196 protein-coding genes and 2 tRNA genes (2 of these 198 running past the window's edge) are annotated in these 230686 nt (G+C 38.5%); 95 read left to right on the top strand and 103 right to left on the bottom strand.

Going from position 1 to position 230686, the window contains the following annotated elements; genetic code table 11:
• Positions 1–418: the final stretch of a M14 metallopeptidase family protein gene (locus tag CBW18_RS10735; protein WP_253249005.1), read on the top strand. It extends 2264 nt beyond the left edge of the window; only the last 418 of its 2682 coding nucleotides appear in the window; its start codon lies beyond the left edge, outside the window; the stop codon is at positions 416–418.
• 92 nt (positions 419–510) lie between these two features.
• Complete coding sequence (locus tag CBW18_RS10730; RefSeq protein WP_088301268.1) at positions 511–1227, top strand: DsbA family protein; 717 nt, start codon at positions 511–513, stop codon at positions 1225–1227.
• 162 nt (positions 1228–1389) lie between these two features.
• Here the strand turns inward: CBW18_RS10730 and CBW18_RS10725 are convergent, their stop codons facing one another.
• The 3 genes from CBW18_RS10725 to mfd form a co-directional block, all read right to left on the bottom strand.
• Positions 1390–1608 (bottom strand): DUF3820 family protein, encoded by a 219-nt coding sequence (locus CBW18_RS10725; RefSeq protein WP_029281561.1) that lies wholly within the window; start codon positions 1606–1608, stop codon positions 1390–1392.
• Positions 1608–2744, bottom strand: coding sequence for an ATP-binding protein (locus CBW18_RS10720; RefSeq protein WP_088301267.1), 1137 nt, complete (start codon positions 2742–2744; stop codon positions 1608–1610). The genes CBW18_RS10725 and CBW18_RS10720 overlap by 1 nt, the downstream gene beginning before the upstream one ends.
• A 90-nt stretch (positions 2745–2834) precedes the next feature.
• On the bottom strand, positions 2835–6173 hold the full coding sequence (mfd, locus tag CBW18_RS10715; protein WP_088301266.1) for a transcription-repair coupling factor: 3339 nt from the start codon (positions 6171–6173) through the stop codon (positions 2835–2837).
• Positions 6174–6356: 183 nt separating this feature from the next.
• Between mfd and CBW18_RS10710 the strand changes: the two genes are divergently transcribed.
• From CBW18_RS10710 to CBW18_RS10690, 5 genes are all read left to right on the top strand, one after another.
• Complete coding sequence (locus CBW18_RS10710) at positions 6357–6659, top strand: DUF2752 domain-containing protein (protein WP_088301265.1); 303 nt, start codon at positions 6357–6359, stop codon at positions 6657–6659.
• Positions 6660–6664: 5 nt separating this feature from the next.
• On the top strand, positions 6665–7036 hold the full coding sequence (locus CBW18_RS10705; protein ID WP_029281553.1) for a TM2 domain-containing protein: 372 nt from the start codon (positions 6665–6667) through the stop codon (positions 7034–7036).
• 133 nt (positions 7037–7169) lie between these two features.
• On the top strand, positions 7170–8267 hold the full coding sequence (locus CBW18_RS10700) for a Nif3-like dinuclear metal center hexameric protein (protein WP_088301264.1): 1098 nt from the start codon (positions 7170–7172) through the stop codon (positions 8265–8267).
• Positions 8267–9010, top strand: a complete 744-nt coding sequence (locus tag CBW18_RS10695) for a zinc ribbon domain-containing protein (RefSeq protein ID WP_088301263.1) — start codon at positions 8267–8269, stop codon at positions 9008–9010. The genes CBW18_RS10700 and CBW18_RS10695 overlap by 1 nt, the downstream gene beginning before the upstream one ends.
• A gap of 152 nt (positions 9011–9162) precedes the next feature.
• Entirely contained in the window at positions 9163–10653 is a 1491-nt protein-coding gene (locus CBW18_RS10690; protein ID WP_088301262.1) for a tol-pal system YbgF family protein, read from the top strand.
• Here the strand turns inward: CBW18_RS10690 and CBW18_RS10685 are convergent.
• The 3 genes from CBW18_RS10685 to CBW18_RS10675 form a co-directional block, all read right to left on the bottom strand.
• Positions 10650–11729 (bottom strand): 3-oxoacyl-ACP synthase III family protein, encoded by a 1080-nt coding sequence (locus tag CBW18_RS10685; RefSeq protein WP_088301261.1) that lies wholly within the window; start codon positions 11727–11729, stop codon positions 10650–10652. The two genes, CBW18_RS10690 and CBW18_RS10685, sit on opposite strands and share 4 nt — an antisense overlap.
• A 79-nt stretch (positions 11730–11808) precedes the next feature.
• Positions 11809–12453 carry a response regulator transcription factor gene (locus CBW18_RS10680; RefSeq protein WP_088301260.1) on the bottom strand — a complete coding sequence of 215 codons (645 nt, stop codon included), beginning with the start codon at positions 12451–12453 and terminating at the stop codon, positions 11809–11811.
• A gap of 5 nt (positions 12454–12458) precedes the next feature.
• On the bottom strand, positions 12459–14342 hold the full coding sequence (locus tag CBW18_RS10675; RefSeq protein ID WP_088301259.1) for a 7TM diverse intracellular signaling domain-containing protein: 1884 nt from the start codon (positions 14340–14342) through the stop codon (positions 12459–12461).
• Positions 14343–14558: 216 nt separating this feature from the next.
• Between CBW18_RS10675 and CBW18_RS10670 the strand changes: the two genes are divergently transcribed.
• Positions 14559–15515 (top strand): hypothetical protein, encoded by a 957-nt coding sequence (locus CBW18_RS10670; protein WP_088301258.1) that lies wholly within the window; start codon positions 14559–14561, stop codon positions 15513–15515.
• Between the two features lie 220 nt (positions 15516–15735).
• Complete coding sequence (locus tag CBW18_RS10665) at positions 15736–16536, top strand: hypothetical protein (protein ID WP_088301257.1); 801 nt, start codon at positions 15736–15738, stop codon at positions 16534–16536.
• A 1-nt stretch (position 16537) separates the two neighbouring features.
• On the opposite strand, the gene CBW18_RS10660 is transcribed toward CBW18_RS10665, so the two are convergent.
• The 3 genes from CBW18_RS10660 to rsfS form a co-directional block, all read right to left on the bottom strand.
• Entirely contained in the window at positions 16538–17182 is a 645-nt protein-coding gene (locus CBW18_RS10660) for an LUD domain-containing protein (RefSeq protein WP_088301256.1), read from the bottom strand.
• 94 nt (positions 17183–17276) lie between these two features.
• Positions 17277–19385, bottom strand: a complete 2109-nt coding sequence (ftsH, locus tag CBW18_RS10655) for an ATP-dependent zinc metalloprotease FtsH (protein ID WP_088301255.1) — start codon at positions 19383–19385, stop codon at positions 17277–17279.
• Positions 19386–19412: 27 nt separating this feature from the next.
• Positions 19413–19787, bottom strand: a complete 375-nt coding sequence (gene rsfS / locus CBW18_RS10650; protein ID WP_088301254.1) for a ribosome silencing factor — start codon at positions 19785–19787, stop codon at positions 19413–19415.
• A 44-nt stretch (positions 19788–19831) separates the two neighbouring features.
• Between rsfS and CBW18_RS10645 the strand changes: the two genes are divergently transcribed.
• The 4 genes from CBW18_RS10645 to pfkA all read left to right on the top strand — a co-directional run bounded on the left by CBW18_RS10645 (position 19832) and on the right by pfkA (position 23879).
• On the top strand, positions 19832–20608 hold the full coding sequence (locus CBW18_RS10645; protein ID WP_088301253.1) for a biotin--[acetyl-CoA-carboxylase] ligase: 777 nt from the start codon (positions 19832–19834) through the stop codon (positions 20606–20608).
• Between the two features lie 8 nt (positions 20609–20616).
• Positions 20617–21066: a protein-disulfide reductase DsbD N-terminal domain-containing protein gene (locus CBW18_RS10640; RefSeq protein ID WP_088301252.1), complete on the top strand. Its 450-nt coding sequence runs from the start codon at positions 20617–20619 to the stop codon at positions 21064–21066.
• A 144-nt stretch (positions 21067–21210) separates the two neighbouring features.
• Positions 21211–22899, top strand: coding sequence for a protein-disulfide reductase DsbD (locus CBW18_RS10635; RefSeq protein ID WP_088301251.1), 1689 nt, complete (start codon positions 21211–21213; stop codon positions 22897–22899).
• Positions 22896–23879 (top strand): 6-phosphofructokinase, encoded by a 984-nt coding sequence (gene pfkA, locus CBW18_RS10630; protein ID WP_088301250.1) that lies wholly within the window; start codon positions 22896–22898, stop codon positions 23877–23879. The genes CBW18_RS10635 and pfkA overlap by 4 nt, the downstream gene beginning before the upstream one ends.
• A gap of 85 nt (positions 23880–23964) precedes the next feature.
• Here the strand turns inward: pfkA and CBW18_RS10625 are convergent, their stop codons facing one another.
• Positions 23965–24288, bottom strand: coding sequence for a heavy metal-binding domain-containing protein (locus CBW18_RS10625; RefSeq protein WP_088301249.1), 324 nt, complete (start codon positions 24286–24288; stop codon positions 23965–23967).
• An 83-nt stretch (positions 24289–24371) separates the two neighbouring features.
• Positions 24372–24893, bottom strand: a complete 522-nt coding sequence (locus CBW18_RS10620) for a 5'(3')-deoxyribonucleotidase (RefSeq protein ID WP_253249004.1) — start codon at positions 24891–24893, stop codon at positions 24372–24374.
• 144 nt (positions 24894–25037) lie between these two features.
• Between CBW18_RS10620 and CBW18_RS10615 the strand changes: the two genes are divergently transcribed.
• On the top strand, positions 25038–25598 hold the full coding sequence (locus tag CBW18_RS10615; protein ID WP_088301248.1) for a 30S ribosomal protein S16: 561 nt from the start codon (positions 25038–25040) through the stop codon (positions 25596–25598).
• Positions 25599–25726: 128 nt separating this feature from the next.
• The gene (gene rimM / locus CBW18_RS10610; RefSeq protein WP_088301247.1) at positions 25727–26260 is read left to right on the top strand and encodes a ribosome maturation factor RimM; all 534 of its coding nucleotides are present in this window, start codon (positions 25727–25729) and stop codon (positions 26258–26260) included.
• A 133-nt stretch (positions 26261–26393) separates the two neighbouring features.
• Here rimM and CBW18_RS10605 read toward each other — a convergent pair whose 3' ends face one another.
• Entirely contained in the window at positions 26394–27458 is a 1065-nt protein-coding gene (locus tag CBW18_RS10605; protein WP_088301246.1) for a serine hydrolase, read from the bottom strand.
• Between the two features lie 231 nt (positions 27459–27689).
• On the opposite strand from CBW18_RS10605, the gene trmD reads away from it, so the two are divergent.
• The 3 genes from trmD to CBW18_RS10590 all read left to right on the top strand — a co-directional run bounded on the left by trmD (position 27690) and on the right by CBW18_RS10590 (position 30155).
• Entirely contained in the window at positions 27690–28364 is a 675-nt protein-coding gene (trmD, locus tag CBW18_RS10600; RefSeq protein ID WP_088301245.1) for a tRNA (guanosine(37)-N1)-methyltransferase TrmD, read from the top strand.
• 137 nt (positions 28365–28501) lie between these two features.
• Positions 28502–28849, top strand: a complete 348-nt coding sequence (gene rplS, locus CBW18_RS10595; protein WP_010600018.1) for a 50S ribosomal protein L19 — start codon at positions 28502–28504, stop codon at positions 28847–28849.
• A gap of 127 nt (positions 28850–28976) precedes the next feature.
• The gene (locus tag CBW18_RS10590; RefSeq protein WP_088301244.1) at positions 28977–30155 is read left to right on the top strand and encodes a mechanosensitive ion channel family protein; all 1179 of its coding nucleotides are present in this window, start codon (positions 28977–28979) and stop codon (positions 30153–30155) included.
• Between the two features lie 83 nt (positions 30156–30238).
• Here CBW18_RS10590 and CBW18_RS10585 read toward each other — a convergent pair whose 3' ends face one another.
• Genes CBW18_RS10585 through CBW18_RS10575 form a run of 3 tightly spaced genes read right to left on the bottom strand, consistent with a single transcriptional unit; the run spans position 30239 to position 33699 of the window.
• Entirely contained in the window at positions 30239–30898 is a 660-nt protein-coding gene (locus tag CBW18_RS10585) for a phosphatidylserine decarboxylase family protein (RefSeq protein WP_088301243.1), read from the bottom strand.
• Positions 30899–30950: 52 nt separating this feature from the next.
• Positions 30951–31493, bottom strand: a complete 543-nt coding sequence (gene hpt, locus CBW18_RS10580) for a hypoxanthine phosphoribosyltransferase (protein ID WP_088301242.1) — start codon at positions 31491–31493, stop codon at positions 30951–30953.
• 58 nt (positions 31494–31551) lie between these two features.
• Positions 31552–33699 carry a transglycosylase domain-containing protein gene (locus CBW18_RS10575; protein WP_088301241.1) on the bottom strand — a complete coding sequence of 716 codons (2148 nt, stop codon included), beginning with the start codon at positions 33697–33699 and terminating at the stop codon, positions 31552–31554.
• Positions 33700–33830: 131 nt separating this feature from the next.
• Here CBW18_RS10575 and CBW18_RS10570 point away from each other — a divergent pair, with 131 nt between their 5' ends.
• From CBW18_RS10570 to CBW18_RS10560, 3 genes are read left to right on the top strand one after another with little or no spacing between them, the layout of a single operon-like run.
• A complete protein-coding gene (locus tag CBW18_RS10570; protein WP_088301240.1) occupies positions 33831–34907 on the top strand; it encodes an Mrp/NBP35 family ATP-binding protein in 1077 nt (358 codons plus the stop codon).
• Positions 34908–34942: 35 nt separating this feature from the next.
• Positions 34943–35188: a NifU family protein gene (locus CBW18_RS10565; RefSeq protein WP_088301239.1), complete on the top strand. Its 246-nt coding sequence runs from the start codon at positions 34943–34945 to the stop codon at positions 35186–35188.
• A 52-nt stretch (positions 35189–35240) separates the two neighbouring features.
• On the top strand, positions 35241–35879 hold the full coding sequence (locus CBW18_RS10560) for a hypothetical protein (protein WP_088301238.1): 639 nt from the start codon (positions 35241–35243) through the stop codon (positions 35877–35879).
• Positions 35880–36061: 182 nt separating this feature from the next.
• On the opposite strand, the gene def is transcribed toward CBW18_RS10560, so the two are convergent.
• The 4 genes from def to CBW18_RS10540 form a co-directional block, all read right to left on the bottom strand.
• Complete coding sequence (gene def, locus CBW18_RS10555; protein WP_088301237.1) at positions 36062–36622, bottom strand: peptide deformylase; 561 nt, start codon at positions 36620–36622, stop codon at positions 36062–36064.
• Positions 36623–36774: 152 nt separating this feature from the next.
• On the bottom strand, positions 36775–38007 hold the full coding sequence (locus tag CBW18_RS10550; RefSeq protein ID WP_088301236.1) for a pitrilysin family protein: 1233 nt from the start codon (positions 38005–38007) through the stop codon (positions 36775–36777).
• 25 nt (positions 38008–38032) lie between these two features.
• On the bottom strand, positions 38033–38485 hold the full coding sequence (locus CBW18_RS10545; protein WP_088301235.1) for a hypothetical protein: 453 nt from the start codon (positions 38483–38485) through the stop codon (positions 38033–38035).
• 91 nt (positions 38486–38576) lie between these two features.
• Positions 38577–40727, bottom strand: coding sequence for a S9 family peptidase (locus tag CBW18_RS10540; protein ID WP_088301373.1), 2151 nt, complete (start codon positions 40725–40727; stop codon positions 38577–38579).
• Between the two features lie 211 nt (positions 40728–40938).
• Here CBW18_RS10540 and proB point away from each other — a divergent pair, with 211 nt between their 5' ends.
• Both proB and CBW18_RS10530 read left to right on the top strand, forming a co-directional pair.
• Positions 40939–42018 (top strand): glutamate 5-kinase, encoded by a 1080-nt coding sequence (proB, locus tag CBW18_RS10535; RefSeq protein WP_088301234.1) that lies wholly within the window; start codon positions 40939–40941, stop codon positions 42016–42018.
• Positions 42019–42123: 105 nt separating this feature from the next.
• The gene (locus CBW18_RS10530) at positions 42124–43371 is read left to right on the top strand and encodes a glutamate-5-semialdehyde dehydrogenase (protein WP_088301233.1); all 1248 of its coding nucleotides are present in this window, start codon (positions 42124–42126) and stop codon (positions 43369–43371) included.
• A gap of 76 nt (positions 43372–43447) precedes the next feature.
• Here the strand turns inward: CBW18_RS10530 and CBW18_RS10525 are convergent, their stop codons facing one another.
• Positions 43448–44830: an MBL fold metallo-hydrolase RNA specificity domain-containing protein gene (locus CBW18_RS10525; protein WP_088301232.1), complete on the bottom strand. Its 1383-nt coding sequence runs from the start codon at positions 44828–44830 to the stop codon at positions 43448–43450.
• A 275-nt stretch (positions 44831–45105) separates the two neighbouring features.
• Between CBW18_RS10525 and CBW18_RS10520 the strand changes: the two genes are divergently transcribed.
• Complete coding sequence (locus CBW18_RS10520; protein ID WP_088301231.1) at positions 45106–45354, top strand: hypothetical protein; 249 nt, start codon at positions 45106–45108, stop codon at positions 45352–45354.
• A 62-nt stretch (positions 45355–45416) separates the two neighbouring features.
• Here the strand turns inward: CBW18_RS10520 and CBW18_RS10515 are convergent, their stop codons facing one another.
• The 7 genes from CBW18_RS10515 to ffh form a co-directional block, all read right to left on the bottom strand.
• Positions 45417–46094: a type 1 glutamine amidotransferase domain-containing protein gene (locus tag CBW18_RS10515; RefSeq protein ID WP_088301230.1), complete on the bottom strand. Its 678-nt coding sequence runs from the start codon at positions 46092–46094 to the stop codon at positions 45417–45419.
• An 85-nt stretch (positions 46095–46179) separates the two neighbouring features.
• Positions 46180–46749 carry a Crp/Fnr family transcriptional regulator gene (locus CBW18_RS10510; RefSeq protein ID WP_088301229.1) on the bottom strand — a complete coding sequence of 190 codons (570 nt, stop codon included), beginning with the start codon at positions 46747–46749 and terminating at the stop codon, positions 46180–46182.
• Positions 46750–46861: 112 nt separating this feature from the next.
• Positions 46862–47233 carry a hypothetical protein gene (locus CBW18_RS10505; protein ID WP_088301372.1) on the bottom strand — a complete coding sequence of 124 codons (372 nt, stop codon included), beginning with the start codon at positions 47231–47233 and terminating at the stop codon, positions 46862–46864.
• Between the two features lie 574 nt (positions 47234–47807).
• On the bottom strand, positions 47808–48143 hold the full coding sequence (locus CBW18_RS21220) for a hypothetical protein (RefSeq protein WP_140418661.1): 336 nt from the start codon (positions 48141–48143) through the stop codon (positions 47808–47810).
• A 277-nt stretch (positions 48144–48420) separates the two neighbouring features.
• The gene (locus CBW18_RS10495) at positions 48421–48831 is read right to left on the bottom strand and encodes a GxxExxY protein (RefSeq protein ID WP_172406493.1); all 411 of its coding nucleotides are present in this window, start codon (positions 48829–48831) and stop codon (positions 48421–48423) included.
• A 350-nt stretch (positions 48832–49181) separates the two neighbouring features.
• Entirely contained in the window at positions 49182–50720 is a 1539-nt protein-coding gene (locus CBW18_RS10490) for a YifB family Mg chelatase-like AAA ATPase (protein ID WP_088301226.1), read from the bottom strand.
• Positions 50721–50931: 211 nt separating this feature from the next.
• Complete coding sequence (gene ffh, locus CBW18_RS10485; RefSeq protein WP_088301225.1) at positions 50932–52272, bottom strand: signal recognition particle protein; 1341 nt, start codon at positions 52270–52272, stop codon at positions 50932–50934.
• Between the two features lie 606 nt (positions 52273–52878).
• On the opposite strand from ffh, the gene CBW18_RS10480 reads away from it, so the two are divergent.
• Positions 52879–55302, top strand: coding sequence for a DUF5916 domain-containing protein (locus CBW18_RS10480; protein WP_088301224.1), 2424 nt, complete (start codon positions 52879–52881; stop codon positions 55300–55302).
• Between the two features lie 62 nt (positions 55303–55364).
• On the opposite strand, the gene CBW18_RS10475 is transcribed toward CBW18_RS10480, so the two are convergent.
• On the bottom strand, positions 55365–56354 hold the full coding sequence (locus CBW18_RS10475; protein ID WP_088301223.1) for a helix-turn-helix transcriptional regulator: 990 nt from the start codon (positions 56352–56354) through the stop codon (positions 55365–55367).
• A gap of 95 nt (positions 56355–56449) precedes the next feature.
• Between CBW18_RS10475 and CBW18_RS10470 the strand changes: the two genes are divergently transcribed.
• Positions 56450–57178 carry a siderophore-interacting protein gene (locus CBW18_RS10470; RefSeq protein ID WP_088301222.1) on the top strand — a complete coding sequence of 243 codons (729 nt, stop codon included), beginning with the start codon at positions 56450–56452 and terminating at the stop codon, positions 57176–57178.
• Here the strand turns inward: CBW18_RS10470 and CBW18_RS10465 are convergent, their stop codons facing one another.
• The 7 genes from CBW18_RS10465 to ruvX all read right to left on the bottom strand — a co-directional run bounded on the left by CBW18_RS10465 (position 57179) and on the right by ruvX (position 62109).
• Positions 57179–58201 carry a DUF3078 domain-containing protein gene (locus tag CBW18_RS10465; RefSeq protein WP_088301221.1) on the bottom strand — a complete coding sequence of 341 codons (1023 nt, stop codon included), beginning with the start codon at positions 58199–58201 and terminating at the stop codon, positions 57179–57181.
• A gap of 93 nt (positions 58202–58294) precedes the next feature.
• Positions 58295–58618: a hypothetical protein gene (locus CBW18_RS10460; RefSeq protein WP_253249003.1), complete on the bottom strand. Its 324-nt coding sequence runs from the start codon at positions 58616–58618 to the stop codon at positions 58295–58297.
• The gene (locus tag CBW18_RS10455; RefSeq protein WP_088301220.1) at positions 58615–59373 is read right to left on the bottom strand and encodes a hypothetical protein; all 759 of its coding nucleotides are present in this window, start codon (positions 59371–59373) and stop codon (positions 58615–58617) included. The genes CBW18_RS10460 and CBW18_RS10455 overlap by 4 nt, the downstream gene beginning before the upstream one ends.
• Positions 59374–59421: 48 nt before the next feature.
• Positions 59422–60258: a glucosaminidase domain-containing protein gene (locus tag CBW18_RS10450; RefSeq protein WP_088301219.1), complete on the bottom strand. Its 837-nt coding sequence runs from the start codon at positions 60256–60258 to the stop codon at positions 59422–59424.
• 48 nt (positions 60259–60306) lie between these two features.
• Positions 60307–60981 (bottom strand): glucosaminidase domain-containing protein, encoded by a 675-nt coding sequence (locus tag CBW18_RS10445; protein WP_088301218.1) that lies wholly within the window; start codon positions 60979–60981, stop codon positions 60307–60309.
• Positions 60982–61045: 64 nt separating this feature from the next.
• A complete protein-coding gene (locus CBW18_RS10440; protein WP_088301217.1) occupies positions 61046–61684 on the bottom strand; it encodes an O-methyltransferase in 639 nt (212 codons plus the stop codon).
• Positions 61685–61692: 8 nt separating this feature from the next.
• The gene (gene ruvX, locus CBW18_RS10435) at positions 61693–62109 is read right to left on the bottom strand and encodes a Holliday junction resolvase RuvX (RefSeq protein WP_088301216.1); all 417 of its coding nucleotides are present in this window, start codon (positions 62107–62109) and stop codon (positions 61693–61695) included.
• A 196-nt stretch (positions 62110–62305) separates the two neighbouring features.
• Here ruvX and CBW18_RS10430 point away from each other — a divergent pair, with 196 nt between their 5' ends.
• From CBW18_RS10430 to CBW18_RS10420, 3 genes are read left to right on the top strand one after another with little or no spacing between them, the layout of a single operon-like run.
• The gene (locus CBW18_RS10430; protein ID WP_088301215.1) at positions 62306–63454 is read left to right on the top strand and encodes a hypothetical protein; all 1149 of its coding nucleotides are present in this window, start codon (positions 62306–62308) and stop codon (positions 63452–63454) included.
• Positions 63455–63456: 2 nt separating this feature from the next.
• Positions 63457–64968, top strand: a complete 1512-nt coding sequence (gene ricT, locus CBW18_RS10425) for a stage 0 sporulation family protein (RefSeq protein WP_088301214.1) — start codon at positions 63457–63459, stop codon at positions 64966–64968.
• Positions 64937–65431, top strand: a complete 495-nt coding sequence (locus CBW18_RS10420) for a gliding motility lipoprotein GldH (protein ID WP_088301213.1) — start codon at positions 64937–64939, stop codon at positions 65429–65431. The genes ricT and CBW18_RS10420 overlap by 32 nt, the downstream gene beginning before the upstream one ends.
• 55 nt (positions 65432–65486) lie before the next feature.
• Here the strand turns inward: CBW18_RS10420 and murF are convergent, their stop codons facing one another.
• On the bottom strand, positions 65487–66785 hold the full coding sequence (gene murF / locus CBW18_RS10415; protein WP_172406498.1) for a UDP-N-acetylmuramoyl-tripeptide--D-alanyl-D-alanine ligase: 1299 nt from the start codon (positions 66783–66785) through the stop codon (positions 65487–65489).
• Between the two features lie 83 nt (positions 66786–66868).
• On the opposite strand from murF, the gene CBW18_RS10410 reads away from it, so the two are divergent.
• From CBW18_RS10410 to CBW18_RS10360, 11 genes are all read left to right on the top strand, one after another.
• On the top strand, positions 66869–69364 hold the full coding sequence (locus CBW18_RS10410; protein WP_088301212.1) for a M14 metallopeptidase family protein: 2496 nt from the start codon (positions 66869–66871) through the stop codon (positions 69362–69364).
• Positions 69365–69790: 426 nt separating this feature from the next.
• Positions 69791–73027 carry a SusC/RagA family TonB-linked outer membrane protein gene (locus tag CBW18_RS10405; RefSeq protein ID WP_088301211.1) on the top strand — a complete coding sequence of 1079 codons (3237 nt, stop codon included), beginning with the start codon at positions 69791–69793 and terminating at the stop codon, positions 73025–73027.
• 12 nt (positions 73028–73039) lie between these two features.
• Complete coding sequence (locus CBW18_RS10400) at positions 73040–74473, top strand: SusD/RagB family nutrient-binding outer membrane lipoprotein (protein WP_088301210.1); 1434 nt, start codon at positions 73040–73042, stop codon at positions 74471–74473.
• A 552-nt stretch (positions 74474–75025) separates the two neighbouring features.
• Complete coding sequence (locus CBW18_RS10395; protein ID WP_088301209.1) at positions 75026–78181, top strand: SusC/RagA family TonB-linked outer membrane protein; 3156 nt, start codon at positions 75026–75028, stop codon at positions 78179–78181.
• 16 nt (positions 78182–78197) lie between these two features.
• The gene (locus tag CBW18_RS10390; protein ID WP_172406492.1) at positions 78198–79688 is read left to right on the top strand and encodes a SusD/RagB family nutrient-binding outer membrane lipoprotein; all 1491 of its coding nucleotides are present in this window, start codon (positions 78198–78200) and stop codon (positions 79686–79688) included.
• A 346-nt stretch (positions 79689–80034) separates the two neighbouring features.
• A complete protein-coding gene (locus tag CBW18_RS10385; protein WP_088301207.1) occupies positions 80035–83304 on the top strand; it encodes a SusC/RagA family TonB-linked outer membrane protein in 3270 nt (1089 codons plus the stop codon).
• A 14-nt stretch (positions 83305–83318) separates the two neighbouring features.
• Positions 83319–84800, top strand: coding sequence for a RagB/SusD family nutrient uptake outer membrane protein (locus CBW18_RS10380; RefSeq protein ID WP_088301206.1), 1482 nt, complete (start codon positions 83319–83321; stop codon positions 84798–84800).
• A 250-nt stretch (positions 84801–85050) separates the two neighbouring features.
• Positions 85051–88254 (top strand): SusC/RagA family TonB-linked outer membrane protein, encoded by a 3204-nt coding sequence (locus CBW18_RS10375; protein ID WP_088301205.1) that lies wholly within the window; start codon positions 85051–85053, stop codon positions 88252–88254.
• Between the two features lie 11 nt (positions 88255–88265).
• The gene (locus CBW18_RS10370) at positions 88266–89783 is read left to right on the top strand and encodes a RagB/SusD family nutrient uptake outer membrane protein (RefSeq protein ID WP_216359219.1); all 1518 of its coding nucleotides are present in this window, start codon (positions 88266–88268) and stop codon (positions 89781–89783) included.
• Positions 89784–90247: 464 nt separating this feature from the next.
• A complete protein-coding gene (locus tag CBW18_RS10365; protein WP_088301204.1) occupies positions 90248–93415 on the top strand; it encodes a TonB-dependent receptor in 3168 nt (1055 codons plus the stop codon).
• Positions 93416–93433: 18 nt separating this feature from the next.
• Positions 93434–94924 (top strand): RagB/SusD family nutrient uptake outer membrane protein, encoded by a 1491-nt coding sequence (locus CBW18_RS10360; protein ID WP_088301203.1) that lies wholly within the window; start codon positions 93434–93436, stop codon positions 94922–94924.
• Positions 94925–95119: 195 nt separating this feature from the next.
• Here the strand turns inward: CBW18_RS10360 and CBW18_RS10355 are convergent, their stop codons facing one another.
• The gene (locus CBW18_RS10355; RefSeq protein ID WP_088301202.1) at positions 95120–95527 is read right to left on the bottom strand and encodes a DoxX family protein; all 408 of its coding nucleotides are present in this window, start codon (positions 95525–95527) and stop codon (positions 95120–95122) included.
• 1 nt (position 95528) lies between these two features.
• Positions 95529–96428 carry an LD-carboxypeptidase gene (locus CBW18_RS10350; protein ID WP_088301201.1) on the bottom strand — a complete coding sequence of 300 codons (900 nt, stop codon included), beginning with the start codon at positions 96426–96428 and terminating at the stop codon, positions 95529–95531.
• Positions 96429–96468: 40 nt separating this feature from the next.
• On the opposite strand from CBW18_RS10350, the gene metG reads away from it, so the two are divergent.
• The 3 genes from metG to CBW18_RS10335 all read left to right on the top strand — a co-directional run bounded on the left by metG (position 96469) and on the right by CBW18_RS10335 (position 99889).
• Entirely contained in the window at positions 96469–98577 is a 2109-nt protein-coding gene (metG, locus tag CBW18_RS10345; protein WP_088301200.1) for a methionine--tRNA ligase, read from the top strand.
• Between the two features lie 70 nt (positions 98578–98647).
• Positions 98648–98720, top strand: a tRNA-Arg gene (locus CBW18_RS10340).
• Positions 98721–98773: 53 nt separating this feature from the next.
• On the top strand, positions 98774–99889 hold the full coding sequence (locus CBW18_RS10335) for a site-specific integrase (RefSeq protein WP_088301199.1): 1116 nt from the start codon (positions 98774–98776) through the stop codon (positions 99887–99889).
• Between the two features lie 70 nt (positions 99890–99959).
• Here the strand turns inward: CBW18_RS10335 and CBW18_RS10330 are convergent, their stop codons facing one another.
• The 15 genes from CBW18_RS10330 to CBW18_RS10265 all read right to left on the bottom strand — a co-directional run bounded on the left by CBW18_RS10330 (position 99960) and on the right by CBW18_RS10265 (position 112843).
• The gene (locus CBW18_RS10330) at positions 99960–100421 is read right to left on the bottom strand and encodes a RadC family protein (protein WP_088301198.1); all 462 of its coding nucleotides are present in this window, start codon (positions 100419–100421) and stop codon (positions 99960–99962) included.
• Between the two features lie 302 nt (positions 100422–100723).
• Positions 100724–101341 carry a competence protein CoiA gene (locus CBW18_RS10325; RefSeq protein ID WP_088301197.1) on the bottom strand — a complete coding sequence of 206 codons (618 nt, stop codon included), beginning with the start codon at positions 101339–101341 and terminating at the stop codon, positions 100724–100726.
• Positions 101342–101427: 86 nt separating this feature from the next.
• Positions 101428–101574 (bottom strand): hypothetical protein, encoded by a 147-nt coding sequence (locus CBW18_RS21375; RefSeq protein ID WP_172406491.1) that lies wholly within the window; start codon positions 101572–101574, stop codon positions 101428–101430.
• Positions 101571–102095 (bottom strand): hypothetical protein, encoded by a 525-nt coding sequence (locus tag CBW18_RS10320; protein WP_088301196.1) that lies wholly within the window; start codon positions 102093–102095, stop codon positions 101571–101573. The genes CBW18_RS21375 and CBW18_RS10320 overlap by 4 nt, the downstream gene beginning before the upstream one ends.
• Positions 102096–102164: 69 nt before the next feature.
• Entirely contained in the window at positions 102165–102626 is a 462-nt protein-coding gene (locus tag CBW18_RS10315; protein WP_088301195.1) for a hypothetical protein, read from the bottom strand.
• Between the two features lie 50 nt (positions 102627–102676).
• Entirely contained in the window at positions 102677–103054 is a 378-nt protein-coding gene (locus tag CBW18_RS10310; protein ID WP_088301194.1) for a DUF559 domain-containing protein, read from the bottom strand.
• A gap of 90 nt (positions 103055–103144) precedes the next feature.
• Positions 103145–104200: a DUF262 domain-containing protein gene (locus tag CBW18_RS10305; protein WP_088301193.1), complete on the bottom strand. Its 1056-nt coding sequence runs from the start codon at positions 104198–104200 to the stop codon at positions 103145–103147.
• Complete coding sequence (locus CBW18_RS10300) at positions 104197–104934, bottom strand: FRG domain-containing protein (protein WP_088301192.1); 738 nt, start codon at positions 104932–104934, stop codon at positions 104197–104199. The genes CBW18_RS10305 and CBW18_RS10300 overlap by 4 nt, the downstream gene beginning before the upstream one ends.
• 7 nt (positions 104935–104941) lie before the next feature.
• Positions 104942–105178, bottom strand: a complete 237-nt coding sequence (locus CBW18_RS10295) for a hypothetical protein (RefSeq protein WP_088301191.1) — start codon at positions 105176–105178, stop codon at positions 104942–104944.
• A gap of 591 nt (positions 105179–105769) precedes the next feature.
• Positions 105770–106696, bottom strand: a complete 927-nt coding sequence (locus tag CBW18_RS10290; protein ID WP_088301190.1) for a putative phage abortive infection protein — start codon at positions 106694–106696, stop codon at positions 105770–105772.
• 71 nt (positions 106697–106767) lie between these two features.
• Positions 106768–107460, bottom strand: a complete 693-nt coding sequence (locus CBW18_RS10285) for a TIGR02281 family clan AA aspartic protease (RefSeq protein ID WP_216359218.1) — start codon at positions 107458–107460, stop codon at positions 106768–106770.
• Positions 107461–108172: 712 nt separating this feature from the next.
• A complete protein-coding gene (locus CBW18_RS10280; protein ID WP_088301188.1) occupies positions 108173–108688 on the bottom strand; it encodes a hypothetical protein in 516 nt (171 codons plus the stop codon).
• A gap of 582 nt (positions 108689–109270) precedes the next feature.
• Entirely contained in the window at positions 109271–111139 is a 1869-nt protein-coding gene (locus CBW18_RS10275; protein WP_088301187.1) for a hypothetical protein, read from the bottom strand.
• A 196-nt stretch (positions 111140–111335) separates the two neighbouring features.
• Positions 111336–111860, bottom strand: coding sequence for a hypothetical protein (locus CBW18_RS10270; protein ID WP_088301186.1), 525 nt, complete (start codon positions 111858–111860; stop codon positions 111336–111338).
• A gap of 98 nt (positions 111861–111958) precedes the next feature.
• Positions 111959–112843 (bottom strand): hypothetical protein, encoded by an 885-nt coding sequence (locus CBW18_RS10265; protein WP_088301185.1) that lies wholly within the window; start codon positions 112841–112843, stop codon positions 111959–111961.
• Positions 112844–113124: 281 nt separating this feature from the next.
• On the opposite strand from CBW18_RS10265, the gene CBW18_RS10260 reads away from it, so the two are divergent.
• From CBW18_RS10260 to CBW18_RS10230, 6 genes are all read left to right on the top strand, one after another.
• Positions 113125–113196: transfer RNA gene (locus CBW18_RS10260), tRNA-Arg, on the top strand.
• 311 nt (positions 113197–113507) lie between these two features.
• The gene (locus CBW18_RS10255; protein WP_088301184.1) at positions 113508–114782 is read left to right on the top strand and encodes a site-specific integrase; all 1275 of its coding nucleotides are present in this window, start codon (positions 113508–113510) and stop codon (positions 114780–114782) included.
• A gap of 375 nt (positions 114783–115157) precedes the next feature.
• Positions 115158–116639 (top strand): RNA-binding domain-containing protein, encoded by a 1482-nt coding sequence (locus CBW18_RS10250; RefSeq protein ID WP_088301183.1) that lies wholly within the window; start codon positions 115158–115160, stop codon positions 116637–116639.
• 547 nt (positions 116640–117186) lie between these two features.
• On the top strand, positions 117187–117672 hold the full coding sequence (locus CBW18_RS10245) for a site-specific integrase (protein WP_216359217.1): 486 nt from the start codon (positions 117187–117189) through the stop codon (positions 117670–117672).
• Between the two features lie 1622 nt (positions 117673–119294).
• Positions 119295–120005 carry a hypothetical protein gene (locus tag CBW18_RS10235; protein ID WP_088301182.1) on the top strand — a complete coding sequence of 237 codons (711 nt, stop codon included), beginning with the start codon at positions 119295–119297 and terminating at the stop codon, positions 120003–120005.
• An 8-nt stretch (positions 120006–120013) separates the two neighbouring features.
• Positions 120014–121204 carry a hypothetical protein gene (locus tag CBW18_RS10230; RefSeq protein ID WP_140418660.1) on the top strand — a complete coding sequence of 397 codons (1191 nt, stop codon included), beginning with the start codon at positions 120014–120016 and terminating at the stop codon, positions 121202–121204.
• A gap of 88 nt (positions 121205–121292) precedes the next feature.
• Here the strand turns inward: CBW18_RS10230 and CBW18_RS10225 are convergent, their stop codons facing one another.
• Both CBW18_RS10225 and CBW18_RS10220 read right to left on the bottom strand, forming a co-directional pair.
• Positions 121293–122387 carry an HNH endonuclease gene (locus CBW18_RS10225; RefSeq protein WP_088301180.1) on the bottom strand — a complete coding sequence of 365 codons (1095 nt, stop codon included), beginning with the start codon at positions 122385–122387 and terminating at the stop codon, positions 121293–121295.
• A gap of 3 nt (positions 122388–122390) precedes the next feature.
• Entirely contained in the window at positions 122391–124313 is a 1923-nt protein-coding gene (locus CBW18_RS10220) for an AAA family ATPase (RefSeq protein WP_088301179.1), read from the bottom strand.
• Positions 124314–124539: 226 nt separating this feature from the next.
• On the opposite strand from CBW18_RS10220, the gene CBW18_RS10215 reads away from it, so the two are divergent.
• Entirely contained in the window at positions 124540–127149 is a 2610-nt protein-coding gene (locus tag CBW18_RS10215; RefSeq protein WP_088301178.1) for an AAA family ATPase, read from the top strand.
• Positions 127150–127563: 414 nt separating this feature from the next.
• On the opposite strand, the gene CBW18_RS10205 is transcribed toward CBW18_RS10215, so the two are convergent.
• Positions 127564–127998, bottom strand: coding sequence for a hypothetical protein (locus CBW18_RS10205; protein ID WP_140418659.1), 435 nt, complete (start codon positions 127996–127998; stop codon positions 127564–127566).
• A 416-nt stretch (positions 127999–128414) separates the two neighbouring features.
• Here CBW18_RS10205 and CBW18_RS10200 point away from each other — a divergent pair, with 416 nt between their 5' ends.
• The 7 genes from CBW18_RS10200 (at position 128415) to CBW18_RS10155 (ending at position 134285) form a co-directional block, all read left to right on the top strand.
• Positions 128415–129170, top strand: a complete 756-nt coding sequence (locus tag CBW18_RS10200; RefSeq protein WP_088301175.1) for a hypothetical protein — start codon at positions 128415–128417, stop codon at positions 129168–129170.
• Between the two features lie 147 nt (positions 129171–129317).
• Positions 129318–129632, top strand: a complete 315-nt coding sequence (locus CBW18_RS10195; RefSeq protein WP_088301174.1) for a helix-turn-helix domain-containing protein — start codon at positions 129318–129320, stop codon at positions 129630–129632.
• Between the two features lie 706 nt (positions 129633–130338).
• The gene (locus CBW18_RS10180) at positions 130339–130902 is read left to right on the top strand and encodes a BfmA/BtgA family mobilization protein (RefSeq protein ID WP_088301171.1); all 564 of its coding nucleotides are present in this window, start codon (positions 130339–130341) and stop codon (positions 130900–130902) included.
• A gap of 2 nt (positions 130903–130904) precedes the next feature.
• On the top strand, positions 130905–131879 hold the full coding sequence (locus CBW18_RS10175) for a DUF5712 family protein (RefSeq protein ID WP_088301170.1): 975 nt from the start codon (positions 130905–130907) through the stop codon (positions 131877–131879).
• 744 nt (positions 131880–132623) lie between these two features.
• Positions 132624–133169: a hypothetical protein gene (locus CBW18_RS10165; RefSeq protein WP_140418658.1), complete on the top strand. Its 546-nt coding sequence runs from the start codon at positions 132624–132626 to the stop codon at positions 133167–133169.
• A gap of 192 nt (positions 133170–133361) precedes the next feature.
• Entirely contained in the window at positions 133362–133898 is a 537-nt protein-coding gene (locus CBW18_RS10160; RefSeq protein WP_088301167.1) for a hypothetical protein, read from the top strand.
• Positions 133899–133952: 54 nt separating this feature from the next.
• Entirely contained in the window at positions 133953–134285 is a 333-nt protein-coding gene (locus tag CBW18_RS10155; protein WP_140418657.1) for a hypothetical protein, read from the top strand.
• 42 nt (positions 134286–134327) lie between these two features.
• On the opposite strand, the gene CBW18_RS10150 is transcribed toward CBW18_RS10155, so the two are convergent.
• From CBW18_RS10150 to CBW18_RS10140, 3 genes are read right to left on the bottom strand one after another with little or no spacing between them, the layout of a single operon-like run.
• On the bottom strand, positions 134328–135686 hold the full coding sequence (locus CBW18_RS10150; RefSeq protein ID WP_088301165.1) for a RagB/SusD family nutrient uptake outer membrane protein: 1359 nt from the start codon (positions 135684–135686) through the stop codon (positions 134328–134330).
• A 10-nt stretch (positions 135687–135696) separates the two neighbouring features.
• Positions 135697–138885, bottom strand: a complete 3189-nt coding sequence (locus tag CBW18_RS10145; RefSeq protein ID WP_088301164.1) for a SusC/RagA family TonB-linked outer membrane protein — start codon at positions 138883–138885, stop codon at positions 135697–135699.
• On the bottom strand, positions 138882–140348 hold the full coding sequence (locus CBW18_RS10140) for a TlpA family protein disulfide reductase (protein WP_140418656.1): 1467 nt from the start codon (positions 140346–140348) through the stop codon (positions 138882–138884). The genes CBW18_RS10145 and CBW18_RS10140 overlap by 4 nt, the downstream gene beginning before the upstream one ends.
• Before the next feature lie 441 nt (positions 140349–140789).
• Between CBW18_RS10140 and CBW18_RS10135 the strand changes: the two genes are divergently transcribed.
• Complete coding sequence (locus tag CBW18_RS10135) at positions 140790–141101, top strand: helix-turn-helix domain-containing protein (protein ID WP_253249002.1); 312 nt, start codon at positions 140790–140792, stop codon at positions 141099–141101.
• Between the two features lie 197 nt (positions 141102–141298).
• Here the strand turns inward: CBW18_RS10135 and CBW18_RS10130 are convergent, their stop codons facing one another.
• From CBW18_RS10130 to CBW18_RS10115, 5 genes are all read right to left on the bottom strand, one after another.
• Positions 141299–142840 (bottom strand): hypothetical protein, encoded by a 1542-nt coding sequence (locus CBW18_RS10130; protein ID WP_088301162.1) that lies wholly within the window; start codon positions 142838–142840, stop codon positions 141299–141301.
• A 9-nt stretch (positions 142841–142849) separates the two neighbouring features.
• Positions 142850–143026: a hypothetical protein gene (locus CBW18_RS21370; protein ID WP_172406490.1), complete on the bottom strand. Its 177-nt coding sequence runs from the start codon at positions 143024–143026 to the stop codon at positions 142850–142852.
• 151 nt (positions 143027–143177) lie between these two features.
• Positions 143178–143354: a DUF6527 family protein gene (locus CBW18_RS21845; RefSeq protein WP_371566721.1), complete on the bottom strand. Its 177-nt coding sequence runs from the start codon at positions 143352–143354 to the stop codon at positions 143178–143180.
• A gap of 127 nt (positions 143355–143481) precedes the next feature.
• Positions 143482–144879 (bottom strand): ThiF family adenylyltransferase, encoded by a 1398-nt coding sequence (locus tag CBW18_RS10120; protein ID WP_088301160.1) that lies wholly within the window; start codon positions 144877–144879, stop codon positions 143482–143484.
• Positions 144880–144882: 3 nt separating this feature from the next.
• The gene (locus tag CBW18_RS10115; RefSeq protein WP_088301159.1) at positions 144883–146058 is read right to left on the bottom strand and encodes a multiubiquitin domain-containing protein; all 1176 of its coding nucleotides are present in this window, start codon (positions 146056–146058) and stop codon (positions 144883–144885) included.
• A 449-nt stretch (positions 146059–146507) separates the two neighbouring features.
• Here CBW18_RS10115 and CBW18_RS10110 point away from each other — a divergent pair, with 449 nt between their 5' ends.
• Together CBW18_RS10110 and CBW18_RS10105 are read left to right on the top strand one after the other, a co-directional pair.
• On the top strand, positions 146508–146870 hold the full coding sequence (locus tag CBW18_RS10110; protein ID WP_088301158.1) for a helix-turn-helix domain-containing protein: 363 nt from the start codon (positions 146508–146510) through the stop codon (positions 146868–146870).
• Between the two features lie 2 nt (positions 146871–146872).
• Entirely contained in the window at positions 146873–147421 is a 549-nt protein-coding gene (locus CBW18_RS10105) for an ImmA/IrrE family metallo-endopeptidase (RefSeq protein WP_088301157.1), read from the top strand.
• Between the two features lie 146 nt (positions 147422–147567).
• On the opposite strand, the gene CBW18_RS10100 is transcribed toward CBW18_RS10105, so the two are convergent.
• Positions 147568–148542 carry a hypothetical protein gene (locus CBW18_RS10100; protein WP_088301156.1) on the bottom strand — a complete coding sequence of 325 codons (975 nt, stop codon included), beginning with the start codon at positions 148540–148542 and terminating at the stop codon, positions 147568–147570.
• Positions 148539–150278, bottom strand: coding sequence for an AAA family ATPase (locus CBW18_RS10095; protein ID WP_088301155.1), 1740 nt, complete (start codon positions 150276–150278; stop codon positions 148539–148541). Before CBW18_RS10095 ends, CBW18_RS10100 begins: the two co-directional genes overlap by 4 nt.
• 285 nt (positions 150279–150563) lie before the next feature.
• On the opposite strand from CBW18_RS10095, the gene CBW18_RS10090 reads away from it, so the two are divergent.
• The 3 genes from CBW18_RS10090 to CBW18_RS10080 all read left to right on the top strand — a co-directional run bounded on the left by CBW18_RS10090 (position 150564) and on the right by CBW18_RS10080 (position 154659).
• Positions 150564–151679, top strand: a complete 1116-nt coding sequence (locus tag CBW18_RS10090; RefSeq protein ID WP_088301154.1) for an ATP-binding protein — start codon at positions 150564–150566, stop codon at positions 151677–151679.
• Between the two features lie 3 nt (positions 151680–151682).
• Positions 151683–154001 carry a S8 family peptidase gene (locus CBW18_RS10085; RefSeq protein ID WP_088301153.1) on the top strand — a complete coding sequence of 773 codons (2319 nt, stop codon included), beginning with the start codon at positions 151683–151685 and terminating at the stop codon, positions 153999–154001.
• A 451-nt stretch (positions 154002–154452) separates the two neighbouring features.
• Complete coding sequence (locus CBW18_RS10080) at positions 154453–154659, top strand: hypothetical protein (protein ID WP_088301152.1); 207 nt, start codon at positions 154453–154455, stop codon at positions 154657–154659.
• Between the two features lie 10 nt (positions 154660–154669).
• Here CBW18_RS10080 and CBW18_RS10075 read toward each other — a convergent pair whose 3' ends face one another.
• Positions 154670–156382 carry an amidohydrolase family protein gene (locus tag CBW18_RS10075; protein WP_172406489.1) on the bottom strand — a complete coding sequence of 571 codons (1713 nt, stop codon included), beginning with the start codon at positions 156380–156382 and terminating at the stop codon, positions 154670–154672.
• Positions 156383–157174: 792 nt separating this feature from the next.
• On the opposite strand from CBW18_RS10075, the gene CBW18_RS10070 reads away from it, so the two are divergent.
• Positions 157175–157786 (top strand): GIN domain-containing protein, encoded by a 612-nt coding sequence (locus tag CBW18_RS10070; RefSeq protein WP_088301150.1) that lies wholly within the window; start codon positions 157175–157177, stop codon positions 157784–157786.
• Between the two features lie 53 nt (positions 157787–157839).
• On the opposite strand, the gene CBW18_RS10065 is transcribed toward CBW18_RS10070, so the two are convergent.
• The 9 genes from CBW18_RS10065 to CBW18_RS10025 all read right to left on the bottom strand — a co-directional run bounded on the left by CBW18_RS10065 (position 157840) and on the right by CBW18_RS10025 (position 165792).
• Complete coding sequence (locus CBW18_RS10065) at positions 157840–158367, bottom strand: thermonuclease family protein (RefSeq protein ID WP_088301149.1); 528 nt, start codon at positions 158365–158367, stop codon at positions 157840–157842.
• Positions 158349–158558: a hypothetical protein gene (locus CBW18_RS10060; RefSeq protein ID WP_088301148.1), complete on the bottom strand. Its 210-nt coding sequence runs from the start codon at positions 158556–158558 to the stop codon at positions 158349–158351. The genes CBW18_RS10065 and CBW18_RS10060 overlap by 19 nt, the downstream gene beginning before the upstream one ends.
• 88 nt (positions 158559–158646) lie before the next feature.
• Entirely contained in the window at positions 158647–159507 is an 861-nt protein-coding gene (locus CBW18_RS10055; RefSeq protein ID WP_088301147.1) for a hypothetical protein, read from the bottom strand.
• Positions 159508–159518: 11 nt separating this feature from the next.
• Entirely contained in the window at positions 159519–160850 is a 1332-nt protein-coding gene (locus tag CBW18_RS10050; protein WP_088301146.1) for a beta-carotene 15,15'-monooxygenase, read from the bottom strand.
• A gap of 21 nt (positions 160851–160871) precedes the next feature.
• Positions 160872–161294 carry a DUF6804 family protein gene (locus CBW18_RS10045; RefSeq protein WP_088301145.1) on the bottom strand — a complete coding sequence of 141 codons (423 nt, stop codon included), beginning with the start codon at positions 161292–161294 and terminating at the stop codon, positions 160872–160874.
• 5 nt (positions 161295–161299) lie between these two features.
• Positions 161300–162412 carry a DUF4236 domain-containing protein gene (locus CBW18_RS10040; RefSeq protein ID WP_088301144.1) on the bottom strand — a complete coding sequence of 371 codons (1113 nt, stop codon included), beginning with the start codon at positions 162410–162412 and terminating at the stop codon, positions 161300–161302.
• A 704-nt stretch (positions 162413–163116) separates the two neighbouring features.
• Positions 163117–163782, bottom strand: coding sequence for a response regulator transcription factor (locus CBW18_RS10035; protein ID WP_088301143.1), 666 nt, complete (start codon positions 163780–163782; stop codon positions 163117–163119).
• A gap of 12 nt (positions 163783–163794) precedes the next feature.
• Positions 163795–165237, bottom strand: a complete 1443-nt coding sequence (locus CBW18_RS10030) for a tetratricopeptide repeat-containing sensor histidine kinase (RefSeq protein WP_172406488.1) — start codon at positions 165235–165237, stop codon at positions 163795–163797.
• 375 nt (positions 165238–165612) lie between these two features.
• Complete coding sequence (locus CBW18_RS10025) at positions 165613–165792, bottom strand: hypothetical protein (protein ID WP_088301141.1); 180 nt, start codon at positions 165790–165792, stop codon at positions 165613–165615.
• Positions 165793–166159: 367 nt separating this feature from the next.
• Between CBW18_RS10025 and CBW18_RS10020 the strand changes: the two genes are divergently transcribed.
• Positions 166160–167332: a hypothetical protein gene (locus tag CBW18_RS10020; RefSeq protein ID WP_088301140.1), complete on the top strand. Its 1173-nt coding sequence runs from the start codon at positions 166160–166162 to the stop codon at positions 167330–167332.
• Positions 167333–167787: 455 nt separating this feature from the next.
• Here CBW18_RS10020 and CBW18_RS10015 read toward each other — a convergent pair whose 3' ends face one another.
• Complete coding sequence (locus tag CBW18_RS10015) at positions 167788–169389, bottom strand: hypothetical protein (protein WP_088301139.1); 1602 nt, start codon at positions 169387–169389, stop codon at positions 167788–167790.
• Between the two features lie 452 nt (positions 169390–169841).
• Between CBW18_RS10015 and CBW18_RS10010 the strand changes: the two genes are divergently transcribed.
• From CBW18_RS10010 to CBW18_RS09990, 5 genes are all read left to right on the top strand, one after another.
• Positions 169842–170591: an AraC family transcriptional regulator gene (locus CBW18_RS10010; RefSeq protein ID WP_088301138.1), complete on the top strand. Its 750-nt coding sequence runs from the start codon at positions 169842–169844 to the stop codon at positions 170589–170591.
• A gap of 22 nt (positions 170592–170613) precedes the next feature.
• Complete coding sequence (locus CBW18_RS10005; RefSeq protein ID WP_088301137.1) at positions 170614–171774, top strand: NAD(P)/FAD-dependent oxidoreductase; 1161 nt, start codon at positions 170614–170616, stop codon at positions 171772–171774.
• 572 nt (positions 171775–172346) lie between these two features.
• A complete protein-coding gene (locus tag CBW18_RS10000) occupies positions 172347–173117 on the top strand; it encodes a glycoside hydrolase family 11 protein (protein WP_088301136.1) in 771 nt (256 codons plus the stop codon).
• Between the two features lie 124 nt (positions 173118–173241).
• Positions 173242–173757 carry a hypothetical protein gene (locus CBW18_RS09995; protein WP_088301135.1) on the top strand — a complete coding sequence of 172 codons (516 nt, stop codon included), beginning with the start codon at positions 173242–173244 and terminating at the stop codon, positions 173755–173757.
• A 260-nt stretch (positions 173758–174017) separates the two neighbouring features.
• Positions 174018–174629: a GIN domain-containing protein gene (locus CBW18_RS09990; RefSeq protein ID WP_088301367.1), complete on the top strand. Its 612-nt coding sequence runs from the start codon at positions 174018–174020 to the stop codon at positions 174627–174629.
• 116 nt (positions 174630–174745) lie between these two features.
• Here the strand turns inward: CBW18_RS09990 and CBW18_RS09985 are convergent, their stop codons facing one another.
• The 10 genes from CBW18_RS09985 to CBW18_RS09945 all read right to left on the bottom strand — a co-directional run bounded on the left by CBW18_RS09985 (position 174746) and on the right by CBW18_RS09945 (position 185183).
• Positions 174746–175993 (bottom strand): MFS transporter, encoded by a 1248-nt coding sequence (locus CBW18_RS09985; RefSeq protein WP_088301134.1) that lies wholly within the window; start codon positions 175991–175993, stop codon positions 174746–174748.
• Positions 175993–177762 carry an IucA/IucC family siderophore biosynthesis protein gene (locus CBW18_RS09980; protein ID WP_088301133.1) on the bottom strand — a complete coding sequence of 590 codons (1770 nt, stop codon included), beginning with the start codon at positions 177760–177762 and terminating at the stop codon, positions 175993–175995. The genes CBW18_RS09985 and CBW18_RS09980 overlap by 1 nt, the downstream gene beginning before the upstream one ends.
• A gap of 6 nt (positions 177763–177768) precedes the next feature.
• Positions 177769–178746, bottom strand: a complete 978-nt coding sequence (locus tag CBW18_RS09975; RefSeq protein WP_088301132.1) for a hypothetical protein — start codon at positions 178744–178746, stop codon at positions 177769–177771.
• 32 nt (positions 178747–178778) lie between these two features.
• Positions 178779–181100 (bottom strand): TonB-dependent receptor, encoded by a 2322-nt coding sequence (locus tag CBW18_RS09970; RefSeq protein WP_088301131.1) that lies wholly within the window; start codon positions 181098–181100, stop codon positions 178779–178781.
• A gap of 649 nt (positions 181101–181749) precedes the next feature.
• Complete coding sequence (locus tag CBW18_RS09965; protein ID WP_088301130.1) at positions 181750–182391, bottom strand: hypothetical protein; 642 nt, start codon at positions 182389–182391, stop codon at positions 181750–181752.
• Between the two features lie 280 nt (positions 182392–182671).
• The gene (locus tag CBW18_RS09960; RefSeq protein ID WP_216359215.1) at positions 182672–183385 is read right to left on the bottom strand and encodes a type 1 glutamine amidotransferase domain-containing protein; all 714 of its coding nucleotides are present in this window, start codon (positions 183383–183385) and stop codon (positions 182672–182674) included.
• Between the two features lie 8 nt (positions 183386–183393).
• On the bottom strand, positions 183394–183546 hold the full coding sequence (locus CBW18_RS21365) for a hypothetical protein (RefSeq protein WP_172406487.1): 153 nt from the start codon (positions 183544–183546) through the stop codon (positions 183394–183396).
• Between the two features lie 220 nt (positions 183547–183766).
• Entirely contained in the window at positions 183767–184012 is a 246-nt protein-coding gene (locus tag CBW18_RS09955; RefSeq protein WP_088301129.1) for a DUF3253 domain-containing protein, read from the bottom strand.
• A gap of 125 nt (positions 184013–184137) precedes the next feature.
• Positions 184138–184731 (bottom strand): cupin domain-containing protein, encoded by a 594-nt coding sequence (locus tag CBW18_RS09950; RefSeq protein ID WP_172406486.1) that lies wholly within the window; start codon positions 184729–184731, stop codon positions 184138–184140.
• Positions 184732–184739: 8 nt separating this feature from the next.
• On the bottom strand, positions 184740–185183 hold the full coding sequence (locus CBW18_RS09945) for a hypothetical protein (RefSeq protein ID WP_140418655.1): 444 nt from the start codon (positions 185181–185183) through the stop codon (positions 184740–184742).
• 302 nt (positions 185184–185485) lie between these two features.
• Between CBW18_RS09945 and CBW18_RS09940 the strand changes: the two genes are divergently transcribed.
• The 11 genes from CBW18_RS09940 to yidD all read left to right on the top strand — a co-directional run bounded on the left by CBW18_RS09940 (position 185486) and on the right by yidD (position 200941).
• Positions 185486–188755, top strand: coding sequence for a TonB-dependent receptor (locus CBW18_RS09940; protein WP_088301126.1), 3270 nt, complete (start codon positions 185486–185488; stop codon positions 188753–188755).
• Positions 188756–188766: 11 nt separating this feature from the next.
• The gene (locus tag CBW18_RS09935; RefSeq protein ID WP_088301125.1) at positions 188767–190293 is read left to right on the top strand and encodes a RagB/SusD family nutrient uptake outer membrane protein; all 1527 of its coding nucleotides are present in this window, start codon (positions 188767–188769) and stop codon (positions 190291–190293) included.
• 78 nt (positions 190294–190371) lie between these two features.
• Positions 190372–191295 (top strand): glycerophosphodiester phosphodiesterase family protein, encoded by a 924-nt coding sequence (locus CBW18_RS09930; RefSeq protein ID WP_088301124.1) that lies wholly within the window; start codon positions 190372–190374, stop codon positions 191293–191295.
• 69 nt (positions 191296–191364) lie between these two features.
• Positions 191365–191922, top strand: coding sequence for an RNA polymerase sigma-70 factor (locus CBW18_RS09925; RefSeq protein WP_088301123.1), 558 nt, complete (start codon positions 191365–191367; stop codon positions 191920–191922).
• 92 nt (positions 191923–192014) lie between these two features.
• Positions 192015–193040: a FecR family protein gene (locus tag CBW18_RS09920; protein ID WP_088301122.1), complete on the top strand. Its 1026-nt coding sequence runs from the start codon at positions 192015–192017 to the stop codon at positions 193038–193040.
• Positions 193041–193137: 97 nt separating this feature from the next.
• A complete protein-coding gene (locus CBW18_RS09915; RefSeq protein WP_088301121.1) occupies positions 193138–196590 on the top strand; it encodes a SusC/RagA family TonB-linked outer membrane protein in 3453 nt (1150 codons plus the stop codon).
• Between the two features lie 10 nt (positions 196591–196600).
• Entirely contained in the window at positions 196601–198073 is a 1473-nt protein-coding gene (locus tag CBW18_RS09910) for a SusD/RagB family nutrient-binding outer membrane lipoprotein (protein WP_088301120.1), read from the top strand.
• 23 nt (positions 198074–198096) lie between these two features.
• Complete coding sequence (locus CBW18_RS09905; RefSeq protein ID WP_088301119.1) at positions 198097–199383, top strand: metallophosphoesterase family protein; 1287 nt, start codon at positions 198097–198099, stop codon at positions 199381–199383.
• Between the two features lie 3 nt (positions 199384–199386).
• A complete protein-coding gene (locus tag CBW18_RS09900) occupies positions 199387–200205 on the top strand; it encodes a glycerophosphodiester phosphodiesterase family protein (RefSeq protein ID WP_088301118.1) in 819 nt (272 codons plus the stop codon).
• A gap of 206 nt (positions 200206–200411) precedes the next feature.
• Positions 200412–200648 carry a hypothetical protein gene (locus CBW18_RS09895; protein WP_088301117.1) on the top strand — a complete coding sequence of 79 codons (237 nt, stop codon included), beginning with the start codon at positions 200412–200414 and terminating at the stop codon, positions 200646–200648.
• Positions 200576–200941 carry a membrane protein insertion efficiency factor YidD gene (gene yidD / locus CBW18_RS09890; protein ID WP_088301116.1) on the top strand — a complete coding sequence of 122 codons (366 nt, stop codon included), beginning with the start codon at positions 200576–200578 and terminating at the stop codon, positions 200939–200941. The genes CBW18_RS09895 and yidD overlap by 73 nt, the downstream gene beginning before the upstream one ends.
• Before the next feature lie 70 nt (positions 200942–201011).
• On the opposite strand, the gene CBW18_RS09885 is transcribed toward yidD, so the two are convergent.
• Positions 201012–203804: a PAS domain S-box protein gene (locus CBW18_RS09885; protein WP_088301115.1), complete on the bottom strand. Its 2793-nt coding sequence runs from the start codon at positions 203802–203804 to the stop codon at positions 201012–201014.
• Between the two features lie 891 nt (positions 203805–204695).
• Between CBW18_RS09885 and CBW18_RS09880 the strand changes: the two genes are divergently transcribed.
• Genes CBW18_RS09880 through CBW18_RS09870 form a run of 3 tightly spaced genes read left to right on the top strand, consistent with a single transcriptional unit; the run spans position 204696 to position 206972 of the window.
• Complete coding sequence (locus CBW18_RS09880) at positions 204696–205256, top strand: RNA polymerase sigma factor (protein WP_088301114.1); 561 nt, start codon at positions 204696–204698, stop codon at positions 205254–205256.
• Positions 205249–206046, top strand: coding sequence for a HEAT repeat domain-containing protein (locus tag CBW18_RS09875; RefSeq protein ID WP_088301113.1), 798 nt, complete (start codon positions 205249–205251; stop codon positions 206044–206046). The genes CBW18_RS09880 and CBW18_RS09875 overlap by 8 nt, the downstream gene beginning before the upstream one ends.
• Before the next feature lie 20 nt (positions 206047–206066).
• Positions 206067–206972 carry a DUF4097 family beta strand repeat-containing protein gene (locus CBW18_RS09870; RefSeq protein WP_088301112.1) on the top strand — a complete coding sequence of 302 codons (906 nt, stop codon included), beginning with the start codon at positions 206067–206069 and terminating at the stop codon, positions 206970–206972.
• 158 nt (positions 206973–207130) lie between these two features.
• On the opposite strand, the gene CBW18_RS09865 is transcribed toward CBW18_RS09870, so the two are convergent.
• Positions 207131–207520, bottom strand: coding sequence for a RidA family protein (locus tag CBW18_RS09865; protein WP_088301365.1), 390 nt, complete (start codon positions 207518–207520; stop codon positions 207131–207133).
• A gap of 106 nt (positions 207521–207626) precedes the next feature.
• Positions 207627–208196, bottom strand: coding sequence for a Crp/Fnr family transcriptional regulator (locus tag CBW18_RS09860; RefSeq protein ID WP_253249001.1), 570 nt, complete (start codon positions 208194–208196; stop codon positions 207627–207629).
• A 207-nt stretch (positions 208197–208403) separates the two neighbouring features.
• Here CBW18_RS09860 and CBW18_RS21840 point away from each other — a divergent pair, with 207 nt between their 5' ends.
• The 4 genes from CBW18_RS21840 (at position 208404) to cysM (ending at position 210865) form a co-directional block, all read left to right on the top strand.
• Positions 208404–208532 (top strand): TerD family protein, encoded by a 129-nt coding sequence (locus CBW18_RS21840; RefSeq protein WP_088301111.1) that lies wholly within the window; start codon positions 208404–208406, stop codon positions 208530–208532.
• A gap of 10 nt (positions 208533–208542) precedes the next feature.
• Positions 208543–208884 (top strand): hypothetical protein, encoded by a 342-nt coding sequence (locus tag CBW18_RS09850; protein WP_088301110.1) that lies wholly within the window; start codon positions 208543–208545, stop codon positions 208882–208884.
• A 290-nt stretch (positions 208885–209174) separates the two neighbouring features.
• Positions 209175–209987, top strand: coding sequence for a serine acetyltransferase (locus tag CBW18_RS09845; protein ID WP_088301109.1), 813 nt, complete (start codon positions 209175–209177; stop codon positions 209985–209987).
• A 5-nt stretch (positions 209988–209992) separates the two neighbouring features.
• Positions 209993–210865, top strand: coding sequence for a cysteine synthase CysM (gene cysM / locus CBW18_RS09840; RefSeq protein WP_088301108.1), 873 nt, complete (start codon positions 209993–209995; stop codon positions 210863–210865).
• Here cysM and CBW18_RS09835 read toward each other — a convergent pair.
• The 4 genes from CBW18_RS09835 to pepT form a co-directional block, all read right to left on the bottom strand.
• Entirely contained in the window at positions 210854–211945 is a 1092-nt protein-coding gene (locus CBW18_RS09835) for an acyltransferase (RefSeq protein WP_088301107.1), read from the bottom strand. The two genes, cysM and CBW18_RS09835, sit on opposite strands and share 12 nt — an antisense overlap.
• Positions 211946–212141: 196 nt before the next feature.
• The gene (locus CBW18_RS09830; protein ID WP_088301106.1) at positions 212142–212567 is read right to left on the bottom strand and encodes an ester cyclase; all 426 of its coding nucleotides are present in this window, start codon (positions 212565–212567) and stop codon (positions 212142–212144) included.
• Positions 212568–212716: 149 nt separating this feature from the next.
• The gene (locus CBW18_RS09825) at positions 212717–213583 is read right to left on the bottom strand and encodes an aldose 1-epimerase family protein (protein ID WP_088301105.1); all 867 of its coding nucleotides are present in this window, start codon (positions 213581–213583) and stop codon (positions 212717–212719) included.
• Between the two features lie 112 nt (positions 213584–213695).
• Positions 213696–214949, bottom strand: a complete 1254-nt coding sequence (pepT, locus tag CBW18_RS09820) for a peptidase T (RefSeq protein WP_088301104.1) — start codon at positions 214947–214949, stop codon at positions 213696–213698.
• A gap of 59 nt (positions 214950–215008) precedes the next feature.
• Between pepT and CBW18_RS09815 the strand changes: the two genes are divergently transcribed.
• The 3 genes from CBW18_RS09815 to CBW18_RS09805 are packed head-to-tail and all read left to right on the top strand — an operon-like array spanning position 215009 to position 218131.
• Positions 215009–215740 carry a hypothetical protein gene (locus CBW18_RS09815; protein ID WP_088301103.1) on the top strand — a complete coding sequence of 244 codons (732 nt, stop codon included), beginning with the start codon at positions 215009–215011 and terminating at the stop codon, positions 215738–215740.
• Between the two features lie 31 nt (positions 215741–215771).
• The gene (locus tag CBW18_RS09810; protein ID WP_088301102.1) at positions 215772–217511 is read left to right on the top strand and encodes a M14 family metallopeptidase; all 1740 of its coding nucleotides are present in this window, start codon (positions 215772–215774) and stop codon (positions 217509–217511) included.
• Between the two features lie 5 nt (positions 217512–217516).
• Complete coding sequence (locus CBW18_RS09805; RefSeq protein ID WP_088301101.1) at positions 217517–218131, top strand: rhomboid family intramembrane serine protease; 615 nt, start codon at positions 217517–217519, stop codon at positions 218129–218131.
• On the opposite strand, the gene CBW18_RS09800 is transcribed toward CBW18_RS09805, so the two are convergent.
• The gene (locus CBW18_RS09800; RefSeq protein WP_088301100.1) at positions 218114–219097 is read right to left on the bottom strand and encodes a hypothetical protein; all 984 of its coding nucleotides are present in this window, start codon (positions 219095–219097) and stop codon (positions 218114–218116) included. The two genes, CBW18_RS09805 and CBW18_RS09800, sit on opposite strands and share 18 nt — an antisense overlap.
• 220 nt (positions 219098–219317) lie before the next feature.
• Positions 219318–220454 carry a hypothetical protein gene (locus tag CBW18_RS09795; RefSeq protein WP_088301099.1) on the bottom strand — a complete coding sequence of 379 codons (1137 nt, stop codon included), beginning with the start codon at positions 220452–220454 and terminating at the stop codon, positions 219318–219320.
• A gap of 108 nt (positions 220455–220562) precedes the next feature.
• Between CBW18_RS09795 and CBW18_RS09790 the strand changes: the two genes are divergently transcribed.
• Complete coding sequence (locus tag CBW18_RS09790) at positions 220563–221594, top strand: dipeptide epimerase (RefSeq protein ID WP_088301098.1); 1032 nt, start codon at positions 220563–220565, stop codon at positions 221592–221594.
• Here the strand turns inward: CBW18_RS09790 and CBW18_RS21660 are convergent.
• Both CBW18_RS21660 and CBW18_RS09780 read right to left on the bottom strand, forming a co-directional pair.
• Positions 221572–221769: a DUF6358 family protein gene (locus CBW18_RS21660; protein ID WP_029281176.1), complete on the bottom strand. Its 198-nt coding sequence runs from the start codon at positions 221767–221769 to the stop codon at positions 221572–221574. The two genes, CBW18_RS09790 and CBW18_RS21660, sit on opposite strands and share 23 nt — an antisense overlap.
• Before the next feature lie 125 nt (positions 221770–221894).
• Positions 221895–222212, bottom strand: coding sequence for a rhodanese-like domain-containing protein (locus CBW18_RS09780; RefSeq protein WP_088301097.1), 318 nt, complete (start codon positions 222210–222212; stop codon positions 221895–221897).
• Positions 222213–222336: 124 nt separating this feature from the next.
• On the opposite strand from CBW18_RS09780, the gene CBW18_RS09775 reads away from it, so the two are divergent.
• The 3 genes from CBW18_RS09775 (at position 222337) to CBW18_RS09765 (ending at position 226696) form a co-directional block, all read left to right on the top strand.
• Positions 222337–223461 (top strand): DUF4407 domain-containing protein, encoded by a 1125-nt coding sequence (locus tag CBW18_RS09775; RefSeq protein ID WP_088301096.1) that lies wholly within the window; start codon positions 222337–222339, stop codon positions 223459–223461.
• A gap of 79 nt (positions 223462–223540) precedes the next feature.
• Positions 223541–225373, top strand: a complete 1833-nt coding sequence (locus tag CBW18_RS09770) for a M61 family metallopeptidase (RefSeq protein WP_088301095.1) — start codon at positions 223541–223543, stop codon at positions 225371–225373.
• Between the two features lie 18 nt (positions 225374–225391).
• Positions 225392–226696: a M20/M25/M40 family metallo-hydrolase gene (locus CBW18_RS09765; protein WP_088301094.1), complete on the top strand. Its 1305-nt coding sequence runs from the start codon at positions 225392–225394 to the stop codon at positions 226694–226696.
• Between the two features lie 93 nt (positions 226697–226789).
• Here the strand turns inward: CBW18_RS09765 and CBW18_RS09760 are convergent, their stop codons facing one another.
• The 5 genes from CBW18_RS09760 to CBW18_RS09740 all read right to left on the bottom strand — a co-directional run.
• Positions 226790–227284 carry a GNAT family N-acetyltransferase gene (locus CBW18_RS09760; protein ID WP_088301093.1) on the bottom strand — a complete coding sequence of 165 codons (495 nt, stop codon included), beginning with the start codon at positions 227282–227284 and terminating at the stop codon, positions 226790–226792.
• Positions 227281–227841 (bottom strand): thiamine pyrophosphokinase, encoded by a 561-nt coding sequence (locus CBW18_RS09755; protein WP_088301092.1) that lies wholly within the window; start codon positions 227839–227841, stop codon positions 227281–227283. The genes CBW18_RS09760 and CBW18_RS09755 overlap by 4 nt, the downstream gene beginning before the upstream one ends.
• Positions 227842–227904: 63 nt before the next feature.
• On the bottom strand, positions 227905–229197 hold the full coding sequence (locus tag CBW18_RS09750) for a hypothetical protein (RefSeq protein ID WP_088301091.1): 1293 nt from the start codon (positions 229195–229197) through the stop codon (positions 227905–227907).
• Positions 229198–229271: 74 nt separating this feature from the next.
• Positions 229272–229901 (bottom strand): thiamine phosphate synthase, encoded by a 630-nt coding sequence (locus CBW18_RS09745; protein ID WP_088301090.1) that lies wholly within the window; start codon positions 229899–229901, stop codon positions 229272–229274.
• Positions 229902–230154: 253 nt separating this feature from the next.
• Positions 230155–230686: the final stretch of a TonB-dependent receptor gene (locus tag CBW18_RS09740; protein WP_371566631.1), read on the bottom strand. Its footprint extends 1910 nt past the window's final position; only the last 532 of its 2442 coding nucleotides appear in the window; the start codon falls outside the window, past its right edge; the stop codon is at positions 230155–230157.

Here is a 230686-nt window from a genome sequence, read left to right as displayed (position 1 = left end):
TCATTTAAACTTACCAGTTCGCAACGCCATAATGGAGATTGTAAATGGCGAAGAAAAGAAACTCCCGGCAGAGAAATATTATGTACCTGGAAGTGTTCTGCAGGTTGAATTAGATCCCAAACAACCTGCTAACTGGGGAATGGAAAATGATGCGGATGTGTATTTTGATAATAGTCCGGTTTTTAAATTAACTGGAGATGCCATTACCGCTGGAAAAATTAAACCATTGATGTGGTTTAAATCTGCTGCACCTTTGCGCAGCGGTTGGGCCTGGGGTCAGGCTTATTTGCAGGATGGTGTAACAGCTTTTGAGGCAAATGTAGGAAAAGGAAAGTTACTGGCTTTTGGTCCGGAAATAGCCTTTAGGGCACAAACCCATGGAACCTTTAAATTGATTTTTAATCAGTTGTATAAATAGAAAATTGATTGAGCAGATCGGTATCCTTTATATTGTGGGCCTTTTTACTTTCTGCTTACTAAGCATTCTTATAAAGTAGTTATTTTTATTTCATGAAAGTAGAAATCTGGTCGGATGTAATGTGTCCGTTTTGCTATATTGGTAAGCGTCATTTTGAGCAGGCCATAGAAAAATTGCCTTTTAAAAATGAGATCACGGTAGATTGGAAAAGTTATCAGCTAAATCCTGAATATCACAATACAAACAATGAAACGGTGTACGATTACCTTTCTAGAAGTAAAGGAATGCCGATTGAACAGGCAAAGCAAATGACGAAACAAGTTGCTGATATGGCTGCAAATGCAGGTTTAAAACTCGATTTTGATGCAAATATTCCGGCTAATACTTTTAATGCACACAGACTAATTCATTTGGCCGCCAAACACGGTTTGCAAGATCAGGCTGAAGAAAAATTGTTTGAAGCTCATTTTATAAATAGTCAGAACATTGATGATTTATCAGTTTTGATAGATCTTGCTGAGGAAATAGGTTTAGAAAAGGCCGAGGTAGAAGAGGTTTTAAAAGGAGATCAATTTAGCGAAGCTGTTCGTTATGATATTTATGAAAGCCAGAATTTAGGCATTCGTGGTGTTCCTTATTTTGTGATGGATAGAAAATATGGGATTTCCGGAGCACAACCTGTGGAAGCTTTTACTGATGCGCTTACCCAAAGTTTTACAGAATGGAAAGCCACTCAGCCTAAAACTACGCTTACTTCATTAAATAAAAATGATGATGCCATTTGCGATGAAAATGGATGTGAAATATAGGTTTGTTTCCCGCAGATTACACTGATCAATGTAGATTTTTCTGCGTAAATCATTTTGATCTGCGGGAATATTATGAACCTCTTCATGTTGAATTTACTTCAGCATCTATTAATAAATTAGATTACGCTCAGGATGATGATTGATTAAGTAATTACGCTTAATTTACTGCTGCTGATTTTTCAAAGGCGTTAACAGATATTCCAAGCCATTCACCCGTATTTCGAACATGGTAGCCATTAAATCGCCTAATTTGCCTTTCGGAAAGCCTTTGTCTTTATACCAGAGCAGGTAGCTTTCGGGGATATTGCAGATTAGATAGCCTTTATACTTGCCATAAGGCATTTGCATTTTGACTAAATCGAGTAATAAGGTAGGATCCATTAAAGTATAAAATCTAAATAGTTTTCTTTGTTAATGATAGAAAATGAGGCGTGTGGATAGTTTTTAGCAAAAAAACCAGGTATTTTCTTTTTTTGATTACTCCATTTAAAGTCTACTGCCACCATCTCTCCATTTTTAGTTTCAATTAAATCAATTTCCTGCTGGTCATATGTTCTCCAGAAATAATACTGAGCACCCTGTTGTTCGTAGTTGGTTTTTTTAATCCGTTCACTAAACCCATAGTTTTCCCATAAAATACCCTGATCATTCCGAAGTGATAATAATCTAAAATCATTGATAATTGCATTCCGGATACCATTATCGTAAAAATACCATTTCGAAGATTTGGTAACCTCTTTACGGAGGTTGTTGCTATATCCGCCAATTTTATAAATAATAAATACCTTCGAAAGCAAATCAAGATAACGGTCAACAGTATTTTTGCTGATTCCTAATGATCTGGAAAGCTCATCTATTGAAACCTCTGAACCAATTTGCAGGGCAATAAGCTTTAACAGATCAAATAGTTTATTACTGTTTTGAATGTTTTCATAGATCAAAATATCCTTTAACAAATATGATTTTACTAATTCTGTTAGGTATTGAGATTTTTCTGCCAACGTTTCCAATTGAAATATTTCAGGATATGAACCAAAAATCAACCGCTCTTCCAGATTTTGAGCAGTTTGTAAGCCATTTTCACCTGGTGCTAATTCTAATTGCGCAATCGGATACAAATAGTAGGTTATACTTCTGCCTGTAAGCGGTTCACCGGTTTGATTAGAGAGGTCAAATGCTGATGAACCACTCGCTATAATCGTCAAATCTTTAAAGCTGTCAATTAGCAACTTTAAAATTTTGCCAATGTCAGGAATCACCTGTGCTTCATCAATGACCAATAATTTACTATTTCCTAAAATTCTTTTATAGTTAGCTGTAGTTCTGGTAGCAAGTAAGGTTTGAATATCCTGATCCTCTCCGTTTAAAAAAATATATTCAATATTTGCTTCAGCGGTGATTTGTTCAATCAGCCATGTTTTGCCAACCCTTCTTGTTCCGAAAAGTAAAATCACTTTATTCTTTCCTATTTTATGGAGAATTGTTGATTTTAAATATCTGGAAATTTGACTTTGCATAATCCAAATATAGGTAAATTTTGTTAATTCAGTCAGTCGGCTGACTGAATTAACGTTAATTCAGTCAGTCGGCTGACTGAATTAACGTTTTTAATCAATGAGTTCTAAAGTTTGAATGGCTTCTTCAACCGTACTTACGTTATCAAATGCAATGCGCAAAGTATTTTTAACTTCTTTCAAGTTGCACATTCTTGGGTGATTCTGAGCGAAAGTTAAAATTCTGGTAAAAGTATTGGAGTCAAAATACTTCGATTGTTTATCACTTAAGAAATACCCTCGCAGGCTATTTTTCTTAAAGCTAATTTTCTCGAAGCCAAGTTTCTTTCCAAACCATTGCAAACGCACCACACTTAACATGGTTTTTACCTGTGGCGGAACCGGACCAAAACGATCGGCTAAATGTTTTTCAAAAATGGCCAGTTCAGTTTCATTGCTTAATTTAGAAAGCTCTGTATATAGGTTATAACGTTCAGTAATATTGGTAATGTAGGCATCAGGAATATATAGCTCCAAGTCTGTATCTACCTGCGTAAAGCCAACAAATGGCCGTTCTGGCTCATTCTCAAACAAGCCTTTAAATTCTGCTTCTTTCAGTTCCTGAATGGCTTCATCTAAAATTTTATGGTACATTTCAAAACCAATTTCGGCGATAAAACCACTTTGTTCAGCCCCTAGTAAGTTTCCGCTACCGCGAATATCCAAATCGCGCATGGCAACATTAAATCCACTCCCCAGGTCAGAAAATTCTTCAATTGCGCTTAAGCGTTTTCTGGCTTCAGAAGTTAAGGTAGAAAGCGGTGGTGACAATAAGTAGCAGAAAGCCTTTTTATTGCTCCTGCCTACACGTCCACGCATCTGGTGTAAATCGCTCAGGCCAAACATGTGTGCATGATTGATGATGATGGTATTGGCATTCGGAATGTCCAACCCTGCCTCAATAATTGTGGTTGCAACCAAAACATCTTTTTCACCATTGATAAAATCAAGCATTACATCTTCCAGCGCATCGCCATCTAATTTTCCATGGGCAATACCAATTCTGGCTTTTGGTACAAGTTTTTGAATCATTCCGCCCAGTTGCATTAAATCATTTACACGATTGTGAATGAAGAAAACCTGTCCGCCGCGGTCTAATTCAAACTGAACAGCTTCCTGAATCAATTTATCATTAAAAACATGAAGCTCGGTACTTACCGGTTGGCGGTTTGGCGGTGGCGTGCTGATGATGGATAAATCCCTAGCGCCCATTAATGAAAAGTGTAGTGTTCTTGGAATTGGTGTAGCAGTTAGCGTTAAAGTATCTACATTTACACGAACGGCTTTTAAACGCTCTTTCGCAGTTACGCCAAATTTCTGTTCTTCATCAATAATCATGATGCCCAGGTCTTTGAACTTCACATCCTTACTCAGTAAACGATGGGTACCAATCAGAATATCAACCTTGCCGGCTGCGGCTTCTGCCAGTGTATCTTTGATCTGTTTATTGGTCTTAAAACGGTTAATATAATCTACCGTAACCGGAAAATCCTTCAACCTTGAAGAGAAAGTTTTAAAATGTTGCAACGCTAAAATGGTGGTAGGAACTAGGATAGCAGCCTGCTTCCCTTCTGCAACTGCTTTAAATGCTGCACGAACAGCAATTTCTGTTTTTCCAAAACCCACATCACCACAAACTAAACGATCCATCGGATGTGGTGCTTCCATATCCTTTTTCACATCCTGGGTAGCTTTGAGCTGATCGGGCGTATCTTCATAAATAAATGAAGCCTCTAGTTCAGTTTGTAAATAACCATCGGGAGAGAAAGCGGTTCCGGCCTGTGTTTTTCGCAATGCATAAAGCTTAATCAGATCGCGGGCAATGTCTTTAACTTTTTTTTTTGTGGTTTTTTTGAGCTTGTCCCAGGCGTCAGTACCGAGTTTATTCATTTTTGGTACACCACTCTCCTTTCCGCTGTATTTGGCAATACGGTTGAGTGAGTTAATGTTCACATAAAGCAAATCATTATCGGCATAGATTAAACGAATCATTTCCTGCGTTTTGCCATTTACTTCCACCTTTTCTAATCCGGCATATTTTCCAATACCATGATCAATATGGGTAACATAATCACCAGATTTTAACTCGCGTAAATCTTTAAGTGTAATGGCCTGACTTTTCTGATAACCCTTTTTAAGCTTGTATTTATAGTAACGGTCAAAAATCTGATGATCGGTATAAAAAGCCGTTTGAATTTGAGGATCAACAAAGCCTTCGCGCAACATGCTGTTAATCGGTGTGAATTTAGCCGATTTATCTATGTCATCCAAAATGGCATATAAACGTTCAATTTGTTTCGGAGAATCAGTAAAAATAAAATTGACAATCCCTTCTTTTTCATTTTCTTTGAGGTTATGAATCAGTAAGTTAAAATCCTTATTAAATGATGGCTGCGGTTTGGTTTCAAACTCAAACCGATCGTCTGTTTTATAAAAAAACTGCTTCCCAAATTCCACTAAAGGAAAGTCATGCAAATGATCGCCCAAAAGTTTTTCATCACTGAAAGCAAATTTTGGATCAATCCATTCGGGATTCTGATTTTTATCTGCCAGTGGAAGTGCCTTCCAAAGTTCTACGGCTTTTTTATAACCGGCTTTTACAATATCTAGGGTAAACTCTACATCTTTAAGCCAAAGCTGTGTATCCCGATCGATATAATCGAGGATGCTGATGTTACTTTCGGTTAAGAATTTAGCTTGTACATTTGGAACAATGGTAAGCGATTTAACACTATTTACCGAAAGCTGACTTTCAATTTCAAAGCTGCGGATACTTTCTACCTCATCGCCAAAAAACTCAATCCGGAAAGGTAAATCTGAAGAAAAAGAAAAGATATCTACAATACCACCACGGATAGAGAATTGCCCGGGCTCATAAACAAAATCACGCCTGTCGAAATCATAATCGATTAAAAATTCATTAATAAAATCAATGCCCAGTTTAGCACCGAGGCTAATTTCCAATGTGTTTTTCTCTAACGCAGAGCGATCAATCACCTTTTCGGCGATGGCTTCTGGATAGGAAACCACAATTTTTCCATACTCCGAATCGTGGTTAAGTTCATTTAGTACTTCCGCACGAGCCAATACATTGGCGGTATCTACCTGGGTAAAATCAAAAGATTTACGGTATGATGAAGGAAATAATAAAACCTGTTTATCCAAAACGCTCTCCAGGTCAGATTGAAAATAAGCTGCCTCCTCCCTATCCGGAAGAATAAAAAGTATGGGTTTATGAAGTAAAAAGTAAGAAGAAAGTGCTACAATGGCGTCGGCAGAACCTACCAATCCCTTTAATTGTATCTTCGGGCTTTTAGTACTATTTAACGCTTTGGTAAACGCTGTTACCCGATCGTCGGTTTTATATCTGTTTATTAAATCACGAATGTTCAAGGCACAAAAATAAGCTTAATCTTTAATATTAACCCGCAATTTTGTTAAAGGTTTTTTAAGTTTGTGCAAGTTTGTTCGGGTGCAGGTACGGATTCGTCGGATTATATCTGCAGTTTGTCGAATAGGCACCCATCCGTGTAACAAAGCAAGTTTCAAATCCTCTAAAATACATAAATTGAAAGCATGAAATACATTAAAAACTTCCCGTTAGAACTCATGTTCTGGGTGATGGCTTTAGTGTTACTGGCAACAGCAAATGGTCATGAGCATCACTTTACACTTTGTCCGTTGGCTAATTTAGGCTACCAGGGCTGGTGTCCGGGATGTGGATTGGGCAGGTCAATCAGCCATATTTTTCATGGCGATTTTGCCGAAAGTTTCGCTGAACATTGGTTCGGATTTCCGGCACTTTTAATTATAGTTTATAGAATATATATATTAATCAGAAATAAGAGAAAATTTAAAACTTTAACCTTAAATACATAGAAACCATGGATATATTTCAATCACCTTTAATGTCGTTACCAGGTATAACGCCAGAAGAATATGCCTATTTGCAACAAGCCACAACAGGCTTAAATGAACAACAGCTCCGCAATTTTTTAATGATTTACGGCAGCAGAAGAAAACAACCATCAGAAATTTTATTACTGGCCTTAATCGGTTTTGTAGGCTTCGCCGGAATACACAGATTCGTCATCGGACAAATCGGAATGGGTATTTTATACTTCTTTACTGGTGGTTTGTGTATGATTGGAACCATTGTAGATGTAATTAACCATAAAAGCCTGGCATTTGAATACAACCAGAAAGCGGTTTTCGAAAGTTTACAAATGGTAAGAATGGGTGGCGGATTTCAATAAACATCGAGAAATCCCGGCAGAAATTCAAAGTCCGCATCCGAAGAAAAATCGGTTTTGCGGACTTTTCGTTTTTTGTCAGGTTCTAAAATATTTTACTTTCAAACAGAAACCCTAAAATTTCTATATTTATACCATGAGATTATCAGAAATAACGAATTACCTGGAAAGCATTGCCCCTTTGAATTATCAGGAAGACTATGATAATGCGGGATTAATTGTTGGCGATCCTAAAATGGAGATTCGTGCTGCCCTGGTTGCTTTAGATTGCATCGAATCCATTGTAGATGAAGCTATTTCTACAGGCTGTAACCTGATCATTACCCATCATCCCATCATTTTTAAAGGCCTGAAAAAACTTAATGGTAAAAACTATGTAGAACGCGTTGTGCTTAAGGCCATCAAAAATAATATTGCCTTATATGCCATTCATACCAATCTTGACAGCATTCATACCGGCGTCAATGCCCGAATTTGTGAACGTTTAGGCCTAACGGGAACGAAGGTGCTTTCGCCTAAAACAGGCTTATTAAAAAAACTGGTGACTTATTGTCCACATGCACAGGCAGAGCAATTGCGGTCGGCATTGTTTTATGCCGGTGCGGGAAACATTGGAAACTATAGCGAGTGCAGCTTTAATGCCGATGGTTTTGGAACATTCAAAGGAAATGAAGATGCCGATCCGTTTGTTGGAGAAAAAGGTATTCGTCACCGCGAACCGGAAGTGCGGATTGAAATGGTTTATCCCACACAAGCGGAAAGAAAAATTTTAGTGGCGTTATTTGAAAATCACCCTTATGAAGAGGTGGCTTACGATATTTACCAGCTTGAGAACAAACATCAACTGGTTGGTTCTGGCATGATGGGCTGGCTGGAGTACGATATGGATGGCTATGATTTTTTGCATTTGGTAAAGGATCGTATGCAGGCTAAAGTAGTTAGGCACACGGAAGTAATTGGAAAAAGAATTAAAAAAGTGGCTGTATGCGGTGGTTCGGGGAGTTTCCTTTTAAAGGAGGCGATTGCTGCCGGGGCCGATGCTTTTATCACTGCAGATTTTAAATATCATGAGTTTTTTGATGCAGAAGAAAAAATCATCATTGCCGACATCGGACACTTTGAAACTGAACAATTTACATCCAATTTATTGCTTGAAATTATTCAGAAAAAATTTACTAACTTTGCAATCCGTTTAACGGAGCAAAATACAAACCCCATAAATTACTTGTTTTAATGGAACAAACCGTAGAACAAAAGCTAAAAGCTTTATACGAATTACAAAATATCCACACTAAAATTGATAAAATCCGTCAGGTACGTGGCGAGTTACCGATGGAAGTTGCCGACTTAGAAGATGATGTTCTAGGATTAGAAACCAGAATTTCAAAAATTAAGGCCGAACTTGATGACCTGGAAGATTCTATCGTAACGCGTAAAAACACAATAAAAGACGCCCAGTCTGCCATCAAAAAATACGATACTCAATTAAAAGAAGTTAAAAACAACCGTGAATACGATGCTTTAACCAAAGAGATTGAGATTCAAGGTTTAGATATTCAGGTTTCTGAGAAAAAAATTAAGGAACACGGTTTTGAAATTACTTCTAAAACAGAAATCTATGAAGCTGCAAAAGCAGAATTGGAAGGAAGGAAAAAAGATTTAGAAGTTAAAAAGAGCGAACTTGACGTAATCACTGCTGAAACTGAAAAAGAAGAACAGGATTTACAAAAGAAAGCGGATAAAGCAGAGCCTCAAATTGAGGAGCGTTTATTGGTGGCTTACAAACGTTTGCGCAAAAACGCAGTTAACGGTTTGGCTGTTGTAACCATCGATCGTGATTCATGCTCAGGATGCTTTAACCAGATTCCTCCTCAACGTCAGCTGGATATCCGTCAACGTAAGAAAATTATCGTTTGCGAGCACTGTGGCCGTATATTGGTTGATGAGGCTTTAACACATGAAGTTGCAGAAGGCTAATCAGCACCTTTAATAAAGATTATAAAAACGTCCCGAGAATATCGGGGCGTTTTTTATTTTATACGCAAAACAAGAATAACATTTCAACGTTTAGTTCTTATTTAAGTTTACACGATCCAAACATCAATTCATCCAAACGTATATCATATCAAATGACTAAGACACAGCGTTTCATTATTCTTTCTGCTCTGTTAATATTTCCGTCTACCTCTCTATTTGCGAACTTTGATTTTAACAGCAATTGTCTGAAGGCGTATAAAAGTATTTTTGAACTAAAACTGGGTAATGCCAGGGCTTACATCTCTACCGAAAAAAAACAGCACCCCAATAATTCCATTATTCCACTGCTGGAAAACTATGTTGATTATTTTACACTGGTTACATCAGAAAGCAAAGCTGATTTTGATCGGCTTAAGGGTAATAAATCTGTACGTTTAGATCAAATTAGTGACGATGACAAAAAATCACCATATTATCTTTATGCACAGGCTGAAATAAATTTACAATGGGCTTTAATTCGGGGCCGTTTTGGAGAGTTTTTTAATGCGGCGATGGAAGTGAAGAAAGCCAATAGCTACCTTCAGGAAAACGCCAGGAAATTCCCGGATTTTCAACTCAACTTTAAAGGTCTCGGTTTAATCAATGCCGTTTTAGGAAATCTGCCCGATGGTGCATTAAAGACAGCCTTATCTGCTTTTGGTATTAAAGGAAACCTTGAAACAGGGCTGAATATGTTTGAAAAACTTGCAGATAATCTGCCTAAATCTACCTATGAGCCATTTTATGATGAAGTGGTTTTTTATTATGCTTACGTACTTAGTGATGTGGCCCATAGTCCGTCTGCTTATGCCAAAACAATGAAATATACGGAGCGCATCGCAGATACCAGTCTTTTAAAAAGCTATCTACAAGGTTATGTTTGTTTGAAAAATGCACATAACGACGAAGCCATTCAAATTTTAGCTAAAAAGCCGGAAAGCGGGGTTTATCAGTCCTTTCCTTATCTTGATTATCTGGAGGGTCTCGCTCATCTCAATAAATTAGATCTTAATGCGGGTATTTATTTTAACCGCTTTTTACAGTCGAATAAGGGAGTGAATTATATTAAAGATGCCAATCTTCATCTTGCATGGATTTCGCTTTTAAAAGGTGATAAAGCCGGGTATAATACATTTGTGGCTAAAGCTATAAACAACGGTTACCTCTTTACGGAAAAAGATAAGCAAGCTAAAAATGAGGCAGCGGCACCTTTGCCACCTGTTGATCTCCTGAAAACCAGGTTATTATTTGATGGAGGATACTTAACCAAAGCCCTGCAGGTACTGGCTGACAGGCAAACCGCAGATTATGCAAGTGAAAAAGACAAAGCTGAATTTAATTATCGATTAGGCAGGGTTTATGATGGGTTAAATAAAGATGATCAGGCATTGGTTTATTACCAATCCGCCATTAACCAGGGTAAAGGCTTAAAGTATTATTTCGCGGCAAATTCTGCCGTGCAAATGGGCAAAATTTATGAGAAAAAGAAGAATGCTGTAAAAGCAAAAGAGGCTTTCAATACGGCCATAGCCATGAAAAATCACGAATATGAAAACAGCATTGAAAGCCAGGCGAAAGCAGGTTTAAAAAGGCTGGCTAATTAAAACCGATATACAAATGCATTAATGTGCATTCCTGCACCCACTGAAGCGAAAACGGCAACGTCTCCTGCTTTAACTTTATATCCTTTAACCTCCTCTTTTAAAACCAGATCCAGCAAGGTAGGCACGGTGGCAACGGAACTGTTGCCTAACCACGAAATGGTCATAGGTACCAGGTTTTCCGGAACGGTATCTTTGCCATAAAGTTTAAATAAACGTTTCATTATGGCGGTATCCATTTTGCCATTTGCCTGGTGAACAAATACAATGTTTACATCTTCTACACTTAATCCGGCCTTATCAATAGCCTTTTTGATGACTTGCGGAACCTGAACGACAGCAAATTCATATAATTTACGACCATTCATCTTCAAATAGTAATTGCCATTTGTTTCTTCCGGATGTGCGCCTTTGCCCATCGTGAGTAAATTACCATAGTTAACAGCATGGGTTTCTGTTTTATGTGCGATGATCCCTTTCTTTTGCGTCTCTTCTTCTTTTCCTTCAAAAATGACTGCACCTGCACCATCTGAAAAAATCATACTATCACGGTCGTGTGGATCAATGATTCTGCTCAACGTTTCTGCACCAATTACCATTACCTTTTTGGCATCTCCGCTTTTAATAAAATAATCGGCCTGTATAGCACCCTGTACCCAACCCGGACAGCCAAAGATGATGTCATAAGCAACACAATCTGGATTTAAAATCCCCAGCTGTTGTTTTACCTTTGCAGCGAGTGACGGCAAAATATCTGTTCTGTTGCTGCCTAATGGAATGTCTCCGAAGTTATGACAAAAGATAATGTAGTCTAATGTTTCCTTATCAATACCTGCATTTTCAATGGCCTTTTCTGCAGCTTTTGCGCCAATATGATTGCTTAACAGCTCTTCACCAACGTATCTTCGTTCTATGATTTCTGTAATCTCAGAGAACTTGTGAATAATCTCTGCAGGATCTTTATCAATACGATTTCCGTTCTCAAAAAAAGTCGAATTCAGGAATTCGTTACCAGAAATTATATGGTCAGGAATATAACTTCCCGTACCGGTTATTACTGTATTTATTACTTTGCTCATAAATTATAATACCGCATACTAAAACGGTATGTAGTATAAAAATATCAATTATATTCGAATTTGGAAAATAAATAAATTTTTAGCGTTGCTTATTTTCGAGTGCAAACTTTAATAATCCGCTTTTACCAGTCACATTTAACTTCTGGGCCATATTTTTACGGTGTGTATCAACAGTATTTAAACTAATAAATAATTTTTGGGCAATCTGCATGGAGGTGTAATCTTCACGGATGAGCTGGAGTATTTCCATCTCTCTGGAGGTAAGGTTATGCCTTTTTTGAAATTGATCATCAATGTTATAAACTGCGTTGGATTGTACAATGGTTTTTACTTTATTAAAGTGCTTTTCGCCATTCTGAATGCCCGTAAGAATTTTGAATAAGGTTTCGGCATCGGTATCCTTCTGAACAAAGGCCTTTACGCCTATTTCTTCGAGCTTAGTGGCCAGTTTTGTTGTATGATACATCGAGAGTACCATGATTTTAACAGCTGGAAATAATTGCCTGATCTTTTCAGAAGCCGTTTCGCCATCCATAACAGGCATATTTAAATCGATGATTAAAATATCCGGCAAATGGTGATTGAGCAGGTGCAGCATTTCCTTGCCGTTGGCAGCTGTACCGATGATTTTAAATTGAGCCTGTGTAGAAAGGATGGCCGATAATCCTTCGGCAAATAGTTTATGGTCATCGGCAATCATTAAGGTAATGTGGTCTTTTTCCATGCTTATTAGGAATTTAATGGAATATCAATGCTGGTGGTGGTGCCTTTTGGATTGCTGTCAATCTGTATTCTACCATTCAGATATTTGACCCGCGAGCGGATGTTTTGTAAACCAAGTCCGTTTTTATCGGTTTCCGGATTAAAACCGATGCCATTATCTTCTGCCATAATATTGATTCTGTCATCAAATGATAAGATTTGTATGGTCGCCATGGAAGCACAGGAATGCCTGATGATGTTGTTGATCAGTTCATTTACCATCCGGTAAATGGTAATTTCCATTGCACTATGGATAGGATGCTCCACCTGAAATATAAAATCAAAAACTATTTTACCAGAATGGTTAAGGCTTTTGAAATGTTCATTCAGGGTTTCAATTAAGCCTGCATGTTCAAAATTTTTAGGCATCAGGTTATGTGAAATGGCCCTGAGGTCTATACAGGCTTTTTCAATCATGCCAATGGTTTGATCATAGAAGGAACGTTCTGCTTCAGTGAGCTGAAGCGCTTTGCGCTGAAAAGCGGTGATGTTGAGTTTGATGATGGACAGCGTGCCACCCAGATCATCATGGAGATCTCTGGCCAAACGGCTTCGTTCATCTTCCTGCGCATTGAAAATACCATCTGCAAGTTCTATCTGGTGTTTGCTCTTTTCTTCCAGCAGTACCTCCTTTTCCTTTTTTAAAAAATTGTAGCGTTGTGTAAGGGCAAAGGATAAAAAAATAATCTCTGCCGTTAAACCCACCACAAGTCCGTTGGGCTTGAAAAGATTAAAATTGGTAATGCCTAAAGTGTTAAACACATAGTTAAACACCCCAAATAAAAGCATTATGGTAGCGGTGAGGTAATACCAGCCCAGTGTATAACCGGCCTTAATTCTTTCTGTTACGCAGATGACGATAATGATAACGGTGAGCAGTGCCAAAAGGTTGTTGATGTAAAAAACCGTTTTTTCAAGAAGTATAAACGATTTAAACAGCATGAACACCGGGATGACAGACATCATCCAGCAGAAGCGTTTATAGAGATTTGTAAACCTGAATAGGCGGCTGTTGGACTGGTTCTGATTGATGAAAAGCTGCATCACCTGGATTAATAAACCACAGCTCAGGGAAGCCATAATTAAGCGCATATAATCCTGCAGACCAGGCAAATCGGGGTAAAACCACTGAAAAGCCAGTCCTTCTTCTTCCAGGATAAAAATCAGCGTACAAAAAATATATAGCGCATAATATAAATGAATGCGATCTCTGACGGAGGCGAATAATAACAGGTTAAAAATGACAGCAAAAATGAAAACCCCGGTATAAAATCCAAATAAAGTATGTTGCGGGATTTCCGCCTGGATAATATTGATATCGCGGCCGATCGACATGGGCATATACATATTCTGCCCGCGTTTATCTGCCCACAGGAAAAAGGTAGCCTTTTCATGTGCAGTCAATATGATCGGATAAATGAAGCTGCGGTTTTGGTAAGGTCTTTTTTTAAACGGAAAATGATCTCCGGTTAAGCCAAGAGGATGAATTTTCCCGCTTTCATCCTGTTTATAAAGTTGTAACCTGTTGACGCTTGAGCTGTGTTCTTTAAACATCAGGTGAACGGCCTGATCTAAAGTATTTACGACATCAAAAGCAATCCAGAAATAGGATTGGGTATAGCCCTTGCTAAAAACTTTTCCCGGGGTAAGTGGCGTGAGCTTACGGGCATTCTTGTATCGCACAATAGAATCAATGGTCAGGTTCAAATGCTTGTCTTCATAAAAATAACCATGTTTGCTGATACTGAACTTAAGGGCAGTATCAATTAAAATTGGATTTCCTGTTTGGGCAGAACATAAGCGTAGGGAAAGAAAAAAAAGTAAAATCAGATTGAATAAATTTTTATTCATCGTTGGAGCGTTTGTTAGTAAAAATATAAAATTAAAAATGCATTTGCTCATCAGGCATAAAGTTTCCCTTATTTTATATCTAACCTCATATAAGTGTTAAACATTTAAATATAAATCGGTTATGAATATTTGAATATACCGGATAGCGGGTATATGCGGGATGGATGGCTTGGTATTACTTTTACTGAATCTCAAACAATCTAAAAAACGCAAATCATGAAAAAACGCTTAACCGTATTGTTTTATTGCCTGCTTATTGGTCAATCTTTCGGCCAGTCAAATGGCAAAAGCACCGATATTATCGGACAGTCCTTTGTAACCAAAACCAATATTTCAGTAAAAGTTTATGATCCGATAAACAATAAAATTGATACGAGCCTATCTTTTTTATTAAAAAACGACACAAAATTTCATATATACGAAATAGTAGAAAATGGTTATATAATATCAGTGTGGAATTATAGTATTGATTCAAACAAAGTAAAATTCTATAATCAGTTAACTGAAAATAGATCAAAAGACAGGAATGCGACGAAATCGTTTAATAGAAATAAAAATAACACAGGAGGTTCCAAGAATGTTGATTCGGCTTATAGAATATTCAAATCTGATATTGGAATTGACACGGCACAAATAAAAAATAAGTCCTTACATAATTTTAAATATAAAAATTTGGCCTATGTTGATTCTTGGGGGAATAACATGCAGTTTTTTATTTCGCTTAAAGACTTTAATGATAAATGTGAATCTATCTACCCGCATAAAAAAGGATTTACCTGGGGTTTTTTAACATTACCGATTAAGGCTAGATTTGGCAATTCGAAGGCACCATTTACTTTTGAAGAAAAGATAAATTTTGGAATATCTGCGGGTATAAGATGGCAGCATGTTAATAGGGTATATTCTGCCAGCAATTTGCTAGGAGGCGTATCAGTAGGTGGTGTTAAACTTGACAAAGACAATTCTGCTTCTGCGCTGTCTTTTTCCGCAGGATATATGTATCAATATGACAAGTTCCAGATAGGGCTGTTTACAGGCGTGGACTTTATTGATAAATCTGCTACTGAAGTCAGCTGGGGATACCAGGGAAAGCCATGGGTAGGTTTTGCCATTGGATTTAGCTTGTTTGGCCAGGGTAATCCAACCGTAGCTGGAGAACAAAGTCAGAAATAATCCATTGAAAACTATTTATCCGGTTATGAAAAAAATAACGCTTCTTATTCTATCACTATCTTGTTTTATACAAATTAAAGCACAAGATTCCACGCGCTATCTGAATCTTAGGTTCATAGACTTTTATCGTCAAAACCATCCATTATCTTATTTTGCGCCACTAGGAGAGTTAGGCTCGAAAAATAAGTATGTTTTTACAGCCAGGTTAACCACTTCATTTATGGCGTTAGGAACAAAAGGATCAAGATTAGCCATCGCAGTAGTGCCAGACTTTACAATCAGAATGCTTAATATCAAATCAAGTCCAGTTTACACACCGGATTTTCGGATTGGTGTTGCGGCATATTATCGGTTAAATACTGATGAAGTTAATTACAAATATGGTACCGCTGGTTTTATGCACCATTCCAATGGCCAAGATGTTACACCAAGGCCAATTGTTGGAACATTAAGTTATAAAAACTGGGATTTTTATACGAATTATGCTTATTTGAGATATAATTGGGGTAAAATAGACCATGATGATTTAGCCACCTGGACCTCTATAAATCATCAGCTTGAATTTAAAAATCAGATCTTTAATTATAATCCCATTTTAAAAGGTGATTATGGTTTTAGTAGAATCAGCTATAACTTTTCATATCGCACTTATGTTTATTTTAAAGATTTGTTCACCGAAAATGATATCTTGCTTACAGCAAAAAATAAAGGGAAACTTCAGGAAACAAATAGTGGATATCTTAACAAAGAACGATTTCGCTGGAATTTAGACATTTCTTACGCAGTTAATAAATATGATAATTATAATTTTTTTGCAACGAAAAGAAGGTTAAATGCAGAAGCTTCAGGATTTTATTCGCCATTTTTTATGCGACAAACGGCCTTTAGTCTCGCGGTTGGATATTATGGCGAAGATCCCTACAATATTTATTTTAAAGATCGTTACGCCTGGGTTAGAGCAGGAATAGCCGTAGGCTTTTTAAAGTATACAGCTAAGAGCAAGGGATATATGAGCAATTAAATTAACTCAAATCATCAATCATAAAAACAAAAAGCTCTTTCGGACCATGGGCGCCTAAAACCAGTGTTTTTTCGATGTCTGCGGTTCTGCTTGGGCCGGTAATGTTACTGATCATGGAAGGAATCTGATTACCGTATTTATTTTTTAATAACTGAAAACCATCTTTCAGGTCTAAAACCAACTGGCTGGTTTTCGCAATCACAATGTGATGGTGTGGAAAGATGCTTAATCTCCTGCCAGCGGCACCACTGTTGCTTACCATTACGCTTCCGTTGCGGGCAATCAGGGCTTCACACAATGTGATGCCCACCTCAGCCTGTTCAAAATCTTTATCCGTCTGATAAAAGGGAAACTCATATTTGGCTAAAAAATCCTGAAGTTCTGGTTCCCAGCAATAGATTTTACGCCATTTAAATCGATCAGCCAATTGAAGCATGTTTTCAAAAAAATCGATCCCATCTTCACAAAAAATAAAATTACCAGATATTGCTGTAAGTTGTTCAGCAAATAAAACTTCAAGTTCGGCTGTATTTTTCTTATACAACGGACTTTCCTCTAAATTTGGATATGGATTTTCACGTTTTTCTAAAAGTGCTTTTCTTATTTTTTTTAAGATCTGCTCTTTTGCTGTCGTATTATCTTTCATTGGAATAAAAAAATGAACCCTTGAACTTATCAAAGCTCAAGGGTTCAAACATATGTATAATTGTGTTGATATGCAATTTAACGCATAATAACCATTACTCTTTTTCTGCTGCCGGGTTTAATCCGTTCACTTCTTTATTGATATCGGTATCGCTTACACCATCATGAATAAGTCCTTCAGCGGCCGGACTTTGGTCTCCGGTTCCGTTTACAAATTCATCATAAGTTGTGCGGGTATCAAAAGGACGTTTGCCTAAAATTTCTTCCAGATCTGCCTGGAATAAAATCTCTTTTTCCAGGAGTTTTTGCGCCAGTTTTTCTAAGCCATCCTGTTTGTCAAGCAATAATTGTTTGGTTTTGATATACACATCGCCAATCAATTTACGAACCTCTACATCAATCAGTTCAGATGTTTTTTCAGAATAGGGTTTGTTAAAGTTGTATTCGTTCTGTGGATCATGGAAAGAAACATTTCCTACTGCTTCATTCATACCATAAATACTTACCATAGCATATGATAATTTAGTGATACGCTCCAAATCATTTTGTGCACCAGTTGAAATCTTGCCAAAAGTAATATCTTCAGCCACACGGCCACCCATAGTCATACACATACCATCAATTAATTGCTCAGTGGTGTATAGGAATTGCTCCTTCGGAAGATATTGCGCATAACCTAATGCCGCTACGCCACGCGGAACAATCGAAACTTTAACCAATGGATCGGCATGTTCTAAGAACCAGCCCGCAATGGCATGACCTGCTTCGTGATATGCAACTATTCGTTTTTCTTCAGGAGAGATGATTTTATTTTTCTTCTCCAAACCACCAATCACACGGTCAATGGCATCCTGAAAGTCTTGCATGTCAACCTGTTCCTTGTTTCTACGCGCAGCAATCAAAGCCGCTTCATTACAAACATTGGCAATTTCTGCACCGGCAAAGCCAGGGGTTTGTGCAGATAGTTTTTTAGCATCTACTTCTTCGGATGTTTTAATTGGTTTTAAGTGAACATTGAAAATATGCTCACGGCCAACTAAATCCGGCTTATCGATAGAAATCTGCCTGTCGAAACGACCTGGACGTAAAAGTGCTGAATCCAGTACATCCGGGCGGTTGGTTGCGGCCAGAATGATAATTCCTGAATCGGTTCCGAAACCATCCATTTCAACCAATAATTGGTTTAAGGTATTTTCACGCTCATCGTTTCCGCCCATCACACTGTTTTTACCACGTGCACGGCCAATGGCATCAACCTCATCAATAAAGATGATACATGGCGCCTTGTCTTTGGCTTGTTTAAACAAATCCCTTACACGTGATGCACCAACACCTACAAACATCTCTACGAAATCTGAACCAGATAAAGAGAAGAAAGGTACCTGCGCTTCACCTGCAACGGCTTTTGCCAATAAGGTTTTACCTGTGCCGGGAGAACCAACCAATAATGCGCCTTTAGGTATTTTACCACCCAGGTTAGTGTATTTTTTAGGGTTTTTAAGGAAATCTACAATTTCCATCACCTCTTGTTTCGCTTCTTCAAGACCAGCTACATCATTAAATGTGATGTTTACCTGGCTTTCTTTATCAAATAAAGTAGCTTTTGATTTACCGATACTGAAAATCTGACCTCCGCCAGCACCTCCGCCGCCCATACGGCGCATCATAAAAATCCAGAATCCAATTAAAAGCAATAAGGGAAGACCAATATTAACCAGTAAACCCATGAAAGGATTGCTGCGGCTATCTTTTTCTGCCAGAATTGGTTTTTGTCCGGGAGGCAGGTTTTTCTGAGATTCGGCTAATTGCTTATCCAGACCATCCATTGTACCCGCATTGAAATATACTGTAGGGCCGGTGTTTACTGCAGAAAAAGTACCCGTGCTTTTATATTTTTTATATTCAGGTTTATTTTTCAGGGCTTCAGGTTTGATGTAAACTTCAACCTTAACCAAATCTTCTGACCGGTAAGCCACTAAACGTTCAACATCTCCGGTTAAAAGCATTTTGCTTTCAAATTCCGGGTAATCTACTTTTTTGCCACCATCGCCAGAAAATAATAACTGGGCAGCGATAACTGCTATAATGATTGCTGCATAAATCCAGAAAACATTAAACTTTGGTCCTTTTTGTGGTTTTTTAGGAATGTTTGGTATTTTTCTTCCTATTTTTTTATTGTCGTTTATATTCTGATTATCGTTCATTGTCTTGTTCAAAATGGTTCTAACAGGTTATGCGCTTTGGTAATTTGTACTTTCAGCGTCTCCCCACAATTCTTCTATGCCATAAAAGTGGCGCTTTTCAGTTTTAAAAATGTGCACAACCACATCAAAATAATCAAGAATGATCCAATCTGCAGATTCCTGACCCTCTTTATGTCTCGGGTCGGCCTGAGTGGCCTTAAATATCTCTTTTTCTACACTATCTGCAATTGCTTTAACCTGAGTGCCGGAGTTGGCACTTGCAATTATAAAATAATCAGCTACTGAGGTGTGAATATTTCTAAGATCTAACCGCACTATATCTTCTCCTTTTTTTTCCTGTATGCCTTGTACAGCTAACTCAGAAAGGTAAGTAGAAAGGGCTACTATTTTCTTTTTTACCATTAAAATGCTTTAATTTTGGAATTATTATATTATAAATTCAACACTTGCAAAATAACACTTTTTCAACACTATTTGTTGGTCAAAATTTAATCAAATTAAAAGAGGTTGATTCTACCAATAACTTTTTAAAGGATCTGTTGTCAAAATCCGAGCCATTAGCTGAAGGTACTGTTATTATGGCAGATAATCAGGTTTCAGGCAGAGGACAGCAACAGCTGGTTTGGCAAACGGAACCCGGTAAGAATATCAGCATAAGCCTGTATCTGAAACCCGCATTCTTACCCCTTAATAAGCAGTTTTATTTAAATATGGCAGTTAGTTTAGCTGTAAGAGAAGCTTTAGGTGATTTTATAGCTGAGGGGTTAAAAATCAAATGGCCTAATGATATTTATTACAGCAATAAAAAAATGGGCGGAATATTAATTGAAAACACACTGACAGGTGCTGTAATTAAATCTTCTGTTATTGGCATTGGTTTGAACATCAACCAGGTAATTTTTGCAGAGAGTATCGGTAACAAGGCTACTTCGCTGATGCAGATCATACAAAAGGAAACTGATTTGATGAACATTTTACAAAAAATTTCCATCTTTATGGAAAAATATTACCTCCTGTTGAAATCCGGCAGTTATGATATTTTACATAAAAATTACCTAAGCCAATTATACCATTATGATGTTAAGGCATCTTACTTTGCAAACGGAGAAGTTTTTGAAGGCGTAATTAAGGGGGTAGATGAACGTGGCCGATTAATTATGCATACTGCGAAAGAACAGAAAACGTTCAATTTTAAAGAAATAGAATTTATACACACAAAATAAAACACACAATGAAAAAAATCACACTTGTACTATCTTTGGTATTATTTACCATTGCAGGAGCCTTTGCTCAAATTGAAAAACCGGTAACCTGGTCTTATGCCGCAAAAAAAATCAGTAAAACAGAGGCCGTTCTATATTTAAAGGCAACGATAGAAGACAGGTGGCATATTTATTCGCAGAATGTGAAAGATGGTGGTCCCGTAAAAACAACATTTACTTTTTCTCCTTCTAAAGATTTTTCATTAGTCGGAAAACCGGTTGAGCCGAAAGCCATTGTGAAATATGAAGATACTTTTAAAATGAATGTGAGCTATTTTGAAAAATCGGTGATTTTTCAACAAAAGATTAAACTAAATAAAGCTGCCACAACAGTTAAAGGTAAAGTAGAATTTATGGTTTGTAACGATAAGCAATGCCTTCCTCCCGAAGAGATTGAATTTAGTATTCCGGTTAAATAATTGATCATAAGAAACTTAGAAACAGTCCCGACAAAATCGGGACTGTTTCGTTTTAAAGTAAAATCTATCTGTCATCACCACTTCCCGGCTTATCATTTATAAAAATTATGCTTAATTTCACGGCCTAAACACACAAACACACAAATGAAAAAGTTTTTTATATTGTTTTTAACAGCTGCAATGTTTATGACATTGCCTGCCGTTAAGATTTATGCCAGCGTTAATCAAGATACAACGACTGTGGCACCACCAGATGATATGGTATTTACCGAGGTAGGCTCGGCACAGGATAGTGCTGTTAATAAAATTGTAAAAGATTCGGTTAAAAAGGATACTGTTAAATCTACTGTTGCAGTTAAAAAAGCTGGAGATGAAGAGAAACTAACGCTCTGGCAAACTTTCATCAAAGGATTGTTATTTGGATTTGCAGCGATCTTAATGCCATGTATCTTCCCAATGCTACCCCTAACGGTAAGTTTTTTTACTAAAAAGGCAGGAAGTAAAAGCAAGGCTGTCGGTCAGGCCATAATTTATGGCTTATCAATTATTGTTATTTATGTTGCCCTCGGCATGCTGGTAACTATTGCCTTTGGTTCTGATGCGCTCAATGCACTCTCTACTAACGGAATTTTTAATGCCTTTTTCTTTTTAATGCTGGTTGTTTTTGGCGCATCTTTTTTAGGCGCATTTGAAATTACTTTGCCAAGTGCATTTGTTAATAAAATTGATGCAAAATCTGATAAAGGCGGCCTAATGGGTATATTTTTTATGGCCTTTAGTTTAGCCCTGGTTTCATTCTCCTGTACCGGACCATTAATTGGTACCTTATTAGTAGATGCGGCATCAAAAGGTGATAGATTAGGCCCGGCGGTTGGTATGTTTGGGTTTTCATTTGCTTTAGCCATTCCATTTGCATTATTTGCCTTGTTCCCTTCATTATTGAAATCATTGCCAAAATCTGGCGGATGGTTGAACAGTGTAAAAGTAGTTTTGGGATTTATTGAACTGGCTTTTGCTTTTAAATTTTTATCAAATGTAGATCTGGCTTACCATTGGAATTTGTTAGATAGAGAGGTTTTCTTGGCCATATGGATTGCCATCTTTACCTTGATGGGGATTTATTTATTGGGTAAAATTAAATTTTCGCACGATAGTGATCTGCCGTATTTATCTGTTCCAAGAACGTTTTTGGCCATATTAGTCTTTGCCTGGGTCGTTTATTTGGTTCCGGGAATGTGGGGTGCACCATTAAAATCCATTAGTGCTTTTTTACCACCTACCGCAACGCAGGATTTCGATTTGAATAATTTAACAGCCGCACAACCCACTACAGAGACTAAAACATCAATCAAAGAGAAAAAGTATGCAGAACTCTTTCATCGTTTAACACCTAAAGGGTTTGATCCTTATTATGATTTTGAACAAGCTAAACAGGCATCTAAAGAACTTGGCAAACCAGTTTTAATAGATTTTACGGGTTGGAATTGTGTAAATTGCCGGAAAATGGAAAATAATGTCTGGTCAAATGCTGAAGTTGCCAAAAGACTTAAGAACGATTTTGTAATGGCTGAATTGGTAGTTGATGATAAAACGGAACTACCTGTTTCGGAACATTATGTTTCAACATTCAGCAAAAAAAAGATAAATACGATAGGTAAAAAATGGAGTGATTTTCAGGCAGCAACATTTAACAGCAATTCTCAGCCACAGTATGTGATTGTTGATGGCGATGGACATGTTCTTGTTCCACCACAGGGAGCTGATTATGAACCTGAAAATTACATTAAATTTTTAGACAGCGGAAAGGCAGCTTTCCAGAACAAAAACAAATGAGTAAGATAAAGAACATTGGTGTTTTAACCTCTGGCGGAGATTCGCCAGGCATGAATGCCGCAATCCGGGCTGTAATCAGGGCCTCCATTTATTATGATATAGAAGTAACCGGGTTTATCCGTGGATACGAGGGATTGATCAACAATGATTGTATTCCAATGGATAGAAAATCTGTGGCCAATATCATTCAACGTGGCGGAACAATGCTAAAAACAGCACGCAGTGAAGCTTTCAGAACAGTAGAGGGAAGAAAAAAAGCTTATCAGCACCTAAAAGAAAAAGAAATTGATGCTTTGGTTGTGATTGGTGGAGATGGAACATTTACAGGGGCAAATGTCTTTGCTAAAGAGTTTGATTTTCCTATTGTTGGCCTGCCCGGAACAATTGATAACGATTTAGCCGGAACTGATTTCACGATTGGTTATGATTCTGCCATTAACACTGTAATTGATGCGGTTGATCGGATCAGAGATACTGCAGAATCTCACGACAGACTTTTTATTGTGGAGGTAATGGGACGCGATTCGGGATTAATTGCCTTGAGGAGTGGTATTGGCGTAGGTGCCGAGGCCATCATGATCCCAGAAGCCAATATGAATGCCGATGATATTTTACATAAATTAGAACATAGCCGAAAAGATAAGGCTTCTAAAATTATTATTGTTGCTGAAGGTGATGATAATGGCGGTGCATTTAAAGTGGGCGAAATTCTGCAGGCCAAATACCCTCATTACGATACGAAAGTTTCTGTTTTAGGGCATATTCAACGTGGCGGAAAACCAACCTGTATGGATCGTGTATTGGCAAGCCAGTTAGGTGTGGCCGCAGTGGAAGGTTTAATAAACGGTGAAAGAAGTGTAATGGTTGGGCAAATGAACAGGGAGATTGTGTTTACACCTTTTGATCATGCCATTAAGCATATTGATGCAGAAAAAGTAAGTTCGAAGTGGCTAAAGCTGATTGATATTTTATCTTTCTAGTTTGCCTCATTATACCATAAAAGAAAAGTCTTTCCCGCACCGGAAAGACTTTCTGTTTTTGCTTAGTTTCGCTATAAGCAATCTCTTAATCTTCTAAAATAACGGCTGTACCATTGGCGCTTACCATTAGCATACTTCCGCCGCTGCCCACCGTTTCATAGTCTAAATCGACACCAACAATCGCATTTGCACCTAAAGCAGCAGCATATTGTTGCATCTCATTCACTGCGGTATCTTTTCCTTCACGCAAAACCCGTTCATATGAACTTGATCGTCCTCCAACAATATCTGTAATACCTGCAAATAAATCCTTGAAAATATTTGCGCCGATTATGGTTTCACCTGTAACCAGGCCGATATATTTAATAATTCTTCTGCCCTCCACTGTAGGCGTTGTGGTTACTAACATAGCTTGATTTTTTCTATATTAGAATATTTTACCATTAAAATGTTACATGTATTTTTAAATCAGTTATATTTTAGCAGTACTAATTAAAGAAGTAAGCCTGCTACTTCTTCCCAGGTGTTTACACGTTCATATTCCGTAACCAGTAAATTATGCGGAGAAGTAAACAATAAAGGACGGCCAGGGAAATTGATGAAGTTCTTGGTTCGGTCATCAATGATGATATCTGTACTTACGATTTTATTTCCGCAGAACATGATGTGTTGCCAGTCAATAAATGGAAAATGTTCAGCCAGCCAGTCATACTTATCCACTAGAGAATTTCTAAATTCCATGGCTGCGGAAACAATATAAACATCGTATTTTTCCTGCAATGCTTTAATTACACGCTGGCTATCTGCAATTACTTCTAAATCACGAAAAAAACCAGGCTCATTAATATATTCAAACCATTTTTGATTTACCTCTTGAGGAACATGATGGAAAATTTCGTTTCCGGCATCGATTTTCAAATCCAGCGGAACATTATAATCCCGGTTATATAGTTTAATGAATTTGCCAACAGCGTCAGCAATTACTTCATCCATGTCAATCGCAATTTTTTTCATATGGGATGTGCAAAAATTTTGAGCCAAATCTCCTGAAAATAAAGATATTAAACTATGTTTTTAATTTACAGTATTTTAGTTATCTTTGCAGCCCCGCAGTATGTAGCTCCGGGAACTATGTTGAATACATAAATACGAAAAGAAATGGCAACTAAAATCAGATTGCAAAGATTCGGTAAAAAAGGAAAGCCTTTTTTCCACGTTGTGGTAGCGGATTCCCGCTCTCCACGTGATGGTAAATTCATTGAGCGTTTAGGTTCTTATAACCCAAACACCAATCCTGCTACTATCGAAATTAACTTCGAAAAAACTTTAGCTTGGGTAAACAGTGGTGCACAACCAACTGATACAGCTCGTGCTATCCTATCTTACAAAGGTGTTTTATACAAAAAACACTTAGAAGGTGGTGTTAAAAAAGGTGCTTTAACACAAGAACAAGCAGACGAGAAATTTGCTGCCTGGGTTGATGCTAAAGCTGGCAAAATCTCCGGTAAAACTGAAGGTTTAGCTACTTCTAAAGCAGATGTGCGTAAAGCGGCATTAGCAGCAGAAGCTAAGAAAAAAGAAGACAGAGCAGCAGCAATTGCAGCTAAAAATGCACCAGTTGCAGAAGAGGTTGTTGAAGAAGAAGCACCAGCTGTTGAAGCTGAAGCAACTGAAGAAGCTCCTGCAGCAGAAGCTACTAAAGAAGAAGGAGCAGAATAATTTTAATTATTTTGTTTCAAAAAATAGCGTTCCGAATTTCGGAACGCTATTTTTATATAAGCTATTTTTTATTCAATATTATTATTGCGAAGTACGAAGCAATGACGATAATACAATGAGTTTAAGGAATGAAACACGAAGAAGCATTTTATGTAGGTTACGTTACGAAAACCAGGGGTTTAAAAGGAGAGGTACAAGTATTCTTTGAGTTTGATGAATACGAGCAGCTTGAATTTGATGTTGTTTTTGCAGACATGAATGGAAAGCTTGTCCCTTACTTTGTAGCGGAGTCGAAATTACAAGCAAATAAAACGGGTTATTTTAATTTTGATGATGTTGATCATATTGATAAGGCACAACCTTTGTTGAAGAAAAAATTATATCTGCCCTTAAGCCAAAAGCCCGAGCGTGATGAAAGTGAGTTTTTCTATACAGATTTAAGAGGTTTCATGGCCATTGATAAAACAATGGGCAAACTTGGCGAAATTTTAGAAGTAAATGAATATCCACAGCAATTCGTGGCAACGGTGATGTATCAGGAAACTGAGATTCTTTTTCCCTTAAATGAAGATTTTATCATAGAGATTGATGATGAAGAAAAAATCCTGACACTGGATTTGCCGGAGGGTTTGTTAGATATTTATTTAGAAAAGGTAAAATAATTCAAATTTCAAAGCTTCACATCTGTAGTTAGGCCTCTTTTTTTGCATAAAATATTTTTGGATGAAACTTATGATTAGTGATTAGTTAATGGTATTTTATTGCAACATATATTGCTTTACAGATAGCGTAAAATCAAAAAATTGCTTTTCCAATTCTAAATGCAAAATCACCTAAGTCAGTCAGATTCGTGTTAGACAGCATGATAATACTAACATTACGGTTTAGGTAATGAAACCAAGCGCAGTTAGCGCCTTGTATTCTTCCATATCTTTCCATTCTTTTATACTTATCGATAACTCCTTTGTAATCTCTTATCCAAACACCGTATCCGTAATCATCTAAACCTGGAGTTAATAATTGATTTAGCGTTTGTTTATTGATCAGTTGATGGCTAAAAAGAGCGTCATTAAACTTAATCAGATCTGTTGTGCAGGAATACATGGCGCCTGCGGCAGAAAAATCCTCAATATATAAAGGTATGTTTGGAATTAATTTAATGTTTTTACCCTCATAATATGCCGTGGCCAAGTTTGGTATTAATTTATAATGATTGATGATACCAGAATTACTCATGTGTAATGGAATTAGAATTTGCTCTTCTAAAATTTTTTCATAGGGTTTTTTGTATATTATTTCTAAAATCCTCCCTAAAATCATGTATTCCCCGTTGTTGTAATCAAATGTCTTTCCAGGTTCGTTAATAAGTGGATTTGAACAGAAATTATCTACAATTTCCTCTAAAGTATAAGGATTATGATAAAACCCAATTCCATACCTCATAAAATGAGCGTCTGTAGCAGTATCAGTATTTTTCATTCCGGATGTATGGTTTAACAATTGGTGGATGGACACCTTTGAACCGCCTTCTCCCTTGTAGGAAGGAAAGTAGCTGTTTATTTTTTTATTCAGATCTATCTTCCCTTGTTCCATTAGTTGGAGAATCAGAACCGCGGTAAATGTTTTTGTGATAGAACAAATCTGATATTTTGTATTGTTTTTAATTGGTGAATTAAAGGAGCGTTCTGCTAATCCGAAACTTTGGTGATAAATAATCTTTGCATCTTTTTTTATCAATATAGTTCCGTTAAATTGATGTTGGCTTGCATAGTCTGCAATGAATTTTTTAAGATTTTTAGATTGAGCATGCACATTATAGTTAATGATCAGAATATAAGCAAATAGTAAAAGATATTTCATTTAACAGTGGTATTAACTTCTAATATATGACGTTGGAGATTATGCTTACGTTACACTTTGAGGAAAATATCATTGTTATCAAAGGTTAAAATTTGCGATAAATAATAAATGCCTATTATTTCTTAATAGATAATTGGAATAATTTTATGAATAGGGGCGTACGAATACGCTTTCGATTAGAAAATTCGACTTCAGACTATAGACTTCAGACTAAAGACTTAACTTTGCACCATGCGTTTCGATATTATAACTGTTCTTCCGGCATTATTAGAAAGTCCTTTTGCCCATTCCATTTTACAGCGGGCACAAAAAAAGGGCATAGCCGAAATTGTTGTGCATAACCTGCGTGACTATTCTACAAGTAAACAGAAAAGCGTAGATGATTATCAATATGGCGGCGGCAGCGGAATGGTGATGAGTATTGAGCCTTTTGCGGCCTGTATTGAAAAGCTTCAGGCTGAACGCGAATATGATGAGGTCATTTTTATGAGTCCGGATGGTGTCACTTTAAATCAGAGCACCGCAAATGAACTTTCTATAAAGAAAAATATCATTATTTTATGCGGTCACTACAAAGGAATTGATCAAAGAATCCGTGATGTATTTGTTACCCGCGAGATCTCTGTAGGCGATTATGTTTTGAGTGGCGGGGAATTGCCTGCCGCAATAGTTGTTGATGCTGTGGTGCGCTTAATACCGGGTGTTTTGAACGATGAAACCTCTGCCCTCTCTGATAGTTTTCAGGGTGAGCTTTTAGATGCACCTGTTTACACCCGCCCGGCAGACTGGCGAGGCCATAAAGTACCTGATGTTTTGTTAAGCGGACATGAGGCAAAAGTAAACGAATGGCGGCATGAACAGGCGCTGGAACGAACAAGGCAGCGCCGGCCTGACCTTTTGGAATAGAAGAGTTTACACAGGATTAATGTGGAATTCTAAAAGATTGTGGAAAAAATAAAATTAGTTTTTTTAATTGAAAAAAAATCCCTAATATTGCAATCCGAATTTCACGGGTTGAAATATCGATTTAATAGCTTAAAATCATGGATTTAGTAAAATTTGTTGAAGAGCAGGCCATCGCGAAAAAAGATTTTCCTGCGTTCAAGTCTGGCGATACAGTGAGCGTACACTATAAAATTCGCGAAGGTAATAAAGAACGTGTTCAAATTTACCAAGGTGTTGTAATCCAACGTAACAGTGCGGGTGCTAACGAAACTTTCACCGTTCGTAAAATCAGCAACGGTGTTGGTGTTGAGCGTATTTTCCCTTTTAACTCTCCAAACATTGAGAAAGTTGAAGTGAATAGCTATGGTAAAGTTCGTAGAGCGAAATTATTCTACTTACGTGCTTTAACTGGTAAAGCTGCTCGTATCAAATCTTTGAGAAAATAATATTCTTTATTATAAGATATAGCCTCCACGATTCATTTCGTGGAGGTTTTTTTGTTTAGGATATTTTAACCATTAGGGTTAACATTAATAAAGGTGAATAACCATCATAAGGATTAAATTTGTGGATATGTTAGATGCAGCCTTTTTCGATCAGGTATTTTGGGGTAATACCGTAATGGCTTATTGCCTGTTTGGTGCAATATTATTTTTAGGGATTATCTTAAAAAGAATTATTTCAAAGCTGTTAAGCAAGCTTTTATTTAAGTTGTTTAGAAACTTTTCGCAGCAATCACACGATGATGCTTTTGTGGCTTTATTAATTAAGCCCATCTCCTTACTCATTCAACTGACCACACTTTACCTGGCGATCAATCAATTAAGGCATCCCCTTGAAGTGGCTATATTTCATTACCGTAAGCTTGTTGGAAAAATGAAAATAGCTGTGCCGGTAAGTTTAGGAGATTGTATTGACCGGATTTTTCTTTTTCTGATTATTCTCTCCATATTCTGGATTATTTTGAGAATTATCGATTTTATTAGCCATGTGTTGTTGTACAAAGCATCACTTACCAATAATAAATCGGATGACCAGTTAGTGCCCTTTCTTAAGGAATTGTTAAAGACACTTGTGATCTTTATAGGCTTCTTTACCCTCTTAGGCTTTGTTTTTGAAGTAAACGTACTCACGCTGATTACCGGTTTAGGCATTGGTGGTATAGCTATCGCATTAGCCGCAAAAGAAAGCCTGGAAAACCTGATCGGATCATTTACTATTTTTCTGGATAAACCTTTCGTGGTTGGTGATTTGGTGAAAGTAGACGGCGTGGAAGGAACGGTAGAAAAAGTAGGCTTCAGGAGCACCAGGATACGTACTTCAGAACGGACAATGGCTACAATACCTAATCGTGGTATGATTGATGGTGTTTTAGAAAACCTTTCACTCAGAAACTCCAGAAAAGTAGCCTTTACTATCGGTTTAACTTATGAAACAAAGGCGGAATCTGTCAGGCGGATTGTAACTGAAATTGAATCTTACATTAATGGACATGAAGGAACAAGCGGAGATGGAACAGCCTCTTTTAAAAGCTTTGGTGATTCTGGTTTAATTGTAGAAATCAACTACTTTGTTACCATACTGAATAATGATGCCTTTTTAGATATCCGCCAGGAAATTAACCTTGAAATTATGGACATTGTGATGCGCAATCAGTCAGATTTTGCTTATCCAACCCAACGTTTAATCAGCGACCACATTGTGCCGGTTGCCAGCGCAGAAAAGGAAGTGGGTAATGATACTACAGATTAAGATTAATTCCGCTGCCTGAATAAAAGAAAACCCCCGGTGTGGCATTAAGCCAGCCAGGGTTTTTATAGAAATGTATTATTTAATTAACTTAAAGTAGCCAGCGTAGTGATACCGCCTTTTACCACCTGGTTAAGTTCAACATTCACTTTGGTTCCAACAGGTAAGAAAACATCCACTCTTGATCCAAATTTAATAAATCCAAATTGTTCAGTCTGTACCACCTGATCACCCTCTTTTACATACCATACAATTCTACGGGCCAGCGCCCCTGCAATCTGACGAAATAAAACCGGTGTGCCATTTTTGTGTTCCACCACCGTAGTGGTGCGTTCGTTTTCCGTTGATGATTTAGGGTTCCAGGCGGCTAAATATTTCCCCGGGTGGTATTTAAAAAATTTCACCACACCCGAAATCGGGTTCCGATTAATGTGTACGTTTACCGGCGACATAAAAATGGAAACCTGTAAACGTTTATCCTTAAAGTATTCGTCTTCTTCAGTTTCCTCTATTACCACTACTTTCCCATCGGCAGGGCAGATCACCAGGTTTTCACCATTGGAAAAACTGCGGCTGGGATTGCGGAAAAACTGCAGGACAATCAGAAATAAGGCAGCGGAGAAAATATAAATGAACCAACGCAACCAGGTGATGTCGTAGTATTTATAATCAACAACAGCGTTGATCACAAAAATCAGTAAAATGGTCAGGGCAATAGTGGTATAGCCTTCCTTATGTATGGTCATAATCTTAAAATATTGCGCAAAGGTGCGAAAAATAAATTAATCCAATTAAAAATTATGCCCCGGTAGCCCTGTAAATATCGATCAGGTTTCTTCCCAATCCATTATAATCTAATCCGTAACCTACCACGAATTCATTTGGAATTTCAAAACCAATGTAGGCTAAATCTTCCATTTCGTACTTTAAAGCGGAAGGTTTAAGTAAAAGTGAGGCTACTTTTACTGATGCCGGATTTTTCTCTTTTATGGTTTTTAAAATATATGTGAGTGTTAAGCCTGTATCCACAATATCCTCTACGACAATTATATCCCTGCCTTCTATATTTTCTGGTAGGCCGATTAATTCTTTTACCTGACCGGAGCTTGAGGTACCTTCGTAAGATGCCACACGCATAAATGCCACCTCACAGGGGATGTCAACCTCCTTGATGAGATCTGCCAGGAATAAAAAACTTCCATTTAATACACCAATAAACAACGGACACTTTTTTTCATAATCGACATTCATTTGAATGCCCATTAAACGAATCCTTTTATTAATGGTCTCATTTTCTAAAAAGATTTCGAATTCTTTATCCTCTACCTGTATTTTGTGCATGCTCTTTGGTGATGTTTAATGTATTAAAGTTGAGTTGAATTGTGAATTGTCAGCTGATTTACAATCCTTTCTCCAGCTCTTTCTGCAGCCTGCGCTGCTCTCGGCGTTCCTGTCTCAACTGTTTTCTGGTTTTGGTGGTATCTGCAGGTTTAACGGTTGTGGTATCATTCTTACGCCCTCCAAAAATACGATCGAAAAGGTTTTTATTGTTATCCTGCATGATCACTGGCGGCATTCCCTCATCATCGTCGCCATCAAATGCTGAAGTATCCACAGCTGAAGTATCTGGTGCCAGGTACTGTCGTAAACCCTCTCTTAAACGAACATTGTAAAATCCATAACCAGAAGTGTCAGCGGGTGTTAAACCCCGCCTGGCCATAATGTTTCCCATGAACCTAAAATAGTTGAACATATAAGGTTTCAGACCGCCACCTGCCATAAACTTGTACATGGCTGCTTTTGGTTTCGGAACAATGCTGGCCAGGAATAACCCGTCACCAATCGTTAAGTCGGCTGGTTGCTTGCCAAAATAATACCTTGATGCTTCTCCAATGCCGTAAATGTTTTTTCCCAGTTCCATGATGTTGAAATAAACCTCCAGCATTCTGTTTTTACTTACCAGGTGATTATGTTCGATAAGCCATACAATGAGAATTTCTTCAGCTTTCCTTGCAAGTGTTTTCTGGCGACTGAGGTAAACATTTTTAACCAGCTGCATGCTGATGGTGCTTCCCCCTCTTTTAAATTTCTTTTCCTTATAATTTACGGCAATTGATTTCCGGATAGATTCTTCTACAAAACCATTGTGCGTAAAAAAGGATGGATCCTCTGCTGTTAACACGGCATTGATAAAGTTTTTTGAAATCTGATTTAATGGTGTAAAGTTGTGGTTAGCCGGGCCGATGGTAATATCACGCATGGGTTTGCCATATTCATAAGGCGTATAAACAAAAGGGCTGTTAATTTTTTGCAGGTCTGTTTTTCCCCATTTTGTAATTTTAAAATCAACAGGTGTTAATGTTGAATTAAAGCGAACACTATCCGGGATTTTGGTGTCCAGATAAAAATTAAGATTGTATTTTACCTTGCCCTGTACCTTTAAGCCTTCCAGAGATTCAAATAAACCTTGAGGAAAGGCGTTCAGAACCGCTTGTGCATCCTGTTCAGGAGCGTTAAGTTTGAGTTCGTAGATTTTGTTTTTTCCTAAAGTATATTTGATAAAGGGATGGATTTCAGCATTTTTTAAATAAGCCGTAGAGCTGCTATCTAATGCAATGTAATTCGGACCTACTAAAATATCAGCGTCTAATTTTGCGCTTTGAACAATAATATCGTTGGAGGCGATTCTTGGCTGGTTAATCAGCATATTTTTAACTGACCATGAACCGGAAATTTTATAATCATTACCACTGTATTTTGCGTTTTTTAGCTCCGTTTGAAGGGTGTCGAAACTCAACTTGGCATGAAGCTTATTATTCAGATAAGGCAATTCCAGCTTCTTCCCGTCAGCATAAGCGGTGAAGCTTAATTCTTTGCTGCCCGGATTTACATAACCATCAATATGCCAGGTAGATTCTCCATGGTTAACGTTAATGGTCGATTTTAAATCACCACCATCAATTACAGCAACCGTAGCAAAACTTAGTTTAGCTGTATCATGATCGTTAAACTTAAAAACCATGTTTTTTACATCCATATCATCAGGAATTTTGTATAAAACCTGGTTAAGGATATTATTGGCAATTTCTGACAGGTTGGATTTGCCTTTATTTTCTGTACTGTCCTTTTTCTTACGCTTTAAAATAAAATCGATATTGGTGGTGGAATCCTTCAGCACTACACTGACAAATCCATTACTCATTTTTACTTCTGATAGTTTGACATTACCAAATATTAAAGGAAGAAGCTTTACCCCAACGCTTAATTCGCCGATGTTGGAAAGCGTATCCCGCTCCTTAGGTACAATAGAAATCGCCGTCATTTTTACGGTACTCAAACCTGTAAATCCGGCAGAGCCGATTTTAATTTCCAGTCCATAATCCCGGTCAGCTTTGGCAATAGCTTTAGCCATCATTTTCTTTAACAGCGCTTCCCTTTTGCTATAGGCAACGGCACCTAAAGCCATGCAAACAATTAAAAAAACACCTAAAACCCAGGCTCCGATTTTTAAATATTTTTTAGGGATCTTGATTTTTGGTATTCGCATATAGTCGTTAAAATGGTTAATTGCTTAAACGTAACAATTAAATGTTTATTTCGTGTTAAAATTACAGTTTAAAAGCCTAAATAAAAGTATTTGTAGCGATGTTTTGTTAATTTTGAATTTAAATTAATACCATGCAAATTAGCCCGCAACAAGTTTTAGATGCCCTTAAGAATGTAGAGGATCCTGATCTGAAAAAAGATTTGGTCACCTTAAACATGATTAAGGATCTAAAAATTACTGATCAACATATAAGCTTTACACTGGAGCTCACCACACCGGCCTGCCCGATGAAAGAGATGCTCAAAAATGCCTGTACTAACGCGATTAAACATTTTGTGTCAGCAACTGCTGAAATCAGCATTAATGTTACTTCAAGGGTAACACAGCCTGTAAATTCATCCTCATTGGATAACATCAAAAACATTATTTTGGTTTCATCCGGCAAAGGAGGTGTAGGTAAATCAACGGTATCCAGCAACCTGGCTGTAGTGCTTGCCAGGGATGGTGCAAAGGTAGGTTTAATCGATGCCGATATTTATGGCCCGTCAGTGCCTACGATGTTTGATTTGGTTGATGCAAAACCAGGTGCTGAAGAAACGGCGGATGGAAAAACAAAAATTATCCCTGTTGAGAAATATGGCATCAAGATTTTATCTCTTGGTTTTTTTGCAGATCCTGGTCAGCCGGTGCCCTGGCGCGGACCAATGGCTTCAAATGCGGTAAAGCAACTTTTTAATGATACCAATTGGGGCGAACTGGATTATTTAATTGTAGATCTTCCTCCTGGTACCGGAGATATCCACATCACCATTACACAGAGTTTTCCTATATCAGGTGCTGTTGTGGTTACTACACCGCAGCAGGTTGCACTGGCTGATACGCATAAAGGGCTGGCCATGTTCCAGATGCCCGGGATCAATATTCCCATTTTAGGGGTTGTAGAAAACATGTCTTATTTTACGCCGGAAGAATTGCCGGAAAATAAATATTACATTTTTGGTAAGGGAGGCGGAACAAGACTGGCGGAAAGATTTGATGTGCCATTTTTAGGTGAAATTCCGATTATTCAAAGCATTTCAGAAGCCGGAGACCAGGGTAAGCCGGTTGCTTTAAACCAAAATCCTTTGCTGGATGTTATATTTGGAAACATTGCCAGTAAAATTGCACAGCAGATATCCATCAATAATGCGCAAATGGCGAATTGCTAAAAAATTACTATTTTTATATCTTTAAATAACCAATAATGAATTTAACAGAACAAGTAGAACAGGCATTGGAAACTATCAGGCCATATTTAAAGGCTGATGGAGGTGATGTTTCTGTTGAAGAAATTACAGCTGATGGTACAGTAAAGCTTAAGTTATTGGGCAACTGTGGCTCTTGTCCAATGAGTTTCATGACCATGAAATCGGGTATTGAACAGGCTATAATGAAAGCTGTACCGCAAATCACTTCAGTCGTTGCTGTAAACATGGCAGAGCAGGAATAGCTTTAACAATATTTAACAAGGAAGTTTTATTATTAAAATTACTTTTGTCTCAATGAGATATTGTGTTACCCTGATTTGCTTGTTTTTTTCCTTTGCTACTTTTGCACAGCAGAAGCCGGCCGGGGAAAAACTTATCCAATTTTCAGGAATTATTACCGATATCGATAGTTCAAATGTAATCCCATACGTAACCATTACCGATCTCTCCGCCAAAAGCAAACGGGTTGCCGCAGATTACCGTGGTTATTTTAGTTTTGTTGTGAATCCTGGCGACACTATTTTATTCACAGCCATTGGCTATAAAAAATTCTCTACTATAATTCCGGAGGGTACACCAGACAGTAAGTATACGATCATGGTGAAGTTAAAATCCAACGTAATTGATTTACCTTCTGTTCGTGTTTTTCCGTGGGCAACTACAGAAGAATTTACGCGGGAATTTCTATCGATGAAACTGGCTGATGATGATATGGCGATAGCCAAAAAGAATCTTTCGCGTTCATCGATAGATGGTTTGATCCAGACTTTACCACGTGATGGACAGGAAATCGGCAGTCAGAATTACCGGTACAACTTCGACAGGATGGTTAATAAAAACATGGTGCAAACCAACCCATTATTAAATCCTTTTGCCTGGGGTAAATTAATGCAGCAGATTTTTGACGGCGATAAGAAGCGAAGTGAGAATTAAGTCTTGAGTCTTAAGTTTGGAGTCTGTAGGCCTGGACATTCAAAATCGACAAATTTTCATGGCAAGGAGGCTTTTTCAGCTGACGAAGCAATCTGTTTTGCGATTGAGATTACCCCGTGCCTTGCAATGACGGAATGAATAAAAAAAGGGAAAACGTTTCCATTTTCCCTCTTCCATAACATTTATCTTTTTTTGCTCTTATTCAGGAACTTCATTTTGTAATCTGTTTTGATATTTCCTTTTGCAATGGCATCCAGTTTGCTTTTCAGCATGGTTTTACGCAGCACACTTATTTTATCGGTAAATAGTTTGCCTTCAATATGATCATATTCATGCTGAATCACACGGGCTGGCATTCCATCCACATCATCGGTATGTTCTACAAAATTTTCATCCAGGTAATTTATCTTGATATTAGGTTTACGTGAAATATTTTCACGAATATCCGGGATACTTAAACAGCCTTCATTGAACATCCATGGTTCGCCTGCTTCTTCCACGATTTTTGCGTTTATAAATACTTTTTTATAACCAGGTGTTCCATCTTCATCCTCCCCGATATCTACAATAAACAAACGGATTGGAAGACCAATTTGTGGCGCAGCAAGGCCAACACCATTTGCATAATACATGGTATCGAACATATCACTAATCAGCTTTTCCAGTTCTGGATAATCTTGATCAATATCGGTTGCGATCTTTTTTAAAATCGGATCCCCGTAAGCAACTATAGGTAATTTCATGATATAATATATTTCATTCAGACGATTAAGCCTGAGGCTATTAATTTCAACGGTTTGTCAGTCTGAGCCTGTCGAAGACCAGCTTGTTTGTATATCCTTCCACGAGTTTCAGGGTGACAGGCCAATAAAACTTAACGGTACAAAAATAACAATTATTCCGCTATCGGCGAGAAAGTAAAAATGTTAAGCCTTTCTATGTCTAAAACCTCATCAACGATTTCTGCAATCTGCCTTGTATTTACCGCGTTTATTTTTTCAAAAACGGTTTCAAGCGAATCAATTTTATCGTGGTCAATTAAGCTTTTGGCCATTGAAATGATTAATCCAATTCTGTTCTCTTCTCCTAAAGCAATCTGACCAATAAATTTGTTTTTGGCTTTTTGTAATTGAAGATCATTTAATGGCTTTTCTTTTAGTTTTTTAATTTCCTTAAAAATCAGGGCCAAAGCTTTTTCCTGTTTTTCTTTATCTGTTCCGAAATAAATAGAAAAGATTCCGGTATCGCTTAGGGGTGAAAAATTTGATTCAATAGTATATGCAATTCCATATTTCTCCCTGATTTGCAAATTTAAGACAGAACTCATGCCATTACCGCCAAAATAATTATTCAGGAGCATTAGGCCAACCTTGCTGTCCTGATAAGTAGAATAAGTTTGAGTGCCTACGATGCAATGTGCCTGCATAATGGGTTTGTAAATCGTAGTCGTTACTGGCTTTAAAAGAACTGGCTTTGCCCGATGTTTTGCCGGTGTGTTTTCTTCAACATCCGCAAAGTGCTTAATTCCTTTTTTAACCACATTGTTTAAGCTATAATTTCCAATCACTGCAACAACTATTTCATTGGTGCGGTAATTCGCCTTCCTGAAGGCAATCACATCTTCCCTGGTGAAATTTTGAACAGAATCAGTAGTGCCCAGGATATTATTGCCTAGCGGATGACCGGCAAAAAGCATATCTTCAAAATCATCGTTAATGGCTTCTTCAGGTTGATCCAGGTAAGATGCAATTTCATCCAGAATCACGCTTTTCTCCTTATCCATTTCCTCTTCCGGGAAGGTAGAATGAAAGATAATATCATTAAAAAGATCCAGCGTCCGGTCTAAATAGGGATTTAAAAAGGAAGCATGAACACAAGTGTATTCTTTAGTGGTATAGGCATTTAAATCAGCTCCAACGCTTTCCAGGCGGTTTAAAATCTGGTTGGTACTGCGTTTTTCTGTACGTTTAAAAATTAAATGCTCAATAAAATGTGCCAGGCCGGCCTTATGTTCAGCCTCATCACGTGAACCGGTGTTGATGATGATACAGGCATGTGAGATGGCTGAAGCCGATGGCACGTGCAACAAGCGAATGCCATTCGGTAAAGTGTGAACATTATATTCCATTGACCGGCAAAGATAGGGCTAATTGTTACAATATTTCCGTATCCGGATATTGCAATTGTAAAGCGGATATCAATTTATCTTTGGTAGGCCGATTGCGAATGAGGAAAATTAGGTTCACTGCGGCAAAAATTAAAAAGAATGCATTTTGTGATACAAATGTGCCTACAAGATTAAAAAGAGCACCTCCTTCTAATAATGCTGAACTCACAATAAAAGCCGTTTGATATTGATTTATTTTTGAATCAACAGCGGTAGCCTGATCTATTTTTGCAAGTAAGTTTTTAAATGCAATAATGCTCACGGAGAGCGAAATTAACCCTACAATTGGAAATATGGGGTTGAAAGGTGCAGTATTCGCCGGATTGGCATCAAAATACAATTGATTTCTGTTAATTAAAATAGTTACAATAGCAAATAGGAAGACAAAAAAGCATAATGCCAGGTGAATCATTTGAAGCGGTTTTAATTTAGCATTCATTAGGGAGTTTTTTATATTATATATGAAAAGGATAAGCTGAGCGAGTTAAAGAACCATTAATTTTTCAACTCACTCAACTTTTATATTGTTATTACTTCCTAATCCCTTCCAGTTTAAACAAGAAAGCATATCCCAATGCTTCTTCCTTTAAATAATCGAAACGGCCAGATGCACCACCATGTCCAAATTCCATATTGGTTTTAAGGAACAACACATTTTGATCTGTTTTCATTGCCCGCAATTTGGCTACCCATTTTGCAGGTTCAAAATATTGTACCTGACTGTCGTGCAAACCCGTAGTCACCAGCATATTTGGATAGACCTTTTTCGCTACATTTTCATAAGGAGAATAGCTTTTCATGTATGCATAGGCATCTTTTTTCTTTGGATTTCCCCATTCATCAAACTCATTCGTGGTTAATGGAATGCTTTCATCCAACATCGTGTTAACTACATCTACAAAAGGAACATCCGCAATGACACCATTCCATAAATCTGGTGCCATATTTACAACCGCTCCCATTAATAAGCCGCCAGCACTTCCTCCATTGGCATACAAATGTCCTTTGGAAGTGTATTTTTGATCAATCAGATATTCACCTGCAGCAATAAAGTCAGTAAAGGTGTTTTTCTTTTTCATCAGTTTACCATCCTCATACCATTGGCGGCCCATTTCTTGCCCGCCGCGAATGTTGGCGATCGCAAAAACAAAACCCCGATCTAAAAGGCTTAAGCGAACGGAAGAAAAATAGACATCAGAATTTGAGCCATATGAGCCATAACCATAAAGCAATAATGGCGATTGACCATTCTTCTCAAAACCTTTTTTGTAAACTAAGGCAACGGGAATTTTAGTGCCATCTTTTGCGGTTGCAAAAATTCGTTCTGTTACATAATCTTTAGGATTGTAACCACCTACAACCTCTTGCTGTTTCATCAGTCGCTGATCTTTTTTCTCCAAATCATAATCATAAACTGAACTTGGTGTAGTTAGGGAGGTGTAAGAATAACGCAAGGTTTTACTATTGTATTCCGGGTTTGCACCTACTCCAGCATCATAAGCCGGCTCGTCAAACTTGATGTAATAATCGCCACCATTTTTCTTCAACACACGCAATTCCGTTAATCCGTTTTTGCGTTCAGATAGCACGGTATAATCTTTAAATTCCTCAGCACTTTCGAGTAATACATCAGCACGATGTGGAATCACTTCCTTCCAGTTTTCTTTTTCCGTTTTATCCAGCGGACATTCCATCAGCCGGAAATTCTTTGCCTTCCAGTTAGTCAGGATTAAAAATTTTCCATCAACAGGCATGACATCATACAAAACATCTTTAGATCGGGCAGCGAAAACCTTGAAATCAGCTTCCGGATGATCCGCATCAATCATTTTATATTCTGAGGTTAAGGTACCCTGCGAGGCTACAAAAATGTATTTACCATTTTTAGACTTACCTACACCGATATAGTTGGTATTATCTTTCTCGTCATAAACCACTACATCGGCTTTTTCACTGGTACCAAGGGTGTGTTTTTTTATCTTTTCACTTAACAGTGTAACCGGGTTTTTAGCCGTATAAAACAAAGTTTTATTGTCATTTGCCCAGGCGCCCGGACCTTCGGTATTGGTAATGGCATCTTTATAAATTTCGCCTGTTTCGAGGTTTTTAACCTGAATGGTATATTGCCTGCGGGAAACCTGATCCACACCATAAGCCAGCAATTTATTATCCGGACTAACTTTAAAACCTGTTGCACTGAAATAAGCATGGCCTTTTGCCATTTCATCAACATCTAAAAGTACTTCTTCAGGAGCGGTTAAACTGCCTTTTTTTCTGCAGTATTTAAAGTATTGCTTACCATCTTCTGTTCGGGAATAATAAAAATATCCATTCCTGAAAACAGGAACAGACTCATCTTTTTCCTTAATCCTAGCTTTCATTTCCTTAAACAAATCAGCCTGGAAAGCATCCGTACTCTTCATCATCTCTTCCAGGTATTTATTCTCGGCTTTTAGGTAATTGACCACTTTCGTGCTATCCGGCCCTTTTTTAAAGTAATCAATCATCCAGTAATAACTATCTTCAACGGTATCGCCGTGAATTATTCTTTTGTGCGGAATGATTTCCGCCACTGGTGCCTTTACATCAGGCCATTTTATAGGTTCCATTTCTTTCTTTTGCGGGTGATTACAAGCTGAAATTGCACTAAGCAAAATCAGGGCGGGTAAAATACGTTTCATGTTTGGTTCAGGATTAGGTGATTGCAATTTAAGGAAATTGTTCATTAGTTCAATGGTCATTGGTTCGTTGGCGATATGGTAGTTCGTCGAATGCAAAAGCGCAACTTCAAGCTAATTATCGTTTTTGTAAAAATCCATCAAGCCTATAGATAATTATCTTGATTTAGAAAAATTGATGTTAAATTGCCAAACATAAGGCATTAATGTAGTCATGAAATTAGGGTACAAAAAAATAGTTGTTAAAGTCGGTTCGAATGTAATTACGAAAGAAAATGGATTACCTGATGAAGCGCGAATCAATCATTTGGTGGATCAGCTGGCAGCGATTAAACAGTTAGGCATTGAAGTTATTTTAGTTTCTTCAGGTGCTGTTGCAGCTGGAAGAAGCTTAATTAAAGTTTCTGAGAAGCAAGACGCCGTAACCACCCGGCAACTATTAGCGGCAATTGGTCAGGTAAAACTGATTAATACTTATTCTAATTTTTTGGCCATCCATCAAATAAAATGTGCCCAGGTTTTAGTAACAAAAGAAGATTTTCGTGACCGGGCGCATTACCTGAATATGAAAAACTGTATGCAAATTTTGCTGCAGAATGATGTTATTCCCGTTGTTAATGAAAATGATGTAGTGTCGGTAACCGAGTTAATGTTTACGGATAATGATGAACTGGCAGGTTTAATTGCTTCGATGTTAAGTGCTGATGCCTTGATTATCTTGTCGAATGTAGATGGAATTTACAATGGTGATCCGAAGCTGGAAGGTTCGCAGGTTATGGAAGAAATTTCGGGAACGGTTTCCAATCTGGCTTCGTTTATTCAAACCGGAAAATCACAATTTGGCAGGGGTGGAATGATTACCAAATCTACGATGGCACAAAAGGTAGCTAAGCTCGGGATTAACGTTCATATAGCCAATGGCACTAAAGATGATGTGCTGACTTCACTTTTAAATAACACTCTGATCCATACGCGGTTTGTGCCTGAAAAAAGTAAATCCGGCAAGAAGAAATGGATTGCACACTCAGAAACCGCTGCAACTGGAATTGTTAAGTTAAACGATGGTGCAAAAATGGTTCTGACCTCTGGGAAGGCTACAAGCTTATTACCTGTTGGAATCATAGAGATTCAAACTGATTTTTTAAAAGGCGATGTGATTAAAATTGTGGATGCGCAAAATGCCTTAATTGGATTGGGCATTGCAGAATACAGCTCGGATAAAGCAAGGGAAAGAATCGGACAGAAAAAACAAAAAGCCCTGGTGCATTATGATTATTTTTATTCGTTAATTTAAGCTGAAGGCTAAAGCAAAAACTTAGCGCACTTGGTCGTTAAATAAGTCTTTAGATTGCTGTTTTAAAGAAGCAAGTTTTAATACTGACTACTTGATACTAAAAAAATGAACTACTCCATATACTTCGAAAACGCTAAGAAAGCAGCCCGCCATCTTATTAATCTATCTAAAGAAAAAGTGAATGCGGTTCTTTCTGATGTAGCGGAGACGTTAATCGAAAACACATCAATCATCCTTCAGGAAAACGAAAAGGATTTGGCTAAAATGCCTATTGACGATCCTAAATATGACCGACTAAAGCTAACATCTCAACGGATTTTAGATATAGCCAACGATATTAAAAATGTGGTGAATCTGGTTAGTCCGCTAAATGAAGTATTATCAGAGAAAATTTTAGATAATGGCTTAAACCTCAAAAAAATCCGCGTTCCGTTAGGTGTGGTTGGTGTCATTTACGAAGCCCGACCGAACGTTACTGCTGATGTTTTTTCATTGTGTTTTAAAACGGGAAATGTTGCTGTTTTGAAAGGTGGAAGTGATGCTGAATCTTCAAATTTAGCCATGGCAAAAGTAATTCAGAAGGTGTTAAAAAAGCATGGAATTAATCCTGATGTACTTACCTTATTGCCTGCCGAGAGATCCGCCACTGAGGCTTTGCTTAATGCCAGAGGTTTTGTGGATGTATTAATTCCACGCGGGAGTCAGTCTTTAATTAATTATGTAAGGGAAAATAGTAAAATCCCTGTTATTGAAACCGGTGCTGGCATTGTACATACCTATTTTGATGAATCAGGAGATTTAGAGAAAGGAAAAGCTATTATTTTAAATGCCAAAACCAGACGAGTGAGTGTATGCAATGCGTTAGATTGTGTGTTGATTCACCAAAACAGACTAAATGATTTACCAGCACTTTTAATGCCACTGGCTGAAAAAAAAGTAGCGCTTTTTGCAGATGAAATAAGTTTTGAGATGCTACAATCTTCTTATCCATCAAACCTGCTAAACCGCGCTACGGAAGATCATTTTGGTACAGAATTTCTATCCTTAAAAATGGCGGTTAAAGTAGTGAATCATTTTGATGAAGCGATTAATCACATTGCTCAATATAGTTCTAAACATAGCGAAGCCATTATCTCTGAAAATGCAGAAAACATGACAAATTTCTTAAATCTGGTTGATGCAGCTGCCGTTTATGCAAATGCTTCTACCGGCTTTACCGATGGTGCCCAATTTGGATTAGGTGCAGAAATTGGCATTAGCACACAAAAACTCCATGCCCGCGGCCCGATGGGTTTGGAAGAATTAACAAGTTATAAATGGGTGGTCAGAGGCGATGGACAAGTGAGGAAATAGGATAAGACGGAAACGGTTAGCTGATGAGGATAGTCCGGAAGAATGGAAGCTGATCCCCAATGAACCATTGCGCCGGTTAAATCTCAAATACCGCTCCTCTTTCCGGTGCCACTACGTCAAAACCATCTTCCTGCAGGGCAGCAGACAGGCTCTTCAAACTTTTATCTTCACCATGCACCAGAAAAACCTTTTTTGGCTGACCAGTTTGCTTCACTGTTCGCATCAGATCGTCGTGATCTCCGTGGCCGCTTAGTAAATCGGTTTGACGAATAGTGGCATAAACCATCATTTCACGGTCTTTAATCCTGACGATTGGAGCGCCACTCAAAAGTTTATAACCGAGTGTTCCTTTGGCGCAATAGCCAATAAAAAGAATGGTACAGTAATAATTTTGAATATTATAGTACAAGTGATCCTGAATACGCCCGCCTTCTAACATTCCGGCAGAAGAAATAATGATGCAGGGATCGAAATAATTGGAAACATCCTTGCTTTCTTTCATCGTTTGAACGTAAGCCAAATGCTCAAATTCAAATTCATCGCCCATGGTTTTATAAAAATCTTTTGCCTCCTGATTCACCAGGTTATGGTGTTTACGGTAAACATCCGTTGCTTGTATCGCCATGGGGCTATCTACAAAAATCTGAACCGGGGGCAATAACTTTTTAGTGAAGATCTGATTTAAAGCAAAAACCAGTGATTGTGTCCTTCCGATACTAAAGGCAGGGATAATTAATCTGCCGGGTGTTTTGATGCAGGCTTCTTCAATTTCTTTTACCAACCTTTCTTCCAGTGTCTGGTCTTTGGTGTGGTAACGGCCACCATAAGTAGCTTCACACACAAAATAATCAACTGCCGGGATGGGTTCTGGCTTTACCAGTACCGGATAGTGTTCCCGGCCAATATCACCAGAGAAAGCGATTTTCTTTTCCTCTCCCTTGTCATTAATGGTTAAAATGGCTGCAGCGGCACCCAATAAATGCCCTACAGGGATAAATGTTAAACTGATATCGCCGTTAATTCTGAAAGGTTTGTTAAAAGCAATGGTTACGAATCGATCGATGGTATCCATCACATGTTTATGCAGGTATAAGGGTTTTGGTCCGCTGAAATTACCCCTTTTTGTGCGTGGTTTTCTACTCTGTTTCCTTAAAAAAAGTTCTACCGAATCGAATAATAATATAGCAGATAAATCAGCTGTTGGTGCTGTGCAAAGCACCTGACCATCGAAACCGAGGCGTACCAACGTCGGTAAATTACCAGAATGGTCGATGTGTGCATGGGTTAAAATCACAAGGTTGATACTGGCCGGGTCAAAAGGGAATTGTTGGTTGTCTTCCTGGTAAGTTTCCTTTTCATAATCCAATCCGCAATCTATCAATATCTTATAATGCCCAACTTCCAGCAGGTGCATACTTCCTGTTACCTGTTGCGCCGCACCCCAAAACGTTAACTTCATCTTCTAATCTTTCGGTATTTTGTTTGGTGTAAAGTAATACAAAAGCTGGAATTTTTAAGCAGTGAGAAGTAATTTTTTAAATCGAAGATTTGCAGACACTATAATTTTAACATAAGCACGAATACCGTGATTAATTTTTATGGCTTAAAAACCAGATAAGGCTTGAAAAATAGTGGAGCTGCATCCCTTGTTAAAATCTAATCTTCCTTTTCAAATCCTGAACAGAAGTCTGATATTCCTATTTAAACCTATATCTTTGTAGAAAAATTTCAGTAATGCAAGAACCATTTGATATCGAAATAGGCCCGGTAAATTATTCTGTTTTCCCCGAAGGAAATGACTCTTACACCATATTTAAAGATGGAAGAGAATATATTCAGATTCAAAAAGATACTTCTTCCATTTGGTTGAAAATGGATTATAAAACAGAACTTCCCATTTTTGAGGAAGATGAAGAGGTAAATGCCATTGGGCAGGCCATTGAAAAATATGTACCGGAAGAAGAAGATGAGGAAGAGGAATGATAAAGAGCTTGAATATTCTACTGGTTGCTAAGCCGGCAACCAGTAGAATAGCTATTTAGCTTTTAAATCATTTTTAATAATTCTTCTGCTACTTTTTCTGATGAAGCCGGATTCTGGCCTGTTATTAATAAACCATCTACAACAGCGTAGGGATTCCAATCCTCTATTTTAGAATAAATTCCGCCATTTTTAATCAACATATCCTCTATCAGAAAAGGTACCACATGAGTTAATTGTACACCTTCTTCTTCAGTATTGGTAAAGCCTGTTACTTTTTTACCTTTAACCAAATATTCACCATTCACTTTCACATCTTTCAATACACCAGGCGCATGACATACAAAGGCAACAGGTTTATTTGCGGTATAGAAATCAACAATTAGTTTTTGTGAAGTACTGCTTTCTGCCAGATCCCACAGCGGACCATGACCGCCAGGGTAAAATACGGCATCATAATCTTCCATTTTTACTTCATCCAATGGAATTGTATTTTTTAGTTTATCTAAAAGAACAGTATCGTTATCCATTCTTTTCGTATGATCAGTTTGAAACGAAGGTTCTTCACTTTTTGGATCAATTGGTGGCTGACCGCCTTTTGCTGAAGCCAATATAACTTCCACATCCTTGTCTGCTAATGCATAATATGGAGCTGCCAGTTCTTCTGACCAAAAACCTGTTTTTTTACCTGTATTTCCTAATTCGTCGTGACTCGTAAGCACGAATAAAACTTTTTTACTCATATCATTAATGTTTAATGTTATTCAAATTTAAGGCAAAGTTTATCCCTGGCACAGGACTTCAGTCACAATTTTTTTGTGCATTAAATCACACTTTTGAAGAAAGTCTGCTCAGGCTTTCTCTTGAAATGCCAAGGTATGCTGCAATTATCGTTTTAGATAAACGTTGCCCCAGCTGAGGATACTGGGAGGTAAATTGTTCAAAGCGTTCTTTCGGATTGGTGGTAAGCAAAGAAAGAATTCTTTGTTGCAGCGCTACATAACCAGAACTATTTTTTATTCTAAAAAAATGCTCCATTTTATGGTTCTCTTTACATATTTTATCCAGGTTTTCTTTGGAGATGTAAAGCAGTTCTACATTTTCAAGGCAACTGATATTGGTAATTGATTTAACGTTATTATAAAAAGCCTGAAAATCTGAAATCCACCAGTTTTCTGTTGCAAACTGAATAATGTATTCTTTGCCGCTTGCATCATTATATGTGGCTTTTAGAAGTCCGCTGATTACAAAATAGATATTATTTACCTGCTCGTCTTCCTGAATTAAATACTGATGTTTTTTTAGTTGTCTGAACCTAAAGTAGCTGTTAATCTGTTCAAATTCTTCATCAGTAAGCGATACAATTTCTTCAATATGTTTTCTTAATTCAACACTCATTTATAAATCTAAGTAAATTTAGAATCTGATTTGGTGTTATATCCGCATTTAAAATATTAAGACAAAGAAAAAGTCCCGATTTTTGTCGGGACTTGAATGCTTCTTTAAAATCTTACCGGGTACAGTTGGCCGTCCAGGTACCATTTGTATTGGAAACGCCAATTTTTAGGCTACTGGCATCAATGGTAATTCCAATTACACCGGTACCAATACTTACGTAGGTATTACCACTTTCCTGAAATTTAACACCTGTAATATCAGGAATGTTGTTTCCGAAAAAGAAGCTGTAAGTATCATTAACTTTTGTTACGGTAACTTTACCATCAGTACTGGTAATTTGGTTACCGTCTTTTGTGTAAGATACGCTGCCTCTGTAAGTACCTACAAAGAAATCTTTGTCTGCCGGGTCAGTATCTTTCTTACATGAAACCATCACGGTTAATGCTATTAATAGCATGCTGAAAATTTGGATTGTCTTTTTCATAAAATGTTTTTCAATTTGAATCTGGAAAAATAATTTACAGAATCTGTTTAAATGTAACAGGCTGTTTACAACCACTATGCCAAAAGATTTTTTTCAGGGTTAGTGTTATCTGTTAAAGCATTAAACTTAAATTTTATTTTTTATGTATAAATATCTGTTTATTAGGGTTTTAATTGATGTTTGTTTGCTTCTTTAAAATTTTCAAAATGAAATTTTTATTATGGTCAATGAATTGAATTAATTCGGCAAACTGTTTAGTTTTGTGTAGAGAAATCAGGAAACGAAGCCGCTATTTTAAAATGAGTAGAAATAAATTTACTGAAATGAGTGATAAGGAGTAACTTAAAAATGAAAAACATTTAAGTGCTGTGATTTATTTACTTGCTGGCTTCCGGTTTTGATCGTTAATTTTCAAAATATTAAAAAAATACACGCGGAGCGAAAATCAGGGGATTTATAATAATCAATTGGTTTATAAAAATGTTGCTTCGATTGAGATATTTTAACCCCCTGCTACCAGCAGTGAAGCCTTCCATTTTGGGATTGGTTGAAAAATTGATGTCATACAGTCATTTCATTTTGACAGGCATTTATATTCGTAATGCTTTGTTTGATCGTGACTAGCTAGAAAGATAAAGACCCAACCCCATTGATTATTTAACTTGTCTATCTGTAGTGCATTATTTTCACTTAATGCCAGTTGAAACTGGTTGTTTTTAAATTTCCCAAAAATAAATGGAATCGGGATAATGGTTCGCTTATGGACAGATACAAAGTAATTATTCTTGAGTTTGCCTTTTACAGCTAGTTCTGATTTTTGTTTGCCACCCAAGAATAATATTGCCTTTATTTTGTTTTTACCTATGGCCTGGAGCTCAATTCTCTCACCTTCGGCATTAAATGCGGGCATATGGTTTAAACTTAATTGATTCCATAGTGAGTTAGCTGAATCAGAAGAATTTATTTTATTGGAATAATTGCCATTAAAAGCGCTTAAGTCAGAAATTTTTCTGATTCCATCTTGTTTTGTTTGCTTTAATGAAACACAACTGGAAAGAAGAATTATACATGATACATATAGGCACCATTTCATAAGCGAGCGTTTGTTGAATGAAAATAGTCATTTATTGTTAATGTGAGCAATTATTGATTTCGTTAATGTCTGGATAGGCATTATCATACAGTTGTTATTCATCATCTAAGTTTCGGTAAAAATCGTTAACAAAAGTTTTTTGTCCATCATTAAAAATATTGACACAATTGAAATTTATGATCAATCCCTGGGGCGCTTCTAGTAACTTCATGTAGGTTAATACCTGGGCTTCAAAAATAGGTTCTATTGTTTTTGATGCTTTTACTTCAACCACCAGGCAGCCTTCTATTAATAAATCAGATCTTAAATAGGCAGCCACCTCTATTTCTTTATACCTTACGGGCATTGAAACTTCAGTTATAAAGTTTATATTTCTAAGCATCAGTTCGTGTTTCATACACTCATGATATACACTTTCTAATAGGCCAGGTCCAAGGGCTTTGTGAATTTCTATTGCTGCACCGATAACATTGTATGTTATTGCTCTTAAAGATGTTTTAGTCATGTGTATTTATATTCTCATTATAAGGTTAATCATATAGGGATTTTAGTTCATATAGCTTTTGTTTTAATCGATAGCTGGTTATATTTATGTGCAATATTTCTATATGGCGATCTCGTTTTCAGGTTAACCACATAGGCATTTAATTCATATAGATTATCTTAAATAATCATTTTTATAGATTTTGCTATATGTGCTATATTCCTATATGGTCCAAGTATGATTATTCTTTGCCATGAGGTCATACAGATTTGTTTTGTAAATGATAATATGTTCAGTTTATGGATTTACGATATCGGATGCTCACCATTTCAAGTTTAAACCATGTATATTGCGCTATTCATGATAATTGTTTACCCAGCCCATCCATCACGGTCTAAACTTCTGTAATTAATTGATTCTGCCAAATGCTCTAGCGCCACATTTTCGCTGCCATCTAGGTCTGCAATGGTTCTAGCTACTTTTAAAATCCGGTCGTATGCGCGGGCAGATAAACCCAAACTTTCCATGGCTGATTTTAGCAGCGCCGTTCCTGCTTCACTGATCTGACAAACTTTGCGCACCATTTTCGGGCTCATTTGTGCATTGTAATGCAAATCTGCTTTGCCAGCAAAGCGTTGATCCTGAATTTCTCTGGCCTGTATAACCCGTTTCCGGATGTGTTCGCTTTTTTCCGCTTCGCGGGATGAAGCCAGCTCAGAAAAATTGACAGGTGTAACTTCCACATGTAAATCGATGCGATCCAAAAGCGGACCTGATATTTTACTAAGGTATTTTTGTACAACACCCGGAGCGCAAACACAGTCTTTTTCCGGATGATTATAAAAACCGCAGGGGCATGGATTCATGGAAGCCACCAGCATAAAGCTTGCAGGATATTCAACTGAGAAGCGTGCCCTAGAAATGGCTACTTTACGGTCTTCCAGGGGTTGCCGCATTACTTCTAAAACAGTTCGTTTAAACTCAGGCAATTCATCTAAAAACAATACCCCGTTATGTGCCAGAGAAATTTCTCCCGGTTGAGGATTGATTCCGCCGCCAACCAGAGCAACATCAGAAATGGTATGGTGTGGCGACCGATAGGGACGAACAGTCATGAGTGCATCGGCTGCAGAAAGTTTCCCTGCTACAGAATGAATTTTAGTGGTTTCCAGCGCTTCTGGCAGGTTTAATGGAGGTAAGATAGTGGGTAAACGTTTTGCCAGCATGGTTTTTCCTGCTCCGGGAGGACCAATCAGAATTACATTATGTCCGCCAGCGGCGGCAATTTCCAAGGCCCTTTTAATATTTTCCTGCCCCTTAACATCTGCGAAATCATGTTCATAATTACCAATGTTTTTAAGGAATTCTTCTTGAGTATTAATCTTAACCGGTTCAAGAGGCATACTTTTATTGAAGAACGCGATTACCTGCGATAAGGTTTCAACACCATAGGCTATTAATCCATCAACAATGGCTGCTTCGCGTACGTTTTGTTTTGGCAAAATAAAACCTTTAAAACCGTCTTCCTGCGCCTGGATGGCAATAGGCAGAGCGCCCTTAATGGGTTGGATGGTGCCATCCAATGAAAGCTCACCCATGATGAAGTAGTTTTCCAGTTCTTCTGACGGAATCTGACCGGAAGCCGCTAAAATGCCAATAGCAATGGGTAAGTCATATGCCGAACCCTCTTTTCTAAGATCAGCGGGTGCAAGGTTAACCACTATCTTTTGTTTTGGCATCCGAAAACCAGCAACGTTGATGGCGCTTGCCACCCGTTGTAAACTTTCTTTTACGGCATTATCGGGCAAACCAACCATATAGTATTTGTTGCCTCCACTGATACTGACCTCAATGGTAATGGTGAGTGCATTTACGCCAAAAACAGCGCTTCCGTAAGTTTTTACAAGCATGAATTATCGTAAAAATAAAACGGGATGTTATGTTATTCGGGGATGAATTATTGGATTCTAATATAGAAATAAATATTTAATTTATAAATTTTCGGCGACTAATCAGCTGAGGCTATCTCCCCTTTAACAAAAAAATCCCAACCATTTCTGATCGGGATGTACATATTTAATATCCTGTAGTCGCTTTTTGCTTTAAACTTTCAGTTTATGCCTATCTTTTTCCAAACGGCATTTTCGGCATGCCTTTCATCATTGCGGCTGCGGCTGCGGGGTTAGAAAACTGCTTCATCATTTTGCGCATGTCTTCAAATTGCTTAATCAGTTTGGTCACCTCTTCTACCTTGTTTCCTGAACCTTTGGCAATGCGTAAACGGCGGCTTTGCTGAATGGCATCAGGATTTTCTTTCTCAAATGGTGTCATAGAGTTGATAATGGCTTCGATAGATTTAAATGCATCATCCTGGATATCTACATTTTTCATCATCTTGCCTACGCCCGGAATCATACCCATCAAATCTTTCATGTTACCCATTTTCTTGATTTGCTGAATCTGGCTGTAAAAATCGTTGAAATCAAATTTATTCTTACGGATTTTTTTCTGCAGTTCAGCTGCTTCCTTCTCATCAAACTGCATTTGTGCACGTTCAACAAGAGAAACCACATCACCCATACCTAAAATACGGGAGGCCATACGATCCGGATAAAACACATCAAGTGCTTCCATCTTCTCGCCGGTACCAATAAATTTAATGGGTTTATTTACAACAGATTTAATGGATAGTGCAGCACCCCCCCGGGTATCTCCATCCAGTTTGGTTAAAACAACGCCGGTAAAGTCTAATCTGTCATTAAATACTTTTGCAGTATTCACGGCATCTTGTCCAGTCATTGAATCCACTACAAATAAAATTTCGTGTGGTTGGGTTTTTGCCTTCACCTCCGAAATTTCATTCATCAGCGACTCATCAATCGCTAAACGACCGGCAGTATCAATAATGATCACATTATTGCCGTTTTGTTTACCATGTGCAATACCCTCCAAAGCAATACCAACAGGATCGTTAGATTCACGGTTGGCATAAACAGATACACCTACTGAAGTTCCCAAAACCTCCAATTGATCTACCGCTGCAGGACGATACATATCACCGGCCACCAATAGCGGTTTTTTTCCTTTTCCTTTTAAATGTAAAGCCAGTTTACCGGCGAAAGTAGTTTTACCTGCACCATTTAAACCAGCAATTAGTATAACGGTTGGATTTGCTTTAGTATCTAACTCTTTAACCTCCCCGCCCATTAAGGCAGCAAGTTCATCGTTCATGATTTTGGTAAGCAACTGACCCGGTGAAACGGCGGTAAGCACGTTCTGGCCCAATGCTTTTTGCCTTACATCATCAGTAAATGCTTTAGCGGTTTTATAGTTAACATCGGCATCTAATAAAGCTTTGCGGATCTCCTTCATGGTTTCTGCCACGTTGATTTCCGTAATGCTGCCTTGCCCTTTTAATACTTTAAATGCCCTGTCTAGCTTGTCCTGTAAATTATCAAACATCTTTTTATAAGCTAACAGCCTCTTACCTGAAGGTAGAGGCTACTTTTTTTAATGAAAAGCAAATGTATCAATTTTTGATTGTAAATCTCTGCAACTCAAAGTCAAAAATCTTTTTAAAAATGAATGTTTACATCTATCCTTGCATAGGTGAGGTACTTCCGTTGCCTGATTTATACCTTATAAAAATTGTATTTAAACAACTATTATCAGAACTGCTTTATACTCAATCCATGCTGATTCATTAATTAAATAGTCTGCAGTTTGATCGCTTAAGGGCTGATGAAGGCCTGCATCACTACAGATGGAGCTTTTATTCATTGTTTCGCCTTATTTAAGTTGCACTTTGCTCGGATCGAATTGTCATAAGTCCGACGAAACCCCGGCTTAAGTGCGTCGAAAGTCCGTAGAAACGGTTATACTGTTGTATGTCAGCTAAAATCAGTGTGGATCAGATCCGTTTCAATGCAGTTTAAATCCTTTTGATGTTGTACAGATTAATTAAAAGGAGCGGTTAGGCAATCATTCTTCGGTCTGAAACACCACCTAATTTTTTTTGATGCAACATTTTGTAATGGTGTTAGTCTTATGCTTAACTAAACTAAATCGATGAAACGCTGGTTCTCCCTTATTTTTATATTTCTTTATGCTTATTGTGCTGCCCAGAATCCTGCTAAACAAAAGGAACTTCAAGCGGTAAGAACCATTGAAACACCCAAAATTGATGGCATTTTAAATGATGCCTGCTGGAATAATGTACCTTTTGCTACAGATTTTTTTGAAATTCGCCCTGTTCCGGGGAGGGTTGAAGCGAAAGACCGGCGTACGGAAGTGAAAGTAGTTTATGATGATGTGGCCATTTATGTTTACGCCCGGATGTACGATCATCCGGATAGCGTATCACATGAACTGGTTTCAAGGGATCAGATTGGAAATGCCGATTTTATCTCGGTTATTTTAGATCCTTTTTATGATAAAATGAATGGAAACGGATTTTTCGTTACTGCTGCAGGTGTTCAGTTCGATGCCAAATACTCGCAGGTAGGCGATGAAGATTCCAACTGGAATGCAGTTTGGGAAAGTGCTGTTAAAATTGATCAGCAGGGCTGGACCTGCGAAATGAAGATCCCCTATTCAGCACTGCGCTTTTCAAGCCAGGACATTCAAAACTGGGGAATTAATTTTAGCCGGCGCATTCAGCGAACCAATACACAATCATTCTGGAATTTTGTAGATCCCAAAGTAAATGGCTTCATTAACCAGGAAGGGCTTTTTACAGGCATTAAAAACATCAAACCACCCCTGCGGCTTTCATTCTCACCATATGTTTCAGGCTATATCAATCACTACCCGGCCAATTTGCCAGGTGTTAAGAATACCACATCACGCTTTAATGGTGGCATGGATGTAAAGTATGGTATAAATAACAGTTTTACGCTGGATATGACATTGGTGCCTGATTTTGGTCAGGTGCAGTCTGATAACCGCATCTTAAACCTGACGCCCTTTGAAGTTAAATTTAATGAAAACCGGCAGTTCTTTACAGAAGGTACAGAATTGTTTAATAAGGGAGATTTATTTTATTCCAAGCGTATAGGCTCAATTCCGGCTTATCATGATTTTAGTGGAATTAATGGAACCGACAAAGTTGTAAAAGACCAGACCGAAGCAAAGGTTTTAAACGCCACTAAAATTTCAGGGCGTACGGCTAAAGGTTTAGGAATCGGAATTTTTAATGCAATCACCAACAGCATGCAAACAGAAGTGGAAGATGCACAAGGTAACCTTCGTCAGGTAGAAACACAACCCTTAACCAATTATAATATCCTGGTTTTTGATCAGTCATTAAAAAACAACAGCTCTGCAACATTTATCAATACCAATGTGCTACGGCAGGGAAGCGCATATGATGCGAATGTTACCGCTTTATTACTCAACTTAAATAGCAAAGGGAACAAATATTTTATCAATGGGAATGGTAAAATGAGTAATCTGAAAGGCGAAGAAGTACATACGGGCTATAGCTATACCCTTCGTTTTGGAAAGCAAAGCGGAAATTTTACCTGGAGTTATAATCAGGTATATGCGGATGATCAGTTTAATCCCTCAGACATGGGATTTTTTACCAACAATAACTTTCTGGATCAGCGGATTGGGCTGGGTTATAATGTTTTTAAACCTGGTAAATGGTATAATGAATGGCAAAACTGGTTCAATATGACCTATTCCAGGCGAGCTACTCCTGGCGATTATCAAAGCCTTGGCATAGAAACGGGATCTTATGTACGGTTTAAAAATTTATGGTCGGCAGAACTGAATGTAAATTATGATGCTAAGAGGAATGATTTCTATGAAGCCAGAAATGGTCAGGTTTATAAAGCACCGGAAAGTTTTGGCCTGGCGCTTTACATTAATCCAAATCGTGCAAAGGCCTATAATTTTGGCGGGAATATCCGCTACCAGGAACAGCAGCTTTTTGCAGGTAAATCTTACAACTTCTATCTGTTTCAAAACTTCAGGTTAAATGATCAGGTTGCATTTGGACTTGATTTAAGCTTCAATCCGAACTATAATTATGTAAATTGGGTAACTAATCAGAACAGTCAGGCCATCTTTTCTAAATATGACAGGAGAACCGTTGAGAATTCTTTTGATGCCAAATACACTTTTACCAACTTAATGGGGGTAACCGTTGTGCTCAGACATTATTGGAGCGACAGAAGAAACAAGGATTTTTACCTGCTGAAACCGGATGGACATTTAACTGATTACGAGGGGCCGGCTTTAAACGGTATGGATCGCAATTATAATGTATTTAATATCGATTTGATTTACATCTGGCAGTTTGCACCCGGAAGTACACTTTCCGTTTCTTATAAAGATGCTGCAGAAACTTCCGATAATTTTTACAGGCAGCGGTATAACAAAAACCTCAGCGGAATTTTAAATGCGCCCCAAAACAACAGCCTATCCGTTAAGGTGTTATATTTTGTGGATTATTTGGACCTGAAGAAGAAGAGGAAGAAGGCTTAAACTTTTTTCAGATGATCATCGTTTAAATATTTGCGACTAAAGACTTTGGATTTCCAACCAGCCTACCTCGCTTTGCCCGGACTCACCCCAAATTTTTTGTTAAATGCATGGCTAAAATGCTGAACGGACGAATAGCCTAATTGATCTGAAATATCTTTAATATTTAACTGATGATCAGCTAAGAGTGCCTTTGCTTTCATCAGTTTATAGTCGCTTAAATAACCAAAAACAGTATGGTTAAAGGTTTCTTTGAAGCCCCTTTTTAGTTTAAACTCATTAATCCCGGCAGCCTTCGCTAATTCGGTTAAAGATGGCGGATGATGGGCATGCTGAAGCAAATATTCTCTGGCATAATAAATCCTGTCCTTATCGTAATCTGATTTTAAAGTCTTTGTTACTGATCTTTTATTTGCATACTCAAATGCCTGTGCCTGCAGTGCCAGTAGCTCAACACACTTCGATTGCAGAAACAATAACTTCAGGCCACCTGTAAAGGTACAGTTCATGATATCATTGATACAGGCATACATGGCTATGCTGATGGGTAGATTATCAGCAGAAATTGCCATGGGTTTATTGTTCATGATGGTGTCGCCAAATCTCTTTAACAGGGAACTGCTATCACTGGTTAGATCCACAAATTTATCCCGGCGAAAATGAACCTCAAAAAATTTGTGTGATCTATCCGTATTGAACTTCGCAATTCCATCAAAATGTGGGGTGTAAATAATATTATGCTGATTGGCTTTCATGGCTATTTTCTTTTTGGTTAGAAAATTCTCTAAAATGCCCCCTCCCTTGATTGAAAAATGAAGCTCTACCAACTCCGCATCATCAAAAGACTTTATTCGCAACTGGTTTTCCTTTACCAAAACATCTCCATAAACAATAAAAATACCTGAGAAAGCAATCTGTACAAATTCTGCATCGCCAAAAGGAAAGCTAAATTTCTCTTTTCGCTCCGTAACCAATGGCTGGTTTATATCGGCCTGATCAATCATATGGTTAACAACATATTGCTGGTTTGATTTATCGTAAATACTTAAAGACATAAAATCCCTTTCATATAAGTTTTAATCCTTTTGATGTAAAATGCATTCAGTATTTGACCATTACTTTTGTTTAAAGTTACTAAACAATTTACACGATGCCGAAATTACCATCATGGCTGGCTGATACAATGGAAAAAATAATCAGCAACAAGATATTTGAAGTTGAAGTGGCTGATACCAGGATGCTCAGCAATAATATTAAAGCAATCACATTTAAGGGAGATTTTTTAGATATGGATTTCATCCCCGGAAAAGAGGTTTTGTTTAGGGTAAATGCAAACGAATACAGACATTATACCCTTTCTGACTTTGATCAGGAAACAGGGACCTGCCGGATTATCTTTTTTTTAAACCGGAAAGGTACAGGAAGCAACTGGGCGGAAAATATAAAAATGGGCGATCACGTTAAACTTATTGCAGATCAGGCTAAAGTAAAGTATCATTTCGATTCCAACCAGCATTTCTTTTTTGGTGATGAAACCAGCATCGGTTTGTATGAATCTTTTGGTAAAACCGCGCAGGATTTGGCACAGGAATACTTCGGTATTTTAGAAATGAACGAAGAAAATGATCAGGCTTTGGCACAGCTCGGGTTATTGATTGACGTAGTACCTTCAAATATGATTTCCCCGGCAGAACATGCCATAGAATGGATGAAAAACATGCATCCCAAATGCTGGGAAATGTGGAAAGGGGCAAGCTTTTATCTTACGGGAAGAGGTAAATCGGTTCAAAAATTTAAAAAGTATCTCAAAGAGATGGGGGTTCATCACAAGCAAATCCAAACCACCTGTTATTGGGAAAACGGCAAAACCGGAGGCTAGTTACCTCGGAAAAACAAAAGCAAAGCCTAATGCCAGGGTTTGACTGGCTTGTATCCTGTTGGTGCCGGTATCTTCATCAAACAGGGCAATGCCGGTTAAACTGGTGTTCATGAAACGGTTGATTTTGGCTGTTAAGGCAATATCAAGTCTATGGTCAATTCTACCCCATCTAAAATCTTCATAAGGAATAAGCATCGCATAACGGGCCTTCAGGTTGGTATTGGTGAAAATGTCTTTGTCAAATGCAGATACGATCTGGAAGGCAAGGTCATTTTTAAACGTTTTACCATAGTCAACCCCATATACCGATGTTTTAGGTGGTTTAGTGGGGTCCGGGTCATTAAAAAGCTCCTGGTCTAACACAAAGGTCTGACGCGCTGTACCGGTACCAAACCGGGTGGAAAAATATTTGGATGGTTTATATTCGAAACCGATAGATTCGGTTAAGTAACCCGGGCCCATAAATTTCGAAATCAGTGTAGCGGTTTCAGTCCCGTTTACGGTAGCATAAGAAAAACCGTTATCAAATTGCGATTCAAAGTTGATGGAACCGAAGAAATACCAGTTTTTAGATAATTGAAATGATGCCTTGTTGTCCCAGAAAATCCTGTCATTCGTTTTCTTTTGCAGCTGGTCTTTATTTTTGATTTTGCCATATTGCAAAATCACTTCACTTACATAACTATAATTATTTTTATTGTATTCTGCTTTCCAATTCAATAAACCTCCAACCGCAACTGAGTTTACACCACCACCTTTCCAGTTATCGCTGAACTGCGCCTGGTTAACGTTTATTCCTATTGATGTGGTGGTTTTCCAATAATTTACTTTTGCATTAACAATATAAGGGGGGATTTTTACCGGTTCAAAGTTTAAAGGCCCCTGCCTGTTCGGTAACGGACTCCGTTTTAATTTAATATTCAGGTCTTTCGTATTGATCGGAATAGTGTCAATTTCCTGTGCATATAAATCTATAGAGCAGATACTTAGAATAAGGATTAGGGCAGCTAAACAATTCTTCATGGGTTACAAAGAAAACGAAAAAAATTATAGATCAAAAGTTTTAAGAGAATGAATCACGGGTTAATGATGAATTTTGTACTTAAAAGCCAAACATCACAGCAGCTTTATCCATCCATACCAGTTCTGTTTTTTAAGATAGTTTATATCTGATTCATAATGGTAGGCTTCCTTTTCAAAAACAATGCTTAAATAGGCCTTACGGTGCTCCTGATACCGAATGAAATTAATTAAATAATTAACCAGGTATAAAATATAGAAAGGTAAAATCAATAATTCCAGCTGTTGCCGGAGGTGGATTTTTTCATGGTTAATGATATCCTGGTCCTGTTTAAGCCTTTCATTTTTGAGCAGTATGAACGGGAAAATAGCCATGCCTGCCGCGGGTAAGTTTTTTACAATCAAAATGGGTGCTTTCACAGTTTCTCGATTGTTATTTTTGGTAACTCGGGCAATTGTAAGGCTTTGGGATTCAGTCGGTAACTCCTGTAGGCATTTTTGATGAATATATTAAAGGAATAATCATCGGCATCCAGTACAAACTGGTACGTTGGCCTGTATTGCTGCATGAAATCAATCAGTTCTGTATCTTTTATGCCCAATACCTGCTGCACTAAGTTAGGGTTAAAACGATAGCTGATTAAATCTTCATGATAATCCTTTTCCAGTATCTTCTGAAGATGACGGGCATTTCTACCCTGTTTACTCAATAAATTATAAATGGCATCAATACCTAAGCCAACACCTCCGGTTCCCAGATTAATCAGATCTTTGCTGCTGCCTTTTTTGGTTTGATAACGGTATTCCTGAACCGATTTTTCGTAAAGCTGTTGTGGAGTTAACCTTTTTTGCTGAATAACCACATCCCTTAACCTGATGCCCAAAGATTTCAATTGAAAATAGGCTGTCGGCTGACCGTGAAAAACCAATGTATCTACACCATATCCTGAAAGAGCGGCTACCAGAGTATCACCGGGAATGGCTGCAGTGCTAAACTCCCCTTTTGTATTATTATACAGCCCATCACCGGTACGGAGGTTATAGATATAAACTTTTGCCAAACGCTGTTTGCTTTCTTTATCAATAACGAGGCCCTGCACAGGTTTGGTTTGTGCATGAGTAAGCATCGAAAAGAAGCTGAGTACTAAAAATGTTAAGGCAGCAAAAAGTTTCATGAGTTTACAAAACTACAAATATCCTGTGCGGAATGTTCTGGCTTAACATTATTTAACCTTAAGCACCTGGCCAAGTCTGATACTGTCAGTGGTTATTTCATTAAGCATTTTCAATTCATCCACAGTCAGGTTAAATCTTTTTGCAATATTATATAAAGTATCACCTTTAACCACCGTATAAGTGCCGTCTGCTATGATGGGTTTGGCGCCTGGCGGCGGGGTTTCAACCGGAGCAAACTTTTCTTTTTCTTTAGGGATGTTCTGATTGATTTCAGTAAAAACACGATCCTCCCTGGCAATTTTTTGTTTTTCGCTTTCCGGCTGATCGTATTGATACAACTGGTATTTTTCAATCACGCCGATTAATAAATCAGGATATTTTGGATTGGTGGCATAGCCGGCCGTTTTTAAACCCTGGGCCCAGCTTTTATAATCATTTCTATCCAGCTGAAATAAAAAACTGTAACGTTTCCGCTTCAAAAATTCAGAGTGATCCCTGAACGATTCGCGGGCATCTTTATATACCCGGAAGCAATCGTTTTTTTGGTCGTCATCACGGAAATAGTTTTTTCCCTTCCATTCCGAAGTGCATTTAATTCCGAAGTGATTATTGGCATATTTGGCTAAATCACTGTTTCCGCTGCCCGATTCCAGGATGCCCTGCGCCAGGGTTATACTTGCAGGGATTCCGTTAGCAGTCATTTCCTCTACGGCAACAGCTTTAAATTCGTCTATATAACTTAGGGTATTATAGCTTTTATAAGTATTATTATTGGCTTTGTTTGCCGCCTTTTCAATCTGTTTATTGTTTTTGGAATATTTACGTGTTCCGCAAGAACTTAAAATCAATACGGCAAAAGCAATATATACGAAGTTGAATTTCATGGTAATGATCAGGGATTAATTGATTTGGGCAATGCTATCTCGGGGGGATTATAACTTGATTTTTTGTCCGGGCTTTAGCTTAATACTTTTCAGGCCGTTTTTTTTCATAATGGTTTTAACCGTTGTATGTTTCTTTTTGGCAATCAGATTTAAATTGTCACCAGCTTTTACAATATATCTTCTTGAAGATACATGCCTTTTTTTGTGGTGGTAAAGGGGTTTGGCATGAACAGGTTCAATATAATCTGCAGGGCGGTCATCATACTGATAAAGCTCATATTTTTTAACTAGGTTAATGACTTGACTTGCCCAGGTGCGGCTTTGTGCATAACCAGATCTTTGAATACCCCTGGCCCAGCCCCTATAATCATATTGATCGTATTTGTCGAACAGGCTATTAAATGGTGCACGTGTTTCCATGATTTCTACAAAGTGATTGTAAGAATCCTCGTCACTTGCATAATCCCGGTAGGCCGAATGAATTTCGGCATTGTTGTTAGGGCCTTTAACCCCAAAATGATTGTTCAGGTGTTGCGCTACCCTGCTGTTTCCCGCTGCCGATTCATGAATAGCCACCGCCAGAATAATACTGGCCGGTATTTTATGGTCATGCATGAGTTCTTGTGCACATTCTACATGCTCGGAAATATACTCATCTGTATCCTGTGCTTTAATAATAATTACACTAAAAAGTAGGAGGCAAAATGTAAATATGATTTTCATGTTCTTCTGGTTAATCAGTTAACTGATATTTTGTGTAGTTAACCCGTTTTAAACAATTATATAGTTAATCCAGCTTTCTGATGACAAACAAGCCATCTCGTACGGGTAAAATTAATTTCTCCACGCGTTTGTCTGCAGCTATTTTGTCATTAAAGTCTGTAATGTTTTTCGTATCCTTATCCTGCTTATCCTGAAGTACTTTGCCGCTCCATAATACGTTATCCACAATGATAATCCCCCCCGGACGAACCTGGTCAAATATTAAATCATAATAAGTACCGTTATTTTTCTTGTCGGCATCTATAAATACAATGTCAAAAGTTTCGTCTAAATCAGTTACTGTTTTAGTGGCATCACCCAGGATATATTTAATCTGTTTATCATATGGCGATTGGGCGAAATGCTGCCGTACCATATCCTCCAGTTCAACATTAATATCCAAAGTATAAAGAATCCCATCTTTGGTTAAGCCTTCTGCGAGGCATAAGGTCGCATAGCCCGTAAAGGTGCCGATTTCCAAAATGCGCTTTGGTGCCATCATTTTACTCAGCATACTCAACACCCTGCCCTGGTAATGTCCGGATAGCATGCGTGGCATTAAAACCTTAAGGTTTGTTTCACGGTCTATTTGTTGCAGCAACTGGCTCTCAGGCTCGCAATAATGAATTAAAAGATCTTGTAAATCGTCGTTTATGAGGCTCATGTATTCGGTTATAAACGGTTGGTTTCCATAAAATATTGTAAAATGATGGTCGCGGCAATGGTATCTACGCGATCTTTATCCCTCCTGTCCATTTTTTTTAAGCCACTTTGCATAATGGCCTGATGCGCCATTTTTGAAGTAAAACGTTCATCAACCCAATGCTGCGGAATAGTAGGAAAAGCTTTTTTGAGCAGTGTAGCGAAACCCTTAACATGTTGTTTGGAATCTGAGTCCGTTCCATTCATTTGTTTTGGATCTCCAAGAACAAAGGCTTCTACCGGCTCTGCTACCAGGTATTTTTTAAGGTATTCAATCGCATCTTTTGGATGTACCGTATCCAAGCCGGTTGCAATAATCTGCAGCGGATCGGTAACAGCAATACCGATGCGTTTTGTTCCGTAATCAAAAGCCAGAATCCGGGCCATAAACTAGTTTTTACAGATGGCGGTTTGCATTGCGCATAAAGGCCATGTTAAAATTAAAAATCCAAAGGTAAGGTTTTTGAAATAATCACTAAACTTTGCATCTGATGTGTCTTTTTAATTTCAAAAAAGGGATGGTGAAACAAGTTCATCATGACAAATGTGTGATTCTCGTATCTATTTCTTATTTTGCCACCAAATGCAGTTTAAAGAAATTATTGGTCAGGAAAGAATAAAGCAACAGTTGGTACAAACGGTTAGGGAAAACCGGGTGAGCCATGCGCAGTTATTTTTATCGCCTGCAGGCGCTGGTGCCGTAGCGCTGGCCGTGGCCTATGCCCAATATATCAACTGCCATCATAAAAATGAACAGGACAGCTGCGGAGATTGTTCGAGTTGCAGAAAATATGAACGTCTCATTCACCCTGACTTACATTTCTCTTATCCTTTTTTCGCTTCAGCCAATACAAAAGTGGCTGTAGATGTGCTGGATGAGTGGCGGAATATGTTTCTGCATGATCCTTATTTTGATATGGATATCTGGCGCTCTAAACTGGATGCTGCAAACAAGCAAGCCAATATCCCCATTGCAGAATGCCATGATATCATCAAAAAACTGAGTTATAAAGCTTTCGAAGCCGAAACAAAGGTTTTAATTATGTGGCTGCCCGAATACCTGGATAAAGCAGGAAATGCCTTACTTAAATTAATTGAGGAGCCGCCTGCAAATACCCTCTTTATATTAATAGCACAAAGCCAGGATCAGATTTTGACCACTATTCTTTCCAGGACACAGATTGTCAAAATCCCGAAATTGAGTAATGAGGAGGTTTCAGGCTATCTGTTAGAAAACAGCGGTTTAACTGAACATCAGGCCATTGATTATGCCTTTTTAGCCGACGGAAATTTAATTGAGGCAAAAGCCCTGGCTGCAGATACTCAAAATGACAGTTCAGGTACCTTTACGGCCTGGTTAAGAATGGGCTTTGGCAATAAGGTTCCTGATTTAATAGATTTTACCGATGTGGCAGCAAAATGGGGAAGAGAGAACCAAAAGAATTTTTTAAGGTATGGCGTGAATTATTTACGTGAATGCTGTCTGATCATTAGTGGAGCAGAAGAACTGGTGAAATTACCTCCGCTTACACTGGATACCGCAAAAAAGTTAAGTACACATGTACTGAGTTTACCTATGGCAGAAGCCATCATTAGTGAATTGGAAAAGGCGCATTACCATATTGAAAGGAATGCAAACCCAAAAATTCTCTTTTTAGATGTATCTTTACAATTGGTAAAAATTATCAAGTTTAAAACGCTCCCTGCGGGGACTCAATATATATACAATTAGTTATGGGATGTGGAAGTTGTTCAACAGGTGGTGGTTGCACCCCTAATGGATGCAAGAGTAATGGCTCATGCGGTACCGGTGGGTGCCAGACAATGGAAGTGCACGATTGGCTGTCCAATTTGGATATGCCCTCCAATTATAAACCTTTTCAGGTTACAGAAGTAAAATTTAAGGGTTCTCGTAAAGAGTTTTTCTTAAATAATGATAACATCTACCTCGAAATCGGGGAGTTGGTTGCTGTTGAAGGACCAACGGGTGGTTTTGATGTAGGTCACGTTTCCCTTACGGGTGAACTGGTTCGCGTTCAAATGAAGCGTAGAAAGACGCCGATGGATCAGGTGGTAAAAAAGATTTACCGTAAAGCTACCGAAGCTGATGTAGAAAAATGGAATGCAGCGAAAGAAATGGAATGGGAAACCATGCATAAGGCTCGCAAACTTGCGTTAGACCTGCGTTTATCGATGAAAATCAGTGATGTGGATTATCAGGCAGATAAAACGAAAGCCACTTTCTTTTACACCGCCGATGGACGTGTGGATTTTCGGGAGCTGATTAAGAAAATGGCCGAAAGTTTCCGTATCCGCATTGAAATGCGCCAGATTGGAATGCGCCAGGAAGCTGGTCGTTTAGGTGGAATTGGCTCTTGCGGGCGTGAATTATGTTGCTCTACCTGGCTCACCAATTTCAAAACGGTTTCAACGGCTGCTGCCCGTTATCAGAACTTATCTTTAAATACCCTGAAACTCGCCGGCCAGTGCGGAAAGTTAAAATGCTGCCTGAATTATGAGCTGGATACTTATTTGGATGCGTTAAAGGATATTCCTGACCGTATTGAAAACTTAGATACCGAAGCAGGTTATGCACGTCATCAAAAGACGGATATTTTTAAAAAGATCATGTGGTTTAGTTACCAGGGTGATGAAAACTGGATTCCGGTTAAAGCAGCCCGCGTAAAAGAAATCATGGCCATGAACAAGGCAGGGAAAAAGGCACCTAATTTAAAAGAAGAAGCCGTTCAGATGGCTGCTCCTGTTGTGGTAGAGAAATCTTTTGACTACGAAAATGTTGTTGGGCAGGATAGCCTTACCCGATTGGATGAACGTTCAAAAGGTAAAAATAACCAGAACCGCAATCAGAAAAACAAAGGAAACAGCAACCAGAACAGAAGAGAAAGGATTCCTGCCGGGGATAAAAGCCCACAGGCCAATGCTAAACCTCAACAAGGAAATCCGAAACCACAGGCAAATAACAGACCTCAGCAAAACGGGCCTAAAGCACAGCAAAATGCAGGTATTAAGCCACAACAAGCTGTTCAGAAACCCCAGCAGGTTAACGGACCAAAGCCACAGGGCAACAATCCTAAACCACCAAAGCCAGTTGTAAAGGCCGAGGGCGAATCTATTGTGGATGGTACAAAACCAGAGCAAAGCAAAAATAAAAACAGGAACAACCGCCGGAAAAACAATAACCGCAGAAAAGATAATGGTTCAGAAAATAAACCTGCTGCTGAATAAAAAACAAGCTTATTTACTTGTTTTCCTGCTTGGTGCATCCCTTTTTCTGGGTTGTACTTCCAGTATTATCGATTCGAATGTTAAAGTTCCGGAAAGAAAGTGGACCTATAGAAACCATATTGTTAATGCCTTCGAAATAAAGGACAATGCCAAGCCTTATAATATCTATTTTAAGCTGAGACACACTGCTGATTACAAATATTCAAATATTTTTATTCTGGCTCATTTCAACACCGGAAAAAAGGTCATTACCAGGCGTTATCAATATAAACTAGCCAAAAATGACGGGGAATGGCTGGGGAGTGGGTCAGGAAATATTTTCAGCTATACACTTCCGATGCAAACCAATTTCCATTTTCCGACAAATGGAAAGTTTAGTATTGAAATTGAGCAGAACATGCGGGATAATCCCTTGTTGGAAGTAGTAGATTTGGGCATTTTAGTGGAAGAAAGCCAAAACTAAGCCAGAGCATAATCAGGTTCGTGAAGAAACGAACCTGATCAGATCATTGTTTATTTTACAAAAGCTGCAATAAGCTTTCAAGTTTCATACCCCTCGAGCCCTTTAGTAATACCAGGCTGTTTTTAATTTGCTTTTCCTGAAGATATGCGGCGGCTTCTGCAGGAGTTTGAAAAAAGGTAGCGGTAATTTCATTTTTAAAGGCATAAAAATCCTGCCCAATTAATATAATTTCGTCAATTCCACTTTCTGAAGCTTGTGTGGCAATAAGTTCATGCTGTTTTGCCGACTCTGGCCCTAATTCAAACATGTCGCCTAAAATTGCGATTTTATGATCAGCAGTTAGGGCTGAGAGGTTACCCAGTGCCGCAGACATGCTGCTTGGATTGGCATTATAAAAATCGCAAATCACCTTATTTTTTTCTGTTTTAGTAAGCTGGGAACGGTTGTTTTTAGGTTGATAACCTGCTAAACCTGTGTTGATTTGATCAGGACTCATATCAAAGAAGTCGCCGATGCAGATTGCTGCCAGGATATTTTCGAAATTGTAGCTTCCGGTTAAATTTGTTTTAACAGTTGAAGCGACGTCATGATTGGTCCAATCGATTTCAATGAAAGGATCACTGCTTTTTAAGCTTCCCTTAATGGTATTTCCATTTTCAGTACCGTAGTAAATGAGTTTGTTTAGGCCGGCTTTTGCACTCATTTCCCCCAGGTAAGCATTGTCACGGTTGATAAAAGTATAGCCGTTATGCACTTTAAGATAAGCATAAAGTTCTGCCTTGCCTTTTTTAACACCTTCAAATCCGCCAAAGCCATCTAAATGGGCCATGCCCACATTGGTAATGATGCCATGCGTAGGTTGGGTAATGGTACAAAGCAATTCTATTTCTTTCTGATGATTGGCGCCCATTTCAATCACCGCAATTTCCACATCCTTTGTAATGGATAAGATAGAAAGCGGTACGCCAATATGGTTATTCAGGTTACCGAAGGTGGCAAAAGTTTTGTATTGTTCTGATAGTACCGCATTAATCAGCTCCTTGCTGGTTGTTTTGCCATTGCTGCCGGTTAAACCAATTACGGGGATGTTTATTTGCTGCCGGTGATAGCGGGCCAGGTCCTGAAGTGCGGTAAGTACATCATCCACTAATAAACATTGGTCAGACGCAAATTTTTCTTCATCAATCACTGCATAAGCCGCACCTTTTTCAATCGCCTGGGTTGCAAATTCATTTGCGTTAAAGTTATCGCCTTTTAATGCAAAAAAGATGCAACCTGCAGTAATGTTTCTGGTATCTGTAGAAATAATGGGGTTTTTCTGGTAATGGCTGTATAACTTTTCAGTGGTAATCATGATTTTCATAAAAATTTACTGTAAAATTAAGCTTTCATCGCAACAAATAACAAATTAGTATATTAGATAAATTTATCTCCTCTATGAAGAAAGGCCTTATCCTCTTATTTTTTACTATTGCTTCCGTCTTTGTTGTTAAGGCTCAGGTAAAGTCGCCGGATGAATTTTTGGGTTATGAGCTGGGGTCACATTTTACCCCGCACTATAAGGTAGCCGAATACTTCAGGCAGACCGCAATTGCAGCACCTAAAAACGTAAAGCTGATTAATTATGGTAAAACCAATGAAGGCAGGCCTTTAATGGTTGCGGTAATTTCTTCTGCGGATAATATAGCCCGGATAGATGAGATCCAGAAAAATAATTTAAAGCTGTCATCTGGCGCAGCCAATAGTATTAATTTAAGCAGCCAGCCTGTAATTACCTGGCTGAGTTATAATGTGCATGGCAATGAGGCTAATTCTACCGAAACAGCAATGAGAATGCTTTATGCCCTGGCATCCGGCACCAATCAACAGGCTGCAAGCTGGCTGAAAAATACGGTAGTCGTGATTGACCCCTGCTTAAATCCGGATGGAAGGGATCGGTATGTAAATTATTTTAACAGTGTAGTTGGTAAAACACCTAATTCAGACCCTACGGCAAGGGAGCATATTGAGCCCTGGCCAGGAGGACGCTCCAATCATTATTATTTTGATTTAAACCGGGATTGGGCCTGGCAAACACAGGTTGAAAGTCAGCAGAGGCTGGCCTTGTATAATGAATGGTTGCCGCAGGTACATGTAGATTTTCATGAGCAGGGCTATAATGAGCCTTATTACTTTGCTCCGGCAGCAGAACCGGTGCATCAGGACATCACACCCTGGCAAAAAAGTTTTCAGGTCATTGTAGGAAAGAACAATGCTAAATATTTTGATGAGCAGGGCTGGCCATATTTTACAAAAGAGCGGTTCGACTTGTTATACCCTTCTTATGGTGACACTTATCCGCTATATAATGGCTCCATCGGAATGACCTATGAGCAGGGAGGGATCAGGGCTGGTTTATCTGTTGTTACCAATGATGGTGATACACTAACTTTAAAAGATAGGATTGCGCATCATTTTACCACCGGCATGTCTACCATAGAAGTTGCTTCTCAAAATCATAACAGGTTACTGGAAGAATATAAAAAATACTTTCAGCATGAAATAACCAGCAGCCCGGGGGTGTATAAAACCTTTGTCATTAAGGCCAGTAATTTATCTCGTCAAATGAAATTGGCTGAATTATTAAAAAAGAACAAAATTGAGTTTGCTTACGGGGGTGAAAAATCAGGGAAAGGATACGATTATGATACGCAGAAAGAAGAAAATTTTACGGTAAGCAGGAATGACTTAATTGTAAACCTGCAGCAGCAACGATCAGTACTGGCTAATGTTTTACTGGAACCACAGACGCTGGTGACGGATTCCAATACTTATGATATTACTGCCTGGGCTTTGCCATATGTTTATGCTTTAAAAGGCTATGCAAGTAAGGAAAACTTTAAGGGAAAATATCCTGATCCGGCCCTTGCTGAAGAGGTGGCAAATGATATAGAAAAACCTCTGGCCTGGTTATTTACCTGGGGAGCAGCAGAAGATGCGCAGCTTTTAAATGGTTTGCAGAAGGAAAATATTAAAGTCCGCCAGGCCGACCAACCTTTTACCGTTTCAGGCAAGGAATATCCTGCCGGGACATTAATCGTATTCCGGACAGAAAATGAAAGATCTGTGAAAGATTTAAGGGCAAAAATTGTACAGGTTGCCAGACAACTTAATAAGCCTGTGATGGGCATTACCAGTGGATTTGTAGAGAAAGGAAAAGATTTTGGATCGAACGTCTATCCTATCCTGAAGCAACCAAAAGTAGCTATTGTTTCAGGAAATGAAGTCTCTTCACTCGCTTTTGGTGAGGTTTGGTTTTACCTGGAACATGATCTCAATCTTGCTGCATGCATTATAACCGCTAAAGATATCAACAATTTAGATATCAATAAAGTGAATACCCTGATCCTGCCTGATGGTAGTTACAGTGCTTTTATTGGAGACGGCTTGACTTCCTGGTTGAATAAGGGGGGTAAACTGATTTTGATGGAAGATGCAATTGAAAGTGTATTGGATAAAAAAGGATTTGAGATTAAAAAGAAAGAAGTAATGGCTAAAAAAGATGAAAAGCCAGCACCAAATAAACTGCTTTTTAAGGATAAGGACAAAGATGATTATGAATTTGCAATTCCTGGTGCCATCTATAAGGTGAACTTTGATCCTACCCATCCTTTTGCGTATGGCTTGGGGAAAACCTATTATACCTTAAAAACCGATCGAAAAATATACGAACCATTTGCAGAAGGCTGGAATGTTGGTCTGTTAAATGATAAAAGCTTAATGGCCGGGGTAGTGGGTAAAAAAGTTAGGGAGGAGTTAAAATCAGGATTGCTGATCGGTGTACAGAATTTTGGCCGGGGAACAGTGGTTTACCTGGCTAATGATCCTTTATTCAGAAATTTTTGGGAAAGCGGAAAAACGCTTTTTAGTAATGTGGTATTTTGCAGATATTAAATAAATATCACATGGTTTAATTCAAACGAGTTTGCCCATAAAATTAAAATTGTAAAATATTCATTATTCTAATCACTTTTGCTTGTAATAATCTGTTTTTTATATTCAATAATTGAGTATTTTGTATTTTTAGCATGACTAAATATTAAAATTATTGAATATTTTTATGTTTTTTGATTATTTGGCTATTAAATCGCGTCTTTTCTTTAAAAATTTACTGATTTTTTAAGATTTTAATGAAAATTTAAAATTAAGACAGTGTTTGTATCATTTTTATTACTTTTCATAAATAACTGATATTTAGTGTTTTATGTTTTTTTACAGAGTTTTTGCGTGTGCTTTGTTAAAAATTGTTAAAAAATTGCCTTGAAAATTGGTTGCAAAACCTAAATTAGGCCGTCATTAACTAACATATTCTACTTAACTATGAAAAAACTTTTAAAAAGTTTGTTCTTTTTGATGTTCATTGCTGCGAATGCAATGGCTCAGGACAGAACAATCACAGGAACAGTTACTTCATCCGAAGATAAGCTGCCAATCCCTGGCGTAAGCGTAAAAATTCTCGGTGCCACAGGGGGTACCTCTACTGATGCAAATGGTAAATATGCCATCAAGGTCACATCAGATGCAAAAACATTAGAATTTTCTTCCATTGGCTTTGCCTCACAGCCTAAGCCCATCGGAAGTGCAGATGTTATCAATGTTGTATTATCACCTGATTCTAAAATTTTAGGAGAAGTGGTAGTTACTGCTTTAGGAATTCAGCGTAAAAGAAATGAAGTTGCTTATGCAGCCCAAACACTGGATGGAGCTTCTGTAAGTGAAAACAGGTCTCCGAATATCGGAAGTAGTTTGTCGGGGAAAGTATCCGGATTGGAAATTCGTCAAAATAATACAATGGGTGGCTCTACGAATATTGTTGTACGTGGTGTAAAATCCATTACTGGGAACAACCAGGCCCTTTTCGTAATCGATGGTGTTCCGGTAGCCAATAATAATATGAACACTGCCGGTCAGGCAAGTGGAGGTGGTGGTTATGATTATGGTAATCCGGCATCAGACATCAACCCTGATGATGTAGAAAATATTACTGTACTGAAAGGTGCTGCTGCATCTGCACTTTATGGTTCAAGAGGTAGCAACGGGGTAATTTTAATTACAACTAAAAAAGGAAAATCAGGCCTGAACATCACAGTGAATGCAGGCGTGAATTATTCTGTAATTGATAAAACAACCTTTCCGAAATATCAAAAACAATATGGAGGTGGGTATGGCCCCTATTATGGTCCAAATGGAGACGCCTACTTCAACTCTTCAGACATTAACGGCGATGGAACCCCTGATCTGGTTGCACCGTTAACCGAAGACGCTTCTTATGGAGGTAAATTTGATCCAAATTTATTGGTATACCAATGGGACGCCTTCGATCCATCTTCTCCAAATTATAGAAAAGCTAGACCATGGGTAGCTGCGGCCAATGATCCAACTACTTTTTTTGAAAGACCAGTTTCGAACAACCAAAGTATTATGTTAACCAATAGCTACGATAAGGGTAGTATTAAACTTGGTTTTAACAGAGATGATCAGAATGGGATACTTCCAAATTCAAGAATTCAAAAAAATGTATTCAACTTTGGCGCAACTTATAACATTACCGATAAATTAACAGCAGGAGCTGATGTAAATTACTTTAATGTTGATGGTAAAGGAAGATATGGAACGGGTTATAACGGAAATGGTGTTTATAATCCTGCCACTAACTTCAGGCAATGGTGGCAAACCAACGTAGATGTTAAAGAATTGGAGCAGGCTTACCAAAGAACCGGTAAAAATATAACCTGGAATTGGTCTGACTTAACAGGTTCTAAGCCGATATATTGGGATAACCCATATTTTGCCCGATATGAGAATTACGAAACTGATACCCGTAACCGCTATTTAGGAAATGTTAACTTAAATTATAAAGTAACAAGCTGGTTAAACTTATTAGGCCGGTATTCAATGGATACTTATAATCAGATACAGGAAGAAAGACAAGCCATAGGAAGTTTGGATGTACCTTTTTATTCTAAATATCTGGAAGATTATAAAGAAAGTAATGTTGATTTCTTAGCCAATTTTGATAAAGATATTTCTAAAGATTTAAATTTTAAAGGCTTATTAGGATTGAACATCAGAAAGCAAAGAACACAATCTACCTATGCCATAACTAATGGAGGTTTAGGTATTCCGGGCATTTATTCTCTAAGTAATTCATCTAACCCTATCGAAGCTCCGGTAGAGTTGGATCAAAATAGGGAAGTTCATGGTTTATTTGGAGGAGCATCTTTCACGTATAAAAATATGTTGACGGTGGATGCGACAATCAGAAGAGATGTTTCTTCTACATTGCCAAAAGCAAACAATGCATATTATTACCCTTCAGTTTCATTGGGCTACACGTTTTCAGAAATGCTGAAAGATTATAAATGGTTATCATACGGAAAGCTACGGGCCAATTATGCAGAAGTTGGATCTGATGCACCAGTTTATAGCTTATTGGATACCTATTCGCTGATTACACCAATTAACGGACGTGCACAAACCGGCGTGCCTACCACTAAAAATAATCCAAACCTGAAACCTGAAAAAACAAAAAGTAAGGAGGTTGGATTAGAGGCTTCATTTTTAAATAACAGAGTTGGTATTGACTTTACCTATTATAATACGAAAACAGTAAATCAGATCATTCCTGTTAGTCTCTCTACCTCAACAGGATATAATTCGCAATATTTAAACTCTGGAAGTGTAATTAATCAAGGTGTAGAATTATCATTAAATGGAACACCATTTAAAACAAGCGACTTTGAATGGAAGATTAATGTAAACTGGACCAAGAACAGCAATAAGGTTACTGAATTATTTAAGGATGCCACAGGCAACGAAGCGCAGAACTTGTTAATTCAAAGTTTTCAGGGTGGTGTAAGTGTTAATGCTACACTTGATCAACCTTATGGAACCATAAGAGGTAAAAACTTTGTCTATCTTAACGGAGAAAAGGTTGTATTAGCAAATGGCAGATATGCGCAGTCTGAAACTTCTAATGAAGTGATTGGAAATATGAATCCTAAATGGATTGGTGGGATCAACAATAGTTTCCGTTATAAAGATTTCAATTTAAGCTTCCTGATTGATATGAGACATGGTGGTAGTGTGTTCTCACTTGATCAATATTATGGATTGGCAACAGGTGGTTATGTAGAAACAGCAGGTTTGAATGATCTTGGTAACCCATCTCGTAATGAAATTAGCCAAGGTGGTGGTATTATTAATCCAGGTGTTAAAGCGGATGGAACACCTAACACCACAAGGGTTACCAATGCAGAATATGGTTCATACGGTTACAGGCGTTTGCCAGCTGCAGCTTTTGTGTATGATGCCAGTTTTATCAAACTAAGAGAGGTCGTTTTGGGCTATTCATTACCTAAAACTTTGGTGAGTAAATTCGGTCCGGTTAAAGGCGTTGATCTCTCTTTAATTGGAAGAAACCTGTGGATTATTCATAAAAACCTGCCAAATGCTGATCCGGAAGATGGATTAAGCTTTGGTAACGTTCAAGGGTACCAGGTAGGATCTTATCCAAGTGTGAGGAGTTTTGCCTTCAATTTAAAAGTTAGATTTTAACGAAGAACAATTATGAAAAAGATATTTTTAGCCTTTGTTGCTGTGTTGCTGATTGGAGCCTGCAAAAAGGATGTAACTAGTGTAAATATAGATCCGAAACGACCATTAACTGTATCTTCTGCTTCTCTATTTACAAATGCCCAGCGCAGATTGGTTAATACCGTAACCTCATCTAATGTGAATTTAAACATATTCAGGTTAATTGAACAGCAATGGCAGGAAACCACATATATAGACGAAAGTCAATATGATTTACAAACCAGAACAATACCTGATAATTTATGGAATGCATTTTACAGAGATGTATTAAAAAATTTCAGCGAATCCAGAACAGTGGCTGCTACAGAAGGAAAATCTGCAGTAGACCTTAAAAATCAACTGGCCATCACAGATATCATGGAAGTTTATACCTGGTACTACCTCTTGACCACATTTGGTGATGTTCCGTATACGGATGCATTAAAAATTGATAATACATTTCCAAAATACGATGATGGGCTTACCTCTTTCAAAGATCTGTTGAGGCGACTGGATGGAGATATTACGGCACTTGATATGTCGTCTACATCTTTAGGTGCTGCTGATGCCATTTATGCAGGAAATGCACAAAACTGGAAAAAAATGGCAAATTCCCTGAAATTAAAAATTGCCCTAACCATAGCAGATGCTGACAATGTTACGGCTAAAGCTGCTGCTGAAAGTGCAGTAGCTTCCGGCGTGTTTACTTTTACAACCGGCAACACCGATAATGCACGGTATCCTTACACTACGATTACACCCAACACGAATCCGATTTGGGTTGATTTAGTGCAAAGTGGCCGTTTAGACTTTGTGGCAAACAATACGCTAACTACTGAAATGAATAATCTGGCTGACCCAAGAAGACCTTTCTTTTTTACTTTAGATGCAAATGGCGTGTATTCAGGTGGAAATCCTGGAGAGAGTAGTCCTTATGCAAATTTTTCGGCACCTGCTGTTAACATTACCAAACCTGATTTTCCAGGGGCATTAATTGATGTTGCTGAAGTTCAGTTTTTATTGGCTGAAGCCGTAGAAAGAGGTTATAGTGTAAGCGGAACGGCTGCAACATTTTATGCTAACGCTGTTACAGCATCAATTTTAGATTGGGGAGGAACTCAGGCCAGTGCTGCAACTTATTTAGCTCAACCTGCTGTGGCCTATGCTACTGCAACAGGAACCTGGAAGCAAAAGATTGGCACACAGAAATGGATCGCTTTGTATAACCGGGGTATAGATGCCTGGGTGGAACAGAGAAGGTTAGATTTTCCACAACTGGAACCAGCAACCGATGCATTAACTGATTTTCCGGTGAGGTTTACCTATCCTGTAAAAGAGCAAAATGTAAATGATATTAATAGAGCAGCTGCGGCGGCGAAAATTGGTGGTGATAATGTAACAACCAAATTATTCTGGGATAAATTTTAATCGGTTCATTTTAAATATATAAAGGCGGGTGCTCAAAAAGTACCCGCCTTTTTTATGTACTCAAGACAATGAATAATTTCAATCTGATTTTCTATGGTATCTAATAGTAACGTTCAGGCAAATTGATTTTAATATGTTTTTTCGCTTAAATTCTGGAAAATAAGGGATAATTCATTACTTATACTCTTTATGATAATAGTCTGAGGTATTTCATTGTTTTTGGTTAAAGTGTGAATGATATTCAGGATTAAAGAGAATTAAACAATAGAAAAAAAATATTTTATACAATTAATGCTGTGTTAATGACTTATTTATGAGTCAATTTTTAAAAATGTCATCATATTTCTAAAGCTTTTTTACCTGTTATTTATTGATTACACATAAAAAGAGTGCTTATGATCATCTGATTTTATAATTTAAAACACTGTTTTTCAGTTTGTTATGATTTAGTATTAAAATGGTGTTAAAAAATGTTAAAAAAAACTTTCTTCCATGAATTTCAAAACTTAAATTAGGAGAATCATTAATCATTAACTAACCTATTATTAAATTATGAAAAAACTTCTACAAAGTTTGTTCATTCTTATGTTCGTTGCTTTTGGCGCAATGGCACAAGACAGAACAATTACTGGTACAGTTACTGCTTCGGATGACAATAATCCCCTTCCGGGAGTAAGTGTTAAAGTAAAAGGAACGCAGGGTGGAACTGTTACAGGTGCAGACGGAAAATATTCTATTAGAGTTTCCGCCCAGGCAACTGGTTTAACCTTTACTTATTTAGGCTATGTAGCCCAAACTGTTTCTATTTCTTCAAATTCTATCAACGTTGCTCTAACTCCGGATGCAACGACCTTGAGTGAGGTTACGGTTACTTCTGCATTAGGTATAAAAAGATCTGAAAGATCGATAGGTACCGCACAACAACAGATAACTGCAGAAAAAATTAGTCCAACAAAAATTGCCGATATCAATACCGCTATAGCTGGTAAGATTGCAGGTACTCAAATAAGTGGGGGTTCTGGTGCTAAATTTGGCACATCTACCATCCGTATCCGCGGGATAAATTCATTAGGAGGTGGAAACCCTATTTATGTTGTTGATGGCGTAATTACAAGCCCTGATGGTGTAAATCCAGATGATGTTGAAACTTTAAATGTTTTAAAAGGTCCTGGCGCAACAGCGCTTTATGGTCAGCGTGGTTCAGAAGGTGCTGTAGTTATTACAACAAAGAAAGCATCAAAAAAATCAGGGATTGGAGTGGATGTTAATCATTCTACAACTTTTGAAAATGTCTATATATTACCAAAATATCAAAATGAATATGGTGGGGGTAATGGACAAACCTGGCTTACTTATACTGCTCCGGCAGGTAGCGCCAATTCTGTATTAAATGGTGCCAGATATTACGATTTTTCAATTGATGAAAGCTGGGGGCCAAAATTTGATGGCCAACCTTATGCTCCTTGGTATGCATTTGACCCTACTGATCCTGAATTTGGAAAAACCAAGCCATGGGTTGCTCAACCAGATAATGTTAAAAACTTCTACGAAACGGGCATTGCAAATAACACATCAGTAGCTTTGTCTAAAGCAACTGAAACATCTACAACACGTTTCTCTTTTACAAATTTAACAAGAAGTGGCGTTTCTCCTAATACGAAGCAACAAAAAAATTGGGTAACGTTTAATAATACTACCAATTTGAGTGATCGATTATCTGTTAATGGTAATTTCAACTACGTTTACGAGAAAAGATTTAATATTCCAAGAGAAGGCTATGGTACTCAAACTGCAGGTTCATTTAACCAATGGTTTCATAGAGACATTGAAATGGAAAAATTAAAACGGTATGAACGTCCGGATGGTACCTTTACCACTTGGAACATCACCGGTCCTGATAATTTAACCCCAAAATTCTGGGATAACCCTTATGTAGAGGCATATAAGAATTTATCTGAAAGTTTTATTCAAAGAATTTATGGAAGTGCTAGTGCAACTTATGATATCGGCTCAGGCTTAAAGGCTTCAGTAATTGCAAGAACCAACGTCACAAATGTAAATTCTGATGGCAGAACGGCTTCATTCACACTAAATACACCAGCCTTTAATAGCGCATCAACAAAATTCTCTGAAACCAACTATTTAGGGAATCTGGCTTATACTAAAGAATTTGGTTCTTTCTCATTAGATGCCGCTTTATATGGTGAATTAATGACTCAGGATAATAATAATGTTGCCGGCAATACTAATGGTGGATTCATTGTGCCAAACGTTTATAATGTATCAAATTCACTTAACGAAAAAACAGCTACTAATTCATTTACAAGAAGGAAAGTAAACAGTTTATATGCTTATACTAACTTAGGATATAAAAATTATTTATTCTTGGATTTGAATATACGTAATGACGTGACGTCAACATTACCAACAGCAAATAACTCTTATTGGTATGGTGGTGCTTCCGGATCATTTATTTTCTCAGAATTTACTAAAGATTTTAAAGCCCTATCATTTGGTAAATTACGCGCTTCAGTTGCCCGCGTAGGTACTGATGTTGTCCCTTATTCAATTGATCCGACTTTCCCTTTAGCTACAACAAATTATACAAAAGGCAGTACGGTATATCCATCTCAAACTGTTTCTAATATTATTCCTAATGCTAACCTTAAACCAGCATTATCTACAGCTTATGAGATTGGTACGGAACTGAGATTCTTTAAAGATCGTTTAAGGGCTGATTTTAACTTTTATAGCAGACAGACTAAAGATCAGATCATTAATGTTACTACACCTGGTTCTTCGGGCTTTACCCAGCGAACAATCAATGCAGGTAATATTAAAAACTATGGATACGAAGTGACGCTAGGTGGTACTCCAATCAGAAGTAGAGATTTTACCTGGAATGCTGATTTTAATATTGGTATAAATAAAAATAAGGTAATCTCATTAGCACCAGGGGTTGATAATATTTTGGGTGGAATCGATGGATCAGCCGGATCTTTTGGGTTTGTAGGCTCTCCAACTGCATCATTAAACGCACAAGTTGGTCAAGCTTCAGGTTTTATCACTGGGCAGGGAATTGTCAAAGATGCTAATGGTAATAAATTAATTGATGATGATGGTTTTTATGTTTTACAAGATAACATGCCATTAGGTAGTATCCTTCCTAAATTTACTGGTGGTTTTGCTACTTCATTTACTTACAAACAATTTACTTTAGGTGGATCATTGGATTTCCAAAAAGGAGGTAGACTACTTTCTCTTACCAAAATGATTACTGCAGGATCAGGTTTGTCTGAAGAAACAATTGGACTTAATGATAAAGGTAATCCTGTGAGAAATGACCCGGCTAATGGCGGCGGTATCAGGTTAGAAGGCGTTAATGCAACCACTGGCCTACCTAATACTGTATATGTTGATACAAGAGAGCTTTATGAGACGAGATTGCAAAATGTTTTTGAAAACTGGATTTATGATGCTTCTTATGTGAAGCTAAGAGAAGTTTCATTAACCTATAGTCTTCCTAAAACTATGTATAAAAAATTACCATTTCAGAGAATCGACTTTTCGGTAATCGGACAAAACTTATGGTTAATCTATAGTAAAGTAAAAGGTATTGATCCAACAGAATTACAATCATCTTGGATTGATACTGCACAGCTTCCTGGAACCAGAACTGTTGGTTTTAATGTTAAATTTTCATTATAATATAAAGGATAAGAGAATGAAAAATCAGTTTAAAATATATGTATTAATGATGGCCGTTTCTGTGAGCCTTTTAACGGCTTGTAAAAAAGATTTCGGCGATCTAAATAGCAACCCCAATGTTCCCCTATCAGCTAATACTAAGTACCTGTTCTCTAGTGCAGTAATTGGTACTAGAGGGATTCCTAATGGAGCAGCAGGTTTATTATATGTTCAGCATATGGCTGAGTTTATATATACCAATGAATCTAGATATCAGCAGATTCAATATTCTTATGATGGAATATATGCCGGTCCGGTACAAGATTTACAGCGGATCATTAAACTTAATACCGATCCTGCTACTAAGTCTTTAAAAGAAGTTTTAGACAATGGCTCCAATGAAAATCAAATTGGATTTGCGAGGATTCTAAAGGCATTTGTTATGCTTCAGATCACAGATAGATGGGGAAATGTTCCATATAGGGAAGCAGGCCTAGGTGAAACGAACTCTCAACCCAAGTTTGATACTCAGAAATTTATCTATAATGATTTATTGAAAGAGCTTAAAGAAGCTCCACTGCAACTTGTTACTGCTCAACCTAACGACCCATTGTTTGGTGGAGATATTACCAAATGGAAAAAGTGGGCAAACTCGTTAAGGGCAATTGTCGCATTGAGAATGATGAAAACAGAAGATGTTGCAGTAGCTAAAGCGGCGTTTTCGGAAGCTGTAACTGCAGGTTTGATGGCATCAAATGCGGATAATGCTATTTTCAATTATCAGTCAAATGCTACTTACGAAAGTCCTTGGTATACCAATTATGTTAGAAATGGCCGTACTGATTATGGTGTTTCACAAACTGTAGTAGATAATAATATGAAGCCAAATGCTGACCCGCGGTTGCCTGTTTTTTCTAGAACAGTAGGTTCTCCTGCTGTTTATAAAGGTATCCCATATGGCGTTACCGATCAATATAGCGCAGGTGTAGATGGTGCTTTATTAGGAAGAGCTATTTATGCGCAAAACTTTCCGCTTCAATTAACTACCTATGCGCAAATGTGTTTCACTATGTCTGAAGCTGTTTTAGAAGGGTGGGTCGCTGGTAGTGATGCTGAAATGATTAGCTGGTATAATAAAGGAATTGAAGCTTCCATGGATCAATGGTCTGCTGTTTCAACCAATCCGATTGTATCAATTACTACTGCTCAGAAAACAGCATATGAGGCAATGCCAAACGTTTTGCTTACTGCAGGTCAAACACATGATCAGAAATTAGAAAAAATTCAGACACAAAAATGGCTTAATTTTTATATGAATAATGGATATGAAGCATGGGCAGAGTGGAGAAGGACGGGGTACCCAGTGTTGGTACCTGCTCGTGATGCTGCTAATGCAGATAAAAAGATTCCTAGAAGACAAGCTTATCCTAAAACCGAAAGCGATCTGAATAAAGTTAACTATGATGCTGCTGTAGCAGCACAGGGTCCTGATGCTTTAAGCACCCGTTTATGGTGGGATAGATCTTAGCATAAATAATACTTATATATTGAAGAGTGGCAGAAACAGCCACTCTTTTTTTTTGCTGAAACCGATAATGATTAGTGCTATTAAGTTTTAGAAAGAGTGATGTTTGCTTTGTAATATAGTAGTGAAATGCTAATTCCGCATGGCCTCATCATCCACACTACGATCTATTTAAAATATTAGCCATTTGAGGTTTTATCAAAATCTATTAGATCAGCTATCCATAATTTAAGTAAGTTTTGTCAGATAAACGTAATTTATTCTGCTCAGTTGTTAAATAATGTTAAATACTATTCCAACAATATTAGCTTTGCGGTCCTAAAAATTATATACCTATAACTTAAATTTCATGAAAAAACTTCTACAAAGTTTGTTTATCCTCATGTTTGTTGCATTTACCGCGATAGCTCAGGATAGAACAATTACTGGTACAGTGACTTCACAGGATGACAAATTACCTATTCCTGGTGTAACTGTAAAAGTTAAAGGCGCCTCAGCAGGTGCAGTAACGGATTCAAATGGTAAATATTCGGTAAGTGTTCCATCCGGATCTACGGCTTTAGAATTCAGCTACATTGGATATGTTACCAAAGAGCAGACTATTTCAGCCAACGCTACTTTAAATGTTGTTTTAGTAGCCGATTCAAAAACATTAACAGATGTTGTTGTTGTTGGTTATGGTACAACTACAAAGCAAGCCTTTACAGGTTCGGCAAAAACAATCAGTGCAGAACAACTGGGAAATAAAAGGGTGTCAAATTTATCCCAGGCATTAGCAGGTGAGGTTTCTGGTGTACGTGTAATTACTCAAAGTGGCCAGCCAGGTACAGAATCTAAAGTACGTATCAGAGGTATTGGTTCAGTGTCGGGTAACCGAGATCCATTATATGTTGTTGATGGTGTTCCATTTTATGGAAGCTTAAATTCAGTTAATATCAATGATATTGAATCAACTACTGTATTAAAAGATGCTGCTGCAACGGCTATTTATGGCTCAAGGGGTTCAAACGGGGTAATTTTAATTACTACAAGATCAGGAAAAGGAAAAAATTCTTTTATTGAAGGTGACATGAATTTTGGAACAAATATGGCATTGTTGCCTCGTTATGATGTTATCAAGTCTCCTGAAGAATTTATAGGTTTAGCATGGGAAGGTTTATATAACCAAGGCAGAGGTTTAGCAACGCCATTAAATGATGCTGCTGCTATAACATATGCCAACAACAGAATTTTTGGTCCAACAGCTGGAGGTTTACCTGCTGCATCAAACATTTGGAATTCTACTGGTGCAAATCTAATTGACCCTGCTACCAGACAGGTAAGATCTGGCGTAACCAGAAAATTTGATCCTGAAAACTGGGAAGATTATGCGTTTCAAAATTCAGCACGTAAAGAGGTAAATGTTAGAATTGGCGGTAGTTCAGAAAAAACAAGTTACTTTACCTCTTTAGGCTATTTAGATGATAAAGGATACTCAATTAAATCTAATTACAAACGCTTAAATGCAAGGTTAAATATAACACATGAAGTTAAACCTTGGTTGATTGGTGGTATGAACTTAGGTTATACCAATTCTAAACGAAATTTTGGTGGTCAAACCTCAGATTCAGGAAGTATTTTCTGGTTTGTAGATAACATTCCTCCTATTTACCCATTATTTTTGAGAAATGCTTCCGGAGCAATTGTTCAGGATCCTATTTTTGGCGGAAACCAATATGATTATGGTAATGCGGGTAGAAGATTTGGTTCATTAACAAATGCAATCGCAGATACTCAATATGATACTCAGCGGGATGACAGAAATGAATTAAACGGAAATGTGTCGTTAACGGCTAAAATTGTTCCGGGTTTAACTTTTGAAAATACTTTTGGTTTACAATATTATAATAATGAAAATGTAAACAGAAATAATAAATATTATGGATCTGCTGCTTCTCAAGGCGGTGCTATTTATTTAGAAAATACAAGCTTAATGTCTTATAATCTTTTAAATTTATTAAGATATAAGAAAACATTTGGCGATAATAGTTTCGAAGCATTAGCTGCTCATGAAGTTACAGATTGGAAATTAAAAACTTTACAGGCATCTAGATATAATCTTGTTTTAAACGATTCTGAAGATTTAAATAATGGTGCAGTAAGTAACCCGAGCAACTCTTATAGCGAGCAATACAAATTGGAAAGTTATTTTGGTCAGATCAATTACGATTATCAAAAGAAATATTTCTTATCAGGTAGTTTAAGAAGAGATGGATCTTCAAGATTTAAAACCGATAGATGGGGTACATTCGGATCTGTTGGTGCAGGATGGTTGGTATCTAGTGAAGAATTCATGAAATCACAAAACATCTTTAGTTCGCTAAAATTAAAAGCCAGTTATGGTTTAATAGGTGATCAAGGTGGTGTTGGATATTATCCTGGATATAATACTTTCAATATCGACAACGTAAATGATCAGCCTGGGCTTTCTATTGATCTCGTAGGTAATCCTGATTTAACTTGGGAAACTTCAAAAATGTTTCAAACCGGTATTGAATTTAACCTGGGTACTTATTTAACAGGTTCCGTTGATTATTATTTAAAAAACACAGATGATTTAATTTTCGACAGAAGAATTGGTCCTTCAAGTGGATATGCTATTGTTAAAGTAAATGGTGGTTCATTAAGAAACCAAGGTGTAGAATTTGATTTAACTGGACATATCTTTAAAAAGAAAGATTTTTATCTTGATTTAGGTATCAACGGTGAAATTTTCTCTAATAAAATGACAGCTATGCCAATTGATCCATCAACTGGTTTAGCAAAGCCAATTGATGTTCAGGGTAACTATGCTTGGTCAGTTGGTCATTCTATTTATGATTTTTATGTACGTAAATATACTGGAGTAGATGCTGCAGATGGTAAATCTACCTGGGAAGCTTATTATCTGGATGCCAACAATAATGGTGTACCAGATGGCGGACTATTAGAAAACCAGGCAGGTGAATATATCGGCTCTTTATCATCTTATTTAGCGGCTAATCCAGATAAAGCAGGTCAGTTAAAGAAAACAACTACTAAAACATATCAGAACGCTACTCAACAATACGATGGTCGTTCTGCTATTCCTGATGTTAGAGGAGCAATTAATTTGACTACAGGATATAAAGGATTTGATTTGAGTGTTCAAATGTTATATAGTTTAGGCGGTTATGTTTATGATGGAGCATATGCTGGGTTAATGGGTAATGGATTAATTGCAAATAATAACTGGCACAAAGATATTTTAAACAGATGGCAGTCTCCAAGTCAGCCAGGTGATGGTATTGTTCCAAGAATTTCAAACAATCAAGATGCAAATGTGAATTCAGCGTCATCTCGTTTCATTACAAAGGCAGATTATTTCTCGTTAAATAATGTACGTTTAGGTTACAATTTCACTAAAAAGATCACAGATAAATTAGGCCTGGCGGGTTTAAGCGTTTGGGTTTCTGGAGACAATCTATATTTAGGTACAGCCCGTGCAGGATTGAACCCTATGACTGCGGAGCCAGCTAACAGTACAGAAACAGGAGGTAGTGATACCTACAGATATTCTCCTTTATCAACAATTTCTGCTGGTTTAAGAGTTAAGCTTTAATATAAACTTACAACATGAAAAATATTAAATACATATATATCGCATTTGCTCTATTGGTATTAGCAAGTGGATGTAAAAAAAGTTACCTGGATGAAAAGCCAAGTGAAAAAGTTTCTCCTGAGCAAATTAGTGAAGAAGCATTAAGAGACCCTGCAGTATTAAATGCCTATACAAGAGGCTTGTATTCAAGCATGTATAATACCGGGACAGGTGGTACAACTGGTCATGATGATTTTGGTCAAAAAGGTTATGATATCTATTCAGATATGTTAGCTTCTGATATGGCACTGGGCTCGCTTAACTATGGATGGTACAGTACCGTGATCAGATATCAGGCCACAAAGGATTTTACTCAAAATGCGGCTTACATTCCATGGCGTTATTATTATCAAATTATTTTTGGTGCTAATTCATTAATTGACGTTTTAGGGGGTAATAATGCTACATTTACCAATAAAACGTTAGCCTATAGTATGGGGCAGGCAAAAGCGATGAGAGCTTATGCATATTTTTATTTAACACAATTTTACGCTCCTAAAGGTTATGGAACAGGGGCTGAAAAGATTCTTCCGCTTTATACAGATGCTAAAACAACTAATCAGCCATTAGTTACCTCTGCCGTAATTTTTGACCAAATGATCAAAGATTTGACAGATGCAACTACATTATTGGCTGATTATGGCAGAGGCAGTAAAGGTGAAATTAATGCTGATGTTGCTAAAGGTTTGTTGGCATATGTTTATGCTGCACGTGGTACTGCTGCTGACTTGGCCCAAGTGGTGACCTTGACAGACCAGGTAATCCCTAAATTTACTGTTTTACCTAAAGCAAACGTCACAACAGATGGCTTCAATAATTTGCCAAATAGTGCAAACTGGATGTGGGGTGCTGATCTTCAGGTTTCAAGTAAATTAGATTTAGTTTCATGGTGGGGCCAGATAGATATATTTACCTATAGCTATGCATGGGCTGGTGATCCTAAATTTATTGATGATAAACTATATGCTTCTATTCCTGCTACCGATGCCCGAAAAGGACAGTTTGATAATAACGCAGATTACGGAGGTCTTTTACCAACTGGAAAATTCTTTGATCCTGCAAGAGTTGAAGGTGGACAAAGAACAGTAATTACCGATTATGTATATATGCGTGTGGAAGAAATGATTCTTTTAAATGCAGAGGCAAAGGCCAGAATGAATCAAGATGCACAGGCAAGAGAAGAAATTAAAAAACTTTTAGTAGAGCGCGTTTCCAACCCTAACTTTGTTGATGCACTAAGTGGAAATGATTTGAAAGAAGAAATTTATAAGCAAACCAGAATCGAGCTTTGGGGAGAAGGAAAAGTTTATTTAGCTATGAAACGTAATAAACATTCTATTACAAGAGGAACAAATCATCTGTTTTTTGCTGGAGATACGTTTACCTATGATGCTGACGAATTAACATTTCCAATACCACAAGCGGAGGTGATTAATAATCCGAATCTTAATAAATAGAATTTAGAATATTCTTTTAAACACCAACTTTCAATAGAGAGTTGGTGTTTTTTTATGGAATTAACTATGATAACTAATTTTTTAGTCTTTATTATAATACAAATCCATTGTTTTTTATGTCATTTAAGGGTCAAATACTACCTTTATGATGGGCTAAATCCTTTTAATTGCTCAAAAAGTATTGCATTATATTTTTATATATTATATTTTGCGATTTAATTCAATTAATCAAACAAACTAATTAAAATTCATGAAAAAACTTTTACAAAGTTTGTTCGTGCTTCTGTTTTTTGCATTTAATGCAATGGCTCAAGACCGAACAATTAATGGGACAGTAACTTCAACCGAAGACGGATCCCCTCTTCCCGGGGTTAGCATTAAGGCTGCAGGCTCACAGGTTACTTCAACAACCGGAAATGATGGTAAATTTATTATTAAGGTTTCGTCAGCTACGAAAAGCCTTCAATTTTCATTTATCGGATTTTTAACAAGAACGGTTAATCTTACATCCTCAAATACGATTAAAATCGGACTTGAGACGGATGCAAAATCCTTACAAGAGGTTGTTATCACTACTGCATATGGCACTACTACAAAAGGTAAAAACACGGGGTCAATATCTACGGTTGGCGCAGAGGAGATGGCTAAGAGACCAGTTACTAACTTAAATAGCGCACTTGCAGGGGCAGCACCAGGTGTTCAGGTAAATGCCGGTAACGGGCAACCAGGTTCTGGCCCTACTATTCGTGTTCGTGGATTTGGATCGATTTCAGCTTCCAATGATCCCTTGTATATTGTTGATGGTATTCAGTATTCAGGTAACATCAGTAATATCAGTGTAGATGATATTGAAAGTATTTCCTTATTAAAAGATGCAGCATCATCCGCACTTTATGGATCAAGTGCAGGTAATGGTGTAATCTTAATCACAACAAAAAAAGGTAAAAAAGGTAAAGAACAATTAGATTTTAGAATAATACAAGGCCTTACTTCAAGAGGTATTCCGGAATATGAAACCGTTGATGCTTATCAATATTATCCCTTAGCATGGCAGGCTTATCGTAATAGCTTGGTTTATCCAGTAACTGGAACAGGTAGTACTTTATCGGCTGCTAATACGGCTGCAACAAACGGAATCAGAGGACTATTATTAAATAATCCTTTTAATGTTCCAAATAACGAAATTGTCGGTATTGATGGTAAATTAAATCCGAATGCTACCTTGCTATATCCTGACGATCTTAACTGGAGAGAACCTTTAGAGAGAACCGGCCAAAGAGGGGACTATTCAATGTCCTATAGTGGTGCCACAGAAAAATCTGATTATTATGCTTCCTTAGGCTATCTAAATGAAAAAGGATATATTATTAGGTCTGATTTCAATAGAATCAATGGTCGGGTAAATATCAATACTAAACCACTTTCATGGTTTAAAACTGGGTTAAATATTAATGCGAATATTAGCAAATCGAACCAGGCCGATGCAGATGGAAGTGGTAATATTGTTAATCCGTTTAATTTTTCGCGTTATATAGGGCCAATTTATCCACTTTATGCCCATAATCAAACTACTGGTGAATACTTATTAGACGCTAATGGAAATAAAATCTATGATACCGGTAATTTACAAGGTACTTTAGGGATTCCAAATCGTCCCTCAGGTGCGTATGCGGGAAGGCATATCTTACAAGAGACATTGTTAAATTCTACTTTAATCAAAAGAAATGCACTAAGTGCCAGAACTTATGGTGAAATTACTTTCTTAAAGGATTTTAAATTCACGCAAAATCTTGGCGTAGACATAAATAATTATTCATTTGGGGATTATCAGAATAAAATTGTTGGTGATGGTGCACCAAGCGGTAGGGCTAGAAATACAGCAACTACAACAACGACATACACAATTGAGCAGTTGTTAAATTATAACAAAAAATTAGGGGATCATACAATTACTGCATTAGTTGGACACAATAATTATGATTATTCTTATAAATATTTAACCGGAGCCCGTAACACCCAAATACTTGATGGGAATACAGAATTAGTGAATTTTGCCACCACTACGGATTTAACATCATACTTGCAGGATTACAGGAAGGAAGCTGTTTTTACAAGAGTGAATTATGATTACAAATCTAAATACTTCTTATCTGGATCTTATCGCCGCGATGGTTCTTCTAAGTGGGGACCAGGTCAACAATGGGGTAATTTTTACTCTGCAAGTTTAGGCTGGTTAATTAGTGAAGAAAACTTTTTAAAAGATGCAAGCTGGATTAATTATTTGAAATTCAGATCTTCTTATGGATCATTGGGAAATGATGATTTATTGAATCCAAATGGTACAAGAAGTTATAACCTAGATAGACCGCTATATAGCTTAGGTTATAATAATGCTGCGGAACCAGGAATCTTACTTCAAAGTTTAGCCAATCCAAATATTACTTGGGAAACCCAAACTCAAATAGATGCTGCATTAGAATTCGGATTATTTAAAAACAGAATACATGGTAGCTTTGAGGTATTTAGCAAGCAGTCATCAGATTTACTTTTTAATGTACCACTGCCTATATCAACAGGCTTAGGTATTGGAAACGGAACCGGTACTTTCGCAAAGAACATCGGTAAAATGTGGAATAGAGGTATTGAGGTTAACCTTGCCAGTGATATCATAAAGTCGCGTGACTTTAAATGGGATTTGAATATTAACTGGTCATTAATTCGAAACAGGATCACCAAAATGCCTGATGAAACTCCTACAATCATTGATGGAACAAAGCAATTGGCTGTAGGTCAATCAAGATACCAGTATTGGTTACGCCAATGGGCTGGTGTAGATCCTACAGATGGATCGGGTTTATATCAAATTAATCCACTAAATCCTGGATCCGCTGCAGATACTAGAACCATAAATGGACAAAGTTTTACAATTAATCCTAATAATGCTCTATATGCGTATTCAGGAAATTCAATTCCTGACTTTTTTGGAAGCTTTACGAATACTTTCACATATAAGGCATTCTCTCTATCCGTTATTATGAATTATCAGGTTGGGGGCAAAGCATATGATGCAACTTATCAGTCATTAATGTCATACGCAGGATATGGAGGATCATTGCATGTTGATGCATTAAATTCTTGGCAACAGATTGGAGATGCAGCATCTATTCCAAGACTTGATATAGGTAGATCTACCTTTAATAATGCTACTTCTTCAAGGTTTTTAATTGATGCCTCTTATTTAAATATGAGGTCTGCTATTCTAGCTTATAATCTTCCCACAGCATTTGTGAAAAAAGCAGGTTTAAGTCGAGTTAATGTATATGCATCTGGCGAAAACCTTTTCATGCTTTCAAAACGGAAAGGTTTAGATCCATCAGAAAGTTTTTCAGGTGTTAATACAAATAACTATACTCCAACACGTATCATGAGTTTGGGGCTTAATGCATCATTTTAAAAAGCGAAATTATGAAAATCATTAATAAACTTATTTTCCCATTAATAGCTTTAACGCTAATTATGGGCGCATGTAAAAAGGATTATCTATTGACAAATCCTACGGACTCTGTTGATAAAAATGCTGTTTTTACAACCACGGCTAATGCGTTAGCGGCTTTAAATGGGATTAACAGATCTTTATATATTCAGTATTCAAGACAGGAAGAAGGTGGTCAGGGTAATGTGAACCTTAATATTGATTATATGGGTGATGATATTGTCAATACAGTTAGTACAACTGCCTTTGGTGTTCACAAATGGGTAACGCATAGAAGTGCGGCTAATCCAAATAATTCATTTATCTATACTTTCTATTATCGTATTATCGCTAATGCTAATTTAATTATTGATAATATTGATAATGCAGAAGGAAGCTTGGCTGATAAAAAAATGATTATGGCAGAGGCTTTAACCTATAGAGCCTGGGCACACTTCATATTAGTTCAGGTATTTGGTAAACGTTATGATGCTGCAGGAAATAATACCCAGGCAGGTGTACCCATTATGAATTCATCAATAGTGGATGGTACTCCTGGAAAGCCAAGAGCATCTGTTGAAGCAGTTTATGGTCAAATTAATGCTGATCTTGATCTAGCTATCACAACTTTTTCAGGTGCGACGGCAAGACCAAACAAATCACACTTCAACATTAACACAGCCAAAGGTATCAAGGCTAGAGTAGCCCTTACGCAAGGAAGATGGGCCATAGCAGCTCAAAATGCACTTGAGGCTAGAACGGGTCTTACCTTGATGACCAATGCTGAATATTTAAGTGGATTTAATAACTATGATAATCAAGAATGGATGTGGGGTAGTAGGCAACAAGAAGATCAAACAACATATTTTTATTCTTTCTTTGCTTACTTGGGTACTTTTAATTCAACTGCAAACAGAACAGTTCCAAAAAGAATGAACTCAATGCTATACAACCAAATTGCAGCGTCTGATGTTCGTAAGTTGTTATGGGATCCAGCTGGAAATTCAACTAATTTCATTGCTTATAATCAACCAGCTGGTGTGGTTTCCAATTCAACAGCAAGTTATAAGCAAGGTAAGTTTAGAAATGCAGGGTCAACAAGTGTTGGAGATGTTGTAAACATGCGTGTTGGTGAAATGTTTTTAATTGAAGCAGAGGCAAGAGCTCGTCTTGGTATTGCTGGTTCAGCTAGTGAAACTACTTCAGCTCAGAATGTTTTATTTACATTTGCGAAAAATCGCAATCCTAATTATGTGTTAACAACAAATGTGGGCACGGCTTTATTAAATGAAATTCTAATACAACGTAGGATAGATTTATGGGGTGAAGGCTTTAGATTCTTTGACCTCAAACGCCAAAATCTTCCTTTGGATCGAACAGGTAGTAATCATACAATTGCATTATCTGGTGTATTGTCTGTACCATCTGGTGGGCCGGAGTGGCAATGGGCTATTCCTCAATCAGAAATTGATGCAAACCCTGCAATAGGGCCAGGCGGCCAAAACCCGTAAACACTAATTACACAAACTCGTTAAGAGGCTGTATCATTTCATTAATGATACAGCCTCTTTTTTTTGGAAGATTATCATTTCTAATAAATAGATATTGACATTAACAATAGGTGCTAAAAAACTAAAATTTTATTTTTATACGAGAAATTTATATAATAAAAAACAATTTTTCTTGCCATGTTAAGCTGTTAACACCGGAATGATTGGATATATTATTGTTAAAGAATATTTTAATCCCGCTTTAATGTATTTGTATCATCTTTGATAAAAAATATACGGGTTGAGGTAGATTTTTTTGATCTTTTATGGGGTAATATCCCTTTATTTTATCTGTTTTGTATTTTTTTTATTGTAGTTTTCTTTTCTTTAGTCAAATTATACATTTAAGATTTTTGCTTGTAAAATTTGCTTTACAGGATGTTAAATTTTATATTGTGCTCTTATTAACTAAACTAAACTAATTTATGAAAAAACTTCTACAAAGTTTGTTCATATTGCTTTTCGTTGCAGGTACTGCAATGGCGCAAGAAAGAACAATTACTGGTACGGTTACAGGAAAGGAAGACGGAATGCCACTTCCTGGTGTAAGTGTAAAAATCAAAGGCGCATCTGGAGGAACCACTACCGATGCAAATGGTAAATACAGTATTCGTGTATCTGCCAGTACGTCTACCTTAGAATTTACGTATATTGGATACACAAGCCAAACACGTAGCACTGGATCTGGAAGTACACTAAATGTGACTTTGGTAAGCGATTCAAGAACACTAACTGATGTTGTTGTAACCGGTTATGGTGTTACAAAAAAGAGAGATTTTACCGGGTCAGCAGCGAGTGTAAAGGGAGATGATTTAAAAGATAAACCCGTTCAGAGTTTCGTGCAAGGATTAACAGGCCAGGCAGCAGGGGTTAGTATTATCCAGCCAAATGGTTTGCTAAACAACCCACCTGTGATTAGGGTACGTGGGGTAAGCTCCATCTCTTTAAGTTCATTTCCTTTAGTGGTTGTTGATGGAATTCCATTTCCAACAACTGATGCATCTGCCAACTCAGCAACAAACAATCCGCTTGGTGATATCAACCCTGCTGATATTGAAACGATCGATATCTTGAAAGATGCGGCATCAACAGCACTTTATGGTTCAAGGGCTGCAGCAGGTGTATTGGTGATCACCACGAAAAAAGGAAAAAGCGGTGATGCTAAAATTACTTATGATGGCTGGTATGGCGTAAATAATGCCGTTCGTTTACCAGAACTTTTGAATGCGCAGCAATATATTGATAGTAAAAATACGGCAGTTGCAAATGCTTTGGTTTTAAATCCAAATGCAGTGCCTGCTACACAAAGAGATGCCAGTAACAGGAGTTTCTTCCCGAGTTATAATGCAGATGGATCACTTGTTGATACCAAATGGTACGATGAGGTATATAGAACCGCTCAATCACAAAACCATAATGTTACTTTAAGCGGAGGAACAGCTAAAACAACCTATTATTTATCTGGTGGATTATCAGATCAGGACGGTTTCCTTAAAAATAATACATTTAAAAGATACTCTGCTCGTTTGAATGCCACTCATAAAGCTACAGACTGGTTAAGTTTAAGCATGAATGTGAATTATAACAACAGCATTAACAGGGCACCCAACAGTGGTTCGGCTCCGGGTGCAGCCTTTAATTCATCAGGATTAGGACGTATTGCCATCGCCATTGCACCAAACGTTCCCGTTTATAATGCTAATGGTGGTTATAATATTTCTGCCAATAATGTCGGAAATGCAGCTAACCTCATTACCAGTACATGGGCACACCCTACCGTATTGGTAGATAAGGATGTAAACAGCTCAGAGAATAACAGGTTTTTAACCAATCTCGGTGCCGATTTTAAAATTCTGGAAGGCTTAAATTTCAGATCTAATTTTTCTTGGGAAAGAGCCAATACTGAAAATATTCAATTTTGGAATCCCCTTCAGGGCGACGGATATTCTTATAACGGTTATGCTTATAATAATACCGCCAGAAGAAATAACTGGAACTGGATTAACACCCTTCAATATGTTAAAACATTTGATGGTGTACATAATTTAAACTTAACTGTTGGTAACGACGTACAAAATACCAGAACAGTAAACTGGGGTGCTGTTCGCCAGGGATTAGGTGATCCAACTTTCTTCAATCAATTTCAGGGTACTTATACTACAAATGTACCCGGCGGAAATGGTATTAATGAAATTGCTTTTCAGGCATACCTGGCTAGCGCAAGTTATAACTATAAAGGAAAATACTACATCAGCGGTAACTTTAGAAGAGATGGTAATTCGGCCTTGTCTTCAGAAAATAAGTGGGGTAACTTTGGTGGAGGGTCAGTTGGCTGGACAATCTCCGAAGAAGAATTCTTCAAAAATTCATCACTGGCTAAAACGGTAAATTCGCTAAGAATCAGGGCAAGTTATGGTCGCGTAGGTAATGCGAATGTTCCGGCTTATAGTGAGTATACTACTTATAGTCCAGGCTTATATGGCGTTACACCTTTTGCATGGATCTTTGGACAGGCTGGTAATAAAGAGCTTAAGTGGGAAACTAGTAACCAGTTAGATTTTGGTTTAAACCTTGCCTTATTTAATAACAGGTTAACCTTCGAAGCAGATTACTTCAAAAAAGACATTAATAATTTATTGTTAAATGTTCCTCAGGCATTATCAAAAGGTATCCCGAATGATCCGCAAGGTACTATTCTTGCGAACGTTGGCTCGATGTATAATAAGGGCTTCGAATTTGCATTGGGCGGTACACCTGTTAAAACAGATAAATTCTCATGGACAGCCAATTTAAACTTCACAACTATTAAAAATGAAGTTACAGCTTTAGATCCCAACGTATCACAGATTATCGGTACTACGGGCGGTTTAGAATCTGCAAGTGTTACAAGGGTAGGTGAATCAATTGGTAGTATTTATGCCGTAAGAACAAACGGTGTAAATCCTGCAAATGGAAGAAGAATCTTTATTAATGCTGCAGGACGTGAGGTTCAATATCAACACTTTGGTGGTGCAAACGCATGGACATATCTGGATGGCACACAAGCGCCATCACCGGCAGGAGATGCACAGGTAATTGGCGGAACACTCCCTAAATGGTACGGTGGTTTCAACAATACGTTTAACTATGGTAATTTTGATCTTAACCTGATGTTTACATTTTCTGGCGGTAATTATATTTACAATGGCTCTCGTGCTGGTTTATTAGATCAGCGTGTTTGGAATAATTCAACAGAAGTGTTAAATGCCTGGACAACTCCAGGTCAGCAGACTAATATTCCAAGAGTAGTTTATGGAGATAATGTTTCAAATGGATCATCTTTCGCAATTGATGCCAACGTAGAAAAAGGCGACTTTTTACGCCTTCAGGCTGCAACTTTCGGTTATCGCATCCCTAAGAGCATTTTTGGTAAATCAGGCATCAGTAATGCGAGGGTTTATGCTTCAGTAAATAATGCATTTTTGATCACGAACTATACCGGGGTAGATCCGGAAATCTCGACCAATGGTAATAGTAATTTAGCAAGTGGTGTAGAGCGTAACTCCATCCCTCAAGGCAGATCATTTACATTTGGCATTAGTTTAGGTTTATAATCATTAATCATCATATTCATGAAATTATTTCATATCAAAACATATAAATTGAAGTTAGCTACTGCGGCTATACTTGCAATTCCTTTAGTTGGAAGCATCTCTTCCTGTAAAAAAGAGTTTCTGGAAAAGGCTCCGGAACTAACGCTTCCTGATCAGGATGCATTTGCTAATCCAACGAGAATATTAGGCCAAATTAACGGACTTTATTCCTCTTCCAAAAATGGTTCCTTATTTGGCGGAAGATACCTGATCTATAATGATATCAGAGCCGAAGAATTTGTTAACAGAACCGGTAATAGTGTAACGGGTTATGATGTATATCAGGGCACAAATAACGCTACGAACACTTATGTTGCCAGTTTCTTTTCACAAGCATACCTCACCATTAACAGGGCCAATCTTTTCCTGGATGGCTTAACTAAAAACAGTACTGTTTTAACCCCTGCATTAAACGCAAACTATGCAGGAGAGGCAAAATTTTTAAGGGCGTTGAATTATTTCGCACTGATCCAGATTTTTGCAAAACCCTATATTGTTGATAACGGTGCTTCAAGAGGCTTGCCATTGCGTTTAACTCCTGAAACTTCTTTGGCCAATAATGCCTTAAAAAGCAGTACTGTTGCAGTCATTTATACGCAGATTTTAAAAGATCTTGATGAAGCAGAAGCCGGTTTGCCAGATACTTATACCACTCCCTTATTGCGGACTACGCGTGCGCATAAAAATAGCGCCATAGCCTTAAAAACACGTGTATATTTAGCCATGGGTAATTATGCGAAAGTGATTGAGGAAGGCAATAAGCTGGTTCCGCAATCCGCGCCATTTACCAATTCAGCAAGAACTGCTCATGCACTGCAGGCAAGTGTAGTGAATGTTTTTGCTGCACCATTTACAACGTCTGAATCAATATTCTCTTTCCCTATGGCAGATACGAATGCGCCGGGAACACAAAATCAATTAGGATATTACTATAGCTGGGCTGGTAACGGAAATCTGGAGTTCTCTTTAAATAAAACCGGAGCGGGTATTTATGTAGATCCAGCCTGGCCAACAACAGATGCCCGTAAATCTCAGCTCACTCAGGATGCCACCATTTCCGGTGTACTTCATTCCTATCCTATTAAATATGGTGCTGTATCTCCGTTCATTGATTTTGTGCCGATTATCAGGTATGCAGAAGTGCTGTTAAATGTTGCTGAAGCAGAAGCACTGGCTCCGGGTGGTAATCTTGTTCGCTCAAAAGCATTGTTGCAAGCTGTACGTACACGTTCTGATGCTTCTTATGTTTACGGTGCATTAACTACGCCAACAGCTTTAGAAACTGCAATTCTTAAAGAAAGAAGAATTGAGCTTTTAGCTGAAGGATTCAGATACAACGATTTGGCCAGAAAAGCAGCTCCAATTCCATCTTTCGGTGCTGGTGCTTCCATTCCGGTTACCGATCAGCGTTACACTTTCCCGATCCCAATTGGTGAGTTAAACACTAATCCATTGGTAAATACACTTTAACAATAAAATCTAAAATAAATAAAGGGGGTGGAAACATTTGTTTCCACCCCTTTATCATTATATGCCCTACCATTGGTGTAATTACATAATTTACCAAAACTACAGGAAGAACGATGCATGTGGCTTTTTATATGTGCGCGCTGTTTAGATTTTAAACTCAATCCTCGGCGGCTTATTTATGATAACGGCGTGCCATTATTTCTTATCCACGCTATACTTTCCAGGGCCAATAAAAATTAAGCTGAAAAATACAATGCCTAACTCTATCGCATGGCTGGCACCACCCAATCCATCGCCTTTGCCAAAGTGAACCAGTGCAGCAATAATCATGGTAAAAACCAGGGCTATGCAAGCGGGGCGGAAAAATAGTCCTACTATTAATAAAAAGCCTCCGAAGGTTTCTGCAACAGCGGCCATGAATCCCCAGAAGGTGGGTAAAAAACTTACGCCTACTACTTTCATGCTGCCGCCCAGTTGCTCCCACCCGGAAGGGCCGCCAGCCAGTTTCGGAAAGCCGTGAACAATAAACATAATGCCAATGCCTATGCGCATAATCAATAAACCGGTATTGCGGTATTTACCTAAACCATCTAAAATTGCCATGTTATAAATATTTAAATTGAACGTTATTGTTTTTTATTTTCAAATTCACTTCAGTGCCCAGAACCATCGCCAGGTTGTGATCAATATGCCCGGTTGGAAAGTTAAAGCAAACCGGATAATCATATTCCTGAACAATATCCCAGATCACCTCCTCTACTGTTTGTCCGAATGGAATTTTTTCAGCTGCTATTTCATTAAAAGCTCCTATAACCAAGCCTTTTAAATGGGCCAGTTTGCCAGCTCTTTTAAGCATGCGCAACATCCGGTCAATGCTATATTCATGTTCACCAACATCCTCGAGAAATAATATTTTATGGTCGAAATCCATCTCCGAAACAGAGCCCTGTAACATGGCGAGTAAGGTTAAGTTTCCGCCAATTAACAAGCCGGTGGCTTCGCCGGTACGATTTGGAAATTCACTTTTGTATTGATAAGTCTGTTGCTCGCCAAATAAAGCTCTTTTTAATGAATCAATTGCTTCAGGTGTACTTTCTTCAAAAGTATAAGGCATCTGTCCATGGATGCACTGCACATCGCATTGCGAAATAATGTGTGACAATAAAACAGTGATGTCACTAAATCCGATAATCCATTTAGGATTTAAGTTAAATGGAGTAAAATCCAGCTCATCAATAATCCGAATGGTTCCATAGCCTCCCCTGCCTGCAATAATGGCTTTGATAGACGGATCATCCAGAAACTGCTGCATGTCTTTAGTCCTTAACTCATCCGTTCCGGCAAATTGATGGTGGCTGGCATACACACTCTCACCTATAATAACCTCCAATCCCCAGCTGCTTAAAATCGCTATAGCCTCATCAATGGACTTCGGTAATTTCTTGGCCGGGCATACCAGGGCAATCTTATCTCCTTTTTTTAAATATGGGGGCTGTTTAATCATCTTCAAAACACTTATCTTTGCCAAATTAATAAAAATTGTTTTGGATAATAGTAAAATAAAAAGATATACCGTAACTGCGGCACTTCCATATACCAACGGACCAGTTCATATCGGTCACCTGGCAGGTGTTTATATCCCTGCTGATATTTACGCCCGTTACCTGAGATCAAATAAACGCGATGTTAAGTTTATTTGCGGATCTGATGAAAACGGTGTGCCCATTACCTTAAAAGCCAAACGTGAGGGGATCACACCACAAGAAGTGGTAGATAAATACCATAAAATTATCGGAGATTCTTTTAAAGAATTTGGGGTTTCTTTTGATATTTACCACCGCACATCATCCCATACCCATCACCAAACTGCATCCGAATTCTTCAAAACGCTGTATGATAAGGGTGTTTTTACAGAAGAAGTTACCGAACAGTATTATGATCCTTCAGCCAAACAGTTTTTGGCCGATCGCTATATTACCGGTACCTGTCCGAAGTGTGGTAATGAAAATGCCTATGGTGATCAGTGTGAGAATTGTGGTTCCACACTTAATGCAACAGACCTGATTAATCCAAAATCTACACTTTCTGGTGATCAGCCCATTCTAAAAGAAACGAAAAACTGGTTCCTGCCTTTAGATCAATATGAAGAAAGGCTAAGGGCTTATATTGAAAGCCATAAAGAATGGCGTCCAAATGTATATGGGCAATGCCAAAGCTGGTTAAATGCTGGTTTGCAGCCGCGTGCCATGACCAGAGATTTGGACTGGGGTGTGCGTGTGCCGCTCCGAGACGCGGAAGGTAAAGTGTTATATGTTTGGTTTGATGCACCTATTGGCTACATATCAGCCACGAAGGAATTATGTAATTATGCCAAATTGGATGTCTGGAATCCGAAGGCTGAAGAGTATTACATTAGTAATTACGAAAGCGATAAATGTGGCTGGGAAGCGTACTGGAAGAGTGATGAAACCAAACTCGTTCATTTTATAGGAAAAGATAATATTGTTTTTCATTGTATTATTTTCCCGGCCATGTTAATGGCGCATGGTGAATATACCCTGGCAGATAATGTGCCGGCCAATGAATTTTTAAACCTGGAAGGCCAGAAAATATCGACCTCAAAAAACTGGGCGGTATGGTTAAATGAATATTTGCGTGAGTTTGAAGGTAAACAGGATGTTTTACGTTATGTGCTCACCGCAACGGCTCCTGAAACCAAAGACAATGATTTTACCTGGAAAGATTTTCAGGCCAGGAATAACAATGAATTGGTTGCCATCTTGGGCAATTTCGTTAACCGCGTGATGGTACTTACCCATAAATATTTCAATGGAAGCGTACCCACCTGTATGGAAATTTTGCCGGTAGATCAGGCTGTAATTGATGAGTTGGCAAGCTATCCGGCTAAAATTTCTGCGTCAATAGAAAATTATCGTTTCAGGGAGGCTTTATCAGAAGTGATGAACGTGGCCCGTTTGGGAAACAAATACCTGGCAGAAACTGAACCCTGGAAATTGATTAAGACGGATGAGGATCGGGTACGTACCATTTTACACCTTTCTATTCAAATTGCGGCTAACATTCAGGTTTTGATTGAACCCTTTTTGCCCTTTACGGCAGAGAAACTGATGAATATGCTAAAAAATGGCGGGAACGAATGGGATGATGCGGGTTCAGTAAATCTAATTAAACGCGGACATGATATCGGTGAGGCTGTACTGTTGTTCGAAAAAATTGAAGATGCGGAGATTGATTTTCAAATTGCAAAACTCAACCAGAGCAAATCAACAAATGCCGCCAACAACGCCGTAGCTACACCAGCAAAAGAAAATATTAATTTTGATGATTTCTCTGCTATGGATATTCGGGTAGCCACCATTGTTGCTGCAGAAAAAGTGGAGAAAACAAAGAAACTGTTAAAGTTAACGGTAAATACGGGTATAGATGAGCGCACCGTGGTATCAGGCATTGCAGAACATTACAAGCCAGAAGATATTATAGGCAAACAAGTGAGCATTATTGTCAATCTGGCCCCAAGAGAAATTAAAGGTATTTTATCACAAGGTATGATTTTGATGGCGGAAAATTCAGAAGGAAAACTTACTTTTGTGGCACCTGCTGAAAAATTTGAAGCAGGTAGTGTAATCAGATAATTGTTAATAATTGTGATTAGGTTTTGCATTTGTAAATCTAAAATCGTAATTCTGCAAATCTAAAATTACTTGGTCCCGTAGTTCAACGGATAGAATAGAAGTTTCCTAAACTTTAGATATGAGTTCGATTCTCGTCTGATTATCAATATATTACATGGTTTAATCTTAGCCTTGAGGCATCAAATGAGGTTAAACCATGTTTACAACACCAAAAATCTTTATTCCTAAAACGTCAAAAGGACGTGCGTATGTAATTTATAATTACGATGGTAAACGAGTACGCCATTACAATGGCAATTGCTTAAATCTAAACATTAATCCCAATCAGTACACCAATCCAAAAGATAGGGAAAGACTCACAAAACAGTTATTATTTGAAGTTAATACAGCTTTAAAAAGTGGTTGGAATCCCTTTGAAATGGAAACAGAAAAGCCAAGTTTGAAACAATCTCTAAAAATTATTCTTGATGAAAAACTTGGCTCAAATCTGTGTGATCTATACAAGCGAAATCTTAAGGCTGTATATCGCATGTTTGTTAACTTCTTACCATCCTCAGACTTAAATGGTAAATGTGACAGTCTAAAACTTGATAAGGTTGAAGCTTTCCTTAATAAATTTCAAACCAGTGAGCGTAATTATATCAATAGGCGAAGATGCTTAGGAATGTTCTTTAATGAAATGGTCAGAAAAGGATTTGCCACACAAAACGTTGTTAAAAATACTAAGCCTGCAAAAGCTAAAGCATCATTGCATGTTCCTTATTCGGATAAGCAGCTAAGAAATGTACTTGATTATTTAAAAACAAATCAACCAAATCTTCACTTATGTTGTCTGTTAACTTATGGGTGTTTACTTAGGCCACACCATGAAATACGGTTATTAAAGTTGAGGCATATTGTTAAAGATTTTACTCAAATTCAGTTGTCTGGTAGCGAGAATAAAAGTAAACGTGTCAGAACGGTTCATGTTCCAGAGTATATTCAATTAGAATTACGCTCAAGACTAGAACATGTTAGTGATCCAGAGGTTAATATATTTACCCTGACACACAATCCCTATAGTGTTGGATACTTCAACCTCATATGGGGTAAGGAGAAAATTAAGATGTTTAAAGAAAAATTACTTGAAGCAAACCAGACGATATATTCATTTCGGCATACAGCAGTAATAAATGTATATCAGAAAACTAAAGATCTGCACATCGTTCAGCAGCTTTTACAACATTCCAATATGATAGTTACACTTAACTATTTAAGAGGCTTAGGCGAAATGAATGATGACAAATTGAAGGATGTTTTGCCAACATTATAGACATTAATGATAATCATTTATAAAAGTATACTGATTGCCCTAGTTGATCTTCTCAACCAGGGCAATTATATTACATCATGCATTCATCAGCAAAACTGTAATAGCTATAATTGGTAACTATCAAATGGTCGCACACCTCAATATCCAATAGCTTTCCACCATCTATTAACTTTTGGGTTAGTTTCTTGTCGGCATCACTTGGTGTCGTAGTACTGCTAGGGTGGTTATGCGCCAATATTATTTTACTGCTATTGGTCTTTAAAGCAACTGAAAATATAATTTTCGGATCTGCTAATGTTCCCTGCACTCCACCTGTGGATATATCAACAATTCCCAATACTCGATTACTGGTATTTAGTAAAATCACTTTAAATTCTTCTAACAGTTCAATCTTGCCTAGATGCCAATGCTGCATTAATACTTTGTAAGCATCCCGAGAACTGTTGATTTTTGGTCGTTCTGTAATGTTGTAATTTGATTTGTAGCTTACTTCGACTTCAGCTACTCTTAAAGAGGTTTGTTCTTGTACCATAATGATTTATTAATTATGGAACTGAGCAAGCTTTCAGATCAACTAAGTCAAGAAGCAACGCAATAAATAAATAGTGCGGATGACACAGGAGCGTTTATGGCGGAATTTCTTGAAACGTGTTGAGTTGAGAAGGTTAAATTTGAGGAGTGATTAATCAAATCCTATTACTTTAGTTTCAGAGTTATTTGATTCAATTTAACTTAACCTTGTTCTTTTTACTCTAATATTAACTTATTTAAATACGCGTTAATCCTGTCTTGCCATTTACCAGTGGTAGTACTTTTAATAAATGCTGTTTTCGTTTACTTAATCAAAATCCCAATCCTTCCGACTCTTTTTGGAATTAGGCAATAAAGGAAATTTTCAGCATCATTGCAATTCTCAGATGAATCAATCCCGTTGAAATCAAATATTACTGATATAGAACTGTTCGACCATCCGACAGGAAGGAAATTTTCTATATCGTAAACACCAAATATGTTTGGCTCTTTCAAATATTGATAAGTTATTCTTTTATTAAACCGCTTGTAATCGTTCTTTAAACGTAATCCGTTTACAACCCAAACCATATTCTGGTAGAATCTCTCTCGACTCTCCCGCTCTTGTTGCATTATATTTGAGTGTTGAAATTCAATTACTAACCCTGCACTAGTCCGAACATCAGCAATATGGATTTCTCCCGATTCTTGATCTACTGAAAAGCTTTCTTGCCATTCAGCTGGATAATTATCTTTCCATAAGCGATGCCATTCGGTTTCAGATTCCCACCATTTATCACAATTCTTGCCATTCTTATGAGCCCAATGATGAACCCGTTGAGTTCCACATTTAGCAATAACTATTTGAGAACAACCAGGGCACAGACCTGTTAAGTTGGATTGGACTTTAATTCTATTGTTATCAACTAAGGCGTAATGCATAGTTTAATATTAAAAAAGACAATAATTTAACTACTTAGATATATAGTCAATTTATTGTCCTTATTAACTTAGTTTATTAATAAACTCTATTTTTTGATTTGGTCGGAAGTCTCTCCCTTTTCAATTCTATCTTGCGGAAACTGTGGAATCTCTGGTAAAGATAATTCAACCCGATCCTGTGGGAATTGTGGCGGTTGAGGCGGTTGCAACTCATTTTCTTCTGGTTGGCTCATAATTTGATATGGTTTAGTATTAATAATATATAATTTATTGCTGTTAAGATTAAAGAGATAACTAAATACGTCCTTGCCTTCTGTAAATCTTTACTTCTCTTATCGTTAAATATAATATGATCATCAGTTAAGTCTGCCAATTTTGCTATTATTGAATCATCAAAATCTATCTTAACAGAAACATTAGAGAGTGCATTATAGTCACTCACTTGCTTTTCATATTTAACTATATCTCCAATATACGCAAAATTCCTATATGCGAATCCTTTGAAATGATTGTTGAATGATCGCATGATGTAGAATATTGCAATAATAAGAGAAATGCCAATGGATAAAAGCAAAAGATGTTTAAAAGCAAGTTCTGACAAATTGTGAATATCTTTCTCATCTTTCACAGTATAAGAGTTAGCAGCAACAATAATTGTCAAAATCGTTACAGGTAAACTTACTGCATTATCCAAGTTTGTTCTTCTAGTCAGCTCTCGGTCGTAAAGACTTTTATAAAATGAATAGCTCTCCATATCAATTTAATTTTATTTTATGAAAGAATCAACTGGTTCTAACAACAGATAAAGCTTGTTTTATTGGGTTTATTTTTTATCATCATCTATTTCTCCAATGGTTAAAGAATCATTCAATTTAAATGTGATGCATTTCGAATTATATATATTTTCTTGTTGAACAACTAAGTACGATTCATATATTTTAACAAGCCTGAGCTCTTCTGATTCTATAATGAGTAAAGCTTCAATTTCCTTTTCGTCATTATCAAAAGAAGCAATTCTTATTGTTGCACTACTGGTACCAACTTTATAACTACCGGTTAAATCTTCGAATTTATAACCTCTTACTTCTTGTAAAATCGACTTGCCGTAATTCTCAGCCAAGAATCTGTTTAACCTTTCTAGCTCGCTGATGCCTAAACGATTAGATGAATGATGATGTGTTTCATAAAGGGTCTCCTTTATGTAATAGTTCAATCTGCTATTTCCTTTGTCGATTAAGCCACTTATTATTGCATCTTCCAGCCTTATTGCTTTTCTTAACTTCATTTTCTCTATTATTGAATAACTATTTTTAAGGGCAGTCCTTATTATTGAAATTAAAATCGTTTAAATGTAGACTTAGTTCTTGCAACTCTTTCTCTATTTATATTCAACATTTCAGTTATATGATCTGCTGTGTCATCCAAGTGATATTTAACCAATGAATTTGGAATCCTAAGTGTAAGATACCCCTTAAGAAAAGAGTGATATGTACGTTTTAAGTCCGATAGAGCTTGCTTATCACTATAATTATGGTGACCACCATCAACTTCAATATTAACTTTCGCTTGTGGAATGGCAATATCTATATGCTTGTAACCATCAAACTTTTCTAATTGCGCAGGAACACCACGTTCTTTCAAAGCAAAATATAGAGACATTGCAGAAACAGTGCTAGCTAATTCTTGTTGTTTAACCCACTTTTGATGAGGCATACAAAGTGGTATACCAAAGTAATCATATGAGTAATCGTGTACTTGTGGGCTAATTCCACAACCACACTCCAGACAATTGAATAGCATTATTTACTTTAATATATAATCAGAAAGAATTCTAAGTCTTTCTTTGATGTTGGACACGTCATTGGTACCATGCTGAGACAGCCTATCATATTCCAGTAAATCATAATCTGCATTTGCATAATCTAACTCTGCTTGCTCGCGATTCTGTTTAACAAAATCGCTGAATTCAAGAAGCTTAGACCTCTTTATTTTAAAATCGTTCTCTTTCGCCCATTTGAATAAAAGATAATAAACTACAATTACTCCTTGCGCTTTAAGGAGAATATCCTTTTCAGTGAAACAATCGCTCATCGTAGTGAGATGTTCATTGATTGTCTTTTCGAACTGAGATATAATTGCAATAGAACCGGATTTATATTGTTTGACCATATGATCGAGATAAACTTTTTTGGTATCAATCAGTTTACCGCTTTCATGTGAAGCAACTTCAACAAGTAATAGCTTTGCAGCAGATTCGTAATGTTGATATCGATTGTTTGGAAATTTAACGTTTTTAATAAAGAAAGAGTGCTTCGATATTTTACGAACCTCATTTACCATGTCTCCACCAAAAGCATTACGCTTTTCAGCAGAATTCAAAGGAACGGCTTCATTCAGTCTAGAAAACATATCCTCTATAAGATCAAGATCGTCAGTTTGAACTCCTATTATTGGCAAAACAAATGAATCAAATTTAATTCTAACTTTTGGGTATTCCTTTGCAAGATCTTCGTAGCTCAATCCAGCGAGCTTTAAATTTGGATTATCTTGATATTCGAAGTCATCAGATAAACAAAATTTACCTTCAACAAATGACCATATAGTCTCGATTCGCTGTTTACCGTCTATAATTGCGTATGTTTTTTGCTTTTCCTGCCTTTCTTCACGACTAAATTGGTGAAAATAGATTTTAGGTATATCGTAATTATTTAAAATTGAGTCAATTAACAACTGTTTTTTTTCTGGCGTCCAAACCCCACCGTTTCTTTGATATTCAGGGTCTACAACAATATCATCTTTATCAGAATATATCCTTATAATTGTTGAGTGTTGTACCGGAAAAGTCTCTATATAGCTCATATGTTTTTGTTCTTTAATATCTCTCCAATGCTAGACAGCTCTGGAAATAAGGTGAATTTCGTTATCCCTAACAATGATAGTTCATTTCTAATTTCTCCTTTGAACTCTTTTGGTACTTTGTAACCAATAGTTTCATTATTAGTGCAGAATTCTTCAATCGGACGATTATCTAGATGGTGAATTGTGAAAACTCCAAGTTGTGCCTGAATTCTTGTATTGTTCCTTGTTGCTATAGTTGCAAGAGGCGTTAGTTTCGTTCTGGGATTTGATCTTAATGAGGAAATAGTATAATTCATCAATTCTTCATCATCGAAACATAAAATAAAGTCCTTTTCCCCATCAACGTCAATTCCGGCCAACTTGTTAAGTTCCGTGGGCTTTAATTGCCATAAAACTCCATCTTCACCTTCTTGGGTTGTGTCGGAGGTTGCAAAATAAAGAGCAGTTAATGCGCTTTCGGTCCAATCCAAGAGTCTAGTAGGTGCTCCATAATGCTGCATTAAAAACATCCAATCGAAGTCATCTTTTGGGTGCCTATCCAATAACATGGCAGCTGACTGTTTGAATCGAGATAATAGACTCGATTCGCTCTTTCCGCTCGGTATTCTAAGCTGACCAGGAAGGAGTTTCCAATTTATATTGGCATGACCTCTAAACCATATATCACCTTCATAATCCGAATTATCAGACTTAAGGATATCTATTAAATCTTTAATCGTGGTAATCTCTTTCATTCAGCCATTAGGGATTTAAAAGTTGTTTTACCAATATTAAGTTGGTCTCAGACGTTTTATCTAATAGTCTAAGTTTGACTTCTGGCTTCAATTCACTGGCCTTCAAAGTCTCTGACAAACCATAACCACCCTTATAAATATGTCTATCGTATTCATGAAGTACTTGTCCATCATCATAGAGCGTATAGTCATCATCAAGTCCATTACGAGAGCTTGAAGAAAATGCTAATATTTTCTTTTCCATTTGATTCAATTAAATTTACTTGCGTTAAACTTTTACTCTGGTGTGGATAAGTTGGGTAGAGCGCTAAGGAATAACTTAGTTAAAAATAGAAAGAAAATATCAATTCCAATTACGGGAAACCTGAAATACTCACTTTTTGTAAGCTCACCGCCTGCGAACTGAGAAAATGTGTGAGAATCAGCAGTTGCATAGCAACGGGATTCGAACTATGTTTTACACAAGCGAAGCGCAGCATTTTCGACTACGCAGGTGAGCTGTAAAGTGGAGCCTGACTAGATTTATCCAGGATAAAGCGAAGCAAATCCTAGATAAAGATAGAGAAAGCATTCATGAAGCACGCCGCTTGCTCAAAAGAAAAACCATGACAGAGCACAGCGATGGCGTGCTGTTTTTCGTGAGCTTAGACAGTGCGTAATTCCTTTCTTCCTAATCGGGTTTGCAGTACCTTAACCGATGCACCACTGACTAAAATTAACGGCAGAAACTTAAAAGAAAGCAAAACCATTGCTGAACCACAAATCTAATGACTAAAGGAATCCATTCCTCACTTAAGCCACTTTTTGAGTGAATGGATTGCTTTTAGGAATGAAACTAAAAAGGATTTTGAGCCGTAGCTATTTTATGGTCTATATAATCTCTAAATAAAGGACTCGGTATAAGGTCATCGTTAAAATTCTTCAACACCTTATATTTCCTTATTAGGTATGCAAACTTCGGATAGCCATAAGAAGGAATTATTGAGTTAACTGCAATCGCATAAAGTTCATTCTGAGAAAGCCTAGCCCTTATTAGTCCGGCATAAAACTTACGCTGATCTGCCTTGATTAAATCAGATAAATGAACGTATTTATATAAGTGATAAAGTTGCCTGAAATAGTGATTTAATGTGTTCTCAAGTTGTAAATAATATGTTTGTTTATAATGTGCATCAAGAAATCCCTCTATGTCTTGATAATTCAGTAATATAGGACTTGGTAATGATATGGAGCCTCCTGCACCATCGCTCTCTGAATCAAGTGTATTACCATTTGCAATTAAATCAAGTAGTTCTTTCCAATAGTGAAAAACATCTGTTCCAGTCACTGTCCGAGTGCTTTTGAACGATAGTTCATTCACTGTACTACTATGTAATTGCAACAGCTGAAAGAATGTATTTTCGAATCGCTGCACTTTAAACGTGTCAGATTGTTCAGTAGAGACTTCTCTAGCTTCCCTTAATTCTTGTATTTGTAATTCAAGTGAGTGCTGATTTGTTTTAATATCTCGACGCTGTTCCTTCAATGCGAGCACAAAATAAATGATACTTGCTAATGACCAGAGTACTCCAACAGTTCCTGAAAGAAAGGAGCCGAATTCACCAAACGTAGTACTGTCTATAGAGAGACTTGTGTTAAATTTAGGTTTATTCCATAAGAATAGCGTTATTGCGATACTTGCAACGAATCCTCCAATAATTATTAGTGCGACTGCAAAATACTCTATTTTAGAGATTCTGTTTTCTGAGATAGATGAGAGCATTGTTGATTATTTAAATTCTATTCAAGTATAATAAAAAAGAGCCGCATCGACGCAGCTCTTTTGGTCTCCAATTAGTATTTAATTAAAAGATGCTTGCTAATGTATCCTTTTACTCCTTTGTAACAGACATAGCTAAAAGTTTCATCTTCTTTGGCTTCGTTTAAAACATTCATATGAGCCTTGGCAGGTAGCATCATCACCCTCTTATCACTGTCAGTATAAGTTTTCTCACTAAATAAATACATATACTTTGGTAATGTGCTTGTTAAATAAGCAGAGTAAACGTATTTATCACAGGGGATTTTTGTGACATCTATTTCTGGTTCCTTCACTTCTGCCACCCTTGTTTCTTCAACTGCTTCTTCTTCGGACGCTTCAATTGTAATATCTTCCTCTTTACCAGTAAGAATGGTTAATTTGCCTCCATCCAGTTGAATTTTACCAAGCTTACTTATAGCAGATTGACCTAAGAGTAAAGGTGCATTCATATTGTTTACTACTGAGGCTGCAACGTCTTTTAATACTAAACCTCCAAATCTCACTTCTCTAAGAACGATAGTCATTCCTTCTGATATGTTACCATCAGCAGTGGAAAACCTATTTTTTCCTAAGATATCCTTGGGGTTTAAATAATTGTTTTTCATCATAAATACCGCTTCAGCAAGTGATATAGATACGTCGCTTGCTCCAGTATCAAATATGAATCTTAAGTTAAGGCCATTTACTGTGCATGGGACAGTATAAACTCCACCTTTCTTTTCCATAGTTATGGTTGTTTGCGCATTTGCTTTAAATGCAAATAAAAATAGTAGTAGTAAAATTGATCTTGGTATCATAAATATTTAATTCTAAACGAGATTGATAAAGACAAGGCTGATCTAAAGTATTTATAGTAAATAGCATATAGTTACGGTAAACCGTAAAGGCGTATTCGGCTATTAATGCGTGATTAGTAGTTATGTGTAGTTATTCTTGGTTTGAGTAAATCCATAGCGAGAAAACTCCTGCTGCAATCGAAAGAACTGCGAAGACAGTTCTGCAAGTAGATGACCATTCGCTGATCATAATATTCCATTGGGTAAATGAACAAACAGCATAAAGGATCATTGTTGGTACAAACCAGAATAGGAATGTGAGCGTTTTGTTAGACATAGTATATAATTTTAAATATCGATAGTCCAACTCGATGTTATTTTATGCATAAAGCGCAGGACTGAGCTATGTCTGCGTCTAAGAGGCTCTGGAAAAACCCGACAACAACAAACAAGCCAGCACCTGCGCTTTATGCACAGGCGTGAACTTATCTGCTCTTGTTGTCTTTGTAATTTTCCAGATTTCTTAGACAAGAACTGATAGCTTACGCTAAATCTTAAATATGTATTTTACTTACTCTTTGTATTATTCTTTAAACCCTTTTATTGGTAACTGTAAAGGTAATAAGCAAAATTAAATAAAGCGCATTACTGCGCTCTATTTTTATGATTCTAGTTTATCAACTGTAGCAATTGACACGTAGTTGTTTTCTCCTTCTGCAACTCTCCGGTAAAAGAAGTTATGGTGCTGATTGGCTTCGCGGAAGTTTACCCTTAGTGCATATTCGATTCCGCTTGTGTTGTCATTAGATTGGGTAATCTCATATGCTTTTCGAAGAAAAATATTGGTTAATCCTGAGCCGAAGCGTTCTAGGGCTTCAGATCCAAGGTCTATAAATATAAATGACCTTCCGTCCTTACTATTAGATAAAGTGATGTTCCAGAAGTAATTTAGATGCTCTGAAATCATGTTACTTTTGTATTCGTTCTTTACATGGTCAACAGTGGCGTACGTTCTGTATTTCGCTAAATCGAACTTTCGTAGTTGCTCTGTTGCGGCATCAACTATGAGGTTGTATGCTTTCTGTACTTCTTGGTTTACCAATACCTGTTGTTCATTTATAACAACAAATTGTGTTTTCGGCTGACTAGCCTTTTGCGTTCTTGCTTGCGCTTTCATCTTAATAGAATTTTAAATGTGAAACTTGGATTAAATGAAAAATGCCTCCGTCTGGAAGCATTTGTTTGTAGATTGGTATATAATAGAAATACACCATATTTAGGCGGTGCATTGTGTTCGGTTCGATTTTAATGTAGTTGGATTGTCGAAGATTATTAATCGATTTTGAATAGTTTAAATCTTATTACATGGAAAATGTCGAGTCGGTTTAATAGTCTGTAATGGAAATCTAAAAAGTTGAACCTTGTTATTTCTGATTTAAAAGTGGTGGTTTCAGATAGGCTTCTTGTTTAATTTACAGAAAGGAATTTTCAGTTGGAGAGTTGGAAATCTTTGTATCTCCCACTAGAAATTGGTACGGGGGTATGAGGTAGATAGGGGGGGTGTTCAATACACACAGTTTGAATTTCATGTGGCTGTATGAAAATATAAAAATTTTATTTTTCAATCGATTTCGTGAGTTAATTAATAATATTTGATAAACAGATTTATGATTTTTTCTGGCAATTGCAGAGAGTTCCAGTTTAAATCCTTATCCTAAAAAACGGTCATTTTTTTTGGTTCTTTCTATTAAAGGAGATTTTAATCTAAAATTTGGTATTGAGGCTTAATGAGGCATTTCTTGAATTTATAAGATGTTATTCCATTTGTTTTAGTTGTTTTAGTTTTTATAAATAGCCTCTTAATTTCAGCAACCTTTGGAACTTCATAAATGTTTTTTGACTCATTAGGTTTCAAGACGCCATATTTAACATAGAGATCGTGCACTATAATATCAAATTCCTCTTTGTAAATTGCTCGGTCGCCAATGGTTTCCAAGAAATCTCGAACTATGAATTTCTTTACTCGCTCATTATTAGATTTCCGATAGGCTGTTCTAATTTTTATAGGGTCATAGCCTAATTCTCTCATCTTTTCTCCTCCTAACTCATCATAGTATTTTCTAATAGGATCGAGATCGATGGGAAGAGATTTCTCTAATATCTTGAAGTTATGATGTTCATCATTTGTATTTTTTTCAAGCATTTCAAGAAACTTCACTCCTTCTTGTATCTTATGGGATGTCTTTTTATTTTTAATACTTGGATCAAGATTTGGCACATAATAGTGCCTTAAGCACTTTACATTATACCAGCCATTCTCCCATGCAGATTTGATGTAGTTTATGTGATTGTATTCTTGAAAGCACATGAATCTATTAACTAATTGGTCAACCTTGAAATCATTGTACGTTGCTATCCCAGTAGTTTCTTCTATGTTTCCATAATCTAATAGTGCCTCTTTTAATCTTTTATTACTTACTTTGTTTCCAAAGGTGTCATTGTTATGCTCATTATAGCGGTTTACCAAACTGGTAGCTGTGTTAATGTGGTCTTCCTCAATTTTCTCAAATGAGTCAAACTCTAAGGTATTTCTATCAGTCGTCAGATGAATAATCCTTTCGCAGGTTACTCTGTTCCGACCCGCGGCTTGTATACATTTATTAGATACCCCCGTTTGTAATGAGATATTATGTGTATCTGAAACGATTATTATTGTTGCACCTGAGTCATGCATGTCCCATCCTTCGAAGTACTTAGAAGTATAAAAATTGAATTTTGAATATGTTGCATCATTGGGCACATCACGGAAGTTCCCCCTCAATTCATCCAACTTGTCCATGTTCTCCTCGCTATATTTGCAGTAGATGCTGCAATCAATAATTTCGGCCATCTTTACCGCATTTGCAATTTCATTAACTGAATTTAAAAAAACATGAACCCTTCCACTAAAATTTTCGTTTAGGAAGACCTGTAAGAGTGATAATACGTTTTCAGCGTGATGGATTTCAATATCATTTACAGTTTCACTAAAGCCGATGGTGTAGCGATCAAAACGTGCCAGCTTAGGGCTGGAAAATTTGTATGGTGTTGCGCTAATTAATGCTTTATTTTCAAAGTCAAAAAAGTAATCAAACGCACTAAGTATATTCTTTCTAAAGTTATCTGTGATTGTAGTGTGCGCCTCATCAAATAAGATAAACCAATCTGTATACAGTTCATTAAGGGGAAAGCCACATTTAGTAATTTTCCCTAAAGATTCAGGTGTACAGAATATAGTTTTATTAATATTCCGGTTAAGCATGAAGTTATTTAACGCAGCAAAATCTTTCTTTACAAACTTTCCTCTAACGGGATAATAATTTTCATGTAACATGCCATCTTCATCGAAGCATTTGTTGTCGATTATGGCATTCGTTGGTACGACAATAATCGAGTTACGTTCTGCTATTACTGCTTCTAGATAAGTTCCGCCAATACCACATCTCCCTTTATTGATTATTGAATTATTGGGGATTAAATTAAATATTTCACTTAACCTTGCATCGATATCAACTTCGAAAGTGTATTCAGTTCTTATGCCTGTTGTTAATACATCTGTTGGTTCTATAATGTGTTTTCCCTGTATCATCTGTTGCTATAATTATAATTTATATAGCAAAGATTCAGCTTTGGGGTATGGAATATTGAGTATAGGATTTAGTTCATTATATATAAAATTATATCGCTGATATAAAGATGTTTATAAACAAAAAAAGACTTCGGATTGAAGTCTTTAAAGTGATAAAAAAAGGTGTTTTTTAGATAAACTAATATAGCCAGAAGTATCAAAAGATATCGTCAAGCATAGTTGTGTCCGTATCCCCATCAATGGAAAGAAGCGTGTTTAAATGATCTATTTCTGTTTGCCTGATTTTGGAATCATCTGTTAAGTATCCTTCCAATTCTATTTGTTCTGATTCATACTGGATATTATCATCGATTAGAAATGAGTCTTCAAATGACTTTGCGTCATAAATCTGGTTTTGAAATTCTTGACTGAGTTCGATATCCCAATCAAAATGAAATGTCCGCTTTCCGATCTGCCCAATTACTGGTAACTCGATGATTTTGTTTATGACTAATACGTTCCCATTAATTAAGAGTCCAATTATCTTCAATTTCTCTTCCTCGTTACAAGTAACGCTGTCTAGAAATTTTCCAAGATTGTATTTTACTTCGGTTCGGGAATTAGAATTGCTTTGAAATCCTCGTCCGAAGCCACTCGCAACTATGAATGTTTTGTCATCATATTGTTCTTCAGTAATGGATTTAAAATTGTATTTACCAGCTCTAAAATTTAATGGTCTCATGAGTTATTTTGTTTAATTTGTACTTTATTGTACTTCACAAAACTCACAATTAACAGACTCAAGATTTGAGTACAGCAATTACACATCTTAGATTAAATTTATATCTCTGAAGTCCAGATGCTTGTAATTGTTGGTTTACTAACTTCCCATCCTTTATTTATTCCATTTCTAAGTACTGCTTTAATATAGTTGAGTTTATCAAAATCCATATGATCTTCATTTGGAATGATGACACGGTACATTATACATACATCATAAATTATCCTAGCCTCATCATTCGTGAGGAAAACACCAGATGGATTAAGCTCTGTTTGTTCATTCAGGTATTTTCTTAGGGTTTCACAAATCGTAAATACTAAACCACTATTGAAAGCCTTATCAGTTGTGTTTATAAGTTTGCTATCTAGGGAATTAAGTTTTTCTAAATCTGGTTCACTTATTGCCTTAAGTTCATCTAGTAATTCAAAGGGTATATTATTTTTATCTTCCTTTAGTTTCTTTAGTAATAAATTGGCAGATGCTTGCAAGGCGGCAGATAGTATATCTGGGTCGATGAGCTTGACATAATTCTCTTCATCCTTTTTTTTCTTAGGATGCGAAACTTCAAGAATAAGCCCCTGTGGTCTATCTCTGAGCTTCACAACGCTAATAAGCTGCTCAACTCTTGCCTTAGTGTATTTGTGTAGTGTAGAGTCTTCCTCAATAAAGGTTCCCTCTAGCCTTTGCCAATTTTGAATAATGTACGCAATATTAGATAAGTGATAAAAAATCCTGTGATTATTAAGCCTCATTGCGAAATCGATAAACTCCTGTTTAGCTGATTCAATATTGGCTGCTTTTATATCAATTTCATGAGTATAATCCACCTCGAAAGGCTGATTGCGCTTTAAACAATTCTCGTACGTCATTTTTGCGGAAAAATGATAATTACTAAGAACCTTATAACTTATTAAACCTGTAAACTCCTTGGTGTAAATATCCATACTGTAAATGATATGATGTTATAAAGGTATTGCTTCAGTGTTAATTTAGAAATTAATTTATCAGAATACGTCAAAATCATATGATTAAAGTATTCTCAACCGCAATTTTGCCTCATAAATTTGAGGCATCAGATGAGGCAAAATGGTAATAAACTTCTGATATAATTTGGTATATTTGCAGCAATTAATAAAATATAAACAAAGCCTCAATGGCTGAGATTTAACTATAATTAATTGATAGTCAAATGATTATTTCTATTTTTAGAAATAATCAGCAATTTGGTCCCGTAGTTCAACGGATAGAATAGAAGTTTCCTAAACTTTAGATATGAGTTCGATTCTCGTCGGGACCACTTCCTTAGATTCAAACCAGAACATTGTTGCGCAAATCGTTGATTTTCAAGACTTTGTTTTGGTTTTTATAACACATTAAGACCCGTTTTCGACCATTTTGAATGGTTAATTTTAGTGAGTCGAAAATTGACTATTTTTTGTAAAACACTGTAGGTCAGTGGATTGATTGAAACATCAAACCGGAATTATTCCGAAATGTTCGGGTGTTGCATTATTTTGTAAGATATTGATTTACAGCTAGTTCGGCTGACGAACATCTTGATGACTCACTGGCTCAAATGTACATTTGTTTAATTTTAAATGTATCATTATGAGTTACAATTTTCATCTTTTATTCTATCTGAAAAGACCAAAAAATTTTATCAAGGGCGAGATGATGCCCATCTATTTACGGATTACCGTGAAGGGAAAACATTCGGAATACTCTGTTGGCAGAGAAATTATTCCCAGCTTCTGGTCGGAGCTTAAAGGAAAAGGCACTGGTCTGCGCGAGGAGATCCGGGAACTTAATGATTATCTGGACACGCTGGCCTCAAAAGTTCGACGGTTTCATACCACTCTTGTTGAAAAGGAAGATGAGGTCACAGCGGTAGTCTTGAGGGATCATCTTACCGGAAAGAATACGTCTAACCATAGCCTGCTGAGAGTTTATCAGAAGCACAATGACAATATGGAAAAACTGATTGGTAAAGGATACAGTTATAGCACGTTTCAAACCTATCAAAGTTCCATCAGACATGTTAAACAATTTCTTCAGCTCAAATATGAGGTTCAGGACATCAACATCAAAAAGGTGGATTTTAAATTTATCACCGATTATGAGCTGTTTCTTAGAATAGATCGAGGAAATAATGCAATGTCTGCGCGGAAATATATTGTTCACCTGAAAAAAATCATGCTGTATTGTCTGGGTGCCGGGTGGATTGTTGGTAATCCATTTTTAAATTATCGCAATACTGCTAAAGCTAAGGCAAGGACTTTTTTAAATATGGAAGAGTTGGATCGGATCAAAAACAGGGAATTTCCACTTGAGCGATTAAACATCGTTCGTGACATTTTTATTTTCAGTTGCTACACAGGCCTTTCCTATATAGATGTGAAGCAGCTTCGCCCGGATCAGATTACGAGAGGCGATGACGGTAATTTATGGATATTCATCAAAAGGCAGAAAACGGAAACACCCTGTCACATCCCTCTGTTGGATGAGGCGAAAGTAATTCTTGACAGGTATAAAAATCACCGGATATGCAGATGGAGAAAAGTGGCATTGCCAGTGCTCACTAATCAACGCATGAATGGTTACCTGAAAGAAATCGCCGATCTTTGTACCATCACTAAGGTGCTTACGTATCATCTTGCCAGGCACACTTTTGCAACCACTATTACACTTTCAAATGGTGTTCCGATTGAGACTGTATCCCAGATGCTTGGGCACAATAGCCTGAAAACAACTCAACATTATGCGAAGGTGATCGATACGAAAGTTAGTACTGAGATGTCTGCATTACAGGAGAAACTTCTGGAACGAAATAAGGAAGAAGAGGGGGATAATGGTGATATGAAAGTTATGAAGCTTTTTAGATAAGTTGATATTCGAGAAACTGAAAAAATTTTGTTTAGCTATAGCATAGTCATGCTTCGTTCCACAGCATTTTCTTTAGGTACAATGAGGTCTAATGTTGAATTGGTAATTAAAAAGTAAGTGGTTTCGCTAATCTAGTTTGAGAAATTATGATCCAATATCTTATTTTTGTTTTTGCAGTTTTGTGGATTCGATTAAATCAGAACAAAATTTTGATCAAGTAAGGTTTTGGTTGGGAGAAATTTTTAAGACTATTCCAAATAACAATTTTGGGGATCAAAAGGTTTATTTCAGTTTTTTTACAAAATTTTAGACACATTTGATCAAAACCTTAAAATAAACCAATTTAATTAATAAGCTGAAGTCAAGTATCATAGCATGAGCATAGAGAAAGTAAGGACCCTATTGGGAAAACGAGAAAATATTAGGCTTGAGTTTAAAAAATCTCTGACCACAATCCCGTCGAACTTATTTGAGTCTGTAGCGGCAATGCTGAATCGTGAAGGGGGGGATATTCTGCTCGGCGTAGATGATGACGGCACCGTGATCGGTATTGATCCATCTAAAGTGGATGCGATGAAAACAGATTTGGTCAATATGAGTAACAATCCGCAGAAACTGGATCCGCCTTATATTCTTTTCCCAGTTATTCATAAGCTTGATGATAAATATATAATACATGTTCAGGTGCCGGAGAGTTCCCAAGTCCATAGCAGTAACAAAGTAATATACGATCGCAGCGATGATGGGGATTTTAGGATATTTCAGGCTAATCGTATCGCGGAAATGCATAATCGAAAAAGAACTCATTATACAGAAAGTAAGATTTATCCTTTTCTGAAATTTGAACATTTTGATAAAGCTATTTTTATAAAAGTGCGAAACCTAATCCGCAGTAACAATGCAAGTCATCCTTGGCTTTCCCTAGATGATAGACAGCTTTTGGAAAAGGCTGGGTTCTGGAGAAGGGATTTCCAGACTGGAGAGGAAGGATATACGCTGGCTGCTGCCCTCCTTTTTAGTACTGATCTTACGATCTTAAATATATTACCTCACTATAAAACAGATGCTTTGCTCAGGGTTAAAGAAGTTGATCGTTTTGACGATAGACTTTATATACAGGATAACCTTATCACCGCATACGAGAAATTGATGTCTTTTGTTGAGCAACACCTCCCCGACAAGTTTTTTATGGAGGGCGATCAACGAGTTAGTCTCAGAACGAAAATTTTTAGGGAGATAATTGCAAATATGCTTGCCCATAGGGAGTATATGAGTGCTTATCCTGCCTCACTTACCATATTTAAGGATTATGTTGAAACTGTTAATGCCAGTAACCCTCACGGCTCTGGACCGATTTCTCCGGATAGATTTGCCCCTTTTTCAAAAAATCCTACAATCTCAAAATTTTTTATGCAACTTGGTCTGGTCGATGAACTAGGCTCTGGCATATTGAATGTGAATAAGTATTTAAAATATTATTCATCTGGAAAACCTGAGTTTATAGAGGGGACTGTATTTAGAGTTCTTATTCCGTTAGGAGACCAAAAAGGTGAAGGTACAAATGCAACAGTAAATGCAACAGTAAATGCAACAGTAAATGCAACAGTAAATGATCTGATTGTTCATGCTTTTGGGAAAGAAATAAATACAAAAGTGAGAGAAAGGCTAGGCAGGATAGTAAGTTTTATTCAGAATGAGCCTGGAAGTAGAGCGAATGCTATTACAGAAGGAGTTGAGTTGAGTAAAAGTATTGTAAGAAGAGAGCTAACCAATTTAATTAATAATGATGTTATAGAGTTTGTAGGAGCACCGAAAACGGGAGGTTACAGGCTAAAAAATAACTCTAGCAAGAAATAAAAAATCATCTGAATGATATAAAGCGAAAGAGGTATGGCTGTATATTTCAACTAAACGGGTTCTTCCCCCAATTTTGCCGAAATACCCATTATCGTATCAAGAACGAGAAAATTGCTTTTTTGAGTCACCGGCCTGACATTAACTTAAGCCGGATGATGGTGTTATGAAAGTTATGAAGCTTTTTAGATAGATTGTTAGCTATGTAGCTGTTATAGGGGTTGAAGATTGAAGCAATGTTAATTTAGATTCCTTATTAACCTTAGTTGGGTAAAATCGTTAAAATATAGTTTATGGTGTAAACTTGCTAGGGAACATTTTATCCGTCAATGATGGGCCGTGACTTATCGGTTACATCATTTCATTTTTCTTTATTGCGCCAAAAAAGGGAGTATAAAGTGTCACAAATATTTCATGAATTTGTGACAAAATAATTCATTTTAATATAAGGTATTCAGCATACAATCAGATAGTTAATGAGATAATAAAAAATAAATCGTTCTTGACATTTTTATTTTCAGTTGCTATACAGGCTTTTTCCTATATTGATGTGAAGCAGCTTCGGTTGGATCAGATTACAAATGGCGATTACGGTAATTTATGGATATTCGTCAAACGACAGAAAACGGAAACACCCTGTCACATCCCCTTGTTGGATGAGGCGAAAGTAATTCTTGCCAGGTATAAGAATCACAGGATATGCAGATGGAGAAAAGTCGCGTTGCCAGTGCTCACTAATCAACGCACGAATGGTTACCTGAAAGAAATCGCCGATCTTTGTAACATCACTAAGGTACTTACTTATCATCTCGCCAGGCATACCTTTGCAACCACTATTACGCTTTCAAATGGTGTGCCGATTGAGACCGTTTCCCAAATGCTTGGCCACAATAGCTTAAAAACCACCCAGCATTATGCGAAGGTGATCGATACGAAAGTTAGTACTGAGATGTCTGCATTACAGGAGAAACTGTTAGACCGAGATAAGAAAGAAGAAGATACTGGTGATATGAAAGTTATGAAGCTCTTTAGATAGATTACTGGCAATGTAAACGGAAATCGATTGTAATTTGTCTTGTCAATCAGATTAAGAAAATTTTAAAATATTGGTATCACAACTGACCGACATCAATGTCGGTCAGTTCGATCAAGATTGAGATTTCGCTTGTTGAAGGGCAAGTGATTAGATTCTGATCCGATAGCAACACAAAAGTTTTTTGATTTTTGTATCGTATAGTTTTCAATATATGTGTATCCAATACTGATGAAACTCTTTTATATCAGTTTTATTGATTTTGTATTTGTTTTACTAAATTATATTGGTGTTTTATTTAATTTACTGAAATAATATACGTTTTACTGAAAAAGGGTAAAGAACAAAGTAGGTAACAAAACCTAATTGACATGCCTGAAGAAGATTAAACGAAGTTATCATCTTCTTACATCTAAATATGGATGTTTTCCCAAAACGCAGCAAGAAAAATTTTGAGAAATTCACTGAGCAAGAGTTTGCGGAAATGGAGAAAATCTATAACGACACCTTTGATAACAACTAAACTAGGAATGCTTTGAATTAGGCAGCATATAGTAAGTATTTCACGATCTTATCTCCAGCGTTCAATTTAAAAGATTTTCAATTCGCGAATCGCGAATATTCTTCTTGCCCGAATATGAACCTCTTTATATGAAGATGAAAGAAAGGTGGTAATATTTCTAGCGGAACAGTCTGCGGTTCCTCGCGTATAGTTTCTATGTGTTCTTATCTGATTGGAATTCGGAAATGTTTATCTTTTTTCGCTTCCTGCCGTTCCTGAGTAAGCTCTTCAATGTTATTTTTCAATGTTCACGTAAATAACTTAAAAAATGGACAGAGAAGAGCTTATTCTAAGAGCATTGTGAAGAACCAAATCACAATGGATGATTTATTATTACTTTAGCAAGATATTTAATGAACTACTTGGTTTTTAATTTACTAGTGTCTTTTAACGCGACTAAGAGTTTTATATCCTGAAGTTTTCTCCCAAATTCATCATCCTCAGCCAGCTTAAGGAAATCATCTTGTAGGTTCATCGTGCGGAGCACATTAAAATAAGCACCTATCGAAACATTAGGACTTCCTTTTCAATACTGGTTATGGTGTTACGGTTTAGGTTTGCCCTTTCTGCCATCTGCAAAATGGTAAGACTCCTGCGCTTTCGAGCAAGCTTAATGTTTTCTCCAAGGATCTCCATGATTTTTTTATGTTTTGGAAATAATATCGGTTTTCTAGATCTCATGCTTAATATTTTATGCGTTTATAACAAATATGCATAAAATATTAAGCAAAATAAGTCCAATGACCCCAGTCATTTATGGCTATATTATAATGTCTTCCATTGCTTAGAAAGAGGAGTCCTCGCTGATATGCTCCGCATGCACAATCAGTTTATTTATAGCTTGTCACCAAACTCTTAAGCAATGAGAATAATATTTAAGCGAAAAAATACTTTTGGAGAGATGATGTCAATTTAATCTAGTTCTAATAGTTAGATCTCGAATGAAACGAGCTGACCCTAGATTCCGAAATGAGTTGGTCTCCTAGCGAAATCTCCACTTGAACAAGTTGCTCATTTCTTTAAATATTTTGATAAGTTTGAACAAACGTATTCTCATAAAACCATGATTACAACTCTCAAAGAACAAGCCCGATGGAAAGTTATCAGAACAAAGCTTAACAAGAATTATCATTTTTCTACTTTCTGGGAGGATGCGATCCAGCTATTTCATGAGCGGATTGATGCAAAATACTTTGCCCCTATAAAGGCGATAATCGGTAAAAGGACATTGAAGGGTGAAGGTTTCGCCATCGTTACCGTACAATGCGCAATGATTGAAATGTTCGCGGCTTTTCGGTCGGGATTGATTTTTAATCATGATCGGGCAAACAAAGCCTCAAAATATGAATACCATAAAAGCCAGGTTTTGTTTACTGACTTTTTGAAAACCGCACCATTATTTGAAAATCATTTTTTCTCGAGGAACGCCAATGGGGTATGTTTAACTGATTATCCATTTAACGCTGCTAACTTTTACAGCGATGTACGCTGTGGACTCATGCATGAGGCGCGTACGAAAGGTAACTGGCATATCTCAGCGGCACCCAGGGGAACATCGGTCAAAACGGCAAAGCAGTTTATCATTTTCAGGGAGGGTAAGATAAAGCTTCTTCGAATGGTACTTCATTACCGTTTGCTAAATTATCTGACTGCTTACCAGGCGGAACTGAGGACACAGAACCGGAATGGTGAAATTTTGCGGAAGAAGTTTGCCCGTAAGATGGACCATCTTTTTGATTTTGCACCTGATCAGCTGTATGACTGGTGGAATTAAAAAAAAATATGGAAGAAAACAAAGGAGAACTTGCAGAGCAATATGTGGCGGAGTTAATTTACGCTTCTTATCTTAAGTACTGGTGCTACCCCAATCCAATGGATATTGAAGGAGATTATAAGGAAATCTGTGACCTGTTAATCTGTTTCAGGGAGGTGGCGATTATCATTTCTGTAAAAAATTACAGTTTCAACGGAAATTATGAGCGCTATAAAAAGAAGGTGGTTTCTAAATCAACTGATCAGCTCAATGGCGCCGAAAGAAAACTGTTTTTTTCTGACCGGGAAATTGTGATCCAGCATCCGGAGAGGGCGCCAGAGGTCTTTGATCGTAGGCGATACAGTAAGGCATTTAAAATAACGGTAAACGCCGGAGAACAGTTTGAAAATTACGCCCTTAGTGATGAAAAGTCTGGTAAAGGAATAGTTTCAATTGTCAATAAAGAAACTTTTGAGGTTATGGTAGCAGAACTGGATACCATGCCGGACTTGATTGAGTACCTGCTTGCTCGCGAGGAATTTCTTCTGGCGCATCCCAAAGCGATATTTAATTTTACCGAGAAAGATCTGATTGCTATTTTTTTAATGCACGCCAGAATTTTTCCGGACAAGTTGATAACCAGCATCAATGATACTGATGAATCGGCGATCAAGGGTCTATGGGAAAGGTACCATCATGGCAGACAGGCCCAGTCAAAGCGGGCAGCGAACCAGATCAGTTATTTGATTGATGGGCTGGTGGAGCATGAAGTTTTAAGAGTCCGCAATGGAGAGTCGATCGCTAGGGAATTGATGCAGCTTTCCAGAACTGAACGCCGGATGTTCAGCGAAACTCTAGTTGGATTGGTCCATCGGTATCAGTATATCCCAGATGCAGTAGCCAGGAGTTACTCAGAATTTAATGGCATAGGCTATCTGATGATGTATTATCCTTTGGGGCAGCGTAGTGAAAGTGTGGATTTCATTTTACAGAAAGCAATGGAAATATATGTCCATAAGTATGCGCCGGCAAGTGGGAAAGTCTTGCTTTTAGCAGTTAGCGCAGGGCTAACGGGTTGGAAATTTGGTCTTTTTGAAGCCGCTATTGGAGTAGATCCAATTGCCTTGGCGCAGCTGGAAACGCTGGCCCGCGCATATGGATGGTTTACTGATATGACAAGAACTGAATACACTGAAAAAGAGTATCCGTTGGAAGAATAGCCGGATGCTAGAGATTTAGTAACTGTTTTAAATATGCCTATTGGTTGTATTAAATGCGGTAAATTTGAGTTTCACAGGCTAGCATTGCTTAAATACTGGAATACTTCAGTCCAAATTCCGAAAAAATATCTTTGGTAAGTTTGGAAAAGGGGCGTCTGGACATTTCGTCTTTCGATGAATAGTTGTGCGTCAGTAAACGCAGCACATCTTCTCTGGAAGAGAATAGGCTACCCTGGAAGTCGTTGTAGAGCGTATTAATATAGGTATCGGTATAGACTGCCGCACCGGTGATCATTTCTTCAATCAGGTCCTTGTGCTCATTGTAGATCTTTTGAAGTTTGAACACCCGTGCATTGTTAGCGGCCTTTTTGATCATGGAAAAAGGAACGCCGGGCCTGAATTTAATTTTAACATCGAAACTATCTGTTTCCCCAGCAAAAAAAGCTGTACCGAAGGTGCTTCCAATCTCAGTTGATTTTATTTCTTTTTTGTTTTTGAATACGGCGCTGAATTTGAAAATTTCATGTAAGGAATGCTCATAAGGGTGGATAAAATCCTTAAAGTTCATCGGACTGGCATGTTTGAGGTTGGCATTGCAGAGATGGCAGGAAGGGATCAGGTTGTAAAACGATAGTGCCAAATAAGGGTATTTACTTTTGGGCACGTAGTGATCGAGTTCCGGGCGGATAAGCCCTTGACCGCGGTAGTAGACCGTCAGGGTGTAGTTGCGGTTGCAATATGGGCAGACGTCCATGCCCATGGGCTGACAAAAGTGGTAGGCGCTGTAGCGGGCACTTTTACCAGAAAAGTGCTTGTAGTCGAAAACCGTTTTAATCATTTTCGCAAAATCACTGGGTACCTCTTCCCCATTGATGATGGTGATCAAGGATGGATAGGTGCCGATAAGTACTCTCGCTTCGAAAAGATCAAGAACGTTCTGGAGCTCGGCTGGCGTTCCGGTGAGAATGGTTTTTAGCCATTTATAATCTTCAGCGAGCAGGTCAGCAAAAAATGTATGGTTGTTTCCGCCTTTATCAACAGCAGCATCATCAACCAGGCTAAGGATGGAACCGGCATAACGTGTGACGCTTTTTTTAAGCTGCCTTTCCATACGCAGGTTTTGGTAATGCTGATCGGCTAATGTGGTAAACCCGTCTTTTTTGCCTTTGGTGAAATGAAACATTTTTTATCCTTTGTTTTGTTGGGCCTTCAATTGATCGATTTCTGATTCTAATTTACGCAGACGCTCATCTACGTCCATCATGTTCATCTGTAGCTTCTCGGTAAACATCTGAACGAGTTTGGTACGGATCAAAGGTTCGCCAATCAGAGAGATGTTTTTTTCGATCATCGTCCTGTTTTTCATGACCTCTTCCCTACTGCCTTGAAGCATTTCGATGATGGAATTGATTTTTTGTTTGGCGAATTCGCCCATGAGTCCATGGCTGAGGAAAAAACCATCTGAAAGCAGGGTATGGATGTTGGCACCAAAGGTCTGTTTTTTATCTTCTAGGCTATTTTTGGCGAGGGTTTTTCCGTTTAATTTCTGCAGGAATATGATGTTGCCATTGGGCAGGTCAGAAACAGGTATAGGCGAATTGCTGGTGAATATCACCTGGATGGACCTGGTTTCACCGTTTTGGGATGTGTAGCATTTGGTCAGGAATTCGCAGAGCAAGAAGACGAAACGGCGCTGCCATTCGGGGTGGAGGTAGAGATCGCCTTCATCGATGAGAATAACGACGTTTTGGGCAAGCCGTCTGTCGTTAAATCTATTTTGGCGATCAGAGAGAGAAAAAAGCCTCGCATAGATGTTTAAAAAGGCTTTTTCACCAGAGCTGATGCTTCTCCAGTCAAAGCTCAGATAAGGCCTGTGCTTAAAGGTTTTCTTATAATAGGAATAAAACTTTTCAAACTGATCGTTATTAATCTCCAATTCGAACGAGCGCCCTTCTTTTAACATCTGAACCTCCTCGCCTGTTGCATGCATTTCGATGTAGCGGTGCATATCCTGAAGGGCAACCGCCATTTCATACAAAGTTCGGATGTCCTCTTGCTTGTTTGAAAGTTGCTCGAGTTGTGTGATCAAAAATGAATTAATAGATTTGAGATCGTATGCGGAAAAGTCTGTCTGTTGTAATTCAAACCGTATATTGGCTAAAGGATCTCTAACATGCAAGTCCATTTCCTGGAGAAAATTAAGCAGGGACTGCACGTAAAAAAAATCGATCATCCATACTCTAAAACCGTCTTCACTAATTTTGATTTCTTCCAGGCAATTTACTATTCTTTCAGCAATAGGTTTTAATCCGTTGTGTTCAAGTGCGCCTTTTTCCTTGCTATGGTTTAGATAATTGCGATAGGTATATTGCCGCTTGGAACTTACGGTCAGTTTATCTGGAAGCTTGAAAGGTATAATTTCTTTCAGTTTAAAAAAGTTAATAAAATCGATCTGCCGCTCGGTCTCATTGAACCTAAAAGTTTCCAGTTCACTTCCCTCCTCTCTGTGCTGTATCCGCATACTCGTTTCATAGTAACGCTCTGAGCTAAGCAGATAGTCAGTAGAGATATCCCGCAGACCTGAGCCGATGTTGTTGGATCTTCCATCAAAAACATTGGAAAATGAGATGAAACTGGTCTCAGTCAGAAAAGGCTGGTTTTCCTCATCCTGATAGCCTCGGGAAGCATACCCGTTTTGTTCCTCTAAGGATAATGTGGAGAGTTCCACTCCAAAGTTCTGGTAATTTCCGCCTGTTAAGGAAATGTCGCTGCAGCGAAAGAGGATGACCTGACCGTCTACGTGTCTGGTTGCCAGAAGAATTGGAGTGCGGAGTCCGCTAATTCCGCCACTGAGTTCTTCTTTGATAAAATTGAGCACGGATGTTTTTCCGGTTCCGTTCTGACCGATGATTGCGCTAACGTTATTAATGAGGGCATCTGCTGGGGCTGGAACAGAAGTCTGGAAAAAGCCCTCTACATGTTGTGGGTTTTCGCTAACCGTGAGTGTTGACTGCTGCTGGTCGTAGAAAAAACGAAGTGGTCCGCCAAAGTTGAGGTTCTGGCTAGATAAGGTATGGTGGTCCTGGATGTAAAGGTATAAGAGTTGCATAATTTTAGATGTTAAGGGCAAATATAACAGATAATGATACTTAACAAAAGGTGAATAACAGCCTGGGGTGTAAATTTTCGAGCTAAGTTGTTTCCCGGATTTAAAATCTTATTGATATTTCACAAGAACCGAAAGCGATATCGTGCTGATGGGAGTTTAGATTTTTAAGTTTCCCGAAAATAATGCAAATTCGAGCTTATATTTTTCACTAAATCTAACGCTCACCATGGAAGAAAATAACACTGCCCAGCAGGCTGCCGCTGATCAGCCGACCAGAACACTGGAATCAGATATCCAACTTTTTACTGCAAAACTGCCTTACTGGGCGCAGTTTATTTCCCAAAAAATACTCTCCGGCGAAAGCATTGATGATGAGATCTACGACCAGGCCTATCACCTGCTTTTGGAAGATGCGGGACTGAAGGAGAAATCTGCCGGCCGTGAAGATATCAATATCAGCTGTAGTACCAACGGAGGAGGCTTTAGAGAGAATTTATTACTGAGTAAAGTATCGGAGGTGGAAGGAATCAATGCACTTGTTGCTGGTCAGGCCATAGAATTCGGCAAGAACCTGACTATTATTTATGGTGCTAATGGTTCTGGTAAATCGGGATATATCCGGTTGCTCAATAATGTTTTTATTACCAAAGGTGAGAAGAAAATTCTTTCCAACATCCATATTGATAACCCGCTCGATAAAAAAGCAGTTTTTAGTTTTCAGGGAGACAGCAATTTTGAGCTGGAATATCCAAAGGACTGTGATAACCCGGCCTTTAAACAGTTTTCGGTATTTGATGAAAAAGCGGTTCATGCCCACCTGAACAACAAGAACCAGTTTGAGTTCCGCCCCGCAGGGCTGATGTATTTTGCTGAACTGTCAGAGGCATATAAGGCAATAGAAGAGCGGTTGAACGCAGCTATTCAGGACCATTCGGCAATTCATAATCTGGAAGGCTTATTTGATGGTGAATCCGAAGTTAAAAACGTCATTAATCAAATCTCTTCAAAAACCAAAGTTGAGCATTTTGACCGTTACAGGCCATTTACAGATGAGGATAAGGCATCCCGAAAGACGCTCGAAGAGCAGAAGGCTGCATTGGTAGCGCTTAAAAAAGATAAGGAAATCGAAGATTTGCGGCAACAGAAAAAATTTCTGGCCGACCTAAAGGCAGGTATCGTTAAAGCCAACCGTTTTTTCACGGTGGAACAACTCACCAAAGCACAGCAGGTCATTGTAAATGCGGTTGATAAGGCTAAGCTGGCAACACAAAATAGTGTTGAACAGTTTCAGAGCGAAAAAATTTCAGCTATAGGGGGCAAGGAATGGCGTGACTTTATTCTGGCTACTGACCAATTTGCCAAACTGCAGCATCCCCAGGTAGCGCCCTACCCTACGCCTGATGACGCCTGTTTACTCTGTAACCAGCCACTCAGCGAGGAGGCAAGAAAACTGGTATCCGCTTATTGGACTTTTATCAAGAGCAAAGCTGAGCAGGACACTGCTGATGCGCAGAAAGACTTGGAAAATGCACTCAAAGCGGTAAAAGATTTAAACCTGGATCTTCTTGCCGATACTACTGTTCTGTACAAATGGCTTTCCGACAAAAAGCCGGATGCGCTTGCGGCAATTCTAGCTGATCTATTGAAACTCGAAGATGCTAAAAAGGCTCTGGCTGCGCAGATTGAAAATAGGGGCACCAGTTTACTTACGGGATTTCAGGCTAACCTGGATCTCATCGAAGAGCTGGATTTAGATATTGATCAGCAGATAAAAGTCCTGGAAGAGTCGGACGCGACCAAGGAGATCAACGCGCTCTCCCAAAAGATTGTGCTAATCAATCACAAAGAGAAGCTAGAGGATCACTTTAGTAAAATAGAAAAAGCGATTGCAGATGCCCAGTGGGTGAGCATAGCAAGCAAGGGGAAAACCAGCATCAACAAAAGAGATGTAACAAACAAAGAAAAAGAACTCTCGGGAATATATTTTAACCAGGCCTATATCGATCATTTTAACGCTGAATGCAGTACGCTAGATGGCAATTTTGGAATCAGTATTACCCATTCCGGATCATCGGGCACATCATATAGACAGCTGAATTTAAAAGGCAAACAACCGGCAGAGGTACTCAGTGAAGGCGAACAGAAAGTCATTTCACTTGCCGACTTCCTTTCAGAGACAATCCTTTCAGGAATAAACAAAGGAGTGGTTTTTGATGATCCCGTGACTTCACTTGATGAGGGGCGCAAGGCACAGATCGCCGGCAGACTGGTAAATGAGTCTGATAAAAGGCAGGTCATTGTTTTCACCCACGATCTGGTATTTGTCTCGCAACTGATCGGCATTTGTAAGGACCATGGAAAAGAGCATATATGTCACTGGATTGAGCAGCGTGAGGGAAAACCGGGTTACATTTCGCTTAAAAATTCACCGTCTTATGAAAAAGAATACAAAACTGCAGAAAAGCCCCGGAATTTTTATCATCTGGCCAAGAAAGACGACTGCCCCGCAGCAATGCGAGAAATGTATATCCAGCAGGGTTTTACTGCCCTTCGGACCTGCTATGAAACCTTGGTGGTTTTTGGCTTCTTCAACGGGGTGGTACAACGTTTCATTGAGCGGGTAAGCGTGGACAGCATGGATAAGGTATTCATCGACCAGGACCTCAAGAAAGAAATGATGGAAAGCTTTGGACTGTGTTGCAGGTATATGGAGGGCCACAGCCACAGTGACCAATATGCCTACAAAAGACCCAATCTGGAAGACCTGGATGCTGAAATTAAACGTTATGATGAGATCCGTATCAAAATCAACAACTTCAAAAAAACTGTTGCTTAAATGTAGGACTGAAAGTTTTGCAGTTTATTGGCCAATTGACAACAGCAATGCTCCAGGATGCGGTGACCTATCGAATCGATTTCAAGCTTATCGAAAGAATTAATGCCCGGTACCAGGGGACCAATTACTCGCCAATGCCCACTACTAAAGGATAATACCGTTGAAATTGACCTTCCATCAATTGCTATAGAAATCTTAAACAGATCTGTGTCTGAAGCCGCGAGCGGAAAGACATGGATTTGTCTTTGGAGACCGTTGATAAACGATAAGATTTGAAATGGATGCATAGCGAGTGTAAATTTACTAATAATTTTAGTAAAAAATACATAAGGCATAGAGATATATCCTTTTCAGAAGGTGAGTTCTTTCAATTCACAAGAAGGTTTCGAAATTCTTTAAGTCTCTCATTAACAACTATCCATGCATTAGATTTATCTTTTTCACAGTTTTCTTTACCATGCTGGGCGTAACCCTGTTTCCCGGCACAGTGATAATCACAATCCCGCGTCGATCCTGAACTGCTGAAGTCGAGGCTATCTCAAGCTTAACCCTGGATTCAAATGATCCCATACCATTTGGCTTTTCAGTGAGATCGAGTACAAGCAAAATGCCGAGTTTAGCGGAAGTATTACCATATTCCATACTCTGGCCGAGATATTCGTTATCGAGGTGTTCAAAGCTGCAATCCTGAAGTTCCCGTTTTACCTCAGTGCAGATGTGATAGGAAATAAAATTGAACAGCAAATCAACCCGGACGCTGGCGATATCGGAAATCTCAATTTTCACATCTCCTATTCCCTGCTGGGTAGACATAAAGCTATAATAATCGTGTTGCAGCTGACTTTCCAAGGGTATCTTACATATTTTATTTGCATGTTTTTCTATTCAAGAACCGTATTTAAATAATCTAATAGCCACATTACCTCAGCCACAAGAACAGTTTGATGGATACTTCTATATGAGACAATTTTTTATGGTCCATCAAACTGGTGATCTTCCTTTTATCTTCATAGTCTCCTTTAAAAATACTTCATGTAAGTTGTTGTGATTATTGTAATTTATGTGCCACTTTGATTAAAGTAGATTCTTTGAACGTCTCTTCCAATAGTAAGTGTATTCCCGTCCAATGGGTTGCATTCCTAAAAAACAAATTCAGAAATGGCAATATCCGTAATTTGCCTACAGACCTGAATATTTGTATATTGCTATTAATTGTTAACAGTTCCCCGTCTGGTTACTGAAAGGGACGCCACTCATAATTTATCATGACTGAACGTTTTTTTAAATTTCGAAGGAGATTCGACTTTTCTCAGCATCCTTATGAGATTGGCAACCCGCTATTCTCCAACAGAAAATTAGAGGACAATTTCTTTGCACTGAAACTTTATAGTCTTCCTGAAAGTGAATACAAAGCGTTTTACGATTTTCATTTAAACCACTATCTGGTCCGGAATCCAGATGGGCGTGAGGCGTTTTTCCGTAAGGTAAACCGCAGCATTCAAAGAAGAATTACTTTTTATTCAGCTAAGGATCCGTTCAAATCCGTATATGAGATTCACTCGGCCAATCTTGATAAATTAGAAGCCTTCCAAGAATTCTTAATTACCATTGATGAATGGAATGTAAACACTTCGACAGAAAAGATGCTGAGTCAAAGGGATGCAGAAATTGCGCAGCTTAAAAGAAATCTGGCAGATTTACAGGCTCAGCTCGATGAAATCCAGCATTATGAGGCGAGTGAAAAAATAGTAATCAACAGTGGGAATTTAGCGTCATTTATGGATCTCATGCGTCAGCTTCAAAAACTGATGCTGCCAAATGGCAAAAGACTGGTAACCACTCAAGGTTATAGCCCATGGTATAAAATGGTTGCCAAGAATTTTGTGCATGGAGACAAGCCGATACCGCTGGCAACGGCCCAGAATTATTTTTCTTCTGAAGACTCCTCTAAATATATTTTTATTTCCGACAAGGATCGAGCTTTTAATATTGTTCCGGTTATACCCGCAAACCAACATTAGTTCATTTTAAAGCGCAGCTATGCCCAAACACCTCCATTGGGCATCTGATTGCATGTTACTGCCCCTACTTTTGATGTGAAATCTCCGTACAGATAGCTATTTGTCTGTAGCAAGTTGGAGAGCATTGATCATTAAATTTTAAGAGACATGAATTTAGACCTGGTAACCAAAAGTGATCTGCTTGAACTAAAAAGCGAGCTGATAGAAGAGATCAAAAAAATTGTTCCGCTCCAAACGGCAACGCCTGATGAATACCTGAAAAGTTCTGAGGTCAGGAAGCTGATGAAAATTTCAGCCGGCACCTTGCTGCATCTACGGGTAAGCGGCAAACTGCCTTTTACCAAGATTGGCCGTATCGTGTATTTTAGCCGCGAGGATGTCAGGCGGATCCTGGGTAACGGTACGCCTGAAAATGCGGTTGTCAAACGATTATTTCGGGGGGAGGCACATGGGGAGCATTGATAAAAACCTTGATTATCTCAAAGACCGGATTCAGGCGGATCAAAGGCTTTCGGCGTTTCACGTGAGCCTTTTGGCTGCGCTGATCTTTGCCTCGGAAAATTCTGGGTTGACTCACCCTTTTCAGGTCAGCCGGAGCAAGCTGATGCGCTCATCCAAGATCTATTCGACCTCAACTTATCACAAGTGTATTGGTGAGCTTCAGGCTTTTGGGTACATCTTTTATAGCCCTTCCTATAATCCTTTTCTTGGAAGCCGGGTATCCTGGAACTCGGAAGACCAAGCTGTGTTGAGCTGCAATTTATCTTAAGGACCACTACGGATTTTGTGGTGTAACATAATAATTTGAACATTTAAAAATAAGTTTTTTGAATAATTCTTATGGGAGATCTGTTTGGATCGGTCTCCCACTAAAAAACTTTGAGGGGGTTGAGGCAGTGTGCAAAAGGTCCTTTTTCATTTTCAGAAAAAGGAGCAAGCGGTGGTTGGGCAGAGCCTCACCATCTTAGCCTTTACGCTAGCGTAAAGGCTGTTTGGAGAACCCTCCAGGGGTTCTCTTGGCCGCTGACGGCGGCAGGATTAAAGAAAAAGGGACCCTAGACAGGGTTGTGGATATGCAGATATGTGCATGCTTATATAGCTGTATATCTATAGGGCAATATATATTGCGATATATAACAAGTTACTTAACGAACAATGAAGAGCTGAAATGGAAACATTAAGAACCATAAAATATAATACGCAGACTGCGATTAAAATGGATAAAATCGCACAAAAGCTTGGCCGTCCGAACCGGCTGGTATTTGCGCAGATGGTGGATTACTTCTTTCGCAGTAAGAAAGATCCGCTGGATATCAATGATGAACTATTAAAAAATACACTGCTCAGGCAGCACAAGGATTACATCGGTTTTATCAAGACCCAGGAAAATGACCTGCTTATTCCGATCAAAAGAGAGGTGGACCGCATGACCGGTAATCATCGGGATATCAATAACCTTTTAAGGGAATTGGATAAAAAGAACATTACCCTGGTCAATGGGCAAGGTGAAATTTTATCGGCTGGAAAGAATTACAGCAGCAGACTATCAAATACTGATGAGATACTGAAAAATATCATGGTGAAACTATCGACCAGAGAGCAGCTTAAAAAACAGTTCCACTACATACTTGGCACTTATATCAAAAGCAGGGACGCATTTAGCATGATGACTTCAGCCAAGGAGAAAGAGGAACTGATCAGGATAACCAGAAACCAGATTGATCTTTTATAGCCATGTATATCAATATTACGGACAATAAGGAAGCCAGTAACAAGGGCGGCAGCGGTGGGCTGGTAAATTACCTGGAAAAGGAGAATCGGACTGAGGATATTAAGCAGCCAGAACTATGGTTCAACGGAAAGCGGCAAGATGTCGAGGCGTATGAAGTACGTAGAGCACTGGATGGAAACAATGCCAAGCTCGGACGACATGAGGCCAAGTTTTTCCTGATCAACATCAGTCCAAGCCAGAAAGAACTAGAGTATTTAAGGAAATCGGTTGGGGATCCTGATATGAAAAATGTGCTGAAAGCATATACAGAGAAAGTAATGGATGAATATGCCAAGAATTTCAGACGTCCTGGGATAAACAGTAATAAGGATTTGCTCTGGTTTGGTAAGGTGGAGCATAACCGATATTATAGCCATAAGGATGCAGCGGTTAAAGATGGTAGCCGGAAGCGCGGTGAGAAAAAGAGTGGAAACCAGCTGCATATACAAGTGATCGTCAGCCGCAGGGATATCACCAATAAAATAAAACTTAGTCCCATGAACAGTTCGAAAGGTAAAAATGCTGAGCACTCCAAAAAAATGGGGCAGTTTGACCGGATGGCTTTTAAGCAATGTGGGGAACGTTTGTTTGATGAGCAGTTTGGCTTTGAGCGAAACCTGAAAGATACGCTGGCCTATGCCAATATTTTAAAGAACGGCACTTTACAGCAAAGGGAGCAGCTGGATGTTCTGCTGGAGGGGGCTGCAAAAAGCTATCAAAGTAGATCAGTAGCTAATGATCTTGCTCGTGATGTAGTTAAAGGATTGTTTTCTTCTGTCGGAGATATGTTGCAAGTAACAGGTAAATCAGTTGGAGAATTTTTAGAGGTATTGATAGCGCCTGTGTATGTTCCCGATATTGCGGCTGATACTATTGAGGAGGCTGAAAAGCGACGGCGTAAAAAGTCAAGGAAGCAGGGTCAGGGTATGCAGCGTTGATAGGGTATTGCAAAAGTGTCTGGGAAGCTAATTTAATAAGGGTTGGTTGGAGTGACCCCCGCACAATTGCGGCCTGCAAACCCCATCCGCTGGGCCTTCCCTTCGTTTGCTTTTTGCATCTACCGAAAAAACTGTCCGGGACTATCGCACCTTCTAAAGTGAAGACCTGCTATAATTGTTTTTTCTTAAGCTATACATTTCCTGGGTTTCCTGCAACCGGTATAAAGTTTACATCGGAATGCATTTGAACTTGGAGCAGATCTGTCCGAAACTTACTGGTTCAGCGTCACGTTGGTATCAGCGGAGATTATAAACCGCGCTATCATTTAATCGCTAATGATGCGCTACAGAAGGAATCAACGGCTTAAAGAAACAGTCAAACTTTATTTTACCATGCAGAAACATCGTTTCACCACGCAAAAGCCTATTTGGCCTAGGTCATTCGTTTTTTATTCTGGTGAATTTTATTTTTCTGTGAACGGAAATTTTAAAACGGCAAAATTAGCTGAAAAAATCGCCTAAAATGCCGACAAATGTGGGCATTTTATAAAATCTTCATTCGGAATTTTGGAAATGTGCTGGGAAGCTTTCGTCACGGTCAAAAGCCTACTCGTCCAACCAGAACTACTCCTGGTGTAAAATATTTGTATCTGGGTTAGGGATGATTTATGTTTCGGAAAAACAAGATAAAATTTGGGATTAATTCCCCATATAAAAAATATGGACAGCCTGACTCAAAGACTTATGGAACTTAAATATGCTGACCAGCAACTTGTAAAATTGCTGGAGCAGCTTTTTGTGTGCCAAAGATTTGAGAAAGGCATGTTCCTGAACACACCTTATAACCCTTCCTCATTTATCTGCTTCATGGAAAGTGGCCTGGTCTGCGGTTATTCTTTAGAGGATAGAAAGCGGCATATATCCTGGGCAGTTGAAAATGGATTTTTTCTTTCTTCCACCAGTTTTTTTAGTTCTGTTTCCAGCAGTGAATATATTTATTTCCTTAAGGACAGCACGGTGAGTTTGTTGAGTCTGCCCAGGGCAAAACACATTATAGAACAAAACCCCACTTTATTGTTCATGCTGATTGAAATTTACGAAGAACAACTGAATACGGTTAAAAACCGGGAGCAGTTACTAAAGATTGGGCATGCAGAAAAAAGATACCTGTTGTTCAGGGAAGAGCACCCTAGACTGATGGAAAAGCTAATCCATGATGTACTCGCTTCTATACTTAATATTGAGACTAAATACCTCTACAAGATCAAGAAAAAATTTTTCCGAAAATAAATCAGTTCTCTACCTGCTGTCTTACATTCCTGAAAGTCGGTAAATCATTCTCTTTTTCCACCCTGGAATACTCAAAAAGGACACTATAAATTCCCGAATTGTGCTGGGGTTCCCTAAATCTGATGGACCTAACTTTAATTATATCATAAAAAAATTGATGGGGAGTACCGACTTGGCTGCCATTAATTCCTGATGGTAAATATCAGAACCGATTTACAGGCCCCCGAGGTAATGCCTGTAAATCAGGTCAAAGCCCGCGGTACTGGAAAGAAAGGCCGGGCATCTGGTATATGGAACGTGGGTACAACGATAAAGTGCAAAATACAGGGCAGGCCAGCGCCAAGGTTGCGCCGCTTTTCAAAAGGAAAACAAAGTCAGTGTAAAGGGATGAAAGTTTTAGATACAGCAAAGATAACACAGGTGGCCAGGATCATGTCCTTTATTGCCACACTCGCCTATATGGTAATGCTGTTTATCAGATTTATCATTTACTGCATTACTGCAGTGACCAGGATTTACGTCCATCATGGCAGGTTGGACTTATGGTATCCTGATGCTCAAAAGAGGGTTCTTCACAGATTTGTTCACGACCGCAAACACAGCCTCTTCGCGGTTATCCCGGATGCTGCTGACAACGTCATCCGGGAAATGGGAACAAGATTCATCGTTAATGAAAATGTTCCCGGCGAGGTCCGCCTAAGGACAACCTTAACTAAACATAAAACATAAGTTTTTGGAACACTTTTTTGATTTTATAAAAAGTCGCATATCATGGTAAGAAACATGAAAAACAATAAAAAAACATGGCTGGGAGCTATGTTTACATTTGCTCTTGTAGCAATTATGGGTTTGACCTTTGCGTTTAAACCTTTTAACAAAGAAAACAAAAACATCAATGAAAAGGCGACCACTTACTACTATACCGGTAGTGATGTAGCCGGTGCGAATGACCCGGCAAACTGGTCAAGCGATCCAGGAGATGCATCACCTTGTGGTGGTCTTGCGCAGATTCCTTGTCAAGTTACAGTCCCAACGACTATCGATAGTTACCTGGAGGACAAAACGGATCAGGATGTAATGGAAGATACGAATGTTTCTAAACGTCCGTTCGAGTAATATTATCAGCTGTTGTCAGTGTTCTGCTGACAACAGCTTTTTTTATCTGGGGTTTTGCTGCATTCCGGTCAGACCAATAATCCCTTCTGGGATAGGTAAAGCATATCGCAGATCATTAGGTTTTAAGGTATAAATCCTGTTATTGACATTTCTTGAAACCAGAATATTTGCCCCGTCCCTATTCAGTCTTTTTAGCTCTGGCCACCTTAGGCCTCTAAACAACAGCTCTTTTCTCCTTTCTAATAATACCATACTTAGCATTTCATTTTTATTTTTTATCGAAACCGGGATAAATGCCTGTGATTTGCTCCATCTTGACTTAAGCAAAGTGTTAAGGTCATCAGTTGCTGCGTCTAGGTTTCCAAGCCGCGCATAACTCTCTGCCCTCATCAGAAAAACTTCATCTGTGGCAATCCCTGAAAAAAGGTAAAGACTTCCCTGGTAACTTCCCCTAAAGCCATAAGTACCGTTTTTGTTATCCCTGAAAAAGATAGTTTTTCTGAGGTCTCCATTTTGGTAAGTCCTAAAAAGCACTGTATCTACCTTTCCCCTTGAAACCCCAAGAGCCTGAGGTGTCGGCATGGCGCAGGCATAAGCTACCTCGCTGTTGAACTCCTGAACCGGGTAATTGGTAGCTGGATTTAAGGTATTGTAATCAATCAGGGTATTTTTAATCTTCAAATAACTATCTGCATACTCCAGACATTTATCATATTGCCCCATAAATAGATAGACCCTGGCTAATAATCCCAATGCAGCAGGTTTTGATGATCTAAAAACGTGCAGGGGATTTTGTTGCAGCAGTGGAATCGCTTCCTTGAGATCAGTAATAACCTGCTTATAGCTTTCCTCAAGAGTTGATCTTGTTGAAGGTACATTAAAATCTGTACCCAACCGGATTGGCACCCCAAGTTCGGTGGAAGAAGATCTTGGGTCATATGCAGATGTCCAGGTATTGACGACACCCAATAAAGCCCTGGCCCTTAAAAAATATGCCTGACCCTTTAAATTGTCCCATTCTGAGGCGTTGGAAGGTGTCCGCTGGATGCCATCAATGACTTCCAGAACAGTATTTGCCCTATAGATGTGCTGATAGGAAAAATACCATTCCGTTGCTGCCCCACTCCCGAAGAGATAGCTGGGTTCCCATGTATAGACCCGTCTGTTCTCTTCCCCGTTCAGGGCCAGGAAATCAGCAGTGGTGAGGTAGTAGTCATCAGCGCTCATTTCCATTGAGTAAGGTTCATTGATGATGTTTTCGTAATCGTCCAAAATTCCCTGGAGGTCGGCGAGGGTCCTGAGGATTACCAGGGATTTTTTAGGCTCTTTATCAAGAAATTTCTTGCAGGATGCTAGGGTACAGATCGCGCATACCGCTATCAAAATACTGAATGTTTTCATGTCTTATCATTTAAAGTGTGAGGTTTATTCCAAAAGCAAATGTTTTTGGTGGTGGGACCGCATTTAGCCGGTACTCGGGATCTATACCCTCTTTATTGGCAGCCCATAAGATGCCCAGGTTGCTGATGTTTGCATAAATCCGCAGGTTCTGGAAAGGAAGTTTTCTTAAGGCATTCCGCGTGAAATCATAGGAAAGATTGATATACTGTAACCTGACATGGTCGCCTTTTTCAATTGTAGCCTCAGAACCGGCATAATAACTGTCACGGCTACTGCTTGTGGGATATACCATCGACGGAACATTTGTACTTATCTCATCCCCGGGCTTTTTCCATCGGTTTTCCAGTTCAGGGTGCCCGCCCAGGTTTGAGGAAAATAGTGTGCTGTAGTTCACTGCTCCCCTTCGATAATAGTATCCCAGATTAAAGAGTACCCTGAGCGTAACCGAAAAGTTCTTGTAACTCACAGAATTTCCAACAGAGCCATAAACCGTGGGTAACGCTGATCCGCTATATATGAGGTCCGTGACTTTTGTCGAATCCCCTGTGATGGCATTGTAGTTTTTGCTTTTGTGCCCGTTGATAAAGCCGACCGGATCACCGTTCTGCGGGTCCAGCCCTTCCCAACGGTATGAATACATGGCATACAAAGGCTTTCCTGAAACTGCTGTTACACTGGGCGATGCCCCGGTCAGAAAATCACTTCCATTTACTGCGTTTTTGTAATATGCACCTACTTTGTCCCGGTAAATGCTAAAATTTATATTGGTTGTCCATTTAATGGGTCCACTTAAGTTTACCGAATTAAGCGCCAAGTCAAATCCTTTTCCATTGAGAGAAGCGATGTTGCGTGTGATTGTGGTCGATGTACCTGTAGTATAGTCCATCTGTGAAGGCCCGAACAGGTCACTGGAATGCTTCCAGAAAAAATCAATACTGCCAAAGATCCTGTTTCCTGTAGTTGCAAAATCAATGGCTACATTGGTCATCCTCACCTTTTCCCATCTGAGCTCAGGATTGGCAAACTGTGAGAAACGTCCTATAGGTGTAAGTGTGTAGGGAGAGGTGTTCAGAAACTGTACAGTGGTTACCGCCGACCGATTAAGGTCTACATTTCCGCTAAACCCGTATGTTGCCCTCAGCTTTAGATAGGAAAGCCATTGCACGTCGTAAAAAGATTCGCGGCTGATGCTCCATGCCCCACCCACGGACCACAAAAGGTTCCATTTATCGTTGGCGTTTACACCGAACAAGTTCGATGCATCCCTCCTCGCACTTCCTGAGATGACATATTTTCCATCATAAGTATATGCGCCGTTAAAAAACGCGGATACGAAGCGGTTGGTTGTCCCTATGAAACCGGACATATCCGGAATAAACGACCTTGCCCCGTTTACAATACTTGGATAGGATATGGTGAGGTCCGTATTCTGATAGGTGATCAGTTCGGGGTCATATCCAAAAGTTCTGTTGGTTGTTCCGTTGAGGCTCTGGTCCCTCAGTTCTGCTCCGGCCAATGCCGTAGCTTCATGTTTACCCCATGCCTTGTTAAAATTAAGCTGTGCACGGAAGGACTGGGCTATAAGCAGATTTGCTGACTGGTCCAGTATGCCACCCTTTGGAACAATATATTTTACCGTGCCAGCTGCCTGGTTGATCTGGCTATACTGATTGATCAGGTTTCGCGCGAAATAACTGTCCGCGCCATTTAAAAAATCGGAATTTGCATCCTGCTTCTCATATTGGTACTTGAGCTCTCCGGTTAACCATTTGGCCAGGCTGAGATCTGCACCGACGTTTAAGACAAGGTCACTAATCTTATTCACAGAGGAATTATTCTGGTAATCATCCATATAGTAATTCCAGTTCAATAGCTTTCCCTTTCCCACAGTATCGATATAATTCTGTCTATAGGTCCTCGCGATCGATAAAGCATTTCCGTTATCATCCATAAACCTTGTATATGGCGGAAGTTCCTGATTGGTCATCCTAATGCTTCCATAACTAGGCCTTCCTCCGGTGCTTTGGCTCTGGGTGTAGCGGATGGCCGTGTTGAGCTTTACGAATTTCGCCGGAGCATAAGAATTCTGGAAATTGAGATTTACCCGGTTGTAAACAGCATGAAGGTTACTGATATTTCTGTCATAGCCCGAAGAAAAATACCATGACGCTTTCGCCGATCCACCGCTCAAAGCTAATGCATACTGTTGGTTGATGGCTTTCCTATATGTAGCATTCTGGTACTCATCTCTTAGGTCAACGGCTGCAAGACCAGATAACTGCCGTTCCAAATCTGTCTTGCTTATTTTACCATTAAGCTGTTTGAACATCAGCTCATATGCCGGGCTGAATGGAAGGCGTCTGGTCGAAGATGTGTCTGAAAAGCGGTATTTATTTGCGAAGAGCATCTTCTCAATATCGATATAGACTGATGAAGAAAGCTGCGGTATGTAAGAAAGATCTGGCTCACCTGCTATTGTTAAATTGGTGTTGAATTCCGTTTTTAAAGCGGTATTCAACTTTCCCTTTTTGGTTGTGATCACAATAACTCCATTGCCTGCCCTGGTCCCCCAGATTGAAGATGCAGCCGCGTCTTTCAAAATAGAGATATTTTCTACATCATTTGGGTTCAGGTTATTCAGGTCGCCTTCATATGGGAAATTGTCAACAACGATAAGCGGTTGTTTTGGTCCACTGAGGGTACTTAGCCCTCTGATGATCAATCCTGAAGCTGATTGCGTGGTCCTATTAAAACTTACACCATTTGCAACAGCTTCAAGACGGCTCAGCACGTCAGTGCTGATTTGCTCGTTGAAGGTCTCTTTTTTGATGAAATCAAAAGCTCCGGTTGATCGTTCTTTAGGTACAAACTGATAACCTGTAGATACTGATACGTCTTCCAGTTGGCTTTCAGATGCATTAAGGTTAATCGTAAGTGGTAAATCCTGTGGTAGCTTTACTATTAGTTTTTCTGTATTAAAACCAATGTGCGAAATCAATAGCGTAATTTCTTTTTCAGATGTGCGGAACTCGAAGCGTCCGGCTGAATCACTGGTGATGTTTATTTTATTATCGGTTGATTTTACTGAGGCACCAGCAAGACTCATGTTGGCACCCGTTATTCTTCCCTTCACGATATATTGTCCATGGACAAATGTTGAAACCGATATAAATAATAATGTCAATAGGGCATTTCTCATAATCCTGCTTTTTGAATTTCCGTTGATTTTTGTTGAACTGTTTTCCCCTTTGATATCACAAGCATATCGATCGTTCTGTCCTGTGGGATAAGTGCCAGGCCATACTCTTTCAGTTCATTGTTTAGTCCCTTTAAATCTGATGGATCTGATTTAAGGCTGATATCGATACGCTCACTGATCCCGGTCTCATCAATGACAAGCGGCAGAGGGATATCAATATCATTCATTCTCGCGACCATCGCCTTAATTGTGCCGTTGAGGATGTAACTGGAATCTTTTTCGAAAAGCCCGTTAACCTTTTTGCCGCCTACTGAGGCCAATTTTTGAATTGAGCCAACTTTTGAAAGTATCATGCAGGCGATCTTTCTGTTCTCTATTCTGCCTAAAAATCCGGAAGAAAGATTTAGCTGCTCAAGCAATATGGAATCTGTGAGTTGGATTTGGTTAACGTCGAAAGAGTAATATTCTTCATCTCCCAATTCTCCATTATCTGATTGCAATGGGGTATGGTTATCATGCTCAACTATTATTCTCTTACGGTTGAAGCCAGGGATTAAGCCTTTTCCCAGATCTGCAAAGATTCTTAATAAAGATTGGTTAGCATACAGCACACCAGTTTTTTTATTTTCTATTGATCTTGTTTTCTTGATAGTGGGCAGTCCCTTAATGCGGCCTTTGATGAGTATTGTAGATTGACGAACTTCAACATTGGCCTGGATCTCTTTTGATAAATAAAGGGGACTATTTATATCCTGATCAATTTTTTTATCCAGTAAAACTGTTTTGCCCTTAGTTAATTTTCGGATATTTTCTTTTGTGAACATCTCATGTTCAGATGAAGCAAGCACTTCGCCCTCTTTACTTATCCATATATAATGGGGCAAGATCTGATGGGGGAAAAATTCTTTCAAGGTAACATCCGATACAATTGTTGGGAGCTTGACGTTCTTAACATGATCATTGTTTGAAAAAAAACTGAAGATTTTAGTATAAGGTTCCCTGGTGATGGGCACTAGCGAAAAAATACCATCTAATTCCGTTGAAATTTTTTCATTATCCGGCATATGTGCTACACAGCTACCGCACCATGTGGCCCAGAAGTCTAGGACAAGGAGTTTGCCCCTATATATGGATAGATCATGAACAGTAATTTTTCCTTGGCCGAAAAAAGTATGTTTTATCTTCCAGAAATTTTCCGGCACTTTTTCCCCAATCCGTAAAGATTGGATATTCGAATAACTTTCTTGTCCTTTTACGCGGCTGATAAAAGAAAACATTACTGCCGAGACTAATATTGTTAAGCTGTGGAATAATTTCTTTGGCCTAATTTCTCTAAATGCAAGTGTTGCAAGTGGTCTGATGGTAATTGGTCTTTGCTGTTTTCCTTTCTTGTATGGCCCTCCGCGATTGGAAAGAAAAGGGCATAGCATAGCCATTACGACTATTTTTATCGTTTTTTTCATGAATTCGGTTAGTTGGTTTTAGAAGAAATATTCTTTAAAAAGAAGTGAAAAAAATAAGGCAGGGAGCATTATAAAGAACCTATTTATCATTAACCATTAGGGTCCCCTGCCATATTTATAAAGCTATTCTGGAGCGCAGATCACCAAGGAGATAAGGTGATTGAAAAGATGTGTCGATTTAAAGTTCATACTCGTATAGGTTTATACGAGTCTCAGATATAAATGCACTATAGCAGGCTCTATATATCATCTTGCTAGGCTTCTGACGGCCTTTTGAAACGAATACAATAGAGCCCATAACGCTATAGTGTAAGACGAAATTACACATAATATTGTCATGGGCATTAATCTATTGTCTCGTTCAATCGCAATTGTCAGAATTTAGCAAGCGAGACTCTTATTAATACCAAAAATTAAATAACTTATTAACAATAAGTTATTATGTTTTCAAATATAATAATAAAAGGTAAAAAGGACAAATATGTCCTAACATTAATTCTTTTATATTTTGACTTTAGTTCTGTGGGAAAACAGTATAGAGATCAGAAGTATTTAGAAGCCGTAGGTCGAAAGTTAATTGAAATCAGAGAGAAGCAAGGTATCACTCAAGAAAAGCTTGCCGAACTTACTAAATTTGATACTAGGCAAATTGGACGAATAGAAAGGGCTGAAACAAATACCTCTATTAGTATGATTAAAGCAATAGCAGATAAACTTAATATAGGTGTTGATGAAATGCTAATCATAAAATAGGCTTTGTATCTTCATAAACGGGGTTCAAAAGAATATTCTTTAAGAATTATATGAAAATTTACGTTGATACCTAACTGTCGGCAACCCATTTTAGTGAGATTTTACTAGATAATAAGCCTTTCACGAGCATTACTTGTTATGATATCAATTACGAAATGTTAATTTATGGATGTTCAGAAAATGATATCTGCTGCACGTCACTTCTTGACCAGTTCACTGATCAGAAATTCATAATATCTTTCACTTGCCATATGCTTGAACAGGTATTGAAGACTATCCCTGTTTAAATCCAAAAATTTTATCAGTTCGTTCTGGATATTATCCGGCAGATAGGAAATAACACTTAGACCAATCATGGCATGGTTGATATTAGTGGCATCGAAAGTAAAACACATCAACTTGTGCTGTCCAATATAGCAAGATGCGATCCAAACATATTTTGGTAGGCTAGTGGTGAGCAGTTCTACCTTTTTTGCATTATCCAACCCTGAACCTTTTATAATAGTCTTATATTTTTCGCTGTACTCTATTTTAATATCCCAAACCAGATCTGCAACGATTACTCCATCGAAGAAGAATGTTAAAATAGTATCTAAACCGGCAACGATAACCTCAAGATCCTGAAAAGAAATCCGGACCTTTGGGTAGACAGGCAACACAATGTTTTTGACAAGTGTAGGTTCTTTTTGTTTATGCCCTTCTGTCCACGGTGTAATTAGATTAAAGTCTCCTTCGAAGTTTATCCTCACAAAAGGCCCCCATTGGTCGTCATGTGCATATATCTTGTCAATATTATCCGACATGTAACTCATCTTTTTTTGAGGAGCTATAGGCTGGGGAGTTAGGGTCTTAAATCCCGATACTGTTATTGCGTGAAGCCCATGCTGACCACCATTGGGAACCCTTATAACCAAGATGATAGGTATGCCTATTCCAGAATAAGCATTAATCATCTTTTTTAGGTAATGGTTACTTACCACTTTGAAAGGATGCGCAGCCGTCCTGTGGTCTGCTTCTTTAATTTCCGATACAAGTCCGGAGTTCAAAATGGCTTGTGAGATCTGTAAGATGCTCAATCCCTTGTTCGGGAACAAACGGCTTCCGTCAGGAGAAACGTTGTCCGCATCCAGGGTAATCTGACTAGGAGACTTCAGGATCGTATGGAAATCTACCGCGGCCTTGTTCAACATCGACCAGATGGCCGTTGTGGCACAGGCGGCGATGACGGAATCCTGTTCCTGGAAAGCCAAAGATTTTAGTTTTATTGCAGTTCCGTACAGATTAATCTTATAGGTTCTCAATCCCCAGAAATTGCGGTCGTTGAGTTTTTCGCCGTTAGAATACGTCTTTAGAACTGTATAACCAATCATCTTCACCGGAATTGGCTTTACCACTACAAAACCTACATAATGCGACCAGAACTCTTTCGCCTCTTCCTTAGGTTTCAGTATGTTCTCCATGAACATTTTTTTGGTAACCTTTATATCAAAAAAATGCACCCTTCGACAAACCTTTTCGTAGTTTTCGAAACAAAGTGCATAATAGGAGGCGTAATCATGAAGATAGTCGCGACTGATATAGCCCTCTTCTATCAAGATAGTTTTAGCCCCAAGTTCCGCACTGCTCAGGTATTTCAAGAAATATCTGTAATGCTGTTTGAGCTTTACCTGTTCAGGAGTTGTATGTTTATTTGAGAGTGAGGACGCTAAATTATCCTCATTGAAAGCGAGAATCTTCAAAACACTAGTTTATAACTGTACTACAAGTTTTAGCGTTTCTTGATCTACATCTTTTAATTTGAGGATTTCTTCCTGCAATTGGAAGGTTGCAGCGATAGCGTCTTTCACAGCTTTAGACTGTTTAAGTCTAATAGCCTTGATTTCAGCGCCTGGCATTAAAATCTGGGATGCTTGAAGTTTTTCCATAATAAAAATAATTCATGCCGTTTTTGGGACGGCAAAGATACGAACGTTAAATTGAAATTACTACTCTAATCTAAATATCAATATCTATAAAAACAAACAATCCAGAAAAAGTTTTTCTAGATTGTTGTTTTTTTTACTAAGCACATGCGAACTAGCACCAAATAATCTTTCCATGTGTGAGAAAAAAGTGGCTTTTGCAACCCACCAGCCTATCTATCGAAGGCTTGAGGGAAATTGTTTTTTCTTCAATGACATATTTCCAATATGGGTCGAAGTCATCCATCAGGTTGGTGTAGAGACTTTCCCCGCAGCCACAAGGACAGAGCATGACGCATTGCCAAATGTAGCCCTGGTTGCTTATAAGATAAACCGTTTTATCCCTCATCTTGTCAGGGACATCTTCAGCTATCTTATAGGTATACAGCGTTCTTTTCCCAAATAATGCCGTTATCCAATTAATGAACCTTTTGAACATGCTTGCTTAATTCTGGACTGTTTAATAATGGCTCGATATCTCCCCTCCCAATCCATTTGTTGAAAAACAGACAGGGTTCTTTCATTGACTCGGAATATGAAACACAGTCGGTATAATCGATTTTGATTATGTCAACCTCTGAGTTTGGCATGTTTCTGAAGGGGTGTATACGAGCTAAAAAATCATTGATAGCTGTCGCGGAAACCTGCATATTTATACTGATAACTGCCGGACTGCTTTCGCCGACATTGGCCAGATATTGGTTCCTCGCATGCTCCTCACCGTCCACCCTTTTTATGGACTCTGAAAGCAGACGGTCTAAACCGTACTGGTGCCTATTCAATAAACTTGACCCGCCTGGCTGAATGAAATGTACCTGTCCAAAAATGTTGTTGATGCCGCCCTTGCCATCTGCATTCAATTTTACGCCCATGTCGATTAACGGCAGGATATAGAACGATGATATCAGATTTAGCATGTGCCGACCTTCAGCGCCATCTACACAACTGAAGAGGAAATCGCAATCGGAAAGCTCCTTAACTACCTCTCTTTTGGAAATATCAGAGGTGAATGTCGTAACTTTTGTGCCGATTTCTAAGGCTAAGATTTCCCTTTTCATTACCTCTGTCTTAAACTCTTTGATATCGGCATCATGGCGTTTAGAGCCGATTATTCTATTTAGGTTAAGGCCGTCGATGTAATCTGGATCCACAAGTACCAGTTCGCCCACTCCCAATCTTTTCAATTGTTCTATAGTTATACTGCCAGTACCGGAACAACCAACAACACCAATCTTCATTTTATTGAGTTCAGATATGGTTTTTTCCCCAAATGCCTGTTTGTTCCTTATCTGGGCATCATCCGCAATTACGCAACCGCCGTCGAAATATCGCCAAACCTGCACGTCGCTTCCCGCAATCAATACCTTATGCAAGGGCTCAATCTGCATTTCTTCCCTGAATACCCGACCAAAGAGACGGCCATCAGGAAGCATAATGCAGCTGGCGTGACCATGCTCATTGTCAAGCCAGGATTGAATACTTTTAAACAGGGTCTGATCTGCAAAATCGTCCAGGTCTGAAAAATATTCATGTACTCCGGGACCTGGATGACAATGGAATTTAACAATTGCCAAATTACGTTTTGCAGCTTTTTCTAGAAAAGGATTGATGATATCTGTTGGCCAGGTAATGTAATCCTTTTCTCTGTCGCAAAGGTCATATGGGACTAGCAAAAGCTCTTGCACCAAAAATGCCTCATTATCTTTATGGACACTTCGCCCGCATAACGCCACTGCAACGGCTTCTTTATTATCGCCTGGAAATAAATGCTCTTTTAGCTGGCCATAGTGATGGCCGGAAATTCTCAGTGTATTCATAGCCTACCTCCCTAAATCTTTAATCAACCAATTTTCTACCAGACAAAGATGGCTGGCAATATTATCAACCCCTGGTCGCCATTGGCCAGGCGCACGGTGCCTTGACCAGCGCTGGTAGGTATTACCATCAATTGGTTGTGCAGCCAAGGCATTTATACCCCTTCCCGAAACCTTAGATAAAGCGGGGAAGAAATATGCCATATCTATTTCTGTGGCAGGATAAGATGGGGCAATCATCAAAGCAATAGTTGCTTGATCTTGGTTATATCCATCAGGCATCGGAAATTCATGGATCAACAACCACATTACAGATCCAGTAACAGGATTGCCAATGGCCTCCCAAGGGAGGCCAAGACTGTTCAAATGATCGATATCTTCTTCAGGCAGCTCAAATTCCCTGCGAAGAACAACTTCTTCCTTCTCCGACTGCAAGCCATCAGTCTGCTCTTTTGGTTGGATAGTAAACCTGACCAGGCATTTTTCGGTCAAATCTATCTGTTCCGAAGAATTCAATTTAATGGGCTTAGGGCTTGTGTTCACGAATTTGTAAACCTCAAATTGAGCCGAGCTGTTCGGATACTCCATCTTGATAAGTTCAGCAACGGTAATAAACCTTTTGTTCCAATCGTGGTAGCGTTTATCCACTTTGATCCTATAAATTCTAGCAGGCGGAACCTCCTTACATTGCTTACCATATGCTTCAACGTCTACGATGTCCAGCCATTTGCGCGTAACGAACCGCATGCCTTTGCAGTGCATCTTGATCGATTCGTCGGGAGAGTATGCATAATCAATTTCTTCTTCTTTGTCCAGCAACTGTACAAGGTAGAAATCTTTGGTGTCCACCGCATTCAGCTCCATTATCTGAAGAGGGGTCAAAGTTTTTTTGTCTGTTGTTTCTGGCTCTCCATCGACTAGATAATTGAATACCTCGGCATCTTTTGTGACAAAATGCTCTTCACCATGGTCACCAAGGTCAACAATTTCATCCATCGATATTTTTTTGAAGTCGCCGCCCTTCAACTTTTGATATAGCGTATGGCATTCTGGATCTTTTATTCCAGCTTCCTTCAATATTTCGGCACCAGTAATTTTAGGTGTTTTAACAGTTATCTTCTTATCGTTAACCGTTGCATTATAGACTTGGGGCTTTAGGCCCGGGAAAGATTTATCTTCCATTTTTTGAATAAATTAAATTTTAACTAGTAATACTATTAATTGTGCCTCAGATAAAGGCGATAGCAGATATAGACTGCTGCGGGATTAAAAATGTATTATAGCCTTGATTAAAATTTAATTAAACGGATTACCAATAGTGCTTCTCAATAGGTTTCATCCTATTTTGCTTGTAAAATTGAAAGATAGTCACTACCTTTGAAACAACCACGAATCAAAAGAGGTTTTTAACGAGGCGGGCTAAGCCTAATTGACTACCTGAAAAATTTACAAAGCTGAGAGCTGTGCTCTTGGCTTTTTTTATTTCTTTACAAATATAAGGTGAAATTTTACAAAAACAAATAAAATGTAAAATATTACAAAATTTATTAATTGTTAAATTTCGCAAAATTATTTGGATGTTTTCTAAATAATAATCATATTTGTATTATGATATTTAGAATCAACAAGTTATGAACGCGCTATCAGAAGAATCTTTTTATGAACAAATTGGAGAACGAATCCGTAATTTTCGATTAAGTGCCAACATCAGTCAGGAAGTATTCTCAGAATTATTAAACATGACAAGAGCCTCGGTTGTTAATATTGAAAAGGGTAGGCAACGGCCATCGATATTTCTTCTAGTAACCATTGCGCGCATTCTGAAAGTAGATTACATTGATCTAATCCCGATTGAGCTTAATATTGAAAAGCTAGAGGAAAACGTTGAAGTGCCAGATGTAGATTTCTCGGCAGTGGTAGCGGACTCTATGCTTGATTTGAACGAGCGCGTCAAAAGTTCAATGCAACAATTCTTAAGACAGATTAACAAATAAGCATGATTACTCGAAACCATAGTAGGTCAATACAGTTTATCAAAAAGCAAGTTGATGAGATTTTGCAGGGGATGAAATTAAGTAGCCTTCCCGTAAAGATTGAAGATGTTGCCAAAAAGACTGGGCTGACAGTATCCCCCTTCGATTTTGAAGATGACATCTCCGGAGTTTTGGTTATTCAAGATGGTAAGGGAGTCATAGGGTATAACCAAAGTGAGTCTCGGGTTAGGAGGCGTTTCACAATTGCCCATGAATTAGGCCACTTTGTTTTGCACCGAGAACTTTCCTCTATGTTTATGGACAAAGGTTTTAGTGCGATTTTTCGAAGTGCTAATTCTGGGCTATCTGAAGAAACGCAAATATTAGAGCGTGAGGCTAATACATTTGCGGCCTATATTCTTATGCCCGACCGCTTGCTTAAAGAAGCTATCGATAATATTGACTTCGATTTAGGTAGTGAGGACGAGATTAAGAATCTAGCGAAGATTTTTGACGTATCTTCGCAAGCTATGTACTATCGAATATTAAATTCTGGTCTGTTGAAATTTTAGTCGTTATAATCAGGTTGTTCAAGCCTAATTAATTTGAGCGAAGGATGTGACTGTTACTGTTCGTGGCAAAATACTAAGCTAATCTATTGCACGAGGGCATTGATAAATACTTATCTTGTCAATTATAAGTTGCACCTAAGCTTGAATTACATAAACAATCCGAGTTCTCTACAGATATCAGCGGTCATTTTCGATAACGGCCTTTTCTCAAAGTCTTTCTCTTCTGTATAATTGGATGAAACTAGTCTTTTAACGTCATTTAAATCCTTGAACAATGTTCCATTAAACTGATTAAACAATGCCTCAATATAAGCCTGATTATATATTCTGGATTTAATGATCAGCTCGTCTGAGTGGTCCTTGTGCCTGTTGTAGAGTTTTGAAAGCTGGAAGACTGAAATGTTTGAAAAGCATTTTCTTAGTTGGTCATGGGACAATCCGCCAGTATTTCTGAATCTAATACGATATGCGCTGCTTTTGCCGTTTATAAAATCCACATTCTTTGGGCGTATAGAAAAGCTTAACCCGCTAAAATCTTCAAGATAGGGGTGAATGTTTTCTTGCAGGGTGAATTTCGCAGAGCCTTTCAGGTCTGAATTGCAGATTGCGCAAGATGGAACCAGGTTGTAAAAGGACATGGATAGATAAGGATAGGTTGCCTTATCAAAGAAGTGGTCAAACTGCGGGCGTATATTCCCTATTGCATTTCCGCTAAGTGTAAATATATATTGCCTATTGCAATATGGGCATACGTTCGTACTCAAGTCCTCAGCGAGTTTGTAAGCCTCCCATTTCTTGTAGTTTGAATAAAAGAATACCTTTTCTAGTACCTCTTTCTTGAAATCATCGGTAAGCAATGCGGTGAAGTTGGTTTCATAATGATCAATCCTACCCTGAAGATATGCTGGCTTTCCAGTTATCAGGTTTTCCTGTGCCAATGGATCTAAGTCTAAAAGCAAAGAAGTATAGAACATTATTTTCATTGCCTCGTGAGGTGCAGTGTCATTTATTTTTCTGTTGATGATGGATGTTAGGCCTAGGGTTCTAACTCTGCTATCATTGCACACTCTACTATAATGGTCTTTAACTGCATTATTTTTTGTAATAAAGACTCTTATCATATCCCCAATCTTTTCTCAATGGTTGTAATTCGATTTTCTAAGTCCTGATTGAATTTGTCGTTAAACATTTCCAATAGTTTTCGCTTTAGAATAGGCTCTCCAATGGAAACTATTATTTTATTGATCTCAACCTTGCGTTCAGGAGAAATTTCTTTGGTGGTGTTCAAATCTCTGATTACCGTATCTAGCTTCTTCTTGGCAAATGTTCCTATAAATCCGTTGTCAAGAAAAAAGGAGTCTGATAACAATGTATGAATATTTGCTGCAAATGTCTGCTTGTGCTCCATTAGTTCGCTGGCAATAAAGCTCTTGTTGCCGGTAAAGAAACATACATTTCTTTTTGGTAGATCAGATATGATGAATGGCGAATGGGATGTGAGAATCACCTGAACGTTTATATTACTGAAGATTTGAGGTAACAGCTCGGTTAAATAATTAATAACGTTCTTTTGATAAATCGGGTGGAGATACAGTTCGGGCTCATCCATTAGAATAAGGATACTGTCGTAAATCTGAAGGTTTGCCATCCGTTGCTGTGAACTGGAAAGAGCGAATAATCTTGATAGCATACTTAATAGGGCTAGCTCTCCGGAACTGGATTCTCCAAAAATCATTTTCTGATGGGAAAGGCCTAACTGAATAAAGTTCGAATCATAGTTGCTGAGGCGTCTAAGTTGAGCTAGCAATCCCGGTATCTCACGCGGACTAGTTTTACGAATGTCAATCCAGGCAATATTCATGCCTGCTGAGACATCGTCCTCTCCAATTAAATTTCCGAGATAATCTACGAAATCAGTAATTTGGTTCGATTTTTTACTACCCCCATGAAGAATATCTGCTATTTCGACAGGATTTTTGAGCATCGACTGTATCAATGAGCTTTTTATTTCAAGAAGGTTGTGGAGCATAAGCTCGTCAAGCACCAAATTGCGCTCAACAATCAACAAAAACTTAGCCTTGAGTGTGGTTGTAATTTCTAATTTGTCGTTGTAGTACGTTACTATTTGATCATAAAGCTCTTTGTACCGCTGGGAGTTTTCGGGATTGATATAATAGTCTTCTGAATCTATTTCTGGCGAAAAAATGGTAGAAATCATTAAATAACTAGGAAGACTGATCTCTAGGTTTTTATCAATATTACTGTATAGAAACGCTATAGTTCTTGCGTACTCGCTAAACTTGAACCTCAGCGTAAAGCTATCCCCTGTTCTACGAGAATTGGTACTCTTTCCTGGGCTGGGCGCAAATAACATGTTGCTAAGAGATGCATTGTGAAGGCCTTGGAGATCTCTTTCAATTACCCTATCGTAAAAACTGTTTGTGTAATATATTACGTCTTGGTAATCGTATTGGTTTCTCAATGTGTTTACCAATTCGTAGTGGCGATCTGTCTGGACTTGTAATTTTTTAGCAACGGATTCATGGGCATAAATTATAAGTTTCTGGTATTGTGTGCTATAGTGGATTATTATAGCTACGGGATCCTGACTCTGTCCTTTCGGAAGGGAATTAATGAGAAACTCTAACGCTGTAGACTTTCCTGAGCCGTTACTCCCCACGAAGGCTGTTATATTACTTACGCCATGAGAAAAAAAATCCTTAATATGGTCGGGATCTTCTTCTCCTATTAGGATATTCAGGTCTGGGTCATAGGAAAATCTATCCTTCCATCCCATATTAAGTTCAAAATTGTTTAGTATTTTTTCTCCCTTTATCCAAGTGTATACAAGTTCCATATAATTATTTTGAGCAATTAATTCTAGATCATGAAAGCCATAGGTGCAAAGTATAAAATTATACTCAAAGTACAACTGATCTTTGCGACGGCTATCGTACTAAATAATTCAGTTGCTTCCAGTTTTTTAAACAAAGCCAATATATATCTACCCCATCCTTTTTTGTAGGTTACTAAAACAATGTCAACTATTTTTGTACGGTAAATTAAAAAATTAAAATAATACCGCACATTTATTGATATTTTAAATCATAATGCATATTTTTGATGTACTGTAATAACTTAAATGAAAAATAAACAGAACACCGATCTCTTTATAGCTGATATCGTAGCAGCAGGATTATCAGGCGACAAAACTCGAGTAGAAACGATTTCTTTGTCCCTCGCGAGGGTATTAAAAAAAGATAACCCCGAGCTGAGCGACGCCATTTATAATAAAATAAATACCATACAGCATGTAGGTGATGCAGGACTAAGGGGAATACCCGGAAATCCAGTTCCAACAGATTCCGAAACTCATTTGGAAATGGCACAAGTTTTTTCTCCACAAAGTGAGGACTCGCAAAGCCCAGTCTTTAACGTTATGTTACGAGAACAGATAGCAGGAATTTTGAATGAATGGACCAACAAAGAGACATTGCTTAGAAATGGTGTTAAGCCAATCAATAAGTTGATGCTTATTGGTAATCCCGGCACGGGAAAAACGATGCTAGCAAGAGATATTGCAGCAAAACTTGGCAAAAGCCTTGTGGTTTTGGATTTGTCTTCCTCGATTTCAAACTTACTAGGTAAGACTGGACACAACATCAAAAAAGTGCTGAATTACGCTAAGCAAAACAACTCAGTTCTTTTACTCGACGAATTCGATGCTATAGCAAAAAAGCGTGACGACAACTCTGATCTTGGAGAAATTAAGCGTGTAGTTAATGTACTCTTGATGGAACTTGAGGATTGGCCATCAAACTCTATGCTTATTGCTACAAGCAATCACCCCGAATTGCTTGATCGAGCAATATGGAGGAGGTTTGATATGGTAATTGAAATACCTATGCCTTCAGCAAATGAAGCGTCATCGATTTTTTCATTCAATCTTTTTCCTTTGGAAGAGGAAGATAAATTTGAAAATAATTTGCTTGAGATCATTTCTACACTATTGGAAGGGAGAAGTGCCTCTGATATTGTAAAGCTTGCCCATCGAGTAAAGAAAAGAATCATATTGAAACAAGAGAAGCTTTTACCAGCAACACTTAATGAGCTTGAGGCTGGAAGTTTGGATAAAAAAGTCAAAGGGAAATTTTGTCAACTTCTTAAACAAAGTTATGGCGCTAAAATCTCGGTAAGAAAGATCGCGGAGCTGACAGGATTGAGTGTCTCGGGAGTCCAACATCATTTAAAGAAATAAACTATGAGCACAAGAAAGCCAATTCTATACAAAGGAGAACTATACAGCATCCCTGTAACAAAGAGATCCGGTGGTGGTCCAAAATCATATCCCGTGAGCTTTGAAGAGGCCCGTGAGCGGCTGTCAAAAGATATTGACTTGGTCAAAGAGCAAATTCGTTCGTTGCCGCAATCTTCTAGGCTACCTAATGAAGTGGTAATGTGCATTAGAATGCACCCTGACTTTTCGGCCAAAAGCTACTATCCTGAAACCCTCTTCGACACAGATACTGAGCGCTTTGGGTTACAGGAAATTGGCTCTAGGATTTGGAGAAGCAAAGAAAATATATCGAAAGAGACTAAAAGAGAAACGTTGGAAGCTAAAATGTTTTTTGTTCGGGGCACCGACGAGAGTTTGGATAAATTTAAAAAACAACTTAATAAGTCAGCTTCATCACTGACCAAAGCTTTCGTGAATGATGTTCGAAAATTGGTGAGCATAGATTTACTTAAGGACGAAGAACAGGTAGTCGGAATTTCGAATGATTGGGAGCAAGGAAGGCTAGAAGCCGTTCTTCATCCTTTTAATGTTGACCAAAATCAGTCTTTATTGCGTTTTTTAGAGCTTTTAACTCTTGCAGGGGTTTCCGCAGAAAGTATAAATTATCACCAGTACGAAGACGGAATAACTTTTGTCAGCCTAATGGGTAATCGAGATGTAGTTTCATTACTTAGTGGGTATAATCCTCTGCGGACATTACATCCTTTGGAGTTCAAACATTTTGTGAGCACCCGCGCTTTTCCGGTGAATGGAGCACCAAAACCTCCAATTTTTACTTCCCGCCCTGACGTTACGGTCGGAGTTATTGACGGCGGCTACATAAACGGAAACCCAGCGCTTGACCAATATGTAACAACCGAAGACTGTATCAGTGGTGACCCGATACCTGATTGTGCTAGCCATGGTACACAGGTTACAAGCGCGGTATTATATGGAGCCCTAAACGAGTATCAGAACGCACAACAATTAGTTGAGCCATTGGTTTGTGTAAAAAACTTCAGGGTTATCTCACAATCTATGGCGGTAGATCCAGATTTATACCAGATTGTAGACGCCATTGAAAAAATTATTCCTGCTAATCCTGAAATCAAAGTTTATAACTTAAGTCTTGGGCCACGGGGACCTATTTACGATGATCATATCAGCCGCTTTACATTTGCATGTGACTTGTTAAGTGAGCAATATGATGTATTGTTTTGCGTAGCAGTCGGCAATGATGGTGGTCAAATAGGCTATAATAGAATCCAAGCTCCATCGGATATGGTAAATGGGTTGGCAATTGCTGCCTATTCGAAAGTCGATGGCAAAATTAATCGGGCAACTTATAGCTGCATAGGCCCAGGTAGGGAAGGGAATAAACTTAAACCTGACCTTTCGGCATTTGGCGGGTGTGATCAAAATCCTATTCATCTTTTAGGGAACTTACCAAACCAGCGGGCTTTGACACAGGGTACCAGTTTCTCAAGTCCATTGGTCACTTCTGCCGCTGGGAAAATCATTGGTTACAGTAATGCACAGCTTTCTAGCCTTGTCACTAGGGCTATGATTATTCATGGTATTTGTGAACATGGTGATGGACATAACACTGACTTTGGCCACGGAACTCTACCGTCAGATATCAGCACAATAACGACTTGCCCTGAGCAATCCTATACGTTAATCTATAGTGGGGAAATAAATTCGGGAAGCTTTGTGAAACTTCCTATCCCTTGGTCGGATGAAATTACCAAAGGTAAGGTTTCATTTCGCTGGACTTCAGCTGTGATGACCAAAATTGATCCCCAAAGTCCAGATGATTATTCGACATCATCCATCACAACTTCGTTTTATCCAAGTGAAACAAAGTTCAACTTTAAAAATGGTAATAAGATAAGAAAGCTAGATATTAATGCAGAACCCGAAGAAATGGAGAGACTGCTAAATGAAGGATGGACCTGCTCTTTTGAATACCCAGCCACAGACAATGCAAAATCATCGTTTAAAAAAGAACAAGATTTAAAGGCAGATTTGAAATGGGATAGTTTGGATACGCGAAATATTACAAAAAAAATCGAAGGAGTCAAAAATCCGATGTTTATTATCCACGCGCTAGAGAGGGGCAAAAGGCATGTAAATGCCAAAGTAAGGTACGCATTGATCTTAACTTTATCGACAACGAGTAAAGAAGTAGATATTTATTCAAAGGTTCGTGCTCGATATACCGAGCTTGTGCCTATTAAACTTGAATTAGAAAATCGCATATCTGCTATGCAAAATAATTCAAATGCAACAAACAGCAATTAATAAGTGTTTTGCAGAATCTCAATACGTCAGTATATTCAAATAAGCAGATGCTTTTCTGATATGATAACTATATGTCTCATCCAAAGGAGGAGCAAGTGGACCTGAAATAAACAACGGGAAGATTTTACGACTTTTGGGCTTGTGATAATTTGGGTGAATCTAGTGTATGCATTCATGCTTTGTATTGATAAATTCTGGTAAAGGATTAAATTTGAGCTCCTTTGCCAGTCGGGGAACGATTAAGTAATAAGTCTATATTTAGAATCTAGACCTATTATTTTCTTGCATTATATTCATTCATTCCGTAAATTTGAATGGTAACATTTGAGACCAAAAAAGGGTCATTTTGACAGTCGGTGAGTCGAAATCGTATTTTGCAAGTGTTTGATAGTCAGAAAGTTATTTAAATAAAACTTGTTCTGGTTTCGTCGGTACATCAATTCATTTTACCATGCTGGATGATAAAAGGCTAAGCTTTGACGGGCATGTTAAATCGCTCAGGATGACGGGAGATTCGGCGCTTATTAAGCTTTCATTACCTAAACAAAGTAATGATATTCATAATGGACTGAAAGCCAACCATCAGTATAGGTGTAAAGTTGAGATGGCTAAAGTAAGCATCATGACCGGGATACTTCGCAATACCCTGAATAGGTAAACGCGATGATTCAATTGGTGATCACAAACTGGTTCCTGATGATGGTAGGAATGTGTTGCAAGGTATTGATATGGAGCAGTGGATTCTCATCAAGAATCAAAATGTCGCCATCTTTGCCCTGGCTAATGCTTCCGCTCTTTTGCGCTTCACCCATTACTTCAGCGGGGATGATCGTTGCAGACCTGATCGCATTAAGGGGACTTATACCACATCGTATATAATTCTGAATCTCATTGGCAATAGTCCCCTCATTGTCTGTTCCGGCCACGATTGGGATATGGTTATCGGCAAAGAGCTTAACAAGCTTCTGGTAATAGGCCACTTTTTTATTTCCCGCCAACTGGTAAACATTTAATGTGGGATCCAGAAAGGTATGATGCGATCTCATGCTGTCCAGCAGACTTTGATTAGCTGTTTTCAGATCACTGGAAGACCAGTTTATACTGTTCATGAAATAATTGATGTGACTGATACTCCGCATTCCGTTATTAATAAAGTAGCTTACCGTATAGCCTGTTGGTAAATGCCCTACAACATCCATATGATACCGTTTGGCTTCTTCCACAATACTGTTAAAGTCTTTCTTTTTAACGCTGCTGTATACTTTTATCTGCCTAAAACCAGCATCATGGTAGGCACCTATATTTTTTTTGATTTCGTTTTCATTAGTGGCTAGCATGGTCCCCAGTGTGGCTGGTGACTTGCCATCCAAAAGCCCGGCGGCATAGTAGTTGGGGGCTGGTGTTGATTCCTTTCTAACCATATCCATCAGCTGTTTTGCAAAATCAAACTCATTACCCATATCTCTGATTGAAGTTACTCCTGAGCGTAGCTCCCGCTGAAGATAAGACGGGTGAAATATGTGTGCATGCATATCCCACAGACCAGGAAGCAAGAATTTGTTGGTTGCATCAATCAGGCGTGCTCCCGGTGGAATTAGCGACCTGTTAATGGTTCCTACATAGTCTATTTTTCCTTTGATGATCAGCACCATAGTGTTATTTTGCAGATCGCCATGGTGGGTAATATCAATAATGGTTCCACCTAAAATGGCAATTGCAGGATTTTTTTTGGCAGAGATGCCACTGTTATCTATATAGGCCTGTAGCAAATGGTGTGTTGATTGTTGATTGAGCTTGGTGAATGCCGATAGATACCGTTCATCAATCACCTCTCTCTTGTCACCTTCACTATCTATTGTGGTTAAAAAAACAGCTTTACCCTGCGCATCTGTCCAGAATATCTCATCCATGCCATTGTTGATCAGAAAGGTTTTCCATCCACTTACTTTATATGCATCTGTCATGTCAGTTATTTCACTGATTCGGATAGCGGATCCATCTAATGCAGATTTTACAAAGGCAGGACGTGCTGCTTTAATCCAATAATCAATCAGCATTTCTCTCAATTTTATAGAGCCGTTCTGGCTTAAAGGAAAACCCTGGCTGGCGGAATACAGTTGATCTATTTTTTCTTGCTTGAAACGCGACGTTTGTCCGATGGAGGTATATCTTGTGCCAGTAGCATTTGGCGTTAGTGCAGCGGTAAGCATTAAAGCCTGACCACGGTCTACGGTACGGATAGTGATATCAACAGCAGTGTTGTCAGTTCTTCCTGCAATGGAAACTTTTTCTGTGCCGATTTTATTTTCGAGTTTATACACCTGATAGTTCTGTGTTACCTGAGCTGCCGCGAAGGGTAAATAAACCGTGAAACTGAGCATGAAAACTATCAGTAAGCTGTAATTCCTTGTCTGTGTCATACTTGTAATAATACTTATAATGACTGACAACGGGAAAAAAAACTCATTTTTTGTACTCAGGCGAGTAAAACAGCTTCACCCCAGGAACGTTCGGTAGGCGAAAAGTAGTGGAGTAAAGTCAGACCTATGCCTGTATATCCATCAAGGATACTGTGTTCATTGTAAAGAGAATTATTTTATCCAGATACCTTTGCAAATCTAAATTCAAAGAAATGTAGCAGTATGAAGCGGATGAAGAGGTTGCCATAAATAATTCATTATTTGATTAGTCTTATCTAGCTTTAAAGGCTGTTTTTATTTGTTCCAGTCCCTGAAGAAAATAAAGGCCTACCCTAGCTTTAAATGTAATTCTTTCTTTGAGCGTTTGACTAGCTTACGTTGTGTTTTCACAAATATTGATAATGGATTACTTATGTTCATATCCTTAGGGGTAGGAGCATACAAAATACCAATTAATATGCCCGATCGGATATAGTCTGATATACCAGGAAACCAAACTATTCATCATCCGGAAACAGGCAAATAAAATGAACATCACCACATTTTTGAAAGCCGATGACAAACATCTGTGTAGCCGCAAAGGCTGGATTTAAAAAAATCAGGCCAGATAACCCATAACCGTTCGTCTATAAATTACAGGCGTTGGTCTAGCGGTTACTGATGCTGGTATAATACCGGGTTTTTGCCTGCAACGTTTGATGGACAGCTGCGTCTTAATCACAAAACAATAGCAAAAACTTAAAACATAAAGATATGAAAACCTTCACTAAAATAGTATTCGCAGCAGCATTAACAGCAGTCGTATTCACTTCATCAGTAATGGCCACTTTTGCCGCTGAGCCCGTTAAAGCAGAAACAAAAACTGCCTCATTATCAACATTTAACAGAATTTGGGTGAGCGGAAATGTAAAAATCATCTTAACCCAGGGTGATAAGCAAAATGTATCAGGCACCAATAATTATGACGCTGCAAAAACCTTTGTATCAACTGATGGAAAAACCTTGTTCATCAACTCCATGGAAACCAATCAGGTCATACTGAATATTACTGTAAAAGATTTAGAAAGAATTGAAGCATACGGTCAATCGGTGGTGGTAACCAGCAATAACTTCGATGTAAAATACCTTCAGTTGTTTTTGAATCAGAGTGCTACAGCGAAGATTAAAACGACCACAGGTAGTTTGTATACCATTGTTAAGGATGATGCGATACTAAAATTAAATGGTACTGCCGATCAAAGTACCATGATCGCCAGCAATATGAAAAATGTGAAATTAGCTGACTTTGCCAGTCTTAAATCTGCATCATATGCTTCTGAAGCGATGATGGAGGCAGCGCAAAATGCAATGGTGTTAGCCAAATAAAAAATATCAATCAAATAGCTAAAGCTGCCCATTGGGCGGCTTTTACGCTAACCCTATTTTCCGGGCAATGGCGCTTTTGATTTCCGCCATTCCCAGGGGGCTATGGCACTACTATCCTGCCATAAACCCACTTTGTTTTTCCTGGCTGTGATTTCTAACCGGGCATATAAAAGATCGGTTGAGTATTTTTTAAAATGCCAGGCCATGCCCAGCTTCAGCATTTCCTGGTTGATTATCTGTTTTTTATGGTTAATAACTACCGCGATTAATCTTTTGTAGCGGTCGTATTTTTGGCCGTGTATTTCCACCAGCTGTCCGAAACATAAATCTGACAGGGCTTTTTTTGCTTTTTGACCGTAAGGTTGTGAGCGTCTTTTTTCGGGGCAATCAATGTGGGCCAGCCGGATTTTAATGGGAAAATCCTGATATAAAACTTCCATGGTATCGCCATCTAAAATGTGGATTACTTTGGCTGTAAAAACAAGATTACTATAATTTATGCCTTTATTTCCTCCTGGCTGGATAAAGCAGGCCTGAAGCGTGAGCAACAACAGCAGCAGGCTTACTTTTCCCAGCCGCATAGTGTTTTGCCGTCTTTTTTGGCTTTTTCGATATCAATGGAAATAACCCTGTAAGTGCAATTGCGTAAGCCGCGGCATTTTGAATTATTATGGTATTTTTTGGCATTCGGACTGTTGCAGATGTACACCGTAAGGGTTTCTTTGCAGGTCATGTTAGCAAAGAAGAGGATAAGTAAAGAGAGTGTTTTCATGATGAAGGGATGATTGAGGGAAATTATGGGATAGTTTTTCTCTGTTAATGAAGATTTTTTTGAATGTGATAAATAGTTATAAATCGGATCATTGTTTATAGCCTCCCTGAATAAAATTATTAATTACAGGCGCTAAATTAGTAGCTAAATCAGTCGTCCGTAGTTCGAATTTCTTCACCTTCATTGCTTTAAACCAATCTGTCCAATATTGTTTAATGACATCCTCTTCATAAGGGTTTTTAACGGAGGGATTAATGCCTAACACCATAATTTCGAGTTCTTTTAAATTATATGGGAAGGAAATAAAACCAAGTTTGTTTTTCTGCATAATGGCAGGAAAATTGGCATTAACAAGTTTTTTTGACAGTAGAAATTGTGGAGTGATGTAAGAACTTTTTCCTGCTACTTCAATTTTACTGTCTTTATGGTACATATAACCATCGGTTAGTATGACTAAAATATTTCGATGTTGTGGTTTAATGCAATATTGCTGCACATTGCTTTTAAAAAATCTCCAGATATCGGAGCCTACATAGTTTCCATCTTTAATGGCACGCTGATAAATTTTAGTCGGGTTATCAGTATAAATCTTATCTATATTCAGGAAATCTTTTTTACTGGTTTTAGGATTAAAATCGACCTTTAAACTTTGGCTTAATTGATCGATATCTGTAATTTTAGGAATGGGATTAAAGAAAACCTGCATCTGGTCTTTTAACAGCAGCATCTTTTTTCCTCTTACATGATTAATAAAGGACTTTTGTACTGATTTAATATACTGAAGATCGCGTTGGTAAATCCCAGGATTCTTTTTAGGATCAATCCGATCAGATAAATCCAGTAAAAAGCTGATATTAAGGTTCTGTTTCGCAGGCTGGGCTTTAGCCTCGGTTGCAAAAACACTGGTCATTAAGATGCCCAGCAATATGTTTGATAATTTTAAATTCATGATCTTGGGCTTTATAACGTAGTAGTATAAACCGCATTTTGGGAATCTTCACTGGCCCCTACACGTTTAAGGTTTTCGTGATAGCAGGCAATACACTCACTTTCGAGCGTACTTTTTTCATATTGAGAAATATGCAGTTTTTGGTTAATAAAGGTGATCCATCCCTGCATGTATTCTGAAGCATATAAAACGTACTCCTTCGTTGGTATAATTACAGCATCGATTATCTGTTGCAATGCAGTAACCCTTCCCTGTGCCTCCAGCGAACTTTTCTTGATTTCACTAAGTTCCTCGAGCAATTTTGCCTTTTGAATTTCAATATCGGCTATCCTATCCTGATGAATCTGGATGTCTTTTTTTCTACGCAATTGCTCATGTTTGATTTTGTCTTTCTCCCGGTGTTCTTTCATGATAAAGTCGAATACTACGCCCCATATAAGATACACCACAAAACCGGCAAAAATGATTCCCCAGAACTGGATTTTCCCAAAGGCAACGAAAATTCCAAATTTGTCATCTTCTGCAGTTTTATTTAATTCATAAATCTTCTCTTCGATCTGGTAAGCTAGTATAGCATCGAATAAAAGCGATGTAATAAAAAGGATTCCGATTTTGAAATAGTTCCATTTGCTTTTAACCTCACCGAACATGTGGATCAAATAACCCAAACCCAGGAACACAAAAGGGATAAAGGTGACAAATAAACCTTCCAGCGAACCATCCTGCCACGCTTTTTCAAAAGCTTTTGCATCAAGAATGTTCATAACAACAGTGGCACTATTCGCATCCAACAGTTTAAAAAAAGCAGAATATGAGGTAGAAATATAAAAGGTAAATAGATATAAGCTTAAAGGTAAAAGGATGATCAAACCAATCCAGAACTTACTTGAAGCACCTTTTGAAGCACTGATGTGGTATTTCTCGGGATTCCGGGACAGGTCGTTAATTTCAAATTTTAACTCTTCAATATGATCTTTTACGGCCCTGATATCGCTTTCCACCTTGTTAATCTGCTGTTCTTTACTTTCTTTACTGATGACCAGTGTTTTAATTTCGGTTTCTTTAGTTTTCTGCTCACTGATATAGGGTTCTTTCGCCAGTTGCTGTTTTTCTACCAACTCCTTTTCTTCATTTTGAAACCTGGCATAAATGGCATTTAAGCATATCGAGAGTGCCAAAGGGCTGCCACTGTTTCTAGATGCGTCCCTAAAGCCAGCTTCGTGGTAAGTTCTCTTTCTTACCTCTTCTGTTTCATTGGTAACCGGATCCTTAATTTTTATATTTCCATCCTGAGGCAGATCAGCTGTTTTTGGGTTTAAAAATTCTTCTATTTGGGCAATCATAACATTAAGTTTTGGGTTGATTTATGATGTGATTATTGTATTTCTTTTTGCCGAAACAATGCGGTCTCTGGGGTATGTTTTTTGAACGGGTAAAATTTCAGCCGCTTTTTCCTCTTTTTTTTCAGGTTCACTTTTCTTATAAAAGGCAATAATTAAAAACAATAGTCCGGTGATGATATCCAATTGGATCCAGATGCTTTTTCTATGCAGGTAAATGGGGAACAGGGGATTAAAAAGGATAAGCACGAGAACAAAAATGATGGCTAAGGAATATTTTTTTTGCTTAATCCAGCTGTAAATAAGCAATGCCGCTCCCAATGAAACAATAGTTCTTAAAAAGGCATAATATTCTATGGGCAACTTTAGTATAGCGATGAAACATGCTATGGCACAGATGACACCTGTAAACCTTACTGTAATTATACCCTTATTATCTTCATTCATCTGTTTCACCAACGGTATTTTATTGTCGCTTGGTAATCCCTAAACGTTTGACTAAATGCTTCTGTAAATTCATAATTGCTAAATTCGTATTCTTCATTTAAGCCTGTATTTGTACGGAGGTTGATCTGTCCATATTTGGCGATCGGAATTTGATAGTTACCTTTAAACCTTTTATCCGGTGTGCCGTTTTTATTTACTTTTGCCCAAGTCTTGTCAATAACTTTTGAATCGCGGGGTACCGTTCCTGTTTCTGTAAACCGCACATAACTTTGCTGTACATTAATTTCATCAAGTCCGATGATGGCAAAATCTTTCTGGTTAGCGTACATTATGATAAAACTGGGGTAGAAGTATAAATCTGCGCCATTTGCATTTTCAAAATAAAGTGCTTCAACATCAGACCTGATCTCAGCAAGCGATTTAAAAGAGAACTTTACGTCTCTTTTGCTTACAATAGTGCTGGCCGATGAACGCGCAGCAACACGGTCTTGAAAGTGTGCACTGGTTACATCCCAAATTTTATGCGAGGTAGTTAAATTTTTAAATGCTTTAATTAGCTGTTCGTACTTTTCTCTGATTTCTGAATCGAATTCTACATCCAGTTTCACGTAACAGTGATCAATCAGATCTGTAGTTTGTTTTATAGCCTCTTTTTGTGCCTCAATATTGAGCTTCAAAGCTTTGGGTATTGTTTTATTTATCAACCCATAAAGGAATAGGTAACTTAAAATCAGTTTCATTTTTGAAGTGCCCAAAGCTGTCTGAATGTTTAGCAGATCACTTTTTAACTCTTTTCTTTGTTGCCGGGCCAAAAGGATGGCTTCTTTTACCCCTGTCATATTTTGACTGGTTATCTCCTGCACATCTGCGCTAAAAATATTCCCAAAAAGATGTAGGGGCGCGTCGTGATCGTAGCTATCGGGAGTAGTGTTTGAACCCGACAGTTTATGTCTGTTGTTAATATTTAAAAACGGAAGAGAAGTATTTAGATAAGTCCCCGATTTTCCGAAAGTCATACTTGCCCCTTTAACCCCAATGGACGTGGATATGCCACTTTTACTTAAGTTTAAATGAACACCTGGGATAATTTTAATTCGTTTATGAAAGCTCCAAGCCATTTTGATGTTTTTTAATTTTGATACTCCAAAACTATGTAGCTTAAAGAGGCTTTCCTTACGGAAAACCGTAAAATGATAAACTATTTTTTTAAAAGGTGTAGGCTGATTTATAGTGCATTAGCTATGCATTTAGACAGTAAGTATATTCAAAAGAAGGGTCATTTCTTTATCTATAAGATAAAGAAATGACCCTTTTTGGTAAGCTTAAATGGAAACTTTAATTTATGTGCGGTAAACCTTAACTTGTTAAATTCCATGAAATTTTGAGCCATATAGTAGCCAGGCGAAATCAATTACCTAAAGATGACAGATGGAAGAAGTGATTGTTTAAAAGGAGAGATTGCCCTGTCCATTCTCAACAGACAATGAAGCAAATACCTATGTTTTTTTAAGTATGGCAGTTATAACTTTTTAAAGGTTAAGGTATGAGTCATTGACTGATAATGCCCATCAGTTTTGACAGTACCTACATAGCTACAGTATTGATCTGAAATTGAAAAACATTATACAGAGATCAGGCTTTGACAGGATCCCTATTGCAGTGAAGGATCAGGTACTCTTTTTCAGAAGTGATGGATAATGGGCCATCCTTCTGGGTAAATGGAAATTGATTTTTTTCAAACATTGAAGGTAATGAGGTTTGAAAGAATCTAGAGATCAAAACTTCACGAATATTAAGGAGGCCCACCGGAAGGTGGCTAAGTTTAGATGATTTTATTGGCAATACAGTGGGCAATTAGCTGTCCGTTGTTTGAAATGTTTAAAGTTGTTTTAATCAGGTTGATACGCTTTTCGATACTGCTGAGGCCGGAAGGTTCAAGTTTTTTCTGTTTTAAAAGATCGGGCATTTCTTTTTGTGTTCTCCCTTCTAACAGCAAAGAAACAATAGCCTTATCATACTCGGTAAAGGTATGGGCATTTACCTGTTTTTGCCTAAGATTGGGTGAATAGTATTTTTTATTTTTATAAATACTTTCTATAGCCAGTTTCAGGTCCTTTGCATCATGTCTTGCTTTTGGAACAAAAGCATCGATATTCAATTCTTTAAAAAGTGCGCTTGCAATTAATGCCCGGTTTTCAATCGAGAAGACCAATATCTTTAAATCAGGTTGTATCGTCCTTACAGCTTTGATCAGCGCCCTTCCGTCAGCAATTTTTTGTTTGGGTGATTCTTCGTCAAAAGAAAGGTCAGTAATGATCAGTTCGTAAGGATTACCCTCATTAAAGGCTTTTGCTATACGTGTTAACGCATCATCACAATAAAATACATAATCTTGGTTTGAGATTGGAATATTCAGATCGGCAAGTGCATTACGAAGGGAAAGGTTAACAATTTCATGGTCTTCTGCTATCAATACTTTTTTGAACATGGCTATACTTTTTTAAATTGGAAATGAGAATTTAATGTCAAGTCCTTCATCAGGCTTGGTGTCAAAAGTAATACGGCCTGAAATATTTTCAATACGGGTTTCCGTATTGTTCAAGCCATTTTTTTTGACCACTCCCTTCATTCCTTTACCATTATCGAAATATGAAACCGTTATACATGCATCTTTCCGCTCAAACGTGATGCTCACGCGATCTGCTCCACTGTGTTTACCCATATTTGTCATGAGGTTTTGCAGGATCAGATATACCTCATCTTTTATAGTAGCTTTAACATTTTTCCATAGTTCTTCATCATTACCCGTTATTTCAATGTCAACATTGGCCGATGAATAGGCGTATAACATTTTCAATAGTTCTTTGGCAAAACCTTCTTTAGTATCAATGTCGCTGTTTTCGTAGGAAAGATCTCTGGATATTTTATAAATAACTTCAAGTTTGTCTGCTAGGATAGTTTTATTCATCTCATGATCATTTTCTACTTCCGACATCACTTGGTATATTTTATTTGCAACCCCGTCATGCACTTTTTTAACATATTTAAGTTCGGTTTTTTTAACCTCTATCTCTTTTTCCTGTTTTAAACTTTTTTGCCTCCTTCGGTAAAAAAGATAGCCTAATATTAAGCATATAACCAATGCACCTATGCCTATATTTCTTAAGAGGATGTCTTGTTGTTTCTCAATGTTCTCTGCCTGAGCTTTCAGAAAATCTGCTTTATTCTTTTCTGAGGCGTAACGAATAACTGCGAATTGATTTTTAGCCGCAGAACGGACAGTCTGTATACTATCACTAAGATTTTGATAGGTCTGAAAATATTGCTTGGTTGCTGCTGGCGGACTAAGTTTGATTAGTTTTTGCAGACCCTCTAAACGGTCATCAACCTGGTTTATCACCATAGCATTTTGATATCTTCTATTTGCATAGAATAAAGCAGAATCGGGTTTACGGTCGGTGTAGTAGTCGGCAAGGTGTGCATAACTCGCATTAATCCCAAGCAAATCATTATCTTTTTTCCTTATTCTTAACGCGCTTAATAATTCTGGAGCAGCTTTGTAACTGGGGTTTTGAAGCCATTTGGTTATGGCGATGTTGGATAATATTCTTGCAAAGATACCCCTGTCGAGTTTTTGATCTAAAACACTTTGATAGATGGCTATGGCTTTTTGATAAGCCTTTCTTTTTCTGTAAATATTTGCGATATTATTTTTGAGAATGGCTTCGGGATTGGCACCTGTGATATAATTTAATGCTTCTGTATAAAATACAATGGCTTGGTTATAATCTTTTAAATTTTCGGACGCAAAACCCAGGTTGTTTAAGTTCGACTTGATAAATATGTGCTGCTTCGAGATCCTTTTATCAAAGAAGGGGGATGCATTTATTGATAACTCTTGTCCACCAAAATAATCGCCACTATTTGTTGAGATAATGGCCATATTTAAAAGGCATTTAGCAACACCCAAACTATCATTTTGTTGAATAAACAGGTCTTTTGCTTTATCGAAATAGAAGAAGGCGCTGTCGTTTTCTTTCTCTTCTGAGTATTGATATGCCTTATCGTATAGGGGATTATTCTCTTTTGTTTTGGTTTTTGCATTGGGGCTTCTATCAAAACAAGAGAACAGGAGTAAAATAGGGATTATTGTAATATTGAGGCGCTTCACTTTTTAGATTTTAATCTAAATTAAAGAAATTTATGTTGGAATGCACCTATTGCTATCTATTAAAAATATTGAGCCTCAATTTAACTAAACTTTAAAAGATATTTTAAACTAAATAAGGCGGCAGTTTGCCGCCTTAACTTACTGTTATTATTTAGGCGGTTTAATTTGGCCACCTTCCCCACCAGTATCATCACCTGGAGGCTGATCACCAGGATCTCCATCTTCACTATTAGTTACATTTACAGTAGTAGATGTTCCGCCGGTGCATGATGTATTTGAAGGACTTACAAGTCCTAAGAAAAGAGCAATAAAATATGGTAAAAACATAATTCAAAAATTTAAAAAGTGATGTACACGTAGTTCCCCACGCCCCATGCGTGGGGGTTGCTACAAACTGTAAATCAGAAGGCCTTCTGAAATTTTTGGGAAGTGATGAGTGTCTGTCGCGGGAGCTAGTAACTGCTTCCCAAACCGGCTACTAACGACCGCGATTTCTACTCTTTTTATTAATCAGTTTTTTATTTAGCTTTGATAATGAATCGCCACCTGTGCTGATCAACGATACAAATATGGGGTGAGTCAAAAGATTAATTATCAATACATTCCGATGTTTCCCTTCTTTCCATTATAATTCCGGAAAACCGTAAAGTTTCCGGAAATTCCACCCCTATTTTTACGCTAAATTTTTAAAGAAATGTTTGAAGAGTATAAATCATCCCTACTAGATTTTTATCATGTAAAAAGAAAAAGCCAGCGGCTCACGCTTAATCTTGATCAACCCGGCAGAGAAAAGTTAAGGAAAGAATGTGTTGAGGTTTTTTTGAGAAAAAACACTCAAAAAGACAAAGACTTAATTAGGTCTATTTTCGATCCCCGAAACCAATTTGATGATCAGGTGAGAAGTATAGAAAGATTTAAGCTGGACAAATTCAGACCGCTGGTAAGTTTTATGGTAGAAGGAAGAAGTACAAGGGATGAAGGACTGGTTAAGCTTCTTGCCTGGTTAATAGATTTTCCATCCTACAATGAATGGAGAGAACTTAGCGAAGAAGAATTAAAATTTATTTTTGAGGAAGCAGCTAAAAAGCCAGAAGAAGATGCGAATGATGTTACAATTGATGAGGGAGAGCTTAAGAATGAAGAAGAAGCGATTCAAGTAGAAGATTCAAATGACGATCAGCCAAAAAAGGAAGAATTCAAGAAAGAAGGTCAAAGTGGTGGTGAACTAGAAAATGATAGAGACGGAGAGGAATCTAACCCTGAATCGGAATACATTCGTCTCTTCTCCCCCCGCTACATCACCATATCCTGTATCCTTCTACTTTTTATTGGCTCGACCTCTTTTGTTGCATGGGAAACTAGTCCCGCTTCAATTCGAATGCCAAAAGCAGATGAGGGATGTATGTACTGGAATGAAGATCATTATGAGCCCGTAAAATGCAATACACAAATGGCAAATGCTACAATAATCCCATTAAATCTTAAAAAGTTACAGCGTCAAAGGAAGATTAACCTATCAGATACCCTAACCAGCTACTCATTAGGTAGAGTATGGTACAAAGGTTTTGTAAAAAATCATGAATTTTTCACGGATAGCGGTGCATATCCTTTAGATACACAAAGAGTGCTCAAACCCCTTTCAAATACCATTTTAACCAAGTACACGTCTAATTACCGCTATTGGAATACCCGGTTAGCATGGTTTTTATGTGCCGCTTTTTTTATAAGCCTTTGCGGCTTTGCGGTGAGTAAGCTAGAGAAAGAAGTCATAACAAAAGATGATTCTGGAGCGCAGGATACGCAAGCAGTATTGCCATTAGCGGAAGAACCCATAGTTGAACAAACCGAAGGCTCTTTGGCCATGTAAATCATGATAGAAATGGTTTAGCGCATTACATATTGTGCTACACGACATGCAATTTTGTATCTAAATTATAGCTACTCAATTTAAGCAATGGCATGCGCTGGAATTAATGTGTGTAATCAATACAATTGGTGTTCTGCTAAATGGAAGTGCACAAGGATTTCTTAATCTTTGTTTTTTGATGTATGTGTATGATTGTTAGTACGAAAGTAATTCGAAAAACAACCTTGATTTTTCCATCCTAATGATTTTCCCCATCTCGTGAAATACGCTTTCTGCCAACATTTAATTGCTAAGATCGACAAAGTCATAAGAGGACATTAATATATGGCTGAACTTTAAATTTGTCTTTATTGAAAGGATTTTATAATAGCCCCTAACCAATGGAATATTTAGGATAAAATTGAGTATAAAAAACGGAGGATCAGCAATTTATTGCTGTCCTCCGTTTTCTATTTTTAGAAATATTGATAATCAGGTATGTAAGACCTGGTAATTACAATAGGGGTTTTATCGTACCCTGTTTTGGGTATTATAGTAACTGTTACCTTTACTACAAAGTTTTTATTAAAACCACCAACAGTTATAGTAGGCAAATCATTATCCTCATTTGGGTTGCCAGGCACCGGAATAGGGCCTCTGATGTTCTCTGTGAATGAACCATGCTGTACCTGGTAAAATTTATTTGCTTCGTCCTGGTAAGCTAAAATCCCGCCAGTAATTAGGCCTGTCATTACAGAATTATTCCAGTTACTGTTTCCTTTAAATTGATCATAATAAAACAAATCCGTACTAACTTCATAAGATTCAATCTCCGGTAATAGATCAGGGTTGATCTTCACTTTAATTGAACTGGGATCTAAGAAATAATGTCTTTGATAGAGGTCATCATCTGGTGGCAGGTGATTACCTCCGGTAGCTTGCTGGGAAGTTAATAAAACAGGTTTACTTTCCAGGTTCCAAACACCAAGCTGTTTATCAAAACAAGGAAGCAGGAAATTACTCAAGTCTGGGCGTGTACCGGGAGTATAAAGGCCTGCAATTGATGATACATTATTGGCCGATGTTGAACTTATTGTTCCAAGCAGGTTGATGGTACCATTGGTTTTAAATTCTATTTTTTGGGTAGTCGATGTTGTTTCTGATTTTTTGCCTATGAATGATCCAAATAATAAATTGATGCCGGCGTTTATAATCTCTTTTACTCCGCCACCGATCACAACACTTGCGGCACTGCCAAATATTTTTTTTATAAATGATGAACTATCAGATTTTACTTTGCTTTTGATGTAGTCTTTTGCTGCATCGCCACCAGATTTTGCTGCAGAATTAGCAGCGTCCTGTAAACCGTTCTTCGTCCCTACGCTAACGATTGTTCCGGCTGAGCTTAGCTGCACATCACCGGATAAGCTAACCTGAGAAATATTACTGGTGGTAGAAAATACACGCATTTTAATTATTTTGGCAACGGCATCTGGGTCATATGTGATTTCGGTATCAAATGCATTCCAGCCGCGTGAAATTCCTTTTGTAGTCGCATCTAAACTTAAATTGCTTGATATTGCCAATGGATCTTGGCTTAGTTCATTAATTGGGGTGGCAAAATAGCCCACATTATTAAGCAATGCATTCTGACTGGTAAAACTAAGTCCCCACATACCGTTACTTCCAGCTGTGACATCATCAGCTAAAAAGTAATAAGTACGAATGATACCGGTAAACTTATTATAAAAAAACAAATAATTCTGACCATTCTCGGTACCGCTTAAAAAATTATATAATAGCTCCCAACCCTCCTCTTTTTTGTAATCACTTAAGATGAAATCAGGTATTTGTGTGGTTGCACCATTATACCATGGAAGAATACGGGTTTGGCCATTTGTCAGGCTTACATAGGGATTGGTTTCCCAGTTGAAACAACTGTTTACACCAGTTATCGTGTTTATCGTTGCCTGCGAACCAGGTTTCGTTAATGCTTCGATATCTTTAGGAAGATCTTTTTTGCAAGATGTAAAAAAGCTTAATGTCAGTGTCAATGAATAAAGGTAGTTTTTTTTCATAAAAGGGTTTTTAGTTTAAAAATATGAGAAATGAATTTGCGAATAGATGAATAACAGTTTGTAGTTGTGATGACCAATAAAGATGCTTTTACAAAATTTTTAAGCAGGCAATATAATATTTTAGTAATGGTACTACAAATTGATTACATTAAAAAGGCGCTTTATAAGTATTTTAAAGTAATTATTAATGTATTTCTAATGTAGTTTTAATCTTAATCGTGTGTGCTTTGATTTAAAATAGAAATGGTGGTAAATGTTCAGGGGGTCATAGATTTTTGAAACGATCGAGAAATATATTTAAGTAGGGTTTCAGGCATGGGCCTTAAATGAAATAGCTGGCTATCCCTAAAAATAGAGGCTCTGCTATGGTATCAGAAATTCTCCATGATTTTTTAACTGCGAATATTTAAATTTGAGCATTTGCGGATGAAAAATCACCTTTTGTTAACATCATGAACAACGATTTACATTTTCAACTTGGCTATCCGGATCAGTCGCTCAGTGATTTTGTATATTGTTTCTCCTCTCTGCAAAATTTCTCCAATCAAGAGCAGGCCGTGATCATTCCCAATGGCAAAATTGACCTGATATTTTCAAAAATTGGTGAAGCTGATTTTCAGATTGCCTTGCTTGGACTGGAAACCAAGCCTAAACATGTTGATGCCGAGGTGAATAGCTTTTTTTCTGTAAGCTTTCATCCATTAGCAATAGAATACTTGTTTCACTTTCCCATTGCTGAACTATTGGATACCGGGAAAATATTGCCATCAGGTTTCTGGAATATCAACAGCAATGACCTGAACAATTTTGAAGTATTCTGTAAAAAGATAACAGCGAAAATCCATTCCATTTTACCTGAAAAAATAGATGAGCGGAAAAGAAAGTTGTTTCAACTGATCTTTTCTTCCAATGGGGAAATTTCCATCAGTGTGCTTGCCCAGGAAATTTTCTGGAGCCAACGGCAGATCAACCGTTATTTTAAACAGCAGTTTGGGCTCTCCTTAAAATCATATTGCAAGATACTTCGCTTTCAGGCTTCCCTTCGTGATATTAAAAATGGTGAACTTTATCCAAAACTTAATTTCACCGACCAGTCGCACTTCATTAAAGAAATTAAACAGTTTGCCGGGGTATCGCCTAAAGAACTCCATAAAAACAAAAACGACCGTTTTTTACAATTCCTGGTTTACAAGGAGGAGTAGTTTTGCTGTATAAATAACGATTATGCGGTTAGAAAACAAAAAAATAGCCATTATAGGGGGTGGTCCCGGCGGACTGACCCTGGCAAGACTTCTACAACAAAAGAATATTAATGTAAAAGTGTATGAAAGAGATGTTGATAGAAATGCCCGGGTGCAGGGATCTCCTCTGGATTTACATGAACATTCAGGGCTGGCCGCATTAAGGGAAGCAGGTTTACTGGATGAATTCAGGAAAAATTATATGGAAGGTGCGGATAAGACTACGATTACCAATGAACAGGCGGAGATTGTTTTCAGCGACGCCGAAAATAAACAGGAAGAAGCATTTGGAGAGGAGCATTTTCGGCCGGAGATTGATCGTGGCGTGTTGCGTAGCATCCTGATTGATGCCTTAGATGCAGCGTGCATCGTTTGGAACAGGCAATTTGTAGCCATGCAAAAACAAGGTGAGGGCTGGCTGTTAAATTTTAAAGATGGCACAAATGAATATGCGGATATCGTGATCGGTTCGGACGGTGCAAATTCAAAAATCCGTCCTTATCTAACCCATGTTCAACCTTTTTATTCGGGTATTACCATGCTTGAAGGCAATATCTACGATGCTGAAAAAAAAGTCCCGAAGATTTCGGCTATGCTGCGGGGCGGAAAGATCATGGCATTTGGAAATCAGCAGAATATCCTGATGGGACAAAAATCGAATGGAGAAATTGGTTTTTATGCCAGTTTTAAAGCCGAAGCAAACTGGGCGGAAAAGAGTGGTCTGGATTTTTCTGATAAATCAGAGATGCTTGAATGGTTTAAAACAGCATACAGCGAATGGAATGAAATCTGGCAGGAGTTATTTGAGCACGCAGCTATGCCTTATATTGTAAGACCAATCAACTGTATGCCATTGAACCAAAGTTGGGCTGCCATGCCCAATCTGACCATTATTGGTGATGCTGCACACCTTATGCCGCCATTTGCCGGAGAGGGCGCAAATATGGCCATGCTAGATGCGCTGGAATTGAGTCGGATGCTCTTATCAGAAGAGTATAATGATATTCGGCATGCAATCGCTCACTATGAAACAGAAATGCGGGAAAGAGCATCTTCAAAAGCAAAAGAATCTCTTGAAAATGGCGAAAGGATGCATAGTGAAAATGCACTGTCTGTTATGACCAGTTTCTTTAGCGGAACTTAGCGGAAACTTAAAAGGCCCTTTTAAATGCTATAAATTAATATTAAATGGCAGTTTCTTGTAAGTGATAATTCGTATTAGAATGTAATTTTAAAATTATTTAATTTGTAGTATAAATTTTATTAAAAATGTAACTTTTATAATTTTTTAACTCTTTTTTTGTAAGTCTTTTTAAGGCTAATGTTTTCCGGTTTTGATTAGGCTTATCATTCCAGTTGTAACCGTTTTCTTTTTGATATCATGGTTCTGCATTAATGTGCCTCATATGTGGCAGGATGATAAACTCAATCTTTTATAATGCATATACCATTTAACTGTCCTTTAGGATGTTTAAATGCACTATGCTATTTTTGAGAACAGGATCAAAAAAGTTAAATCAGGAATAATATTGTATTTTAAAATATAAAATTTAATAAAATAAATAAGTAATTAAAATTAGATTAATGTTGCTGTAATTCCATAAAACGAACACCGTTGAATGATTTATGAACATTTGTGTCATAAATTTGATGATTAATAGTGGTGCTGCGGTTGCAGATATATTTTCTTTGCATCTCTAACCAATATAATCATACATGAAAAAACAACACTCACTGACAAGTGTAACCAGGAAGGTTACCTTTGTTGCTGCAACTATTGCGCTGGCAAGCGCTGCATTGTTAACAGGCTGTAAAAAAGATGCAAGGATGGAACCCGAAGCAGTTGCAGTTACTGCCACTACGCCGCCGTCTGACAAATCCGCAGTTACTGAATCCTATCAATCTGGTACAAATAATGGCTTCTTTTGGTCGCTTTGGAAGAGTGATGGTGCTACAGGTACCGTTAATTACGCAAATGGCGCCGCCGGAAATTACAGCGTTAACTGGAATGGTTTCAATGGTAATTTTACCTGCGGTAAAGGTTATTCGGTAGGTTCGGCAAACTACAAGATCGGGTATAACCTTAGTGCTTATTCTAACTCCGGAGGTGGTACTTTTGGCTGGTACGGATGGAGCAGAAGCCCCTTTTATGAGTACTACGTAAACGAAACCTGGGGTGCAGTTTCACCTCACAGCGGTACTTTCCTGGGTACATTTGATAGTGATGGTACAGCTTATAACGTATGGACCCGCTGGATGACAGGTAAAAATATTGATGGTGGCGATGGCTTCAGACAGATTTACAGTTCAAGGGTTACAAAAGCTGCTCCCGGACAAAATCGTGTAATTACTTTTGCCAACCACTACAACAAATGGAAAAGCTACGGATATACGCTTGGTCAGCTAAATATTCCAGCAATTATGGTTTCGGAAACATGGGGCACGAATACCAATGGCAATATTAACTGTACCATTTGGGCACAGTAGACAGTATTTAATGCAATCACAACCGCATCCTGCCTGGCAATAGCCTGGCAGGATGTACTTCAGGTACTTTCTGATCATTTACCTGGATTAAAAATCTTTTAATGTTATTTAACAATTAGTTATCATGAGATCCATCTTTTATTTTCTTGCTTTTTTCATTTTTGCCATCTCTGCCTGTAATTCGTCAAAGCCTAAAAACACAGATGGAAATAAAAAATCGCTTATCGGTAAATGGTATAAATTTTCCATGGCAAATGGATATAGTGAATTTGATATTGATTCGCAATATGTAGTTTTCTATAACCAGAAGGTTGGCCGGTTCAAGCTTGCGTATAAAATAGAGAATGATTCATTAAGGTACCTGACCAAACCATATGTAGCCAAAATTGCAAACTATGGTGACTCTGTGCTTATGCAAGGTAACGACAGTACGGAAGCCGTTTTGCACAGGTTTAAAGAACCGAATATTCCTTTTGAAACCATCCCTGAACAAAAGGATTCTTTAAAATTTGCTTCATACATTGCAGGTTTTGATAAAAGATTAATCCGTGAATTTGAGAAAGCCGGAATCAAGATTTCTGATGGTATGGAAAGGCATGAGGAGCCTGCATATGAAGAACTGTTAAAAAAAAGCAAATAAAAGAGTAACTGATCTTTATCGCCCCGGATAGCTTTTGTTCGGTCGTATTGGGTGTTCAGCTTGAAAATTTTTTAATTCAGACGTATTGCATAAGAGGATTAAAAAGTTTAAGTGATGTTCTCCTAACCGTTCGTCTAGAAATTACGGGCGTTGGTCTAGTGGTTGCTGATACTGGTATAATATCGGGTTTTTGCCTGCAACGTTTGATGGACAGCTGCGTCTTAATCACAAACAATAGCAAAAACTTAAAATATAAAGATATGAAAACCTTCACTAAAATAGTATTCGCAGCAGCATTAACAGCAGTCGTATTCACTTCATCAGTAATGGCCACTTTTGCCGCTGAGCCCGTTAAAGCAGAAACAAAAACTGCTTCATTATCAACATTCAACAGGATTTGGGTGAGCGGGAATGTAAAAATCATCTTAACCCAGGGTGATAAGCAAAATGTATCGGGCACCAGCAACTACGACGCTGCAAAAACCTTTGTATCAACTGATGGAAAAACCTTGTTCATCAACTCCATGGAAACCAATCAGGTCATACTGAACATTACTGTAAAAGATTTGGAAAGAATTGAAGCATACGGGCAATCCGTGGTGGTAACCAGCAATAATTTCGATGTAAAATACCTTCAGTTGTTTTTGAATCAGAGTGCTACAGCTAAGATTAAAACGACCACAGGTAGTTTGTATACCATTGTTAAGGATGATGCGATACTAAAATTAAATGGTACTGCTGATCAGAGTACCATGATCGCCAGCAACATCAAAAATGTAAAATTAGGAGACTTTGTCAGTCTTAAATCTGCATCTTTTGTTTCCCAGGCCATCATGGAAGCAGAACAAAATGCAATGGTGTTAGCAAAATAGATCACTATATTTAATGTGAATTAAAGCTGTCCATCCGGGCAGCTTTTTTTATTATACCGCGCAAAAGGATTTACCGGTTATCCCAAACCGTATCTTGAGATCAATATTTTCCTTTTCTATTTTGACTGATTTTTGTTCTTAACTTTAAGCAAAAACATGTAACTGGCGAAACAGCATATCATTCCAAAACAGCCCATCAAACTATAAACAAAACCAACAGATAGTTTACCTGCGATCAGCGTAAAAAATAAGATGCCCAGAGATACGATTCCACTGTCTGAAATCAATACTGACATTGCTTTTCCCCTGATTTCTGTGGGTGTGTTGAGCTGAAAGATACTCCGACCTGTGCTTCTGAATAATTGACTCATTAATCCTAAAACAAAAATAATAAGTAAAACAGCTAATGAAGTATCCGCAAAGCCCAATAATAACAGGAAAAAACAGGAAAGCATTCCCATCCAGGGCCAAAACCGGAGCAATTGATCCTGAGTAATATATTTAAGTAAGAGTCCGCCAAGCACGGCCCCAAATGCTTCAGTGGCACTGATCATCCCGAATGATTTTGCATCTGACTGGAGTGTGTTTTTAACCAGCAGCGGAAGCATTGCGCCAAATGGGAAAAGAAAAAACATCAGGGTAACACTTAATATCAGGCTATTGCGCAAAACGGGAGATTGCCTGATGTAAGAAATTGCAAAAATATAGCCTTTTTTTGCCATACCCTTGCCAGCGGCATCTTGGTGGAGGGGTATGGCGGGAAGCAAAAAAAGAATCAGAAAAGAGGGGATCTGCAAACAAAAATCGGCAATTAACAAGGGGGTAATGGTCATGACAGATAGCAGGTATCCGGCTAAAACCGGTGCAAAAATAGCGGCCAGGTTTAAACTGGAAGCATAAAAGCCAACAGCTTTTGCAATGTTTTCTTTTTTTACAATGTCGGGCAATAGTGCATTTCTGATACTGGGCTCTGCACTGTCAAAAACATTTCGTAAAAAAACAACTGCTACAATATAAATCCAGTGCAAACCAGACAGGTTCCAGATCACCAGAATCTGCAAACCTGTTGTAATCATTAATCCGGAATATACCCCGATAATCAGCTTTTTACGATCCATCCGATCGGCAAAATAACCGCCCACAAAGCTCATGAAAAACCGGGGAACAGTTCTGGCAAAAAATACCCAACCCAGTACTTCTGCAGAACCTACTGAATCTACAATATACCATCCTAATGCAGAAAGGGTCATGTAATCTCCTAATGCGCCGATAAATGAACAAACCAGAAACTTATTATAAAATGTGCCTGACCGATTTTGCGCTGCCGGATTACTTTCTGTTGTTGTATTTTGAAACAGGGCCATCAGCTAATATTGAACATCGGGTTGGGAATGGCCTGGTATAGCGTTTTTTCTGCAATGCGCATTCTTAATAAGGGTTTTATCATCAGCGTCGGACTAAAAAGCAGCTGACATAAATCATCTTTTAGCTGGTTGGGTACGGTGCAGCTTTGGATAATACGTATACTGGTTTCTTTAACTTTGCTCCAAATCTGCGGTTCAGGTATGGCGTATGCGCTGGCTGTACAGCTGATGATGCCCCCGATAAGATTATTGAAAAGTGTGTGCATCAATTCACTAACGGTATCTTTATAGTTCATAAAAGTGGAGGCTTCTCCATAAAAAAGGTGTTTCTGTTCATTAAAGGAAGGCGATGTGTCTGCCACTTGTACACTCCCCAGATCACGGTAAGCCAGTGCGCATACCTGATGAGATTCATCAAAAACAATCATGGTATTTTGACCATGCAAATCCAGGGCAATACCTTTATACAAAAATACTTCCAGTGGCATAGTTAACAGGGTTTCGATCAATTGATCCAGGTAAATTTCTACTGATAATTTAGACTGATTGATGAACTGACAAAGAAGTGGAGTTGGGTGTAATTTAGTAGAATGGGTTAAAGCCGCAGCAACCACCATGGTTTCTCCCGGTAAACAATGGTTAACGGGATCATTTCTTAAAAGAAAAGACAGACCAGGATTTGTTTCTCCCTCGGTTTTAAAATGTGCCGCACACACATCACTAATTAATCGCCCACGTTTGTTCGCAATAGAGGGGATTTTCTGCATCATATCCGGAATCATTTTGCTGAATTCAATACCGTTATACAAATCCCGGAGGGTTAAGGATCTTTTAACACTGGTAGCCTGAATACTTATGGGAACCTTAATGTGATAAAACGGCTGGCCCGGAGTAGCTGGTAAAAATGCTGTTCTCATAGATAAAGTTGGCAGGGCATCTATCGCCTCATCTTCAAGTTTAAATAAAACACCACTGTTGATGTGTGCCTTATATGCCTGAGCAATAACATGCTTGTATTGCCATGGGTGAACCGGCATGATCAGGTAATCCTTCGCTTGTTTATGTGACAACAGGTTAGCACTGTATTTTGTCCAGATGTCAATTTCATCAGAACATACCAGATGTGACCGGTGTACGGCAAGCAGTTGCAGATTAACCTTCGGTGAAAATTCCGGACTGTAAGCCAATACATCCTGTCTGGAAAAGCCCATTTTGGTTTTGGCACACACGTGGATCGGATGTCCTTTAAAGGGTATGATTTCTGAATGTAAAAGTGTTTCCCTCTGCTGAAAAACAGATTTTTTTGCTAAAATTACTGCTTTAATGCATTGGCTGATCTGATCAGTATGTGCTGCCTCATGATCAAATGCCATAGCGAGGTGATCTAAACAGTTATTGATTTCTGCTCTTATTTTTTCGCTACAGGCCTCTTCCGTTTTCCATAAATCCAGTATGCAGTTCAATAGGGCCATCACATCAAGTTCCGTTAAATCACCATCATTTCTGAGCAATACCACTGATAAATAAACCGTAATATTCCTTTCATTGGTTTCTACGCAGGTTAAAATTCCCCCACTGGAAGGGAGAACAATCCGCCTTACTTTAAACTGATCATTGGTGGTGGTTAAAACAAGCTGCCGCTGATCTGAATGCTCATGAATCAGCGCATAGAGCAGTCTTTGCATCACTTCCTGGCAAGCCTGAGCGTATCCTGATGTCTCAGTTTGCGGTAAAACTGTTGAAGGTAATGGTTGGGCTAAGTGATTCATGATGGCTTATTTAAATAAATAATCAAGGTATTGTGAAACTACTCGTCTGGATTTCCCTTCGGTTGGATACTCATGATCGACCATACTGGGCCGGATGTTCACCTCAATCACTGCAAAGGCTGATTCCTGGTAAGATACTGCGATGTCATCGCATCTGATATCAATACCAATCACATCAATTTCAGCTATCGCTGCTATTTTTTTAGCAAGGAGAAGGTTATCGGGATGAATATTTTCTGTTTGATCAATCGCTAACGCACCAGCCCAGCCATTTCCGCAATAGCTGATGTAAATTTTTTCGCCATAGCCGGGAACATATTTAAAGTCTAGTCCCTGCAATGCCAGTGCCTGCCCTGCATCTTCCATGGGAACCGGAGAAAGCATTTTAAAATTCCGGTTATAAACAGGCGTACCTTCCGTTTCTCTTTTCTTATTTTCAGTTTCGATCAGCTGTTCCAGCTGATCTTTTCCATTGCCGGTTACATAAGCCCATTCGTTCCATAATACGCCGGCAAGTTCATCTCCAATAAGTAAAATCCGATAATCCTTACCTGCAGCCTGACGCTGAAGAATGGCATGGCTGCTTACCTTTCTAACCTTTAAAAAAGCCTGTTCCAGATCTTTTAGATTGGAGATATTCAGGTGGATTTCAACCCCCTTGTTGGTGTCAAACGGTTTAACTACCAAAGGCTGATATTGTTCCAGAAATGAGATGGCCTCTTGCTGAAGGTCAGCACAAAACATAAATTCAGGGATAGGAATTCCATGGTTTTGAAGTAAGGTATTGGTTGCTAACTTGTTTTCTGAAAGGGTAGCCGCCATATGACTGACATATGGAGATACGCCACGGTTGATGAAGATTTTACGGTCACCTTTTTGAAGTTCAAAAATTTCTTCATCTCCAGGTACCAGCAGTTCACAACTGATACCTTGTTCCTTACATCTTTCCTGTATGAGGACACTATGTATATTTTTAAATCGCATGTTAATCGGTAGATTGAGGTATAATTTGTCTTTTAAAATTTCATAGCGAGTGAACCTATAATCTGCCTCAGCATTTGTGGCTGTGCATCGCTGTTCCAATATTTTTGGTTAGATAGGTTATTCATTTTAACGGATGCTGTCCAGCTTGGCTGATGATAACTGATTGCGGCATTCAACACTGTGTACGAGGGTATGGTAATGGTATTCGCGGCATCCCAGTATACCTCGCTGACGTAATTGCCGCCAAAGCCACCGCCAAAATTTTTCAAAAAGCCACTCACACACTGATAATTCATCCAAAGGTTAAAGACCTCACCCGGCGCACCGGCAACTTTTTTCCCGATTAGTGAGGGGGTACCAGATATAAATTTATTGCTGTTCCTGGCATATCCGGATATAATATAAAAATGATCAACAGGCTCTGCATTCAGTTCTGCTTCGAAACCCTTGCTTCTTTGTGTGCCCCCTTGTAAGCTAAAATTATTGATGTCGGTATAAGTGGCATTGTTAACTTTGATATCGTAAAAACTTAAGGTAAAACCCAAATGCTTGTTTAACAGATCTGTTTTAACACCACCTTCCCATTGGTTGGCTTGCTTGGGTTTTAACCGGAGTGTACCGCCATCAGGCTGGGTAACCGGCCCCTGATTTAAAAAACCATTCATGTAATTTCCGAAAAGAGAAACTTTCTGATCTACAATTTGATAAATCAATCCGAATTTAGGGGATAATGCCGTTTGCTGATAATCATCTTTTACCGGAAGACTATTTTCGATACTGGCCTTGTTTACAAACTGGTCCAGTCGCAAACTTGCCATCACGAGCAGGCGATCGGTTAGGTTAATAACGTCAGAAGCATAAAGGCTGTAATTGGTTTGTGTGTTTTGATAATGACCTGGTGTTTTTGCGGCCATTAAGGCATTGGCACGCTGGGCAAATAACGGAGCGAAATTTTGATTCACATTAATGGTATCATAATTAAAATACGCATAGTTTAACCTGGTAATTGTACTGGTAAAATCTGCACCAATAACGGCCCTGTTACGCATTTTGCCTATTTTAAAGTCACCATTAAAATTCTGTTGAAACTGAATGAACGAAAGTGTACGTGCGCTGTACATTCCTATATTCCTGGTCATCGTAGAATCCGTCAGCCATCTTGGATAAAGCTGATTGGCATAATCTACATAACCATTACTAAAATTCAGGTTGGTAGAGGAAACCCATTGATCAGACAATTTGTAGGTTGCCTTGGTAAAGAAATTAGAAATGGTTGTTTTAGCATCCACATCATCACCACCAATATATTTTTTGTAACCAATTGGAATATCCCTGAAATTTTTAAAAGTTGTATTCGGGCCAAATGACGGGTAGGGTTGCTGTGTTCTGGTTACCGCTGCAAATTCAGCATCAACGAGGAAAGTAAGTCTGTCGTTTATTTTATAAAGAAAACTTGGCGCAGCACTGATACTCTTATAACGTCCGATATCCTGAAAACTATCTTCAGCGTGGTAAGCTGCATTTAGCCTGAATAAGGATGTTTTTGATGCATTTAAGGGGGTGTTCACATCGGCCGTTATTCTCATTAAGCTATTGCTGCCTGTAAAAACGGCTATTTCAGTTGCCGCAATGGGATTTGGGGTTTTGGTAATTTTATTAATTAAGCCACCAAATGATATGGCACTGGAACCGAAGAGCGTGCCGGCCGGTCCTTTGATCACCTCAACCCGCTCAATATTAATGGGATCAGACTCTGCCCGGTATTGGGTAACCATACCATTTCGGATCGCATTTCTGGTGTCAAATCCCCTTATCCAGGCGCTTACCGTACCAATCGGTGTATAATAAGCCACTACGCCAGTAGCATTATTGATTACATCCTTGCTGTTGAGCGATAACTGACTACTGATAAGCTCTTTCGGAATAACAGAATACACCTGTGGATTCTCCAAATTCTTTAATGGGATTTTGGCAACCTGATCACTTTCCTTATAAATGTATTTATGTGCCCTGAGTGCGCTAACCGCTACTTCTTCCAGCTCTTTTATGGTCTCACTGATTACAAAATCAATATTTGTGGTTTCACCAGGCTCAATTTTAACAGTCTTGGTTTGAGTTTGGATGCCTATAGCAGAGAGTTGGATCACTTGATTTCCTGAAGCAAGATTTTTGATCCTGTAAAGACCTTTGTCATCCGTCACGCTTCCGAGTGTAGTACCTGGAACGCTTACGGTAATACCGGTGGCGGCTTTGCCATCATTGGTGGTGATTTTTCCTGTAATGGTTGCTGGTTTCTGTGCCCTAACCATCAGTACTGGTATCAACATTAAAAAAAGTACGAGTTTAATTTTCATATAAATTTAACCTAAAATAAACACTACAGTTATTTAGACTGAATAAAAATAGTAGCCAAAGTTGTGTAATATTTTTGATAGATCAAAGCATAAGTTTTGTTGAATTAAAATAAATGGAGTTACTGGGTGCTGGCGATTGTTTTGAATGAATATGCTGTATATGGATATTCATTCAGGTTTACTACCTGTATGCCTGAGGAAACCAATTTGGATAACTGTCATGTTATTATGTGGTTTAAAGTAAGGGCTTCAGCAAGTGGATCTGGATTGACCCAGCCTTCTATTCTTATATGACGGGCGAAAAAGGCAATCTCATCGGCATATATAAGGTAATGCCGCTGGTATGGAATGCGGATGCAAAATGGAACGTAGTAAGCCAGTAGGATACCGAAACCTGGATATGTGGCAAGGAGGTAACTTATGTAGCGCTTCTCCCATTGGATGGTATCCCGCAGGGACCACAAAAAATGAGTCAACCAATCAATAAACCGGTGGGTAAAATTTTGTTAGCTAATAAACCAATAATGCTAATCTGTTCTGGACCTTGGCCTAAATGATAAACGGGATCAAGTTTTGGATTTGATTATGTTGGTTTTTTTAAATGCAGGGTGGTAGCGCAAGCCGGATCATTGTTAAATTAATTCTTCTTTTATCCCGCTATACGGTGTTTAAGGAAGTGCAATGCTTTACCATCAAATTTGAAAATCCAGGCCACGGCATATTCACTGCAAATTTCTTCTTCATCAGGGTGTGATTTTCGGTACTCATCATTTGAATTGGTACCATAGGTTAGTGTGACCTCGTCATGATGATCAACCGATATGCTGTAGAAATAATAACAACCATCGCCTTTAATTATATTGTCGTAATTGACACTGTCCTGGTTTTCCAGGTTATTTATTTTCAGGAATTTAATGAGATTTTTAAATTCGCTCATTTCTGTTTTCTGATAAATGGAAGCAAAAGAATTGTCAAACATTGCTTTTGTAATTCTGTCATTATTCGCTTTACGTGCAGCATCGAAAATGGGATCTACTCCAAAAAAGTTTACTGAACTATCTGCTAATGGAAAGTTGAAATAAGCTAAAATAGCAGGTTTATCCTTTTCGGCCATTGCCTGCATGAGTGTTTTAATTTCGCCAATCAATTTCTCCCGTTTGGTAAAGACATTAGTTTGCGCTGAAGGTGTAACTGTTTCGCTTTTTTTTTCTGTTGTATGTTTACGCTCATCAGTTTGATTACAGGCGCAAAAAAATAGAGACAGCAGCAATATGAGAATGTTTTTTTTCATTAGATTGTATCAGGATTAGATCAAATTAACAAACAGAGATCAATTTTGTTCTGTCCCGGCTTGCTCGAAGTAGTTTCACTTAATCTACCGGTAAACCTAGTTATAGGTAGATTAAGTGAACTGGAAGAAGATGATGTATAGAATGGAATTTAAGTCCAAAATATTTCAGGTATATGTTGAAAAATAGACCTCATTTAATAAAGCTTAAACGAGGCCATCTCTATATTTCTTGACAGCCCCATTTAAAATTCAGTTAATTGATAAAGTTCAATAGCGTGTTTTATAAATCTATCCTTTCAATTTGCTCTTCCTGCTTTGACAATAATTCAATCAGGCTTTTCGCCGTTGGTCCGGCGGAGAGTGGATTTTGCCCGGTGATGAGTAAGCCATCTGTTTCTACATGCGAAAGGAAGGGTACAAGGGCTGTTTTCACCTCAGCACCAAGTTCTTCAAGTTTGGTTTGCAGGAGATATGGTACATTGCCACTCCGTCCTACCATGGTTTCTTCAGTATTGCTGAATGCAGCGATTTTTTTACCCTTTAAAAAACCAGGTCTTTGCTGGTCTGCATTAATCAATGCTGCGGGTCCGTGGCAAACAGCGGCCACCGGTTTGCCTGCATCAAGGAAATCAAGGATCAGTATTCCACTATTATTATCAACAGCTAAATCCCAGATCGGACCGTGCCCACCCGGGTAAAACACAGCATCGTAATCGTTAGCATTCACCTGATTCAACACGGTAGTATGCGAAAATGCCGCTTTAGCATGCTCGTCATCCTGAAACCTGCGGTTAGACCCGGTAATATTTTCTGTAAGCTCACTCATGGGGTCAACAGGTGGTCTGCCGCCCTTCGGACTGGCAAGTGTTACCTGATAACCGGCATCAATAAATTCATAGTAAGGATCGGTAAATTCGCCGAGCCAAACGCCTGTTTTATGGTCTGTATTTTCCATCTCGCTGTGCGAGGTCAATACCATTAATATCTTTTTCATAGTGTTATTTATTTAATATCCTCTGCATCAATTTCATTGCCTTCCTCATCTATCTGCTGATGTTCATTCCAATTAGCGCCTTCTTGGGGCTTTACCTCAGGATTGACATTTTCAGCTGTTGCCTTTTCATCTTTTTCTCCGGGATCTCTCATGTTTTCCATTTTAAGTTTAAATCATAACAAAGCTTAACAGGCAATGGTTCGGGAATATTAAAAAGAACGAGTGTTTGAATATGGCCGTGCTTGCTTACTAAAAAAGGCTCCGGTAAGGGGACGACCTTTTTTGGCTGAAGGTTAATCATGTTCCAGCTGCCTTAACAGTGCGACTTCAGGTCTTGAAAAAGAGCATTTAACAAAAGCTACCCCTTGCATAATACCAGGGTCAGACAATCTTAATGCGGATAGGTCCTTTAATGTGATCTATATCAACAGGCATACCCTTTTGCGTGATCATTATTTTACCCTGTTGATGCAGGCCAATAGCTACCTCGCGTATATTTTTCATGTGCTTACGCCAGTCGTCAGGATATAACCTGCGGGCAATTTCAGATGGGCAGGTGCTCTTTTCAGGGCCTCTTTGCTCGGCCATAAGCAAAATGGTAGCTGATATGTCTGTATGATGTCGCATGTGGGTTTAACCAATAAAACCTGATGATTGCTTTGAAAAGTGTTTTATACTCCGCTTAACTTATTAAGCCAAAGAAATTATAAAGGCTATTTATGTTTAGCCTGTTAACCCATAACGTGTTTTTATTAACTAATATGTTGCAATATAGCTGTTATTGACTCGGAGGTAATGGTTACGGTGTGTGGCAGATTGAGTGGGATCTGCATGAAGTCGCCAGGTCCCATGTTAATGAAATGTTCACCAATATGACAAATGCAGGTTCCTTTTAAAATTAAGAAACTTTCATCCAGGCTTTCATGTACTTCTTCTTCCACATCGGTAGCGGAAATCACCAGCACCTGCATTACCCCATTTTCGTGGCGCAGTAGTTTTTCGAATCTTTCGCCCGAATAATTTTCCGGCAATAATGGTGTAACCAGCTCCAGCCAGGCATCGGCGTTTGATAAGGCACTAATAAGTGGTGTTGCTGAAAGCTGCATGTTTTGTTCAGCCTCCAGGTTGTTAAACATCAACGCCATTTTTTCATCCATTCGGGTATGGGGGCTTACCGCATTCCGGATGGCATCTTCTTCCAGAAAGGATTCAAGTTTGGCCAACTCTGCATGCACTTCGGGATATAATTTACGCATGCTTTCTACCAAAGAAACCTCTTCGGGATGGAGTGTGTTAATCAGATAAAGTTCCAGCATACCGCTGTTTAAAAATTCATTTAACTCCATCTGATGCATTATTCTTTTAGTTGTTGTCTTAAGCTGAAGATCGCCTCCTGCATACTGATTCCTAATATGCCGGCTGCCTCCTGAGTGCTGAAACCTTCTGAAAGTACCAGTCTTTTAATGCACCGGTTGTCATCGCTTTTTTTTACTGAATAATCTAAAAGATAATCTCTGGAAACCTTTCTGGCTATATTCAGCAGCCAGACCAGTAGCTTCCCCTTAATCAGTCTGTTATTTTCAAGTTCGGCTTTAGCGATTTCAAATACCTTTTCCGTTAATTCATATGCCTTTGCATGGTCTCTGCAGAAAGTTGAAAACTGGCCATAAACAAGTGGACAATAACTTTCATAAAGTGCTTTATGGCAGTCACTGTTTTTTAAAAGCATAAGCTTTCTGATCTCTTCCTCACAGTTTGGATGGTAACGGGGCATTTTCTTTTTGATAAATATAGGCAAAATTGATGTGTTGAGAAAACAGTTTGTTAAAATGGCGAATCTAAATTTTTCAACGCTATTCCATTCCCTGTTAAAATAGTTTAATCAGTGGCTGTTTAATCTGTTTTGAGGTCAAAACATTCTTCCAGACTTAACATTAAAGATATATAGTGTTAAAAGTACACCTCTAGCTTTGCGGCATTAAAGCACTCGAAATATCCTGGTTATTAATTAAGAGAATGCCTATGTGAATCAGCCTCGACATGCCTTTAAATATTACCATACTAGCAAACCAAACACAAATCATTACTAACGATTAAAAGATGACATCATTTTCTTTTATTGCAGGTTTAAAGCCAACCTGCAGAAAATTGCTCTTGCCTATAGGATTACTGGCTATGAGCAATTTGCCTGTTATGGCCAGCAGCCATTATAAGAACGATCTGACTGTGACCAGAAGCCAGGCTGCTTTTACGATCACTGGTACCATTACTGATGAACAGCATCAGCCCTTGCCAGGTGTAAGTATTTTCGATAAAAAAAATAAAAAAACAGCAGTAACTGATGGGAATGGAAAGTATACCATTTCTGTTCAGGAAGAGACCACACTGGTATTTGCTTTTGTGGGTTACACTACGCAGGAAGTGGCTGTGAGCAATGCAAGAACTTTAAATGTAATTTTAAGGGAAAGCAATAATACTTTGGATGAGGTGGTTGCCATTGGTTATCAGAAAGTAAGAAAATCTGACCTTACAGGCGCCATCAGTAGTGTAAAGGCTTCAGAAATGAACCTCACTTCACCAACAATAGGCCAGGCCCTGGTGGGTAAGGTAGCCGGCGTACAGGTTTCACAAACCAGTGGTGCGCCCTATTCCGGTACCAAAATCAGGGTTCGGGGTGTAGGGTCCATTAATGCCAGTTCAGATCCTTTATATGTCATCGACGGTTATCCTTCAGGAAATAATGTATCCATTAATCCTGAAGATATTGAAACGATTGACATCTTAAAAGATGCTGCATCTGCAGCCATTTATGGTTCAAGAGCTTCGGGTGGTGTGGTATTGATTACGACCAAAAGAGGCAAGGACGGGAAAGGTCATTTTGAATATGATGTGCAGGGCGGTGTTTCTCAGCTGGCTAAAAAAATTAAGCTGCTTGATGCCAATCAGTTTATTCAGTTACTCATCGACGGACGGAACAATGCCTATAAAGATTTATGGGTCAATTCTGGCAAGACATGGAATGATTCAATGTTTGGCGATGCCAATGCTACCCGTATTGCGAATGTGGGCAACGGGAGTAGTGTAAGTATCCCTTCTGATCTTTATAATTTTTCTACCCAGCAGGCCATTCCTGCACAATACAATACCGACTGGCAGGATGAATTGTATCGAAATGCAGCTTTCCAGCGTCATAATCTTTCTTTTAACGGTGGGAATAAAGATGTGAGGTATTTTATGAGCGGCGGTTATCAGGATAACAATGGTATCGTAACCAATACCAATCAGAAAGTCATCAACTTCAGGGCCAATATTGACGGAAATGTAAGTGAACGCCTGCATGTAGGAGCAAATGTGTCTTATACACAAAATAACAACCGTGAGGTGCAGGAAGGCCGGTACAATTTAAGTCCGATGATGTCTGCCCTGCTCTATCTGCCTTATCTCCCGGCACGTGATGGCAATGGCAATCCCATCCAGTTTGGCATGGCCTCACTGGCTTCTCAATATGGGATCCAAAATCCGGAAAACCCACTGGCTACTGTAGAACAGTTAAAAATTACCCGTAAGGGAAGCAGAAGCACCTATAATGCCAATGCCACCTATAAAATTTTAGACGGTCTTGATTTTAAAGCCAACCTGGGTACGCAAACCTATAATGAGAAATATGATTATTATCTGCCAACCAGCCTGAGTAGTGGCAATAACCCGCCGTACTCTACCGCATCGGTTACGGCAGCTAATGCCGTGGCCAGAACAGTGAGCCAGATAGATCAGCTGGCAGAATTTACGACGAACTATAGTAAAACAATAGGAAAACATAAATTAGATGTACTGGCAGGATATTCTGCACAGAAAACAACAAGTGATAGCATCCGTGTTTCGGCTAAAGGTTTTCAGAATGATTATATCGGGGAGATTTCAGATAAAGGTGCCGATCCAAGCTTTTTTGCCCTGGATAATGCCTCAAAAACCACCAATACCTTGCTTTCCTATTTTGGAAGGGTAAGTTACAATTATGCCGGTAAATACTTTTTGTCGGGAACTTTCCGTCGTGATGGCTCTTCCAGGTTCGGACCTTTAAATCAGTATGGTAACTTCCCTTCCATTTCTGCGGGCTGGAACCTTTCTGATGAAGAATTTTACCACAACTTCCTGGGCGAACATTCTACCGTAAAAATCAGGGCGAGCTGGGGTTTAAGCGGAAACAACAACATTCCAAATTACAGAACCCAGCAGCAAATGAGCGCACCCGGCGGCGTAGTGTTTGGCAATGCAATTGCTACGGCCATCTGGCCCAATTCAATCCAGGATGCGAGACTGGGGTGGGAATCTACCTCACAGTATAACTTTGGTACAGATATTAGTTTGTTCAGAAACCGTCTCTCTATCATGGCTAACTATTACCTCAGTAATTCTTATAACCTCTTATTTAATCAACCTATTTCAGCTGTTTCAGGCAGTGCTTCTATCCTTACGAATCTGGCAGACAGTAAAGTTCGCAATACCGGTTTCGATATTCAGCTGGATGGAAGGATCATCCAAACCCATGATTTCAGTTTAGGTTTGAGTGGAAACATTGCGCTGAACAAAAATAAAGTATTGGATATGGGCGGTGCGAGTACCATTTTAACCAATGGTGCCGAACGTTCTTACATGACCCACATTACACAGGAAGGTCAGCCAGTAGGTATGTTTTATGGTTTCAAGGTATTAGGTCGAATCACGGCAGACAACCTGGGTAAGGTAGCACCTTCAGCCTCTACCACCAATCCGGCTAAAATCGGTGATCTCTATTTTCAGGATACCAATGGTGATGGAATTGTAAATGATGCGGATAAAACAGTTATTGGTACGCCATATCCTAAATTTACTTATGGTTTCGCCTTAAATGCATCGTATAAAACGATCGATTTCAGGGCTTCATTTAATGGCTCCCAAGGCAACCAGGTGTTGGATGGGCAGGATTATTACCTGTACAATTTTGAAGGTTCGGGTAACCAGTATGCACAGGTGGCAGATCGCTACCGGAATGAAGCCAATCCGGGCAGCGGCTTAAATTACAGGGCCTCACGTGCCGGAACACAAAGTAACAATACCCGTTTATCCTCTTTCTATCTTCAGGATGGATCTTATTTCAGGTGTACCAACATTACTTTAGGCTATAGTTTCCCTAAAACCATTGCCAACACACTTAAAGTGAGTAACATTCGGGTTTATGCCAGTGTAGATAATGCCTTCACGGTTACCAATTATAAAGGTTATAATCCTGAGGTAGACTACAATGGCGGTGCGAACTTAACGCCTGGGGTAGATTATGGAAATTATCCGCTTGCAAGAAACTATAACCTTGGTATTAAACTGACCTTCTAGAATCTAATAAAATGAAAAAATATATTTTAATGGCTGCCCTGGGTGCTACAGTTTGCTTAAGTGCCTGTAAAAAAGAATTTCTGCAACAAAATAATCCCAATGCCGTAACGGTAGACAATTATTTTAAAACAGAAAGTGATGTTTCGCTTGCTGTTAATGGTGCCTACCAGGCCTTAAGAAACAGCAATACCATTGGTGAGAACAGTGGTTTGTTTACTGATGAACGCTCTGATGATACCGGAAGAAACGATAACCAGAGTAATGCAGGTGAACCCTTCCAGTTTAACGATTTTTCGGTGTTGCCCAGTAACTCTTACTTAAAAACACATTGGCTGGCCCTTTATAATTCGATTGCCAGAAGCAACGTTATTTTATCCAATATTGATAAGGTTTCTTTTTCCAATCCGGCCACCAAAGCCAATTATATTGCCGAAGCGAAGTTTTTAAGGGCCATCATGTACTTTGAACTGGTGCGCAAATGGGGCCCGGTTCCATTGGTCACCAAACAACTGGTCACTACCGAAGAGGTAACCGCTGCTACGTTCAGGGCTCCGGAAGCAGAGGTGTATAACCAGATTGTTGCCGATTTAAAAGACGGCTTGAGCAGTACCCTGCCTAATTTTCAGTCAACCGCTGGAATTGGCCGGGCTTCAAAAGCAGCCATTAATGCTTACCTGGGCAAAGTTTACCTCACTATGGCCGCAACGCTTACCAACAATAAAGCTGAAAATCTGGCCAATGCCAATACCTGCCTTTTGGCCGCCTATAATATGAAAACCTTCGGAAATTTATCCGAAATTCCATATGTGGATGTGTTTGATGTAAACAAAAAAACAACCTGTAAAGAATTGATTTTCCAGATCGCCAACAAACAAGGCGATGTAAATTACAGCTCAAGCATCGCCGCAAATAACCAGGCCAAAGGCGAAACCATCAACTCGATGAAGGTATCAACCGGTATTGGTGGAAACGTGACATTAGATTTAATTAATGAATACGAAGCTTCGGACCTTAGAAAAGATTTCTCCGTAAAATATGCCAATGATCCTATTGTGAAAGATTGGTTCATTACCAAATTCCGCGATGCCAGTTCATTGGCGACAGCGAACGGATATGGTGGCAACGACTGGATCCTGATGCGCTATGCAGATGTGATCCTGATGCTGGCCGAAGTAAATATGCTGCAGGGGAATGATGCTGCAGCCATTCAATACCTGGATATGGTGAGAACCCGTGCCGGAATGCCAAATTATGCGCTTTCTAAAACCAATGCTGCTTATGCCGCTGCTTTCCCTACTTTAAAATTAGCCATTCTCCATGAACGCAGGGTAGAGTTTGCTTTTGAACACCAGCGCTGGTTTGATCTGATCAGAAATTTTACGGCAACCGAACTGGCCGCCTATTTAAAGGCTAAACCACAATCTTCTTTTGGCATTGCCAAATTGGCGAACGTAACCATTAAAGATAGATTCTTCCCGATTCCTTTTGATGAAGTAAAGCTTGATCCGGTAAAAATGTACCAGAACCCCGGCTATTAATCGTTTACCTGTATTTTGATAATTAAATGGTGGCTGAAAAACAGCCGCCATTTATCAATCTCCATAGATTTATAAAAGATGACTTATAAAACCTGTTTTAAAAAAGGAAGCTGTTCACTGCTTTTATTAGGCATATTGATGCTATCCTCCCGGACTGCCGTTGCACAACACCCTGACCAGAAACTGGCTGCCGTATTCAGTAAAGGCCATAACCAAATACTGGTTGCCGCCCATCGTGGGGATTGGAGAAATGCACCTGAAAATTCGATGCAGGCGCTTTTAAACAGCATAGAAAAAGGCTTCGATATCATGGAACTCGATGTTAAAATGACGAAGGATAGCCAGATGGTAGTGATGCATGATCAAACCATCGACCGAAGTACAAACGGAAAAGGAAAGGTGAGTGATTATACGCTGGCCGAAATCCAACAGTTTAGGTTAAAAAATGGTCTGGGCAGAACAACCCCTCATCGGATTCCAACACTGAAAGAAATGATGCTGGCTGCAAAAGGTAAAATCATAATTAATGTGGATAAAGGAAATGACCACCTCAAAGAAGTATTCCGGATTCTTCAGGAAACGGAAACCCTTAACCAAACCATTGTAAATATAGGCGATAACCTGAGTTTTGATCAATTAAAAAGCCATGAAGTCATTCCGGCAGAAGCGTATCTGATGGTGGTGGTGAACATGAAAGGAACTGATGCCCTCCCGATTATGAAAAGCTACCAGCCCAATAAAAGAAGTATTATTCAGCCTGTTTTTGATACCGATACCTTGAAAAACCTGAAAATGCTGCCTGAAATTGCTACAAAACAAGTGCTTTGGCTAAATAGCTTGTGGCCTTCCTTAAATGGGGGGCATGATGATGACCTCGCCGTAGAAGAAAACAAAAAGAAAGAAAGCTGGGGCTGGCTTATTGAAAAGAAACCCGCTATTCTGCAAAGCGATCGCCCGGCAGAATTGATTCTTTATTTAAAAAAGGCTGGCTTACATTTTTAATATGTTCCTTCTGGATTTAATGATTCATAAGGGGTTCATTTGCTTATGATCATGTTGCCGGAACAATAAATGGGCAAAAATAATATGGCCGGATCTAATGATGCTCAGGAACAGGTATTCGATGAAAAATCATTCGAAGACCTTTACCGCCGGATGTACCCCACCTTAAAAAAGTATGCAGTTTACCTGGTAAAAGACAGAGAAGAAGCACAACTGATCTTAAATGATGTGTTCATCTCCATCTGGAAAAATAATCTTATCCCCGCCAACGAAAAGGCCTATCTTTTCCGGGCAGTCAAAAATGCCTCAACCAATTACCATAAAAAAGCCAGGGTAAAACTCTGGCATATAGATGGTGAAGATGAAACACCCGAAATAACAGATCTTAAAGAAACACCGGCGCAAAGCTTCCAGAATAAAGACCGGAACCGCATGCTCTATGCTTTAATCAATCAGATGCCAGAAAGGCGGCGACTGATTTTCTACCTGTACCGGATTGATGGTTTGAGTTACAAGGAAATAGCGGCTTTATTGGATATTTCAGTAAGAACTGTAGAAGACCACCTGGTAAAAGGTTTTCAGTTTCTTCAGCAAAAAGTATTAAATAACAAATCAGAATTTAGGTAGGCTGCTCCTTAACAATTTATTCATGTAACGTTAACAACTTGCGGCCCGTAGTGCAGCTCTGATTCTTGTCTTGTAGGTATAAAGGCATTAGAATGGATCAGGAAACCTGGAAATTAGTACTCGCATATGTAGCGGAAAAAGAGCGTAACGGTGGGCGTAATTTAGAAGTTGAATTGCTGGAGCAAGACCTTAAAGATTGGGCTGGTAATGATCCCGATCGGCTGGAGCAATTGGAGCAGGCACTGCACTTGTGGGAAGATACAGCAACTCTGCACGAGGATCATTCTTGGCAGGAAAGTTTTGCAAGTATTAAACAGCAGTTGGAGCCTGCAAAAACCAGAACAATCAAAAAATTAAACTGGTTGACCATGGCAAGTGCTGCCGCAATAACCGGTGCACTGGTATTCTTCGTTTTTAAGAATCAAAAACAACAACCTGTTTCAGAAAGCGCAATCACCTGGATAACCGAGAAAGCCGCTGAGGGCAAGATAATCAATATATTGCTTCCTGACAGTTCAGAAATATGGCTGAATGCCGGCAGTAGCATCAGCTTCCCTAAAAACCTTAAACATGCCGCCATCAGAACGGTAAAGTTAAACGGAGAAGCATTTTTTAAGGTAAAGCGAGATCCTGCACATCCTTTTGTTGTGAGGAGCCAGAATATTCAAACCAGGGTTCTGGGCACCAGCTTTAATATCCGTGCCTGGAAAAATAATCAGCCAGAAGTAACCGTACTAACGGGCAAGGTGGCAGTTTCGAGAGATTCAGCAGGTAAACAATCAGTTGCCGTTCATCTATTGCCCAATCAACAAGTAATTTATGACTTAAAATCCAACCGCTTGAGGTGTCTGAACGTAGAAGATGCACAGGCATCAGTTGATTGGAGGGTTGGCAAAATGTATTTTGATAGAACCCCAATGGAAGAGGTATTTCAAACCATCTCCAGAAAATATGCAGTGAAGATCATTTCCGATCAGTCATTCGACAGCTGTGAACTCACTGCAAAGTTTAACAATGTAAGCATCAGTGAAGTGTTGCGCACGCTGGCGCTCACATTTAATATTCACTATACCATTAACAAACAAACGATTTATATAAAAGGAGGTAAATGTAATTAAATACAAACGATAAGAAAGCTGCAGCATGTTGGCGCATGCCGCAGCTAAGAAATTTTAAATTTTATTTTAACCCATCAAGATTAAAACAAACAAAGTTATGAAAAAGTCAGCAGTGACTGGTCAATTAATTTTTAGCGTCATGCGTTTTTTTACCCTTATTTACATCATGCTCTCTGTTATGTTCTTTGTAGGACAGGCATCACCCGTAAATGCACAGCAACTAAACGTTAAAGTAAGCATCAACATTAAACAAGGAAACTTAACTACACTTTTCAAAACCATCGAAAAGAAAACCGGTCTCTATTTTGTCTATACCAATAAAGATAATATAGATCATTTGCAAATCAGTAGTTTAAAAGTTGATAATGAATCTGTAAGCAGTGTGCTCGGCAGGATATTGCCACCCTTGCAACTTACCTATCTGATCGAAAAAAACCAGATCATTATCAAAAAATCAGTACGGGTAAAAGGTAAGGTAACCGATGAAAAAGGTTTACAATTACCTGGCGTAAATGTAATAGAAAAGGCAGGTAACAACAATACCACCACCAACCTTAACGGCGATTACAGCCTGAATGTAACCGATAATTCAGCCACGCTGATCTTCCGGATGATGGGCTACCAGACCAAAGAAAGCCCAGTTCGTGGTGCAACCGAATTAAACATTAGCCTCATTCCTGATGAAACAGCGCTTTCTGAAGTAGTCGTTACTGCCCTGGGTATTAAACGTGCTGAAAAAGCATTGGGTTATTCTATTGCTACAGTAAAGGGCTGCGATGTGAATACCGTAAAAGAAGTAAATGTAGTGAACTCGTTGGCAGGAAAAGTGGCGGGTGTGAATGTAGTGAGTACAGGTTCAGATCCCGGGGCAAGCGCATTCATCACCATCAGAGGGCAATCATCTATCGCAACAGATAACCAGCCACTGTTTGTGGTGGATGGTGTTCCGGTAGCGCATTCACTCCGTGCCACAACAGAAGTTGGACGTTCATCGGTTGATTATGGAAGTCCGATTGCAGACATTAGTCCGGATGATGTAGAAAGCATTACGATCCTTAAAGGCGCCAGTGCTGCGGCACTCTATGGCAGCAGGGCCGGAAGTGGTGTGGTGCTCATTACCACTAAAAATGGTTCTGCCGGTAAAAAAGGATTGGGCATTAACTTCAACTCCAACGCCATGTACGATCAGGCCTGGATGTTTCCTCACTTTCAGCATACATTTGGTGGTGGCGAATATACCGATGATCCAGCTTCTTCTACCTCCTCTGCCTGGGGTCCAAGGCTTGATGTAGGGACCAAGCATCTGCAATGGAACAGTCCGCTTGATGCCAATGGAAAACCAATCGCTACAGATTGGGTATCCTATGGCAATAATCCACAGGATTTTTATGAAACCGGAAGCACCTACACCAATAATATGGCCATTAGTGGAAAAAATGCAGATGGTAATTACCGCCTATCCTACACCAACCTCACCAATAAAGGCATAGTGCCCAACACTGATTTAAAAAGGAATACCCTGAACCTCTCTGCAACCTATGTGTTGCATCCTAAGCTAAAAATCAGTTCCAATGTAGGCTATGTAAATAACCAGAGCGATAACAGGCCATCAGCCTACCGGGAAAGTGTTACCCAGATGTTGTACTCGCTTCCTCCAAACATGAATATCAACGACCTGAAGAATTACTGGAAACCGGGAAGGGAAAACATCGAACAGTTTTCTGCAGATGATTCAGATAACCCATACTTTGTTGCCTACGAACATACCAATGGGTACGACAGAAACCGTTTGACCGGGAATGTGCAGGCCGTTTATGATATCACCAAAGAGCTGAGTTTAATGGTGCGGACGGGTTTGGATTTGTACAATGAAATGCATGAAACCAAACGCCCTTTTAGTTCGAAAAGGTTTAAATATGGCGGGTACGGTGTAGACAATTCTTTTTTTAAGGAACAAAATACTGATTTTTTACTCAGCTATAAGAAACTGCTGAACCAGAATTGGTCATTCAGTCTTTCGGCGGGTGGCAACCAGATGAGCCAAACCAACCGGAGTACGGCACAGAAAACAGAAAGCCTCAGCATTCCGGGGGTATATAACATTAGCAACGCTCAGGCGGGTACCATTGTGAATTCGCAATACAATTCACATAAGCACATTAACAGTTTGTATGGCTTAGGTCAGGTCTCATTTAAGGATATGATTTTTCTGGATTTAACAGGAAGAAATGATTGGTCGAGCACTTTACCTGCCGAAAACAACTCTTACTTTTATCCATCTGCATCATTAAGTACCATTGTAACGGACCTGTTCAAAATTAAATCTGATGCAATTTCCTTTATTAAATTAAGGGCTAACTGGGCACAGGTGGGTAGTGATACCGATCCCTATCAGTTATACAATACCATTCCATTTAACCAGGACTGGGGCGATGTAAAAAGGGCCACCATTGAGTTTAACCTGAAGAATAACTTCCTGAAACCCGAAATTGCAACCTCATATGAATTTGGCGGCGATCTGCGCTTTTTTAAAAGTCGGGTAGGTATAGATGTAACCTGGTACAAAACCAATAAAAGAAACCAGATTATTAATATTCCAACAACCATTGCCTCCGGTGCTTCTAACCGCTTAATCAATGCCGGGAATATTCAAAACAGCGGTTGGGAAATTGGTTTAAATGCTGTGCCTTTTAATGGTGCCTTTAAGTGGGAAACCAATGTAAACTTTACGAAAAACGAAAATAAGGTGATTGAGCTTTCAGCAGGTTTGAAGGAGTACTCCATGGGTAGTGCCGATGGTGATAACATCCGTTACCTGATTAAAGAAGGAACCAAAATCGGCGACTTCTATACGCCAAGCTATACCAAAGTAACCAGCGGACCAAATGCCGGAGCAGCCTTATTGGATAAAACCGGGCATTATATCCGCAATAATTCAGAATACATTAAGGTAGGTAATTATAATCCTGATTTTACCGTAGGCTTTAACAATACCTTTAGCTATAAAAACTTCACTTTAAATGTGCTGTTAGACTGGCGCAAAGGTGGTAATTTTTACTCCTACGTGGTTAAAAGCCTGATTAACGCAGGCTTAACCGATAATACGCTCACGGGCAGGGATGCAGAAACAGGGGGCTTGCCGTGGACAGATTCGCAGGGTAGAAAGCGCAATGATGGGATGATCATTCCGGGTTATATCGCAGATGCCAATGGCAACCTGACCGAAAACAAAATCATTATTGCCGCTGCCGATTTTTATAACAATACATATAATAAATACTATGAAAGGTTGACCTATTCGGCGTCGTTCCTGAAAATCAGGGAAGCTTCATTAACCTATGTATTTCATCAAAAGCTTATCCGCAAACTCCCCATCAGTAACCTTTCCATATCCCTGATCGGAAGGAATCTGTACACCTGGACAGCCAATGGATTGGGTTATGATCCGGAAACAACCATGAGTGTTACCGAAGGCTTTAAGTTAGGGGTAGGCCACTGGACCTTGCCTGGCACCCGCTCCTTCGGCTGTAAACTAAGTTGTAATTTTTAATCTGTATAAAATGAAATTCAAATATATAACGCTTTTGTTCGCCATTACAGTGTTATTGGCAAGCTGCACTAAAGACTTTGAAAAGATCAATACCAACCCTAATGCGCCAGAAACCACCAGTACGGAGTTTTTAATGTCTGATGTATTGGTGTCAACAGCCTACGCTTACCAGGAAAATGCCGTTGACAGAAGACCCGCTTCGGCAGCAAGATACCTGACACTGGTGCGCAATACGGGTTATGACCTGCTTGATTGGGGTCCTGTTGACTGGGATGATATTTATGCCCGTTTAGCCGTGAATAAAACTTTTTTAGAAACCGCACAAAAACGATCAGAAAACCAGTATATCGCCATTAGTAAAATTATGAAAGCCTTTAATTTTGGCTATCTAACTGATTTATATGGAGATATTCCCTATTCGCAAGCACTTAAATCTAAAGAAGCCAATCTGATTTATCCGGAATATGATCAGCAGCAAACCATCTATCCCGATTTGTTAAGAGAACTTAAGGAAGCCAATAATTTGCTGAAAAGTAATGTACAGGAGATTAATGCCAAGGGAGATGTGATGTTTAAAGGAAATGCCCTCGCCTGGAGAAAGTTTGCCAATTCACTGCGTTTACGCATGTTATTGCGCATTTCTAAAAACTATGCGCCAGCCTTTACTGAAATGCAGGAGATCGTGAATGATAAAACAGCATTTCCCATTTTTGAAAGCAGTGCTGATAATGCAGAGATAGCCTACCTGGGGAACATGGCTACTTATAGCTGGCCTGGTGGTCCTTTAGCCATGATTGATTTCGACTATTTGAAAACTAAAGTGAGCAAGGAACTGGTAGATCGCCTGATGGAGCGAAATGACCCAAGGCTGGCCGTTTGGGTAGAGCCTGTAAAAAGTACGGTTGGATCAACTGTAGATTTTAATAAATATGTGGGCGTACCCAATGCCATTGATGCGCCATCGGCCTATAATGGTGGAGAAGATCATGTCTCTGTTTTTTCTTCCTCATTTTTCAGGAAAAATGGAGGTTCAGCCAATCCCTTATTAAAGGCCAGCCTGGTAACCTATACCGAACAGTGCTTTATTCTGGCAGAAGCGCTGCAAAAAGGTAAAATTACGCTCAATGGAGAAACAGCAGAATCCATGTACTACAAAGCGATTAAAGAATCGATGAGCAGTTATGGGGTAACAGCAGCCCAATCTTATTACAATCAGCCACTGGTAAAATACGACGGTACACTCGTGCAACTGGTTACCCAAAAATGGATGGCCATGTTGTTTAAAGGTTCTGAAGGATGGTTTGATCAACGCCGAACAGGTTATCCCGCTTTTGTTACTGGTCCGCTGGCTGCCGGAAGAGGAATCCCTAAACGTTACATCTATCCGGATTCGGAAAGCGCAAAGAACAAAACCAATTATCAGAAAGCTGTCTCCGCTTTCGGTACAGACAATCAGTACACCCTAATGTGGTACCTGAAATAATTTAAATTTTAATCAGAATCAACATGAAATCCTTTATAAAATCAATTTTAATTATCACCTTGCTTTCGAGCGGAGTGCTAACCAAACTATCAGCCCAGAACTTTAGTCCAACTCAATACCCTGACCGTGTAATTTTAACCTGGGCGGGAGATCCGGCAACCAGCCAAACGGTTAACTGGCGTACTGATACAACCATCATGGCTTCAAAGGCACAGATTAAAGCTGAGGATGCCAACCCTGCATTAGAAAAGGCCATAACAAGTTACGATGCCAGCTCTACCGTATTAAATGGCAGAAATAATTATGAAACGGCCAAGTATCACCATGTTACTTTTACTAACTTAAAACCAGCAACGGTGTATGCCTATCGGGTAGGTTCAGGTGAACACTGGAGCGAATGGTTTCAGTTTACTACAGCCTCAGCCAAAAATGAACCGTTTTCTTTTATATACCTGGGCGATGCGCAAAATGATATCCGTTCCAAATGGTCGCGGGTTATCCGCAAGGCTTTTTCTCACCAGCCTGATGCACGGTTCATTATTCATACCGGAGATTTAATCAACCGTTCTAATAATGATCAGGAATGGGGCGAATGGCATTATGGTGGTGGCTTTATTAATGGTATGATCCCAAGTATTCCATCACCGGGAAACCATGAATATGTACGGGACGATCAGCGAAAGCTCATTTTAGATCCACACTGGGGCGTACAGTACACCTTTGCCGGCAACGGACCAAGGGGGCTTGAATCATCGGTATATTATGTAGATTATCAGGACGTACGCATTATTTCCTTAGATTCGCAAATGATCATCCTAGATGAAGCTTCTGCCAAGGCTCAATATGAATGGCTAGAAAAAGTACTGAAAGAAAATAAGAAGTTGTGGACGGTGATCACCTTTCACCACCCTATTTTCTCTACGGCAAAAAGCCGTGACAATAAGGCGTTCAGAGAACGCTTTAAACCACTATTTGATCAATACCACATTGACCTGGTTTTGCAGGGGCATGACCATACTTATAGCCGGGGGCAGAACCTGCCCAGAGGTTTATCCGGACGGGATGTAAGTGGACCAGTTTACCTGGTTTCGGTAGCAGGGCCTAAAATGTACCAGGTAGATGGCGCCAAATGGATGGATGTATCCTTAGAGAATACCCAGCTTTTTCAGGTGATTCACGTAGATGGCGATAAACTTAAATTTGAAGCCTATAAAACTTCCGGTGAGCTTTTCGATGCTTTTTCATTGCAAAAGACAAGTAGAAACCGTGCAGCAGCATTTACAGATTTGAACCCGGCTTTAAAACCATAAAAGATGAACTCAAAAAAGAAACTGGCCTTATGCGCCATCTTAATGAGCTGTTTTTGTTTCACTTGTTTTTCGCAACAGGTAGCAAAGTCACTGCCTAAATCAAAACATGGTTTTATCGTTATTGCACACCGTGGAAGCCACCTCAACAAACCTGAAAATACGATAGCTGCTATTGAGGAAGCTATTTTACTGGGTGCAGATTATGTTGAGCTGGATCTCAGGACTACCCGTGACGGGCAACTGGTTCTTTTACACAACGACCGTGTAGATCAGGTGAGTGATGGAAAGGGGTTGATAAAGGACCTTGATTTTGAAACCATAAAAAAACTTACGCTAAAAGGGGTAGATGGTAGCCTGCACCAGATCGCCAGCTTTGCTGATGCATTAAAAACCTGCAAAGGTAGGATCAATATTTACCTTGATTTTAAAGCTGCGGATGTAGGTCTGGCTTACAAGGAAATTGAAAAAGCAGGGATGACAGATCAGGTATTGGTTTACATTAATGAGCTGAAACAATACTGTTCGTGGAAAAAGATTGCGCCGAAAATGCCCTTAATGTTCAGTTTAAATAAGACCATTAGAACAAGGGAAGCATTATTAGCAGCTTTGGACAAAATGCCTCTGGATGCTGTGGATAACATTCCGGCCGAAAATCTTTTACCGGTGATCAGATCTTTAGGAATTAGTGTATTTCTGGATGTTCAAAAAAGCAATGAAATGCCTGATGATTGGAAAAATGCCATCAATAAAGGCATACAGGGTGTACAGACCGATCATCCGAAGGCATTGATTGAATACCTGAAAGCAAACAAAATAAGGTAGCGATATAAGCAGTTGATTAATTGGTGGCATGATATATTTAATGGAATGTCATCACTTAATTTTAATGATATAGATAAAACCTATGTTCTTTTTAAAAACATATAGTTTTCTTTATCAGTTTTTCGTTACGGAAACCCGTAAGATTAGCTTGATGTGGTGTATTACATTTGAATCTTAACAAATCAATACGCAGTAAATCAACTAATATGGAATATAAAGTTATACCTTTTACCGCTACCATAGATCATAAAAAGCAGACTACTGTAGCAGTAGCAGAACAATTGGAGCAAACTATCAACCACTATCTTAACGAAGGCTGGATATACATCAGGTTGGAGAGTGTTTCTACTTATGTGCAACCAGATCCCGGATGCTTTGGGTTTGGTGCAAAACCAGGTTATCTTGCCTCATATCAGATGGTTGTATTTGGGAAAAATCTATAATGAGATTTCTGCTGCTATTCTTAATTAAAATATACTGGATGCTCAAGGCTAAAAACCAAGAGCCCCGGTGTATTTTTAGAATAAGCTGTTCCCGGCATGTTTATCAAATGGCTAAAACAGAGGGGTTATTTAAAGGACTAAAGGCATTTGCTTATCGATATCAAAATTGTAGGGGCGGTTATCAGGTAATCATAAATCCGGTTACTGATCAAAATTATATGATTTTGCCAAATGGTGATCAATTACAACAACATGAAATAGCCAAAAAATTTTCAGTCCCGTTTACTAAATAAAACAGAGTTTTAGAGGTAAACTATTCAATCGGGCTTTGCTAAAAACTAAATAAATGCATGAGTAAAACTTCTAAATTGGAAGATGTACAGTAAACACTGAGCCCTGATTCCGCTCGCTTTCCAATAAGATTTCACCCCCATGCCTCGATATGATATTATGCGCTAAAAATAATCCGATTCCAAAACCACTGAAATATTTCTCATTCTGACCCTCTACCCTGAAAAAGCGTTCAAAAATTTTGGTCTGGTCTTTTGCTTCAATACCAATTCCATAATCTTTGATGTCAATCAACACTTCATTTTCAGTTGTGGCAACAGCGATATCAACTTGGTTGCTTTTAGGAGAATACTTGATTGCATTGGCGATCAGGTTGATCAGTACCTGGCTGATCCGGTCGCGGTCGGCATGAACAAATACATTCGCAGCCGTTTCCAGGTGGAAAACATATTGCTGATGGCTCAGGCGAAAATCTTCTACCACTTCTTTTACCAATGTATCAATTGCAAAATGTTCTACCTTTAAATCCATCCTGCCGGCATCAATCCGGCTAAGGTCAAGCATATCCCTGATGAGTCCGGTTAATTGCAAAAGCAGTACATCAATACGTGATAATGAGGTGCTCAGTTTTTGTAATGATGGAGATAATGTTTCTCTTGACAATAACCGTAAGGCCAGTTGTACATGCCCCTTAATGGAGGTAACCGGCGTTTTAAGTTCATGGCTTAACATGCTTACGAAATCACTTTTACGCTGTTCTTCCTCTTTTATTGTTTGAATATCAGTTGTAGATCCCACCCACATCATTACCTTTCCTTCTTCATCTAAAATAGGCGATGAGATGTTTAAATGCCAGATATAGTTGCCATTTCTGTCTTTAAAGCGCATTTCTGCAACATGTGGAGTGCCATTAGCTGCTGCTACTTCCAGCCCTTTTTTAAAGGAGGCAATCTCATCAGGATGCATGATCTGGTAATAGCCAAAATCACGAAGATTTTCAAAACTCATTCCTGTAAAATCCAGCCAGTGCTGATTAGAGAAAGTAACCATGCCGTTTGGTAAAGCATTAGAAATCTTGGCGGGCACCAGGTCAGCAAGTTTCCGGAAATGCTGCTCACTTTGTTCAATCGATCTGCGCGCATGAACTTGTTCTGTCACATCTGTCGCAACGATCAATATATCAGATACGGCTCCATCCTGTCCAACTACAGGTTGATAAACTACATTAAAAAAGATTTCTTTTAATTCTCCTCCATGATTTAACATGGCGCTGATTTCATTGGCGTAAAAGGGTACGCCGGTCATAAATACATTATCCAGTATGCCTAGAAAAGGCTGACCACTTAATTCCGGTAGTGCCTGAGCAAGCGGTAATCCTATAATTTCAGGGCTTTTACCCCAAACTTCCAATATCTTCTGGTTGGCGGTTTCCACAATCAGCTCCCTGGCATGTAAAACTCCAATGGCCACAGGTGCCTCCTCAATAAAAAACTTAAATCGAGCCTCACTGGCTGCCAGTTTATTGTTCGCGATAGAAAGCGACTTATTTACCTGGGTAAGTTCGGCAGTGTATTTTTCGAGTAATCGTTTAGAAAGTATCCTTTCTGTAATTTCAAAAGACATCACCAGTACCCCGTTTCTGTTGCCAAAAGCATCTGCAAGGGGTTGGTAAGTATAGTCTACATAAGTTTCGCGGATGGTACCATCCGGCATAGTAAACAGTACAGGGCTTTCCTTTACATCAATGACTTCGCCGGTATCCATTACTTTGCGAAGCTGGCCGGCAAAAGGCTGATCGGCCAGATCCGGCAATATGTCCAGAAACCTTTTTCCTAAAACCTCTTCTTTGCTTTTGTTCCAGTATTTCAGGTTACTTTCATTAATCAATTCCACCACCAGGTCATAGCCACGGATGACGACCACGGAGGCCGGTAACATATTTAAAATCAGTTCCAGGTTCCTGTTGGCTTCGCTCAGCCTGTTCTGGGAAGTTTGAAGTTCTTCATTGGCCGCATTAAGTTCCTCGTTTGTTGCTTCAGCGGCTTCATTTAATAAAGCCAGTTCGGCAGACAACCTGAATTTTTCCTGCTCCTGTTGCTTGCGTTGTGTAACATCGCGGGTAATTCCTGAAATAGCTACCACCAGACCACTGGAATCAAATACGGGTGTCAGGATATAATCGTAAGTTCTGTTACCCAGTGCCGCATGAGGGAAATCGACCTCACCCCGAATGGGTTTTCCGGTGGTAATAATCTCATCAATTTCCCGCTCATGCATCTCTGCATGCCAGGGTTCATAACCATTCTCAAGCAGGGTTTTGCCCACGGCATCTTCCCAACGCTTCCCCCACATTTCAAGCAAAGCTTTATTGGCATAGGTAAAGCGGTAATCTAATCCAAATACATAAATCAGATCAGGTGTATTAGATGTTACCGTTTCATAAAGCCGCTGTTGCTGCTCTGCCAGCTCTTTCGCCTGCTGAAGTTCATGCTCTGTTTGCTTGCGAAGCGTAATGTCTTTGGCAGCACCAAACCATTCCAAAATATCTCCTGCATCATTTAATATGGGTACAGCCCTGGAAATGGTCCAGCCTGTACTTCCGTCTGCACGCAAAACACGGTGTTCCAGTTCAAACATTGATTTTGTGGCAATGGACCAGGATATTGCCTCATTTACCATTTGCAAATCAGCAGGATGCACGTTATGGTTCCGCCAGTTTGTAAGCGGTTCAGAAGTGCTTTTTAAAAAACCCCGGCCATCGAGTTCATACATCACCTCCCAATCCGGACTCATGCGATAAACAACATCTGACGTTGCGGCTACAAGGGCTCCGAAACGATCCTGATTCGCGGCTGTATTGCTCATATATTAAATGGTAATAATCTCAAAAAAACGAATGCAAATTAAGCAAATATCATCAATCCGGATCTTTTTCCGGAATACTTCTTAAAAACAATTCGGCAGTTGATTGCGATTTTCGTGAAGCGCATCGGTCATAATATAGCTACTTCAAGCTTTTTTAAAAGACAATAAAGCCAGATGAAAGATGAAGATTCTCCTTCGCACAAAAGCGAAAAGGGATCAATCCCCACAATGCCAATCTTCTCTTCAGCTGGTGATTGATTTTATAATCTTCAATCCAAAGAACCGTAAAAAAAAGAAAACGGGAATCATCATAAAGACGACTCCCGTTTAATCTAAATTAACGCTCTCCATATAAAGACGATCATTTTAATACATTATTGCCCGGTACTGAAAATAATTTTAAAATAATCTATTTTGAGGGGTATAACGGATCGTTAGGGTGAGAACAGGAGCTTAAATATTACTGAATCAGGAAATGCCTCAACAGCTCCTGTTCAAATTGAATCCAAAAGAAAACGGGAATCATCATAAAGACGACTCCCGTTTAATCTAAATTAACGCTCTCCATATAAAGACGATCATTTTAATACATTATTGCCTGGCATCGAAAATATTTTAATTTTTTTTAACGGTGTGGGATGCTGAAGAAAAATGCTGCGCATTAAAAAATGCAGAAAGATCAATTTAAAAGGCCTACAGGACATCTTATCTTGGTCATCATCTGTTTAAAATGAATGATTTTACCGATCTTTAAACAGTAATTTATGGAATATTTTAGACCCTTTGATTTATTTTTAAATAAATCAAAGGGCAGATGCAACATTATTTCCCCTATTGCGACTTCAGGATAGAATAGAAACTTCTTGAATTAAAAATTAACAGAAACGCTACTTGCTTCAAAAAGAAAACATATCTGATCAGGAATTGATTGCCATGTGCCTTCGGGGCAAGGATGCGGGTTATACCGGGCTCTATAACCGATATGCCAGGGGGATTTTTAATTCCATTAGCCGGCTGGTTGCGCACAGTGCGGAGGCAGAAGATATTTTGCAGGAAACTTTCTGCAATGTCTTTAGCGATCAGAAGCGGTTAATGCAAATCAATAGTTTTGAAGCCTGGGTAAGGAGAATGGCGATCAATAAATCGATCTCGCACCTCAGGCGAAAGAAACTGCTGTTTTCAGATCTGGACAACTATGAGTTCATGGCCGAGGCTGATTATGACATCAGGGAAGATGAAATTTTTGAAAGCCGTGTTGAGGATGTCAGGCGTTGTATTGACGAGCTTTCGGACGGGTACAGAACAATTTTAACCCTGTACCTTTTTGAAAAAATGCCACAGGATGAAATCGCACTTACACTAGGTCTGGCCCCGTCTACTGTCAGAACGCAGTACCATCGGGCAAAAAAAAGAATATTAGTATCACTAAAAGATAAAGCTTATTATGAATGATCCGATAAAAGATTTTGTGGAGCAGCACCGGGAAGATTTCGATCATCTGGAAGCTCCGCAGTTTAACCTGGCGGGATTTAAAGCCAGTCTGGCTCAAGAACCCATGGTAAAAAAGCACCGTATTTTAAATATCAAACCTGCAAGCTGGATGGCTGCAGCAGCAGTTTTACTGGTATGTACTATTGGATTATGGTTCTTCAATAGTACGCAACAGACTAAAAAAACTGAACAGCACCTGGCCCTGAATAAGCAGAATAAACACCCAAAAATTGCTGAGAAGCCATTAGTAAAGGCCGTTACCCAGAATGCAAAACAGACTCAGTTTGCTGCACATGAAACAACTTCTCATGTAAAAAAGCATCAAAGCAAAGAAGAAGTTCCGTTCATACCCTCACCCGATCAGATGCTTTATACAAAGTTAAACGACAGCGCTTCATCAAGTACCCGGTTGGCCGCTGTTTTAGCCATCAAAAAAAGTGAATTGATCAGTTATGATATGCTTGATCGTCTGGCTGCAACCATTCAGCATGACGGAAACAGCAATGTGCGTTTGGCTGCATTGAGTGTGTTGGAGAAATATAGGCAAGATGCACATGTTACCAATCTTTTGGTAAACGCCCTCAATCACCAGAATGATCCGATGTTACAACTCTCACTTGTTAATCTTTTGGGTAAAATGCAAAATGTCAAGATTGATGAGCGGCTTTACGCCCTTGTGAATGATCCATCTACACTGGAGGCAGTTAAAGATGAGGTTTACCAGATCCTGCTTAAAGAAAATAAATTTTAATCAACATAAACACTAAAGATATGAAACTACAATTGATCTTATTATTTGCCCTATTTACCACTGGCCTGTCGGCCTCGGCACAAAAACAATACAAGCTTGCTAAAAATAATGGAAAACTGAACCTCAACATCAGCGGGGTTACGGTAGAGGGTTACGATGGAAATGAAATTATTTTCTCTCTTCCTAAAAATGAAGATGAAGAAGTTGATGAGCGTGCTAAAGGACTAAAGGCATTTAACAGTTCTGGTTTTAAAGATAATAGCGGTTTGGGTTTTGATGTTACCGTAAGGGGAGATGATATTAATGTAAATCCGGTTAGCGTGGCTAACCAACCAAAATTAAGCATCAAATTACCAAGAAACGTCCGTGTTTCCTTTGCCAATAACAGCAATATGTATCAGGATACAGTTACACTTAAAAATTTGAAAACAGAGATTGATGTAGCGGTAACCGGAAATGATATTGTATTAACCAACAATGTCGGTCCTATGAATATCAAAACCTTACATGGCTCGGTTGATGCGTCATTTCCAGCTGATTTGAAAGGTCCCATTTCTATTATATCTGTGAATGGGCATGTTGATATTGCGCTTCCTGCTTCTGTAAAAGCAAATCTCGAAGTGATCAGTAACTATGGCAAAATCTATGCAGCTGATGACTTGAAAATTGCAATAAATCCCGCTTCTAACCCGAAAACGAATGCAACAGGGCAACCTGTAAAAACACTAACTATTGGAAAGGGCGTTCAGGCTTTAACCATCAAAAGTTTAGCTGCCAACAGTGAAAACCAGGATGAAAATGCTCCTGTATTTGGCTATGAGGGTGGGAATTATGCAGAATCACTTAATGGAAAAATAAATGGTGGTGGAGTAGATTTCATCCTTAAATCTAACCACAATAATATCTACATCAGAGAAAAGAAATAGATGATATAACAGGTTTGATTTAAATTCAAAAGGCCTTCTGTATTAAAATTTGTCATGTTGAGCTTGCCGAATACCGTTAAGCAATTCTTTTTAAGGCCCTTCGGCAGGCTCAAGATGACATTTCGAATGTATGATACTGTCTCTGGCAGTAAAATCTTCTACTTTACCACAGTGGCTTCCAGTTCTACCTTTAAGGTTTCAAAAAGACTTTTCACTTCCATTACTGTTGTGGCCTGTTTAATACCATGTTTCACCACCCAATCTTGAAGGATCTGAAAGTTATTAAAAAATTCATCAATATTGGTGTGGTAAACATTTAAGCGGACAATGTTTTTGCAATCATAATCTGCCGAGGTAATTAACTGTTCCAGGTTTGCAATGGCTTGCGTAAGTTGCGTAGCCATATCAGCATCACTAGATTTTCCATCAGCATCAATAGCAGTTTGTCCTGAACAATACAACGTTCCATTCGCTGCTTTCACTTCTACAGCTTGTACATAATTTCTTTGATCCTGCCAATTCCAGGGATTTATTGCTCGTTTTTCCATGTCAAATTGTTTCATTATAGCGAATTTGCTATACCACAAAATTGAGAGAATAATTGTTAAGATCAGTTGCGGGACATCACCATTTTTTTGTGATGTTTATCACACGCTAATCTGACAGCCTGCTCAATGTTTCTCTGGATACACCGAGATAAGCAGCGAGCAAGGATTTTGGAACCCGCTGAAATAAAGAAGGATATTGTCTTCGCAATTGTTCATAACGCTCTTTTGCGTTAGCAGTAAGTAACGATAAGATTCGCCTTTGTGCGGCGATATTACCGAAGTGTGCTTTCTCCAGAAAGAAAGATTCTACTTTTTGAAGTCGGGAGCACAGCTTTCTATAATTTACCAAAGAGATGCATAGCACCACCGTATCTTCAATACATTCCAGCGAAAGCATTGCTGGTGTTTGCGTGAGGTAAGCATGGAAATCACTTTCCCACCAATCTTCCATGGCAAAAGAAACAATATGTGCTTTACCACTTTCATCATGATGGACCAGTTTAGTTAATCCTGAAACTAGAAAATAAGAATACCGCACCATTTCACCTTCCTGAATAATAAATTGATGTTTTTTATATCGTTTAACTTCGAAATGCTGTTGCACAAAATCAAATTCTTCATCTGTTAAGGCAATTTGTTTTTCAATGTGTATGCGTAACGTTTCGTATATAAGCATGGTTAAATTTAATTAACGAAGATAAGCATTGCGACCTGTTCTTCGCCAGCGTATAGTTCGAATAATTTATGATAAACGAAAAACGTTGCAATTCTGGGTTCCCGTAAAAAAGAGCTTTAAGATTCCTATATTTTTGAGGCATAAATCAAAACAATCTCCATAGATTATGAAGATTGGTAAAACTTTAGGGTTTACATAAATTAAAGGATTATTAACGCGAATGAAGATGCGGTGGAATTTGGTCGCTTATTTCGTTCCGGAGACAGCTGGGAGTTTGAAGCGATGGGCCGTGCGCATACCGGAAGCCTGCAAACCTTAGTAGATATGCATACTTAAAATAAAAATTATGTCATTTGATTTAAATAAAAATGAGCCGTTGGCAAAAGCCAGAACTCAATTTGATCTTTCTAAAAACGAAACAGCAGAGACTCCAAAAAACAAAAACTGGACGATTGGTTTGCTTCTGGTATTGCTGATTGGTGGTGGCCTTTGGTATTACCTATCTCTTTCACCAGCAAATTTATCTGAAAGCATGGAAACAGTTAAAAATCCTGGAAAGGCTGCTACTGCAGACGAAAAGCCTTCTGGCAAAGCCTTGGCTGATGAAAATAATGTAGATTCTACCGGTCTGATTGTAAAACCGGAAGAATTAAATATTACGACAGTTGTGCGTCACCAGCATCAGTAGAATATTTTTATAATGCCACGCCATTCCCCCGTTTAATCATTTCCTGATGAAGTACCTTTTGTTGATTGGCGATGACGGTAATAAGTCATTTATATCGTTCGTGTTTTATTGGGGGATTTTATATAGAACTTCTGTTATATCACCATGCATAATGCGGATAACCTTTGTGCTAAATGCTGGTTTTTGAGGGTAAACATTTTGATGAGTAAATGACGTAGAGCTAAAGGCTAATCGATATATTTACGCTACAAAACAAAGGGATTTAGTGTTAAGATTTAACCAGTATTTTTATGAGTGACGATTTTTTCGGTTACCTGTTTAGAAAGCGAAATAGTGATAACCATCTGCCACCTAATGATGTTATTGCGCATTGGGCTATCAAAATTGTCGACTTGTTATATCCCGAGCATAGCATTATCCACTTTGAAAGTGAAACTGATTTAGTGATTTATACCCAGAGCTTAAAATCTGAGTTGTTTAACATCGCATCAGCTGGCCATCCGGAAAATCCTGGTGATGCCAATTTAATAACGGAACTTTTCTTTGCACAGCTTCCGGTGCTTTATCAAACACTCCATACTGATATCTCTGCAATTTATAAAGGTGACCCTGCGGCGGTGAGTGAATTTGAGGTCATCCGCACATACCCGGGATTTTATGCCATTTGCCTTTACCGCATTGCACATGCCTTGCATGTACTGGGGCTCAGGCTGATTCCAAGAATTTTAACTGAACATGCACATTCAAAAACCGGGATCGATATTCATCCGGCGGCAGAAATTGGCGAATACTTTTATATTGATCATGGAACCGGTATTGTGATTGGCGAAACCACCGTTATTGGTGAACATGTAAAATTATACCAGGGCGTAACGCTGGGTGCTATGAGTGTAAAAAAAGTATTTGCCGGCAGCAGCAGGCACCCAAAGGTAGAAGACCGGGTGGTGATTTATTCTGGAGCCACCATCCTGGGTGGAGATACCACCATCGGACATGACAGCATCATTGGCGGAAATGTATGGCTTACGGAAAGTGTGAATCCTTATTCATTGGTTTATCATTCACCAACCATCACCATCAGAAATATAAAAGAAAAGAATTAAACATTATGGCAGGAATTATAGATTTAATCGGGAACACACCCATGGTTGCATTGAGTAAACTCAGCCCTAACCCAAAAGTGAAAATTTATGCCAAGCTGGAAGGAAATAACCCAGGCGGAAGTGTAAAAGACAGGGCTTCTCTAAATATGATTCGCAGTGCAATAGAACGTGGTGAGATTAAGCCAGGAACGAAATTGGTGGAGGCAACCAGTGGAAACACAGGCATCGCACTGGCCATGATTGCCAAATTATATAACCTGGATATTGAGCTGGTGATGCCTGAAAATTCTACCCGCGAGCGTAAAGTAACCATGGAAGCTTTTGGTGCACGGGTGACCTTGCTCGAAAGTATAGAAGCCTGTCGTGATTATGCTGAAGAAAAAGGTGTTTCTAAGGGTTACTTTTTGCTGAACCAGTTTGCAAACCCTGATAATTACCTGGCGCACTATAAAACTACCGCGCCGGAGATGTGGAGAGATACTGAAGGAGAAATTACACATTTTATCAGTTCAATGGGTACAACCGGCACCATCATGGGATGTTCGCGATACCTTAAAGAACAAAACCCATCGGTTCAAATTGTGGGTTGCCAGCCAACAGAAGGTTCATCCATCCCCGGAATCCGCCGTTGGCCGAAAGAATACTTACCCCAAATTTTTGAGCCTGAACGTGTAGATCGTATAATGGATATCAGCCAGGAAGAAGCTGTGGAAATGTCGAGGAGATTAGCCAGGGAAGAAGGTATTTTTGCAGGAATGAGTTCTGGTGGTGCCTGTGCAGCGGCCATTCGTGTAGCTTCGGAATTGGAGTCTGGTGTATTGGTTTTTATTACCTGCGATCGGGGTGATCGATACCTCAGCAGTGACTTATTTGGGTAAGTCGCTTTTTATCCTTTTGCGGCTTAAGTATTTTCTAACGGGCAGATCATACCATACCATGGTAAGATAGGCGAGGCACAATAAGACCATTACCCCCGCAATAATTAACAGCGATAATTCTTTGCCCTGCGGTTTATAGGTGCTGTAATAATGGTTAAACATCCAGATCGCTGAATAATGGGTCATGTATAACGGATAGGAAATTTTGCCCGAAAAATGGCACAATCCTATCAGGCGCTCATGCACTTTAGTGCCCACGCCCAATGCAATGATTAAGGGGAAATAAAATAATACCACCGCTAATTCGGCTAGCCAGCTATAGCTAAAAAAAGGCATCAGGAACGCTAAGCTGAGCAATATGGAAAGGCCAAAAAAGCCTAAATTATTTTTAATTGTCCACTTGAAGCGATAAACCAGCAGGCCCGCGATGAAAGAGTAAAAAATTCGGGCTCCACCATCCCAAAAGTTATCGCCAGCCCATCCGCCCATTAATGAGCCAGCCCGGTAAGCCACTACGCCTAAAAGTATGGCCGCGATAATGGCTAAAATAACCAGGTACTTTCGATGCAGCCTGGCCAGTATAAAAGCATAAAATATATTCGCTACATATTCCCAGAATAACGACCATGATGGCGCGTTTAAACCAAATAAGTTAAAAGCCCTTTCTTCCATCGCCGGAAAAGGAATCAGTAAGGCAGAACTGATAAAAAGCAAAATGATCTTACCTGTACTGAAAATAAAGGGTTGACCGCCAAAGGGATCAAATAAAAAGGCAAATAAACCGAGTACGGAACCAAATAATACCAGCGGGTGAAGCCTGATGATCCGCGATTTAAAAAACTCCAGGATGCCCATTTCTTCTAAACGGTTGTCATAGGCATAGCCAATAACAAAGCCAGATAAACAGAAAAAGAAATCGACAGCCAGGAAACCATGGCCAATAATGTTTTGGGTGAAATCGGTAAAAACGATTTCCATAAAGTGAAAAATAACAATAGCCAGTGCTGCTACGCCCCGCAATCCATCAAGAACCGGAAAATGTTGTCTGCTTTGAAGTATGGGTAAGGTTAAGGATTTCATTTGTAGCTTTAAGGAAATAACTTAATCAGGCTCAATTGCAAGAATAACCAATTGGATGGTTTTATTCAAATCGGGAAGCATATAAAATTTTGATTTCAAAAAAATAAGGCTTCAAATTTGTATTAAAGCCTTATTGCTGGTCATGAACATGCCATCTATTCTAGAGTATATTGACTATAGAAGCATTCTATATTGCTTAAGTAAGAGAAATGGCACCAATTTGTTGCAGCACGCTTAATCCATCAACTAAAGACCAGTGCGCTGTTATTTTCTCGTTGGTAAATTTTAAAATATACACGATATCATATCTCACTTTGATACCTGTAGCCGGTACATTCATGAAAAGGTCTTTGTGCGTACCCTCCAGCGTGAAGTGACAGGTAACTTGATCTGCATCACCTAAAATGTGGTTAAAGCTGATTTTCAGATCAGGGAAAGCCAGTCCGTATATCTGGCTGATATCCCGAAATCCGTCAGCTCCTGTTCTTTGTCCGGGAAATGGATTTTGAATGCTGACATGATGATCCACAAACTGATCAATGGCATCTATATTTTTTTGGTTAAACAATTCATCCAAAAATACTTTACAAATCGCTTTATTTTTTTCTACCTGATTATCCATATTTAATTTTCTTGCTGAAACTTTTAAGTAAAACAGGATAGTTTTATGGTTGTTTCCGGAAATTCAAAATCATGTTAGGTAGCATTAGATGATATTCAAGTTGGCTTTTTAAACAGGCTGAGCAGAACATTCCGGCTCTGCTTAGCTTTTTAAAAACATTCTACTTCCCAGAATCGTTCCCACTGCTGGCCCTGCTTCAATTTTATAATTCCTTCTTTATGGGCAAGTTCCTGGTTATGCGCTACATCATCTGCTACACCACACCAGGGTTCAAGACAAACGAAAGGTGCATCCTTTGCAGCCCAGATGCCAAAGAAGGGGAAATCATCAAAATGAAAATGCAGGCCATAATCGTTTTTGGTGTTTAATAAGCTGATGCAATTGCTTTGCATGGCCTTAAATACCAAAGCATCCTGATAAAAAAGTTCATGTTTTAATTGGAGTTTATGTCCGTTAAGCGCAATGCTTCCGGTTTCTTTCGCAATCAAACCATTGTCCAGTTTCCAATAGGTAAGTTTCTTATCTGCATTAAAAGCCAGGTAATAATCCGTATAATCTGTTTTAGGACTGTTAGGGACAGCAAAAGCCGGGTGTGCACCAAGAGAGAAAAGAAGTTCATCATCACCTGTATTGATTACCTGATAAGTGAGGATTAATTTTCTGTCGATGAGCTGATATTTTAATCTCAGTTCAAAATGAAAAGGGTAAACCTTCAGGCTTTCTTCGCTTTGGGTCAACGTGAATATGGCTTCGGTATCACTGTTTTTCTGCTCATTAAAAATCTGGTCGCGGGCAAAGCCATGGCGGGGTAAATGGTAGGTGTTGTTTTTATAGGTAAAACTGTCGTTTTTTAAAGCGCCAACAATTGGAAATAAAACCGGACTATGTTTACCCCAGTACTGGTCGTCTCCGTTCCAGAGGTATTCCAGTTTGGTTTCTTTACTGTATAAGCGCTGGAGTTCTGCTCCTTTAGCTGCTAAATTTACGTTGAGGTATTCGTTTTCAAGAGTGATCATGGTGTGCTAAAGTAACAAATATGATGCTAAAAAATATCTTTTTTCTAAATTCCAGGTCCGTTTATATCACGACTGGTTACTATAGACTCCAGACTTTTGACTTCAGACTGCATTACCCTTTCTCTTCCCAGATGGAGGCAATGTTGATGATGGTTTGTACGGCCTTCTCCATATCCTGTACACTAACCCATTCCTGTTTACTGTGAAAAGCATGTTCACCGGCAAATATATTCGGGCAGGGTAAACCCATGAAAGATAAGCGTGAACCATCCGTGCCACCACGAATGCTTTGTTTTTTAGCTATAACACCTGCCCGCTCAATGGCTTCAATTCCGAACTGAACAATTTGCGGAAACTGATCCAGCACTTGCTTCATATTTCTGTATTGCGCCTTAATGTCTAAATCAAAAGTGGTATTTGGATACCTGGAGATCACATTTTTTACCGTTGCTTCCAGAAATTGACCATGTGCCGCAAGTTTTTCATCAGTAAAATCTCTGATGATAAAATGTGCTTCAGCCATTTCTACCTGGCCGGAGATGCTTACCGGATGGATAAAGCCTTCTTTCTGATGCGTAGCCTCAGGAGTTAAGGTGTCTTTTGGTAAGGCCGCAATGATATCCGCAAGAATTTTAATGGCACTTTCCATTTTTCCCTTAGCAAAACCAGGATGTGTACTTACCCCATGAATGACCAATGTGGCACCATCGGCAGAAAAGGTCTCATCTTCAATAGAACCCAGTGTTTCTCCATCTATGGTATACCCAAAGTCTGCCCCGAGTTTTTCCACATCCAACTGATCAACGCCACGGCCTATTTCTTCATCAGGCGTAAACAGGATTTTAATGGTGCCATGTTTTACTTCCTGATTTTTCATTAGAAAGCTGGCCGCTTCCATGATTTCGGTTACGCCTGCCTTATTGTCTGCACCCAGCAACGTTGTTCCACTGGCTGTAATGATATCATTACCAATTTGATGTTTTAAGTCCCTGTGCTCAGACATTTTAAGCACAATATGAGGGTCATCTGGTAAAATGATATCATCGCCCTGGTAATTGTGATGGATTATTGGCTTCACACCTTCACCGCTGCAATCCGGAGAGGTATCCATATGAGAACAAAAGAAAATTACAGGCAGTATTTTTTTGGTGTTGGATGGAATTGTTCCATAAACATATCCGTTTTTATCCATTTCTGCATCCGAAATGCCCAATGCTATTAATTCTTCAACCAATAAGGCACCTAAATTCTTCTGCTTTAATGTGGAAGGGCAGGAAGCTGAGTTCGGATCTGATTGTGTATCTATTTTTGCGTAATGTATAAAACGCTGTTGTAAAGATTGGTTTAAATTGATGTATTTGCTCATAATTCAAAGGTAAATGTTATAAATATTCAATAAACATATTATTTTTGTAAAAAAACACCATGATATTCAAGCTCTCCAGGTCTACAGCCCTGACTGTTTTATTTTTCCTGCTGATTAATTATTCCTTTGCGCAATCTAATTATTTTAAATGGTCTGTTGGTTTTGGTGCCGGACCAAACTATTCTAAAACAGATGTATTAAAGGGCAGCTGGGGCCATACAGTATATGGAGAAGTGAATCATTACCTTACTCCTTTTGTATCGCTTGGACTTGAGGGGCAATATGGTTTAGTGCAGGGTGGAGATATTCATACTGATCCGCATAACCGGCAATTTTTAAATGACTATACCAGTCTCAGCGTCAATTTTAAAATGGCACTTGGAGAGTTGATCGACTTTGAAAGAAGCACGCTCCTTGATAATATTAAGGGAATTTACGTTGGCATTGGTGTTGGCGCAATTAAGAATAATATCGCCGATATTGTTCGGCGCAAACCTATGTGGGCTGCTATTGATCCGGGATACGGACCCTTTCCCGGAGAAAATAAAACAACAAACCTCTGGGTGCCTTTAAATTTAGGATATAATTATTATTTCTATGATGGTTACGGTTATGCACGTTTTGCCATCAATCTCAATCTTCAAAGTAATTTCACGTTTGGTGAAGGCTTAGACGGATATGATGATTCATCTGTTAATTTTAAAAATTATTCACCAGATACGTACAATACCTACAGCATAGGGGTTAAGTGCTTCTTCGGAAACACAAGAGTTTATCGTAGAACTTTGTAGGTTTGTTTCACCACATTTTCAGCTTTTTTCCATGAAAAATATTTTTGTGTTTTACCTGCTGTTTTACACGTTATTTGCCCACGCACAAAAAACACCATTTGAACGAAGTCAGAAAACACAAACATCCACTTACCCGGAAGCCCTGGCATATTATAAGCACCTGGCAGATCAGTATCCACAGGCAAAACTTTTCAGCTACGGAAATACCGATTTTGGTCAGCCCTTACAGCTGCTGGTATTGTCAAAAGATCAGGTTTTTGATCCCGTAGACATTAAAAAAAGCAATAAAACGGTTCTCTTGATCAATAATGGCATTCATCCGGGTGAACCAGAAGGAATAGATGCTTCTATGATGCTGAGCAGGGATTTATTAAATGGGAACAAGCTCCCAAAAGATGTGGTTATTTGTATCATTCCACTTTATAATATTGATGGGAGTTTTAATAGAACCTCAACTTCTAGAGCCAACCAGAATGGTCCGTTGGCTTATGGTTTTCGCGGAAATGCGAAGAATCTGGATTTAAACCGTGATTTCATTAAAACAGATTCTAAAAATTCAGCTGCATTTCAACTGATTTTTAATACCTGGAAGCCGGAGGTTTTTGTAGATACCCACACCAGTAACGGAGCCGATTATCAATATGTAATGACCCTGATTCCGACGCAGAAAGATAAGCTGAATACCATTTTGTCGGGATACTTAACCAGTACTTTGGTTCCAGGTTTGTATGGAGCCATGGCCAAACAAGGTTATCCTATGATTCCCTATGTAAATTCAATTGGCGAAACGCCTGAAAGCGGAATTACCGGATTTATAGAATCCCCAAGATATTCTACCGGATATGCTGCACTGCATAATGTAATTGGTTTTATGCCAGAAACACATATGTTAAAATCTTATGATTTGCGTGTTGATGCTACCTATAAATTACTTCAAAGTTATATTGATATCATTCAGCGTGATGCAAAACTTATTCTGGAAAACAAGCAAAGGGCAGATGAGTTTGTAAGCAGGCAACTTGAATTTCCTTTAACCTGGCAGTTGAACAAAAGTGAAGTGAATAATATCACTTTTAAAGGTTTCGAAGCCGGGCAAAAACCAAGTGCAGTTAGTGGCTTTAACCGATTATTCTATGATAGAAGCAAACCTTACACCAAAACTATTCAGGAATGGAATAAGTATGAACCCGCAATTACTGTTCAGAAGCCACTGGCTTACATCATCCCTAAAGCCTGGGACAAAGTGATTGCACTTTTGAAACTGAACGGCGTGGAGATGCAGGAACTTAAAAGCGATGCCAAAGTAGAGGTAGAAAGTTATTACATTGAAGATGTTAAAACGAGTTCAAGGCCTTATGAAGGACATTATTTGCATACGGGAGTGAAAATAAACCCCAGGAAACAAACGCTTCAATACTATGCTGGTGATGTGGTGATATACGTCAATCAAAAAAATAACCGGTATATTGTAGAAACGCTGGAACCGCAGGCTACAGATTCTTTTTTTAACTGGAACTTCTTTGATTCCATTCTGGATATGAAGGAACATTATTCTGCTTATGTTTTTGAAGACACAGCTGAAGCACTTTTAAAAAGCAATCCATTATTAAAGGCTAAATTAGATGAAAAGAAATCTGCCGACACTGCTTTTTCAAAAAACGCTGCTGCCCAGCTTGATTTTGTCTATAAAAATTCTGATTATTACGAAAAAACACACAACCGGTATCCGGTAGCCAGGTTAATGGCAAATGAAAAATTCAATTTAAAATAATCCAAATGGAATACTTAAACATGGCTCCTGTAGCCTCCATCATTTTTGTCTTTACCCTTGTTACCAGCCTTTATGCTTTTTACGATCACAGTTTGTATGGAAAGTTTATGTTACATCCATATAGTGTTTCTAAGGGTCATAAGGTTTTCACTTTGTTAACAAGTGGCTTAATTCATGCCGATTGGATGCACTTGTTTTTTAATATGTTTACCTTTTATGCCTTTGCTTTTACGCTTGAACAAATGATGGGCAGCTGGCAGTTTGGCTTACTTTATTTTTTAGGTTTAGTGCTGAGTGATTTACCTACGGTTTTTAAACATAAAGATGATTTTCATTACAATAGCCTGGGTGCTTCGGGTGCAATTAGTGCGGTGCTTTTTAGTTATATCTTGTATAATCCGATGTCTAAAATTTACATTATGTTTATTCCGATTGGGATACCTGCAGTAATTTTTGGCGGATTGTATCTGGTTTATTGTATGTATGCCTCTAAAAACTCCAGAGATAACATTAACCATGATGCACACTTTTTTGGGGCCTTAACCGGATTGATCTTTACTGTAATTTTTGTGCCCGGCATCATTCAGCATTTTATTGCTGCGCTATCCGGCGGTAGGTAAACAAGGGTTTTCGAAAAAGCTCATGGGATTATTGGGGTCTTTGATAATTTCAAACTGCACATAACCCCAGGGTTTCCAGAAGTTTTCCAGCACTTGGGCATAAACCTTGTGCTGCCAAACATCAAACAAGGGTTTGCTCATGTTTCCGCGTAGTGGCATGGCTTCAAAGTAGGTGGTACCCTCCACCGGCATAATGGTGTATTCCGGCAAACGGTTAAAGAGATAAGCTGAATAATAAAAACGGGCGGTTAATTCTTCAAATTGTTCGGCCGTTAAAGCTTTGTCGCTGATTTCATTAATAATTTCCTGGTGGAAACGTTTGTTCGTGCCGTTATCCTGCAGGCAGGCCACAATGCCAAAATCTTTAAACTTTAGCGAGAAAGTAAGGGTATTGATCTCATCGCGGAAGCTAAAGGGGGTTTCTTTATTTTCAAGTTTTACCACGGTGATTGACCATGGCGTAAAATCTTCAAACGCTATGCTGGTGTATAGGTTTTGCAACATAAAATTGAGGTTGGCAAACTTCATCATCAGTGATTGCGACATATTTAAACCATCTGCAGTCATTTCCTTTCGCAAGGCAGCATGCATTTCGATGTATACAAAACCATATAAAAACTTACCAACCCAGTTGAATATTTCCAGCTCAGTTAAGGTGGAAACGCCGGCATAACCCTTTGCAAAAGCCTGTTCTATTTTATGTTCAAGCGGGATTAAGAATTGCTCATTCACTTCACTATTTGCCGGAATAACCAGTGTATTGTAAGAACGGATACTTTCATCCAAAAATTGAATCTGCTCCTCGCCGGTTAAGCCAGCCTGTGCCAGCAACCATTTTGGAATAAGGGGCAGCTGAATAACAGGTGAGTTGAAAGTGCTGCCACTTAAAAAGCATTTCTTGTATAAAAAATCAAAATGTTGGAAGGGATTGTATAAGCCAGTATTCATCGCTACAATATTAGACATTATATTTTTAGGGCTTATGGAAGATGTTTTATTTTAACGCTGCGATTACGAAGTGATTTGCTAACTATGGAATGGTCTTAACACGCTTTTGTGTAATTTGGAAAAGATGCTGAATCAAGTTTAGGAGGATGTGCGAGAGCATGACTAGTGTAATTCGAGCCATGCTGAGTTATGAAGCATCTGCATATGATGGAAAGCTGACCGGTGATTACAAATAGCCTTAATAATTATTGTAAAAATAACTGATATTCTCCACCAGTTGATTATAAATCGGTTTGGTAAATTCTAAAAATAAGGCTGCAGGTGGTGGTGGAAGAATCTCTTTTCTTCTGGTCATGGCCAATTGGTTTTTATTCAGTGCACGATCATCGCCCTGATAACTTGCCCAACTGTCTCTCCAGACAAAAGTGCCTGGAAATTTTTGCTGTTTAATAATTTTCCGGCTCTGCCAATCTGTAATGGTCATATCCAATAAGCCTGAAGAGGAAATACTTTTTTCAAAAATACTTAAGGTTGCAGTTACCGTTCCGTATACAGGTTTTTTATCTCTCGTTTCGCCAATGATCACACTGTCGCGTTTCAGTTTTTCTACCCTTTCTTTTACATAGGTTTGGCCTACCACAAAATCATCAAAATTTAAACTTAATACCTGATCAGGAACAATTTTTTCATTGGTAGCCTGCTCTTCAGGATAAAAGAGCACAAATTTATTGCGGGCATAACTGCTCATGAACTGATTGATTTGTTGCTGGAAATAATCTCCACTTAGCTGATATGGCCCCCTGTTCACGATGATTGGCTGAACGACCACACGGGTAACTGCCGCCCAATAAGCATCATCCAGTTTCGTTTTAACATCTTTATAACCGGGTTGAAGGTTTTGCACTTTCTCAAATTCGTAATAAGCTTTTTTAGCCGAGAGGCGATTGTTTTCATTCAGGTAACCCATACCAGAATTGTAACGGGCAGCCGCGGCATTATAACGGCTATCGGCAAGTTCTTTTACGTATTTTGCCGGTGCAGGAATAATAACCAAACAAGCAGGGCAGGTATAAATGTCATCTGACAGCTGGTTGATTTTCTGGTAATCATACATTACCGATTCCCATCTGAATAAATCATTGGATAGCTTAGCCTCATTAATTTTCCGGAGGTGATCCTGTAGTGCCAGCTCATAGGCTGTTTTTAATACCTGCATGGCTTCGCTGTTTTTGGGCGAATTTTGTAATCTGCCAACTGCTTTAGCAACTGATGCATCATAATCGCCCTTTTGCAAGGCATTTTTTCCAGTGGTACATCCACCCACAATGATGATGGATAAATAAATAAAATACCGTAATCTTGAAAGGTTTTTCATAAACAGCGCATTGAGTAGTTATTGGATGAATATAATCAAATGTTTATTCATCCTATGATTAGATTTTAATGATAAATTTCCAGTCATATATTAAGAAGACGATTGATCATGAAGATTAGTTACAAGCCTTTTGAATTAGAATTAAAATATCCTTTTTCGATCTCCAAATTTACACGTACCAGCACCCCCATCATGCTGTTGAAAATTAATTATGGTGAAATGGTGGGATATGGAGAAGCATCTATGGTGCCTTATATGGGCGAAAGTGATGAAACGGCACAGGCTTTTCTGAAAAAGGTAGATCTGAGCCAGTTTACACATCCTTTTAATTTTGAGGAGATTATTCATTATCTGGACCAAGTAGCACCTGGTCAGCCAGCTATTAAAGCCGCCATTGATATTGCCTTGAATGATATTAACGGGAAGATTTTAAATAAGCCCTGTTATGAAATATATGGTGCAGATCCATTAAAAATGCCGGTAACTTCTTACACCATCGGGATTGACACGCCCGAGGTCATTCGTGAAAAGTTAAAAGATGCTGCACGGTTTAAAGTCATTAAAGTAAAACTGGGACGGGATAATGACCGGGAAATTATTCAAACCATCAGGAGCATGACAGATGTTCCCCTTTACGTTGATGCCAACCAAGGCTGGACTGACCGGATTAAAGCCATTGATCTGATTTATTGGCTTCATCAACAGGGGGTGGTGTTAATTGAACAGCCTATGGATAAAAATGATCCTGATGGAAATGCCTGGTTAACAGCGCGCAGCCCGATTCCCTTACTTGCAGATGAAGCGGTACAGCGTTTAAGCGATATGGATAAACTGAAGGGAGCTTATCATGGCATCAATGTTAAACTGATGAAAAGTTGTGGGATGTATGAAGGCCATCAAATGATTTTGAAAGCCCGTACTTTCGGAATGAAAGTGTTAATTGGCTGCATGAGTGAAACCAGTTGCGCCACATTGGCCGCCGCTGCCCTGGCACCACTTTGTAACTGGGCAGATTTAGATGGCCCCTGGTTAACCAAAAATAATCCATTTACTGACCCAGATTTTGAAAAGGGAAAGTATACTTTAACGCATATGCCAGGCTTGGGCTTACAGGGGGTTACTTCGGATCTTTTTCTTTAAAAGATTTTCGAATGTCTTTGGTTAACTGATATTTAAAATAAAATAAACAGCAAACTACACCTACTAAAAATCCCGCAGGGAGGTATTTGGCATTATTGTAACACCATACTAAACCAAAAATGGAAAGGATGATGGCCAGATTATAAAATATATTTAGTGCGAATTTTTTACCCACAGTGTAAAGGATTGAATGAGGAAATGATTGAATTTTGAATGAGGAAATGAGTGAATTTTGAATGAAAGAATGATCGAGTTGCCCAGCGATTGCTTCATTCACTCATTCAAAATTCACTCATTATTTTAATATACAGGCATATTTGGATCAAAAGCCTCTTGCCAGGCCAAAATCCCACCTTTTAGGTTATACAAATTTTCATAACCGTATTGCGCTTCCAATTGCATCACTGCGGCTGCACTTCTTTTTCCGCTGCGGCATTGAATAATTACCGGTTTATCTTTCGAAACCTTATCAGCCTCAATTAAAATTCCGCCTAGTGGAATATTTTCACCATCCAGGTTGGAAACTTCATATTCGAATGTTTCACGAACATCGATTAATTGAAAATCTTCTTTATTGTCGATTTTCTCTTTTAGTTCTTGTACCGATATTTCTTTCATTTTGATTTTTGTGTTTATGCAAATATAGGGAATTCAATTTTACGGTTAACATCAAAAAAATACCACATAATCTGATGTTGGTCTGTAACAACTTTAACCCTTAGGCGTTTAACTATAAAATAAAATGGACAAGCTGAATCGTTTCTTTTGGTTTTGTTCTGGTGCGCATATCCCAACACTGGAAAAGTATCCATCTGAGCAAAATAAATATACAGGCATTGGTGCCACTATCTTTTTTACAGGATTATTTGCTGCCTTATCTGGTGGCTACGCCATGTACTTTGTTTTTAAAGGCGATGACTTAGCCGTTGTTTTTGCGCTGATATTTGGGTTTTTATGGGGTGCGGCTATTTTTAACATGGATCGGTATATCGTATCAAGCCTTAACAAAAGTGCCGGCACAGGCAAGCAGCTTTTACAGGCAACACCTCGTATTTTACTGGCGATCATGATCGGGGTGGTTATTTCCAGACCCATTGAGCTTAAAATTTTTGATAAGGAAATAAAAGAACGCTTAAAAGTTAGTTACCTGAATGGGCAACGATCTAAAATTGACACCTTAAATAAAGCTTTTGAAAATAAATACCAGGTTGAATTTGGACGGCTCAAGCAGCAGAAAGCCACACGTGATTCACTGGAAAAAGGAATCAAGGCTGACCGGCAGAAATTAAATTTCGAAATTTTTGGCAATAAAACAACAGAAACTTCTGGTGTGATGGGCTACGGACCTTATGCAAAACGTAAAGAGGCAGAAATTAAGCAGCGGGAGGTAGAGCTTGATTCATTACGGTCAAATATCAATAAATCGGAATCATTTGTAGATAAGCGCAAGGCATTTGACGGCTTGTTTACCGAAAAACTGTATACCAAAAAGCAACTGGATAGTTTGGCTAATCTGGCGGGTTTTGCTGATCGGAACTGGGCCCTGGGACAATTAAAATTTAATGTAGACGGCACGCGGGATAACAATACCGCCACCGCAGTAACTTTTATCGGCCTGCTTTTTGTCTTTTTTGAATGCCTGCCTGTTTTCGTAAAACTCATGAGTGCCCGCGGACCTTATGATTATGCCACGGCTGACGGCGATGATGTGTTCATTTATCAATCTAAAAAAGATAAGGATTTTCATTTTGAAGTAGCCGCTAACATTCATGAAACCCGGGTTGATGCAGAATCATCCAAACGAAAAGAAATCATTAAAGGAAAAGCGTACCGGGATCTGGAAAAGTACGATTGGGACCAGGATTAACCAACAGCTTAAATGTTATTAATTATTTTACATCTTAGCTCGCGCATTCTTAGTAATTTAAGCCCATCAAACCTCTTTTATGAAGAAATTTTTAGGCACAACCATATTTAGTGTGCTTTCGCTTTGCGTTTTCGCTCAAAATGAAATTAGTTATACCGTTTCGTTTCCAAATGCAATCCATCATGAAGCTGAAATTACCATGAGCATTCCTGATGTTCCTGCCGGAAACTTAATCGTGAGGATGAGCCGCTCATCTCCCGGGCGATATGCCACACATGAGTTTGGTAAAAACATCTATCATCTTAAAGCTTTTGATGCAAATGGGAAGGCATTAATCATCAAACAATCTGCCGGTGATGTGTATGAAATTCCATCGCATGGCAACCATGTAAAAGTTACTTATACCTTGTTTGGCAACTGGATTGACGGTACTTATGCCGGTTTCGATGAAACACATGCACACATGAACATTCCGGCAACTTTTGCTTTTCCGGTGGGAATGGATGATCGTCCGAGATTGGTAAAGTTTGATTATAAAGACAAACCGCAATGGAAAGTAGCCACTCAGCTCAAACCATTGGCTAACGATACTTATTTTGCGCCTAATTTCCAGTATTTCATGGATAGTCCGATAGAAATAGCGGATTATAAAACAGCCAAGTGGGAAGTTAAAAACAAGGATGGGAAAATACAGACCATTCACTTCATTGCACATGCTAACGATAGTCAGCAAACGATAGACCAGTATGCAGAAATGCTGAAGAAGATGGTGGATGAACATTTTGCCGTCTGGGGCGAATTTCCTAGCTATGATTATGGTAATTATTACTTCCTTGATGATGTATATCCGGATAATGCCGGTGATGGAATGGAGCATCGGAATTCTACTTCTATCGTGCAGCGCACGCCAAAAATTGAAGGTTATGAGGCCAATTTGCTGGGCACCTTTTCGCATGAATATTTTCACAGCTGGAACGTAGAGCGTCTTCGTCCGAAAACACTGGAGCCTTTCAATTTTGAACATTCTAATATGAGTGATGAACTTTGGCTGGCAGAAGGATTTACACAATATTACGGCGGTTTACTGCTCACCAGATCCGGATTAAAAACAGTAGATAATGCTATTCAAGCTTTCACCGGAATGGTGAATTCAGTTTTGAATACCCCGGGAGCAAAGAATTTTTCACCCATCCAGGCCAGTCGTTATGCCGTATTTGCTGATGCCGGTGTGGCAATTGATCAAACCAATGCAGCTAATACTTTTCTTTCTTACTATACTTATGGTGCAGCTACGGCCTTAGCCCTCGATCTCCGTTTACGTGCTGAATTTAAGCTCACACTTGATGATTACATGCGTGCACTTTGGAAAGCTTATGGGAAGCCTGAAATTGCTTATACTATTCCTGATTTGGAAAAAACGTTAAGCGAGCTGACCAAAAATCAAGCATTTGCAAAGGATTTTTTTAGTCAGTATGTTTATGGAACAGATAAAAATGACTATGCAAAGCTTTTGCTTCATGCTGGTTTTGTATTGCGTAAAGCTAATCCCGGAAAGGCATATGCGGGTTTCGGGCGGTTAAATTTTACAAACGGCAAAGTAGTTTTACCACAAACTTTAATCGGTTCTCCCGCTTACCAGGCAGGTTTAGATGTCGGGGATATTATTTTAACCATGGATGGAAAAGAAATTAAAACCATTGCCGATATGGATCATGTAACTGCAGCACACCAGCCTGGCGATAGCATTCCGGTGAGCTACCTTTATCGTGGTGAAGAAAAAACAACCCGGTTAATTTTTACAGAAAATCCCACTTTGGAAATCATCGCAATTGAAAAAACCGGAGGAACATTAACACCGGCTTTGCAAAAATTCAGGGATAATTGGTTAAACTCGCAGGTAAAATCTAAATAACAGCAAAATATATAGTTTATGAAGAAAATATTTTTTTTAGCGCTTGCTGGCCTGGCCAGTTTACAGCTCAACGCACAAAACATTGATAAAATCATCACCCGAGAATATACCGACCATCTGATCAAAACCTTAAGCAGTGATGAGATGCAGGGGCGTAAAACCTTTACCCCAGGTATAGATAAAGCAGCTACATTTATCGAGTCTGAATTTAAAAAGATAGGACTTCAACCCTTAACAGGAGAAAAAAATTTTAGACAGACATTTTATAAATATCAGGTTGCGAACGTAAGCAAAACGATTAAAATTGATGGGAAAGAGATTGCCCCCGAAAATTTAATGGTTACGGGCATCACCACAGAAAGTGTTACGCTTGATAAATCCAACACTACAATTGTTAAATTAGATCCTGAAAAACCATTTGTAGCTCAGTTTAGGGCTATGCTGAATACCAATAAAAATCAGATCGTATTGATAGACAGTAAATTTGCAGATCTTTTTAACCGCTATAGAGACCATTTTAGTAAGCCAACAACTGTTGATGAAAAAGATATAAAAGCAACGACTAGTGTTGTACAGGTTTTTGTGTTAGGTAAAGATGCCGCAACAGATTTTTCAGCAACTTTTAAAAGCAAGGTAACCCAAATGCCATTGTTCAATGTTGCAGGTGTAATTCCAGGTAAATCAAAAGCTAAAGAACTGGTTGTTTTCTCCGGGCATTATGATCACTTAGGCGTACTTAAAACAGTAGATGGGGATAGCATTGCGAATGGAGCTGATGATGATGCTTCAGGAACAACAGCTATGATTGCGTTGGCTAAATATTATAAAACACAAAAAAATAATGAACGTACCTTGATTTTTGTGGCCTTTACGGCTGAAGAAATCGGTGGTTTTGGCGCAAGGTATTTTTCAGAAAAATTAAATCCTGATGATGTGGTAGCCATGTTTAATATTGAAATGATTGGGAAAGATTCTAAATTCGGTAAAAACACCGCATTTATTACGGGTTATGATAAGTCGGATTTTGGAAAGATTTTACAGAAAAATTTAGCTGGCACAGAATTTACTTTCCATCCGGATCCCTACACCGAACAGAATCTTTTTTATAGAAGTGATAATGCAACTTTAGCTGCTTTGGGCGTGCCGGCACACACCATTAGTACGGATCAGATTGATGTCGATAAGTTTTATCATACCGTGAAAGATGAGTATAGCACACTGGATGTGGAAAATATTTTATCAACAATTAAGGCGATTGCCAAGAGTGCAACTTCCATTGTAAATGGCATAGATACGCCCACCCGAATACCAAAATTAAAATAGCATATTCGTTTTTAGTTTCAATAGCCTAACATAAAAAAGCCTCAAATTATCAGTTCAATACTATAATTTGAGGCTTTTAAATTTTAATGAAGATTAAAATTTGTATTCCATCACATAGTCATCCATCAGAAAGCCTTCACCAATATCAATTTTTACCGATTCTTTGATGGTAAAGCCCCCTTTCAGGTAGAAATCTTTTGCTTTATTATACTTGTTAACATTCAGTTGTAATGCTGATGCTCCGGCTTCTTTCGCCTGATTGAAAATTTCATTGATCAGCAGTTTGCCTACACCTTTACCATGGGCTGATGGCAGCACATAAAGCTTATGGAGTTTGTATATTTTTTCTTCAAGGTCAATAATGGAATAACCGGCAAATCCATATTGGGTTTCATTATCCTCAGCAATTAAGAAAATATGCCCTTCCATCAATTGCTTTAACAATTCCCCCTTACTGTACATTTTTTCAAGCATGTAATCAATCTGATGCTGGCCGATAATTTCAAGATAGGTGGATGGCCAGGTTGCTGCAGCAATATCCCGAATGATCTCAATATCTTGCTCTTTGGCCTTTCTTAATGTAATCATATGGGTTCACTGATAAAAATGGGTTGTCCGGAAAAAGTAAATTCTACGAAGCCATCTTTAACCACTACAAAAATTTCTTCTTCTGTTTGCGTCAGATTGGTGACTTCCAGGTATCGGTTTCCGTGGATCAGAAACTCACTTCCTGCGGGCTTCCATACAGAAAAACCAGATTTAATAGGGTAATGTTTCGCTTTTTCTGTGAATACAACGAGGTTAATCTGGTCTTCGAAACCAGCGAATTTTTCTAAATCAAATTTTTTGGCAATGACATTAACCGCCGGATATTTCTCTTCATATAAATAGTTGACGGCAACCATTAAGGCATCAACCGGGCCCTGAATAATTTTCGTGTCTTCCTGTACATCTTCTGTTTTTCCGTTTACCAGCACATCCACTTTCAGCCCAAGCGAGAAAATTTTATCATAGTTTTCACCATTAACCAACAGTGTTGGGCTCCACTCCAACAGTTGACCCAATAACTCCTCGTTAAAATTTCCAAGCTCATCTATATATAAAGCCGGCTCTTGTTTTTCTTTTACAATATGGTGTGATGACATAATGCGAAGATATAAATTTCGCATTAAGTACGGTACATTAAGAATCAGCTGCAGGTAAAATGATTAACGGTTATAAGGGTATTCACTTACCCAATGAAATCCCCTGTTAATGAGCCTGAAATCGTTAAGATCTTTCCTTTTAAAGCTTACCGATATAGCGTCTTGATCGCTCAAACCAGAGAAAACCAGCTTGTCTTTTCCAATAAGATGGTAGCTTAACACATATTTTGATGAATCTTTAGCGGTAGATTTTAATACCAGTTCTTTCTTTTTCTGATCAAAAACAGTAGTGAAATTGACTGTACTATCATTCATCTTTTTTATCCTCGCATAACCTGTGTAATTGATCACCATTTGTTTCCAACGGATGCTATCGGTAGTTAACGGAAGCAATGTTTTATCGTTAAGCCTCATGTCTTCTACATTATAAATACCATATAAAAAGGCTTTAGGTGCCACACTGCCATAAGTTTTGGTTTGTTGGATGAAAGTATACAGCAAAGTAATCATTGAGGCGGTGATATACAGATATTTCAAACTATAGGCCGAAATGTAAAACCAACGCTTTTTAAAAGCAGGGCGGTACATTTTATTGAGTTGCTGACTTTCATATTTGATGAAGAAACGGTACAGTGTTAAGAAATGAGGGGCCAGAATAAAAAGGCTCATGACTACAAGCGCGGTTGAAAGCAGTTTTACAGGTACGTCGAAAAAATAATTCATCGACATAACATGTACAGTTGCCGCCAGGGATAAAAAGGCACCTACCACTACCGTTCGGCGGAACAATAATAAAACAGCAGAAACTTCTACAACACCCATAAAGATATTGTATCCTTTCGAAAAGCCCAGAAATGTCCATGCAAGGCCCATAGGTGAGGCATCGCCAAAAGGTTGTAAAAGTCTGTTTAACGAAGGATCGGGAAATTGAAGTTTGATTACCTTTAATAAACCATATAATATCAGGGTAAAGGCCAGATAAAACCTCACCAGTACCACGAGCCAATAATAGGCCGCATTGTAGCCTTTACGTTTGCGGTCGAAAACTGACCAAATGATACAGCCGATTACTGAAACCAAAAATATAAAAAGCAATAATACCCAATCATATGAGGTATCACCACTGCCGTTGGTGGTGATTGTAAAATCGTAATTGTAATTGATGACATGTTTGGAAAACCACGGAATGAAATGATGTAGCACCAAGCTTGGTAGCTGCAATATGCCCGAGAGAAATGGGAAAGCTCCGTTATTGTTTAGGATGATAAAAAGCGGCAATAAGAGAAAGAAAAACCTGAAAGCGATTTTTGTATAGATATTCCAGGGGGGGCTGGTTTGAGAAACATTTTCTGACATGCTGGTTAGGATTTATCCCAAAACTAAAAAATATCCAACTGGCTTCAAATTATAAAATGTTAATTCACAGCAATTTATTTAACTAAGTTGTAAAAATCCTGATAAGCTTCAATAAAATCATCTGCAGAATAGATTGCTTCAGATACGGCGATTCCATAAATGCCTGTTTGCATTAAAGCTTCTGCATCGTAAGTTTTTATCCCGCCAACGGCCAGAATGGGTGTAGTGATTTTTAGAGATTCAAGCTGTGGCATGATGGTAGCATATCCTTCCACGCCTAAAAGGGAAAAATCATTGGGTTTAGTATTTGTGCTTGCGAAAGGACCAAGTCCGATATAATCTGCTCCTGCTTTAGTCAATCTGAGCATATTTTCAATGGTATGTGCAGTGCCTCCTAAAGTAATATCGTTTCCTACTAATTTGCGCAGGGCGATAAAATCTGCGTCCAGATCTTCCATATGAAATCCCTGAATATCAGCCTGGCCATTTAAATGAATATGGTTGGTCACGATTAATGTTGTACCCCAATCATCACAAATTTCGGCAATAACATTGATTTCTGCTAAAAGCTCTTCATCTGTTTTATTTAAACAGCGATACTGTATCCACTTCGCACCTGCCTCGCAAGCCATTTGGGCTTGTTCAATATGTGTTAATTGTGGAATGTCGTGCGTGATATATTGAAGTTTCTCAATGTATTTCATAATGATGTGATTCGGTTGGGCGAAAGTATAAACCCGAAGGTATGAATATATCGGATGAACTACATAAAAGTATTGTAAGGGCAATTACGCTGAACAGCTAATCTTTTCAAACAGCATTAACCGACAGGAGGATGTTTGCCAACTCATCTCTGCAAATGGATTAGATCAGTAATGTAAGAAAATATAAGTTGAGAGTCTATCTTATTTTTTCTTACATTACTGATGGGGCAAAGAATTAAAAAAATGATAAAGACTAAAATTTTACATTTAAATTCAACAGCAAGTTAGTGCCTGCCTGTGGGTAATAAAAATTTTCTGTAATCCTGCTTCCACCTGAAAGATAACCGTAAGTGTAGCCGTTGCTTTCGTATTTTTTGTCAAACAGATTATTCACCAATAAACCGAGATTGACATTTTTTACGCCTGCAAATTTAAAGTTATAGCCTAAACGTGCGTTACTCACCCAATAGCCATTAATTGTTCTATCATTGTTTTGCGTGTTATCCAGGTACTGTTTGCTGACATATTTACTTTGCAGGGCAATGGCAAAACCTGCTACCGGTTTGTAAACCAATTCGCCGAATAATACGGCTGCGGGTGAGAAGGAAATGTCAGTTAATGAATAATGATTAACCACCTGGCCACCGTTATCGTAGTCGTCATAATATTCCGTAAAATTTTTGATTTTGTTTCTGCTGAATGCTGCATTTGCATTCAGTGCGAAAGATTTATTAATGGTGTATGAACCATCCAGCTCCATCCCCAAACGGTAGCTTTTATCTACA

This window comes from Pedobacter sp. AJM, assembly GCF_002197755.1.
Classification (GTDB): domain Bacteria; phylum Bacteroidota; class Bacteroidia; order Sphingobacteriales; family Sphingobacteriaceae; genus Pedobacter.
Note: the sequence above shows the minus strand (reverse complement) of the source record. Positions and strands in the feature narration are given on the sequence as shown.

Bases quoted from the DNA above. Each gene is read 5' to 3' on its own strand.
- CBW18_RS10320 (WP_088301196.1), bottom strand. From the start codon at position 102,095: ATGGAGAGCTATTCATTTTATAAAAGTCTTTACGACCGAGAGCTGACT.
- pfkA (WP_088301250.1), top strand. From the start codon at position 22,896: ATGAGTAAGATAAAGAACATTGGTGTTTTAACCTCTGGCGGAGATTCG.
- CBW18_RS09955 (WP_088301129.1), bottom strand. From the start codon at position 184,012: ATGCGACATCATACAGACATATCAGCTACCATTTTGCTTATGGCCGAG.
- CBW18_RS10145 (WP_088301164.1), bottom strand. From the start codon at position 138,885: ATGAGAAATGCCCTATTGACATTATTATTTATATCGGTTTCAACATTT.
- CBW18_RS10140 (WP_140418656.1), bottom strand. From the start codon at position 140,348: ATGAAAAAAACGATAAAAATAGTCGTAATGGCTATGCTATGCCCTTTT.
- CBW18_RS10020 (WP_088301140.1), top strand. From the start codon at position 166,160: ATGTTTGAAGAGTATAAATCATCCCTACTAGATTTTTATCATGTAAAA.
- CBW18_RS09780 (WP_088301097.1), bottom strand. From the start codon at position 222,212: ATGAAAGAAATATCGGTACAAGAACTAAAAGAGAAAATCGACAATAAA.
- CBW18_RS09810 (WP_088301102.1), top strand. From the start codon at position 215,772: ATGAAAAATATTTTTGTGTTTTACCTGCTGTTTTACACGTTATTTGCC.
- CBW18_RS10375 (WP_088301205.1), top strand. From the start codon at position 85,051: ATGAAAAAACTTTTACAAAGTTTGTTCGTGCTTCTGTTTTTTGCATTT.
- ruvX (WP_088301216.1), bottom strand. From the start codon at position 62,109: ATGGCCCGGATTCTGGCTTTTGATTACGGAACAAAACGCATCGGTATT.
- CBW18_RS10430 (WP_088301215.1), top strand. From the start codon at position 62,306: ATGCAGTTTAAAGAAATTATTGGTCAGGAAAGAATAAAGCAACAGTTG.
- CBW18_RS10560 (WP_088301238.1), top strand. From the start codon at position 35,241: ATGAGATATTGTGTTACCCTGATTTGCTTGTTTTTTTCCTTTGCTACT.
- CBW18_RS10330 (WP_088301198.1), bottom strand. From the start codon at position 100,421: ATGGTACAAGAACAAACCTCTTTAAGAGTAGCTGAAGTCGAAGTAAGC.
- CBW18_RS10680 (WP_088301260.1), bottom strand. From the start codon at position 12,453: ATGGAAAAAGACCACATTACCTTAATGATTGCCGATGACCATAAACTA.
- CBW18_RS09905 (WP_088301119.1), top strand. From the start codon at position 198,097: ATGAAATCCTTTATAAAATCAATTTTAATTATCACCTTGCTTTCGAGC.
- CBW18_RS10250 (WP_088301183.1), top strand. From the start codon at position 115,158: ATGAGCATAGAGAAAGTAAGGACCCTATTGGGAAAACGAGAAAATATT.
- CBW18_RS10280 (WP_088301188.1), bottom strand. From the start codon at position 108,688: ATGAAAGCGCAAGCAAGAACGCAAAAGGCTAGTCAGCCGAAAACACAA.
- CBW18_RS09815 (WP_088301103.1), top strand. From the start codon at position 215,009: ATGATATTCAAGCTCTCCAGGTCTACAGCCCTGACTGTTTTATTTTTC.
- CBW18_RS10525 (WP_088301232.1), bottom strand. From the start codon at position 44,830: ATGAAGTTAACGTTTTGGGGTGCGGCGCAACAGGTAACAGGAAGTATG.
- pepT (WP_088301104.1), bottom strand. From the start codon at position 214,949: ATGAGCAAATACATCAATTTAAACCAATCTTTACAACAGCGTTTTATA.
- CBW18_RS09875 (WP_088301113.1), top strand. From the start codon at position 205,249: ATGAATGATCCGATAAAAGATTTTGTGGAGCAGCACCGGGAAGATTTC.
- CBW18_RS10570 (WP_088301240.1), top strand. From the start codon at position 33,831: ATGCAAATTAGCCCGCAACAAGTTTTAGATGCCCTTAAGAATGTAGAG.
- CBW18_RS10035 (WP_088301143.1), bottom strand. From the start codon at position 163,782: ATGTTCAAAAAAGTATTGATAGCAGAAGACCATGAAATTGTTAACCTT.
- CBW18_RS10270 (WP_088301186.1), bottom strand. From the start codon at position 111,860: ATGAGACCATTAAATTTTAGAGCTGGTAAATACAATTTTAAATCCATT.
- CBW18_RS10100 (WP_088301156.1), bottom strand. From the start codon at position 148,542: ATGATAAGAGTCTTTATTACAAAAAATAATGCAGTTAAAGACCATTAT.
- CBW18_RS10310 (WP_088301194.1), bottom strand. From the start codon at position 103,054: ATGCCTCATCAAAAGTGGGTTAAACAACAAGAATTAGCTAGCACTGTT.
- CBW18_RS10150 (WP_088301165.1), bottom strand. From the start codon at position 135,686: ATGAAAACATTCAGTATTTTGATAGCGGTATGCGCGATCTGTACCCTA.
- CBW18_RS09960 (WP_216359215.1), bottom strand. From the start codon at position 183,385: ATGAAAAAGATATTAATGGTATTGACCTCGCACAGCGAGATGGAAAAT.
- CBW18_RS10675 (WP_088301259.1), bottom strand. From the start codon at position 14,342: ATGAATAAAAATTTATTCAATCTGATTTTACTTTTTTTTCTTTCCCTA.
- CBW18_RS10155 (WP_140418657.1), top strand. From the start codon at position 133,953: ATGAAAAACAATAAAAAAACATGGCTGGGAGCTATGTTTACATTTGCT.
- CBW18_RS09870 (WP_088301112.1), top strand. From the start codon at position 206,067: ATGAAACTACAATTGATCTTATTATTTGCCCTATTTACCACTGGCCTG.
- CBW18_RS10060 (WP_088301148.1), bottom strand. From the start codon at position 158,558: ATGAAAACACTCTCTTTACTTATCCTCTTCTTTGCTAACATGACCTGC.
- CBW18_RS10290 (WP_088301190.1), bottom strand. From the start codon at position 106,696: ATGCTCTCATCTATCTCAGAAAACAGAATCTCTAAAATAGAGTATTTT.
- CBW18_RS10355 (WP_088301202.1), bottom strand. From the start codon at position 95,527: ATGGCAATTTTAGATGGTTTAGGTAAATACCGCAATACCGGTTTATTG.
- CBW18_RS09850 (WP_088301110.1), top strand. From the start codon at position 208,543: ATGTCATTTGATTTAAATAAAAATGAGCCGTTGGCAAAAGCCAGAACT.
- CBW18_RS10385 (WP_088301207.1), top strand. From the start codon at position 80,035: ATGAAAAAACTTCTACAAAGTTTGTTTATCCTCATGTTTGTTGCATTT.
- CBW18_RS09825 (WP_088301105.1), bottom strand. From the start codon at position 213,583: ATGATCACTCTTGAAAACGAATACCTCAACGTAAATTTAGCAGCTAAA.
- trmD (WP_088301245.1), top strand. From the start codon at position 27,690: ATGCGTTTCGATATTATAACTGTTCTTCCGGCATTATTAGAAAGTCCT.
- CBW18_RS09980 (WP_088301133.1), bottom strand. From the start codon at position 177,762: ATGAATCACTTAGCCCAACCATTACCTTCAACAGTTTTACCGCAAACT.
- yidD (WP_088301116.1), top strand. From the start codon at position 200,576: ATGCTTTGGGTTTGGTGCAAAACCAGGTTATCTTGCCTCATATCAGAT.
- CBW18_RS10725 (WP_029281561.1), bottom strand. From the start codon at position 1,608: ATGGATCCTACCTTATTACTCGATTTAGTCAAAATGCAAATGCCTTAT.
- CBW18_RS09795 (WP_088301099.1), bottom strand. From the start codon at position 220,454: ATGAAAAACCTTTCAAGATTACGGTATTTTATTTATTTATCCATCATC.
- CBW18_RS10545 (WP_088301235.1), bottom strand. From the start codon at position 38,485: ATGAATGCTAAATTAAAACCGCTTCAAATGATTCACCTGGCATTATGC.
- CBW18_RS10315 (WP_088301195.1), bottom strand. From the start codon at position 102,626: ATGAAGTTAAGAAAAGCAATAAGGCTGGAAGATGCAATAATAAGTGGC.
- CBW18_RS09985 (WP_088301134.1), bottom strand. From the start codon at position 175,993: ATGGCCCTGTTTCAAAATACAACAACAGAAAGTAATCCGGCAGCGCAA.
- CBW18_RS10295 (WP_088301191.1), bottom strand. From the start codon at position 105,178: ATGGAAAAGAAAATATTAGCATTTTCTTCAAGCTCTCGTAATGGACTT.
- CBW18_RS10475 (WP_088301223.1), bottom strand. From the start codon at position 56,354: ATGTCTTTAAGTATTTACGATAAATCAAACCAGCAATATGTTGTTAAC.
- CBW18_RS10275 (WP_088301187.1), bottom strand. From the start codon at position 111,139: ATGATACAGGGAAAACACATTATAGAACCAACAGATGTATTAACAACA.
- ffh (WP_088301225.1), bottom strand. From the start codon at position 52,272: ATGTTTGATAATTTACAGGACAAGCTAGACAGGGCATTTAAAGTATTA.
- CBW18_RS09995 (WP_088301135.1), top strand. From the start codon at position 173,242: ATGAGATCCATCTTTTATTTTCTTGCTTTTTTCATTTTTGCCATCTCT.
- CBW18_RS10450 (WP_088301219.1), bottom strand. From the start codon at position 60,258: ATGAAATTCAACTTCGTATATATTGCTTTTGCCGTATTGATTTTAAGT.
- CBW18_RS10405 (WP_088301211.1), top strand. From the start codon at position 69,791: ATGAAAAAACTTTTAAAAAGTTTGTTCTTTTTGATGTTCATTGCTGCG.
- CBW18_RS10080 (WP_088301152.1), top strand. From the start codon at position 154,453: ATGCTGGATGATAAAAGGCTAAGCTTTGACGGGCATGTTAAATCGCTC.
- CBW18_RS10230 (WP_140418660.1), top strand. From the start codon at position 120,014: ATGGAAGAAAACAAAGGAGAACTTGCAGAGCAATATGTGGCGGAGTTA.
- CBW18_RS09910 (WP_088301120.1), top strand. From the start codon at position 196,601: ATGAAATTCAAATATATAACGCTTTTGTTCGCCATTACAGTGTTATTG.
- CBW18_RS10220 (WP_088301179.1), bottom strand. From the start codon at position 124,313: ATGCAACTCTTATACCTTTACATCCAGGACCACCATACCTTATCTAGC.
- CBW18_RS10305 (WP_088301193.1), bottom strand. From the start codon at position 104,200: ATGAGCTATATAGAGACTTTTCCGGTACAACACTCAACAATTATAAGG.
- CBW18_RS10165 (WP_140418658.1), top strand. From the start codon at position 132,624: ATGGAACTTAAATATGCTGACCAGCAACTTGTAAAATTGCTGGAGCAG.
- CBW18_RS10105 (WP_088301157.1), top strand. From the start codon at position 146,873: ATGATTACTCGAAACCATAGTAGGTCAATACAGTTTATCAAAAAGCAA.
- CBW18_RS10325 (WP_088301197.1), bottom strand. From the start codon at position 101,341: ATGCATTACGCCTTAGTTGATAACAATAGAATTAAAGTCCAATCCAAC.
- CBW18_RS10300 (WP_088301192.1), bottom strand. From the start codon at position 104,934: ATGAAAGAGATTACCACGATTAAAGATTTAATAGATATCCTTAAGTCT.
- ricT (WP_088301214.1), top strand. From the start codon at position 63,457: ATGGGATGTGGAAGTTGTTCAACAGGTGGTGGTTGCACCCCTAATGGA.
- CBW18_RS10505 (WP_088301372.1), bottom strand. From the start codon at position 47,233: ATGAAAAAGACAATCCAAATTTTCAGCATGCTATTAATAGCATTAACC.
- CBW18_RS09765 (WP_088301094.1), top strand. From the start codon at position 225,392: ATGAAGAAAATATTTTTTTTAGCGCTTGCTGGCCTGGCCAGTTTACAG.
- CBW18_RS10015 (WP_088301139.1), bottom strand. From the start codon at position 169,389: ATGAAAAAAAACTACCTTTATTCATTGACACTGACATTAAGCTTTTTT.
- CBW18_RS09800 (WP_088301100.1), bottom strand. From the start codon at position 219,097: ATGTCTAATATTGTAGCGATGAATACTGGCTTATACAATCCCTTCCAA.
- CBW18_RS10540 (WP_088301373.1), bottom strand. From the start codon at position 40,727: ATGAAACGTATTTTACCCGCCCTGATTTTGCTTAGTGCAATTTCAGCT.
- CBW18_RS10530 (WP_088301233.1), top strand. From the start codon at position 42,124: ATGAACTACTCCATATACTTCGAAAACGCTAAGAAAGCAGCCCGCCAT.
- CBW18_RS10410 (WP_088301212.1), top strand. From the start codon at position 66,869: ATGAAGAAAGGCCTTATCCTCTTATTTTTTACTATTGCTTCCGTCTTT.
- CBW18_RS10065 (WP_088301149.1), bottom strand. From the start codon at position 158,367: ATGCGGCTGGGAAAAGTAAGCCTGCTGCTGTTGTTGCTCACGCTTCAG.
- CBW18_RS10350 (WP_088301201.1), bottom strand. From the start codon at position 96,428: ATGATTAAACAGCCCCCATATTTAAAAAAAGGAGATAAGATTGCCCTG.
- proB (WP_088301234.1), top strand. From the start codon at position 40,939: ATGAAATTAGGGTACAAAAAAATAGTTGTTAAAGTCGGTTCGAATGTA.
- CBW18_RS10550 (WP_088301236.1), bottom strand. From the start codon at position 38,007: ATGGAATATAATGTTCACACTTTACCGAATGGCATTCGCTTGTTGCAC.
- CBW18_RS09775 (WP_088301096.1), top strand. From the start codon at position 222,337: ATGGACAAGCTGAATCGTTTCTTTTGGTTTTGTTCTGGTGCGCATATC.
- CBW18_RS10005 (WP_088301137.1), top strand. From the start codon at position 170,614: ATGCGGTTAGAAAACAAAAAAATAGCCATTATAGGGGGTGGTCCCGGC.
- CBW18_RS10390 (WP_172406492.1), top strand. From the start codon at position 78,198: ATGAAAAATCAGTTTAAAATATATGTATTAATGATGGCCGTTTCTGTG.
- CBW18_RS10335 (WP_088301199.1), top strand. From the start codon at position 98,774: ATGTTTACAACACCAAAAATCTTTATTCCTAAAACGTCAAAAGGACGT.
- CBW18_RS09835 (WP_088301107.1), bottom strand. From the start codon at position 211,945: ATGAAATCCTTAACCTTACCCATACTTCAAAGCAGACAACATTTTCCG.
- rplS (WP_010600018.1), top strand. From the start codon at position 28,502: ATGGATTTAGTAAAATTTGTTGAAGAGCAGGCCATCGCGAAAAAAGAT.
- CBW18_RS10200 (WP_088301175.1), top strand. From the start codon at position 128,415: ATGACTGAACGTTTTTTTAAATTTCGAAGGAGATTCGACTTTTCTCAG.
- CBW18_RS09860 (WP_253249001.1), bottom strand. From the start codon at position 208,196: ATGCTTATATACGAAACGTTACGCATACACATTGAAAAACAAATTGCC.
- CBW18_RS09940 (WP_088301126.1), top strand. From the start codon at position 185,486: ATGACATCATTTTCTTTTATTGCAGGTTTAAAGCCAACCTGCAGAAAA.
- CBW18_RS09830 (WP_088301106.1), bottom strand. From the start codon at position 212,567: ATGGATAATCAGGTAGAAAAAAATAAAGCGATTTGTAAAGTATTTTTG.
- CBW18_RS21220 (WP_140418661.1), bottom strand. From the start codon at position 48,143: ATGCCCGCATTTAATGCCGAAGGTGAGAGAATTGAGCTCCAGGCCATA.
- CBW18_RS10050 (WP_088301146.1), bottom strand. From the start codon at position 160,850: ATGATTGCCCAAATAGAAGAATTTTTAAACCCAAAAACAGCTGATCTG.
- CBW18_RS10180 (WP_088301171.1), top strand. From the start codon at position 130,339: ATGGAAACATTAAGAACCATAAAATATAATACGCAGACTGCGATTAAA.
- CBW18_RS21365 (WP_172406487.1), bottom strand. From the start codon at position 183,546: ATGGAAAACATGAGAGATCCCGGAGAAAAAGATGAAAAGGCAACAGCT.
- CBW18_RS09745 (WP_088301090.1), bottom strand. From the start codon at position 229,901: ATGAAATACATTGAGAAACTTCAATATATCACGCACGACATTCCACAA.
- CBW18_RS09925 (WP_088301123.1), top strand. From the start codon at position 191,365: ATGGGCAAAAATAATATGGCCGGATCTAATGATGCTCAGGAACAGGTA.
- CBW18_RS10665 (WP_088301257.1), top strand. From the start codon at position 15,736: ATGGCGTTAGGAACAAAAGGATCAAGATTAGCCATCGCAGTAGTGCCA.
- CBW18_RS10440 (WP_088301217.1), bottom strand. From the start codon at position 61,684: ATGAGCCTCATAAACGACGATTTACAAGATCTTTTAATTCATTATTGC.
- CBW18_RS10010 (WP_088301138.1), top strand. From the start codon at position 169,842: ATGAACAACGATTTACATTTTCAACTTGGCTATCCGGATCAGTCGCTC.
- CBW18_RS10515 (WP_088301230.1), bottom strand. From the start codon at position 46,094: ATGAGTAAAAAAGTTTTATTCGTGCTTACGAGTCACGACGAATTAGGA.
- CBW18_RS09970 (WP_088301131.1), bottom strand. From the start codon at position 181,100: ATGAAAATTAAACTCGTACTTTTTTTAATGTTGATACCAGTACTGATG.
- CBW18_RS10255 (WP_088301184.1), top strand. From the start codon at position 113,508: ATGAGTTACAATTTTCATCTTTTATTCTATCTGAAAAGACCAAAAAAT.
- CBW18_RS10705 (WP_029281553.1), top strand. From the start codon at position 6,665: ATGGATATATTTCAATCACCTTTAATGTCGTTACCAGGTATAACGCCA.
- CBW18_RS10380 (WP_088301206.1), top strand. From the start codon at position 83,319: ATGAAAAATATTAAATACATATATATCGCATTTGCTCTATTGGTATTA.
- CBW18_RS09990 (WP_088301367.1), top strand. From the start codon at position 174,018: ATGAAAACCTTCACTAAAATAGTATTCGCAGCAGCATTAACAGCAGTC.
- CBW18_RS10465 (WP_088301221.1), bottom strand. From the start codon at position 58,201: ATGAAGAATTGTTTAGCTGCCCTAATCCTTATTCTAAGTATCTGCTCT.
- CBW18_RS10700 (WP_088301264.1), top strand. From the start codon at position 7,170: ATGAGATTATCAGAAATAACGAATTACCTGGAAAGCATTGCCCCTTTG.
- CBW18_RS10470 (WP_088301222.1), top strand. From the start codon at position 56,450: ATGCCGAAATTACCATCATGGCTGGCTGATACAATGGAAAAAATAATC.
- CBW18_RS09750 (WP_088301091.1), bottom strand. From the start codon at position 229,197: ATGTCAGAAAATGTTTCTCAAACCAGCCCCCCCTGGAATATCTATACA.
- CBW18_RS10445 (WP_088301218.1), bottom strand. From the start codon at position 60,981: ATGAAAATCATATTTACATTTTGCCTCCTACTTTTTAGTGTAATTATT.
- CBW18_RS09920 (WP_088301122.1), top strand. From the start codon at position 192,015: ATGGATCAGGAAACCTGGAAATTAGTACTCGCATATGTAGCGGAAAAA.
- CBW18_RS10605 (WP_088301246.1), bottom strand. From the start codon at position 27,458: ATGAAATATCTTTTACTATTTGCTTATATTCTGATCATTAACTATAAT.
- CBW18_RS10360 (WP_088301203.1), top strand. From the start codon at position 93,434: ATGAAATTATTTCATATCAAAACATATAAATTGAAGTTAGCTACTGCG.
- ftsH (WP_088301255.1), bottom strand. From the start codon at position 19,385: ATGAACGATAATCAGAATATAAACGACAATAAAAAAATAGGAAGAAAA.
- CBW18_RS10615 (WP_088301248.1), top strand. From the start codon at position 25,038: ATGGCAACTAAAATCAGATTGCAAAGATTCGGTAAAAAAGGAAAGCCT.
- CBW18_RS10075 (WP_172406489.1), bottom strand. From the start codon at position 156,382: ATGCTCAGTTTCACGGTTTATTTACCCTTCGCGGCAGCTCAGGTAACA.
- CBW18_RS10695 (WP_088301263.1), top strand. From the start codon at position 8,267: ATGGAACAAACCGTAGAACAAAAGCTAAAAGCTTTATACGAATTACAA.
- CBW18_RS10710 (WP_088301265.1), top strand. From the start codon at position 6,357: ATGAAATACATTAAAAACTTCCCGTTAGAACTCATGTTCTGGGTGATG.
- CBW18_RS10660 (WP_088301256.1), bottom strand. From the start codon at position 17,182: ATGAAAGATAATACGACAGCAAAAGAGCAGATCTTAAAAAAAATAAGA.
- CBW18_RS09865 (WP_088301365.1), bottom strand. From the start codon at position 207,520: ATGGAAAAACGAGCAATAAATCCCTGGAATTGGCAGGATCAAAGAAAT.
- CBW18_RS10730 (WP_088301268.1), top strand. From the start codon at position 511: ATGAAAGTAGAAATCTGGTCGGATGTAATGTGTCCGTTTTGCTATATT.
- CBW18_RS10365 (WP_088301204.1), top strand. From the start codon at position 90,248: ATGAAAAAACTTCTACAAAGTTTGTTCATATTGCTTTTCGTTGCAGGT.
- CBW18_RS10575 (WP_088301241.1), bottom strand. From the start codon at position 33,699: ATGCGAATACCAAAAATCAAGATCCCTAAAAAATATTTAAAAATCGGA.
- def (WP_088301237.1), bottom strand. From the start codon at position 36,622: ATGAAATTACCTATAGTTGCTTACGGGGATCCGATTTTAAAAAAGATC.
- CBW18_RS09845 (WP_088301109.1), top strand. From the start codon at position 209,175: ATGAGTGACGATTTTTTCGGTTACCTGTTTAGAAAGCGAAATAGTGAT.
- CBW18_RS10085 (WP_088301153.1), top strand. From the start codon at position 151,683: ATGAGCACAAGAAAGCCAATTCTATACAAAGGAGAACTATACAGCATC.
- murF (WP_172406498.1), bottom strand. From the start codon at position 66,785: ATGATTACCACTGAAAAGTTATACAGCCATTACCAGAAAAACCCCATT.
- CBW18_RS09770 (WP_088301095.1), top strand. From the start codon at position 223,541: ATGAAGAAATTTTTAGGCACAACCATATTTAGTGTGCTTTCGCTTTGC.
- CBW18_RS10030 (WP_172406488.1), bottom strand. From the start codon at position 165,237: ATGGCCATTATCTCAACAAATAGTGGCGATTATTTTGGTGGACAAGAG.
- CBW18_RS10520 (WP_088301231.1), top strand. From the start codon at position 45,106: ATGCAAGAACCATTTGATATCGAAATAGGCCCGGTAAATTATTCTGTT.
- CBW18_RS10495 (WP_172406493.1), bottom strand. From the start codon at position 48,831: ATGACTAAAACATCTTTAAGAGCAATAACATACAATGTTATCGGTGCA.
- CBW18_RS10285 (WP_216359218.1), bottom strand. From the start codon at position 107,460: ATGGAAAAGAAAGGTGGAGTTTATACTGTCCCATGCACAGTAAATGGC.
- cysM (WP_088301108.1), top strand. From the start codon at position 209,993: ATGGCAGGAATTATAGATTTAATCGGGAACACACCCATGGTTGCATTG.
- CBW18_RS09755 (WP_088301092.1), bottom strand. From the start codon at position 227,841: ATGTCATCACACCATATTGTAAAAGAAAAACAAGAGCCGGCTTTATAT.
- CBW18_RS10045 (WP_088301145.1), bottom strand. From the start codon at position 161,294: ATGAATGAAGATAATAAGGGTATAATTACAGTAAGGTTTACAGGTGTC.
- CBW18_RS10640 (WP_088301252.1), top strand. From the start codon at position 20,617: ATGAAAAAAATCACACTTGTACTATCTTTGGTATTATTTACCATTGCA.
- CBW18_RS10225 (WP_088301180.1), bottom strand. From the start codon at position 122,387: ATGTTTCATTTCACCAAAGGCAAAAAAGACGGGTTTACCACATTAGCC.
- CBW18_RS10040 (WP_088301144.1), bottom strand. From the start codon at position 162,412: ATGGCTTGGAGCTTTCATAAACGAATTAAAATTATCCCAGGTGTTCAT.
- hpt (WP_088301242.1), bottom strand. From the start codon at position 31,493: ATGCACAAAATACAGGTAGAGGATAAAGAATTCGAAATCTTTTTAGAA.
- CBW18_RS10135 (WP_253249002.1), top strand. From the start codon at position 140,790: ATGTTTTCAAATATAATAATAAAAGGTAAAAAGGACAAATATGTCCTA.
- CBW18_RS10395 (WP_088301209.1), top strand. From the start codon at position 75,026: ATGAAAAAACTTCTACAAAGTTTGTTCATTCTTATGTTCGTTGCTTTT.
- CBW18_RS10565 (WP_088301239.1), top strand. From the start codon at position 34,943: ATGAATTTAACAGAACAAGTAGAACAGGCATTGGAAACTATCAGGCCA.
- CBW18_RS10585 (WP_088301243.1), bottom strand. From the start codon at position 30,898: ATGACCATACATAAGGAAGGCTATACCACTATTGCCCTGACCATTTTA.
- CBW18_RS09760 (WP_088301093.1), bottom strand. From the start codon at position 227,284: ATGATTACATTAAGAAAGGCCAAAGAGCAAGATATTGAGATCATTCGG.
- CBW18_RS09930 (WP_088301124.1), top strand. From the start codon at position 190,372: ATGACTTATAAAACCTGTTTTAAAAAAGGAAGCTGTTCACTGCTTTTA.
- CBW18_RS10120 (WP_088301160.1), bottom strand. From the start codon at position 144,879: ATGAATACACTGAGAATTTCCGGCCATCACTATGGCCAGCTAAAAGAG.
- CBW18_RS10235 (WP_088301182.1), top strand. From the start codon at position 119,295: ATGATTACAACTCTCAAAGAACAAGCCCGATGGAAAGTTATCAGAACA.
- CBW18_RS10090 (WP_088301154.1), top strand. From the start codon at position 150,564: ATGAAAAATAAACAGAACACCGATCTCTTTATAGCTGATATCGTAGCA.
- CBW18_RS09975 (WP_088301132.1), bottom strand. From the start codon at position 178,746: ATGCGATTTAAAAATATACATAGTGTCCTCATACAGGAAAGATGTAAG.
- CBW18_RS21370 (WP_172406490.1), bottom strand. From the start codon at position 143,026: ATGGAAAAACTTCAAGCATCCCAGATTTTAATGCCAGGCGCTGAAATC.
- CBW18_RS10265 (WP_088301185.1), bottom strand. From the start codon at position 112,843: ATGGATATTTACACCAAGGAGTTTACAGGTTTAATAAGTTATAAGGTT.
- CBW18_RS10490 (WP_088301226.1), bottom strand. From the start codon at position 50,720: ATGCTTGTAAAAACTTACGGAAGCGCTGTTTTTGGCGTAAATGCACTC.
- CBW18_RS10110 (WP_088301158.1), top strand. From the start codon at position 146,508: ATGAACGCGCTATCAGAAGAATCTTTTTATGAACAAATTGGAGAACGA.
- rsfS (WP_088301254.1), bottom strand. From the start codon at position 19,787: ATGGTAAAAAAGAAAATAGTAGCCCTTTCTACTTACCTTTCTGAGTTA.
- CBW18_RS09915 (WP_088301121.1), top strand. From the start codon at position 193,138: ATGAAAAAGTCAGCAGTGACTGGTCAATTAATTTTTAGCGTCATGCGT.
- CBW18_RS10095 (WP_088301155.1), bottom strand. From the start codon at position 150,278: ATGGAACTTGTATACACTTGGATAAAGGGAGAAAAAATACTAAACAAT.
- CBW18_RS10055 (WP_088301147.1), bottom strand. From the start codon at position 159,507: ATGAATTTAAAATTATCAAACATATTGCTGGGCATCTTAATGACCAGT.
- CBW18_RS10455 (WP_088301220.1), bottom strand. From the start codon at position 59,373: ATGAAACTTTTTGCTGCCTTAACATTTTTAGTACTCAGCTTCTTTTCG.
- CBW18_RS09895 (WP_088301117.1), top strand. From the start codon at position 200,412: ATGGAATATAAAGTTATACCTTTTACCGCTACCATAGATCATAAAAAG.
- CBW18_RS10420 (WP_088301213.1), top strand. From the start codon at position 64,937: ATGGTTCAGAAAATAAACCTGCTGCTGAATAAAAAACAAGCTTATTTA.
- CBW18_RS10195 (WP_088301174.1), top strand. From the start codon at position 129,318: ATGAATTTAGACCTGGTAACCAAAAGTGATCTGCTTGAACTAAAAAGC.
- CBW18_RS09790 (WP_088301098.1), top strand. From the start codon at position 220,563: ATGAAGATTAGTTACAAGCCTTTTGAATTAGAATTAAAATATCCTTTT.
- CBW18_RS09900 (WP_088301118.1), top strand. From the start codon at position 199,387: ATGAACTCAAAAAAGAAACTGGCCTTATGCGCCATCTTAATGAGCTGT.
- CBW18_RS09885 (WP_088301115.1), bottom strand. From the start codon at position 203,804: ATGAGCAATACAGCCGCGAATCAGGATCGTTTCGGAGCCCTTGTAGCC.
- CBW18_RS10510 (WP_088301229.1), bottom strand. From the start codon at position 46,749: ATGAGTGTTGAATTAAGAAAACATATTGAAGAAATTGTATCGCTTACT.
- CBW18_RS10215 (WP_088301178.1), top strand. From the start codon at position 124,540: ATGGAAGAAAATAACACTGCCCAGCAGGCTGCCGCTGATCAGCCGACC.
- CBW18_RS21375 (WP_172406491.1), bottom strand. From the start codon at position 101,574: ATGAGCCAACCAGAAGAAAATGAGTTGCAACCGCCTCAACCGCCACAA.
- CBW18_RS10175 (WP_088301170.1), top strand. From the start codon at position 130,905: ATGTATATCAATATTACGGACAATAAGGAAGCCAGTAACAAGGGCGGC.
- CBW18_RS10070 (WP_088301150.1), top strand. From the start codon at position 157,175: ATGAAAACCTTCACTAAAATAGTATTCGCAGCAGCATTAACAGCAGTC.
- CBW18_RS10025 (WP_088301141.1), bottom strand. From the start codon at position 165,792: ATGTTTTTACCATATTTTATTGCTCTTTTCTTAGGACTTGTAAGTCCT.
- rimM (WP_088301247.1), top strand. From the start codon at position 25,727: ATGAAACACGAAGAAGCATTTTATGTAGGTTACGTTACGAAAACCAGG.
- CBW18_RS10000 (WP_088301136.1), top strand. From the start codon at position 172,347: ATGAAAAAACAACACTCACTGACAAGTGTAACCAGGAAGGTTACCTTT.
- CBW18_RS10685 (WP_088301261.1), bottom strand. From the start codon at position 11,729: ATGAGCAAAGTAATAAATACAGTAATAACCGGTACGGGAAGTTATATT.
- CBW18_RS09965 (WP_088301130.1), bottom strand. From the start codon at position 182,391: ATGAAAAAAAACATTCTCATATTGCTGCTGTCTCTATTTTTTTGCGCC.
- CBW18_RS09950 (WP_172406486.1), bottom strand. From the start codon at position 184,731: ATGGAGTTAAATGAATTTTTAAACAGCGGTATGCTGGAACTTTATCTG.
- CBW18_RS10620 (WP_253249004.1), bottom strand. From the start codon at position 24,893: ATGAAAAAAATTGCGATTGACATGGATGAAGTAATTGCTGACGCTGTT.
- CBW18_RS10670 (WP_088301258.1), top strand. From the start codon at position 14,559: ATGAAAAAACGCTTAACCGTATTGTTTTATTGCCTGCTTATTGGTCAA.
- CBW18_RS21845 (WP_371566721.1), bottom strand. From the start codon at position 143,354: ATGCTCTGTCCTTGTGGCTGCGGGGAAAGTCTCTACACCAACCTGATG.
- CBW18_RS10635 (WP_088301251.1), top strand. From the start codon at position 21,211: ATGAAAAAGTTTTTTATATTGTTTTTAACAGCTGCAATGTTTATGACA.
- CBW18_RS09935 (WP_088301125.1), top strand. From the start codon at position 188,767: ATGAAAAAATATATTTTAATGGCTGCCCTGGGTGCTACAGTTTGCTTA.
- CBW18_RS10370 (WP_216359219.1), top strand. From the start codon at position 88,266: ATGAAAATCATTAATAAACTTATTTTCCCATTAATAGCTTTAACGCTA.
- CBW18_RS10160 (WP_088301167.1), top strand. From the start codon at position 133,362: ATGGTAAATATCAGAACCGATTTACAGGCCCCCGAGGTAATGCCTGTA.
- CBW18_RS10400 (WP_088301210.1), top strand. From the start codon at position 73,040: ATGAAAAAGATATTTTTAGCCTTTGTTGCTGTGTTGCTGATTGGAGCC.
- CBW18_RS09805 (WP_088301101.1), top strand. From the start codon at position 217,517: ATGGAATACTTAAACATGGCTCCTGTAGCCTCCATCATTTTTGTCTTT.
- CBW18_RS10115 (WP_088301159.1), bottom strand. From the start codon at position 146,058: ATGGAAGATAAATCTTTCCCGGGCCTAAAGCCCCAAGTCTATAATGCA.
- CBW18_RS10690 (WP_088301262.1), top strand. From the start codon at position 9,163: ATGACTAAGACACAGCGTTTCATTATTCTTTCTGCTCTGTTAATATTT.
- CBW18_RS10590 (WP_088301244.1), top strand. From the start codon at position 28,977: ATGTTAGATGCAGCCTTTTTCGATCAGGTATTTTGGGGTAATACCGTA.
- CBW18_RS10625 (WP_088301249.1), bottom strand. From the start codon at position 24,288: ATGTTAGTAACCACAACGCCTACAGTGGAGGGCAGAAGAATTATTAAA.
- CBW18_RS10720 (WP_088301267.1), bottom strand. From the start codon at position 2,744: ATGCAAAGTCAAATTTCCAGATATTTAAAATCAACAATTCTCCATAAA.
- CBW18_RS10480 (WP_088301224.1), top strand. From the start codon at position 52,879: ATGAAACGCTGGTTCTCCCTTATTTTTATATTTCTTTATGCTTATTGT.